General features: G+C 64.5%; 209 protein-coding genes, 2 tRNA genes and 3 rRNA genes (2 of these 214 running past the window's edge). 83 read left to right on the top strand and 131 right to left on the bottom strand.

Annotation, left to right across the window (positions count from 1 at the left end; translation table 11 throughout):
• Positions 1-236 carry the 3' portion of a hypothetical protein gene (locus tag K6G35_RS18475; protein WP_017511005.1) on the top strand. 211 nt of this gene lie to the left of the window's left edge, so only the last 236 of its 447 coding nucleotides appear in the window; its start codon lies beyond the left edge, outside the window; the stop codon is at positions 234-236.
• A gap of 798 nt (positions 237-1,034) precedes the next feature.
• On the opposite strand, the gene flgL is transcribed toward K6G35_RS18475, so the two are convergent.
• From flgL to flgB, 11 genes are all read right to left on the bottom strand, one after another.
• The gene (gene flgL / locus K6G35_RS18480; RefSeq protein WP_008641172.1) at positions 1,035-2,273 is read right to left on the bottom strand and encodes a flagellar hook-associated protein FlgL; all 1,239 of its coding nucleotides are present in this window, start codon (positions 2,271-2,273) and stop codon (positions 1,035-1,037) included.
• A 51-nt stretch (positions 2,274-2,324) separates the two neighbouring features.
• Positions 2,325-4,220, bottom strand: a complete 1,896-nt coding sequence (flgK, locus tag K6G35_RS18485; protein WP_008641171.1) for a flagellar hook-associated protein FlgK — start codon at positions 4,218-4,220, stop codon at positions 2,325-2,327.
• Between the two features lie 265 nt (positions 4,221-4,485).
• On the bottom strand, positions 4,486-5,508 hold the full coding sequence (gene flgJ / locus K6G35_RS18490) for a flagellar assembly peptidoglycan hydrolase FlgJ (protein ID WP_008641169.1): 1,023 nt from the start codon (positions 5,506-5,508) through the stop codon (positions 4,486-4,488).
• Entirely contained in the window at positions 5,508-6,692 is a 1,185-nt protein-coding gene (locus tag K6G35_RS18495) for a flagellar basal body P-ring protein FlgI (protein ID WP_008641168.1), read from the bottom strand. The genes flgJ and K6G35_RS18495 overlap by 1 nt, the downstream gene beginning before the upstream one ends.
• Positions 6,693-6,699: 7 nt before the next feature.
• Positions 6,700-7,413: a flagellar basal body L-ring protein FlgH gene (gene flgH, locus K6G35_RS18500; RefSeq protein ID WP_008641166.1), complete on the bottom strand. Its 714-nt coding sequence runs from the start codon at positions 7,411-7,413 to the stop codon at positions 6,700-6,702.
• A 6-nt stretch (positions 7,414-7,419) separates the two neighbouring features.
• Positions 7,420-8,205, bottom strand: a complete 786-nt coding sequence (gene flgG / locus K6G35_RS18505; RefSeq protein ID WP_008641159.1) for a flagellar basal-body rod protein FlgG — start codon at positions 8,203-8,205, stop codon at positions 7,420-7,422.
• Positions 8,206-8,253: 48 nt separating this feature from the next.
• Positions 8,254-8,997 (bottom strand): flagellar basal-body rod protein FlgF, encoded by a 744-nt coding sequence (flgF, locus tag K6G35_RS18510; RefSeq protein WP_008641158.1) that lies wholly within the window; start codon positions 8,995-8,997, stop codon positions 8,254-8,256.
• 26 nt (positions 8,998-9,023) lie between these two features.
• Positions 9,024-10,271, bottom strand: a complete 1,248-nt coding sequence (flgE, locus tag K6G35_RS18515) for a flagellar hook protein FlgE (RefSeq protein ID WP_008641157.1) — start codon at positions 10,269-10,271, stop codon at positions 9,024-9,026.
• A gap of 73 nt (positions 10,272-10,344) precedes the next feature.
• Positions 10,345-11,013, bottom strand: coding sequence for a flagellar hook assembly protein FlgD (locus K6G35_RS18520; RefSeq protein WP_008641156.1), 669 nt, complete (start codon positions 11,011-11,013; stop codon positions 10,345-10,347).
• Positions 11,014-11,054: 41 nt separating this feature from the next.
• On the bottom strand, positions 11,055-11,462 hold the full coding sequence (gene flgC, locus K6G35_RS18525) for a flagellar basal body rod protein FlgC (protein ID WP_008641155.1): 408 nt from the start codon (positions 11,460-11,462) through the stop codon (positions 11,055-11,057).
• An 11-nt stretch (positions 11,463-11,473) separates the two neighbouring features.
• A complete protein-coding gene (flgB, locus tag K6G35_RS18530; protein WP_035880745.1) occupies positions 11,474-11,881 on the bottom strand; it encodes a flagellar basal body rod protein FlgB in 408 nt (135 codons plus the stop codon).
• 274 nt (positions 11,882-12,155) lie between these two features.
• On the opposite strand from flgB, the gene flgA reads away from it, so the two are divergent.
• The 5 genes from flgA to K6G35_RS18555 all read left to right on the top strand — a co-directional run bounded on the left by flgA (position 12,156) and on the right by K6G35_RS18555 (position 17,688).
• Positions 12,156-12,893, top strand: a complete 738-nt coding sequence (flgA, locus tag K6G35_RS18535; protein WP_186426738.1) for a flagellar basal body P-ring formation chaperone FlgA — start codon at positions 12,156-12,158, stop codon at positions 12,891-12,893.
• A 238-nt stretch (positions 12,894-13,131) separates the two neighbouring features.
• Entirely contained in the window at positions 13,132-13,452 is a 321-nt protein-coding gene (flgM, locus tag K6G35_RS18540) for a flagellar biosynthesis anti-sigma factor FlgM (RefSeq protein WP_029309689.1), read from the top strand.
• A gap of 7 nt (positions 13,453-13,459) precedes the next feature.
• The gene (locus K6G35_RS18545; RefSeq protein WP_495676839.1) at positions 13,460-13,924 is read left to right on the top strand and encodes a flagellar protein FlgN; all 465 of its coding nucleotides are present in this window, start codon (positions 13,460-13,462) and stop codon (positions 13,922-13,924) included.
• A gap of 121 nt (positions 13,925-14,045) precedes the next feature.
• Positions 14,046-15,077 (top strand): FUSC family protein, encoded by a 1,032-nt coding sequence (locus tag K6G35_RS18550; protein ID WP_035880743.1) that lies wholly within the window; start codon positions 14,046-14,048, stop codon positions 15,075-15,077.
• A 367-nt stretch (positions 15,078-15,444) separates the two neighbouring features.
• Positions 15,445-17,688: an NADP-dependent isocitrate dehydrogenase gene (locus K6G35_RS18555; RefSeq protein ID WP_008641142.1), complete on the top strand. Its 2,244-nt coding sequence runs from the start codon at positions 15,445-15,447 to the stop codon at positions 17,686-17,688.
• Positions 17,689-17,956: 268 nt separating this feature from the next.
• On the opposite strand, the gene K6G35_RS18560 is transcribed toward K6G35_RS18555, so the two are convergent.
• Both K6G35_RS18560 and K6G35_RS18565 read right to left on the bottom strand, forming a co-directional pair.
• Positions 17,957-19,102 carry an acyl-CoA dehydrogenase family protein gene (locus K6G35_RS18560; RefSeq protein ID WP_186426737.1) on the bottom strand — a complete coding sequence of 382 codons (1,146 nt, stop codon included), beginning with the start codon at positions 19,100-19,102 and terminating at the stop codon, positions 17,957-17,959.
• Positions 19,103-19,125: 23 nt separating this feature from the next.
• Positions 19,126-20,325, bottom strand: coding sequence for an acyl-CoA dehydrogenase (locus K6G35_RS18565; RefSeq protein WP_008641140.1), 1,200 nt, complete (start codon positions 20,323-20,325; stop codon positions 19,126-19,128).
• Positions 20,326-20,519: 194 nt separating this feature from the next.
• Here K6G35_RS18565 and K6G35_RS18570 point away from each other — a divergent pair, with 194 nt between their 5' ends.
• Entirely contained in the window at positions 20,520-21,005 is a 486-nt protein-coding gene (locus tag K6G35_RS18570; RefSeq protein WP_008641139.1) for an LEA/WHy family protein, read from the top strand.
• A gap of 81 nt (positions 21,006-21,086) precedes the next feature.
• Here K6G35_RS18570 and K6G35_RS18575 read toward each other — a convergent pair whose 3' ends face one another.
• Together K6G35_RS18575 and K6G35_RS18580 are read right to left on the bottom strand one after the other, a co-directional pair.
• On the bottom strand, positions 21,087-22,424 hold the full coding sequence (locus tag K6G35_RS18575) for a nucleobase:cation symporter-2 family protein (protein ID WP_495676840.1): 1,338 nt from the start codon (positions 22,422-22,424) through the stop codon (positions 21,087-21,089).
• A 68-nt stretch (positions 22,425-22,492) separates the two neighbouring features.
• Positions 22,493-24,031 carry an EAL domain-containing protein gene (locus K6G35_RS18580; protein WP_008641132.1) on the bottom strand — a complete coding sequence of 513 codons (1,539 nt, stop codon included), beginning with the start codon at positions 24,029-24,031 and terminating at the stop codon, positions 22,493-22,495.
• 317 nt (positions 24,032-24,348) lie between these two features.
• Here K6G35_RS18580 and K6G35_RS18585 point away from each other — a divergent pair, with 317 nt between their 5' ends.
• Positions 24,349-26,235 carry a methyl-accepting chemotaxis protein gene (locus K6G35_RS18585; RefSeq protein WP_495676841.1) on the top strand — a complete coding sequence of 629 codons (1,887 nt, stop codon included), beginning with the start codon at positions 24,349-24,351 and terminating at the stop codon, positions 26,233-26,235.
• On the opposite strand, the gene K6G35_RS18590 is transcribed toward K6G35_RS18585, so the two are convergent.
• On the bottom strand, positions 26,236-26,706 hold the full coding sequence (locus K6G35_RS18590; RefSeq protein ID WP_008641123.1) for a nucleoside deaminase: 471 nt from the start codon (positions 26,704-26,706) through the stop codon (positions 26,236-26,238).
• A gap of 237 nt (positions 26,707-26,943) precedes the next feature.
• Between K6G35_RS18590 and K6G35_RS18595 the strand changes: the two genes are divergently transcribed.
• The gene (locus K6G35_RS18595) at positions 26,944-27,930 is read left to right on the top strand and encodes a Bug family tripartite tricarboxylate transporter substrate binding protein (RefSeq protein ID WP_008641121.1); all 987 of its coding nucleotides are present in this window, start codon (positions 26,944-26,946) and stop codon (positions 27,928-27,930) included.
• Between the two features lie 108 nt (positions 27,931-28,038).
• On the opposite strand, the gene K6G35_RS18600 is transcribed toward K6G35_RS18595, so the two are convergent.
• Entirely contained in the window at positions 28,039-29,799 is a 1,761-nt protein-coding gene (locus K6G35_RS18600; protein ID WP_495676842.1) for a SulP family inorganic anion transporter, read from the bottom strand.
• Between the two features lie 83 nt (positions 29,800-29,882).
• Positions 29,883-30,791: a LysR family transcriptional regulator gene (locus K6G35_RS18605; RefSeq protein ID WP_008641118.1), complete on the bottom strand. Its 909-nt coding sequence runs from the start codon at positions 30,789-30,791 to the stop codon at positions 29,883-29,885.
• Positions 30,792-30,925: 134 nt separating this feature from the next.
• On the opposite strand from K6G35_RS18605, the gene K6G35_RS18610 reads away from it, so the two are divergent.
• Positions 30,926-31,390, top strand: coding sequence for a VOC family protein (locus K6G35_RS18610; RefSeq protein ID WP_051705273.1), 465 nt, complete (start codon positions 30,926-30,928; stop codon positions 31,388-31,390).
• A 60-nt stretch (positions 31,391-31,450) separates the two neighbouring features.
• Complete coding sequence (gene nfsB / locus K6G35_RS18615) at positions 31,451-32,104, top strand: oxygen-insensitive NAD(P)H nitroreductase (protein WP_008641114.1); 654 nt, start codon at positions 31,451-31,453, stop codon at positions 32,102-32,104.
• 115 nt (positions 32,105-32,219) lie between these two features.
• Here the strand turns inward: nfsB and K6G35_RS18620 are convergent, their stop codons facing one another.
• On the bottom strand, positions 32,220-32,750 hold the full coding sequence (locus K6G35_RS18620; RefSeq protein ID WP_495676843.1) for a flavodoxin family protein: 531 nt from the start codon (positions 32,748-32,750) through the stop codon (positions 32,220-32,222).
• Positions 32,751-32,904: 154 nt separating this feature from the next.
• Here K6G35_RS18620 and K6G35_RS18625 point away from each other — a divergent pair, with 154 nt between their 5' ends.
• Both K6G35_RS18625 and K6G35_RS18630 read left to right on the top strand, forming a co-directional pair.
• Positions 32,905-33,222 carry a hypothetical protein gene (locus tag K6G35_RS18625; RefSeq protein WP_495676844.1) on the top strand — a complete coding sequence of 106 codons (318 nt, stop codon included), beginning with the start codon at positions 32,905-32,907 and terminating at the stop codon, positions 33,220-33,222.
• A 53-nt stretch (positions 33,223-33,275) separates the two neighbouring features.
• A complete protein-coding gene (locus tag K6G35_RS18630) occupies positions 33,276-33,476 on the top strand; it encodes a YgaP family membrane protein (RefSeq protein ID WP_008641111.1) in 201 nt (66 codons plus the stop codon).
• Here the strand turns inward: K6G35_RS18630 and K6G35_RS18635 are convergent.
• Complete coding sequence (locus K6G35_RS18635) at positions 33,457-34,419, bottom strand: LysR family transcriptional regulator (RefSeq protein ID WP_495677148.1); 963 nt, start codon at positions 34,417-34,419, stop codon at positions 33,457-33,459. The two genes, K6G35_RS18630 and K6G35_RS18635, sit on opposite strands and share 20 nt — an antisense overlap.
• A gap of 336 nt (positions 34,420-34,755) precedes the next feature.
• On the opposite strand from K6G35_RS18635, the gene K6G35_RS18640 reads away from it, so the two are divergent.
• Entirely contained in the window at positions 34,756-35,232 is a 477-nt protein-coding gene (locus K6G35_RS18640) for an aromatic-ring-hydroxylating dioxygenase subunit beta (RefSeq protein ID WP_008641108.1), read from the top strand.
• 34 nt (positions 35,233-35,266) lie between these two features.
• Here the strand turns inward: K6G35_RS18640 and K6G35_RS18645 are convergent, their stop codons facing one another.
• The 5 genes from K6G35_RS18645 to K6G35_RS18665 form a co-directional block, all read right to left on the bottom strand.
• Positions 35,267-35,854: a GNAT family N-acetyltransferase gene (locus K6G35_RS18645; protein WP_008641107.1), complete on the bottom strand. Its 588-nt coding sequence runs from the start codon at positions 35,852-35,854 to the stop codon at positions 35,267-35,269.
• A gap of 290 nt (positions 35,855-36,144) precedes the next feature.
• Positions 36,145-36,576: a rubredoxin gene (locus K6G35_RS18650; protein ID WP_008641105.1), complete on the bottom strand. Its 432-nt coding sequence runs from the start codon at positions 36,574-36,576 to the stop codon at positions 36,145-36,147.
• 89 nt (positions 36,577-36,665) lie between these two features.
• Positions 36,666-37,958 carry a gallate dioxygenase gene (locus tag K6G35_RS18655; protein WP_008641103.1) on the bottom strand — a complete coding sequence of 431 codons (1,293 nt, stop codon included), beginning with the start codon at positions 37,956-37,958 and terminating at the stop codon, positions 36,666-36,668.
• Between the two features lie 9 nt (positions 37,959-37,967).
• Positions 37,968-39,293 carry an MFS transporter gene (locus K6G35_RS18660; protein WP_495676845.1) on the bottom strand — a complete coding sequence of 442 codons (1,326 nt, stop codon included), beginning with the start codon at positions 39,291-39,293 and terminating at the stop codon, positions 37,968-37,970.
• Between the two features lie 169 nt (positions 39,294-39,462).
• Entirely contained in the window at positions 39,463-40,683 is a 1,221-nt protein-coding gene (locus tag K6G35_RS18665) for a LysR family transcriptional regulator (RefSeq protein ID WP_008641100.1), read from the bottom strand.
• Between the two features lie 171 nt (positions 40,684-40,854).
• Between K6G35_RS18665 and K6G35_RS18670 the strand changes: the two genes are divergently transcribed.
• From K6G35_RS18670 to K6G35_RS18680, 3 genes are all read left to right on the top strand, one after another.
• Entirely contained in the window at positions 40,855-42,003 is a 1,149-nt protein-coding gene (locus K6G35_RS18670; protein ID WP_495676846.1) for a 4-oxalomesaconate tautomerase, read from the top strand.
• Entirely contained in the window at positions 42,000-43,025 is a 1,026-nt protein-coding gene (locus tag K6G35_RS18675) for an amidohydrolase family protein (RefSeq protein ID WP_495676847.1), read from the top strand. Before K6G35_RS18670 ends, K6G35_RS18675 begins: the two co-directional genes overlap by 4 nt.
• A 63-nt stretch (positions 43,026-43,088) precedes the next feature.
• Positions 43,089-44,180 carry a porin gene (locus tag K6G35_RS18680; protein ID WP_008641081.1) on the top strand — a complete coding sequence of 364 codons (1,092 nt, stop codon included), beginning with the start codon at positions 43,089-43,091 and terminating at the stop codon, positions 44,178-44,180.
• 185 nt (positions 44,181-44,365) lie between these two features.
• On the opposite strand, the gene K6G35_RS18685 is transcribed toward K6G35_RS18680, so the two are convergent.
• From K6G35_RS18685 to K6G35_RS18810, 26 genes are all read right to left on the bottom strand, one after another.
• Positions 44,366-44,812 carry a flagellar protein FlhE gene (locus tag K6G35_RS18685; RefSeq protein ID WP_008641080.1) on the bottom strand — a complete coding sequence of 149 codons (447 nt, stop codon included), beginning with the start codon at positions 44,810-44,812 and terminating at the stop codon, positions 44,366-44,368.
• A complete protein-coding gene (locus K6G35_RS18690) occupies positions 44,812-45,528 on the bottom strand; it encodes an RNA polymerase sigma factor FliA (RefSeq protein ID WP_008641079.1) in 717 nt (238 codons plus the stop codon). Before K6G35_RS18690 ends, K6G35_RS18685 begins: the two co-directional genes overlap by 1 nt.
• A gap of 107 nt (positions 45,529-45,635) precedes the next feature.
• On the bottom strand, positions 45,636-46,451 hold the full coding sequence (locus K6G35_RS18695; protein WP_495677149.1) for a MinD/ParA family ATP-binding protein: 816 nt from the start codon (positions 46,449-46,451) through the stop codon (positions 45,636-45,638).
• Between the two features lie 12 nt (positions 46,452-46,463).
• Complete coding sequence (gene flhF, locus K6G35_RS18700; RefSeq protein WP_495676848.1) at positions 46,464-48,941, bottom strand: flagellar biosynthesis GTPase FlhF; 2,478 nt, start codon at positions 48,939-48,941, stop codon at positions 46,464-46,466.
• Between the two features lie 9 nt (positions 48,942-48,950).
• Positions 48,951-51,038: a flagellar biosynthesis protein FlhA gene (gene flhA, locus K6G35_RS18705; RefSeq protein ID WP_286881220.1), complete on the bottom strand. Its 2,088-nt coding sequence runs from the start codon at positions 51,036-51,038 to the stop codon at positions 48,951-48,953.
• A complete protein-coding gene (gene flhB / locus K6G35_RS18710; protein WP_035880719.1) occupies positions 51,035-52,177 on the bottom strand; it encodes a flagellar biosynthesis protein FlhB in 1,143 nt (380 codons plus the stop codon). The genes flhA and flhB overlap by 4 nt, the downstream gene beginning before the upstream one ends.
• Positions 52,178-52,454: 277 nt before the next feature.
• On the bottom strand, positions 52,455-53,186 hold the full coding sequence (locus K6G35_RS18715; protein ID WP_080709609.1) for a YceH family protein: 732 nt from the start codon (positions 53,184-53,186) through the stop codon (positions 52,455-52,457).
• Between the two features lie 112 nt (positions 53,187-53,298).
• On the bottom strand, positions 53,299-54,645 hold the full coding sequence (locus tag K6G35_RS18720; protein WP_286881224.1) for a M20/M25/M40 family metallo-hydrolase: 1,347 nt from the start codon (positions 54,643-54,645) through the stop codon (positions 53,299-53,301).
• 123 nt (positions 54,646-54,768) lie between these two features.
• Positions 54,769-55,404, bottom strand: a complete 636-nt coding sequence (cheZ, locus tag K6G35_RS18725; RefSeq protein WP_011518216.1) for a protein phosphatase CheZ — start codon at positions 55,402-55,404, stop codon at positions 54,769-54,771.
• A gap of 12 nt (positions 55,405-55,416) precedes the next feature.
• Positions 55,417-55,803 (bottom strand): chemotaxis response regulator CheY, encoded by a 387-nt coding sequence (gene cheY / locus K6G35_RS18730; RefSeq protein WP_008641058.1) that lies wholly within the window; start codon positions 55,801-55,803, stop codon positions 55,417-55,419.
• Positions 55,804-55,875: 72 nt separating this feature from the next.
• Positions 55,876-56,949, bottom strand: coding sequence for a protein-glutamate methylesterase/protein-glutamine glutaminase (locus tag K6G35_RS18735; protein WP_011518214.1), 1,074 nt, complete (start codon positions 56,947-56,949; stop codon positions 55,876-55,878).
• Between the two features lie 67 nt (positions 56,950-57,016).
• Positions 57,017-57,679 carry a chemoreceptor glutamine deamidase CheD gene (gene cheD / locus K6G35_RS18740; protein ID WP_369799849.1) on the bottom strand — a complete coding sequence of 221 codons (663 nt, stop codon included), beginning with the start codon at positions 57,677-57,679 and terminating at the stop codon, positions 57,017-57,019.
• A complete protein-coding gene (locus K6G35_RS18745; protein ID WP_011518212.1) occupies positions 57,676-58,587 on the bottom strand; it encodes a CheR family methyltransferase in 912 nt (303 codons plus the stop codon). Before K6G35_RS18745 ends, cheD begins: the two co-directional genes overlap by 4 nt.
• Positions 58,588-58,650: 63 nt before the next feature.
• Positions 58,651-59,145 (bottom strand): chemotaxis protein CheW, encoded by a 495-nt coding sequence (locus tag K6G35_RS18750; RefSeq protein WP_008641041.1) that lies wholly within the window; start codon positions 59,143-59,145, stop codon positions 58,651-58,653.
• A gap of 24 nt (positions 59,146-59,169) precedes the next feature.
• Positions 59,170-61,179, bottom strand: coding sequence for a chemotaxis protein CheA (gene cheA, locus K6G35_RS18755; protein WP_035880711.1), 2,010 nt, complete (start codon positions 61,177-61,179; stop codon positions 59,170-59,172).
• A gap of 60 nt (positions 61,180-61,239) precedes the next feature.
• Positions 61,240-62,232, bottom strand: coding sequence for a flagellar motor protein MotB (gene motB / locus K6G35_RS18760; protein ID WP_186426726.1), 993 nt, complete (start codon positions 62,230-62,232; stop codon positions 61,240-61,242).
• Between the two features lie 13 nt (positions 62,233-62,245).
• Entirely contained in the window at positions 62,246-63,109 is an 864-nt protein-coding gene (motA, locus tag K6G35_RS18765; RefSeq protein ID WP_008647547.1) for a flagellar motor stator protein MotA, read from the bottom strand.
• Between the two features lie 122 nt (positions 63,110-63,231).
• Positions 63,232-63,837: a flagellar transcriptional regulator FlhC gene (gene flhC / locus K6G35_RS18770; RefSeq protein WP_008647544.1), complete on the bottom strand. Its 606-nt coding sequence runs from the start codon at positions 63,835-63,837 to the stop codon at positions 63,232-63,234.
• Positions 63,834-64,151 carry a flagellar transcriptional regulator FlhD gene (gene flhD, locus K6G35_RS18775; protein ID WP_008647543.1) on the bottom strand — a complete coding sequence of 106 codons (318 nt, stop codon included), beginning with the start codon at positions 64,149-64,151 and terminating at the stop codon, positions 63,834-63,836. Before flhD ends, flhC begins: the two co-directional genes overlap by 4 nt.
• Before the next feature lie 399 nt (positions 64,152-64,550).
• Positions 64,551-65,303, bottom strand: coding sequence for a DUF4088 domain-containing protein (locus K6G35_RS18780; protein ID WP_011518207.1), 753 nt, complete (start codon positions 65,301-65,303; stop codon positions 64,551-64,553).
• A gap of 108 nt (positions 65,304-65,411) precedes the next feature.
• Positions 65,412-67,253 carry a methyl-accepting chemotaxis protein gene (locus K6G35_RS18785; protein WP_186426725.1) on the bottom strand — a complete coding sequence of 614 codons (1,842 nt, stop codon included), beginning with the start codon at positions 67,251-67,253 and terminating at the stop codon, positions 65,412-65,414.
• A 38-nt stretch (positions 67,254-67,291) separates the two neighbouring features.
• Positions 67,292-68,950 (bottom strand): methyl-accepting chemotaxis protein, encoded by a 1,659-nt coding sequence (locus K6G35_RS18790; RefSeq protein ID WP_495676849.1) that lies wholly within the window; start codon positions 68,948-68,950, stop codon positions 67,292-67,294.
• Between the two features lie 118 nt (positions 68,951-69,068).
• Positions 69,069-69,557, bottom strand: a complete 489-nt coding sequence (locus K6G35_RS18795; protein ID WP_008645727.1) for a chemotaxis protein CheW — start codon at positions 69,555-69,557, stop codon at positions 69,069-69,071.
• A gap of 150 nt (positions 69,558-69,707) precedes the next feature.
• Positions 69,708-70,091: a response regulator gene (locus K6G35_RS18800; RefSeq protein WP_008645726.1), complete on the bottom strand. Its 384-nt coding sequence runs from the start codon at positions 70,089-70,091 to the stop codon at positions 69,708-69,710.
• Between the two features lie 159 nt (positions 70,092-70,250).
• Positions 70,251-72,233 (bottom strand): EAL domain-containing protein, encoded by a 1,983-nt coding sequence (locus tag K6G35_RS18805; RefSeq protein WP_035880704.1) that lies wholly within the window; start codon positions 72,231-72,233, stop codon positions 70,251-70,253.
• Positions 72,234-72,369: 136 nt separating this feature from the next.
• Complete coding sequence (locus K6G35_RS18810; RefSeq protein ID WP_495676850.1) at positions 72,370-74,175, bottom strand: methyl-accepting chemotaxis protein; 1,806 nt, start codon at positions 74,173-74,175, stop codon at positions 72,370-72,372.
• A gap of 550 nt (positions 74,176-74,725) precedes the next feature.
• Between K6G35_RS18810 and K6G35_RS18815 the strand changes: the two genes are divergently transcribed.
• The gene (locus K6G35_RS18815; protein WP_008645358.1) at positions 74,726-75,034 is read left to right on the top strand and encodes an H-NS histone family protein; all 309 of its coding nucleotides are present in this window, start codon (positions 74,726-74,728) and stop codon (positions 75,032-75,034) included.
• Positions 75,035-75,234: 200 nt separating this feature from the next.
• Here K6G35_RS18815 and galE read toward each other — a convergent pair whose 3' ends face one another.
• Together galE and K6G35_RS18825 are read right to left on the bottom strand one after the other, a co-directional pair.
• Positions 75,235-76,254 (bottom strand): UDP-glucose 4-epimerase GalE, encoded by a 1,020-nt coding sequence (gene galE / locus K6G35_RS18820; protein ID WP_495676851.1) that lies wholly within the window; start codon positions 76,252-76,254, stop codon positions 75,235-75,237.
• Positions 76,255-76,346: 92 nt separating this feature from the next.
• A complete protein-coding gene (locus tag K6G35_RS18825; protein ID WP_495676852.1) occupies positions 76,347-77,423 on the bottom strand; it encodes a tyrosine-type recombinase/integrase in 1,077 nt (358 codons plus the stop codon).
• 180 nt (positions 77,424-77,603) lie between these two features.
• On the opposite strand from K6G35_RS18825, the gene K6G35_RS18830 reads away from it, so the two are divergent.
• Positions 77,604-78,593, top strand: a complete 990-nt coding sequence (locus K6G35_RS18830; protein ID WP_008645355.1) for an NAD(P)H-dependent flavin oxidoreductase — start codon at positions 77,604-77,606, stop codon at positions 78,591-78,593.
• 33 nt (positions 78,594-78,626) lie between these two features.
• Here K6G35_RS18830 and K6G35_RS18835 read toward each other — a convergent pair whose 3' ends face one another.
• The gene (locus tag K6G35_RS18835) at positions 78,627-79,196 is read right to left on the bottom strand and encodes a PadR family transcriptional regulator (protein ID WP_035880765.1); all 570 of its coding nucleotides are present in this window, start codon (positions 79,194-79,196) and stop codon (positions 78,627-78,629) included.
• A gap of 324 nt (positions 79,197-79,520) precedes the next feature.
• On the opposite strand from K6G35_RS18835, the gene K6G35_RS18840 reads away from it, so the two are divergent.
• Complete coding sequence (locus tag K6G35_RS18840; protein ID WP_008645352.1) at positions 79,521-79,730, top strand: hypothetical protein; 210 nt, start codon at positions 79,521-79,523, stop codon at positions 79,728-79,730.
• A gap of 195 nt (positions 79,731-79,925) precedes the next feature.
• Here K6G35_RS18840 and K6G35_RS18845 read toward each other — a convergent pair whose 3' ends face one another.
• The 21 genes from K6G35_RS18845 to K6G35_RS18945 all read right to left on the bottom strand — a co-directional run bounded on the left by K6G35_RS18845 (position 79,926) and on the right by K6G35_RS18945 (position 105,158).
• Positions 79,926-80,930, bottom strand: coding sequence for a Bug family tripartite tricarboxylate transporter substrate binding protein (locus K6G35_RS18845; RefSeq protein ID WP_008645351.1), 1,005 nt, complete (start codon positions 80,928-80,930; stop codon positions 79,926-79,928).
• A gap of 103 nt (positions 80,931-81,033) precedes the next feature.
• On the bottom strand, positions 81,034-81,765 hold the full coding sequence (locus K6G35_RS18850) for an SDR family NAD(P)-dependent oxidoreductase (protein WP_008645350.1): 732 nt from the start codon (positions 81,763-81,765) through the stop codon (positions 81,034-81,036).
• A 259-nt stretch (positions 81,766-82,024) separates the two neighbouring features.
• The gene (pcaF, locus tag K6G35_RS18855; RefSeq protein WP_008645349.1) at positions 82,025-83,227 is read right to left on the bottom strand and encodes a 3-oxoadipyl-CoA thiolase; all 1,203 of its coding nucleotides are present in this window, start codon (positions 83,225-83,227) and stop codon (positions 82,025-82,027) included.
• A 28-nt stretch (positions 83,228-83,255) separates the two neighbouring features.
• Positions 83,256-83,903, bottom strand: coding sequence for a 3-oxoacid CoA-transferase subunit B (locus K6G35_RS18860; protein ID WP_008645348.1), 648 nt, complete (start codon positions 83,901-83,903; stop codon positions 83,256-83,258).
• Between the two features lie 28 nt (positions 83,904-83,931).
• Positions 83,932-84,621 carry a 3-oxoacid CoA-transferase subunit A gene (locus K6G35_RS18865; protein ID WP_008645347.1) on the bottom strand — a complete coding sequence of 230 codons (690 nt, stop codon included), beginning with the start codon at positions 84,619-84,621 and terminating at the stop codon, positions 83,932-83,934.
• A gap of 500 nt (positions 84,622-85,121) precedes the next feature.
• A complete protein-coding gene (locus K6G35_RS18870) occupies positions 85,122-86,558 on the bottom strand; it encodes a M20/M25/M40 family metallo-hydrolase (protein ID WP_008645346.1) in 1,437 nt (478 codons plus the stop codon).
• Between the two features lie 250 nt (positions 86,559-86,808).
• Positions 86,809-89,862, bottom strand: coding sequence for an AAA family ATPase (locus K6G35_RS18875; protein ID WP_035880689.1), 3,054 nt, complete (start codon positions 89,860-89,862; stop codon positions 86,809-86,811).
• Positions 89,859-91,004 carry an exonuclease SbcCD subunit D gene (locus K6G35_RS18880; RefSeq protein ID WP_186426722.1) on the bottom strand — a complete coding sequence of 382 codons (1,146 nt, stop codon included), beginning with the start codon at positions 91,002-91,004 and terminating at the stop codon, positions 89,859-89,861. The genes K6G35_RS18875 and K6G35_RS18880 overlap by 4 nt, the downstream gene beginning before the upstream one ends.
• Before the next feature lie 96 nt (positions 91,005-91,100).
• Positions 91,101-92,462 (bottom strand): sigma 54-interacting transcriptional regulator, encoded by a 1,362-nt coding sequence (locus K6G35_RS18885; RefSeq protein WP_286881250.1) that lies wholly within the window; start codon positions 92,460-92,462, stop codon positions 91,101-91,103.
• Positions 92,463-92,473: 11 nt separating this feature from the next.
• The gene (locus K6G35_RS18890; RefSeq protein ID WP_495676853.1) at positions 92,474-94,201 is read right to left on the bottom strand and encodes a TadG family pilus assembly protein; all 1,728 of its coding nucleotides are present in this window, start codon (positions 94,199-94,201) and stop codon (positions 92,474-92,476) included.
• 8 nt (positions 94,202-94,209) lie between these two features.
• Positions 94,210-94,587, bottom strand: a complete 378-nt coding sequence (locus K6G35_RS18895; protein WP_008646423.1) for a DUF3613 domain-containing protein — start codon at positions 94,585-94,587, stop codon at positions 94,210-94,212.
• Positions 94,584-95,405, bottom strand: a complete 822-nt coding sequence (locus K6G35_RS18900) for a tetratricopeptide repeat protein (RefSeq protein ID WP_035880678.1) — start codon at positions 95,403-95,405, stop codon at positions 94,584-94,586. Before K6G35_RS18900 ends, K6G35_RS18895 begins: the two co-directional genes overlap by 4 nt.
• Positions 95,406-96,515: a type II secretion system F family protein gene (locus tag K6G35_RS18905; RefSeq protein WP_495676854.1), complete on the bottom strand. Its 1,110-nt coding sequence runs from the start codon at positions 96,513-96,515 to the stop codon at positions 95,406-95,408. It abuts the gene before it with no gap.
• A 9-nt stretch (positions 96,516-96,524) separates the two neighbouring features.
• Positions 96,525-97,451: a type II secretion system F family protein gene (locus K6G35_RS18910; protein WP_040011126.1), complete on the bottom strand. Its 927-nt coding sequence runs from the start codon at positions 97,449-97,451 to the stop codon at positions 96,525-96,527.
• Entirely contained in the window at positions 97,444-98,760 is a 1,317-nt protein-coding gene (locus tag K6G35_RS18915; protein WP_008648144.1) for a TadA family conjugal transfer-associated ATPase, read from the bottom strand. The genes K6G35_RS18910 and K6G35_RS18915 overlap by 8 nt, the downstream gene beginning before the upstream one ends.
• A 1-nt stretch (position 98,761) precedes the next feature.
• Positions 98,762-100,000, bottom strand: coding sequence for a pilus assembly protein (locus tag K6G35_RS18920; protein WP_495676855.1), 1,239 nt, complete (start codon positions 99,998-100,000; stop codon positions 98,762-98,764).
• 11 nt (positions 100,001-100,011) lie between these two features.
• The gene (locus tag K6G35_RS18925) at positions 100,012-101,433 is read right to left on the bottom strand and encodes a type II and III secretion system protein family protein (RefSeq protein ID WP_008648913.1); all 1,422 of its coding nucleotides are present in this window, start codon (positions 101,431-101,433) and stop codon (positions 100,012-100,014) included.
• A 13-nt stretch (positions 101,434-101,446) separates the two neighbouring features.
• On the bottom strand, positions 101,447-102,406 hold the full coding sequence (cpaB, locus tag K6G35_RS18930; RefSeq protein WP_035880673.1) for a Flp pilus assembly protein CpaB: 960 nt from the start codon (positions 102,404-102,406) through the stop codon (positions 101,447-101,449).
• A 74-nt stretch (positions 102,407-102,480) separates the two neighbouring features.
• On the bottom strand, positions 102,481-102,942 hold the full coding sequence (locus tag K6G35_RS18935; RefSeq protein WP_008646854.1) for a TadE/TadG family type IV pilus assembly protein: 462 nt from the start codon (positions 102,940-102,942) through the stop codon (positions 102,481-102,483).
• A gap of 338 nt (positions 102,943-103,280) precedes the next feature.
• Positions 103,281-103,472 carry a Flp family type IVb pilin gene (locus K6G35_RS18940; RefSeq protein ID WP_011518178.1) on the bottom strand — a complete coding sequence of 64 codons (192 nt, stop codon included), beginning with the start codon at positions 103,470-103,472 and terminating at the stop codon, positions 103,281-103,283.
• Between the two features lie 444 nt (positions 103,473-103,916).
• Positions 103,917-105,158: a collagen-like triple helix repeat-containing protein gene (locus K6G35_RS18945; protein WP_286880727.1), complete on the bottom strand. Its 1,242-nt coding sequence runs from the start codon at positions 105,156-105,158 to the stop codon at positions 103,917-103,919.
• 503 nt (positions 105,159-105,661) lie between these two features.
• On the opposite strand from K6G35_RS18945, the gene K6G35_RS18950 reads away from it, so the two are divergent.
• Positions 105,662-107,173 carry a collagen-like triple helix repeat-containing protein gene (locus tag K6G35_RS18950; RefSeq protein ID WP_495676856.1) on the top strand — a complete coding sequence of 504 codons (1,512 nt, stop codon included), beginning with the start codon at positions 105,662-105,664 and terminating at the stop codon, positions 107,171-107,173.
• A 150-nt stretch (positions 107,174-107,323) separates the two neighbouring features.
• Positions 107,324-109,000 (top strand): ShlB/FhaC/HecB family hemolysin secretion/activation protein, encoded by a 1,677-nt coding sequence (locus K6G35_RS18955; RefSeq protein ID WP_008646860.1) that lies wholly within the window; start codon positions 107,324-107,326, stop codon positions 108,998-109,000.
• A 51-nt stretch (positions 109,001-109,051) separates the two neighbouring features.
• Here K6G35_RS18955 and K6G35_RS18960 read toward each other — a convergent pair whose 3' ends face one another.
• Positions 109,052-109,258 (bottom strand): dodecin, encoded by a 207-nt coding sequence (locus K6G35_RS18960; RefSeq protein WP_008646861.1) that lies wholly within the window; start codon positions 109,256-109,258, stop codon positions 109,052-109,054.
• 305 nt (positions 109,259-109,563) lie between these two features.
• Between K6G35_RS18960 and K6G35_RS18965 the strand changes: the two genes are divergently transcribed.
• Both K6G35_RS18965 and K6G35_RS18970 read left to right on the top strand, forming a co-directional pair.
• A complete protein-coding gene (locus K6G35_RS18965; protein WP_495676857.1) occupies positions 109,564-109,983 on the top strand; it encodes a hypothetical protein in 420 nt (139 codons plus the stop codon).
• A gap of 187 nt (positions 109,984-110,170) precedes the next feature.
• Complete coding sequence (locus K6G35_RS18970) at positions 110,171-110,881, top strand: dienelactone hydrolase family protein (RefSeq protein ID WP_008646864.1); 711 nt, start codon at positions 110,171-110,173, stop codon at positions 110,879-110,881.
• A 75-nt stretch (positions 110,882-110,956) separates the two neighbouring features.
• On the opposite strand, the gene K6G35_RS18975 is transcribed toward K6G35_RS18970, so the two are convergent.
• Together K6G35_RS18975 and K6G35_RS18980 are read right to left on the bottom strand one after the other, a co-directional pair.
• Complete coding sequence (locus K6G35_RS18975) at positions 110,957-111,706, bottom strand: glycine zipper 2TM domain-containing protein (RefSeq protein WP_495676858.1); 750 nt, start codon at positions 111,704-111,706, stop codon at positions 110,957-110,959.
• 151 nt (positions 111,707-111,857) lie between these two features.
• On the bottom strand, positions 111,858-112,325 hold the full coding sequence (locus K6G35_RS18980) for a MarR family winged helix-turn-helix transcriptional regulator (RefSeq protein WP_035880659.1): 468 nt from the start codon (positions 112,323-112,325) through the stop codon (positions 111,858-111,860).
• A 191-nt stretch (positions 112,326-112,516) separates the two neighbouring features.
• On the opposite strand from K6G35_RS18980, the gene K6G35_RS18985 reads away from it, so the two are divergent.
• On the top strand, positions 112,517-113,068 hold the full coding sequence (locus K6G35_RS18985) for a YggT family protein (protein ID WP_008646869.1): 552 nt from the start codon (positions 112,517-112,519) through the stop codon (positions 113,066-113,068).
• A gap of 212 nt (positions 113,069-113,280) precedes the next feature.
• Complete coding sequence (locus K6G35_RS18990; RefSeq protein WP_008646871.1) at positions 113,281-113,553, top strand: hypothetical protein; 273 nt, start codon at positions 113,281-113,283, stop codon at positions 113,551-113,553.
• A 71-nt stretch (positions 113,554-113,624) separates the two neighbouring features.
• Here K6G35_RS18990 and K6G35_RS18995 read toward each other — a convergent pair whose 3' ends face one another.
• The gene (locus K6G35_RS18995) at positions 113,625-114,536 is read right to left on the bottom strand and encodes a LysR family transcriptional regulator (RefSeq protein WP_035880655.1); all 912 of its coding nucleotides are present in this window, start codon (positions 114,534-114,536) and stop codon (positions 113,625-113,627) included.
• Positions 114,537-114,751: 215 nt separating this feature from the next.
• Here K6G35_RS18995 and K6G35_RS19000 point away from each other — a divergent pair, with 215 nt between their 5' ends.
• Positions 114,752-115,573 carry an IclR family transcriptional regulator gene (locus K6G35_RS19000; protein WP_024569351.1) on the top strand — a complete coding sequence of 274 codons (822 nt, stop codon included), beginning with the start codon at positions 114,752-114,754 and terminating at the stop codon, positions 115,571-115,573.
• Between the two features lie 26 nt (positions 115,574-115,599).
• Here the strand turns inward: K6G35_RS19000 and K6G35_RS19005 are convergent, their stop codons facing one another.
• The 4 genes from K6G35_RS19005 to K6G35_RS19020 form a co-directional block, all read right to left on the bottom strand.
• The gene (locus K6G35_RS19005; RefSeq protein WP_029310185.1) at positions 115,600-115,875 is read right to left on the bottom strand and encodes a 2Fe-2S iron-sulfur cluster-binding protein; all 276 of its coding nucleotides are present in this window, start codon (positions 115,873-115,875) and stop codon (positions 115,600-115,602) included.
• An 80-nt stretch (positions 115,876-115,955) separates the two neighbouring features.
• A complete protein-coding gene (locus tag K6G35_RS19010; RefSeq protein WP_008646877.1) occupies positions 115,956-116,276 on the bottom strand; it encodes a hypothetical protein in 321 nt (106 codons plus the stop codon).
• Between the two features lie 39 nt (positions 116,277-116,315).
• On the bottom strand, positions 116,316-116,618 hold the full coding sequence (locus K6G35_RS19015) for a 2Fe-2S iron-sulfur cluster-binding protein (RefSeq protein WP_008646885.1): 303 nt from the start codon (positions 116,616-116,618) through the stop codon (positions 116,316-116,318).
• 52 nt (positions 116,619-116,670) lie between these two features.
• The gene (locus tag K6G35_RS19020) at positions 116,671-118,209 is read right to left on the bottom strand and encodes a hypothetical protein (RefSeq protein WP_008646886.1); all 1,539 of its coding nucleotides are present in this window, start codon (positions 118,207-118,209) and stop codon (positions 116,671-116,673) included.
• 268 nt (positions 118,210-118,477) lie between these two features.
• Between K6G35_RS19020 and K6G35_RS19025 the strand changes: the two genes are divergently transcribed.
• The 7 genes from K6G35_RS19025 to K6G35_RS19055 all read left to right on the top strand — a co-directional run bounded on the left by K6G35_RS19025 (position 118,478) and on the right by K6G35_RS19055 (position 124,592).
• Complete coding sequence (locus K6G35_RS19025; RefSeq protein ID WP_035880647.1) at positions 118,478-119,407, top strand: ornithine cyclodeaminase family protein; 930 nt, start codon at positions 118,478-118,480, stop codon at positions 119,405-119,407.
• A gap of 149 nt (positions 119,408-119,556) precedes the next feature.
• Positions 119,557-120,273 carry an iron-containing redox enzyme family protein gene (locus K6G35_RS19030; RefSeq protein WP_008646888.1) on the top strand — a complete coding sequence of 239 codons (717 nt, stop codon included), beginning with the start codon at positions 119,557-119,559 and terminating at the stop codon, positions 120,271-120,273.
• Between the two features lie 75 nt (positions 120,274-120,348).
• Positions 120,349-121,797 carry an aldehyde dehydrogenase family protein gene (locus K6G35_RS19035; protein WP_495676859.1) on the top strand — a complete coding sequence of 483 codons (1,449 nt, stop codon included), beginning with the start codon at positions 120,349-120,351 and terminating at the stop codon, positions 121,795-121,797.
• A 24-nt stretch (positions 121,798-121,821) separates the two neighbouring features.
• On the top strand, positions 121,822-122,301 hold the full coding sequence (locus tag K6G35_RS19040) for a GlcG/HbpS family heme-binding protein (RefSeq protein ID WP_008646896.1): 480 nt from the start codon (positions 121,822-121,824) through the stop codon (positions 122,299-122,301).
• Between the two features lie 17 nt (positions 122,302-122,318).
• Positions 122,319-123,323: a 2Fe-2S iron-sulfur cluster-binding protein gene (locus K6G35_RS19045; protein ID WP_035880643.1), complete on the top strand. Its 1,005-nt coding sequence runs from the start codon at positions 122,319-122,321 to the stop codon at positions 123,321-123,323.
• Between the two features lie 132 nt (positions 123,324-123,455).
• The gene (locus K6G35_RS19050; RefSeq protein ID WP_008646900.1) at positions 123,456-124,196 is read left to right on the top strand and encodes a GntR family transcriptional regulator; all 741 of its coding nucleotides are present in this window, start codon (positions 123,456-123,458) and stop codon (positions 124,194-124,196) included.
• A 228-nt stretch (positions 124,197-124,424) separates the two neighbouring features.
• Entirely contained in the window at positions 124,425-124,592 is a 168-nt protein-coding gene (locus K6G35_RS19055; RefSeq protein ID WP_008646901.1) for a hypothetical protein, read from the top strand.
• Between the two features lie 103 nt (positions 124,593-124,695).
• Here K6G35_RS19055 and K6G35_RS19060 read toward each other — a convergent pair whose 3' ends face one another.
• Entirely contained in the window at positions 124,696-125,541 is an 846-nt protein-coding gene (locus tag K6G35_RS19060) for a phytanoyl-CoA dioxygenase family protein (RefSeq protein ID WP_008646903.1), read from the bottom strand.
• Positions 125,542-125,793: 252 nt separating this feature from the next.
• Between K6G35_RS19060 and K6G35_RS19065 the strand changes: the two genes are divergently transcribed.
• The 5 genes from K6G35_RS19065 (at position 125,794) to K6G35_RS19085 (ending at position 131,928) form a co-directional block, all read left to right on the top strand.
• Entirely contained in the window at positions 125,794-126,720 is a 927-nt protein-coding gene (locus K6G35_RS19065; RefSeq protein ID WP_008646904.1) for an AAA family ATPase, read from the top strand.
• A gap of 24 nt (positions 126,721-126,744) precedes the next feature.
• Positions 126,745-127,758 carry a DUF58 domain-containing protein gene (locus K6G35_RS19070; protein ID WP_495676860.1) on the top strand — a complete coding sequence of 338 codons (1,014 nt, stop codon included), beginning with the start codon at positions 126,745-126,747 and terminating at the stop codon, positions 127,756-127,758.
• The gene (locus K6G35_RS19075) at positions 127,755-129,770 is read left to right on the top strand and encodes a transglutaminase TgpA family protein (protein ID WP_495676861.1); all 2,016 of its coding nucleotides are present in this window, start codon (positions 127,755-127,757) and stop codon (positions 129,768-129,770) included. Before K6G35_RS19070 ends, K6G35_RS19075 begins: the two co-directional genes overlap by 4 nt.
• Positions 129,771-129,856: 86 nt before the next feature.
• Complete coding sequence (locus K6G35_RS19080) at positions 129,857-130,354, top strand: MarR family winged helix-turn-helix transcriptional regulator (RefSeq protein WP_495676862.1); 498 nt, start codon at positions 129,857-129,859, stop codon at positions 130,352-130,354.
• The gene (locus K6G35_RS19085) at positions 130,351-131,928 is read left to right on the top strand and encodes an MFS transporter (protein ID WP_186426712.1); all 1,578 of its coding nucleotides are present in this window, start codon (positions 130,351-130,353) and stop codon (positions 131,926-131,928) included. Before K6G35_RS19080 ends, K6G35_RS19085 begins: the two co-directional genes overlap by 4 nt.
• A 124-nt stretch (positions 131,929-132,052) precedes the next feature.
• On the opposite strand, the gene K6G35_RS19090 is transcribed toward K6G35_RS19085, so the two are convergent.
• Entirely contained in the window at positions 132,053-132,376 is a 324-nt protein-coding gene (locus K6G35_RS19090) for a hypothetical protein (RefSeq protein WP_008646914.1), read from the bottom strand.
• A 225-nt stretch (positions 132,377-132,601) separates the two neighbouring features.
• Complete coding sequence (locus tag K6G35_RS19095; RefSeq protein WP_286880693.1) at positions 132,602-134,065, bottom strand: DegQ family serine endoprotease; 1,464 nt, start codon at positions 134,063-134,065, stop codon at positions 132,602-132,604.
• Between the two features lie 245 nt (positions 134,066-134,310).
• Between K6G35_RS19095 and K6G35_RS19100 the strand changes: the two genes are divergently transcribed.
• Positions 134,311-134,799 carry a MarR family winged helix-turn-helix transcriptional regulator gene (locus tag K6G35_RS19100; protein WP_286880691.1) on the top strand — a complete coding sequence of 163 codons (489 nt, stop codon included), beginning with the start codon at positions 134,311-134,313 and terminating at the stop codon, positions 134,797-134,799.
• A 61-nt stretch (positions 134,800-134,860) separates the two neighbouring features.
• Positions 134,861-135,283, top strand: a complete 423-nt coding sequence (locus tag K6G35_RS19105) for an organic hydroperoxide resistance protein (RefSeq protein ID WP_286880690.1) — start codon at positions 134,861-134,863, stop codon at positions 135,281-135,283.
• A 52-nt stretch (positions 135,284-135,335) separates the two neighbouring features.
• Here the strand turns inward: K6G35_RS19105 and K6G35_RS19110 are convergent, their stop codons facing one another.
• The 6 genes from K6G35_RS19110 to K6G35_RS19135 all read right to left on the bottom strand — a co-directional run bounded on the left by K6G35_RS19110 (position 135,336) and on the right by K6G35_RS19135 (position 140,923).
• Positions 135,336-135,632 carry a GIY-YIG nuclease family protein gene (locus tag K6G35_RS19110; RefSeq protein WP_008646923.1) on the bottom strand — a complete coding sequence of 99 codons (297 nt, stop codon included), beginning with the start codon at positions 135,630-135,632 and terminating at the stop codon, positions 135,336-135,338.
• 140 nt (positions 135,633-135,772) lie between these two features.
• A 5S ribosomal RNA gene (gene rrf, locus K6G35_RS19115) occupies positions 135,773-135,886 on the bottom strand.
• Positions 135,887-136,004: 118 nt separating this feature from the next.
• Positions 136,005-138,883 (bottom strand): 23S ribosomal RNA (locus tag K6G35_RS19120).
• A gap of 281 nt (positions 138,884-139,164) precedes the next feature.
• Positions 139,165-139,240: transfer RNA gene (locus K6G35_RS19125), tRNA-Ala, on the bottom strand.
• An 11-nt stretch (positions 139,241-139,251) separates the two neighbouring features.
• Positions 139,252-139,328, bottom strand: a tRNA-Ile gene (locus K6G35_RS19130).
• A 63-nt stretch (positions 139,329-139,391) separates the two neighbouring features.
• Positions 139,392-140,923, bottom strand: a 16S ribosomal RNA gene (locus K6G35_RS19135).
• Together the 16S, 23S and 5S rRNA genes with 2 tRNA genes alongside form the textbook arrangement of a ribosomal RNA operon.
• A 587-nt stretch (positions 140,924-141,510) precedes the next feature.
• Between K6G35_RS19135 and K6G35_RS19140 the strand changes: the two genes are divergently transcribed.
• From K6G35_RS19140 to K6G35_RS19170, 7 genes are all read left to right on the top strand, one after another.
• Positions 141,511-141,900, top strand: a complete 390-nt coding sequence (locus K6G35_RS19140; protein ID WP_008645498.1) for an OsmC family protein — start codon at positions 141,511-141,513, stop codon at positions 141,898-141,900.
• A gap of 386 nt (positions 141,901-142,286) precedes the next feature.
• Complete coding sequence (locus K6G35_RS19145; protein ID WP_186425838.1) at positions 142,287-143,111, top strand: hypothetical protein; 825 nt, start codon at positions 142,287-142,289, stop codon at positions 143,109-143,111.
• A gap of 315 nt (positions 143,112-143,426) precedes the next feature.
• Positions 143,427-144,059: a response regulator transcription factor gene (locus K6G35_RS19150; RefSeq protein ID WP_008645493.1), complete on the top strand. Its 633-nt coding sequence runs from the start codon at positions 143,427-143,429 to the stop codon at positions 144,057-144,059.
• Positions 144,060-144,079: 20 nt separating this feature from the next.
• Entirely contained in the window at positions 144,080-144,472 is a 393-nt protein-coding gene (locus K6G35_RS19155) for an Hpt domain-containing protein (RefSeq protein WP_234707015.1), read from the top strand.
• A gap of 127 nt (positions 144,473-144,599) precedes the next feature.
• Positions 144,600-145,574, top strand: coding sequence for a DedA family protein/thiosulfate sulfurtransferase GlpE (locus K6G35_RS19160; protein ID WP_008645491.1), 975 nt, complete (start codon positions 144,600-144,602; stop codon positions 145,572-145,574).
• A gap of 87 nt (positions 145,575-145,661) precedes the next feature.
• The gene (locus K6G35_RS19165; RefSeq protein WP_495676863.1) at positions 145,662-148,445 is read left to right on the top strand and encodes a hypothetical protein; all 2,784 of its coding nucleotides are present in this window, start codon (positions 145,662-145,664) and stop codon (positions 148,443-148,445) included.
• 145 nt (positions 148,446-148,590) lie between these two features.
• The gene (locus K6G35_RS19170) at positions 148,591-149,607 is read left to right on the top strand and encodes an LLM class flavin-dependent oxidoreductase (RefSeq protein ID WP_008645489.1); all 1,017 of its coding nucleotides are present in this window, start codon (positions 148,591-148,593) and stop codon (positions 149,605-149,607) included.
• Between the two features lie 37 nt (positions 149,608-149,644).
• Here the strand turns inward: K6G35_RS19170 and K6G35_RS19175 are convergent, their stop codons facing one another.
• On the bottom strand, positions 149,645-151,207 hold the full coding sequence (locus K6G35_RS19175) for a methyl-accepting chemotaxis protein (protein ID WP_035883055.1): 1,563 nt from the start codon (positions 151,205-151,207) through the stop codon (positions 149,645-149,647).
• A gap of 155 nt (positions 151,208-151,362) precedes the next feature.
• Between K6G35_RS19175 and K6G35_RS19180 the strand changes: the two genes are divergently transcribed.
• A complete protein-coding gene (locus K6G35_RS19180) occupies positions 151,363-152,103 on the top strand; it encodes a lipoyl protein ligase domain-containing protein (RefSeq protein ID WP_035883054.1) in 741 nt (246 codons plus the stop codon).
• Between the two features lie 6 nt (positions 152,104-152,109).
• Here K6G35_RS19180 and K6G35_RS19185 read toward each other — a convergent pair whose 3' ends face one another.
• Entirely contained in the window at positions 152,110-152,853 is a 744-nt protein-coding gene (locus tag K6G35_RS19185) for a DUF3047 domain-containing protein (RefSeq protein WP_495676864.1), read from the bottom strand.
• Between the two features lie 117 nt (positions 152,854-152,970).
• On the opposite strand from K6G35_RS19185, the gene K6G35_RS19190 reads away from it, so the two are divergent.
• The 4 genes from K6G35_RS19190 to K6G35_RS19205 all read left to right on the top strand — a co-directional run bounded on the left by K6G35_RS19190 (position 152,971) and on the right by K6G35_RS19205 (position 156,883).
• Positions 152,971-153,195: a hypothetical protein gene (locus tag K6G35_RS19190; RefSeq protein ID WP_035883049.1), complete on the top strand. Its 225-nt coding sequence runs from the start codon at positions 152,971-152,973 to the stop codon at positions 153,193-153,195.
• 184 nt (positions 153,196-153,379) lie between these two features.
• A complete protein-coding gene (locus K6G35_RS19195; RefSeq protein ID WP_234707014.1) occupies positions 153,380-154,318 on the top strand; it encodes a polysaccharide deacetylase family protein in 939 nt (312 codons plus the stop codon).
• A gap of 103 nt (positions 154,319-154,421) precedes the next feature.
• Positions 154,422-156,530, top strand: a complete 2,109-nt coding sequence (fusA, locus tag K6G35_RS19200) for an elongation factor G (protein WP_035883047.1) — start codon at positions 154,422-154,424, stop codon at positions 156,528-156,530.
• A gap of 101 nt (positions 156,531-156,631) precedes the next feature.
• Positions 156,632-156,883: a GlsB/YeaQ/YmgE family stress response membrane protein gene (locus K6G35_RS19205; protein ID WP_040011011.1), complete on the top strand. Its 252-nt coding sequence runs from the start codon at positions 156,632-156,634 to the stop codon at positions 156,881-156,883.
• Positions 156,884-156,930: 47 nt separating this feature from the next.
• Here the strand turns inward: K6G35_RS19205 and K6G35_RS19210 are convergent, their stop codons facing one another.
• The 3 genes from K6G35_RS19210 to argG all read right to left on the bottom strand — a co-directional run bounded on the left by K6G35_RS19210 (position 156,931) and on the right by argG (position 162,728).
• Positions 156,931-159,999: a transglycosylase domain-containing protein gene (locus tag K6G35_RS19210; protein ID WP_286880734.1), complete on the bottom strand. Its 3,069-nt coding sequence runs from the start codon at positions 159,997-159,999 to the stop codon at positions 156,931-156,933.
• 225 nt (positions 160,000-160,224) lie between these two features.
• A complete protein-coding gene (locus tag K6G35_RS19215; RefSeq protein WP_008645468.1) occupies positions 160,225-161,250 on the bottom strand; it encodes an aldo/keto reductase in 1,026 nt (341 codons plus the stop codon).
• A gap of 152 nt (positions 161,251-161,402) precedes the next feature.
• Positions 161,403-162,728 (bottom strand): argininosuccinate synthase, encoded by a 1,326-nt coding sequence (gene argG / locus K6G35_RS19220; protein ID WP_008645466.1) that lies wholly within the window; start codon positions 162,726-162,728, stop codon positions 161,403-161,405.
• A 289-nt stretch (positions 162,729-163,017) separates the two neighbouring features.
• Between argG and K6G35_RS19225 the strand changes: the two genes are divergently transcribed.
• The 3 genes from K6G35_RS19225 (at position 163,018) to K6G35_RS19235 (ending at position 164,438) form a co-directional block, all read left to right on the top strand.
• On the top strand, positions 163,018-163,446 hold the full coding sequence (locus K6G35_RS19225) for a VOC family protein (RefSeq protein WP_008645464.1): 429 nt from the start codon (positions 163,018-163,020) through the stop codon (positions 163,444-163,446).
• A gap of 115 nt (positions 163,447-163,561) precedes the next feature.
• Complete coding sequence (locus K6G35_RS19230; protein WP_008645462.1) at positions 163,562-163,765, top strand: SlyX family protein; 204 nt, start codon at positions 163,562-163,564, stop codon at positions 163,763-163,765.
• A gap of 91 nt (positions 163,766-163,856) precedes the next feature.
• The gene (locus tag K6G35_RS19235) at positions 163,857-164,438 is read left to right on the top strand and encodes a DUF1439 domain-containing protein (RefSeq protein ID WP_008645460.1); all 582 of its coding nucleotides are present in this window, start codon (positions 163,857-163,859) and stop codon (positions 164,436-164,438) included.
• Here the strand turns inward: K6G35_RS19235 and K6G35_RS19240 are convergent.
• From K6G35_RS19240 to K6G35_RS19250, 3 genes are all read right to left on the bottom strand, one after another.
• Positions 164,435-165,292: a DMT family transporter gene (locus tag K6G35_RS19240; RefSeq protein WP_495677114.1), complete on the bottom strand. Its 858-nt coding sequence runs from the start codon at positions 165,290-165,292 to the stop codon at positions 164,435-164,437. The genes K6G35_RS19235 and K6G35_RS19240 overlap by 4 nt on opposite strands.
• A 303-nt stretch (positions 165,293-165,595) precedes the next feature.
• Entirely contained in the window at positions 165,596-166,429 is an 834-nt protein-coding gene (locus K6G35_RS19245; protein ID WP_008645457.1) for an NAD-dependent protein deacetylase, read from the bottom strand.
• Positions 166,426-166,644: an oxidoreductase-like domain-containing protein gene (locus tag K6G35_RS19250; RefSeq protein WP_035836226.1), complete on the bottom strand. Its 219-nt coding sequence runs from the start codon at positions 166,642-166,644 to the stop codon at positions 166,426-166,428. The genes K6G35_RS19245 and K6G35_RS19250 overlap by 4 nt, the downstream gene beginning before the upstream one ends.
• 224 nt (positions 166,645-166,868) lie before the next feature.
• On the opposite strand from K6G35_RS19250, the gene K6G35_RS19255 reads away from it, so the two are divergent.
• Entirely contained in the window at positions 166,869-169,121 is a 2,253-nt protein-coding gene (locus tag K6G35_RS19255) for a patatin-like phospholipase family protein (protein WP_495676865.1), read from the top strand.
• A gap of 293 nt (positions 169,122-169,414) precedes the next feature.
• The gene (locus tag K6G35_RS19260; protein WP_008645453.1) at positions 169,415-170,269 is read left to right on the top strand and encodes an IclR family transcriptional regulator domain-containing protein; all 855 of its coding nucleotides are present in this window, start codon (positions 169,415-169,417) and stop codon (positions 170,267-170,269) included.
• Between the two features lie 47 nt (positions 170,270-170,316).
• Here K6G35_RS19260 and K6G35_RS19265 read toward each other — a convergent pair whose 3' ends face one another.
• Complete coding sequence (locus K6G35_RS19265) at positions 170,317-171,111, bottom strand: flagellar brake protein (RefSeq protein WP_008645452.1); 795 nt, start codon at positions 171,109-171,111, stop codon at positions 170,317-170,319.
• Between the two features lie 261 nt (positions 171,112-171,372).
• Positions 171,373-172,233: a LysR family transcriptional regulator gene (locus tag K6G35_RS19270; RefSeq protein WP_035883035.1), complete on the bottom strand. Its 861-nt coding sequence runs from the start codon at positions 172,231-172,233 to the stop codon at positions 171,373-171,375.
• Between the two features lie 147 nt (positions 172,234-172,380).
• Here K6G35_RS19270 and K6G35_RS19275 point away from each other — a divergent pair, with 147 nt between their 5' ends.
• Positions 172,381-172,995 carry a LysE family translocator gene (locus K6G35_RS19275; protein WP_017512081.1) on the top strand — a complete coding sequence of 205 codons (615 nt, stop codon included), beginning with the start codon at positions 172,381-172,383 and terminating at the stop codon, positions 172,993-172,995.
• A gap of 145 nt (positions 172,996-173,140) precedes the next feature.
• Here the strand turns inward: K6G35_RS19275 and thpR are convergent, their stop codons facing one another.
• Genes thpR through K6G35_RS19290 form a run of 3 tightly spaced genes read right to left on the bottom strand, consistent with a single transcriptional unit; the run spans position 173,141 to position 175,759 of the window.
• Positions 173,141-173,695: an RNA 2',3'-cyclic phosphodiesterase gene (gene thpR, locus K6G35_RS19280; protein ID WP_186425830.1), complete on the bottom strand. Its 555-nt coding sequence runs from the start codon at positions 173,693-173,695 to the stop codon at positions 173,141-173,143.
• Positions 173,696-173,711: 16 nt separating this feature from the next.
• The gene (locus K6G35_RS19285) at positions 173,712-174,260 is read right to left on the bottom strand and encodes a methylated-DNA--[protein]-cysteine S-methyltransferase (protein ID WP_495676866.1); all 549 of its coding nucleotides are present in this window, start codon (positions 174,258-174,260) and stop codon (positions 173,712-173,714) included.
• Entirely contained in the window at positions 174,257-175,759 is a 1,503-nt protein-coding gene (locus tag K6G35_RS19290; RefSeq protein ID WP_495676867.1) for an AlkA N-terminal domain-containing protein, read from the bottom strand. The genes K6G35_RS19285 and K6G35_RS19290 overlap by 4 nt, the downstream gene beginning before the upstream one ends.
• 188 nt (positions 175,760-175,947) lie before the next feature.
• On the opposite strand from K6G35_RS19290, the gene K6G35_RS19295 reads away from it, so the two are divergent.
• A complete protein-coding gene (locus tag K6G35_RS19295; RefSeq protein WP_495676868.1) occupies positions 175,948-178,821 on the top strand; it encodes a M16 family metallopeptidase in 2,874 nt (957 codons plus the stop codon).
• A 105-nt stretch (positions 178,822-178,926) separates the two neighbouring features.
• The gene (locus K6G35_RS19300; protein ID WP_008646193.1) at positions 178,927-179,298 is read left to right on the top strand and encodes a hypothetical protein; all 372 of its coding nucleotides are present in this window, start codon (positions 178,927-178,929) and stop codon (positions 179,296-179,298) included.
• A 185-nt stretch (positions 179,299-179,483) separates the two neighbouring features.
• On the opposite strand, the gene K6G35_RS19305 is transcribed toward K6G35_RS19300, so the two are convergent.
• From K6G35_RS19305 to K6G35_RS19315, 3 genes are all read right to left on the bottom strand, one after another.
• Positions 179,484-180,059, bottom strand: a complete 576-nt coding sequence (locus K6G35_RS19305) for a hypothetical protein (protein WP_495676869.1) — start codon at positions 180,057-180,059, stop codon at positions 179,484-179,486.
• Positions 180,060-180,119: 60 nt separating this feature from the next.
• Positions 180,120-181,277, bottom strand: a complete 1,158-nt coding sequence (locus tag K6G35_RS19310) for an acyl-CoA dehydrogenase family protein (RefSeq protein ID WP_008646191.1) — start codon at positions 181,275-181,277, stop codon at positions 180,120-180,122.
• 126 nt (positions 181,278-181,403) lie between these two features.
• The gene (locus tag K6G35_RS19315; RefSeq protein WP_008646190.1) at positions 181,404-181,727 is read right to left on the bottom strand and encodes a hypothetical protein; all 324 of its coding nucleotides are present in this window, start codon (positions 181,725-181,727) and stop codon (positions 181,404-181,406) included.
• A 397-nt stretch (positions 181,728-182,124) separates the two neighbouring features.
• Here K6G35_RS19315 and K6G35_RS19320 point away from each other — a divergent pair, with 397 nt between their 5' ends.
• The 3 genes from K6G35_RS19320 (at position 182,125) to K6G35_RS19330 (ending at position 184,984) form a co-directional block, all read left to right on the top strand.
• Entirely contained in the window at positions 182,125-183,438 is a 1,314-nt protein-coding gene (locus K6G35_RS19320) for an MFS family transporter (protein ID WP_008646189.1), read from the top strand.
• An 84-nt stretch (positions 183,439-183,522) separates the two neighbouring features.
• On the top strand, positions 183,523-184,476 hold the full coding sequence (locus tag K6G35_RS19325) for a LysR family transcriptional regulator (protein WP_008646188.1): 954 nt from the start codon (positions 183,523-183,525) through the stop codon (positions 184,474-184,476).
• 34 nt (positions 184,477-184,510) lie between these two features.
• Positions 184,511-184,984, top strand: a complete 474-nt coding sequence (locus tag K6G35_RS19330; protein WP_035883017.1) for an aminoacyl-tRNA deacylase — start codon at positions 184,511-184,513, stop codon at positions 184,982-184,984.
• 18 nt (positions 184,985-185,002) lie between these two features.
• Here the strand turns inward: K6G35_RS19330 and eutC are convergent, their stop codons facing one another.
• Both eutC and K6G35_RS19340 read right to left on the bottom strand, forming a co-directional pair.
• On the bottom strand, positions 185,003-185,773 hold the full coding sequence (gene eutC / locus K6G35_RS19335) for an ethanolamine ammonia-lyase subunit EutC (RefSeq protein ID WP_495676870.1): 771 nt from the start codon (positions 185,771-185,773) through the stop codon (positions 185,003-185,005).
• A 17-nt stretch (positions 185,774-185,790) separates the two neighbouring features.
• Complete coding sequence (locus K6G35_RS19340) at positions 185,791-187,173, bottom strand: ethanolamine ammonia-lyase subunit EutB (protein WP_495676871.1); 1,383 nt, start codon at positions 187,171-187,173, stop codon at positions 185,791-185,793.
• A 202-nt stretch (positions 187,174-187,375) separates the two neighbouring features.
• On the opposite strand from K6G35_RS19340, the gene K6G35_RS19345 reads away from it, so the two are divergent.
• On the top strand, positions 187,376-188,470 hold the full coding sequence (locus K6G35_RS19345) for an AI-2E family transporter (RefSeq protein WP_186425825.1): 1,095 nt from the start codon (positions 187,376-187,378) through the stop codon (positions 188,468-188,470).
• A gap of 71 nt (positions 188,471-188,541) precedes the next feature.
• Here K6G35_RS19345 and K6G35_RS19350 read toward each other — a convergent pair whose 3' ends face one another.
• Positions 188,542-189,240: a FadR/GntR family transcriptional regulator gene (locus tag K6G35_RS19350; RefSeq protein ID WP_495676872.1), complete on the bottom strand. Its 699-nt coding sequence runs from the start codon at positions 189,238-189,240 to the stop codon at positions 188,542-188,544.
• Between the two features lie 137 nt (positions 189,241-189,377).
• On the opposite strand from K6G35_RS19350, the gene K6G35_RS19355 reads away from it, so the two are divergent.
• Genes K6G35_RS19355 through K6G35_RS19370 form a run of 4 tightly spaced genes read left to right on the top strand, consistent with a single transcriptional unit; the run spans position 189,378 to position 194,071 of the window.
• Entirely contained in the window at positions 189,378-190,163 is a 786-nt protein-coding gene (locus tag K6G35_RS19355) for a (Fe-S)-binding protein (RefSeq protein WP_186425824.1), read from the top strand.
• Complete coding sequence (locus K6G35_RS19360; RefSeq protein ID WP_495676873.1) at positions 190,160-190,870, top strand: LutC/YkgG family protein; 711 nt, start codon at positions 190,160-190,162, stop codon at positions 190,868-190,870. The genes K6G35_RS19355 and K6G35_RS19360 overlap by 4 nt, the downstream gene beginning before the upstream one ends.
• On the top strand, positions 190,867-192,312 hold the full coding sequence (locus K6G35_RS19365; protein ID WP_035883001.1) for a LutB/LldF family L-lactate oxidation iron-sulfur protein: 1,446 nt from the start codon (positions 190,867-190,869) through the stop codon (positions 192,310-192,312). Before K6G35_RS19360 ends, K6G35_RS19365 begins: the two co-directional genes overlap by 4 nt.
• 58 nt (positions 192,313-192,370) lie before the next feature.
• Positions 192,371-194,071 carry a lactate permease LctP family transporter gene (locus K6G35_RS19370; RefSeq protein ID WP_008646178.1) on the top strand — a complete coding sequence of 567 codons (1,701 nt, stop codon included), beginning with the start codon at positions 192,371-192,373 and terminating at the stop codon, positions 194,069-194,071.
• A gap of 74 nt (positions 194,072-194,145) precedes the next feature.
• On the opposite strand, the gene K6G35_RS19375 is transcribed toward K6G35_RS19370, so the two are convergent.
• The 3 genes from K6G35_RS19375 to K6G35_RS19385 form a co-directional block, all read right to left on the bottom strand.
• Positions 194,146-195,285 carry a CaiB/BaiF CoA transferase family protein gene (locus K6G35_RS19375; protein WP_035883000.1) on the bottom strand — a complete coding sequence of 380 codons (1,140 nt, stop codon included), beginning with the start codon at positions 195,283-195,285 and terminating at the stop codon, positions 194,146-194,148.
• A gap of 23 nt (positions 195,286-195,308) precedes the next feature.
• Positions 195,309-196,307, bottom strand: a complete 999-nt coding sequence (locus K6G35_RS19380) for a Bug family tripartite tricarboxylate transporter substrate binding protein (protein WP_008646175.1) — start codon at positions 196,305-196,307, stop codon at positions 195,309-195,311.
• Positions 196,308-196,416: 109 nt separating this feature from the next.
• Positions 196,417-198,213: an acyl-CoA dehydrogenase family protein gene (locus K6G35_RS19385; RefSeq protein ID WP_008646174.1), complete on the bottom strand. Its 1,797-nt coding sequence runs from the start codon at positions 198,211-198,213 to the stop codon at positions 196,417-196,419.
• 143 nt (positions 198,214-198,356) lie between these two features.
• Between K6G35_RS19385 and K6G35_RS19390 the strand changes: the two genes are divergently transcribed.
• The 4 genes from K6G35_RS19390 to K6G35_RS19405 all read left to right on the top strand — a co-directional run bounded on the left by K6G35_RS19390 (position 198,357) and on the right by K6G35_RS19405 (position 202,113).
• On the top strand, positions 198,357-199,250 hold the full coding sequence (locus tag K6G35_RS19390; protein ID WP_008646173.1) for a LysR family transcriptional regulator: 894 nt from the start codon (positions 198,357-198,359) through the stop codon (positions 199,248-199,250).
• A 338-nt stretch (positions 199,251-199,588) separates the two neighbouring features.
• Positions 199,589-199,891, top strand: coding sequence for a FeoA family protein (locus tag K6G35_RS19395; protein ID WP_008646172.1), 303 nt, complete (start codon positions 199,589-199,591; stop codon positions 199,889-199,891).
• Between the two features lie 23 nt (positions 199,892-199,914).
• Positions 199,915-201,777, top strand: a complete 1,863-nt coding sequence (gene feoB, locus K6G35_RS19400) for a ferrous iron transport protein B (protein ID WP_035882999.1) — start codon at positions 199,915-199,917, stop codon at positions 201,775-201,777.
• A gap of 15 nt (positions 201,778-201,792) precedes the next feature.
• Positions 201,793-202,113 carry a DUF6587 family protein gene (locus K6G35_RS19405; RefSeq protein ID WP_286882456.1) on the top strand — a complete coding sequence of 107 codons (321 nt, stop codon included), beginning with the start codon at positions 201,793-201,795 and terminating at the stop codon, positions 202,111-202,113.
• 292 nt (positions 202,114-202,405) lie between these two features.
• Here the strand turns inward: K6G35_RS19405 and K6G35_RS19410 are convergent, their stop codons facing one another.
• On the bottom strand, positions 202,406-203,791 hold the full coding sequence (locus K6G35_RS19410; protein WP_152415003.1) for a hypothetical protein: 1,386 nt from the start codon (positions 203,789-203,791) through the stop codon (positions 202,406-202,408).
• A 530-nt stretch (positions 203,792-204,321) separates the two neighbouring features.
• On the opposite strand from K6G35_RS19410, the gene leuA reads away from it, so the two are divergent.
• Both leuA and K6G35_RS19420 read left to right on the top strand, forming a co-directional pair.
• Positions 204,322-206,019: a 2-isopropylmalate synthase gene (leuA, locus tag K6G35_RS19415; protein WP_187192314.1), complete on the top strand. Its 1,698-nt coding sequence runs from the start codon at positions 204,322-204,324 to the stop codon at positions 206,017-206,019.
• 350 nt (positions 206,020-206,369) lie between these two features.
• Positions 206,370-207,032 (top strand): OmpW/AlkL family protein, encoded by a 663-nt coding sequence (locus tag K6G35_RS19420; RefSeq protein WP_369799899.1) that lies wholly within the window; start codon positions 206,370-206,372, stop codon positions 207,030-207,032.
• A gap of 126 nt (positions 207,033-207,158) precedes the next feature.
• On the opposite strand, the gene K6G35_RS19425 is transcribed toward K6G35_RS19420, so the two are convergent.
• Positions 207,159-208,649 carry an AMP nucleosidase gene (locus tag K6G35_RS19425; RefSeq protein ID WP_008646521.1) on the bottom strand — a complete coding sequence of 497 codons (1,491 nt, stop codon included), beginning with the start codon at positions 208,647-208,649 and terminating at the stop codon, positions 207,159-207,161.
• A 226-nt stretch (positions 208,650-208,875) separates the two neighbouring features.
• Between K6G35_RS19425 and K6G35_RS19430 the strand changes: the two genes are divergently transcribed.
• The gene (locus K6G35_RS19430) at positions 208,876-209,265 is read left to right on the top strand and encodes a GNAT family N-acetyltransferase (protein ID WP_008646522.1); all 390 of its coding nucleotides are present in this window, start codon (positions 208,876-208,878) and stop codon (positions 209,263-209,265) included.
• A gap of 67 nt (positions 209,266-209,332) precedes the next feature.
• Here K6G35_RS19430 and K6G35_RS19435 read toward each other — a convergent pair whose 3' ends face one another.
• The 4 genes from K6G35_RS19435 to K6G35_RS19450 form a co-directional block, all read right to left on the bottom strand.
• The gene (locus K6G35_RS19435) at positions 209,333-210,088 is read right to left on the bottom strand and encodes an NADPH-dependent F420 reductase (RefSeq protein ID WP_495676874.1); all 756 of its coding nucleotides are present in this window, start codon (positions 210,086-210,088) and stop codon (positions 209,333-209,335) included.
• A gap of 119 nt (positions 210,089-210,207) precedes the next feature.
• Positions 210,208-211,194, bottom strand: coding sequence for a Bug family tripartite tricarboxylate transporter substrate binding protein (locus tag K6G35_RS19440; RefSeq protein ID WP_035882994.1), 987 nt, complete (start codon positions 211,192-211,194; stop codon positions 210,208-210,210).
• Between the two features lie 42 nt (positions 211,195-211,236).
• Positions 211,237-211,581 carry an AtuA-related protein gene (locus tag K6G35_RS19445; protein WP_035882993.1) on the bottom strand — a complete coding sequence of 115 codons (345 nt, stop codon included), beginning with the start codon at positions 211,579-211,581 and terminating at the stop codon, positions 211,237-211,239.
• A gap of 12 nt (positions 211,582-211,593) precedes the next feature.
• Positions 211,594-212,955 carry an acyclic terpene utilization AtuA family protein gene (locus tag K6G35_RS19450; protein ID WP_035882992.1) on the bottom strand — a complete coding sequence of 454 codons (1,362 nt, stop codon included), beginning with the start codon at positions 212,953-212,955 and terminating at the stop codon, positions 211,594-211,596.
• Positions 212,956-213,078: 123 nt separating this feature from the next.
• Between K6G35_RS19450 and K6G35_RS19455 the strand changes: the two genes are divergently transcribed.
• Positions 213,079-213,978 (top strand): LysR family transcriptional regulator, encoded by a 900-nt coding sequence (locus K6G35_RS19455; protein WP_186425815.1) that lies wholly within the window; start codon positions 213,079-213,081, stop codon positions 213,976-213,978.
• A 10-nt stretch (positions 213,979-213,988) separates the two neighbouring features.
• On the opposite strand, the gene K6G35_RS19460 is transcribed toward K6G35_RS19455, so the two are convergent.
• From K6G35_RS19460 to K6G35_RS19495, 8 genes are all read right to left on the bottom strand, one after another.
• Complete coding sequence (locus K6G35_RS19460; protein WP_035882988.1) at positions 213,989-214,768, bottom strand: SDR family oxidoreductase; 780 nt, start codon at positions 214,766-214,768, stop codon at positions 213,989-213,991.
• Between the two features lie 30 nt (positions 214,769-214,798).
• A complete protein-coding gene (locus K6G35_RS19465) occupies positions 214,799-215,938 on the bottom strand; it encodes an ABC transporter substrate-binding protein (protein WP_008643458.1) in 1,140 nt (379 codons plus the stop codon).
• Between the two features lie 283 nt (positions 215,939-216,221).
• Positions 216,222-216,734, bottom strand: coding sequence for a hypothetical protein (locus tag K6G35_RS19470; protein ID WP_008643456.1), 513 nt, complete (start codon positions 216,732-216,734; stop codon positions 216,222-216,224).
• Positions 216,735-216,902: 168 nt separating this feature from the next.
• A complete protein-coding gene (locus tag K6G35_RS19475; RefSeq protein ID WP_008643452.1) occupies positions 216,903-218,375 on the bottom strand; it encodes a hypothetical protein in 1,473 nt (490 codons plus the stop codon).
• Positions 218,376-218,483: 108 nt separating this feature from the next.
• Positions 218,484-219,623 (bottom strand): hypothetical protein, encoded by a 1,140-nt coding sequence (locus K6G35_RS19480; RefSeq protein WP_035882986.1) that lies wholly within the window; start codon positions 219,621-219,623, stop codon positions 218,484-218,486.
• A 13-nt stretch (positions 219,624-219,636) separates the two neighbouring features.
• Positions 219,637-220,335 carry a C39 family peptidase gene (locus K6G35_RS19485; RefSeq protein ID WP_008648909.1) on the bottom strand — a complete coding sequence of 233 codons (699 nt, stop codon included), beginning with the start codon at positions 220,333-220,335 and terminating at the stop codon, positions 219,637-219,639.
• Positions 220,332-220,793, bottom strand: coding sequence for a hypothetical protein (locus K6G35_RS19490; RefSeq protein WP_008648910.1), 462 nt, complete (start codon positions 220,791-220,793; stop codon positions 220,332-220,334). Before K6G35_RS19490 ends, K6G35_RS19485 begins: the two co-directional genes overlap by 4 nt.
• A gap of 192 nt (positions 220,794-220,985) precedes the next feature.
• A complete protein-coding gene (locus tag K6G35_RS19495) occupies positions 220,986-222,467 on the bottom strand; it encodes a hypothetical protein (RefSeq protein WP_035882984.1) in 1,482 nt (493 codons plus the stop codon).
• Positions 222,468-223,166: 699 nt separating this feature from the next.
• Here K6G35_RS19495 and K6G35_RS19500 point away from each other — a divergent pair.
• The 4 genes from K6G35_RS19500 (at position 223,167) to K6G35_RS19515 (ending at position 226,918) form a co-directional block, all read left to right on the top strand.
• On the top strand, positions 223,167-223,949 hold the full coding sequence (locus tag K6G35_RS19500; RefSeq protein WP_008648877.1) for a GntR family transcriptional regulator: 783 nt from the start codon (positions 223,167-223,169) through the stop codon (positions 223,947-223,949).
• A gap of 100 nt (positions 223,950-224,049) precedes the next feature.
• Positions 224,050-225,090, top strand: a complete 1,041-nt coding sequence (locus K6G35_RS19505) for a tripartite tricarboxylate transporter substrate binding protein (protein ID WP_008648876.1) — start codon at positions 224,050-224,052, stop codon at positions 225,088-225,090.
• On the top strand, positions 225,087-226,409 hold the full coding sequence (locus K6G35_RS19510) for a 3-isopropylmalate dehydratase large subunit (RefSeq protein WP_008648875.1): 1,323 nt from the start codon (positions 225,087-225,089) through the stop codon (positions 226,407-226,409). Before K6G35_RS19505 ends, K6G35_RS19510 begins: the two co-directional genes overlap by 4 nt.
• Positions 226,406-226,918: a LeuD/DmdB family oxidoreductase small subunit gene (locus K6G35_RS19515; protein WP_035882982.1), complete on the top strand. Its 513-nt coding sequence runs from the start codon at positions 226,406-226,408 to the stop codon at positions 226,916-226,918. The genes K6G35_RS19510 and K6G35_RS19515 overlap by 4 nt, the downstream gene beginning before the upstream one ends.
• 9 nt (positions 226,919-226,927) lie before the next feature.
• Here K6G35_RS19515 and K6G35_RS19520 read toward each other — a convergent pair whose 3' ends face one another.
• Positions 226,928-227,710 (bottom strand): phosphoribosyltransferase, encoded by a 783-nt coding sequence (locus K6G35_RS19520; protein ID WP_495676875.1) that lies wholly within the window; start codon positions 227,708-227,710, stop codon positions 226,928-226,930.
• Between the two features lie 339 nt (positions 227,711-228,049).
• On the opposite strand from K6G35_RS19520, the gene K6G35_RS19525 reads away from it, so the two are divergent.
• Positions 228,050-228,214, top strand: coding sequence for a hypothetical protein (locus K6G35_RS19525; protein WP_008647793.1), 165 nt, complete (start codon positions 228,050-228,052; stop codon positions 228,212-228,214).
• 86 nt (positions 228,215-228,300) lie between these two features.
• On the opposite strand, the gene cynS is transcribed toward K6G35_RS19525, so the two are convergent.
• Together cynS and K6G35_RS19535 are read right to left on the bottom strand one after the other, a co-directional pair.
• Positions 228,301-228,744, bottom strand: coding sequence for a cyanase (gene cynS, locus K6G35_RS19530; protein WP_286882450.1), 444 nt, complete (start codon positions 228,742-228,744; stop codon positions 228,301-228,303).
• A 69-nt stretch (positions 228,745-228,813) separates the two neighbouring features.
• On the bottom strand, positions 228,814-228,954 hold the full coding sequence (locus tag K6G35_RS19535; RefSeq protein WP_160172197.1) for a hypothetical protein: 141 nt from the start codon (positions 228,952-228,954) through the stop codon (positions 228,814-228,816).
• 518 nt (positions 228,955-229,472) lie between these two features.
• On the opposite strand from K6G35_RS19535, the gene K6G35_RS19540 reads away from it, so the two are divergent.
• On the top strand, positions 229,473-229,549 hold the 5' portion of the coding sequence (locus tag K6G35_RS19540; RefSeq protein WP_008647799.1) for a hypothetical protein. The gene runs 55 nt beyond the window's last position; 77 of the gene's 132 nt are visible here — the first part of the coding sequence; the start codon lies at positions 229,473-229,475; its stop codon lies beyond the right edge, outside the window.

Consider the following 229,549-nt stretch of genomic DNA (forward strand, 5'->3'; position numbering starts at 1 on the left):
ACTGCCGCGAAGGGAACACACTTTCGATACTCCATTTCCCCGAGCCCATGGAAGGAGAGTCGCCGCACCTCGAGCACGTTGCCGCCCTCAGGGTTTACTTGGCAGACGGTCGAGAAGTCGTTTGCTACGAAGACTTTGAGGGTCTGGAGCACTATCTGTTTCCGGAGGACACCGGCTTGCTCTGTCGCGACGGAACGGTGGGCGAGTATTTGTTTGCTACCGGGAAGGCCCAATAGCCTGTCGCGCCGCGCCGGCGTAAGTTCAATGAGTGGGACTGCCTACGCATGGACAAGCTAGATCGCCGTCAATTGAGACACTGCGTACCAGTCATCAATTCGGGTGGCCGCCCGGCCTATGTGCCACTGTCTTCGGTACCTCAACCTTGGCAAGATGAGCTTAGGGACATCATAAGGCGTGAACAGGTACCCATATTTTCCCTAGAGGGTCGCGGCGACTGCATGTTCGTTTGGGACTGGTCAAGCTGGCTCGATGATGAACTCTTCTGTCCTTTCTAGCGATGGTTAAGCGCCGCTGGAAGCAAGAGTTCCGTGAGAGGGACAGCCTACGCATGGACAAGCTAGATCGCGATCGTTTGGGATGCTGCGTACCGATCATCAGCTTTGAGGGCCGAACCGCCTGTGGGACTAGTTTGCCTGACTAAAAGGACCTCGTTGGAACCCAACGTGTGAACGCTCAGGCGCAATCCGTAGCAATCTCAGTAATATCAGCGCCCGGTGATATCAAAAAGAGCACAGATGGCCACATTTTACGTTCCTTTAACAAGGTGCGAACATAATGAATTGGTGATGTCGGTACTCGAATGCACCAATCATTGCCAACAATGATGTGTGAAATTATTGGCATTTTTGTCGTTGTGCGTGACAAATAATCGGCGACAAAAAAATGGAGAAGGTCGGTACGGCCGCCTCCAGCAAGGCGTGGCGGGCGATTGAACACCCTCCGTACCGACCTCAATGTCGCGACGTACCAACCTTATTGTCGCGATACACCGCAAATGGCGAACGGAGCCCCGATCACCTCAGGTACTGAAACAGGTTCATCCCCTGGATCTGCATGAACGACTGCTGGGCGCCCTGGAGCGCAGTCTGGCGCTGGTAGTACTCGGTGATGGCCGACGCGTAGTTCAGATCCTGCAGGTCGGACAGCGTGGACTTGCTGTTCAGATCGCGGTTCTGGCCGATCGTGTCCAGCGCGTCGAGTTCCTGCATGCGCGAGCCCACCGACGAGCGGACCGTCAGCACGTTGTCGAGCGAGTTGCCCATCTGGCGGATGCCGGTGGCCAGCACGTTCTGCAGGTTGGCGCTGGCCGCGTCCGTGTTCGTGCCGGTGTCGATCGGCTTCTTCAGCGCGCTGATGACGTTCTGCAGGTTCGCGAAGATGTCCGCGCCGGCCTGTTGCGCGGGCACGGCCGTTAGCGAATCGCCAGCGGCCGGCGTGCCCTTGACCGTGAACGATACGCCGCCCACGTTGATGGGCGTGCCATCAGTGTAGGGCTGGACCGTGCCAATCGCCGCTCCCGTAGTGGCGTTCGATACCTGGTACTCCATTGCCCCTGTCGTGCCATTGGGCTGGAAGGTCAGCTTCAGCGGCGTGCCATAGAGCGGGTTGGTCGGATCCGAAACAGAGATCGGCCCATACGTGGCGGTACCGGCGTTGCCGGCATTGCCATTGAGCACGTAGCCGGCGTTGGTCGTCACGCTCATGAACACTTCGGCGCCTGTATTGCCCGATTCCATCTGGCGCGCGACGTCCACCTGCAGCAGCTGATGGCTGTTGTCGCCCTGGTACACAGCCGCGCCGGCGGCGTTCTTCGCAAACGGTACCGTGTTGGCCTGCAAGCCCGCGAACAGGTAGTTGCCATTGCCGTCGTCGGCGTTGGCCAGACCCATAAGCTGATCGTACTGCCCCTGCAACGCCGTGGCCAGCGACGCGCGGTCTGTGTCGCTCATCGTGCCGTTACCGGCGTTCACCAGCAGCGACTGGATATTCTGGATCGTGGTCGTGACCGACTGGAGCGTATTCTCCTCCAGGCCCAGCGATGCATTGGCCTGCTTGCGGGTCGTGGCGTACTGCCCGTTCACGGACTGGGCCTGGGCGACGCCGAGCGCACGCGTGGCGGCCACGGGGTCATCAGACGGTGTCAGGATGCGGCGGCCAGTGCCAAGTTGCTGTTGCACGTACAGCAGCTTGGACTGCTGGTTGTTCATCGAAGCCAGGCCTTGCTGGTACAGGGTGGAGGTAGCGACGCGCATGGCGTGATTCCTTCGTATCCGTTTGAACTGTCAGTGGAGGACGTGGCCCGGTCAGCCGATGCTGAGGAGCGTGTCGATGATCGTGCTGGCGGTCTGGATGACCTTCGCATTCGCCTGATAAAGCTGCTGGAACTTGAGCAGGTTCACCGTTTCTTCGTCCATGTTCACGCCGGACACCGACTGCTGTGCCGACGTTACCTGTGTGGTGATGCTGTCCTGCGACTCCGAGGCAATGCTTGCCGACTTGGCATCGCTGCCCACCTGGTTGACCAGCGACGCATAGGCGTCGTTGAAGCTGGACGTGCCGTTGATGGTCTTGGCGGTCTGCAGCTTGGCCAGCGCCAGGGCATTGCCGTTGTCCGCCGTCGCGCCGGAGTTGCTCGACAGCGTGAACGTGTCGCCCGCCTTCGGCGTGCCGTCGAAATGGAAGGTCAGACCACTGAAGGTGTAGTCGGTACCGGTACCGTTGGCGGCGGTGCTGGTCGGGGTCACTACGTTGCCCAGGGCATCGGTGAACGTATAGCCAGCGCCTGTGTAGGTGGCCGTGATCTTGCCCGACAGTTGCGTGAACCCCTGCGCCACGCCACTGAGCTGGGCCGTGCCGGATCCGGTGTTCTGCGTGCTGGCGTCGGCGCGTGCCGGCGAAGCGGCGGCCACCTTGGCCGGGTCCGTGATCAGCGTGCCAAAGCCTGCCGCGGCATTGCGTGTCGGCTGGATCAGGAACGAATCGTTGGCGCTCATCGGTCCGTTGAGACTGACGGAAATGCCGTCCGCAGCAATGCCGTTCAACGAGGTTGACGTCGACACGACGGTGTTGTCCGACAGACGCGTCAGCGAGTAGTTCGTGCCGTCGAACTTCAATGAGTAGTCACTGGTAGTCAGGCTGCCGGCGTTGGTGATCGTGGCCGTGGCAACCGCGTTCGACTTATTGTTCGCGTTCGCGTAGGTCGTCGGCTGGCCCAGCGAGAAAAGATCGGTGCCCGTTGCGCCGTTCAGGTCGATACCGAGCTTGTGCTGGTTGTTGAACACCTGGCCAATCGCCAGCGACAGGCGGCCGATGGCGTTCTGCGCCTGGTCGAGCGACTGGCTGCGGAAGCGCAGCAGCCCGCCAATCGAGCCACCGGTCACCGAACCATCTTCCGACTGCACCGTGTTGCCGTTGGGCAGCGTGTAGCCGATCGTGATGCGGCTCGGGTCCGCGGCCGACGGCACCGCGGTCATATCGTACGATTCGGAGCCCATCACCAGCGGCTGGCCGTTACCGACGAAGACGTTATACGTATTGCCATCCTGCACCACGACCTTCGCGCCCACCAGCTTGGTCAGCTCGGACACGGCCTGATCGCGCTGGTCCAGCAGGTCGTTGGGTGGCTGGCCGCCCGATGCGGCGGTCAGTTGCGAGATCTGCTTGTTCAGGCTGGCGATCTGCTTGGTGTAGTCGTTGACCTGACGCACCGACGACGTGAGCTGCGTGTTGATGCCGTCCTGAAGCTGCTTGAAGTAGTCGCTCGACGCCTTGACCTGGCCGGTCAGCGCCTGGGCGGCGGACAACATGCCTTGCCGCGCCGCGGTGTCGCCCGGCGTGTCCGATACCGTCTGCACGGCGGCAAAGAACTTCTGCATCAGCGGGGCCAGACCCGCGTTCTGGTCAGCCAGCAGGTTGTCGATCTGCGAAATCTGGCTCGAGAACGTGGACAGCTCGCTGCTGGCCGATGTGGCCGTGCGAAGCTGGCCGGTCAGGAAGCCGTCGTAGACGCGTTGCACGGTAACAGTGGTGGAGCCCTGGCCGAAGAATCCGGAGCCCGTGAACTGGCCGCCGGCCGACGCGACGATCGTGCTCTGGCGCGTGTAGCCCGGAGTCGCGGCGTTGCTGAAGTTGTGGCCAGTGGTCGTCAGCGCGTTCTGCGCCACGTTCAGGCCCGACAGACCGATATTAAACAGAGACATGTTTGTCTGACTCCGGATCGAATGGCAAGCCGGCGGCACACGGCCGACGGCGGTGGATGTGCTGAATAACGGCCGGAACGTCGCTCAACTTTAGCGCTGCAAATCGTGAAAATGCGGAGTAGTTGTGAGCGCGTACTCTCATGAAGAACTGCTTCCACAAATGCCAATAGCGCGGCTGAAAAGCGCCGCGCCATGCAGGTTCACCGATTGTTCCCTCCCCTCGTCCACAACGCGGCATAGGGGACCCACCCTCTATCGCAATGCTTCAGGTCGAAACCTTCTTCATGATCCGGACGAGCTTCTCGCCGTAGGCCGGATCGGTGGCATAGCCCGCGCGCTGCAAGCCGTGGGCGGCCTCATCGGCGCTGTTTGCCGCCACCACGCCCGCGTAACGGGGGTTGGAGGTCAGCAGCCGCGCATAGTCATTGCAAGCCTCTTCGTATGAGCCATAGGCTCGGAAGCGGGCACGCACCTTCTGCGGCTGGCCATCGACGTATTCGGTGGTCAGCACCTCGGTCGTCGGCCCCTTCCAGTTCGCACCGGCCTTGATGCCGAAGACGTTGAACGACGTCGAGCCATCCGCATTGAGGATCTCGCGGCGTCCCCATCCCGATTCGAGCGCGGCCTGACCAACGATCAGCTTGGCCGGCACGCCCGATGCGCGCGACGCGACCATTGCCGGGCCTGCCATGCGGTTGACGAAGCTGCTGATGTGTTCGGGCGTGTCGTTGGGCAGTTGTCCCAGTTGAGACTGGCCGTTGCCCTGCCAGTCCGACTGATTCTGGTACTGGCGCACGCCGGCGGTCGGGTTCCACGCCGGGCCGGGCAGCGTCGTGCCCACCGGCACTGCCGGACCATCGGCATCGGTCGCACCACGGCCATCGAGCAGGCCGGCCATCTGGGCGTCCTGGATGCTTGCGGCGGTGACCCCGCCGGCCGTTGCCATGTTCGGCGGCAGTTGCTGGCCCGTGGCGCGCGCAAGCTGGCGGATCATGACGTCGGCCAAACCGATACCACGTGTGGAGAGCTGTTGCGACAGCTGCTGGTCCATCATCGACATATAGAGCTTGGTCTGCTCGTTGTCGAAGAGGCCGTCCGACGGCGTCGCATCGCGCATGCTCTTCAGCACCATGTTCGTGAACACGGCTTCGAACTGCCTGGCGGCGGCCTGCAGCGAACTGCTGTTGTTGCCGGCACGCGCCTGGTTCTTGAGCGCCTCGAACCCTTGCGTGTCGAGCGCGAAGCGCTGCGAGATGTCGGACTGTCCGGAGAGCGTCGAGCCCGTCATCAGATGATCTCCAGCTCGGCGCGCAGGGCGCCCGCAGCACGCATGGCTTCCAGGATCGTCTGCAAGTCGGCCGGGGTCGCGCCAAGCGCGTTCAGGCCCTTCACCACTGCCGCCAGCGATGCGCCGGCCTTCACGATCTGGAGTGATCCACCGCCCTGCTTCATGTCGATCTGCGACACCGGCGCCACCACGGTCTGACCCTGGCTGAACGGCCCCGGCTGGCTGATGACCGGCTGCGTATTGATCACGACCGACAGGTTGCCGTGCGCGATCGCGCAGTCTTCCACGGTCACGGCCTGGTTCATCACGATCGAGCCCGTGCGGGCATTCAGGATGACCTTGGCGGCGGCCTTGGCCGGCGTCACGTCGAGGTTCTCGATCCGGGCCATGAATCCCACGCGCGCCGATGACGCCTGCGGCGTGCGCACCTGCACCACGCGGCCATCCATGGCGGTGGCAGTTCCCGCGCCCAGATTGCGGTTGATCGCCTCGACCACGCGCTCGACGGTGCCGAAATCGGTGTCCTTGAGTTCGAGGTTCATGAAGCCGCCTTCCGGCTGGAAGGAAGGCACGGCGCGCTCTACGATGGCGCCGTTGGCGATGCGGCCCACGGCGAGCTGGTTGATCTGCACCTTGCTGCCGTTGGCCGACGCGCCCGCGCCGCCCACCAGCATGTTGCCCTGCGCCACGGCGTACACCTGCCCGTCGATACCCTTGAGCGGCGTCATCAGCAGCGTACCGCCACGCAGGCTCTTGGCGTTACCCATCGACGACACCACCACGTCGAGCTGACTGCCAGGCTGCGCGAACGCCGGCAGCGCTGCGGTCACCATCACCGCCGCCACGTTCTTGAGCTGCATGTTCTTGCCTGCTGGCAGCGTGATGCCAAGCTGCGACAACATGTTCTGCAAGCTCTGCGTGGTGAACGGCGTCTGCATGGTCTGGTCGCCGGTGTTGTCCAGCCCCACGACCAGGCCATAGCCCACCAGCGGGTTGTCGCGCACGCCCTGGAACGTCGCCAGGTTCTTCAGGCGTTCCGCATGTGCGTGGCCAAAGCCCAGGCCCAGGAAGAGCGCGAGCAGCAGGCCAGCAAGAAAGACCGCGCGACCTGAGCGGGAATGAAGGCCGGGCGGGGTGCCCAAAAGCGAGCCTGGCTTGTGGAAAGGCATCGGAGGCAAAAACATGGCGGAATCAGAACGGAAGGACATTGAGGAAGAAGCGCTGCAGCCAGCCCATGTTCTGTGCTTCGTCGATATACCCCTTGGCGGTGTACTCGATACGCGCGTCCGCCACCTGGGTGGAGAGCACCCCATTGTCGCCAGTGATCGTGCGCGGATTGACCACGCCCGAGAAACGAATGAACTCCGCGCCCTGGTTGATGGCCATCTGCTTTTCGCCGGACACCACCAGGTTGCCGTTGGGCAGCACCTCCAGCACGGTCACCGTGATGGTGCCGTTGAACGTGTTGGTCGCGGAGGACCCGCCGCTGGCTTTCAGCGTGTTGGTACCGCCGATGTCGGCGTTCGAAGCGGAGCTGAACAGCCCAGCCAGCGCGCGCGGCACCGCGTTGAAGCTCAGCGTGCTGTTGCCGGCGCGGCTGGCATTAGAGCCCGAGTTCTTGCTGGCGTTGATGTTCTCCGTGATCACGATGGTCAGGATGTCACCAACGTTGCGTGGCCGCCTGTCCTCGAACAGCGGATTGCCCGCCGCATAGGAAGACGCAAAGATCGAGCCCGTGGGCGCGCTCACCGGGCGCGATTCGGCGCGCGCTGTGGTGGGCAGTTGCACGAGCGGCTCCTTGGGCATCATCGCGCAGCCGCCGCTGGCCAGCGCGGCCAGGCCGACGATGGCGTGCGCGACGAATGCGACGATGCGAGAGCCAGAGCGAGTGGCGGCCATGGTCATTGCCATTTATCCCATCTGGGTCAAACGCTGCAGCATCTGATCGGACGTCTGCACCGCCTTGCTGTTGATTTCGTACGCGCGCTGGGTCTGGATCATGCTCACCAGTTCTTCCACCACGTTCACGTTCGACGCTTCGACATAGTTGTTCTGGAGCGTGCCCGCGCCGTTCAGGCCCGGCACCGTGGTGTTGGGCGCGCCCGAAGCATCGGTCTGCACGTACAGGTTCTCGCCCATGCTTTCCAGCCCGGTCGGGTTCGGGAACGTGGCGAGTTGAAGCTGGCCCACCGTGGCTGCGTTGGTCGAGCCCGGCTGCATCACGGTCACCGTGCCGTCACGCGCGATGTTCACCGACGTGTAGTTGGCCGGCAGCGTAATGGCCGGATTGATCACGAAGCCGCTCGACGTGACCAGCTGGCCGTTCTGGTCCACCTGGAACGAACCGTCGCGCGTGTAGGAGGTGGTGCCGTCGGGCATCGTCACCTGGAAGAAGCCGTTGCCGATGATGGCCACGTCCTTGGCGTTGCCCGTTTGCTGCGGGTTGCCTTGCGTGTGGATACGCTCGGTTGCCACCGGACGCACACCAGTACCGATCTGCATGCCGGACGGCAGCACCGTCTGGTCCGACGACATCGCGCCCGGCTGGCGGATCGTCTGGTACATCATTTCCTCGAACACGGCACGGCTGCGCTTGAAGCCCGTGGTGGACACGTTGGCCAGGTTGTTCGAGATCACGTCCATCTGCGTCTGCTGCGCATCAAGACCGGTCTTGGCAATCCAGAGAGAGCGGATCATGGTGTTCCTTGTCTTAGCTTTTCCGCGCCGGCTTCAAGGCCGCGCGCTTCAATTGTTGGAGAGCAGCGCGTTAGCCCGCTGGTCGTTGCTGTCGGCGCCCGTGATCATCTTCATCTGCATCTCGAAGCGGCGCGCATTGGCGATCATTTCCACCATGGAGTCGACCGGGTTGACATTGCTGCCTTCCAGCGCGCCGGAGATCACGCGGACGTTGGGGTCCTGCTGAAGCGGGTCCACGCCCGGACGCAGACGGAAATAGCCGTCGTCACCACGCGCCAGCCCTTCGGGCGGCGGTGTGACGACGCGCAGCTTTCCTACCTGGGCCAGGCCGTTCGCGGCCTCGCCCGGGCCACGCGCGGTCACGGTTCCATCGGTGCCGATCGACACCGTGGAACCGGGCGGAATCCCGATCGGACCACCGTCGCCCATGACCGGCAGGCCCAGCGAGGTCTGGAGCTGCCCGTCCGGCGACACCTGTAGCGATCCTGCTCGGGTATATGCCTCGGAGCCGTCCGGCATCTGCACCGCCAGCCAGCCGTTGCCCTGCAGCGCCACGTCCAGATTGCGGCCCGTGTAGCTGAGCGGACCGGCTTTCATGTCGGCGCCTGGCGTCGAGGCCAGCGTGAAGGCGCGTGTCTGCGCCTCCTGCCCCACCACCGGCACGGCGCGGTACATGTTGACCTGCGCCTTGAAGGCCGTTGTGGATGCATTGGCCAGGTTGTTCGATACCGCGGCCTGCTGGTCGAGTATCTGCTTGGCGCCCGACAGGGCGGTGTAGATCATGCGGTCCATGACGCTGCTTGAAGTTCAGGCTGAGATCAGAGGTTCACCAGCGTCTGCATGACCGTGTCCTGCGCCTTGATGGTCTGCGCGTTGGCTTGGTAGTTGCGCTGGGCGACGATCAGGTTCACGAGCTGGCCGGACAGGTCCACGTTCGACTCTTCCACCGAGCCCGACTGCAGCGTGCCCATCGAACCGCCGGCCACGCCGAGCAGTTCCTGGCCCGAGGCGCCGGTGGCGGACCACACGTTGTTGCCTTCCGGCTTCAGGCCTTCGGCATTGCCGAACGCGGCCATGGCGATCTGGCCCAGCGACTTCGTCTGCTCGTTCGAGAACGAACCGAGGATCGTGCCGTCTGACTGCACCGAGAAGCCCAGCAGCGAGCCCGACGTGAAACCGTTCTGCACGATGCTCTTCGGGTCGTTGTCCGCGCCGAACTGGGTGGTGCCCGACAGATCCAGCGTAGCCGTCATCGCGGCGGCGCCATTGGCGGCCGGCAGCGTGACCGTCGGCATCGTGGTGGCGCTCGGCGCCTTGAGCATGCCGTTTGCATCGAACGACAGCGTGACCGTCTGCAGCACGTTGCCGGACGCGTCGGTCACGTTCATGTCCCAGTCCGTGCCGCCGAATGCGTTGGGCGGTGCCGGGTTCGTCGCCGGGATGCTCTTGCCGAAGTACGCGGTGAGCTGCTGCTTGTTGCCCAGCGAGTCATACACCGTCATCGCCGTGCTGTAGTTGAACATGGTCGAGTTCGGCAGCGCGGGGGGGTTGGCGCCCGGCGTGCTGACAAACGCGTTGGTCGGTACCGTGCTGCGCGAATCGAGCTGGAACTGGGCCTTGATGTTCGTGGTGGCCTGCGGCGGCATCTGCGCGTTGCTGATCACGATCGGTTGCGGTGCCACACCGCCTGCCGTGGTGCCAGCCGGGTAACCGGTGACCTGCAGGCCCGACGCGTTGACCAGACGGCCATCGTCCAGGCGCTGGAACTGGCCATTGCGCGAGTAGTACACCCCGCCGTCCGTGCTGGCCAGGCGGAAGAAACCGTTGCCGTTACTGATGGCCACGTCGAGGTTGCGCCCGGTCGACGAGATATTGCCGTTGGTGAACGACTGCACCACCGAATTCACACGCGTGCCCAGGCCGATCTTCGAACCTGCGTAGACATCCGCGAACTGCGCGGTCGATTGCTTGAAGCCAACCGTGTTCGCGTTGGCGATGTTGTTGCCGATCACGTCCAGGTTGGACGCCGCGGCGTTCAGGCCGCTTACCCCTTGACCAAAACCCATGATTAACCCCTATGTAGGCTGTCGTTCGTGAAATGCCCGCGCGTATGCCGGACCGGGTGATATGTAAATGCGTTCAGGAAATGCGGCGTACGTCGTCGACGCTGGCGGTCTGGCCGTTGCCGAGGTCGACCAGCACGCCCGAACTGTCGCCGCTGATCGCTTGCACCTTGCCGTAGACCAGCGCCACCGGCAACACGTCCTTGCCGTTGGCCGTCGCGGCCACCTTGAAGCTGTAGTCGCCATCCGCGACGGCGTTGCCCTGGTCGTTCTTGCCGTCCCAGGCAACATCCTTGACACCGGCGGTCTGGCCTTTCATGTCGATCGTGCGCACCACGTTGCCGCTGGCATCTAGCACCTGCACGGTCACGCTGTCGGCGGTCGAAGGAATGTCCACGCCGATCTGGCCCGGCACGCCGCCGGACACGCTCACGGCAGAGCCGGGCACCATCACGGTCTTGCCGATCAGGCTGGCCGAGTCCATCGCGCGGCTCGCGGCAGTCTGCTGCAGCAACTGGGTCAGCGTGGTGTTCATTGTCTGCAGGCCGCTCACGGTGCTGATCTGCGCGAGCTGCGAAGTAAGCTGCGAGTTGTCGAGCGGATTGAGCGGGTCCTGGTTGTTCATCTGCGTCACCAGCATCGTCAGGAACTGGTTCTGCAGGTCGGCGGCGCTGGCGCTGCCGTTCTGCAGTGCCTGGTTCACAGCCGAAGTGGTGCTGCTGCCAACGTTGGAAGTGGTGGTCATGGTGGGTTCCGGCTAGTCCTGGAGTTTCGGAAGGTTGGGCTTCACTGACCGATGGTCAGCGTCTTCAGCATCATGCTCTTGGCGGTGTTGAGCACCTCCACGTTGGCCTGGTACGAACGCGATGCGGAGATCATGTTGACCATCTCTTCCACCGGATTCACGTTGGGCATCGTCACGTAGCCGTTGGCGTCCGCGAGCGGATGGCTCGGGTTGAGCACCATGCGCGCCGGCGCGGTGTCTTCCATCACCCCAGCCACCTGCACGCCGCCAACATCGCTCTGGCCGGGCGTGGGCGCCATCTCGAAGATCACCTGCTTGGCGCGATACGGCTGCCCGTTCGGGGCCACCGCGCTGTCCGCGTTGGCCAGGTTCGAAGCCGTCACGTTCATGCGTTGCGACTGCGCGGCCATCGCCGAGCCCGCCACATCGAAAATGCTCATCGTTCCCACGGCAGTCTCCGTCAGCTCTGGATCGCAGCCAGCATCGTCTTGATCTTGGAACTCATCACCGTGAGGCCCGCTTCGTAATGGACGGTGTTGTCGGCAAAGGCCACGCGCTCGGTATCCATTTCGACCGTGTTGCCGTCGATGCTCGACTGCAGCGGAATGCGGTAGTCAAGTTCATTGCCGGTGGACGTGGGTGCCTGCCCCGGCAGGTGACGCGCGGACGTGGTAGACAACGACGTGCCCTGGCTGCGCTGGCCGCGTTCCACCGACTGGGCCAGCGTGCTGGCGAAGTCGAAGTCGCGGGCCTTGTAGCCTGGCGTGTCGGCGTGCGCGATGTTCGAGGCAATCACCGATTGCCGCTGTGTCCTCAGGCTCAGGGCTTCCTGCTGGAAGCGGAACGCTGCGTCGAGTTTGTCCATGATGTCTGCCTTTCCTGCGTGGCTTCAAATGGCTGCATTGCGGGAGAACGCCGTCGCGTGGCCAGGTATACGTGTCCGGCGCCGCGGTCGGGCTTCTTCAGGGTTGCCATCTTAGGGGCCGGGTTGTCACGCCAATCGCTGGAATAGGGACGGGAAACCCGCGCATTTCCGCTGCGGTCTCTCGCGCCACGCTGCCTACAATGAGCCCCACTGAATGACAACGGCGCATCGCGCACGGGCGGCGCGCCACCCATACATCCTTGCTGGGATGAACGCCATGAATCTCTATCGCCAGGCCGCCGCGCTGTTGGCGCTGGCCGGCATTGCCATGAGCCAGCCAGTGCTGGCCGCGCCCTCCGCTGCCACGCCTGTGACTGCACAAACCCCATCCACGCCGTTTGTCGATGACCCGGCGCGCGTGGCCGTGGAGCAGTTCCTGCTGCGCCAGGCCAGCGGGCTGCCCGGCAAGGTCAGCGTTCAGGTGGGAACGCCCTCGGGCGGCCGCGCGCCGGAGTGCGTCGATCCCCAACCGTTCCTGCCGCCCGGCGCAGCGCCTTACGGCCGCGTCAACGTAGGATTGCGCTGCGGTGGTGACCGGCCGTGGACACGCTACATGCAGGCGCGCGTGTCGGTGCTCACTGACTACTATGTGGCCGCGCGCGCGATGGGCCCGGGAGAAACCATTACCGCCGCCGATCTCGAGGTCCGCCAGGGCGATCTGGCCATGCTGCCGCGCGCCGTGGTGACCGACCCGTCGCAGGTGGACGGCTCCGTCTCCGCCAATCGCATCGCCGCCGGCTCGCCGATGCGCACCGACCTGGTCCGGAAGCCGATTGCGGTGAAATCGGGCCAGACCGTCAACGTGACCGTGGAAGGCGATTCGTTCCAGCTCAGCAGCGAAGGCAAGGTGCTGACCGACGCCGCCACCGGCAATATGGTCCAGGTGCGGCTGCGCAACGGCCAGGTTGTCAGCGGGCTGGTTCGCAGCGGCGATACGGTCGTGCTGCAGCAGTAAGTCGATGAAAATTGCGGCCGCGGCACTTTTCGCCGTGGCCTGAAATCATTGGAAGTTAGTCGTCACACGGGCTGGAGGCCTTGGCACAACAGGAAAATGGCAACGTCACAACCGGCACGGGCCGGGCGTGCGAAAATGCCGCGGAACTGTCAGGCGATCGCGCCGCACCACACCGGAAAATCCTAAAGTTTCCGGCAGCGCATCCGATAAGCCAGAGGAACCCAGCAAGGATTTCACCGTGAAGATCAACAATTCCCCCTCGTCCCGGCCCACCGAGCCGTCGGCATCCGAAGGCGGCGCCCGTCCGGCCGCCAGCGGTGCCGCCGCGTCGTCGGATCCCACCGCCCTGACCGGCGTGCGTGTCAGCCCGCTGGCCGCGCAGGTTCGGGAAATCGGCACGCGCCTGCTGCAGGACAGCGACAGTGATATCGATGTCGCCAAGGTTGCGGAAGTGCGCAAGGCGATTGCGGAGGGCCGGATCCAGATCGATCCCAGCAAGATTGCCGACGGCCTGCTCGCATCGCTCCATGAGCTGAGCCAGGGCGGCAGCAAACCCTGAACTTCACATGACCCAGGCAGCCCTGATCCAGACCCTTTCGATTGAAGCCGGCGCCATTGCGGCCTTTGGCCGCGCCCTTGCGGATGAACGCGAGGCCATCAAGCGACAGGACTTCCAGGCATTGACCGATCTGCTCGGCAAGAAGATGGAACTGGCTCAGGCGCTGACCCGCGCCTCCGCCGCGCGCGAGGCGCAGATGATCGCGCTGAAGCTGCGCGTGGGCGCCGGCGGACTGCTGATCGGCGGCCCGCTCGAACCGGGCGTGGCCGAAGCGTGGCGCAAGGTGGTGTTCTTTGCCCACAAGGCCCGCGACGCCAACGAACTCAACGGCGCCATCGTCAACGCGCATCTGGAATTCACGCAGGAAGCGATCCAGGTACTGCGCCAGGGCGGTGCCGGCCCGAACGAAATGTACGGCCGCAACGGCAAGGCAAGCGCCACCGCGGGCGGCGTCAGTCTGGCCGCTGGCTGACACACACCCCGACCGCGACGGGTGCGGCCCCGCACCCGGGTATTCCTGCGCCGGGATGTAAACATTGCGGAACCCGGGTTCCGCTCTATACACTCGAAGCGTTCACTTTTCGGTGATCGCCATGTTCGAGGCCCTGCGAAAGACAACCAGCGCGCTGTTCGACCCCGACCGACGATTCCGTCAGGCCCGCATCTTTCACGCCGTGCGCGTGGCGCTGGCCCTGCTGGTCTCGATTGCGCTCACCACCGGCATTCACATCCCGCACGGTGAGTGGGCCACCATTACCGTTCTGGTCGTCATCGGCGGCCTGCAGCACCACGGCAACATCCGCCGGCGCGCCGCCGAGCGCGGCGTCGGCACGGTGATCGGCGCATTCCTCGGACTGCTTCTGATCCTGCAGGAAGCCTATTTCCATATCCCTGTACTCACCTGGCTGCTGCTGGCCCTGATCTGCGGCTACTGCGCTTACCACGCCGTGGGCAAAGGCGGGTACATCGCGCTGCTGGCGGCCATTACCGTCGTCATCACGGCAGGCCATGGCAACCAGCATGTCGAGGATGCCCTGTGGCGCACGCTCGATGTACTGATCGGCACGGTGATCGCGCTGGCCTTCTCGTTCGCGCTGCCTGCCTATGCTTCCTACTCCTGGCGCTTTAAGCTGGCCGGCATGCTGCGGAGCTGCGCGGCCGTCCACGCGAAGATCGCGCGCGGGATGCGGGACGAGAAAGAGCGGCAGCAGGACATGATGAAGCTCTCGGCGTCGATGGTGCAGTTGCGCAGCCTGATCCCATCCGTCGCGAAGGAAACCGGCGTGCCGACGACCGATCTCGAGGAGGTGCAACACAGCGCGCGGGTCTGCATCAGCGCGCTGGAAATGCTCGCGGCCATCGACCCCGTGGCGGCCGAGCCGACGGACGAGGAACGCCACATCCGCGATCTGTTGCTGGAAATGGCCAGCGCGCTCGAGTCCGGCGACGAATCCATGGTGCAACTGAACCTGCCGCTGCCCGAGCCGCATCCGGATGACCCCTCGATCGGCCACAGCTCCCATACCTTCCTGACGCTGCACCTGGCCGCCGAGATCGGCCATCTGCGCGATCACCTTGCGCAGATGGCCCGGCAGAGCCGCTTTCCGTACAACGGTACGCACTGAGCAACCGGCCCGTGATGCCGATTCCAGTGAATGCGTCTGGCCGCCCTTCCAAATCGAAAAAATGCGCTTTGAGGCACATGAATGAGCCATTATTCCCGAGTCCGCCAGTCGGACTCTTCTATAAGATATAAGAATGATGCTTTTTCATCGATTCCTGTCATTGGCTAAATCGATGATTTTGAACGCAAATGGCAGCATGAAGACGGGGTGATAGCCAGACCGATGGTGAATGCGGCTGCATACATTGCGTAAATTTCACATGAAGGATTGCACCTCCGCCATGCAAAATCAGGCAAAATTCGAGTCTTGCCTCGAACCGCGACCCGGAAGAGGCATTTCCCAACCCGAATCTGATGCGAGATAAGCGATGAGCAACCAGCAGCCAACCATCATTTACACCCTAACCGACGAAGCTCCGCTGCTGGCCACCAGTGCCTTCCTGCCCATCATCCGTACGTTCGCTGGCCCGGCCGGCGTGAACGTCGTGACCAGCGACATCTCGGTCGCTGGCCGTATCCTGGGCGAATTCCCCGAATTCCTGACCGAAGCACAGCGTGTGCCGGACAACCTGGCCGAACTGGGCAAGCTCACGCAAGACCCGGACACCAACATCATCAAGCTGCCGAACATCAGCGCCTCGGTGTTCCAGCTCGTCAGCGCGATCAAGGAACTGCAGTCGAAGGGCTACAAGATCCCCGACTTCCCCGAAGATCCGAAGACCGAAGAAGAGAAGGCCATCCAGAAGCGCTACTCGAAGTGCCTGGGCAGCGCCGTGAACCCGGTCCTGCGCGAAGGCAACTCGGACCGCCGCGCGCCTGCCGCCGTCAAGAACTACGCCCGCAAGCACCCGCACAGCATGGGCGAGTGGAGCATGGCCTCGCGCACGCACGTCGCCCACATGAAGCACGGCGACTTCTACCATGGCGAAAAGTCGATCACGCTGGACGGCGCACGCGAAGTCCGCATGGAACTGCTGACCAAGAGCGGCAAGACCATCGTGCTGAAGCCGAAGGTCGCGCTGCTGGACGGCGAAGTCATCGACAGCATGTTCATGAGCAAGAAGGCCCTGCTGGACTTCTATGAAGACCAGATGGAAGACGCGCGCAAGACCGGCGTCATGCTGAGCCTGCACGTGAAGGCGACGATGATGAAGGTGTCGCACCCGATCGTGTTCGGCCACGCCGTCAAGGTCTTCTACAAGGATGCGTTCGCCAAGCACCAGAAACTGTTCGACGAACTGGGCGTGAACGTCAACAACGGCCTGGTCGACCTGTACACCAAGATCGAAACGCTGCCGGAATCGAAGCGCGAGGAAGTCATCCGCGACATGCACGCCTGCCACGAACATCGCCCGGAAATGGCGATGGTGGATTCGGCCAAGGGCATCTCGAACCTGCACGCGCCGAACGACGTGATCGTCGACGCATCGATGCCGGCCATGATCCGTATCGGCGGCAAGATGTGGGGCGCGGACGGCCGCACGAAGGACACGAAGTGCCTGATTCCGGAATCGACGTTCGCCCGCATCTATCAGGAAATCATCAACTTCTGCAAGACCAACGGCGCGTTTGATCCGGTAACGATGGGCACGGTGCCGAACGTCGGCCTGATGGCCCAGAAGGCCGAAGAGTACGGTTCGCACGACAAGACGTTCGAAATTCCCGAAGACGGCGAAGCCCGCATCGTCGACAACGCCACCGGCGAAGTGCTGACCGCCCTGACGCAGCAGGTTGAAGCAGGCGACATCTGGCGCATGTGCCAGGTCAAGGACGCCCCGATCCGCGACTGGGTGAAGCTGGCCGTCACGCGCGCCCGCAATTCGGGCATGCCTGCCGTGTTCTGGCTGGACCCGTACCGTCCGCACGAGGCCGAGCTGATCAAGAAGGTGGAAACGTACCTGAAGGATTACGACACCAACGGCCTGGAGATCCAGATCATGTCGCAGGTTCGCGCCATGCGTTACACGCTGGAGCGCGTGATCCGCGGCCTGGACACCATCTCGGTGACCGGCAACATCCTGCGTGACTACCTGACCGACCTGTTCCCGATCATGGAACTGGGCACCAGCGCCAAGATGCTGTCGATCGTGCCGCTGATGGCAGGTGGCGGCATGTACGAAACCGGCGCGGGCGGTTCGGCACCGAAGCACGTCGCGCAGCTCGTGGAAGAAAACCACCTGCGTTGGGACTCGCTGGGTGAATTCCTGGCCCTGGCCGTGTCGCTGGAAGAGCTGGGCATCAAGTCCGGCAACGAACGCGCCAAGATCCTGGCCACGACGCTGGACGCCGCCACCGGCAAGCTGCTGGACAACGCCAAGAGCCCGTCGCCGAAGACCGGCCAACTCGACAACCGTGGCAGCCAGTTCTACCTGGCCATGTACTGGGCCCAGGAACTGGCCGCGCAGAAGGGCGACGCCGAGCTGGCGAAGATCTTCGCGCCGCTGGCCAAGACGCTGACGGACAACGAGTCGACCATCATCGGCGAACTCGGCGCTGTGCAGGGCAAGCCGGTGGACATCGGCGGCTACTACATGCCGGACGCCGCCATGCTGGAAGCCGTGATGCGCCCGAGCCAGACGCTGAACTCGGCGCTGGCAGCAGTGAAGGCCTAAGAAGCTGTTTCAGAATGAAGCGAAGCGGTTATGGCTAGGCGCGGGGCCGCAGACAGTACAAGTCGTACGGCAAGGCCCCGCAACGACGCCAGAATCGTTTTGAAACGGCTTCCAAGTCGCGCTCGCCTCGCCGCTTGCCCGGTCGTTCTGGCTGGCGGTGGTGGTTGAAAACAGAAAAAGCCCCGGAGCAGGAATGCTCCGGGGCTTTTTCTTTGAGGTTCTTGCCGATCGGGGGAGGACTAAGGCGCCGTCGGTCCCCACCTCACGATCACGCCATCGCCGCCTGAACGGCCTCGGCGCAGATTGCCTCGTGCCGATCCGCCGAGCCGAAGATCAAATCCGCAACAATGGCACGCTTGTAGTAATGGCCGATCACGTACTCGTCGGTCATGCCGATGCCGCCGTGCAACTGAATGGCCTGCCCGCAGACATACCGGGCAGCACGGCCGACAAACGCCTTGGCCTGCGAAACCCGGTGCAACAGCGTGGCTTCGTCCTCATGGTCGATGGCTGCCAGCAGCGAGAACAGCATGGAACGCGCCAGCTCCATCTCCGCGGCCATGTCGGACATGCGATGTTGCAGCGCCTGGAAGCTGCCGATGGGCACGCCGAACTGCTTGCGCACCTTGAGGTAATCCGCCGTGACCTCGACGGCTTTCTCCATGCCGCCGACAAGCTCCGCGCACAGCGCCGCCGTTGCGTGCGCCAACCCGTGGCGCAGTGCGCGCAAGCCTTCGCCCGGCTCGCCGAGCATGGCCGAAGGCGGCACGCGCGCGCCATCGATTTCCAGCTCCGCCGCCCATGTGCCGTCATGTAGTGGCAGCGCGTGGCACGTCAGACCCGGCGTGCCGGTGTCGACGAGAAAGAGCGTGATCGCGGACGGCTCCCCACTATCGGCAAGGCGCGCCGACACGATGAAGGCATCGGCATCCACACCGCCCAGCACCAGCGTCTTGGTGCCACGCAACGTATAGCCGTCCGGGCCAGCCTCGGCTGACGTCGAAACGATCTCCGGCACTCCACGCGCATCGGCTTCGCTGTACGCAAGCGCGTAGCGTCGCGCCCCTTCGGCCAATGGTGGCAACAGTGCCTCTCTCTGGTTCGGTGTGGCTGCGGCCATCAGGGTCTGCGTGGCCAGCACGCCGCTACCCAGAAATGGCTCCAGCACCAGGCCACGCCCGAGTTCCTGCGCGATCAGGGCGGTGTCGATCACCGAACCGCCCAGGCCGCCGCAAGTCTCCGGCAGCGCGGCGGCCAGCCAGCCGTTCTCGGCAAAGGTCTGCCAGTGACAGGTACCGCCAGTCTGGCCCGCCTGGATCAACGCGGTGCGGGCTTCGAATGCATATGCCTTCTCGACGAAGCGGCGGGCGCTGTCCTGCAGCATTTGCTGCGCATCATTCAGCTTGAAATGCATGGATATGGAACACTCGTGCCGGGTCAGAACTGGAACAGCGACTTGGCGATGATGCCGCGCTGCACTTCGCTGGTACCACCGTAGATCGTGGTGGCCCGCCGGAAGAGCATGTCGGCCGCGATGGACTGCGCCACCTCCTGCATCGGCAGCGACCGGGCACCTGCCGTGGCCGCGTGCGATCCCGGATACGCCACCGCGCCATGGTCGCCCAGCGCCTCGACAAGGAACTCGCTCATCTTCTGCTGCAACTCGGTACCTCGCACCTTGAGGATCGAACCCATCGCGTGAGCCGCTGGACTATGGTCCGCCTCCATGGCCGCCACACGCTGCACCATCACCGTGATCGCCTGCAACTCGGCCTCCAGGCGTGCCAGGCGCAAGGCAAACTCGTGCCGGCCGATCAAGGTTCCGCCGCCCACCCCCCGCGTGGCAGCCAACGCACGCAATTGCCGCTGGAAGCGCTGCAGCGTCGGCAGGTCCGCCGTCGACGCGTGCTCGTTGTTGAGCAGGAACTTGGTGAGCTTCCACCCCTCGCCCTCGGCGCCGACGAGGTTGCCCACAGGTACCCGCACGTCCTCGAAGAACGTCTCGTTCAGATGATGCGCGCCGTCGATGCTGATGATCGGCCGTACGGTGATGCCTGGCGTCTTCATGTCCACCAGCAGGAAGCTGATGCCGGCCTGCTTCTTCACCTGCGTATCGGTACGCACCAGCAGAAAGATCCAGTCGGCCTCATGCCCATAGCTGGTCCAGATCTTCTGACCATTGACGACGTAGTGATCGCCGTCGCGCTCGGCGCGGGTCCGCAGCGAAGCGAGATCCGACCCGGAGCCCGGCTCGGAGAAGCCCTGACACCACATCCGCTTTCCAGCGAGAATCGCCGGCACGTGGGCGGCCCGCTGCTCCGGTGTGGCGAAATAGTTCAGCACGGGCCCCACCAGCTTCTGCGCGAAGCCATCCTGCGTCGGCGCGCCTGCCGCGCTGCACTCCTCGTCGAAGATCAGCCGCTGCGGCACGGTCCAGCCAGTACCGCCGTGCTCGCTGGCCCAGTACGGCGCGCCCCAGCCCTTGGCATGCAGGATGCCCTGCCAGCGGGCCAGATCCGCGCGTGGGGAGCGAAAGCCACCCTTGCGGCGCGGCAGGTCGGGGGGAAGACTCTCGCGCAGGAACTCGCGCACCTCCTGCCGGAATGCCTGCAGGCTGGGGTCGGGTCGGAAATCCATCTGAAGCTCTCCTGATCAAGCCAATGGACTTCACAGTAAGCGGCCAGACGTTGAAAGACAGCCCCCCGCTACTGGTGGGGGGGGCCAATATGCGCCTGGCCCGGTCGCCGCATGACTTCGCTATTCCATATGCCAGGTCTCGCCGGAAGCACTACACTAATCCACACCCGCAGACTCTCCAGACGAGGCCCACCATGCAGGCTCCCGACACATGGCGTTCCATTCGCCTCTACGTCCTCTGCCTTTGCATCCTTGCCTGGCTCGGCGGCTGCGCGGCGCTGACGGGTCAGGAACCGCTGCGGGTTGCCGTGGCTGGTGTCGAACCGATTCCGGGCGAAGGGCTGGAGATGCGCTTCAACGTCAAACTGCGCATTCAGAATCCCAACGATGCGCCGATCGAGTACAGCGGGGTGTCACTGGAGCTGGACCTGAACGGCCAATCCTTCGCCAGCGGCGTCAGTGACCAGAGCGGGACCGTGCCCCGGTTTGGCGAAACAGTGATCGACGTGCCATTGACCGTCCCCGCGTTCTCCGCCGTGCGTCAGGCGTTCGCCTTCGCCGGCGGCGTGAGTTCGGGCAACATTCCATATGAAGTGCGCGGACGACTGGCTGGCGGCTTTGCTGGCGGCACGCGCTTCACCGATCATGGAAAGCTGTCGCTGCCGACGGGGGGTACTTAAGGCTGATCCCATAAGTCAAACGCCCCGAAGCATCTCTGCTCCGGGGCGCCTTTCAAGCACGATTATCTTCCGCCGATCAACTCAGGCAAGCTCCTGCACCAGCGTCTCGCCTTCGACTTCCTCATCTATCGCATCGACCTCGCGGCCCGGCAGGCACAGGTTGAGTACCACGGCCACCAGCGCGCCGACGGTGATCCCGGAACCGAATACTTCCTTCACGAACGCAGGCAGCTTGCCGAGCAGATCCGGACGGATCGTCACGGCCAGGCCGCATCCGATCGACACCGCAATGATCAGGCTGTTGCGCTTGGTCGGTGCCGAATGACCCAGCATTCGGATGCCAGCCGACACGATCATCGCGAACATCATCAGGCCCGCGCCACCAAGCACGGGCTGCGGAATCGTCACCACCAGCGCGCCGAGCACCGGGAACAGCCCCGCAAGCACCAGCATCCCGCCGGTCAACGCCACCACATGGCGGCTGGCGACACCGGTCAGCGAGACCACGCCCACGTTCTGCGCGAACGTCGAGACAGGGGGGCTAGACAGCAGCGCCGCGAACGCGGAACCAACACCATCGCAAAGAATGCCGCGCGCCAGCGTCTTGCCAGGCATAGGCGTGCGCGTCGCCGAACCTAGCGCCATGAACGTGCCGGTCGTTTCAACGATGGTGACCAGGAACGCCAGGGACATCGCGGCGATACCGGAGATCGGGAACTTCATGCCGAAGCTCGCGGGCTGCGGCAGCGCGAAGACCGGCGCATCGTGAAGCTGCGAGAAGTCCACCATGCCAAGCGCCAGACAGATGAGGTAGCCGATCATGATGCCGAGCACCACGGCCGACGCCGACACGATGCCCTTGCCCCACTGAACGAAGCCGATCACGAGCAACAGCACGATGCCTGCAATCGCCAGCGAGCCGGGCGCCGCGTAGTTGGCGCTGCCCGCGCCTCCCGCTGCCCAATCAATTGCAACCGGTGTCAACGACAGGCCGATCATCGTGACGACGACACCTGTCACCGTGTGCGGAAACAGCTTGCGAATTGTCGGCATGAAGAAGCTGCCCACAATCATCACCAACGATCCGGCCAGCGATGCGCCGAGAATGCCTGGCACACCGTGCTCGAGGCCAACACTGATGCCGGCGCCAACAAACGTGAAGCTGGTGCCCATGACGCAGGGCAGCCGAATGCCGACGGGACCGACTCCCTTGCACTGGATGATCGTGACGATGCCGGAGCCAAGCAACGCGGCATTCACAAGCGCGACGATCTGCTCTGGGGGAAGTTTGAGCGCGCCGCCCAGAACGAGCGGTACGGCGATGATGCCGCCAAGCGCGGCGAGCAGATGTTGTGCGGCAAGCAGCACGGTCGTCAGGATCGGTGGACGATCCTCGACCTTATAAAGCAACGTCTCCATGCTTCAGGGTCTCCTCGGTTGATCCGGTCATAGCCGAATTTGTCCTCGGGTTTTTATCACAGAACCTGTCACTTTTGCATACAATTTTTGTAATACAAATTATGCATCCTAATGGCGGAAACGAAATCCTGCATCGGCATCGCCTTGCCAAACAGCCACCCTTGCGCGTATCGCACGCCGCGCGCCATGAGATAGTCCGCCTGTTCCTGGGTCTCCACGCCTTCGGCAATCACCGCGACGCCGACGTCCTTCGCCATGTCGATGATGTGCGCCACGACGTGCCCCCTGACCGAGTTCGTGCCGATGGCCGACACGAAGGATTTGTCGATCTTGATGTAGTCCACGTCCAGCGAGCCAAGGTACGAGAGTGACGAGTAGCCCGTGCCGAAATCATCGATCGCCACGCGAATGCCAAGCTTGCGTAACCTCTCGAAGTTAGGGATGACGCGGCTGGCTTCGAGCAGCACACCTTCAGTAGCTTCGACCATCACGCCGTCAACGCCACACGCATGCCTGACGTCGGCAATGCGTTGCGCAATCGCGCAAGCGGCCAGATCCTCGGCGGACAGATTGACCGAGAAGTACATCGCACGGGCAAGGTCCCGCGGCAACGCCTGTGCGTCGGCAACAAGCAGATCGAGCATTCTGTTCGTGAGCTTCCTGATGCGGTGATGCCGCTCGGCCAGCGGGATGAACTTGTCGGGCGCGATCCATTGCCCATCGTGGCACCAGCGCATCAGTGCTTCGGCGCCGATCCATTTCCCGCTTTCCAGTTCGACGATCGGCATGTACGCGAGGGACAGTTCATCGTCACGTAGCGCGCGATCGAGCTGCCGCAGCAACCCGTGTCGCCGACGCAGCCCCAGCCGCGCGAGCGCCACGAGCGCACCGCCGAGCAACGCGCCAAACGGTACCAGCCATATCGCGACATTGCGCCAGTTGGCATGGAGCGCGCTGTCCGGAGACATCACGACCGCTGCATAGTCACGCGAGGGGGAGAGGCTGACCGACCCCGTGGCGCCACGGTGCTGCCACGTGATTGCGCCGCGTTCGCGAATCAGTGGCGGCATGCCGTCAAGATCGATCGGGTCGCGTTGCACGATGATCTGTCTGTTGGAAATGGCAACGAGCGCGATCGCGAAGCCGCGACTGTCGCCGCCGGTGTCGAGAATCATGTCCGGCAGCGCCAGGCTCGAATAGCCGGTGACCGAGTCAGTCAGCGCGATGTATCGCCGACTCTCATCGAACGGCAACTTCACGGCCGTTCGCACCCATTTGCCAAGACGGCTTTGGTAGGCCGGCGGACCGATCGGGATACCCGCATCCCCGTAACCGTAGGACGAGCATTGCAGCACGTTGCCTTCGACGTAGCCCACCACCTGCAGATAGCTTGCGCCGACGGCGAGGTTGCGCATCAGCGCAACGTTGTCCGGAGAACATGGAGATGTGGCGCCATGCCGCCTCAAGGCCGCATTGATACGCAAGTTCTGCTCGCTGAAGACGTGGGCCCGGTACAGGACCTCCGCAGCAAGGATGCCGGTGTGCAGTTGCTGCTCGCTCAGCGCGAGGCGGTAGCTCATCCAGACCGAGGCACAGACGGGGAGCATGAAGGCTAGAGCAAGCGCCGCATAGGTCACGATCCTCGTTATCAGCCCCCTCATCCGCACCTCGATTCGTTTTTTTTGAGCCGATCAATCTATGCACTACGGCGGTTCGACGCTTAACCACTGGGGACAATAGCTTGACGGCTCGAGACATGACACCGCTGCATTTGAGAAATGACATATTGATGCTCAATAAATTCCGCCCGGCATCCGTTAGCGCTTCGGATCGGGATATGGGGTGTTCCCCCTGGGGCTGTTTTCTCGCCCGCTCCCGACCGTCAATGACAACAATCGAAGGCCACACAGGAGGACAACAATTCATGCGCCTGCTTCGCGGTATGACAATTCAACGCAAGCTCATCCTGAGCACAATCACCTGCCTCCTGCTCGTTGTGACAATGACCGCGATGCTCATCCTGTGGCAGATCAGCAAGGGGCTGCAGGAGCGCGTGGTCGATCTGGAATTGCCGGCGATCGTCGGCGAGATTCGCAATGACATGCTCCATCAGATCGCACGCCCGTTGGCCGCCGCCCAGGCAATGGCCGGCAACACGATGCTGCGTGACTGGGAGAGCAACGGACTCGCGGAGGACTACGTGCCGACGTGGCGCCGCTACGCTGCGGAGGTCAAGTCCCGCAATCAGGCGGACGCGGTCTTTTGGGTATCGGCCAGCCAGGGCAAGTACCTCACGGAGAAAGGCGTGGACCGCACCGTGCAGGCGGATTCCGCCGGCGACAAATGGCTCTTCGACTTTCTCTCACGCGGCAAACCCTACGAGCTGTCGCTGGACAAGGATCGGGATGCGGACAGCTACATGCTGTTCATCAACGCGCGCGCGGAAGCCGGTAATGGCAAGCTTGCCGTGGCGGGTCTGGGGCTGTCCATCAATCATCTGGCCGAGACGATCAACGGATATCGCCTGGGAAAGACCGGCTCGATCTTCCTGGCTCGCGCCGATGGCAAGGTACTGATGCATCGCGATGCGAAACTGGCGGAGGCCGGCACGCCGTTGGCGGACCTGCCAGGCTTCACCACCGATGCCGCGCGGGCGCTGCTGGCGCGGCAGCCGTTCGTGCATACGGAGGTTGATGCCCCGGAGGGCAAGCGAATCGTTGCGGCATCCTATGTGCCCGAGCTGGACTTGTACGTGGTGGCGCAGGTGCCCAAGTCCGAAGTTCTCGAAGAGATTCGCCACTCGTCGATCATCGCGGCCGTGACCGCGGGCCTGTCGGGCAGCCTGCTCGGCGTCATCGTGCTCTACTTCGTGATTCGCGCGCTGATGGCGCCGATCGGCCGCGTGGCCAGCGCGCTCGACGCGATCGCCACGGGCAACGGTGACCTGACCCAGCGCCTGCCGGTGGACTCGCAGGATGAAGTTGGCCGGCTTGCGGATGCTTTCAACCGTTTCGTCGCATCGCTGAATCGCACGATCGGAGATGTCCGGCAAGGCGTGGTGGCCATCGCGGATGCGACGCGCGAGATCGCGCAAGGCAATCACGATCTGTCCACCCGCACGGAGAATCAGGCGGCGGGCGTGGAGGAAACGGCCTCCGCCACCGAACAGCTCACGGCCACCGTGGCCACCAACGCGGAAACCGCGCGCCGCGCGAGCGCGCTGGCGGCCTCGGTATCCACGGACGTGCGCCGCAGCGGCGAGATGATGACCAACGCCGTATCGACCATGGAAACGATCACGCATAGCGCTGGCCAGATGTCGAGCATCATCGACGCTATCGAGGGCATCGCGTTCCAGACGAACATCCTGGCGCTCAATGCAGCCGTGGAGGCCGCGCGTGCCGGCGAGCATGGTCGCGGCTTTGCCGTGGTGGCGGGAGAAGTACGGGGTCTGGCGCAGCGCTCGGCAAACGCCGCCAAGGACATCAAGACGCTGATCGTCGGCACCGAGGAAGCCGTTCGTACCGGACGTTCGCTCGTCAATGAAGCCGGCAATGCCATGCAGCAGATCGTGCCGGCGATGCAGCAGGTCAGCACGCTGGTGGAAGAGATCGCGGAGGCCAGCGGCGAACAGAGCCGCGGCCTGGGCGAAATCAATCTTGCGATTACCGAGATGGACAGCACCAACCAGCAGAATGCCTCGCTGGTGGAGCAGGCGGCCGCCGCCGCGAAATCGCTCGAGGATCAGGCGACCGTGCTCAATCGCGTGGTCGCCGTGTTCAAGCTGGACGAACGCCTGCTGCAGGCCTGATCAGCCGGCCTTGCGCTTCCATTCCGCGTAAAGATCCGGGCACGATGCCGGCCGCACTGGCATGTACCGGATCTTCATCGACTGCTCGGCGAACGGCTTCGCCAGGTCGGCATAGATGGTCGCGGTGGAAAGACCGTATGGCTCGCCATCGTCGTTCGAATAGGCGTAGGTCACTTCCTTCACGCCCGCCATCCGCATCGCCGCCATGCACATCGGGCAAGGATGTCCGCTGGCATAGACGGCACAGCCATCCAGGCTGGGGCTGCCGAGCTTCTGGCTGGCGGCGCGAATGGCCGTCAGTTCCGCATGAGCGGTGGGGTCGTTGGTGCTCAGGATCTGGTTGACGCCGGTGGCGATCACTTCACCGTCCTTCACGATGACGGCCCCGAACGGCCGGCCACCCTGCTCCAGGTTGGCACGAGCCAACTCGATGGCTTCACCCAGATATCGTTCCGCGAGATTCGTGTTCATGTTGCTTCCTGCTCTTTATGGATTGCCGCTCTGGCGGCGGGCCAATGGTAACCGCGGATGGCGCATCGTCGCGTCGTTCGCTTATCGCACATTTGCATCGCGGCGCATCCATTTTTGACCGGCGTTGACATGCCATTGCGTGGACGCGTCCCCGATAATGAACCGCGCCGATCCCATCGGCTGCATATGTTCCGCCATGCGGACGTAATAAAGAGAATCAAAGTAGGAGATGACGTCTTGCGTATCAAGCATCAAGCATCGCGCATTGCGCGCGTTGTAGCTATTGCCGTTGCCGGCCTTTCCATCCACCACGGCGCCATCGCCGCCGACGCATGGCCGGCCAAGCCGATCAAGGTGATCGTGCCCTATACCCCGGGTGGCTCCACCGATACCGTTGCGCGCGTGGTGTTCGAGAAGGTTTCACAAAGCCTTGGCCAGCCGATCGTGATCGAGAACAAGCCGGGCGCCAACAGCACGCTGGGTGTCGGCGTGGTGGCCCGTTCGGCGCCCGATGGCTACACCTTCGTATCCGTGCTGGCCGCCTACAGCGCGAACATGTCGCTGTATTCGAAGCTGAGCTACAAGCCCACCGACCTGGCGCCGGTCGCCGAGATGGCCGAGCTGCCGCTGTTCCTGTTCTCCAGCAAGAAGCTGCCGGTCAAGACCGTGGCCGAACTGGTCGACTACGGCAAGAAGCATCCGGATACGCTGACGTTCGGCTCCAGCGGCATCGGCAGTTCGGCGCACCTGACCGGCGAGCGGCTGGCGATGGAATCGAAGGTCAAGATGACCCACATTCCGTACAACGGCAGCGCCCCGATCCTGCCCGCGCTGGTCTCGGGCGAAATCTCGATGGCGTTCGATCCGCTGCTGGTGCCGATGCCCCACGTGAAGTCCGGCAAGATCAACGTGCTGGCCGTGGCATCGGCCAAGCGCTGGCCGAGCGAGCCGAATATCCCGACGATGGAAGAGTCCGGTTTCCCGGGCTTTGTGATGAGCTCCTGGACGGGCCTGCTGGCACCGGCAGGCACGCCGCAACCCATCATCGACCGGATGGCGAAAGAGATCGCCGCCGCCACGCGTAACCCCGACGTGACGAAGAAGCTGACGGAGCTGGGCTTTATCCCAGTCGGCGGCACGCCCGAGGAGTTCCGCAAGCTGATCGAACGCGATACGTCGCGCTACGGGCAAATCGTGAAGGCTGGCAAGATCACGCTGGACTGACGACTGACAGGTACGGGCGACACCATGGTGCCTGTACCTCTGCTTATGCCTGTATCCGCGCGGCGCGGGAAGTCTCTCCGCGTCGCGCGTTGCTTCAATCGCCCCACCCTACTCGTTCCGGCCCCACGCGTCCGGCCAGTCTCCCTGCCGGCCGACATAGGCATCCACCGCGCTGCCCACCGTCGGGTGAAAGCGATCCTCGCCGATCACGTCCATCAGTTCGAAGCGCCGCAGCTTGTCACGGACCGGGTCCTTCATCTCCGCAAAATGCAGGGCGATACCGTGCTCGCCCAGTGTGCGACTCAGCTCGCGCAGCATGTCAGCGGACGTCACATCCACGCTGGTCACCGGCTCCGCGGCCACCACCACGCGGTACACGGGGGCCGGAGACTCGTCGATCGCTTCCTGCAGGCGTTCCTGGAACAGCTCGGCATTGGCGAAGAACAACGGGGCATCCCAACGGAACAGCACAAGCCCGGGAATCCGCTTGCCGTGCGGATAGCGCTCCAGGTCATGGTAGCCGCGCAGGCCCTCGACTTGTCCGAGTATCGCGTAGTGGGGTCGCCAGCCGTCCCAAAGGAATTCAATAATGGCGAGCACCACCGCAAGGCCGATACCGGGAATCGCGCCGAACACGGCAACCGCCACGAAGCAGACCATCGAGAGCCAGAACTCCCATTGCTGGATGCGATAGATCCGCTTCAGATCCGCGAACTCGAACAACCCTAGCGCGGCGGCAATCACCACTGCCGCGAGCGCGCTGTTCGGCAAATAGCGCATCAGGTCAGGCGCCACCACCAGCAGCGCCGCGACAGCCAGCGCGCCCACCACGCCAGTCAACTGGGTCCGCGCGCCGGCCGCCTCGGCCACTGGCGTGCGTGACGCGCTGCTGCTGATCGGGAAGCCCTGAAAAAAGCCCGCGGCGAGGTTGGCGGCGCCAAGGCCAACCATCTCCTGGTTCGGGTCCACGCGGTGATGGTGCCGTGCCGCGAAGCTGCGGGACAGCACACTGGTATCCGCGAAGGCGATCATTGCCACCGCGCAGCCACCCGCCACGATCTTGACGAAGTCGAGACCACTGGCCCAGGGCACCGCGAAGGCCGGCAAACCCTGCGGGATCGAACCCAGCACCTTCACACCCATCTGGTCCAGGTCGAACATGATCACGCACAGCGTTGCCACGATCACCGCTATCAGAATGCCCGGCACGCGTTCGAAACGCTTGAGCGCGAGGATCAGCACCAGGCTACCGGCCCCAACCGCGGCGCTATACCAGTTGACCTGGCCGGCAACCAGCGCCTGGCCCAACAGCACCAGTTCCCGCAGCGGCCCGGTGTCCTCCACGCGGATGGCGAAGATCTTCGGCAACTGGCTGACCAGCACCGTGAACGCAATCCCGTTCATGTAGCCGTAGCGGATCGGCTTGGACAGCAGCTCGGTGATAAAGCCCAGCCGCAACAGACCCATGACGATGCAGAACAGCCCCGAGACGATCGCCATCATGCTGGCCACCGCGATCGCGCGCGCCGGATCGCCACCGGACATCTGGACGACCACTGCAAGCACCGGCGCCGCCAGCGCCGAATCGGGGCCGAGCACGAGAATCCTGCTGGGACCGAATACCGCATAGGCAAGCAGCGGCACGATGGTCGCGTAGAGGCCGTAGACGCCTGGCACGCCTGACGCTTCCGCATAGGCAATGCCAACCGGCACGAGCATCGTCGTCAGGACCAGCCCCGCCGTCAGGTCCCGTGGCAGCCAGCTTGCCTGGTAGTCCCGGGCCATCGCCACGCCCGGCAGCCATCGCAGCCAGGAGTTGGGGATCCGCGCTTTACGCGAGGCGCCTGGGTTGCGGCCGTCGGATAGCATGGTCGGTCCTCTTTTCTAGTTGCGATGCACCGTGGGGATTCGGCAAGACATGGCCATACATCCCTAAGCATAGATGTGGATCATCAAACCCGCGCGACTAGTCGCTCCACCCGTTCGGCCACGAAATCGCGCAGACCGCGCAGCAACGGCGTCAGTTGCGAACGCCCCGCCACGACCATGTACAGCGGCGACGCTTCGGCCGTCCATTCGGTGCACAACGCACGCAGGCGACCGGCCGCGAGATCGTCGGCCACATCGAACCAGGCCTTGTAGGCGATGCCCTTGCCGGCCAGCGCCCAGCGGCGCACGGCGTCCCCATCGTTCGAAACATTGGCCGGCTTGACGCGCACGGTCAGGGTCTCGCCGTCTTCGCGCGCGAAGCGCCAACGATCATGCACGTCATCGCCAAACATGTAGCAGAGACAGCGATGCGCGGACAGGTCATATGGCGTTTGCGGCATGTCGTGACTGGCGAGATAGCCCGGCGAAGCGCATAGCACCCTGTGGATGCCCGTTGCCACCGGCACCGCCACGAGATTCGAATCCGGTGGCTCACCATAGCGGAAGGCCACGTCGACGGGATCGCTGTAGATATTCGCCACGCGGTCCGTCAACTGCAGCCGGAATTCGACCAGGGGATGGCGGTCCTGGAACGCATCGAGCCAGGGCAGCAGCAGGTTGCGTCCGAAGTCAGACGGGGCAGACAGCCTGACCACGCCCTGGAACGCCTGGTTGCCGGTGACCAGATCCCGGCTTGCCTGCTGCAGCACCTCGAGCGCGGGCCGGCATTGCGCCAGGTACTGCTCGCCCTCGCGGGTCAGCCGCATCGTGCGCGTGGAGCGCACGAACAACTGGACGCCCAGTTCGCCTTCCAGCCGCTTGAGCGCCGCGCTGGTGGCCGCCGGCGTCAGGTCCAGCGCCCGCGCGGTGGCGGACAAGCTGCCGTTATCGGCGGTTCGCACGAAAATATCGAGTTCCTGAAGCAATCTCATGGGCGTCGAAGGCACAGGGCCGATCTGGAGCGATTTTCAAATTTTATTTGAATACGGGTACAAGTGAAGCCCCGTTTTTCAATCGACTGCGTAGTGGGATCATCCACCATCCCCATCACTTCGAAGGACGCGCCATGGATTCCGCACATCCCGCCAGCCCGCGCGAAGCCTGGCAGTTTGACCACCTCAACGTGTCGATCGGTGCTGATCATGCGTTGCGCGCCCTGTTCGAAGGCGTGATGGACATGCATCCCGGGTATCGGCCGCCATTCCCTTTCCCTGGCTTGTGGCTCTATGAGGGCGACCAGGCCATGGTGCACGCGGTGGACGACGACTCGCTGTCGGCCAGCAGCGGCGAAGTCCGCATGGGCCATATCGCATTCCGGAGCCAGGCCAGCGCGACAGACGTCATCGCCCGCCTGCAGGCAGCCGGCCTGCGTTTCCGGGTGGCCCATGTTCCCGCCGACGACACCATCCAGATTTTTGTGCCACTGCCCGGCGGACTGGTGGTCGAGCTCGATGTGCCGGGCGATCCGGACATCTCCACCAGTCACCAGTACAGCGCCGAGCGGCGCGCGCCGGACGCGGGCGACATCTGAATTCGTACTCACCCTTCCCCAACATCGCATCCACCTGAACAAGGAAACACCATGAAAGCCATGAAGCTGTCGGAGATGATCGCCACCCGCCATACCGTGAAAGCGTACGAGCCCGGCCGCACCATTCCGCAGGACGTCATCGACGAACTGCTGGCCGTGCTGCACAAGAGCCCGTCATCCGTGAATTCGCAACCGTGGCACTTCGTGGTGGCGTCCACGCCGGAGGCCCGGGCACGCGTGGCGCGTGCCGCCAGCGGTGGCTACAGCGCCAATGCGCCGAGGATCGAGAATGCCTCGCACGTGATCGCACTGGCCGTGCGCGCCGACATGGACGACGCCCACCTGAACAAGCTGCTGGAAGCCGAGGAGCGCGATGGCCGCTTTACCGCGGAAGGTGCGAAGGCAGGGCAGAACAAGGGACGTCGTTATTTCGTCGACCTGCACCGCTTCGCGTTTCGCGACGTCCAGCAGTGGATGGCGAACCAGGTCTACCTGGCACTCGGCAGCCTGCTGACGGGCGCGGCGGTACTTGGCGTGGATGCCACGCCGATGGAAGGCTTCGACCGCAACATCCTCGATGCAGAACTCGGCCTGCGCGAGCGTGGCTATACCAGTCTCGTGCTGGTGTCACTCGGCTACGGCAGCGAGCAGGACTTCAACGCCGACCTCCCCAAGTCGCGGCTAGGCAAGGAAGAGGTCTTCACGTTCCTGTGACGGACGTCATTAAGGGACGTCATTAAGGGACGCCATTGAGGGACGTCATTAAGGGACGCCAGCACGACGATGCTGGCGTCCTTGCGTGGGGATACGCGCGCGGGTGGGTTCCTGCTCATGCCTCGTTCGGCGACAGCCACGCCGAGCGCGGCGCGGCGTCTCCGGCGCGCGGGTCGCGCTGCAGGATGCGAGCAAATTCGTCGAGATCCACCTTGGCCTCACCGGTGGTCACCTGCTGTTGCATCAGCACCATGACCGGATGCGGCGGACGGTCCATCGCCGTAGCCACCTCCTCGGCCGCACGGAACCCGCCGCGCGCGGCCATCACCGCGATCGCCGCCAGCGGCCCCTTGTAGCTGCGCTGGTCCTGCAGGAAGCTCCGCATCGGCGCCGCCAGATGCTCCACCCAGACCGGCGCCATCACCACCACGCTGCCGCAGGTATCGAGCGGCGGACCGTCGTAGCGATAGCCAACCTTGCGGCCCAGCCGATTATCCAGGACACAGCGCAAATCTCCCCACCAGCCCGCCCGGCTGACCGCGTCGCGCAGTTCGACCACGCGCCAGCCCAGGCGCGAGCCGAGCATTTCGGCGGCTTGTCGCGTGGTGCCGGTGCGGGAGTAAAAGATCACGAGGTTTTCAGCCATGTTGTCTCCTGATTGCCGAATGGATGGCGCTGACAGATTTCATCTGTCAGCCTAGCGGCAGACGTTGCCACGTGTTTGACGTACGTCAATCTGCGATCGGGCCTAGTGTCTAGACTCGAGACACAATCTTGCAGTTCAGACCCAAGAGGCCGTCATGCATCGCAACACATACTTCCTGGCCATTGCCGCCGCAGCCGTGGCATTGACCTCGCTTCCGGCCAGCGCGCAGAAGAACTACACCGATGGCGGCGACCTCTACGGCGGCGCGCACGCGCCGGTGACAAAGGACGCACAGGCACCCGCCAAGTCTGGCAAACACAAGCATAGTGCTTCCCGCAGCGGCAAGTTCGATCCCTATTCGGAAGGTGCGCAGACGAAGTCCAATCTGACTCCGCAGAAGAAGGGCGCTGACGACGCGGCGCACGCCGGGAAATTCAACCCATACACCGAAGGCCAGGCTGCCAAGCAGTAACCCGCGCCAAAGCCACGCATATCCGTCATCCCTCCCACCTGACTGGAACGCTCATGCAAAAAAACGCTGGAACCCTTGACCGCCTCGTGCGCGTCGCCATCGGAGTCGTGCTGATTGCCTTGACCCTGACGGATCAGATCGGCGTCTGGGGATGGATCGGCGCGGTGCCGCTCGTGACCGGTCTACTCGGATACTGCCCGCTATATCGCGTGTTCGGCTTCAACACCTGCCCCATCACTCGCCGCGGCAGTTGACCACCAAACCCTGAGGCGACATCGTCGCCTCAGGAATCGGGCAAACCGCGAACCTGTCGGATATCACGTTCCGCAGCCACTGGTTGCCCACCTCCCGGTGACGGGTAGCGTGCCAGAACACGTTGACACTGATCTCGGATATCTTCACCGGACACGGCGCGGAAACCAGGTTGAACAACACCAGCGCGCGCTCCGCATAGGCCTGTGGCACCACCGCGATCAGATCGGTCGATTGAAGGATATGACCTAGCGCCGCGAAATGCGGCACGCTCAGCCGCGAGCGTCGCGTCACCCCCGCCTGCTGGATTGCCGCATCCACCCTGGTGTGGCCCGTGCCTTCCGCACTGATCGACACACGATCCGCCGTGGCAAACGCTGCCAGCGTCAAATCCCTTCGTCCAAGCGGGTGCCCTTTCCGAAAGATGCACACGTACTGCTGTAACAACAGCCGACGCTGGAAGAAGCCCGCCGTCAGGCCCGGCAGGAAACCGATCGCCAGATCGATACAACCACTTTCCATCGCGCCCTTGAGTGAATCGCCGTGTATGCACACGGTGCTGATTCTCACGCCTGGCGCCAGTTTGCCAAGCTGCTCCATCAGGCCTGGCAAGAGATAGATCTCGCCGATATCGGTCATCGCCACGGTGAACGCTCGCGTGCTCGTCAAAGGATCGAACGTGGCGCGTGCATTGAGCGAGTGGTGGATGACATCGAGCGCCTCGGTGATCGGCCCGGCTAGCATGCCGGCAAGCTGTGTGGGGACCATGCCCTTCGACGTCCGCAGAAACAGGTCATCGTCCAGCAACTTGCGCAGGCGATTCAGCGCATTGCTGACAGCTGGCTGCGAGATCCCAAGCGTCCGCGCCACGGCGGACATTTTGCGTTGACGCAATAATTCGTTGAATACGACAAGCAGGTTCAGATCGATGTCCTGCAGTTCCATTACTACGTCTCCACCCGATTTATCAGGCACTACCGCGGCATTATCACTAGCGGTGATAGTGCAAATCAACCAGACCGCTATTGTCAACGCTGCCGTAAACGGCACTATGGTGCCCGGACAAAAAGCCAGCAAATACTGTGCCGTGGACGTTAGATCCAATCACCGTATTTCGCGACGCCGGCACACGACCGACGCAAGGCGATACGTCAGGCCCCAGACCGCATCACCCGCCGAACCCGGCAAGCGCAAACTGGCAACGCCAGTCTCGCAGAACCTGAAGAAAACGTCCGTGGCAACTCCCCACCATCAGGGTGTGCCACGACATGGAGATTGAGGATGACTACCGTCGAAACCTGGCAGCAAGTACTGTTGCTTTACGCCGATTACACTGCCGCGCTCGATAACAAGCAATGGGAGAAATGGCCCGATTTCTTCTTAGAGCAATGTGTCTGCAAGATGCAGTCGCATGAGACGCATGTATGCGGCTTGCCGATGGCAACACCCGCATTCGAGAGCTGTGGACTGCTCACGGAAAAGGCTTGTGCGAACAGAATGGACGCCCAGGATTTTCATTACAGGCAGCAGGTCGGCCTCCCGCGCATTCTGGAGGACAGCGGTAGCGAGATCCGCATCGAGACCAGCTACGCGATCTTCCACACCACGTCCGACGACACGTCGGCCATCCACAGCGTCGGACGCTATCTGGACACCATTGCGCGCACCGACGCAGGCTTGAAGTTCGCGTCGCGCGTCTGCATTCTTGAAAGAAGGGCGATCCCGGACTTGCTGACAGGCCGATGCATGAGCCGTTGAGCCAGGGCATCAGCCGCGCGAAATACGGATCCAATCATTTGTCCGGGCCAGTGGTCCTGCTGCCCTTGCCAGTGATTCCATCCCATTGGGCGCCGGACAGGCGGTAGAGCACATGCCTGGCGAGACGATCCCCCGAAGGCAGTGCCGGATGATCGAAATCGTCGCTGGCCGCGTGATGCATGCCAAGCCGCTGCATTACCTGTTCCGAGCGCTGGTTGATCGCCGCGGTGAAGGACACGATCTCGGCAAGCCGCAATGCGCCGAATCCGAGATCCAGCGCCGCGCGAGCCGCCTCCGTGGCATAGCCGCGTCCCCAGTGCTCTCGCGCCAGACGCCAGCCAATCTCCACGCATGGCCCAAATGGGGGCACCCATGACGGTATCGCCAGTCCGGTGAAGCCGATGAACGTCGACGTTTCGCGCAATTCGAGGGCCCACAACCCGAAGCCATGCTGCGCGTGATGCTGACGGATACGATCCATGAGCGCATCGCTCTGGGCATCGGACAGCGTCGACGGAAAGAACGCCATGATCTCTTCGTCCGCATTGATGGCGCGAAACGGTATGCGGTCTTCCTCGCGCCACTGACGCAGGCGCAGGCGAGCGGTGGGCACAGGTTCCATGTTCAGCAGGCTCCGTCTCTTCGGATCTTCGGGTTCCAGAGGGTTCACGGTCACACGACCAGTCGACCACTCACCGATGCCCAGTCACCCAGCGTCAAGTCTCTCGAACCGCCTTGCAGCACGGCACGACGTGCAAGTCGATCATGCCACCATTGTCAGGCCGCGTGAAACTGTTATCCACGTAACCCGGTGGCAACGAATGGGCAGCGCAGAGTAGCGCACATGAATCCGCCACTGAAACAAGGATGCCCCGTCCTGAGGATCTTCCCGAATGATCCTGATGGCGCCGCCTAGAACTCCACCATGGCAAAGTCTTCCTTGCCGACGTCGCACTCGGGGCAGCGCCAGTCGGCAGGAATGTCTTCCCAGCGCGTGCCGGGCGCGATGCCGTCCTCGGGCAACCCGGCCGCTTCGTCATAGACCCAGCCGCAGATGATGCAGACCCACTGCTTGAATTCGCTCTCGGCGTTTGTGGCAGGCTTTTCTTCGGCCTTTGCCTCCGTGCGGGCGGGCGCGGCGTCAGCCTGTGCGGGCGGCCCTTCGAGACTGAACACAAGCGGCGCGGTGGTACCCGACGCGGCCTGCGCTAGATGTGCCTGAAGCTGCGCCAGTAGTGCCTGGGCCTCGTCGATGGTCAGATCCACCCAGTACGGATCGCCTGCGGCGTCGTTCAGGCGTTGCGGAGAGAACTGGAGTTCGACAGAAGTGCCTTTCTTGTACATACGGAAACCGAGCGGGGGCTGGTGCAAGTCAAAAACAACCTCGCACATGGCGGCATTGCACCGGAATTCAAGCCCCCGACATCGTCCGGTCAGGACTTCGCACTCCATGAAGCGCTGCCGCTACCGGCCACCGAGTACAGCGCGCCCGGCGCATTGCGCGTCTTCTGGAAGTCTTCAAGGGACTGGCCACGCATCGCCGCGTAGATATGCAGGTTCGAGACACCGCAGACCGCGCCGAGCTTCTCCAGCATGAAGAAAATCACGCCGTAATGGATCATGCCGCGCCAGTCGTGGCGCGTAATCATGTCGCGCTCTTCCTGCGTCAGTTCCGCTTCGTCGTAGGTTGCCAGCGGATCGGCGCGGAATCGCTCGCGGAATGCCGGATCGATAAGCTGATGCAGATAGCGGTTGATCCGGTATGCGCGCACGCTGGTTTCCAGGGTGAACGGATATGTCCCTTCCAGTTGCTCGATCCCGCGCAACTGATGACCGATGTGCTCGCGCTGGCGTTCGGCACGCGCCTCTCGCAGCGCGGGGTCGTCGGCGGATTCGTTCTCGTAGACCGCCACGGCGATGCCGGTCATCGATGGCAGATAGTAGTCACGATGCAGGCAGCGGACGCGGCTCGACATCGCGCCACGCATCACCATCCACATGACCACTTCCGCGCTCTCGAAGCCGCCTCGCTTCGCGTACTCGGCATGGGTGATGTCTAGCAGCGCCTCGGGATCGGATTCGAACAGGTCGAGGAACTGGTGATCCCACGCGGTATTGTTGAAGCCCGCACGCTCGCCATGCACCTGGTGCGACAGGCCACCGGTGGCGACGATCGCCACCTTGAGGTCTTCCGGGTAGCTCTCCACCGCGCGGCGGATCGCCTCTCCGAGCTTGTAGCAACGACGCGCCGACGGTGCCGGGAACTGCAGCACGCCCACCTGCAGCGGCAGGATCTTCACAGGCCACTCGCCCTCGTGCGGCAGCATGACCGACATCGGCGAGAAGCAACCATGATCGAGCGGCTTGTCCTGGAAGAACGACATGTCGAACTCGTCGGCCACCAGCGATGCGCCGACGTGCCGCGCCAGTTCGACGTGGCCGCGCGCCGGTGGCAGGTTGCGTGGGCCACCGCCCTCATCGGCAGCGTGGTAGGTATCGCCGATACCCAGCGCGAAGGCCGAGTAGTGATCGAAGAAGAACGACGTGACGTGATCGTTGTAGACAACGAGCAGCACGTCGGGCTTTTTCCTGGCGAGCCACTCGCTCACCGGCGCATAGGCCGCGAAGATCGGCGCCCAGGCGGGGTCCTGCTGCTTGCCCGCGTCGAGCGCGAATCCGATGGTTGGCGTATGGGAAGAGGCGATTGCGCCGATGATGGTGGCCATGGCAATACGTCAAGCGGTTACGGCGCGAGGCTGCGCCTTCGTGGAAACAATGGAGATCGCCGCCATGGTCGCCGGAACGGCCAGGATGGCAATCACCGCGCTGAAACTCCAGCCCATCGACAGCAGCACACCGCCCGCCATGGAGCCGGTGATGCTGCCGAAGCGGCCGATGCCGAGCATCCAGCTTACGCCAGTGGCACGCACCGGCGTGGGATAGCACTGCGGCGCGAAAGCGTTGAGCCCGGTCTGCGCGCCGCTCATGCAGAAGCCGGCCAGCAGCACGTAGAGTGCGAACATCGACGACGTGACGCTGCCCGAAGCCAGCATCAGGATGAACATCGCGCCCAGCACATATGACACGCCGATCACGCGATGGGGCGCGAAGCGGTCCATGCAGTAGCCCACCACCAGCGCGCCGACGGTGCCGCCGAGCTGGAACAGTGCCGTCAGGTTGGCGGCGCGCTCGATCGGCAGGCCAGCGTCCTTGATCAGCGTGGGCAGCCAGCCGCTCAGCAGGTAGATCACGAGCAGCCCCATGAAATACGTGATCCACAGCGCCAGCGTCATGCCGCGATAACCCGGCGACAACAGCGTGCGCACGGGCTGCTTGCCGGAAACCGGCGGCTCGCTGATCGTGAACACGGTGTCATCGGCCACCGCGCCGCCGATCACCCGGCGCAGCGTGCGGGCGATTCGCGCCGGCGAGACATTGCGGACCACCATGAAGCGCGCCGATTCTGGAATCAGCATGATGTAGAACGGCAGGCAGATCAACGGAATCGCGCCACCGGCGATCAGCACCGCGCGCCAGCCATGATGCGGCAGAATCGCGGCGGCACCGAAGCCCACCAGCGCGGAGCCGAGGTTGAAGCCCGTGAACATCGTCGCCAGCAACATGCTGCGCGAACGTTCCGGCACATACTCGGAGAGCAGCGTGGTCGTGCTCGGCATGGCCGCGCCCAGACCAAGGCCGGTCAGGAAGCGCAGCAGCGACAAGGTTGCCGTGCCATCGGCGAATGCGCTCAGCAGATTGAATACGCCGAACAGCGCGATGGAACCGACCAGCAGCTTCTTGCGGCCGAAGCGGTCGGACAGCGGCCCGACCACTAGCGCGCCGATGGCCAGGCCGATCGGCGCGGCGCTCATCACCATGCCAAAGGCGGCTTTCGAGATGCCCCATTCGCGCGTGATGTCCGGTGCAAGGAAGCCCATGATGGCCACATCCATCCCGTCCGTGGCGACGATCAGGAAACACAGCACCAGCAGCAGCCACTGGTAGCCGGACATCTTGCGTTCGTTGATATGGGCCCGAATGTCGAGCCGTTGCGTTGTCATGTTGCCGTCTCCTGGCGTGATCCGCCGTGCGGGAGTCAGCGGATTCTAGTTATCGACATGGCGAATCGCCGCGGAAGCGGCCGGCCGCGCATCCCCCATGCACGGCAACGGCAGTCTACGTTCAGCAGGGGATCGCAGTATTGCTTTGTGGCGCGGGCTGCGTTGCCATCTACTTATCGACGGCCTGTTCCATTGACCCGCTGGCGTGCCGCAGCGCGGCGATCAGCGCATCGGCGCCGGGCGAGAGACGCGCGCCCACGCGAGTGGTGATGCCAATGCTGCGCGCCGTGTCGGGCAGCGGGAGCCCCAGTTCGCGCAGCCATCCCGCGTCGATCTCGTGGCGAAGCTGATGGGCAGACAAGGCGGTCACCATATCCCCCTGCAGCAACATGCCGCGCACCAGCGCGAGGTCTCCGGTTTCAACCAGCGGCTGCGGCAACGGCAGGCCACGTGACGCAAACACGCCGTCCAGCGCCTGGCGCGACGGCGACGCGGCGCGAGACAGCACCCACGGATACGGTTCGAGATCGGCCAACGTCACGCGCTTTCTGACCGCCAGCGGATGCGCGGCGCGAACGATCAGCGAGATCCGGTCCTGGAAGAGCCTCTCGGTGGCAAGCCCTTGCGAAGCCAGCGGACGTACCGCGCCAAGAATGAAATCGATCCGCCCGGCCAGCAGGCCCGCGGTCAGCTCCTCATACGGGCTTTCGAGCGTCCGGAAACGCAGATGCGGATGGCGTCGGTGCACGTCGGCAATCGCCATCGGCAACAGCAGCGTGCGGCCCAGCGGCAGCGCGCCAACCGTCACCACACCTTCCAGCACCCCCTTCAACGCGGCGATATCGGCGCGGATGTTGCGCAGTTCGGCCAGAACGCGCTCGAAACGTACCACCCAGCGGCTGCCTGCGTCGGTGGGCACCATGCCCCGCGCCGTGCGCGCGAAGATGGGCTGGCCCAGTGCGTCCTCCAGCCGGGCGATTGCCTGACTGACCGCCGGCTGCGACACGCCGATCGACGCCGCCACGCTGGGCATGTGATGCACCTCGGCCAGCATCGCCGCCACTTCGAGCCGCCGTTCGTTGTGCAGCGCGTCGATACTGGCGACGGCGGCACCCGAATGCGCCCGCATCCGTACCGCTTCCTCCCGCACCTCGCGCAAGGCGGCTTCGATATGCCGCGCGCGCTCGAGCACGATCTCGCCGGCGCGTGTCAGCAGCATCCCCCTGCCCTTGCGCTCGAACAGCACCACCCCAAGCGTCTCCTCGAGCGCGGCCACCGAACGGGCAATCGCGGACGACGCCCGATGCAGCGACTCCGAGGATCGCCGTACCCCTCCGGCAGCGGCGACACCGGCAAAAACGTGAAGGTGATGCAGGCTGATGGTCTCCATGGCGTTGTCCGACCCGATGTTGTATTTGTGCTGTCGATAAGCAGATTAGAACAACTGTCCTGCGACATGGCAACCAAGGGATTCCACGGTACGCCGATACTTCGGCCACCTGATGGACAACCTGATGGACCACCGATCGGACCCCCGATCGGGTCCGGCTTCGCACCCGCCATGACGCCCTGCCTCGCCTCCGATCTCCGCGCGATACCTTGCACGCTGATGCGCGGCGGCACGTCACGCGGACCGTTTTTCCTCGCGAGCGATCTGCCGGAGGACGTGCCAGCACGCGATCGCGTGCTGCTGGCCGCGATGGGCAGCCCGGACCCGCGCCAGATCGACGGCCTCGGCGGAGCCCATCCACTGACCAGCAAGGCCGGCATCGTGTCGCGTGGCACGCCGGGTCATGCCGACCTGGACTTCACGTTCGCGCAACTGCAGCCGGACGCCGATACCGTCGATACCACCCCGAACTGCGGCAACATGCTGGCGGCAGTGCTTCCCTTTGCCATCGAACGCGGACTGATTGCGCCGCAGGGCGACATCACCCGGGCACGTGTGCTGACGCGCAACACCGGGATGCTTTGCGACATCACGATCCAGACGCCCGGCGGCGTGCCACGGTTCTCGGGCAACGCGCGCATCGACGGCGTCCCCGGCACTGCGGCCCCGATCGTGATCGATTTTCTCGACACCGCAGGCTCCGTCTGCCATGCAATGCTGCCCACCGGCAACGTCATCGACGTCTTGACGATCAACGATCCGGTGCATGGCGGCTCACGCATGATCGCCGCCACCCTGATCGACAACGGCATGCCGATGGTGCTGATGCGCGCGGAGGATCTCGACCGCACCGGCTACGAAAGCGTGGCCGCGCTCAATGCCGATCACGAGCTCAAGCAACGCATTGAAGCCGCGCGGCTCGCCGCCGGCAAGCTCATGGGGCTGGGCGACGTCTCCGACAAAAGCTATCCGAAGATGTGCCTGCTGGCCCGGCCACGCCAGGGCGGCAGCATCGCCACGCGTTGCTTCATCCCGCGCGTCTGCCACGATGCGATCGGCGTGCTGGCCGCCATCACGGTGGGCACCGCCTGCGTGCTGCCGGGCACCGTGGCAAGCGGCATCGCAGCCACCAGCGTCGGGCCGCTCCACGCCATCAGCGTCGAGCACCCGACCGGCGAGTTCACTGTTGAACTGGAAACCGATCCTGCCAAGCCGGGATCGATCGTACGTAGCGCGCTGATTCGCACCGCGCGTCCCATCATGCGCGGCGAGGTACTGGTACCGACCAGCGCATGGCCTCTGTCTGACGAACTCCCATGATCATCGATTGCCACGGGCACTTCACCACCGCCCCCAAGGCCCTGGAAGACTGGCGCCAACGCCAGATCGCCAGCCTGAACACCCCGGCGCTCGCACCTTCCGTCAGTGAACTGCGCATCAGTGACGACGAACTGCGTGACGCCATCGCCAGCAATCAGCTTCGCCTGATGCGCGAGCGTGGGATGGACCTGACGATCTTTTCGCCGCGCGCGTCGTTCATGGCGCACCACATCGGCAACTTCGAAACCAGCGCCACGTGGGCCGCCATCTGCAACACGCTCTGCCACCGTGTCAGCGAGCTGTTCCCCGACCAGTTCGTCGGCGCCGCCATGCTGCCGCAATCGCCGGGTGTCGATACCAAGAGCTGCATCGACGAACTCGAACGTTGCGTGCGCGAGTATGGCTTTGTCGGCGTGAACCTGAATCCGGATCCGTCTGGCGGACACTGGACATCGCCACCGCTATCCGATCCGTACTGGTATCCGATCTACGAGAAGCTTGTCGAACTCGACGTGCCGGCCATGATTCACGTCAGCACGAGCTGCAACGCGTGCTTCCACACCACTGGCGCGCACTACCTGAACGCCGACACCACCGCATTCATGCAGGTGCTGACCAGCGACCTGTTTCAGCGCTTTCCGGCGCTGAAGTTCGTGATTCCGCACGGTGGCGGCGCGGTGCCCTACCACTGGGGCCGGTTCCGTGGGCTGGCGCAGGAGATGAAGCTGCCGCCGCTTGGCGAACACCTGCTCAATAACGTCTTCTTCGATACATGCGTCTATCACCAGCCTGGCATCGACCTGCTGACGCGCGTGATACCGGTCAAGAACGTGCTGTTCGCCTCGGAGATGATCGGCGCGGTACGTGGCATCGACCCCGAGACCGGCCACTACTACGACGATACGCGGCGCTACATCGATCAGGCCGCGCTCTCGGACGAGGAACGTCACCAGATTTACGAGGGCAACGCGCGGCGCGTCTACAGCCGACTTGACGCGCGACTCAAGGCACGTGGCCACTAGGCAGCGCCATCGAAGCCAGGCATCAACGTTGTTCCAGAAAAATATCTAACGGAGGAGAAGAAGATGAAACTGCGCCACCTGGCGCTGGCGGCCGCGCTCGGCCTGCCCGCCATCGCCAACGCCCAATCCGTGACGCTCTACGGCGTCATCGACACCGGCATCGAGTACCTCAACCACGTCGGCACCGCCAGCAACTCCGTCGTCAAGATGGCCAACCTCAGCGGCACCGTACCCTCCCGCTGGGGCCTGCGCGGCACCGAAGACCTCGGCAGCGGCATGAAGGCCAACTTCGTGCTCGAATCCGGATTCGCCCCCGACAGCGGCGTCTCCAACCAGGGCGGCCGCCTCTTCGGCCGCCAGGCATGGGTCGGCCTCTCCGGCAACTGGGGCCAGGTCAGCCTCGGCCGCCAGTACACCATGCTGTTCTGGGCCACGCTCGACTCCGACATCCTCGGCCCCAACGCCTACGGCTCGAGCTCGCTCGACAACTACCTGCCCAACGCCCGCGCCGACAACGCCATCGCCTACAAGGGCAAGTTCGGCGGCTTCACCGTTGGCGCTACCTACAGCTTCGGGCGCGACACCGTCAACGCCGGTCCCAGCCCCTCCGGCACCAACTGCGGCGGCGAGAACCCCGCCGACAAGACCGCCTGCCGCGAATGGTCGGCCATGCTCGGGTATGAAACCAACTGGTGGGGCATCCTGGGCGCCTATGACTCGCAGCGCGGCGGGCCCGGCGCATTCGGCGGCCTGACTTCGAGTTCGCTCAAGGATGATCGCGCCACCCTCGGTGGCTACATGCTTGTGGACCGCGCCAAGATCGGCGCCGGCTGGATCGGGCGTCGCAACGGCGCCATCGCCACGCCGCGCAGCGACATGTTCTATGCCGGTGTCGCCTACGACATCACTCCTGCGGTGACGCTCTCCGGCGAGGCGTTCTACCTCAAGTACCACAACAGCGCCGACAAGGCATGGCTGGGCGCGTTACGTGCCAGCTACGCCTTCTCCAAGCGCACGTCCGTCTACACCACGCTTGGCTATATCGACAACGGCGGCAAGCTGGCACTGTCCGTGGACAGCGCTTCCACCGGCGCATCGCCCGCGCCTGGCGGCTCGCAGTTCGGCGCAATGCTTGGCATGAAGCACGTCTTCTGACGGCACTTCATTCGTCGGCTTGAGACTGGGCTCCACCTGCCCGCTTCTGGTCATGACTGGCTGGGAGCGGGCTTTTTTTACGACTGCAGTCCTGTTCCGAGCGACCCGAAGTGCCAGCGACGTGCAGATACGTGCAGATTGAACCCGTCCACGGGCCGTTTCATTGCCGGGCCTGGCCCGGCGCGCTATCGGTAACTCACCGTCACCTCGTTACTGCGGCCTTGCAGGGTGGGAGACAGCCCCCCACGGCCAGCAACCCGGTAGGCAAACACAAACCCGCCAGTCGCATCGTCGCCCGCGAACGCATCGGTCTTCCCCTGCGCGCCAGACAGCAGCACGCAGCGTCGCGCGTTACACAGGTATGCTTCCAGATCGATCGGCGGGGTACTGACGAAGCTGTAGCGCCAGCGTACCGATGTAACGATGCCGCTTGCCTGAGGCATCGTGCCGGGAGGCAACACCGGCGACGACATCGTGCGCTGGCCGCGACTGGCAATCAGCGGTCCCTGCGCGGAGCTGGTCCAGGCATAACGCGACCCACTGAGCTCGTAGGTGGCGCGCACGTATGTCTGCGCGTCGACCCATGTGGGGGCCAGACAAAGACACAACGCGAACGCCAGAAGATGACGCATCACAACATGCCGCGAAGCTGGTTGCGCAGCCGCGTAATGGCCTGGCTGCGGATCTGGCAGACGCGCGATTCGGTCACTTCCAGCACGGCCCCGATCTCACGCAGGTTCAACTCCTGGTCGTAGCAAAGCGAGAGCACGAGCTTCTCGCGCTCGGGCAGCTTCTCGATGGCACGGATCAGCGCATCACGCATTCCGGATTCCATCAGCACCGTGAGCGGATTCGCTTCGTCGGTCACCCCAAGGTGCCGATCCAGGAAGTCTTCTTCCCCGGAACGTTCGAAGTCCTCATAGTGCAGCAACTGGCAGCCATGGACTTCGTTGAGCAGTTCCTGATACTCCTCCAGCCCCATTTCGAGTTCCTTCGCCACTTCGGAGTCGATGGGGCTCCGGCCGAGCTTCTGCTCGAGCTGGCGCTGCGTGCGTTCGATCTTGCGTGTGAACTGACGCAGACTGCGCGATTGCCAATCATTGGCGCGCACCTCGTCGAGCATGGCGCCGCGAATGCGCTGGCTCGCGTAGGTCTCGAATCGCGCGCCATGGTTGTCCTCGTAGCGCTTGGCGGCGTCGAGCAGGCCGATCATGCCGGCCTGGATCAGGTCGTCGATCTGCACGCTGGCCGGCAGCTTCGCCGCCAGCTGCAGCGCGATGCGTCGCACCAACGGCGCGTGCGATTTGACCACGTCTGCCTGTTCGAGCTTTCCCTGAATCGTGTACATGGTGGAACTCTCGGTAAATGCTTTCTATCGGTGCCAGCGCCGCGCAAGCATGGCCGCGGCTGAATGTCTGGCTCGGTGTCCGGTCTTGTCGACTTCTTGTTCTGGCTTCATGCGGGAACGGCCACAGCCGCTCCCTGGAGCGTTGTTTCGTGTCGCAACGGCCACGCGCCGATACCGCTGGCGATGTGGCGCAGCGCGCTGGTGGATGCCGCTGCGGGATATGCTTCCACCACGCAACGGCCAAGCTGCAACGCGCGGGCCACGAGCGGGTCAATCGGCAGGTATCCGGTCAGACCAGCCTCGACGCCGAGGTACTGGCTCGCGGTACGGGCAAGATTGCGCGCCAGCGCGGCAACGGTCGCTTCGGCGGCCGCCATATTGACGACCAGATGGAACCGACGGCATGCGTATTCGTGATGCAGACGCTTGATGCGCGCGTAGGCCGCGGTTATCGACGTTGCCTCCGGGCGCATGACGATCACCACGTTGTGGGCGGTTGCCGCCAGAGGCGACAGCGCGCCGGTCGCATCCGTGCGCGCGTCGATCAGCACCGACCGCATGTCGGGAATCAGATCGGATAGCGCGCGGTCCATGTTCCCGGCATCGACTGGGATATCACCTGCCGGCAGCACCGCGATGCCACTGGCAGGGCGCGTGCCAATCGCAGCGGCCGCGGTCACCCGGCCGGCCAGCGCATCGGCGAGCGTTGCGACAGGCGCGGCGCCCGACAGACGCGTGGCACGCACGCCATGGCGATCCTCGTCGACGAGCAGCACACGTTCGCCCTGCATGGCCAGCGCATTGGCCAGACCCAGCGTCACCGTGGTGGCGCCCGCCCCCGCATCGGCGGCAACCACCGCGATGCGCCGGGTGACGCGCGGCGCCAGCAGACGGCGCAGGCTTTCTGCCTGATCGGAACCCATGACGTTCAAGGCTTACTCCCCTGCGACTGCCAACTGCGGCAGTCCGGCTGTCGCCTGCATTGCCGCGTCGGCAGTGATATCACCGACGGGCGCAGGCGAGGCGGTACGTCCCGGATAGTTCTCCAGCACATCCAGCAGCGCCAGCAGGCGACCCATGCCCTCGTTGAGCACGGCGCCTGGCACCGGCGCATTTGCACGTGTCGCGGCGCGGCCAGCCAGGCGCGACAGGAACGCCGGTGCAGTTGCGGTGGGGGTGTGCTGCAGGCGCAGCGTGGTCAGCCCGAGCTGGAGCGACACCATGCTGGCCCCCTGACTGTCCGACGCATCGCCGTCCTGCGCGAAGTGCTCGGCGGCATGACGCAGCGTGCGGAACTGCTCGTCCGCGGCGTTCGCCCATTGCATCCAGCGAGCGACCTGCGCGGCGTCATCGGTCAGCGCCACGTCGCACAGCACGTACTCGACCGCCAGCGTTTCGCCGGTATCACGGTCCGCCATGCGGGAGACAACGAGGCAGGCTTCGGTACCGGCCTCTGCCGTGTTGTCGCGAGCGCGTCCCGCCGCACGAATCGTCCCTTCCGGAATCCGCACGGCGCAGTGACCAACCCAGTGCACAGCGTCGCGATCGCGCCAGGTCGTGTCGCCAATCGCATGAAACGTCAGCGTGTCGGCGATGGCATCGAGTTTGCTGGCGGCGCCACCCGTGATCACACGCGCGGTCTTGCGCGTACCCGCCACCCAGCGCTCGCCAAGTTGATGCCAGCGCGCAATCACGGCGGCCGATGGCACCGATGCATTCAGGTTGACGACGGTACGGGCCGCCGACAGCGTGGCGCGCACGGTCTCGGCTTCGGCATCGGCGTCCGCTTCTGACATCGACTGCCGCGTACGGCCAACCGGCGCGGTGGTACCGGCCAGCGGCATCCCGTCCCGGTCGGCAAGCCACAGGGTGCATTGCATCAACTGCGGCGCGCGACGACCTTGCACCGGCTGCGTAAAATTCTGCGATACGGCGAGCACATAGCGCTCGCAGGCCCGGCTGGCGTCCCGGCACATGGCCATGCGCGCCTGCTGGCCCATCTGCCGCAAGCCCACGGCACCGGCGCCGCGCTGTTGCCAGAGTTGGCGCGCGACGTCGAAGCCGTAGCCCGCGGCGTTCAACTCTTCCACGCACGTGCCCACGGCATTAGCGCTGTCAGTCAACGAACGCAGCATGTCATCGGCGCCATTGCGCTCGACCGGGCGCGGCGTTGCGGCGTCCGCTGCAGCGGCATGGCGGCGTGCCATGTCGGTGTCATTGAACAGCGAGCCACGACGCGGCGTCATGAACGCGCGTTCCACCAGCGTGCTGGCCTGCGCAAGTTCAAGATGTTCCGGCACACGCTGGCCAGTGGAAGCATAGAAAACCGGCAAGCGATGGCGGATCACCACATCGAGCACGGAACCGAGATGCGTCGCTTCATCGAGCTTGCTGATAATGCAGCCGTCGATGCCACCAGCGTCGCCGGCAGCGTCGTGCCGATAGGCGTGCACGACTTCATTGAGCGTATCGCCATGCGCGGCGCCGTTGAGCAGCAGCACGCGCTGCATCGGCGCCTGCACGCCAGCCAGCATCGCGATCTGGTCGGACAGGCTGCGATCGCGCTGGCTCATGCCAACGGTGTCGATGATGACCAGATGCTTGTCCTTCATCGCCGATAGCGCGAAACGCAGGTCCGCGGCGTCCTTCACCGCGTGCACGGGCACGCCCAGAATGTCGCCGTAGATGCGAAGCTGCTCGTGCGCGCCGATCCGGAAACGGTCAGTCGTCAGCAAGGCCAGGCGATCGGCGCCGTGGCGCAGCACGTAGCGCGCGGCCAGCTTGGCCGTGGTGGTGGTCTTGCCCACGCCGGTGGGTCCGATCAGCGCCAGCACGCCGCCCTGATCGAACAGTGCGTCCTCGTTGGACAGCACAGGCACCTTCTTCGCGATTTCCTGCCGAATCCACGACATGGCGGCCGGACGATCGGTACCCACTGGCAGACGGGAGATCAACGTACGTGACAACTGGCCAGAGAAGCCCGCGTTCACCATCCACTCGAACAGCGACTCGCGCAGCGGATCGCCCACGGCCACATTGCCAGCGCCGCTGGACAGGCCGGCAAACTGGCGCTCGAGCATCGAACGCATCGACGCAAGCTCGCCACGCAGATCACCAATGACGCCGTCGTCCGCCCGGGTCGCCTGCCCGTCGACGGCATTGGCCGCCGCGATGGCGATCGGCCCGATCTGCACCGGGGCGGTCTCAAGGATCTGGGATGCGGCTGGCGAGGGCGACACATAGGGCTGCGCATTGGCGTTCACCGCGCCGAGATCGGTGTCGCGCATGGCGACGATTTCCACGCCGCCATCGATGGTCCGGTTCGACAGCACCACGGCATCCGGGCCCATCGCCTCGCGCACCTTGCGCATCGCTTCACGGCCGTTGGCCGCCACAAACTTTGCCACGCTCATGTTCAGTCCTTACGCTGCGCCGCCGATCATGGCGGTGATGCGGATATTGCGGTTGTCCGGTACTTCGGCATGCGACAACACCTTCAACTGCGGCAGGGTGCGGCGCAGGAAGCGCGCCATCAGCGGCCGCAGCGGCGACGGCACCAGCAGGACCGGATCGAGACCCAGTTGCTCCTGGCGCACCACCGCGCCCTGCGCCTGCTGCAGCACCGCATCGGCCAGACCCGGCTCGATGCCGCCACCATTGGCCAGCGCCTGCGACAGCACGCGCTCCAGGCCGGCATCGAGGCCGATGACCTGCAGGTCGGCGTTGTTGGGGAAAAGCTGCTGCGTGATCGCGCGGCCCAGCGCCACGCGCACGAGCGTGGTCAACTCGGCCGGATCGCTGACCTTCGGCGCGTGTTCGGCGATGACATCGAGGATCGTTCGCATGTCGCGGATCGCCACGCCTTCGTCCAGCAGGCTCTGCAACACCTTCTGCAGGCCGGTCAGCGTGATCGTCTTCGGCACCAGGTCCTCGGTAAGCTTGGGCGATTCCTTGGCGATACGGTCCAGCAGCGACTGCACTTCCTGGCGACCCAGCAGCTCGGATGCGTGCATCTGGATCAGGTGGTTCAGGTGGGTGGCCACCACGGTGCTGGCGTCGACCACGGTGTAGCCATACGCCTGCGCCTGCTCCTTGAGGGCAGCGTCGATCCACACGGCAGGCAGGCCGAAGGCCGGATCGCGCGTGGCCGCGCCGGGCAGCGTGCCGGTGACCTGGCCCGGGTTGATCGCCATCCACTGGCCCGGATTGGCTTCGCCACTGCCAATCTCAACGCCCTTGAGCGTGATGCGATAGGCGGTCGGCTTCAGTTCCAGGTTGTCGCGGATATGGACCACCGGCACGAGAAAGCCGATGTCCTGCGCGATCTTCTTGCGGATGCTCTTGATACGGCCCAGCAACTCGCCGTTCTGGGCGCGGTCCACCAGCGTGATCAGGCGATAGCCCACCTCCATGCCAAGCGGATCGACCATCGTGACGTCTTCCCACGACGCTTCGGCGGCCTCGGCCGGCGCGGCGGGCGCGCGCGCGTCGTTCGACTTCGTTTCTGCTGCCGTGGCCTCGCGGCGCAACATGTACCGACCGAGCCAGATCAGCCCGGCAGCCAGCAGCAAGAACGCGAAATGCGGCATTCCCGGGATGATGCCCATCATGCCGATAATGGCGGCCGTGATGAACAACACGCGCGGATTCGAGAAGAGCTGGCCGGTCAGCTGCTGACCGACGTCCTGCTCGTTCGACACTCGCGAGACGATGACACCGGCGGCCGTGGAGATCACCAGCGCCGGAATCTGCGCCACGAGGCCGTCGCCGATCGTCAGCAGCGTGTAGTTATGCACCGCAGTGCCAAAGTCCAGGTCGTGCTGCACCATGCCCACGACCATGCCGGCCACGACGTTGATGAACATGACCAGCAGGCCCGCGATGGCATCGCCACGCACGAACTTCGACGCACCATCCATCGCGCCGTAGAAATCGGACTCCTGCGCCACCTCGGCACGACGCTTGCGCGCGCCCTCTTCATTGATCAGGCCGGCGTTCAGGTCCGCGTCGATCGCCATCTGCTTGCCCGGCATCGCGTCCAGCATGAAGCGCGCGCCCACCTCGGCGATACGGCCCGCGCCCTTGGTGATCACCATGAAGTTGATCACCACCAGGATGGCGAACACCACGATACCGACCGCGAAGTTGCCACCCACCAGGAAGTGGCCGAAGGCTTCGATCACCTTGCCGGCGGCGTCCGGGCCGGTATGTCCTTCGAGCAGCACCACGCGCGTGGAGGCAACGTTCAGCGACAGGCGCAGCAGCGTGGAGAACAGCAGGACCGCCGGGAACGCCGCGAAGTCGAGCGGACGCTGCGTGTACATGCCGACCAGCAGCACCATGATCGACAGCGCAATGTTGAACGTGAACAGCAGATCCAGCACAAACGCGGGCAACGGCAGGATCATCATGCCGAGGATCATGATGATCAGCACCGGCCCCGCGAGCGCCTTCATCTGGGCACCGGAGCGCAGGCCCGGCAAGTTGAGGATGTTCGTCAGTGCGTTCATGCGCGGCTTTCCGGTACGGCAAGTTCATCCGGCACCACCAGATCCGCGGGCCCATCGGGCTGCGGACCGTAGCTGTAGTGCCAGTTCTTCAGTTGATAGACCCAGGCCAGGACCTCGGCCACGGCGGTGTACAGGCCGGCCGGGATCTCGTGACCCAGCTCGACGTGGCGATGCAGCGCACGTGCCAGCGGCGGCGCCGACAGCATCGGCACACGGTGTTCCGCCGCCAGTTCGCGGATCCGCGCGGCCACTTCGTCGGCACCCTTGGCCACCACGCGCGGCGCGCCCATGCGGCCTTCCTCGTAGCGCAGCGCCACGGCGTAGTGCGTGGGGTTGGTCACCACCACGTCGGCCTTGGGCACTTCGGCCATCATGCGGCGGCGCGCAATGGCACGCTGCTGCTGGCGGATACGCGCCTTGATGTGCGGATCGCCATCGGTTTCCTTCATCTCCTGCTTGATCTCTTCCTTGGTCATGCGGAGCTTCTTGTGGAACGTATAGAGCTGCCAGGGCACGTCCAGCGCGGCCACCAGGATCAGCGATCCCGCCACCACACCGCTGACATACAGCACCAGTTCCATCATGTGCAGCAGTGCTTCCTGGATCGGCGCGTCCATCAGCGCGATCGCCTCCGGCAGCTTGCGCCAGATCATCCAGGCGCCCACGCCACCCACCAGTAGCGACTTGGCGATGGCCTTGGCCAGTTCCACCAGCGAATGCGCAGAGAACAACCGGCCGAGGCCGGCGATCGGCGACATGCGCGAGAAATCGGGCGAGAACGACTTGGTCGAGAACATCCAGCCGCCCAGGGCCAGCGGCGTCACCAGTGCCGCGACGCCGAACATCAGCAGAAGCGGCAGGAATGCCAGCAGGGCGTCCCAGACAATGGCGGCAAACTGGGACAACATGCGATTCGTGTCGAAGGCCGTGGCCGGCTCGAACGCGAGGCCGGCATGCATCACGGCATCGAGCTTGCGGCCCAGCACGCCGCCCGTGCTCCAAAGGCCGATCACGCCGGTCATCAGCATCACGAACGTGCCGAGCTCGCGCGAACGCACCACCTGCCCCTCTTCACGCGCCTTTTCAAGGCGCCGGGCTGTGGCGGGTTCGGTTTTCTCGAGATCGCTTTCCTCGGACATGGACGCTCCAGGCGCGAAGCGCGGACGGCACTTCGTCACCGAGGATTATCAAATCCCCGGCCGGGAAGCATTGGGAGGAAAAGGCGGGGAAACAGGTCCCTGTTTCAGGAATGGAGGGGGCAGCGGCGTTAACGGTCCCCGGGGGGCCGATCTTTAGGGGGAGCGCCCCAAAATGCCGGGATCGCGCACTGTCCAGCTGGCATCCGGCGGCATGTGCCGCCTTTGCGATGCAGCACGATTCAGCGTCGGGCGACGCCGCATCGCAAGGCGCGCAGACTCAGGACAGGCGCTCCGGGTCGATGGAGATGCCCAGTTGTTCGGCCATCTCCTCGACCAGCGCCTGCAGGCGCGCCACCTTGTCTTCCAGCTCGCGATGGCTGATCCGGAGCGCCTCCAGCTCCGACGGCGCGATCTCGATGCTCGCGCTCGCGCGTGGGCCCGGCGCTTCGGCCAGACTGACTTCTCCGCATAGCAGGTGCGTCCAGCGGTGTTCGCGCTCCCCCGGGCCACGGGGCAGCTTCACGACCAGGGCGGGATCGCGTTCGGCCAGCTCGTCCAGGAACGCCTCGACCGAGGAGATATCGGCAAAGGCGTGCAGCCGCGCCGTGTTCAGGCGCAGTTCCGCCGCCGTCTGCGGCCCGCGCAGCAGCAGCGTGGACAGCAACGCCGCGGACTGGCTCGGCACGCCAAGCACACGGGCAAGGTTCTGCTCGAAGCGGGGCACCCGGCTGCTGCTGCCTTCGAACACGAGGCTCAGCGATTTGAGGCCATCGATGGCGGTCAGGATCTCGTCCTCGCCGACGCTCATCACCGGCGATCGCGCGGTCTTCTGGTTGCAACCGGCGGCCAGCGCATTGAGTGACAACGGATAGGTATCGGGAACGGTGAACTGCTTTTCGAGCAGCACCGCCACCACACGGCCTTCGAGCGGGGTCAGGGCGCGCAGTGGCGGGCGGGACGAAGCCCCGGTGGCCATGGGGGTGTCTGGAGTGTCGGGGGTATCGGTCATTTCGGGCTACGGCTAGGTCGGCAAGGCGACCATTGAAGCGCAAGCGGGCGGCTGGCGCAACCTCGCCCGAAGCTGGCGGAGCCCGCGCCGCCCCCGCAGCCCCCGTAGCCCTTTACCGTGTGATTGGCGGATTGCCCCGGCGCCGTGCCAGCAGCGGTGCATCCACGCCGTCCACCCCGACCAGACCCAGCACGGTGGTCAGGCCCCATTGCGCGCCTTCCCAGGCATTGGTGGGATCAAACCACTCGCCACGCGAGTGTGCGCCGCCCGATTTTCCGCCGCTGCCAATGATGATGGCCGGAATGCCCAGCGCCATCGGCACGTTGGCGTCGGTGCTGCCGCCCCGCAGGGTTGGCGCCTCCTTGCTGTTGGCGTGAATCACGCGGACAGCCGATTGTACGATCACCGAGTCGGTCGGCGTCTGCCCGGCCGGGCGATCGCCAATCAGCTTCGTCTGGAACGTGATGTCTTGGCCCGTGGCTGGCGCCCAGCGACGATTCTCGTCCGCAACCCCGGCTGCAATCGCATCCATGATGTGCTTTTCGGTTTCCAGCAGCGCCGGCGTGCCGTTCGAACGGATATCGACCGCCATGCGCGCATCGCCCGCGATCGCGTTGACCGACGTCCCGCCGGAAACCGTGCCGACCGTGAACGTGGTCTTGGGATCGGATGGCGTGCGCACATCGCTGATCTTGCTGATAGCGCGCCCCATGGCATGAATGGCGCTGGGCAGGCCAAACGCGCCAAAGCTGTGACCGCCGGGACCGCGGAAGGTCACTTCGTAGCGATGGCTGCCGGTGCCCTGCGTCAGCACGCGATCGCCGGTGCCGGGTTCGATGCCGACCATGCCGTCGATATCGGGATGCTCGCGGAACACCGCCTTCATGCCGCGCAGGTTGCCAAGTTCTTCCTCGCCGACGTTGCCCACGAAGACCAGATCGCCAACCGTCCGCACATTGTTTTCGTTGAGCACCTTCAGCCAGGACAACAGCACAGCGAGTCCGCGCGTGTCGTCGCCGATACCGGGGGCGTATAGCTTGCCGTCACGCGCCTTGACGGTGACATCGGTGCCTTCCGGGAAGACCGTATCGAGGTGGGCGGAAATCAGCAGTTTCGGGCCATTGCCCACGCCCTTGCGGATCCCGACCGCATTGCCTTCGGCATCAATATGGGCATCGGCCAGGCCAAGCGCCTTGAGCCGCGAGACGAAGTACTCGGCGCGCGCGCGCTCCTTGAAGGGCGGCGCGGGAATCTCGGTCATGGTCTTCAGTTCGGTCAGCGCGCGCGCGTCATCGGCGCGGACGTCCGTCATCAGCTTCTTGTGGACCGGGGATGCTTCGAGTTTGGTGTAGGCAGTGTCTACCGCTGGGGAGACCTGTGGGAGGGGCAGCGTCTGCGCGTGGGCAATTCCGGCAAGTGCGGCGGCTGCGAGGGCAACAACGGTACAGCGAGCAGGCATGGGGGCAATCCTCTGGCAGGGGGAGAAACCGTGTTTGCTGCGATTGTGCCAGTGAATGCGAAGGTGCGCTGAAGCGCCGCTCTCCCGCGATGCGGGAGAGCGGAAGCCTATCGCCAAACGGCTTCAGAAGCCAAGGCTCGCCAGCAGATCGTCCACCTGCGACTGGTCCGACACCACATCGGCCTTGCCTTCGGGATTGATCTGCGGACCATTGATCAGGGAAGGGGGCGCCTCCACGCGCCGATCGGCCGGCACGTTGTCGATCAGCACCTGCAGCAGTTCCTGCTCCAGCGTGCGGATCATGTCCATCATCTTCTTGATCACCTGGCCCGTCAGGTCCTGGAAGTCCTGGGCCATCATGATCTCGAGCAGATGGCTGCCGGTGGCCTTGGTCTTCTCCGGAACCTCGGTCAGGAACTCGCGCGTGTCGAGCACCAGCGCGCGGGCGTCGCCCAACTCCACGGGTTGCTCGAACCACTCGCCCCAGCGCTTGTCCAGCGCGGTGGCCTTGGCCTCGAGTTCTTCCTGCAGCGGCTGCGCCAGTTCCACGGCCGTGAGCGAACGCTCGGCAGCCTGCTCGGTCATGGCGGCGATGTAGCTCAGACGGTCGCGCGCGTCGGGAATGGCCTGGGCGGCGCGCTCGATTTCCTTGTCGAGCCCCAGCTCCCGCATGTTGTCGCGCAGCATCCGGGTCAGGTTGCCGATGCGATGGATGATCTGCTCGGCCGCTTCGTTGCTGAAAGTCGGAGTCGTCGACATGTCGCGTCCCTCTTATTGACCCATTTTCTCGAAGATCTTGGTGATCTTCTCGTCGAGCGTGGCGGCGGTAAACGGCTTGACCACGTAGCCATTGGCGCCTGCCTGCGCGGCGGCGATGATGTTCTCCTTCTTGGCTTCAGCCGTCACCATCAGCACCGGCGTCTTGGCGATCTCGGGCGTCGCGCGGATCGTCTGCAACATGGTGAGGCCATCCATGTTCGGCATGTTCCAGTCCGAAACCACGAACTGGAAGCTGCCATCCTTGACCTTCTCCAGGCCGGCTGCGCCGTCCTCGGCTTCGTCCACGTTGGTGAAACCAAGCTCCTTGAGCAGGTTGCGGATGATCCGGCGCATGGTCGGGAAATCGTCGACCACGAGAATCTTGATGTTCTTGTCCACTGTTACGGCTCCAAAACGGTTGCGGATGGCCATGCCATCCGGATGATTGCTGCTTATCTGACCTCTCGCGCGCTATACGCGCTGCGCCCGCGCGCCAAACGTAGCCAGGTGCGCCATGACGCGCTGGCTCATCTGGTGCAGGGGCACCACTTCATGCACACCGCCGGCCGCGATGGCTTCCTTCGGCATACCAAACACGATGCAGGATTGCTCGTCCTGCGCCAGGTTGTAGGCGCCTGCCTCGCGCATTCGCAACATGCCGCGCGCGCCGTCCTTGCCCATGCCGGTCAGGATCACGCCCGTGACGTTCTTGCCACCGTGAATCGCGGCGGAATCGAACAGCACATCCACGGACGGTCGGTGCCGATTGACCGGCGCTTCCTGGGACAGGTGCGCCACGTAGTTCGCGCCGCTACGTGCCAGCAGCAGGTGCGAATCGCCGGGCGCGATGTACGCATAGCCTGGCAGCACACGCTCGCCATGCTCGGCTTCCTTGACCGTGATGCGGCACAGGCCGTTCAGGCGGTGCGCGAACGACTTCGTGAAACCCGCCGGCATGTGCTGGACGATCATGACCGCCGGAGAATCGGGTGGTAGCGGCGTCAGGAAATCCTTGATCGCCTCGGTGCCACCCGTGGAAGCCCCGACGATGATCAGCTTTTCCGTCGACAACAGCGGCGCGCGCAGCATCGGCGCGACGGGCGCCGCGCCAGCGCTCTGCTCCGCACGCGCACGCACGCGGGCGCGCGATGCGGCGCGGATCTTGTCCGCGATCGTCTGCGTGTAGTCCAGCAGGCCTTCGCGGATACCGAGCTTCGGCTTGGTCACGAAGTCCACGGCGCCGAGTTCCAGCGCGCGCATCGTGATCTCGGACCCGCGCTCGGTCAGCGACGACACCATGAGCACCGGCATCGGCCGCAGGCGCATCAGGCGCTCAAGAAAATCCAGGCCGTCCATGCGCGGCATTTCTACGTCCAGCGTCAGCACGTCCGGATTGACGCGCTTGATCAGGTCGCGCGCCACCAGCGGATCCGGGGCGGTACCCACCACCTCCATGTCCGGCTGGCTGTTGATGATTTCCGACATCAGGCTGCGTATCAGCGCGGAATCGTCCACGCACAGCACCTTGATCTTCGCGGCAGTCATGTTGGTCTCTACGTCTCTTGCGTGTATTTCGTGTATGACGCGTCTTGTACGTCCCGCGCGCCCGACATCAGGTCGGGATCCTGGCCGTGGTCTGTCGCGTGAACAGTTCCACGGCGCCTCGCGCGGGTGCCTTCGTCGACGTGGACAGCGCCCGTGCCAGGGCACGTTCCTCGCGTTCGACGCCTACGGTATCGTCCTGGCGCGTCAGCCGGCGGACCAGTGCAAGGCCGGTACGTGGAAAGTAGCTGACACGTCGCGCGTGCGGTCCGCGCAGATCCTGCGCGGCCACGCGCACTTCTTCCGTGCGCAGGTACTTCAGTACGAAATCGGCATTCCGATCCCCGATATTTAGGGTCGTCATGTTGGCCAGCACCGCGCCACCGCCAAATACTTTGGCCTCCAGCCGTTCACGACGCGCGCCCATCTTCAGCAGTTCATTGATAAGCACTTCGAGCGCGTAGCAGCCGTAGCGCATCGACGTAGAGAGCATCCGGTCGGCGCCGGCGTTCTCGTCGTCGGGCAGCATGAAATGGTTCATGCCGCCGACACCGGCCACTTCGTCACGGATGCACGCGGACACGCACGATCCCAGGACGGTCGTGAGTACGACGTCCTCGGCGGTCACGTAGTACTCGTTGGGCAACAGCTTGATGGCCTGCCGGTCGAATTCGCGGTCAAAGTACTTCCGGGTGGCGATGGCCTCCGGCATCTGGGGCGTGCCGCGCATCATGCAGCTCCGCTCTTGTTCGTCAGCTCGTACACGGTCTGCCCGCGCAACTGGAATGCGCGGGTGACGTACGAGAAGTTCTCCGAGTGCCCCGCGAACAGCAGGCCGTTTGGCTTGAGCAGCGGCGCGAACCGTTCGAGAATCTGGCCCTGCGTCGGCTTGTCGAAGTAGATCATCACGTTGCGGCAGAAGATCGCATCGAACTTCTCGCGCAAGCCCCAATCCGGCGCCAGCAGGTTCAGCGGCTCGAAGGTGACCGTCGCGGCAAGCTCCGGCTTGACCTTGACCGACCCGGCCCGCGCGCCGGTGCCCTTCAGGAAGAAACGCTTGAGCCGTTCCTGTGACAGCCGCGATACCTGCTCGGCGGTATAGATGCCGCTGCGCGCCTTGGCCAGCACCTGGGTGTCGATGTCCGTGGCCAGCACCGTGCCCGCGCGTTCGCCCAGCGCTTCCGCCAGCGTGATGGCGATCGAGTACGGCTCCTCGCCGGTCGACGCCGCGGCGCACCAGACGCTGTAGGGTCGCCCGATTTTCTTGGCGTGCTCGGCCAGCAGCGGAAAGTGATGGGCCTCGCGAAAAAACGACGTCAGGTTCGTTGTCAGCGCGTTGGTGAAGTACTCCCACTCCGACGAACGCTCGTCGGCTTCGAGCTGCGCGAGATAGGTGCTGAAGTCCGCAAGCTGCAGTGTGCGCAACCGCCGGGCCAACCGGCTGTAGACCATCTCCCGCTTGTGGCTGCCAAGCGAGATGCCCGCGCGCTTGTGAATCAGCGCGCGGATCTTCTCGAAGTCGCGCTCGGTCAGCAGAAAGTCGCGCATCTCATCGCGCAATGGCGCCAGCACCGGCGCACCGGGCGTCATAGCCGCGCCTGGCTTCCTGATGGCGCTGGAGGAAGAACGGAGCGGCGTCATGGTGTATGTCCTTCAAGGTACCGGGGAGTCGGCGATGCGGGCTGCCGGACGTGCCGGCAAGCATCAGGCGAGCTCGGCCTCGATCAATTCCATCTCTGGGCTGGTCATCATGCGTTCGATGTCGATCAGGATCAGCATCCGGCCTTCCACCGAACCCAGCCCGGTCAGATGTTCGTTGGAGACCGACACGCCGAACTCCGGCGCGGGCTTGATGTCATCGCCGGTGAGCGTCAGCACGTCCGATACGCCGTCGACGACGATGCCAACCACGCGGCCGGCCACGTTCAGGATGATCACCACGGTCTGGTGGTCATAGCGCACGTTGCCGAGCTTGAACTTCAGGCGCAGGTCGACGATCGGCACGATCACGCCGCGCAGGTTGGTCACGCCCTTGAGGAAGTCTGGCGCGTTGGCGATGCGCGTCACCGTCTCGTAGCTGCGGATCTCCTGCACCTTGAGGATGTCGATGCCATATTCTTCCGTCCCCAGCGTAAAGACCAGGTACTCCTGACCCGAGGCTTCGCTGCCCTGGGTATCGATATGTCCGATGCCGGCCATGTCCGTTCTCCTTGGTGTCGATTACTACGCGGCCATCGGGGCCTGGCGGCGCACACCAGTGCGCTGCAGCGCGCCGACGTCCACGATCAGGGCCACGCTGCCGTCGCCGAGGATGGTGGCGGCGGAAATGCACGGCACCTTGCGATAGTTGGTCTCGAGGTTCTTGAGCACCACCTGGTGCTGCCCGATCAACTGGTCCACCAGCAACGCGAAGCGCTTGCCTTCGGCCGCCAGGATCACGGCAATACCTTGCGTGGGCTCCTGCACGGCGTTGGCCACGTTGAAGACCTTGTGCAGTTCCAGCAGCGGCAGGTATTCGCCGCGCACGTTCATCACCCGCTCGCCGTTGGCCGCGGTGTGCACGTCGTCGGCCATCGGCTGCAGCGACTCCATCACGCAGTTCAGCGGCAGGATGAAGGTTTCTTCGCCAGTACGTACCGACATGCCGTCCAGAATCGCCAGCGTCAGCGGCAGCACGATGCGGGTGGTGGTGCCCAGCCCGGCGCGCGAGCTGATCTCCACGTGGCCGCCCATCTCCTGGATGTTCCGCTTGACCACGTCCATGCCAACGCCCCGGCCGGAGACATCGGTAATGACTTCGGCCGTGGAAAAGCCCGGCGCGAAGATAAGCTGCCAGACTTCGTCGTCGGGCATGTTCTCGGAGACCGGCAGGCCGTTCTGCATCGCCTTGGCCAGGATGCGCTCGCGGTTCAGGCCGGCGCCGTCATCGCTCACCTCGATGACGATGTTGCCACCTGCGTGCTGCGCGGAGAGGATCAGTTGTCCGGTCGGCTCCTTGCCGGAGGCAATACGCTTCTCTGGTGTTTCGATGCCGTGATCGAGACTGTTTCGCACCAGATGGGTCAGCGGATCGATGATCCGCTCGATCAGGCCCTTGTCCAGTTCCGTTGCCTTGCCGAACGTGACCAGATCGATCTGCTTGCCGAGCTTGCCCATCATGTCGCGCACCAGACGCGGGAAGCGCGAGAACACGTAGTCCATCGGCATCATCCGGATGGACATCACCGCTTCCTGCAGATCGCGCGCATTGCGCTCGAGTTGGCCCATGCCTGAGAACAGGCGGTCGAACAGCACCGGGTCCAGTGACGACGCGGTCTGCGCCAGCATCGACTGGGTAATGACGAGTTCGCCCACGAGGTTGATGATCTGGTCGACCTTCTCGGTCGGCACGCGGATCGAACCGGCATCCGGGGTGTGCGCGGCCGCGGGCTTGGCCTTCTCTTTCTCCTTGGCAGCCACCGGTGCGGCGGCGGGCGCGACAGGCGCGACGGCTGCCGGCGCGGCCACGGGCGCGGGCGTCGGCGCGGCGACCGGTGCCGCCGGTGTCTCGCCTGGCGTTACCGCTTCCACGGCGATCTGCTTCTCGTCGATCACGAAGCAGCAGACCGCGATGATGTCGTCGGCGCTGCACTGGCTGTTCAGCCAGATGATCAGGTCGCCGTCCGATTCCTGCTGACCGGTGATCTCGCCCAGGTTGGCAAGCTCCTCGCGCAGCAGGGCCTGGTCGGCGGCCGATACCTTGATCAGGCTCACCTTGAGATTGCCGCCAGCCGGTGCGGCAGCGGGCGCGGATGCGGCTACCGGCGTAGCGGCGGGCGCGGGAGCCGCCTCGCCGCTGGCTTCCTGGGCCAGTTGCTGCAGCACGGCGCAAATGCGCGCCAGCGTTTCCGGATCGGGTTCGGTGCCGTTACGGTAGGCGTTGAGCTGATCGTGCAACACGTCCTTGGTTTCCAGAAAGGTGTCGATGATGACGCGCGAGAGAGCTAGTTCCCTCCGACGCGTGCGGTCCAGCAGATTCTCGAAGATGTGCGTGGTTTCGGTCAGCGCCGTGAAGCCGAACGTCGCGGCGCCGCCCTTGATCGAATGCGCGGCACGGAAGATCGCGTTGAGCGCTTCCGCATCGGGGGATTCGATATCCACCTCGAGCAGCAGCTGCTCCATTTGTACGAGCAGTTCCTCCGCCTCCTCGAAGAAGGTCTGGTAGAACTGCGTGATATCGATATCGACAGACATGATGGTCCTGACTCGCTAGATTGCCCTGGAAGATGCGCCGCCCTGTTCAGGCGGCACGCGTCATTCCCCCTTGCCCTTGCCTTTGCTTTCTCCCGCGCCGCCAGGCTTGGCCGCGGGCGCCGAAGCGCTCCCCAACTGCGCCTGCACGTCCTGTGCCGCCTGGCCCTTCTGAGTCTGCACCGTGACATCGGCGGCGCTGGCGTTCTCGGCCTCGAACTGGGCCTGGGCGCGCTGGTTGAGCACAACGATGCTGATACGGCGGTTCACCGGTGCCAGCGGATCGTTCTTCTCCAGCGGCATCGTGTCCGCCAGACCCAGCACGCGTAGCAACTTGCCTTCCTCCATGCCGCCTGCAACCAGTTCCTGCCGCGACGCGTTGGCGCGGTCAGCAGACAGTTCCCAGTTGCTGTAGGCACGCTGGCCCATCATGTATTTGGCCGAGTCGGTATGGCCGGAAAGACTGACCTTGTTCGGCAGCTCGTTGAGCACCGGGCCGATCTCGCGCAGGATCGTGCGCATGTACGGCTCGACCGCCGCGCTGCCGGTGCGGAACATCGGACGGTTCTGCGTATCGAGAATCTGGATGCGCAGACCTTCGCTGGTGATGTCGAGCAGCAGTTGCGGGCGGAACTGGCGCAGTACCGGGTTGTTCTCGATGATCTGTTCCAGACGCTTCTTCAGACCGCGCAGCCGCTCGCTCTCGATCTGGTCGCGGCGGCGCTGGGCATCCGCGGCCGGATCGTTGGTCTGCGCCTTCATGATCTCGCCATCCTTGGCCATCACGTCCTTGCCGCCGCCGGGAATCACGCTCGTCGAAAGGCTGCTCTTGTCGCCGCCGGCGATCGCCACCTTGAGCGGCGTGCGGAAGTATTCGGCCACGCCGACGAGAACCTTTGGCGATGAGGAACTCAGCAGCCACAGCACCAGGAAAAGCGCCATCATGGCCGTCATGAAGTCGGCGTAGGCGATCTTCCAGCTGTGGTTGCCGTGCGGCTTGGCATGCGATTTCGCCTTCTTGATGACGATCGGACGCAGGTCCTGGGCGCTGCTCATGACTGCTCTCCCGTCAGGTCAGGCTCTTGACTTCGCGGACGTGGTCGTCGAGCTCGAGGAACGACGGACGTACCGTGGAGTACAGCACCTTGCGGCCGAACTCCACCGCTACCAGCGGTGCGTAACCATTGAGCGACGCCAGCAGCGTGACCTTGATGCATTCGTACATCTTGATGCTCTCGGACACCTGGTGTTCGACACGTGACGCCAGCGGCGACACGAAGCCATAGGCCAGCAGAATGCCCAGGAACGTACCCACCATCGCGTTGGCGATCAGCGCGCCGAGTTCGGCCGGAGGCAGGTCCGCGGATGCCAGCGCGTGCACCACGCCCATCACCGCGGCCACGATGCCGAAGGCGGGCAGGCCGTCGCCGACGCGCGAGAGCGCATGGGCCGGAATCTCGGCTTCATGGCGGACGGTTTCGATTTCGTGATCCATGAGCGCCTCGATCTCGAACGCGTTCATGTTGCCGTTGACCATCATGCGCAGATAGTCAGTCAGGAATTCCATCATCTTGGCGTCGGCCAGGATGCGCGGGTACTGACTGAAGACACTGCTCGATGCCGGATCGGCGATTTCCTTTTCGAGGAACAGGATGCCCTCGCGGCGTGCCTTGGACAGCAGCACGTACAGCAGCGCCATCACGTCCAGGTACAGTTCCTTCTTGTACTTGGAGCCCTTCAGCAGCGAGGGCATGGCCTTCATCGTGGCCTTGATGGCCTTGCCGCTGTTGGAGCTGATGAATGCGCCAACCGCGGCACCGCCGATGATGATGAGCTCCGCCGGTTGATAAAGCGCGCCCATGTGGCCGCCGGTGAGGGCGTAACCGCCCAGCACCGCCACGACTACGACGACATAGCCAAGAACTACAAGCACGATCGGATCCCCGTCTGAAAAACACGCGTCAGGCACGCATCGGGGGCATCCCGCGCGGGCGAGAGGGGTCACCGCTCACCAACCCAGGGCCCACCTCCTGCGCGGACGTTGGGCCAGATGGATCAGGCTTCGGTCTGCGCGGCTGCGGCGTCCTTCGAGAGCTTCTTCACCTTTCCGGCGCGTGACGGCGGACGGCACAGGCTGCACACGAAGTTCGTGTGCGGCTCATAAGCGTGCGTGACGAACTGTCCACCGCAACAGGTGCACGAGGAAAGCTGCAGCATGTTGCTCTCGAAAAACCGTACTAACGTCCAGGCACGGGTGAAACTTAAGACGATTTCGCCGCCGAGCAGAGAAACATGCTCGAGATACAGGCGATAGGCCGCCACGACTGCGCGAATGCCAGACGTCTCGCCTTCCTGCACCATGAACTGGTACGCGGAGAAGAACAGCGACGAATGGATGTTCGGCAGCCAGGTGGTGAACCAGTCCGTGGAGAACGGGAGCATGCCCTTGGGCGGCGATGCGCCACGGAGCTCCTTGTACAGGCGGATCAACCGGTCGCGCGAGAGCGTGGTCTCGGCTTCAAGCACCTGCAGTCGCGCGCCCAGGCCGATCAGCTCGATGGCGAGCTGCGTCTGGTTCGCGTCCTGCAGGACGCTCTTGCGGTTGGGGAGGGGGGTGGCCGTGAAGCTGCGGGCTGGCGAGGCCTGGAGGAGCGCGGTCAATTGAGCGACTCCACAGGTTGCCGGGCCAGCAGGATAGCAGCGTGGATCTGCTGCATATCATGGCTCTTGGCCGTGTGTGTGAGTGTGGAAAGCAGCGCGTGATCGTCGAAGCGGAAACGGCACAGCACCATGTTCGATGCTGCCAGCTTGACGAGTTGCGCCGAGGTCAGTTTGGCGAGGATCTCAGCAATTTCCTTGCTGACGCCGAGCCTGAACATGGCTTCCACCTGGTTTTCGCGCACCAGTCGTTGCGCGAGCAGAAGATAGGCGAGATTGACCTCCCGGATCTCCTGGAGAACTTCACTGCTTTCCAATTTTTCCCCGCTACCAAAAAAACCCTCGACCGCTTGTCCGGCGCTTACCGGCAGATGCTGCTTGCCGGCGACCAGATCGTTAAGGTGCGTGTGCGATGGGTACGACGTACTACGAAAGTAACTGCGCCTGGTAACACCGTCTCTCTGAAACGTTACAGATGTTACAGAGTGTAAGTGAAACTGTTACGTTTATATCGGCTTTCCGCCTCGTATGCCAATCCCTACTTGAGTTGGGGGGAGACAAATGTCGTACAGATCAGACAAAGGCCGCGAATTTTGTAACAGGCTTTAGAACTGTCTTCTGATTTACATCAATGTTGTTACGGCCAGCCAACCGAAGAGACACTCTAATTTTGCGCAGCACACGTCACTGACTGACTGATCGACTGCCGAATTCCACTATTGACGAACAAGCGCGCCTTGACTAAAGACGCGCCGCAACCATGCTGCCAAGCGGGCAAATACATCGTCGGGCGCCTCCCTGAACAAATGCGGACACGCGCGCTCCACCTGTTCCAGCACGCGAGCAGCCTCTTCGGCGCCGATGGAGCCGTACTCCAGCGCCAGGCCCAGCAAGACGCGCAACTCTCCAACCTTGCTGCGCCCCAGCGCTTCGCTCTGCTCCGTCTGCAATCCGTACATGACGTCGTACGCGCGCTGCCGAAGACCATCGGCAACCCGCCACGCAGGCGTCTTCATGCGTTCTTCCAATGTGCGAATATCGACGGCGCTGGCCGATATCTGCGCGGCCAGCGCCTCGGTGAAGGCGGCGTCAGCACCTGCCTCGGAGAGAATCTGCGTGGCCCACTGGCGCGCGTGCTCGACGCGCTGCTGCGGCGTCCAATCGGGCTGCACGGCCAGGCCAAAGCCGAAGCGTTGCGCATCGCGCATCAACGCGGCCAGCGCATTGGGTAGCTGCTTGTCGAAGACCTTCTTGGCCCATCCATACTCGCCACTGGCCAGCAGGCGCATTACGGCGCGCTCGGTCAGCGGACCATCCTGCTGCATCAGTCGCGCACGCAGGAAGTCATCGAATGCAGGTGGGATGAACTGGGCATCGAGGCCCGTGGAGACCTTTACGAAGGCATCGAAGTCCGCGCGCAGCCGCGCAGAGGCTTCGGCCGACAGGGACAGGCTGATGTCGGTGTTCATGGTGTCGTTGGACGAAAAAGCGCCCCGGCGCGGGCTGGCTCGATACCTGGCGCCGGGACGTGCGTCATCCTTCCTTGCGGCGCCGCAGAGCGGCTACCGGAAGTCTGGTCAGAAAGCGCTCCAGTCGCCGTTGTCGGAGGCGCTGGTCGCCGTGCTCGCGGAAATTGCCGGGCGCTTCAACTGGCTATCGGCAGCTTCGGCCGATTCCTCAACACCAGCGGCGGCAACCGATGTGGCGGCAAGCGCAGTGCCCGCGGCCTTGGCAGCCGTCTTCCTGACCGGGCGCGCCGGGGCAGGCAGGCGTTTCGCGCCCGACGGCCGGGCGACCGGACGCGCGGCTGGCGCCGGGGCAGCCAGTGCCGGCACGGCGTCATCGCCGTGGGACAGACGGAAGCCCGACACCGACGCCATCAGGCGGCTGGCCTGATCCTGCAGCGAACCTGCGGCAGCGGCGGCCTGCTCGACCAGCGCCGCGTTCTGCTGGGTGACTTCGTCCATCTGCGACACGGCCTGGTTGACCTGCTCGATGCCCGAACTCTGCTCGGCAGAGGCCGCGCTGATCTCGCCCATGATGTCGGTCACACGCTTCACGGCCTGCACGATCTCATCCATCGTCGTGCCGGCCTGCGACACCAGCGCGGCGCCCGTATCCACCTGCGCCACGGAGTTGTCGATCAGCGTCTTGATTTCCTTCGCGGCGTTGGCGCTGCGTTGCGCCAGGCTGCGCACTTCGCCGGCCACCACGGCAAAGCCTCGGCCCTGCTCGCCCGCCCGCGCGGCTTCCACGGCGGCGTTCAGCGCCAGGATGTTGGTCTGGAACGCAATGCCCTCGATCACGCCGATGATGTCGACGATCTTGCGCGACGCGTCGTTAATCTCGCCCATCGTCTGCACCACGCGGCCCACCACCTCGCCGCCACGGACAGCCGTCTCCGACGCATTGGCGGCCAGCCCGCTGGCCTGGCGCGCGTTATCGGCGTTCTGGCGCACGGTGCTGGTCAGCTGCTCCATGCTCGAGGCCGTTTCCTCCAGCGAGGCTGCCTGCTGTTCCGTGCGTTGCGAAAGGTCGTTGTTGCCGGCTGCGATCTCGCTCGATGCCGAGCCGATCGATTCGGCAGACACCTTGAAGTCACGCACCATCTGCGAGAGTTGCTGCTGCATTTGGTCCATGGCATGTAGCAGGCTGGTCCGGTCGCCGGCACGCAGGTTCACGGCGTCCGAGAAGTCGCCCTCCGCGATACGCGCCGCGATGGCCGCGGCATAGCCCGGCTCGCCACCGAGCTGGCGCGAAAGCTGGCGTGCCAGGAATCCACCCAGCAGCACCGACACCGCCAGGCCGCCCAGCACCAGCGCCAGCATCAGCACGCGCGAGTGGTTATAGACGCTGGTCGATTCATCCATGTTGGCCTTGGCGCGCTCGTCGCGGCGCTTCACCATCTTGAGCAGGAGGTCTTCAAGCGCGCGGCTGTCCTTGAGAAGCTCGGCGCTCTCGGTAAACACGGTGCTTTCGAACTGCGAGGTGTCCAGCGGCTGCTTGCCGACCAGTTCGACGTACTTCTGCATCCGCTCGCGGAACGGCGGCAGCAGCGTCTCGTACTGCTTGTACAACGCTTGGCCTTCCGGTTGCGTGAAGGAATCCTTGGTCGACTTGACGCGGGTCTCCAACGCGCTAAGCGACTTCTCGATCTGCTCCCGCTCGGTGGCACGCTCGCCCATCGTCGACGCGGACAGCAGCGCGATCTGCGCGCGGCTGGCATAGACCAGGTTGATGTTGCCGTCCTGGACCGCCTTGAGCGCCTGCAGGTCACTGTTGTAGATCTTGCCGGTCCATTCCGTCATGCGCCCCATGTTGACGACGCCTAGCAAGCCAATGATGGCGCCGATGACGGATACAACCAGGAAGCCAGCAATCAGCCTGGTTGTCACGCGTAGTTGATTGAACCACTGCATAGAACTACCCCCTCCTTCCATTTGAATAGACCCGAAGCTCAGGCGTTGACCAAGCCGGCTTCTTTCCCCGTTTCACTCATCGTCGCCACCTGTCGCTTGCGCGGCGGCCGGACCTCGGCCTGCATACTCACGCGGAACGTGGAGATCGACTCCCGCAGGCGCTCGGCCTGTTCTTCGAGCGAGCCCGCCGCGGCAGCAGCCTGCTCCACCAGTGCAGCGTTCTGCTGCGTCACATCGTCCATCTGCGTCACCGCCTCATTCACCTGCTCGATGCCTGCGCTCTGTTCCGCTGATGCCGAACTGATCTCACCCATGATGTCGGTCACGCGCTTCACCGCCTGCACGATCTCGTCCATCGTGGCGCCGGCCTGACCCACCTGCTCCGCGCCGCTTTCCACGCGCGCCACGGTATTGCCGATCAGACCCTTGATCTCCTTGGCCGCATTGGCGCTGCGCTGCGCCAGGCTGCGCACCTCGCCGGCCACCACCGCGAAGCCGCGGCCCTGCTCGGCCGCGCGCGCGGCTTCCACCGCCGCGTTCAGCGCCAGGATGTTGGTCTGGAATGCGATGCCCTCGATCACGCCGATGATGTCGACGATCTTGCGCGAGGCCGCGTTGATCTCGTCCATCGTCTGGACCACGCGCCCCACCGCCTCGCCACCGCGCACGGCCGTCTCGGAGGCATCGGCCGCCAGCCGCGTGGCCTGATGCGCGTTGTCGGCGTTCTGCCGGACCGTGCTGGTCAGCTGCTCCATGCTCGAAGCCGTTTCCTCGAGCGACGCGGCCTGCTGCTCGGTACGCTGCGACAGATCGTTGTTACCGGCGGCCACCTGATGCGTGGCGGCCGAAATGCTGGCCATGCCGCCCTGGATATCGTTGACCACCGACTGCAGGCTGCGCTGCATCGTGCGCATGGCACGCGACAGTTCGCCGACTTCGTCAGCTGACCGGTGTTCGAAGTTGCTCGTCAGATCGCCCGCGCCCATGCGCAGCGCGAAGTCCAGCATCTCGCGCACCGGACGCTCGACACGCGACACCAGCATCGAACCCGCCATGAACGAGGAGAGCACCGCGAATCCGAATGCGCCCCACAGCCACGGCCAGAGTTGCGCGGCTTGCTCCTCTGCCAGCCAGTGCACGCCGGCGATGGCCGCCAGGAACCACACCAGCCCTGCGAGCTGGGCCCAGAGGATGCGCCGCTTCAGCGTAATCCGCTTCACGCGGCCAATCAGGCCCGCCAGGCCAGTACGCACCACGGCGCCATCGCGGATCGCCAGGCCGCCGGCCCGGTTCTCACGGAAACGCCGATATGCGGCGTCGGCCGCGCCGATCTGTTCGCGACTGGCCATCGATCGCACCGACGTATAGCCGACGATGCGGTCGCCGATGCGTGTCGGCGTGACCGTGGCGTGCACCCAGTAGTGATCGCCGTTCTTGCAGCGATTCTTCACGATGCCCACCCATGACTTGCCCGCCTGCAGCGAATCCCAGAGATCGGCAAAGGCCTCGGGCGGCATGTCGGGATGTCGCACGAGATTGTGGGCAGCGCCAAGCAGCTCGTCGGACGTGAATCCGCTCACCTCGACGAACGCCCGGTTGGCGAACGTGATACGACCCTTGAGGTCGGTTCGCGAGATCAGGTAGACGTCCGGGGGTAGCGGATGCTCCCGCTGGGTGACTGGCTGGTTGTTGCGCATGGCTCTGACTGCTTTGGGGGCGTTGACCGCGGTGTGCGGTCGGCCCACGCCACGCCCGGCAGGACGCGCGTGGGGCGAAATACGACCCGTCGCGGAGCGCTCGGGCCGCTAGCGCCGCTCAGGCGGCGCCAGCCGCGGCTTCGATGGCCGCGAGATCGTCGACGTTCATCAGCTTTTCGATGTCCGCCAGGATCAGCATGCGGCCCTCGAGCGAGCCGATGCCACGGATATAGTCGGTTTCGACGCCGCCCGACAGGGTCGGTGCCTGCTTGATCTGGGCCGGGGCTAGCGTCAGCACGTCGGACACGCCATCGACCACGATGCCGGTGGTCCGCTCATGGATGTCGACGATGATCACGACGGTGTACTGGTCGTAGCTGATCTGGGCCTGGTTGAACTTGATGCGCAGGTCGATGATCGGGACGATCGTGCCGCGCAGGTTGATCACGCCCTTCAGATACGCGGGAGCATTGGCGATCTGCGTCACCGTTTCGTATCCGCGAATCTCCTGAACCTTCAGGATGTCGATACCGTACTCTTCGCGACCGAGCCGGAACGCCAGGAATTCCTCTCCCGAGCCGTCCGTCCTGTTGGTGCTGATGTTCATGGTTGCCCCCGCTGGCATGGTTGATCGTTGCCGGGCTGGCGTGCCCTTGCCGGTACCGCGCATGGCGGCCCCTGAAACCGGGCATCGAGTATCGCCCTCTAGTAATTACGGCAGGCAGCGGGGTGAATGAAGGGCGACTTTGCGTGAAATTCACCCTACGTTGGGAGGGCCCAGCAGCGCGTCGACCGACGCCATGAGTTCCTCGGGGTCGAACGGCTTGGCCAGGAACCCCGATGCGCCGGCCTCACGGGCGCGTTCGAGGATGGCATCGTCATACTCTGTCGACAGCATCAGCATTGGCACCGTGGCGTAGTCCGGCATGGCGCGCAACGCGCGGATCAGGGACAAGCCATCCATGACCGGCATGACCTGGTCGGTCACCAGCATGTCGAAGTTGCCCTCCCGCGCGACCTCATACGCCTCCTTGCCATCCGACGCCTCGGTCACCCCGTAGCCGCCGGCACGCAGACAGGCGCTGGTCATCCGGCGCAGGGATGGTGAATCATCGACGACAAGAATGCTCAGGAGAGACATCGGGGACTCCGGGTTCGGGTGAGTCCGCCAATGACACGTCAAGACCGCCGGCGGCGGACGTGCCGGCTTTGGGCGAACGCGATACGCGCGGCACGCCCTTTCATTGGCATATCGGCGCGATGCGGCCGGTCTTTAGCGCCGATTCGCGAAGCGTGACCGCTAGACTGCCAATGGCCGTGCCGCGTGCAATACGTCGGCAAACCCGGGCGAGTCGAGCGGAACGGCCAGCAGGTAGCCCTGCACTTCGTCGCAGCCCATGCCGTGCAGGATCTCCAGCTGCGAGGCCGATTCGACGCCCTCCGCCACCACTTTCATCCGCAACTCGTGCGCCAGCGCCACCATCGAGCCGACGATGGCGCGACCCTGCGGATCGGCATCGAGCCCGCCGATCAGCGTGCGATCGATCTTGAGGGTGCCCACGCGCAGCCGTTTCAGATAACCGAGGCTCGAGTAACCGCTACCGAAATCGTCGAGCGCCACCTGGATGCCGAGCGATTGCAGCTCCGCCAGCGTTTCCAGCGACTTGGCGATGTCCTTCATCGCGGCGGTCTCGGTGATCTCCAGCGTGATCGCGGAAGGCGGGATGTCGTGCTGGTGGATATGTTCGAGCAGATAGCGCGGAAAGTTGCGGCTCGCGAAACGCGTCCCGGACACGTTGATCGCCACCGGCACCACCGGCAGCCCGGCGTCCTGCCAGCTCCGCACCTGCCCGCAGACCCGCGAGATCACCCAGTCGTCGAGCTTGTCGATCTGGCCCGACTGCTCGGCCACCATGATGAACTCGGCCGGACTGACCGCGCCCAGCGTGGGATGCCGCCAGCGGCAGAGCGCTTCGGCGCCCACCACCTGGCGCGTCTTCACGTCGAACTTCGGCTGGAACATCAGCGACAGACCGTCGTCCTGAATGGCGGGCCAGAGGTCGCGCCGGATCACGCGCGTGCGGCGCGCACGCTCCCCCGCTGCCGAGTTGAACACGCGCACCTGGTTCGAACCGCTTTCGCGCGCCTCCGACAGACTCACGCGCGCTGCCTGCATCAACCCTTCGGATGTGGCCGCATCACGCGGATAAATCGCGATCCCGATGTTCACGCCGATCTGCATCTGCAGGCCACGTGCCGCCACGAATTCGGCCAGGGACCCGAGCACGCGAGAGCCAAGGTCATGCGCGCGGCTGTGATGCACCAGATTGGGCACGCCAACGGCGAACTCGTCGCGCGCCAGCCGTGCCAGGAAGTCGTGCGGCTCCAGCGCGGCCTGAGCGAGCGCGCCCGCGTCCTGCGCCAGGATGTCATCGGCACGAACCTCGAAAACCTCGTCGACCTCGCGATAGTCGGCAATATGGATCAGCAGCACCGCGCACCCTGTCTCTGCCAGACGCGCATGGGCGATGCTTTGATCGAGCCAGCGCGCGAAGGCGGTGCGGTCTGGCAGGTCGGTGCTGACGCTGTACTCGCCGACCGGTGACAGGCCACTGCCGGAAGGCCGGATCGTCAGGCCGGGAATGCGGCCCGGCCCGCGGCGCGAAACGCGTCCGTCACCGGCCCGAAGCATAGGCATCGTGGCATGGTCATCGGCGACGTCGTCGTGCATTGCCAGCTCGGCCTGCCCCGGGAGCCATCCGCGCGCCTGGGCGCGATGCATGGCGAACATCGCCACGCACAGCAATGCGATCCCGCATGCCAGGAAGCTGGCTTCCGAGAAGTCGGCCGTGTCGATACAGGCCCGCGCCGTCATGACGGTGCCGCCACAGGCACGCCCCAGCCGCGCGCCGGCCACGGCGACCAGGCCGGCGCCAGCCAGCATCGCGGCGGCAACCGCCACGCGCCAGCCACGCGCGCCCTGTTGCAGCCAGTGAACCGGCGGCCCGATCAGATGCGACGTAGCCAGGCTGGCCACCAGCGATGCCGCAAACGTGGCCGCCATCCGCGCGCCATCGTTGGCGGCGGTCAGCGTGCCGGATGCCAATGTCACCCAAAGAGGCATGCCGAGCATCCCGTGCGACATCAGCGCGGCCGGCCACGTCATCGACCACATGGCCTTGCGCCCTGGCCCGCCTTCGGTTTTGGCGGCGCGCACGCCCACTGCCGCGGCAATGCCGAGCAAGGCTGCGAGCAGCAGGAGGCTGGAACTCGTGGCGATCATGGGGGCGACAGGAATGGGAAATACTGTGGCACCGAAAGCGCCATGATGCGCGCCGGGCGCGCGCCCCGCATCATGGCACTTCGCAAATGCCTCGTAAATCTAGCGTCGATGTGTCCTTGCTGGTTGACGGCGTTAATCAGAAGGTTGCCCAGTCGTCGTCAGCCGTGGCTGCCGCGGCCGGCTGGTTCGCCGACGGGCGCAGTGGCCGGCTTTCGGCTGGCGTGCGCGCCACGGGCGGCCGGCGGTTGGCCGGGAGCATCGCGGGCGGCGACGCGCGTTCGGCGCTGCGTGCCATTGCCGGTGCGGTTACCGGTGCGGTTACCGGCGACGTCGCGAGCGAATGCATGGCACGTTGGGCACCGGCATTGGCGCGCGCGTTGCCGCCATCGGCAGCCAGCGTGAACACCGACACCACGCCCTTGAGCTTCTGTGCCTGTTCTTCCAGCGCGCCAGCCGCTGCCGCCGCTTCTTCCACCAGGGCCGCGTTCTGCTGCGTGACCTGGTCCATCTGCGCCACGGCCTGGTTGACCTGCTCGATGCCGGTGGTCTGCTCCTGCGACGCGGCGCTGATTTCGTTCATGATGTCCGTCACGCGGCGCACGGCATGTACGATCTCGCCCATGGTCTGGCCCGCTTCGGCAACAAGCCGGGTGCCGCTTTCCACGCGCTGGCCGGATTCGTTGATCAACGACTCGATCTCCTTCGCGGCATTGGCGCTGCGCTGCGCGAGGCTGCGCACCTCTCCGGCCACGACCGCGAAGCCGCGTCCCTGCTCGCCGGCGCGCGCGGCTTCCACCGCCGCATTCAGCGCCAGGATATTGGTCTGGAATGCGATGCCCTCGATCACGCCAATGATGTCGACCACCTTGCGCGAGGCGCCGTTGATCTCGTTCATGGTGTCCACCACACGGCCGACCACGTCGCCACCCTTCATGGCGATTTCCGAAGCCTCGCCGGCCAGGGCGCCTGCCTGGCGCGCATTCTCGGCGTTCTGTCGCACGACGGTGGTCAGTTCTTCCATGCTGGCCGCGGTCTGCTCGAGCGATGCGGCCTGTTCCTCGGTACGCTGCGACAGATCCGTGTTGCCAGCGGAGATCTGCTGCGTAGCCGACGCCATCGAATCGGTGCCGCCGCGAACTTCGGCGACGATGCCCGCGATGCTCTCCTGCATGGTGGCCAGCGCCTGCATCATGCGACCGATCTCGTTCTTCGACATGCTGGAGATACGCGATGTCAGGTCGCCGCGCGTCATGCGCTCGAACACGTCGAGCGCTTCCTGTACCGGGCGGACGATGGCGCGGTGAAGCATCACGGTAGCGAATACCGCAACCAGGATGCCGAGCGCGATCAGCGCCAGCGACATCGCGCGAGTCGTCTCATAGCGCGACTGCGCGCCTTCGAAGTTGGCCTTGCCGGTATCGAACTGGAATTTCTCGAGCTTCTCGTGCGCGGCGGACATGCCGCGCTGCAGGTCTGGCAGCACATCGCGCGCCAGACGCAGCGCCTCGTCATGGTTGCCGGCCACCATGGCCTGCTCAAGCGGCTTGACGCCGGTCTCGAAGAACGCCTGCCGCTTGGCCGCCAGTTCGCCGGCCAGCGCCTTCTCATCGTCGTTCTGAGGCAGCGACATATAGGTCTTCCAACCCTTGTCGGATGACTCGATGAAGACATTGGCGCGGTCGACGTGTTTCTTCAGGTCATCGTTCTCGCTCCCCCGCATCACACCGCGATCGAGCGCCAGGCGCAGGCGGGTGGTGCCGAGCATCGCCTCGGACAGCGCCTGTGACGACGCCAACTGGTTGGAGTACGTCTCCTTGAGGGCGCCGTTGGATTGGGAAATACCTAGCAGACCGGCGCCGCCGACCAGCAGGAGGTTCGCCGTAAGCAAGGCCATTGCGCCCCGTAGAAGGGTCTTGATCTGGATATTCTGGTGGAAAGACATGATGTGCTGATCATTGGGGGGATAACCCGAAGACACCCCTGCTCCGGTCCCGGCGGAGCGATACCGCGCGTCGCCCCGCTCAGGCTTCGATAACGGCCATCCCGTGAGCTTCCTTGAGGCGTCGGCCCCCAACGTTGACAAAATGCCGGTTACGCCACGTGAGATCAATCAGAATTATCTCGTGGCACCTTCGGCACTTACTTTCAAATAGCTTTCATTTGATAAATGTAAAAACTCGCGGCGCGCCTGATTCAGTGCCCGCTGAATTCCCTGTCCATGCGCGATCACCCGGCAATATCGCCACTATTGAATGGAGCACTGCCCTGAGCACCGTAGATTCACGGGTTTTAGTGTGGCATGTGGCTTGGGCTGGCGCCGCCGGAGATCATCGCGCGGACCACATGCCAACCCGAAAGTTCAGGGATTATTCTAATTTGGGACTTTTTGCAGATTTCTCCGAAATCAAAGTCAGGGGATTTGCAGCGGCGAAATACGCCGTTATAATTCCCTTCGTCAATTCACGGACCAACACTAAAACCCGAGGATACAAATGGCGACCTATCAGGAAATCGTTCAGAAAATCAGCGAACTGCAGAAGCAGGCCGAAGAGATCAAGGCACGCGAGCAAGCCTCGGTGATCGCCGATATTCGCGAGAAAATCGACCAATATGGCCTGACCGCCGAAGACCTCGGATTTGGTGGCAAGGCGGTGGCCGGCAAGAAGGCCGTCAGCCGCAAGGTGCCGGTTCGTTACCGTGACAGCGCCGGCAATACCTGGACGGGCCGCGGCAAGCGCCCGGGCTGGCTGACTCAGGCGCTGGCCAATGGCAAGTCGATGGAAGATTTCCTGATCCGCTGAGCAATCCAGCCGATCGGCAGATAAAAAGAAACCGGGCGCTATGCCCGGTTTCTTTTTTGCCGCGCGTCCATCAGGGCAGTCGCCGCTAAGAGGTGATATCAAGATGAAGCGAAGCGGTTCTGGCTAGACGCGCGGCCGCAGACAGTACAAGTCGTACGGCAAGGCCGCGCAACGACGCCAGAATCATCTTGATAGCGCCGCTAAGCCGCGAACCCCACCGGGTTCAACGACTGCCAGCGCCAGGAGTCCTCGCACATGCGGTCGAGGTCGTGGCGGGCGCTCCAGCCAAGCAGCGTACGGGCAAGACCCGGATCGGCATAGCATTCCGCGATATCGCCGGGCCGGCGCGCGACGATTTCGTAGGGTATCGGCCGCCCACTGGCCCGTTCGTAGGCTTTCACAACTTCCAGAACACTGTATCCACGGCCCGTGCCAAGATTCACGGTCATGCCGCGCGGGTTCTTGCCTAGGTACGCCAGCGCTGCCACATGGCCATCGGCCAGATCGCAGACGTGGATATAGTCCCGCACCCCGGTGCCATCGGGCGTCGGGTAGTCACCGCCATACACACTCAGCTTTTCGCGCCGCCCGGCGGCCACCTGTGCCACATACGGCATCAGATTGTTCGGAATGCCGCCCGGGTCCTCGCCAATCGTTCCGCTCTCATGTGCGCCTACCGGATTGAAATAACGCAGGAAGGCGATTTTCCATTCCGGATCGGAAATTTCCAGATCACGCAGGATCTGCTCCCCCATCAGTTTGGTCTGGCCGTACGGATTGGTGGCCGATAGCGGGAAATTCTCGAGAATCGGCATCGCATGGGGATTGCCGTACACCGTGGCCGAGGAACTGAACACCAATTGCCTGACACCCGCCGACTGCATCGCCGAGCACAATGTGATCAAACCCTCAAGGTTGTTTCCGTAATACTCAAGCGGTTTGCTGACCGACTCCCCCACCGCTTTCAGGGCGGCAAAATGGATGGCGCCGTTGATCTTGTGCTCGGCGAACAGGCGGTCCAGCAGTGCGCGGTCGCGCACGTCGCCTTCCACAAAATGCGGTGTTGTGCCGGTAATCTTCGCCAGCCGGTTCACGACCTCGGCGCTGCTATTGCAGAGATTATCGAGCCCGATCACGTTGTAGCCTGCTTCATGCAACGCCACCCATGTGTGGGAGGCGATATATCCGGTCGCGCCGGTCAGCAATAGGGTCTCAGCCATGGAAATCTTCAAGGATCTGGATTGGATTCACGTCGCTCGCTCACCGAGTGGGCTGCCATCATAACCGTGCGTCATTACGGCTGCGATATGTATCATGCGCCGCTTCCACCGTTCGGGCGCGAAAGGGGCCTGCCCATGACCGGAAGCCCGGTGCGAGCCTGCCACGCCTCATAGGCTGCCCGCAGCCGCCAGCCAGACTCCATATCGCGCATCCCCAGCAACTGGGCCACCGCCGCCGGCGGCGTTCCCGCATCGAAGTGCATGGCACCACAGGTATTCCGCAGTGTCTGGGGCGACGCCCGTTCGCTGCGGCCCGCCAGCACGCCAGCCTCTTCCAGCAGGATCTCGACACGGCGATACACCGATGCCGCGTGCATGGCACGGCCGTTGGTCATGGCCGGGAACACGAGATCGCCTAACGTCTCCGCTGCCGCCCGAACGTCCAGCCAGTGGCGCAGCGGCGCGTGGACAAACCCGAACAAGGGAACGGTGTACGCCCGCCCGTTGTCCGTCCGGACCATGCGGATCGCCATCGCGCCGCCACCCAAGCCCTCGATCGCCTCCACGCGCAGCGCCCGCGCCTCCGCCACCTTGAGTCCGCCACCCAGCAGGACTGCGAGAAGCGCGACATCACGGGCGCGTTTCCATTGCTTTGGCGAGATGGCCTGGCTGTCCGGGCGGGCGGCCCCGGCAGCCGGCTCGGGCGCCGGGGCCAGAATGCGGGCCACCAGCAGGTCGCGCTCGCCAGGTAACAGAAAGGCGGTCGGGTCGTTCTCGCCTTCGGCGAGGTGCGACTTGACGGCCTGACTGGCCGGGTTGTGCAGGTTCTGCTGCAACTGGGACAGATGATGGAAAACGCGTTCGATCAGCCGCGCGTAACGGTAGCGGTGACGCTTGTGCAGATTCTGGGCGTCCAGGAACGCGCCAATCTGTGCGGCCGACCACGTCAGCGGTGTCAGTCCTTGCTCACCTGACCAGCGCAGCAGCTTGCCCCACATCGCCCGATAGACCACGGCGGTGCCGTGGCGAAAACCGTGTCGCGCAAGCCAGCCGTCGAAGGCGCGGTCCGGGTGCTTTCGCCAGGCGTTGAGGTCGGCATCGAACAGATCGCCGGAGGTTGCCGGCGTTTCGCCGTCCGCCGTAACGAAATCGGCACTTGCCTGGGTCATGACCAACGCTCTCCCGCTCTGAGTATGCAAAGCAACGTTCTCATTGTAGACAAAGGGCCACTGGATCCCGCGATCGTAGCCCTCCGGCAGTTGCACAGGGGAGTCATCGCGTGATACCTTGGCACCCACTATGCAACCAGTTGCATAAATTCACCTCAACCGCTGAACGAGAGATCCGTCATGGCCCTTCCCGCCCTGCTGCAGAACCTGTCGCTACCGGCTGTCTGCTCGCCGCTGTTCATCATTTCCAATCCCGATCTCGTGATCGCCCAGTGCAAGGCCGGCGTGGTCGGATCGTTCCCCGCGTTGAATGCGCGGCCGGCGGAAAAGCTGGAGGAATGGCTGGACCGGATCACCACCGAACTCGGCGAGCACAACGCCAAGCACCCCGACCGCCCGGCCGCGCCGTTCGCGGTCAACCAGATCGTGCACAAGTCCAATGACCGGCTCGAGCACGACCTGGAAATGTGCGTGCGCTACAAGGTGCCCATCGTCATCACCTCGCTGGGCGCGCGTGTCGAAGTCAACGAGGCCGTGCACTCCTATGGTGGCATCGTGCTGCACGATGTGATCAACAACACGTTCGCACGCAAGGCCATCGAGAAGGGCGCCGACGGGCTGATCGCCGTGGCGGCGGGCGCGGGCGGCCACGCCGGCACGCTGTCGCCGTTCGCGCTGCTGCATGAGATCCGCGAATGGTTCGACGGTCCGCTGCTGCTGTCGGGCGCGATTGCCAGCGGCGATGCCGTGCTGGCCGCTCAGGCTGCCGGCGCCGATCTGGGCTATATCGGCTCGGCTTTCATCGCCACGCTCGAAGCCAATGCTCAGGATGCGTACAAGCAGATGATCGTCGACAGCTCCGCCGACGATATCGTCTACTCGAACCTGTTCACGGGCGTGCACGGCAACTACCTGCGCGAGAGCATCGTCCGCGCGGGTCTGGACCCGGCAGCGCTGCCGACTTCAGATGCGTCGAAGATGAATTTCGGATCGGGCAGCGCCAAAGCCTGGAAGGACATCTGGGGCGCTGGCCAAGGTGTCGGCGCCATCAAGCGCGTGGTGCCGGCCGCCGAGCTGGTGCGCCGCTTCGTGGAAGAGTACGCGCTCGCACGCCGCCGTCTGGGCTTGGCCGCGCCGGCCGGCGCGGCACGTGCCGTGGATCTGGCCTGAAGTTTGAAGCCTGAAGACTGACGGCGCCCGTCGTCAGTCCTTGCTGCCACTGGCCGTGCCAGTGAGCAGCGGCAGCAGCGACCTGCCCCATGCAAGCCAGTTTTCCTGAAACTGGATGCCGCGCTGGAGCAATGCGTACTGGATCTGCTGCCGGCGGTCGAGCGTGCCGGAGAAATCCTTGCGCTCGATCCCCCGGTATGTTTCCAGCCGCGCCTCGTGCAGTGCAATCAGTCGCCCCATTTCCTTGTCCAGGCCGAGCGGCCCGATCGCGGCATCGGCACGCAGCTTGACCAAAATCTCCTCGCGCTGGTCCAGCCCCTGACCGGGCGCAAGCACCCATCGCACCAGTTCGTCGTGCCCGGCGGGCAACACCCGGTAGACCTTCTTGCGGCCTTTCTTCTCCGCCCCGTCGCCGTCGACGGTGACTTCCGGCTCGTCCGAGGCAATCCAGCCCAATTCGGCCATCCGCCCCAGCTCCCGATAGATCTGCTGGTGAGTGGCGTGCCAGAAATAACCGATCGACTTGTCAAACCGGCGCGCGAGATCGTAGCCCGAGGATGGCTTTTCGATCAGGGATATCAGGAGAGCGTGTTGGGTGGACATTCGGCCGATAGGTGCGACGCGATCGCTGGCATGGATGATGCTGACCAAGTTCAGTGAAATGGTCAGGTGGCGCTATGGTAACGCGCAAGTCACGTCACGTCATGCCGATATCCACTGAGATGCGCGGCGAAACCCGCCATGTGCAAGTGACGGCACAAAAACTCGCATTCATGACAATTTAGTCAATTATTACGATACTGATGTAAAAAAATCGAAATGGCATTTCCCGATAATCTGCAATACATTCCAGACATTGCCACCCCGCATGCGCGTGCCCCTCTACCGGCCCAACGTTCCGCGCCATGCGCTACCCGGGAGTTGTCCATGAACGCAAGACCGGATGCGACCGCCGGCACAGCCGCAGCCGAGGCGACGAAGCCTGTCGCCCGCGCGCGCGCCGGAACGGCGCCGTTCTATTACCGGCTCCCCGATACCCCGGAGGGCCACCACATCAAGGAATACGCCAGCGGCCTGCGGCAACTGGTGCGCTTCGTGGGTGTGGAAGAACAGGTCGTCAAGTACAGCCTGACCTGATGCCTTTGCTGCGGTGAGATTGCAGTCACCGCAAGTCTGTCGATTGTCTCCTCCTGTCCGCCAAGGACCTGGGATTCAGCCCGCGACGAACGTCGCGGGCTTTTCTTTTCTGAAGAGGATTCCCACCAAAAAAAACCGGCCAGCAGGCGTGATGCCTGCTGGCCGGTCTTCGGCGACCTGGGTCGATCCGGGAGATCAGTCCACGGTCGCGCCAGAAGCCTTCACCACCTTGGCCCACTTGGCGGCCTCGGACTTCATGAAGGCAGCCAGTTCAGCCGGCTTTTCCGGATGCGGTTCGGCACCCTGCTCGGCCATCTGCTTCTTCACTTCCGGCATGGCAAGGATCTTCACCACTTCGGCGTTCAGGCGATCGACGACGGCCTGCGGCGTGCCGCCCGTGGCGTACAGCGCGAACCACGACGTGGCTTCATAGCCGGGCACGCCCGACTCGGCCACGGTCGGCACGTTCGGCAGTGCCGGCGAGCGCTTGGCCGAGGTCACGGCGATGGCGCGCAGCTTGCCGGCCTTCACGTGCGGGTACGACGACGGCATGTTGTCGAACATCAGGCCGATCTGGTTGCCCAGCAGGTCGTTCACGGCCGGAGCGCTACCCTTGTACGGGATGTGCTGGATATGCAGGCCCGTCATCGAGTTGAACAGTTCGCCCGACAGGTGCATCGACGAGCCGCTGCCCGACGAGCCATACGACAGCTTGTCCGGGTTGGCCTTCACGTAGGCGATCAGTTCCTTGATGTTGTTGACCGGCACCTTCGGGTTCACCACGACGATGTTCGGCACCATGGCCACGCGCGTGATCGGCGCGAAGTCCTTGACCGGGTCGTACGGCAGCTTCGAGTACAGCGACTGGTTGATCGAATGCGTGCCGATGGTGCCCATGAACAGCGTGTAGCCATCGCCCGGCGCCTTCGCGGCCAGCGATGCGCCGATGTTGCCGCCCGCGCCCGGACGGTTGTCGATCACGACGGGCTGACCGAGCGCCTTGCCCAGTTGCAGGCCGACGATGCGGGCCAGGATATCGGTGGTGCCACCTGCCGAGAACGGCACGATCATGGTGATCGGCTTGGTCGGATAGGTGCCCTGCGCTTGGGCGCCGGTCATGGCGGCAAAACCAGTTGCCAGTGCCACGCCTACGGCCAGCAGGCGTCTGCGCGCCTTCGACGTTTGCTTGGTGATACTCATCTTGTGCTCCAGGAGTGATGCACGTCCGCTAGCCAACTGGCTTACCGCGGACGTAATGCTTTGAACCGCTATTCCGCCCCGTGCCTGGGGGGCGGGCACTTTCTTATACGGGTGCCACACCCAGCGTGGTTCCGCCGCAGACGTACAGGACCTGTCCCGTCACGAAACCATTCTCGGGTGCAAGGAAGAACAGCGAGGCACGCGCCACGTCTTCCGGCGTTCCCATGCGTTTCACGGCGATGCTTGCCAGAATGCGCCGTGTCTGTTCGCTGCCCTCCGGATTGCTCCGGCGGAACAGCTCGGTGGCGATGGGACCCGGTGCCACGGCGTTGACGGTGATGCCGTCGCCGCCCAGCTCCATCGCCAGCGTTCGGGTCATGCCAACCAGCCCAGCCTTGGCCGCGGAATACACCACGCGTTCGGGCTTGCCCAGCGCCGCGCGCGAGGCCATGTTGACAATGCGGCCAAACCCCGCCGCGCGCATCGCGGGCAGGCAGGCCTGTGTCAGCAGCATCGTGGCCTGCAGGGTCAGGCCCACGACGTAATCGAGATCTTCCGCCGTGGCCGTGTCAGCCGTGCCGGGGCGCGTGGCGCCGGCATTGTTGACGAGCCGCGTCACGGCGAACTGAGACGTCACCTGCTCCGCCACCGCGCGCGTGGCATCGGCATTGGTCAGGTCGGCCTGGAAGAAGGTCATGTTCGGGTGCGACCACGTCGGCGCTGCATAGTCGACGTTGATGACACGCGTCACACCATCGGCGAGCAGCATTTCCGCAATGGCTCGGCCGATTCCGGAACTGGCGCCAGTGACCAGGGTGGCAACAGGAAGGGACATCTCGGTACTCCGCACCGGCACGCAAGCGGCCGGTCAAATCAGAAAAAATGCGGCGAAGCCGGCGAGCCCGTCGGCCTGGCCGCGATGCTCTACCTCGTTGGGGAAGAGACACCACTGAAACTTCCCGCATGAATTAACGACGGGAAGCAAGGGAAACTGAAACTTCTACTGTTCTGCTTCGGTAACTCCCCTCTCCCACTTGCGCGGGAGAAGGGAGCGCATCACCACTGGCATCGGCCAGTGGTGATGCATCAAGCCATCAAACGCGCTCGATCACCATGGCGATGCCCTGGCCCACGCCGATGCACATCGTGCACAGCGCGAAGCGGCCACCAGTGCGCTCCAGTTGGTACATCGCGGTCGTCACCAGACGCGCGCCGCTCATGCCGAGCGGGTGGCCCAGTGCGATGGCGCCGCCGTTCGGGTTCACGCGCTTGTCATCGTCGGCGATGCCCAGTTGACGCAGCACGGCCAGGCCTTGCGCGGCGAACGCTTCGTTCAGTTCGATCACGTCGATCTGGTCCAGCGTCATGCCCAGTTGCTTCATCAGCTTCTGCGTGGCCGGTGCCGGGCCGATACCCATCACGCGCGGTGCCACGCCAGCCGTTGCCATGCCAACGATGCGGGCACGCGGCTTCAGGCCATGCTGCTTCAGGCCCGCTTCGCTGGCCAGCAGCAGCGCACACGCGCCGTCGTTCACGCCCGAGGCGTTACCGGCGGTCACCGTGCCGTCCGGACGCACCACGCCGCGCAGCTTGGCCAGCGCTTCCATGCTCGTGGCACGCGGATGTTCGTCGCGGTCGACCACGATGGCGTCGCCCTTCTTCTGCGGAATCGTCACCGGGGTGATTTCCTGCGCCAGCGTGCCGTCGGCTTGCGCGCGCGATGCCTTCTCCTGGCTGCGCAGCGCCATCAGATCCTGGTCTTCACGGCCGATCTTGTAGTCGGTCGCCACGTTCTCGGCGGTCTCGGGCATCGAGTCCACGCCGTAGGCGGCGCGCATCGCCGGGTTGATGAAACGCCAGCCGATGGTCGTGTCGAAGATCTGCGCGTCACGCGAGAAGGCCGAGGTGGCCTTGCCCATGACGAACGGGGCGCGGCTCATGCTTTCCACGCCGCCGGAAATCATCAGGTTGGCTTCACCAGCCTTGATGGCGCGGGCAGCAGTGCCGGTGGCGTCCATGCCCGAACCGCACAGGCGGTTGATCGTCGCGCCGGGAACGGCGTCCGGCAGGCCAGCCAGCAGGGCCGACATGCGCGCCACGTTGCGGTTGTCTTCACCGGCCTGGTTGGCGTTGCCAAAGATCACGTCGTCGATCGCCGACCAGTCCACGCTGGCGTTACGGGCCATCAGGGCCTTCAGGGGCACGGCGCCCAGGTCGTCCGCGCGCACGCCGGACAGGCTGCCGGCATAACGGCCGATGGGGGTACGGATGGCGTCAACGATGAATGCTTCGCTCATGTTCTGTCTCGCTCGTCTTGGTGGTGGGTCAGGCGGCTACGGCCTGCTTGAGAGGCACGCCGGTCAGGCGTTGCAGTTCGTCGAACGACAGGCCGTCCACGAGATCGCGGGCAACCAGGCCGTCCGGCGTCACATCGATCGTGGCCAGGTCCGTGTAGACACGCGTGACGCAGCCGATGCCGGTCAGCGGATAGGTGCACTGGGACACGATCTTGCTTTCGCCCTGCTTGGTCAGGTGCTCCATCATCACGAACACCTGCTTGGCGCCGATGGCCAGGTCCATCGCACCGCCGACGGCGGGGATGGCGCCCGGCGCGCCGGTATGCCAGTTGGCCAGGTCACCCTTCTCCGAGACCTGGAACGCCCCCAGCACGCAGAAGTCGAGGTGGCCGCCACGCATCATCGCGAACGAATCGGCGTGGTGGAAATACGAGCCACCCGGCTTGATCGTCACCGGCTGCTTGCCAGCGTTGATCAGGTCGCCGTCTTCCTCACCCGGCGCGGGAGCGGGGCCCATGCCGAGCAGGCCGTTCTCGCTGTGCAGCAGGATTTCACGGTCGGCCGGCAGTTGATTGCCGACCAGGGTGGGCAGGCCGATGCCGAGGTTCACCACGGCACCGTCCGGAATGTCTTTGGCCACGCGGGCGGCCATTTGGTCGCGGGTCAGGCGTTGCATGTGTTTCTCCTTCTTCGCTCGATTCGGATCAGGCCGCGCTGGCCGGCTTGGCGGCGCTTGCAACCTTGACCACGCGCTTGACGAACAGACCCGGCGTGATGATGTGCTCGGGGTCCAGCTCGCCCAGTTCCACTACGTTGCTGACCTGCACGATCGGGCACTTGGCAGCCATGGCCATGATCGGGCCGAAGTTGCGGGCGGTCTTGCGATAGACCAGATTGCCCCAGCGGTCGGCGGTCTCGGCCTTGATCAGCGCGAAGTCAGCGTGGATCGGCTTTTCGAAGACATAGCCCTGGCCGTCGATGATGCGCGTTTCCTTGCCTTCGGCCAGCGGCGTGCCGTAGGCCGTGCGCGTGAAGAAACCGCCGATGCCGGCGCCGGCCGCGCGGATGCGCTCGGCCAGATTGCCCTGGGGCACGAGTTCCAGCTCGATTTCACCGGCGTGGAACAGCGAGTCGAATACGTAGGAGTCCGCCTGGCGCGGGAACGAGCAAATGATCTTGCGGACACGCTTGGCCTTGAGCAGCGCTGCCAGGCCCGTGTCGCCATTGCCGGCGTTGTTGTTGACGATGGTCAGGTCGCGCGCGCCCTGGGCGATCAGCGCGTCGATCAGCTCCGCCGGCATGCCGGCCAGGCCGAAACCGCCAATCAGGATCGTGGCGCCATCGTGGATGTCGGCCATTGCCGATTCCACCGAGTCATATAGCTTGTTGATCACTTGCGTTCCAGTATGGAAGGGTCCGGCGCGCATACCGGGACCGGCCGCAAAGGGGCGCGGCACGCAAAGCTGTCTCCGGCAGTGGCTGGACGGGCGTCCTGTCTGATGTCCCCGCGCTCCGTGCGCGGTGGTCCGTCAAGGACAGTCCAACAATCTTGCAGTTGTTTTGTCAGCCATCTTGCTGCGGCTTCATGCAGATGCTTGCTGCGAATACCAGCGAACGTCAGAAACTTCCTGCTTTGTTCACCGGATTCCCATGAAGTTCGCTATACGAACTCCAATTCGCAGAATGAACAAAGGTTACACCTGTCGCCAAAACAGGGTCAAGGCAGGGGGCCACGTCTCGGGCGATAATCGGCCAGCCCGGCTGGCAGCGTCATACACGACCAGAGGCGGGCTGAAACCGGCTTGAACCAAAGGTACGGCGGGCGATGCACAGCTACCACGCATGGTAGTGCGCAACGCCCGCCGATGCCTTGCGGAATCGCAGTTTTACTAAATTATTCCGACAACCGCTTCACCAGACGGTAGAGAAACTCACGGCCATCGTACAGGCGCGCAATCTCGATGCGCTCGTCCAGACCATGCGCGCGCATGTCCGACGGTTCGGTGAACAGGCCGGAAACACCGTACATCCGGATACCGGCATTGCGCATGAAGCGGCTGTCGGTTGCGCCCGTGCTCATGGCCGGAATCACCGGCACATCCCACATCTGCTTGGTCAGCGCATCGACTTCCTTCATCAGCGCGCCGTCTAGCGGAGAGGCCGGGCTGGCCAGCGGCTTGTTGATGTATCGCACGCTGATCTTGTCGTTACCGATTGCCGACTTGAGCTGGCGGTCGATGTCGGCCGGATCGTCATGCGGCAGGATGCGACAGTTGACGATGGCCTTGGCCGATTGCGGCAACGCGTTCTCGGCGTGCCCGGCATTGACCATGGTCGCCACGCAGGTGGTACGAAGCTGCGCGTTGTAGAACGGAATGGCCGACAGCCGGTCGATCGCCGCCTGGCTCGGACGGCCCGTCCCGACCTCGCGCATGTCCTCGGCGAGTTGCCCCTTCGCCAGCGGAGCGCTGCGCGCGAAGTAGGTCTGCGTCACGTCGGCCATCTTGACCGGGAACTGGTACGCACCCAGGCGGCTCAGCGCCTCGGACATCGCGTACACAGGATTGGACTTGGTCGGCACCGAGCTATGCCCACCCACGTCGCGCACTTCCAGTTCGTAGGTCGTGTACATCTTCTCGGCCACCTGAACGCGGTGCAGCACCGGCTTGCCGTCGCGCAGCTCGCCTCCGCCGCCCTCGTTGATGCCGAACTCGGCCTTCAGCAGTTCAGGCTTGTTCTTCACCAGCCAGTCGGCGCCATTGCTGGGCACGTCGCCGCGCTCCTCGTCGGACGTGAGCGCCAGGATGATGTCGCGCGACGGCTTGAAGCCTTCCTGCTTCAACTGTCCCAGCACCGACACGAACGCCGACGCCATCGCCTTGTCGTCGATGGAGCCACGCGCGGTGAAGTAGCCGTTGGTCTCCTGAAGCTGGAAGGGGTCGGTCTTCCAGTCCTCGCGCTTGGCCTCCACGACGTCGATATGCGCCAGCAGCAGAACCGGCTGCCTGGCGCCGGTGCCCTTGAAGCGCATCACCAGATTGCCCTTGCGCGGAAACGGCTCGAACACCTGGATATCCGACGCGGAGAAGCCCGCCTCCACCAGTCGCTTCTCCATCGCGCGCGCCGCCCGGGTACTGTCCCCGGCCGAATGCGTCGTGTTGATTTCGACCAGTTCCTTGTAGATATCGTGAAAGCGCTGCTGGTCAGGCGTGAGCGTGGCGGGGGGCGCCTTGCTGGCGGGCAGGCTCTGGGCAATGGCCCCTGCGGCGCAGGTCACGAGCACCGCGGCCACCAGGGCGCGAACAGCTTCAGGACGACGATGGAAACGCACGACACCTCCGAATATTCGTTATGGGATCGAGCAGGAAGGAAAAAGGCCAGACGGATTCGTCGCAGCCTCCCCTCCCTCGAAGTTCCGATAGGCGGAACTGCGTTTTATTAAATGCTCGCCGAATATTCTAGGCACGTGGCGTCCGCGTCGCGATTTGGGGTATCTCCCAAGTGGCGCGCGCGTGGAATTGCGCTCGCGCGCCTTCCACCGCGCGCTCCGGCGCCGAGGACCCGGGGCCCGGGACCCCGGCTCAGGGCAGGCGCAACACGGCCTGACTGCCCGCCACGCCGGGCCGGACCTCGAGCCGCACGTCGATCCGCTCACGCAGTTCGGTTACGTGCGAGATGATGCCGACCAGCCGTCCGGCCTGCTGAAGATCGAGCAGCGTGCGAATCGCGAAGTCGAGACTTTCCGGATCGAGCGTGCCGAAGCCTTCGTCAACGAACAGCGTATCGAGCTGGATGCCACCCGCGCGCGACTGCACCACATCGGCCAGACCCAGCGCCAGCGACAGCGATGCCAGGAAGCCTTCGCCGCCCGACAGCGTATTGGCCGGGCGCGTGCCGCCGGTATCGTGATCGAACACTTCGAGGTCGAGGCCACCGGCCACGCGCTGATCGCCCAGCTCTCGCACGCGTTGCAGCGCGTAGCGGCCCCGGCTCATGCGCAGCAGCCGTAGCGACGCGGCTTCCAGCACCTCGTCGAGCAACGTGGCCAGCACGAAACGCTGGAACGTCATGCGGCGCGGATTATTGCCGTTCGCCACTTCCGACAGGCGGCCGAGCACGGCGTAGCGCGTCTCGACGTCGCGTCCTTCGGCGGCCAGCGAGTCGAGCAGGCCCTTGCACTGCAACAGCGCATCGCGCACCGCGGCCAGTTCGCTGCGCTGCCGGATCGCCGCTTCAAGCTGCACAGCCACCGCATCGCGTGCCGCCAGAAGCGCAGGCATGTCCGGCGTCTGTAGCGCCTGACCGATTTCCGCCGTGCGTTGGCGCCATTCCGCGGCGCGAGCCAGATCGACATCGAACGCACGCACGGCGTCGTCGAGCACGCACGTGGCATCGTCAGCCAGGGATGCGGCGCGGTAGTCGTCCGCTCCGGCGAATCCGGCAGTGGCAAGTGCGTCCACGAAGGCGGCTTCGCGTTGCGCGGCCCGTTCCTCGGCACGGGTAGTGGCTTCGCGCGCGGCGGCCAGTGCCGCATTCGCACCGGCCAGCAGCGCCACCGCATCGCGCTCGGCGCCCTGGGCCGCCTGCAATGCGGCTTCCAGTGCGCCGGCTTCGCGCTGCGCGGCTTTGAGCGATGCGGCCACGACGTCGGGGTCGCGCGAATCCTCCGGCACCTGCGCACTCGCGGCACGCCACTCGCCATCTAGCTGAGCGTGCTCATGCATCGCCGTGCGCAATGCGCCATCGGCCGCCTGTACGGCGGCTTCGGCAGACTCCTGCGCCTGACGTGCCTGTACGGTCTGGGCCGCGAGCCGTTCCGCGCGGGTTGCCGCCGCCTCGGCCCTCGCGCCGCTGGCGGTCAGCGTCTGGATCTCCTGATCGAGCGCCTGCACGCCCGCGTCGGACACATCGCCTGCGCCTTCACGCAGATCCGCCAGACGCACCTGACATTGGGCGACGTTTGCCTCGGCCTTTTGCCGCACGGCCTGCGCGTCGGCCAACGCCTCGTCGGCATGTTGCAAGGCGGCCCGCGTGGTATCGAGGTCCTCGTCGGTCACCAGCACCAGCGTCTGCTGCGCCAGCGCAGGGTGGTCCTTGCCACCGCAGACGGGGCAGGGTTCGCCACGCTTCACGCCAGCGGCAAGGCGTGCTGCCTGGCCAAAGCGCCAGTCCGATTCCGCCTGACGCATCGCGACGCGCGCGGCGTCGCGCGTCTGCATCGCCCGGCTGGCGCCGGCTTCCGCTGAGGCCAGCGATTCGCGCAAGGGCCCAAGGTCGGCATCGAGCTGCCGGCAACGTGCCACGCGCGTCGCGCGTTCGCGCGCCAGTCCAAGCTGAAGCTGCAGGGCCTGCGCATTTGCACCGTCGCGCCGCGCAAGCTCAAGCTCGCCTTCCAGCGTCTTCGCCGCCGCCACGGCGGCATCGCGCGCCTTCGCCTTGGCGGCAAGCGCCACCTCTGCAGCGGCCAGTCCGGTACTCGCCAGCGCCACGCCGTTGCGCAGCACGCCAAGCCTGCGTGCCTGCGGGAGAATCGCCTCCAGTTTCGCCACGGTGCGCTGCGCGGCCAAACGCGCTTCGCCACGCGCCTGTTCCGCACGCAGCGCGCCCGTTGCGATATCTGCGGCCCGACTGGCGCTTGCCACGCGTGTCCCGGCGGCGGCATTCGCAGCGAGTGCGGCCGTCTGATCCTGCCTGGCAACCTCGAGCAGTTGCGCAACCGGCGTCACCTGTGCCGCGCGTCGCGCGGCCTGCAGGCGCGCGCGGTCCGTGTCGACCGCCGGCACGCGGGCCGACAGCAGGGCATAGGCGCCCTCCGCCTCTTTCCAGGCCTTGATCTGCGTGCTCTCCAGCTCGCCCTTGCGCAAGGACGCCTGCGCCGCGTCGCTACTCGCTCGCGCCAGCGCTTCGCGCCGTTCCAGTTCGGTCAACGTCTCCCGATGCGCGGCGATACGTTCGTCAAGCGCCAGCTCGGAGGGCAACTGATACTGGTCCAGCAAGGTCTTGCGTCGTACCGAGATCTCCTCGGCTTCGCGGCGAATGCTCGCGGCCTGCTCCTTGAGCAGTTCCTCGACGCGGCGGTAGAGCTCGGTCTGGAACAGACGCTCGAGGATCGACTGCCGCGCCTTCGAGTCCGCCGTCAGCAATTCGCGGAAACGTCCCTGTGGCAGCACGATCACCTGCCGGAACTGCGCGCTGTCGAAGCCGAGCAGAACCCGCACCGCGTCGGTCACGCGGACCGGCTGGCTGGCGTGGCTTTTCCACTCACCGTCCACCTGGGCATCAAGCTGCGCCTTCGCAGTCTCCTTGACGAAGCCGCCTGCCGCACGCGGGCTCGGGCGGTCCTGCGTCGGAGAACGCGTCACGCGATAGCGTGTCGCCCCAAGCGAGAACTCGAGGGTGACCTCGGTCCGCAGGGCTGGATCCGCATTGGCGCTGCGCATGTCCTGCGCGCTGCGCTCGCCACCCGATGTATCGCCATAGAGCGCGAAGCAGATGGCATCGAGCAGCGTGGTCTTGCCCGCGCCCGTGGGGCCGTGAATCAGGAAGAACGCCTGGTCGCCGAGCCGCGTGAAGTCAATCGTCTCCGTGGCGGCGAACGGGCCGAAGGCCTGCAGTTTCAGGTAAAGCGGTTTCATGCCGACTCCCTTTCCGATGCCTGCATGACTGCCAATAGATCGTCGAGCGCGCGGCGCTGATCGCCGTCGAGGTCTGTGTCAGCCACCTCGCGGAAAAAGTTTGCGAACAGGCTGACTGTATCCAGTTCCCGCAGCTTGCGCCCCGCTTCCCCGGCCTGACCACTACGCGCCAGCACCGCGCGCTCGATCGCCAGTGCGTTCGGATAGACCTGGCGCAGTCGCGCCATCGGGTCCAGCAACGCGCCCGCGTCGGTCAGCACCGCATGGACGTAGTCGTCCCGGCTCGGGTCGGTGGCGCCCGCCTCGAGCAAGCCGGCCAGCGTGCCGGTCAGCACGCGCAGGTCGCGCAACGGTCGCAGCGGTATCGCCTCGATCCGGACGCCACCCTCGGCGTCAAGTTCGATCAGCGATACCGTCTTGAGGTGTTCGGCTTCCGACAGCGAATACTTGAGCAGCGACCCCGAGTAGTGAATCCTATCGCCGATGCATTGCGGACGATGCAGATGTCCCAATGCCACGAAATCGAAGCCGTGGAACACGTCCGCGGCCACGGCACCGCTACCGCCCACGCTCAGTGGGCGCTCTGATTCGCTGACCGCGCCGCCCACCACGAAGGCATGGGCCACGGCCACAGAACGGACGCCTGCGGGATGCGTGGCGCGGATGGCGTCGAGCTGGGCGTTCAATGCGGCTTCGTGCGTCGGCAAGTCGGCGCCGAGCGCGTCGCGCACCGCTGCCGGTTCGGCATAGGGCAAGGCGTAGATGCGCACCTCGCCGTGCGCATCGTGCAGCGTCACGCAGGACGTTTCCGGACCCGTGCGCCCCGCCACGTGCAGACCCCGCGCGGCCAGCAGGCGCGCGCCGAAGCCGAGGCGCTGGGCGCTGTCGTGATTGCCCGCGATCATCACCACGGGCACGCCCGCATCCACCACGATACGCGCCAGCACATCGTCGAGCAGCGCCACGGCCTCCGGCGGCGGCACCGCGCGGTCGTACACGTCGCCGGCAATCAGCACGGCGTCGGGGCGCAGGTCGCGCACCAGCGCGACGAACTGGTCGAGCACATGAGACTGATCCTCGATCAGGCTACGGGCGTGGAAGAGCCGACCAAGATGCCAGTCGGCGGTGTGGAGAAAACGCAATTCGGGTCCTTCGGCACAGTGGCGCCAAGAGCACGGCAGATACCGTGCGGTCCCGCATCATAACGTCGCGGCCACCGAACGGTACGTGGACACCACTCAGACCGGCTCCGCCTCGCTGTCCTCGATCTGGAACTTGCGCATTTTTTCCCACAGCACCTTGCGGCTGATGCCGAGGCACGTCGCCGTGTCCTGGCGTCGCCAGCTGTTGGCATCGAGCGCGGCAATGATGCGGCGGCGCTCCTCCGCGTCACCGCGCGGGTCGGCCCGCTCGGTGCCATCGAACGCGCCGGGGCGCAGCGAGCGAAACAGCGGCCGGATGCGCGCCTCGTCCCATTCGCCGCGCTGCTGGACCGTGATGCCGATGCGCTCGGCCAGGTTGCGCAGTTCGCGCACGTTACCAACGAAGAACGCGGAGCCCACGGCGCCCTTGAGCCAGTCTGGCATCGGCGGCAGCGCATCGTAGGCGGCGCCGATCATGTGGCGCATGAACGATTGCAGCAGGCCGATCTTGTCCGCAGGGCCACGGTCCTCGAGGCTGGGCAGCCGCAGTTCGATCACGGCCAGCCGGAAGTACAAATCCGCGCGGAAGCGGCCTTGCGTCACGGCTTCGCGCAGATCCTTGTTGGTGGCGGCCACCAGCCGGAAGTCCAGCTTGACCGCCATGGCGGAGCCGAGCCGTGTCACCGCGTTCTCCTCCAGCACGCGCAGCAGCTTGACCTGCTGGAACAGCGGCAAGTCGCCGATCTCATCAAGGAACAGCGTGCCGCCGGTGGCCTGTTCGAAGAAGCCACGATGCGCGAACATCGCGCCGGTGAACGCGCCCTTGGCGTGACCGAAGAACTGCGATTCGAACAGCCCATCGGGAATCGCGCCGCAGTTGACCGCCACGAACGGTCCCTTGCCATACGTCGCGTTGCGATCGTGAAAGAGCCGCGCGATGCGTTCCTTGCCCGCGCCGGTCTCGCCATAGAGCATCACGTTGCTGTCGAAATTGGCGAAGGTATCGACCTGCTCCAGCAGCGACTGCATTGCCGCGGACCCGGCGACGAGATCGGCCACATCGGGGCGCGCCTCGGCGGCCGCCATCAATTGCGGCATCAGCTTGGCGATCTGCGTGCGCAGATCGGCGCCGGTGAAATCGTGGGGCAGGATGTAGGCGTACTCGGTCGGGAACCGGCCGGGATCGCTCTCGCGGTCGGGGGCGCCGACCCAGATCACCGGCATGCCGTGCGCGGCTTCCCAATCCAGCGTGAACTTGGCGGAGCCGATCGCCGACACACTGATGATGGCGATGCTGGGCTTGACCCGTGGCTCGGACGGCAGCGCATCGAGCGCGCCCGCGCGAACGACTTCGGCGCCCAGTGGCATCAGAAAGCGCGCGACGCGATCGGCGATCTCGTACTTGCCTTCCCACACATAGACTTCAAGGCTCTCGTAGGCCCAGCGGTCTGCTTTCATGATCGTTCAGTTCAGTACACGAGTTCCGTGTTGTTGCAGTCGACGCCGTTGAGCCACAAGTCGGCGTTGGCAAGGCTGATGCCGAGCAGGCTCGTCAGGGTATTGACGAGTTGGTTGATCAGCGTGAGCAATGGATTCAGCACCTGTTGCAGCAGCCAGCCCGGGGAAATGCTCAGCAGTTGAAGTTGCAGCAGGCTGACATCGAGCGTTGGATTGAGGCCGTTGATCACGTTGGTCACGGTATCGCCGATCACTGTGCTCGACGATGCGGCCACGTAACCACCCGGTGCGAGTACGAAGCTGTTGCCCGCACCGGCGAGGCCGGACTGCGAGATCGGTTGTCCGGTCATCTTCGCATCGGCAATCGGGAACAGTCCGACCGCCGACAACTGGACGTCGGCGATGGTAAGCGGGCCGCCGGAACAGCCTGTGCCGCCGGGGTTGCCCAGGCACGCCATCACGGCGTTGGTGGACACATTGATCGTCGCCCGCCGGTCCGGAACGGCAGCCGCGCACTGGATATGCGTCAGATCTCCCTTGGCCTGCGCGATCTGCAGCCACAACGGCAGATTCAGATTGATGTTGGCCACCACCAGCGGCACAGAGACCTGCGCAGCCAGTTTCAGGCCAAGCTGCGCGGTCGTCGCAGTGGTCTTCCACGTTCCATCCGGATACTGCTTGGCCGGCCCCACGGCCACCTTCGGCGGCTGGATGATGTACATCGAGCCGGCAATCGATCCAAGCGCAGTCTTCACGTTGAGCGTACTCAGGTCCACCGCGCTCGTCCCGCGCGCGACATAGGCGGCCGTGGTCAGCAACGTTGCCACATTGAGCGCCGCCTCCGCCGCCGACGAAGCCGCCGGTGTCAGCACGCCCAGGTCGAGCATCTGGCCCAGCGTCACCTTGGTGCCGATGCCATTCAGGCCAAGCTGTGTCGTGGGGCTGCCAAGCGCCGCGTTGAGCAGCGCCGACTGCCCCGCCGCGCCCAGCACCAGCGCGTAGAAGTCCTGGATCGAGAGCGAAGTGTTCAGCAACTGGTCGACCGTGCCCACACCCGCCCGCAAACGCAACTGCTCGAGCGTCACGTTCGCGCCTACCAGTCCGCTCCAGTCCGCCACCGACAGATTGACCGAGTTGCCCAGCAGCAGCCCAAGCAGGCCGTTGCCCGACGAGAGCCTGAGCAGGCCGCTGCCCAGCGTGAACGACGCGGCGGGCGGACTCGCGGCGGCAATCGCCTCGGCGTGTAGCTGCCGCGACTGGCCCCCCTGGAACATAAACAGCAGCGGTACCGTCAACGTGGCCTGCACGCGCACCGCATTGGCCGACACCGTTGTGGCCGGATAGCCCGGATCGAAGTGCCGCGTGCTGTCGCCATTGGCGGGGTTGCCGGGGTCCCACAACCCAAGGCACGCCCGCACGCCGTCCGCCGCGCCAGCCACTGCCGTGTTGCAATCATTCGCCACGGCCTTGGCGTAGCCGTTCTGCGCCGCGGCGGACGTCACGCTTGACAGCACGTTGGCATTGGTCGTCGCCTGATCGTCAGCGCTCTTCAATTGCTGCGCGCCAGAAAGCGCCGCCACGTCCACCAGCTTCTGCAACTGCCGCTGCGTGTAGAACACGAAGCCGACGTCGAGCGACACCAGCGCCGCGACGCCAATCGCGGCAATCAGCAGCGCGGCCATCAGACTGACGGCGCCGCGCTGGCGTGGGTGGATCGAGCCGGACGTGACGTGACGCATCGCGATGCCTACTGCCCCACCGGCGCCGGGCTTCCCGTGCTGCCACGCAATGCGCTGCCGGTCGACTGGCTGCTGAAGAATTCGGGCAACGGGTACTGGAAGCTCCGCATATAGCGGGCGTAGCCGATGGCGGCCTCTTCGCCGGTCATCGACTGCTGCGGCCCGGCCTGCGAGCCATTGCGCTGGACCTCGAGCAGCATCCGCGTGGTGTCCCCTACCGGCACGTCGTTCGGGTGAAACGTCGGGGACGGCGGCGGCTCGACGGCTTGCGCGGATTGCGCGGATTGCGCGGATTGCGCCCAGGCGGCTCCGGCCACCCCCAACAGCATCGCGGCGATAGCCACCGTACACGCAGCGCCCTTCAGTCTGGAACGATTCCTCGTCATGGTTTGACTCCTGCGTTGAGCGCCACGGCCTGCGCGCCATGCGGCGCGGTCTTTTCGCGGACCTGCACGGCCCGACTGACCCGATCCGCCTCCTTGCGGATGGCCGATCGCGTCGGCTCCTGCATCGCGGCACGCTGCATCATGGCGTTGGCTTCGGCGCGCTTGCCGGACGCCCACAACCACACCACCGCATTGCTGATCACGCGCGGATTGGCGGCATCCAGTTCCAGCGCCTGCATGACCGGCACGCGGGCCTCCTGCAGTGCACCGCCTCGCATCAGCGCGTAGCCAAGATCGCTCGAGAACTGCGGGTTCACCGGCTCCATCGACACCGCCTGGCGCAGTTCACCGGCGGCACGCATGAAGTCTCCCTGTCTGCCGATCACAAGGCCAATGCCGTGATGCGCCCGCGCGGCGCGATCGGTCCCGAGCAGATCACGGTACGCCTGCAGGGCCGCATCATCCTGACCGGTCTCACGCAGGGCATCGGCCCGCATCGCCAGCAGCGATGGATTGCTGCCGAACTTCTGCTGGAAGGCGTCGATATGCGCCAGCGACGCGAAGTACATGCCCTCCGTCTGCATCCGGTTGATCAGCCCCAGATAGACGGACTGATCGTTGTATTCGGCGCGGGCCTCCTTGTCGCGCAGCTTCGCCAGTTCGATCTGCGCATCGGCCTGCTGCGCCATCACCTCCGCGGTGTTCGGCGTGGACGCGCATCCGGCCAGCAGCAGAGCGGCTGCCAACGGCATGGCCAGTGACGCTGGCAAGAGGGTCCGGGGCGACCAGGGCGACCAAGGCGACATCACGGTCTTCATTCAACTGCCTCCATTCATCTGCGCCAACATGCGCATCACACCCAGGAACCCCGGGCCTGCCGTCAGGATCAGCAACACGGGCAGCAGGCTGACCACCATCACACCGGTCATCTTGACCGTCAGCCTGCCGATCTTGTCCTTCATGCGCGCCTTGCGCGCGATCTGCAGCCGCTCGCCGAACTGGCGCAACGGCTCCTGCACCGCGCCGCCGTGGCGGTCCACCTGCGTCAGCAAGGTGATCAGGCCCTTGAGATCTTCATCGTCGAACAGCTTGCCGATGCGCAGCAGCGTCTGCTCGCGTGAGCGGCCCGACGCGAACTGCTGGTTGGAGCGCTGCAGCTCGGGGCCAAGCACCTGCAGCATGCTGCCGAACTCGGTCACGATGATCTGCAGGCTCTGGTCGATCGACAATCCCACGCCCTGCAGCAGGCGCAGCATGTCGATCAGGATCGGAAGCTCGTCGGCCACGCTGTGCAGCCGTTGGGCCGCGCGCCGCCGCAGCAGGGTCTTCGCCAGCAGGAAGCCGCCCGCGAACGCTGCAAACGCCCATGCTAGGGCGCTGGCCAGCGACACGTCGAGCTTCCACGCGAACGCCAGCGCCGCCAGGATGCCCGGCACCAGCAGGCGTAACGCACCGAACACGGCGCGTGGCCTGACGCCGTAGAAGCCGCACTGCTCCAGCAACTGCTGCTCTTCGGCACTCACTGCGGCCTTGCCCAGGCGCGATTCGAGCCAGTGCTGGTTGAAGCGTTCGCTGAAGCGCCCGCCAAGCTGCGCGCCGATTGATCCGCGCTGCGTGTCGGCGACGCCCGGCGCCGGGCTCGCACCCTGCGTCGCGGCCGTGGCCACTGCCGTGGCGGCGGCTACTGCTGCGGCGCGTGGCGACATCTGCTGGACCGGTTGCGTCGCCGGTGCGGCGCCCGCCTGCGTGACACCAGCCTGCGCGGCGGCACCCGCGGCCCGCTGGGTGGCCTGCCGCACCAGCGCCTCGTCGATCGTGCGCGTGGCGGCGCGCCGCTGTCGCCATTGCTGCAGCAGCGGCCACGCCAGCAGGATCATCGCCACTGCGCCGACAAGCAGGCTGATCGAGATCAGTGTGAACACGTCCATGGCGGGCCTCTAGATCGACCGGGCGAGCCGGTAGAGCAGGAACGCGCCTGCCACCTCGAGCCCGGCCGCCGTCAGCAGCATCGCCTTGCCGCCCGGGTCACGCCACATCAGCAGGATGTAGCCCGCGTTGAAAACGAACATGCCGCCACCCACGATTAGCGGCAGCAGGCCCAGCACCCACGCCGACATACGTGTCTCCGCCGAGAGCGCCATCAACTCGCGTTGCGCCTCTTCACGATCGCGCATGAAGGTGGCGGTGCGTTCCATCACCACGTCGGCGCGGCCGCCATAGCGCTGCGAGAGCCGCAGCACCGACGACACGATCACGAGTTCGTCGAGGTCGTAGGCCCGGCCCATCTGCAGCACGGCCTGATCGAGCTCCTTGCCCGCGCGCTGCAAGTGAATCACCTGCACCAGGCACTGACGCAGCGGCGGTTCGGTGTTGGCCACCGAATTCTGGAAAGCGGCTGGCACGCTGCTGCCGATGGTCATCAGCCGCACCACGCCATCGAGGAATCCAGGCAACTGGCGCAGCATCTTTTCCTTGATCCTGCGGATACGCAGCCAGACGAAGAAGCACAGCAGCATCAGTACCATGACCAGCATGGCCCCCGCGCCGATGCCACCACCCACGATGGCGCCACCCAGCACGGCCAGCGCCATCGGGACGCTCACGACCAGATACGTGCGGCGCGTGGGCTTCAGGTCCGCCCGCCGCATCAGGTCGTCCCAGCGTCGGCCCAGATCACGCGCGGCCGATTGCGGCGTCGGGTCGCTGACCGTTGCGTAGCGCGCGCGTACCTGCTCCGTCTGCGCGGTCAGGTGCGCGCGGGCGTCCTCGGCGCGCGACCGGCTTCGTGCGGCGGCGAGCATCAGCAGGCCCAGCCCGACCATGATCATGGCGAGCGCGGCAATGAAGAGGCTGGCGCTAGAGATCAAAGCGGTCATCCAGCGCGAAGTTGGCCGGCCGCATCCGCGCCAGCTTGGGCGAATGCGGCAGGATGCCAAGCGACTGCCAGCGGTCGCTTTCGGTGCCATCCGGGTTCTGCACCGGCTCGTGCCGGTAAAGCTCCTGCGTGGAAATGATGTTGTCGCCCAGTCCGGTCACTTCCGTGATCGACAGGATGCGGCGCCGGCCATTCGACAGCCGGCCGATCTGCACGATAAAGTCGATCGCATTGGCGATCTGGCGGCGCAGGCTGACTTCGCTGCCCTGGAAGCCCGCGAACCCGGCCAGCATTTCCAGCCGGTACAGGCATTCGCGCGGACTGCTGGCGTGGATCGTGCCCATCGAGCCGTCGTGGCCCGTGCTCATCGCCTGCAGCATTTCCAGCACTTCGCCGCCGCGCACTTCGCCTACGATGATGCGGTCCGGACGCATCCGCAGGCTGTTGCGCAGCAGGTCGCGGATCGTCACGGTGCCGGTACCTTCGAATCCGCCGGGGCGACTCTCGAGCCGGACCACGTGCGGGTGATTGAGCGCCAGTTCGGCCGTGTCCTCGATCGTGATCACGCGTTCGGTGGACGGGATGAACGTGGCCAGCGCGTTGAGCAGCGACGTCTTGCCTGAACTGGTGCCACCGCTCACGAGGATGTTGCAGCGCGCGCGCACAGCGGCATCAAGCAGCTCGGTAATCTCCGGGCTCATCGTGCCGAGTTCCTGCAGATCGAGCGGTGTCAGCGGATCCTTGCGGAACTTCCGGATCGAGACGACCGGACCTTCCAGTGCCAGCGGCGGGATGATCACGTTGATACGACCACCGTCTGGCAGGCGCGCGTCGACCATCGGATTCGATTCGTCCAGCCGGCGGCCAATCGGCGCCAGGATCCGCCGCACGATGCGCAGCAAGTGCCCGCCATCGGCAAAGCGCACCGGAATCCGCTCCAGCACGCCGTGGCGCGACACGTAGACGTCCATGTGGCCGTTGACGAGAATATCTTCCACCGCCGGATCGTTGAGCAGATCCTCGATCGGCCCGAAGCCCGCCAGCTCGTTGGTCAGCGCCTCGGAAATCTGACGTAGCTCCGCTTCGTTGATCGGAATGCGGCGCAGGCGCGTGAAGCTCTCCAGCTCCAGATCGACAAAACGCTGGATGGCCACGCGCGACCAGCGTCCGAACTCCGCGCCAAGCTCCTCGATGCGCGTGAGCAGGTGTTCGTGCGCGGCCTCCTTGATATTGTGAAACTCCTGCGAAACAGGAAACGGGGCGGCAGCGTTGTCCGAGAATTCGATTGCGTCGGTCATGTCAGTTTCCTACCCTTGCGGCGCGCACCGGGCGCAGCATCTGGGGCAACTTTTCCTTGATCCGGGCCAGGACGCTGCGCTCGGGCACCTGCCCTTCGCGGAATCCCAGTCGTTCCAACAGCACGCCGATAGCGCGCACATAGGGGTCCGCCGGCGATTGGTCGGCCAGCACGACGCCACGATTCCCGGCCTGCAACAGCGCGGCGCGCCGCTCGGGCAGCACGCCCACCGAGGCCACGCCGATCCGCTCGGCGATCTGTTCCGCATCGACCCCGAGTTCGGCGTCGAAGCGCGATACCAGCAGATGCAGGTCATCGCGCTCGACCTCGCGCTTCTTCAGCTCCTGCAGCAGCTCTGCCGCGGAGACGATCGCACCGACGCTCTGCTCGGCCACCAGCACCACGGTATCGGCAGCCTTGACGATCTGCGCCATGAACTCGGCGTTCGAGAACCCGCCAAGGTCCACCACCTGGAGATCGAAGAACTCGCGCAGCCGGTCCAGCAGCGCCATGGCCTCGGAAAACGAGATGTCGCGCATCTCCGCCAGACTGGCTGGCAGCGGCAGCACCGACATGCCATTGGCATGCCGCACGATGGCGGTATCGACGAACACCTGGTCGAAGCGCCGCAGGTTGCGCACCGCTTCGACAAAATGGAACTCGGGCGAGACGTTGGAATAGAGGGCGCCGTCGCGTGCCGGCAATCCCAGATCGAGCAGCAGCACCTCGGACTGCGCGCCGCGGCGTGCGGCCGCCGCGAGATTCACGGCCAGGCTGGTGACGCCCACGCCCGGACGCGCGCCGAGCAGCGCGACGATCTTGCCGTCGCGCCGCGTTGCCGCGACCGGCCGCACCTGCACGCGCGGCACCATCAACTGGCGGGCCACGGACGCCGCATGGTCGGGCGCGCCACCAAGGTCGATGAAGTCGCGCACGCCGGCACGCAAGGCGGCGAGCAACGCCTCGGGCTCGCCTGCGTGACCCACCGCGACGAGCGGCAACTGCGGAAACAGCCGCGCGATCTGCTCGGCCAGCCGCGCCGAGTCGATCGCGCGCGACTGCGTGAAGTCGAGCAATACCAGGCCGGGCCGCAATGTGCCGATCTTCTCGACGAAGGAATCCTGCGAATCGGCCTCGGCGACCAGCGTACCAACGGCGCCCAGCGCGTGGCCCAACCAGTGCCGGACGTCCTCGCGCGTGGTGTTGAGCAGGAAATGATCCACAGATGTGTTTCGTTCCATCGTTGGTCCGCCTATCTCGAGAACCCTGGCAGGCTCTGGTCCGCGTACTCGCCCAGCATGTAGCGGCCCCAGACGTTGGGGTTGGCGCTGGTGCGGCCGTCCTGGGACGCGCCGGCCGCTGCGGGAGAATCCTTGGCCAGGGGCTTGATCAGGTGCGGCGTGACCACGATCATCAGTTCGCGGTCTTCCTGATGGAAGTTCAGGTTCTTGAAGAAGCTGCCGATCACCGGCAGATCGCCCAGGAACGGGACCTTGCTGACATTGCTGACCGTGTTGCGGCTCACCAGGCCGCCGATCACGAAGCTCTCGCCGTCACCGAGTTCGATCGTGGTGTCGGCACGCCGCGTGACGATGGCCGGCACCGTGGCGCCGTTCAGTACGATGCCACGCGAAGGATCGAGATCGCTGGCCTCGGGCGCCACCTTGAGCGCGATGCGCTCACGCGACATCACCGTCGGCGATACCGTAAGCCCGATACCGAACGGCTTGTACTGGATCGTCGTGGTCCCCAGCGCCTGCGGCACCGGAATCGGAATCTCTCCGCCAGCCAGGAAGCTCGCGCTCTGCCCGGACAACGCCACCAGGCTCGGCTCGGCCAGCACGCGGACCAGGCCGTTGGCTTCCATCAGGCTCAGGTTGGCGAAGATGCCCTTCGACACCGAGCCAGCAATCAGGTTGAAAGCGCTGCTGATTGGCGACACCGAGTCCACCACAGTGCCAACGCCCGGCGTGAACGTGGCCTTGGTCAGCGACGACGGGCTGAAGGTGCCAAATGCGAAGCCGCCGTTGTCGCGATAGAAGTTCAGGCCGATTTCCTTGAGAACGGTCTTGCTGATCTCCACCACCTTGACGTCGACCTGCACCGTGCCGGAGACCGGCACCGTCGAGCGATCGACTACAACGCCTGCGCTCTTGCCATCCGCACTGGAGACGGCGGCGCGCGCCGCCATCAGCGTATGCGCGGCGGCTGGGGCATCAGGAGACTCGCCGCTGATCGAAGCCCCGGCGGAAGAAAGATCAACGCTGGCGCCACCGGGATCGGGCCGCACCGCATCCACGCGCACCGTGTAGCTGACCGGCGCAACATCGCGGCTCCAGATCTTGAGGTCGGTGACGCCGGGCTTGCGGGCCACCACGAGCACCGTAGCAGGACCACCCCGATGTTTGAGCAGCAGCGCATCGGCCACCTCGGGGTTGCCCACCGCCACGCGTTCCAGCGCCTGTCCGGGCCGGATTTCCTGTTGCGCACCAGCGAGCAGGCGCAACGTGCGCGAGCCTGCGGTGTCGAAGGAACCTGACGGCTGCGACATCGCTTGTGTCGCCGCTTGTGTCGCTGCTTGTGCATCCGCTTGCGATATCGGCGCCGCAGCCAGCGCCAGCATCGTCAGCGCGACCACTCGCGCCAGCACACGGTGTTTCAACTTTTTCGGCATACCGTGTCGTCCGTTATTCAATCGCTCGCTTGCCGGCGCGGATCATTTCCACGCCGTTACCTTCGTTCTGGGGATCGCGTCGTGCGGTGGCCACCATCCCCGGGAGTCCTGCGGGAAGCACGGCAGGCCGCATCGCTGGCGCGGGCGTTTGGGGCGCGCGCGGTTCGCCGACCAGCCCGGCGAGGCTCACACCCGCCACAGCCTTGTCCACCGGCGCGCGCTGGGCTTCGGGTGGCACGCCCGCGCGGGCCTGCAGCACCCCCGGCGGGTCCGCGAACATGCCGTCGCTGGGCATCGCCTCGTCAGTCGGATTACGTAGCGCGAGCATCAGGCGGCCAGCCTGCTGCGCCATGACCAACGTGCCAACCTGCTCCAGCGGCACCGACAGCACCGCCGTTTTCGCGCCTTCGCGGCGTGCCATCATCTGCTCGCCCTGCTGCTTCGGCGCTTCATTCACCGCACCGTTGCCGTACGCCAGCACGCGCAGGCGCGACAACAACATCCGCGTCTGGCTTTCAGGAATCTCCTGGCTATCGCGCCGCAGGACCACGAAGACATCGACAAAGTCGCCAGGCTGTACCTGATTGCCGACGCCGATCACTTCATCCACGGCCACCGCCATCGCGCGCTCGCCATCGGGAATCTGACGGGCCAGCCCGGCCAGCAATTCGCTTTCAAGCACCGGCACGTTGGCGCCAAGGTTGACCAGCGGCACCTGGCCGGCAACACGTGCGACGTCCTGGTACGCGCCACCCGGTTCGATCGGCAACTGCAGGACCTGGAGCGCGTCCGCCGGCAGCGGCTTGCCTGCCGGCACCGCGCGCGTGGTCACGACCACGGCGTGCGTGGCCACCACGCCCTGCGCGGGTGCCGGCGCGGCCGTGTGGCGTGCCGCCTGCAGCGCCAGCAATGCCAGCAGACCGGCCAGCACGAGCAGGACAATCGCCACGATCCGTATCTGTTTGCTGCTCATGCCAAGCCTTGTCTCGGGTTGCGTCGATGGATGAAATGCGGGCCGTCGTTCATGGGGATGTCAGATCTCGGGGCTCAGATGTCGGGAGATAGCTGGACCATCGCCGAACCGGTCAGCACAGCCGGCACCGGCACCATTGGCACCGATGGCAGGATCGATCGGGTTGGCAGGCTCAGCGTCACCTGCACGCACTGCGTGCCGGACGGGGACGCGCACGTCACGGGCTGGGCGACGTTCGCGGACGAGATCAGCGAGGACATCGACGTCGGCAGCATCGCGCGCGCGGTCTGCGCGGCGGCGGCAACGCGAAGATCAAGCGTGGAGGCGGTGGTGCCTCCGGTCGAGGTGAGCGGATAACGCAAGGCAGCCCGCGCGCCTTCTTCGGCCGCGAGCGTCAGCGCCTGCTGCAAGACGAACACCGTGCCGTAGTACGTGATACCCAGCACGAGCGTCAGGAACAACGGTGCAACAATGGCGAACTCAAGCGCCGCGATGCCTTTCGCGCGACGCCGGTACGCATTCCCCGTTAAGTGCATGCTTCACCCGGTATTTTCTGCACGCCAGCATGCCGGCGCCAAGGGGCCACGGGACCGGTACCGGCATGACTGCCGGCACCGGCCGCGGCCGTTCTTCTCGTGCTGCATTGCGCGACTTGGCACCACTCCTGCTACTTTTTCCCCAGCCGTCCATGTACGACCCGCGGCCAGTGCGGCGCTACCACTTCATCCTCGTCAGAGGCCAGGCACCGAACCGCGCCGTCAGGGCGCAAGCGTCCCGCCGCGGCCAGCATTCAGGCTGGCACGGTATATACGTGCGATTCGATAAGTCGGATTCCGCTGGTCAACCGGCCAGCGGCGGCAATGGCGTTATTGCGTCAGGGGCCAACCGCGGCGAACCACGTTGTTACCTTGGTAGCAAGATTCGAGAAACCGGTGCCGAGATTTTGACCGAGGTTGGTAACCCCGGCGACGATGGCTACGGCGATCAGACCTGCGATCAGCCCGTATTCGATGGCAGTCGCTCCGCGTTGCGCTTTGCGAAAGAGGGACGCTTTTACTTGACGCATGTTCTCACTCCCGATGAGAAAATTTTCCGTACACGGAACCCAGCGATACCCCGGTCCTGACGTGATGCCATCGATGATTTCTCCGTGGCATTTCTATATTCCGATCGCTGGTACAGCCTTTATAAGACATGGAATGTCTCATCCATACCCCCCATTTGGGCTAGGTATGAATCAGCATAGAGTGGGACATACGTTTGAAACAACTTTGCCCGATTTTCATACTTAGGGATGAGGAACTGCCAATTGTTGAATGAAGGGCAATAAAGCCGGCACCGCCGTGCCGCATCCTGCACGCCAACATGCGGGACGCGGCACAGCGCGCAATAAAAGGATGCGCCGCGCGGGGTAAAGACGACAGCGCACCGTAAAGATGTCGACCAGTTGTCAGGGAAAGTCCTGAACCCAATTCGCCGGATTAGAGGACTTTCCCGATTCGTTGCGCGATCAGCGTTGTGTCAGGCCGCCGAGCAGGTTCGTGACCGGAGCGAGCGGATTCTGGCTGCTGCCGCGGGACGCCGCGCCACCCGTCGCACCAGTCAATCCGCCGGTCAATCCGCCGGTCAGGCCGCTGACCAGGCCCGTCACGGGAGCCAGTGGATTCGCGCCCGCCGCACCACCTGCTCCACCCACTGCACCCGCCACGCTGCCTACAACGGGCAGGTTGCTGACCGGAAGGCTACCCAGCAGGCCGCTGACCGGATTGGCGCTCGCGGAGCCAGTCGCACTGGCCACATTGGCAACCGGCAAGCTGTTGATCGGCAGGCTGCTGAGCAGACTGCCCAGCGGATTGGTGCCCGCACCACTACCCGTGCCTTGCAGCAGACCGCCCGCCACCGCGACGGTCTTGCCGGTCTCGGTCACCACGCCACCCAGCGGAGAGACGATCGGCGTATTGGTGTTGGTGATCATGCTGCCGGCACTGGCCACCGTGTTGCCCACCGTTACCAGCAGGTTGTTGACCGGCGCGCCCAGACCGGTTGCGCCACCGACGGTCTGCGTGGCGTTGGTGAGTTGCGTGGTCAGCGGCACGATGACCTTGCTTGTGCTACCCGTCAGTTCCGCCACGGCGCCCGTCGACAAGGCCGTGCCGAGCTGATTGCCGGCGCCCATCACGGCGCTGCCCACGCTCTGCACCACGCCGCCGACAGGCGTGGTCACTGGTGCGAGTGGGGCAAGCTGGCCGGTGCCCACGGCTTGCACCAGGTCGCCCGCGCTGACCACCGTCTTGCCAGTCTGCGTCACGACGTTGCCAGTGTTGGCCACAGTGACACCAACCGGGTTGTCGACGGCACCCATCTGTCCGAGCCCATTGGCAACGCCGGCACCGAGCGTGGCAACGGTTGCCCCGGCATTTATCACCACATCGCCGGTGGCGTTCTTTGCGCCGGTGGGTACCAGCGGAACGTTCGTGTCCTTGATCTGCTGGCCGATCTGGCTCACCGCGTTGCCTGCCGCCGTCACCGTATTGCCAGCGCCTTCCACCACCTTTGCAGTCGGCGTCGTCGCGGCGGTGGGCGTGGGGGTCGGCGTCGGGGTCGGTCCGGCCGGCGTGGATGGCGAAGGGCTTGCGCCGCTGCCCGAACCGCCGGACGAACAGCCGGCCAGCAGGGCGAGCGCGGCAGCGCAAGCCAGTGCCACGACATTTGTGGAATAACGGGGACGCTGCAATTGGCTCGTGGTCTTCATGTTTTGATCTCCTCTGGTGGACGTGTGCGATCGCAACTCGCGCGCTTTGCCGTGGCCTGTTGCGCAAGCCGTGTGCCAGGGTCAATCGCATGTTCGATACGAACGCTGGAAAACCACGGCACGCTGCCCTGAACCCGTTATGCGGCGCGGCTTTCCGGCGCAACGACGTGCACGATTTCCAGGTCAGGCGACACGGCGGACCACGCCATCGGCGCGTTACGAAAGCGCCGCGCGTTACGTAACGCGTAACGCCTCGCCCACTTGCCACAACCACCGTCCGCTTGATGCGGGCGTTTGATCGGCTGCCCGCAAACCCTTGTCAGACGTGCGTTTGCGGGCAGCACCCCTACTTGCGTTGGGCTCCGGTCCACTCGTGGTCCTCGATTGGCACACCGCTTGCGCATACATCCGCAGCCACGGCACGCCACACATCTCGACGCTCGACCGACGAGCGTGCACGTGAACTTCGACGGGTAAGAGAAAAGACAAAAGGGGAACAGGTCATGCGCCAACAACAAGATTTCAAGAAGCGGATCGTCATCACGGCAGTACTGGGGGCACTGTTCGCGCTGGGCGGCTGCGCCAGTGGCAGCGGTTCCACTTCGATGGGGACCAGCGGCTCGGGAGGAACGGGTGGTACCGCAGGCACGTCGGCCGGCACTGGCAGCAGCGGCACCAATGGCGGGGCCGGTGGGTCTGGCAGCACCGGTGGTGCCGGCACGGACCTGGGCAGCAACGGCGCAGGTGGAAACGGCAGCAACAACGGTGGTGGCAACAACAACAACAACAACGGCGGCGGTGGCACCACTGCCGCGCTGACGCCGACCAGCACGATCGTCAGCAACGCGGGCTCGGTCGCAGACGGCGCCGGCAAGACGGTCAGCGGTCTCGGCGACGCCATCAGCAACGCGAACGTGCCGGGCCTGCCGTCGCAGACCCAGACCGGTCTGGGTGGCGTGGTGACATCGGTTGGCAATGCCGTCAGCACGCTTGCCAACGGCGTGCAGTCCGGCCTCGGCAACATCCCCAACGCCACCAACCCCGTGGGCACGACCGTGGCCAGCACCGGTGGCGTGGTGAGCCAGCTCGGCAATGCGGTGACGAATGCGGGCAGCGCGGTCAGCGGCCTTGGCACCGGACCGCTCGCGCCACTGGCCGCGCTGACCACACCGCTCGGCGGCGTGGTGTCGCAGGTGGGCGGCACCGTCAGCAACGTTGGCACGCAGCTCGGCACGGCGCTGTCGACCGGTCCCGTCGAGCAACTGACCGGCGGCGTCAGCAAGATCATCGTGCCGCTCACGTCGACGCTGACCAACGGCACGCAGACGCTGGGCGCGGCGACGGGTCTGGGCCAACCGGTCAGCAACCTGCTGGCGACGGTGGGCGGCGCACTGGCTGTAGCGGGCACCACACTGACCAACACCAATACGCCTGTCGTCTCGGGCGTGGGTGGCGTGGTTACCGGCGTGGGCAATACGGTGGCTTCGGTCGGCGGCGTCGTGAATGGACCTGCGGGCGGCAGCGTCACCAATCCACTGGCGCCCGTAACCGGGCTCGTCAGCGGCCTCACCGGCGGCCTGAGCGGCGCGACGGGGGGCAGCGCCGGCCCGCTGGCACCTGTGACGGGTCTCGTCAGCAGCCTGACCGGCGGACTGACCAGCGCAGCCGGCGGTGGCGCCAGCCCCCTCGCGCCCGTTACCGGTCTCGTCAGCGGCGTGACCGGCGGACTGTCTGGCGCGGCAGGCGGCAGCAGCAGCCCGCTGGCGCCGGTGACAGGCCTTGTCAGCGGCATCACCGGTGGACTGACCGGCGGCAATAGCGCCGGCACCACGGCCAGTCCGCTGGCCCCGGTCACCGGCATCGTTGCCGGCCTCACTGGTGGCAACGCGCCCGCCAGCACCAGTGGCACGACGACGGGCGGCACCAAGCCCGCCAATCCGCTGGCACCCGTCACGGGCCTCGTCGGCGGACTGGTCAGCGGCCTGACCGGCGCGCTGGGTGGCACCAGGCACTGACCTGAGCAGCAACCGAATCAAGCGAATCAACCAAATCAACTGAAGCAAAAGCGTCGCGGCCACAGATGGGCGGCAGGGAGAGCGGCATCCCTACCGTCCGTGGCACGCGGCGTCATAGCCGCAAAGCTGTCTTGATCAAGGGGTATTACCATGCGTACACGCAAGCGTGTTGCCGCATTGCTGATTGGCATCGGCGCCATTCATAGCGGCCTGTCTCATGCCGAACGGAGCCCGGTCCAGGGCGATCCGACCCAGACTCTCCCGACCATCGCGCCGAGCAAGCCTGCGCAGAGCAATGTCACCGTGCAGGTGGAACGCCCCGATGCAGCCATGCAGAATCTGCTCGCCTCGCGCCTGACGCCGAAGCATTTCAAGATCGAAGGCGCGAAAACGCTGCCGTTCGAACAGATCGCCGCCAAGTTCTCGCCGCTGGCTAACCGCGAGATCAGCGTGGCCGAACTGCTGCAGGCCGCGGAATCTGTCACCCAGATGTACAAGGACGCGGGATACCCGCTGTCGTTCGCGTTTGTGCCCGCGCAGTCGTTCGAGAACGGCGACGTGCTGATCACCGTGGTGGAAGGCTACGTGGCCAACGTCACGGTCCGCGGCAAGCCTGGCCCAGCCGAGGGCCGCCTGCGCAAGATCGCGCAGCAACTGATGCGCGAGCGCCCGCTACGGCAGGAAAGCTTCGAGCACTACGTCAACGTGCTGTCGCAGCAGCCGGGCATGCAGATCAACGCCACAGTGCAGCCGCCCACCACCACCGATGGCGCGTGCGAGATGGTGCTCGAGGCCAAGCGCAAGCCGTTCACGTTCGGCACCGGTGTGGAGTGGATGTCGCCGGGCCTGCGCGCCATCGCCACGGCCACCACCAACAGCCTCACGCCGCTCGGCGAGCAGCTCTCGTTCACGACGCTTTTCCCGAAGGGCCACAACGACGAGGAGTACTACGCGCTCAACTACGCCCAGCCGATCGGCACCGAGGGCATGCTGGCCAAGGTGACGGCGTCGCACTATCGCGGCGTGCCCGAGAACACGTCACTGGCGCCCATCGGTTTCGAATCGCGCTATGTCAACGACTCCAAGCGTCTCGGCGGCACGCTGAGCTACCCCGTGATCCTCAACAACCGCCATGCGCTCACGCTGACCGGCGGCTTCTACGCGAACAACCAGTTCGAGCGCTACACGCAGGCGGTGCAGCCCGGCGCGGGCCGGCAGATCGAGTTGTCGACCGATGTGCGTGTGGCCAGCGCGGAGGCGTCGTACCTGCAGCGCGGCCAGGGTTTCACGCGCAACGCCACGCTGGGCTTCTACAAGGGCTTTGACGGGCTCGGGGCAAGCCGTCAGAACAACATCAACGACCTGAGCTTCTTCCGCACCCGGTTGCTCGTGTCGCAGGCCAACGACCTGCCCTACGGATTTGGCACATCGGTTTCCGCGGCAGGCCAGTACAGCGGCAACCGGCTGGCATCGAGCGAGCAGATCAGCTTCGGCGGCCGCTTCTTCGGCCTGGGCTATCCCGCCGGCGAAGTGGCTGGAGACAAGGGCTGGGGGGCCTCCGCCGAGATCAACCGGATGTTCGCGGTGGACTACACCTACCTGAAGACGCTGCAGCCGTTCATCGTCACCGACTACGCGCGCGTGTTCTCCAACAGCGTGTCGCTGTCGCACCGGACGCTGCAATCGGTCGCCGTCGGCCTGCGGTTCTCCGACCGTCGCTACTACACGATGGATATTTCGGTGGCGCAGCCCGTGGGCGACAAGCCGACCAACGCGAGCCATCGCTCGCCGCGCTTCAACCTGCTCTGGTCCTACCAGTTCGACTGACGGGTCGCCGGCGCGACGGAACGGGGGCCTGCGCCATGCCGCCGGCCCCGTTCAGTTCACGCGGAACCCGATCTTGAGCGTCACCTGAAAGTGCGCGACTTTGCCATCCTGCACATGGCCACGCGTTTCCACGACCTCGAACCAGTCGATGTTCTTGATGGACTCCGAGGCCTTTGCCAGCGCATTGCGAATGGCGGCATCGCTGCCGTCCGCCGACGACCCGACGATCTCGACCAGCTTGTAGGTGTGGTTGGACATGATCCGTCTCCTGTTGTGCATGGGTGAGTGTGACTGTGACCCGGCACATGCTGCGCGGCTTCATGCGCGGCACGCGTCATATCCCTTCATGATAGGCACGCGCCTGCACTCTCCCCAAATCCCGTCTGGTCTGTCCGGCATCAGGATCAGCCAAACACTGACATTCCCGGCGTGCGTACGGGTATGTACTTGAGACGAGTAACCTCGGATGCGCGACGGGCCACCAGCTCGGCCCCGGAGTGCGAAAGTTCCACACGTGTCTCCATCATCGTCATCGCATCCGCTTTACCTGGCAGGAGGAAGCGATGAGAACAGAACAGATTGCCATGCGCCAGCGCGCGCGCAACTTGTGCGCGGTTGGCGTCGCTGTGATGTCACTGGGCGCCGCCATGGCGGCACGTGCGGACATCACGAGTTCGACGTCAGGGCCGATCACCTATGTCTGCGGCGGGGTTGCCGCGGACGAGCAGGCCGAAATGCGCAGCGAGGCCCGCAACTACGACATGGGTCTGCTGTTCACACAAGGCGGACGGGGCGAGTACCTGTCCGACGTGAACGTCAAGCTGATGAGAAACGGCAAGGAAGTGGCCGAGTTCCGATCCACCGGACCGCGCTGCCTGATCCGGGGGCCGCGTGCGTCCTATCAGGTGGTGGCAACCTATGAAGGCATGTCGAAGCACGCCACGTTGAGTCCGGGCGAGAAGAACGTCCAGATGCACTGGTAAGCCACACGGGCACATATGAGGCCCGGCTGTCGCCCGGCCAATGCCGGCATCCGTCCCCCGGATGCCGGCTTTTTTGCGCGGACCCGCACCCATGTATCGCGTGGTCCGCTGCACGATTGCCTTACCGGTGGCAAACTTGCGCCCTGGTTCCCCACCCTCTGAACACTTCACCCCGGAGTTTCCGACCATGACCACCAATAGCCGCTGGATTCGTATCGATACCCCCGATGGCAGCTTCGACGCCTACCTGAGCCTGCCGCCAGCAGGCAAGCAGCCGGGCAACCCGGGCATCGTGCTGATCCAGGAGATCTTCGGCGTCAACGAGCACATCCGCTCCGTAGCGGACCAGTACGCCGCCGACGGCTACGTGGTGCTGGCGCCGGACGTGTTCTGGCGCACGGCGCCGCGCGTGGAACTTGGCTACTCGGGCAAGGACTGGGAAGAGGCCATGAAGCTGCGCCAGGCCGTGAACCTGGAGGAAGCCGTATCCGACATCGGTGCGACGGCCAAGGCGCTGCGCGCGGAAATCGGCGCCGGCGGCAAGGTGGCGGCAGTGGGTTACTGCTTTGGCGGGCTGCTGTCGTACATGGCGGCCGCGCGCGGCATGGTCGATGCGGCGGTGCCGTACTACGGCGGCGGTATCCAGAACAACCTCAAGGAAGCAGAAGCGCTCAACGTCCCGGTGCAGTTCCACTATGGCGCGCTCGACGCCCACATCAAGCCCGAGGACGTCGAACGTGTGCGTCAGGCTGTGGCGGGCAAGCGCGGTGTCGAGGTCTTCGTCTATGACCAGGCCGACCACGGCTTCAACTGCTGGGCGCGTGGTTCGTACCACCAGCGTTCGGCGGCGCTCGCGCATGGCCGCGCGCTGACGTTCCTGACCAACGCGCTGTCCTGACGCTTCAATGCAGCCGCCGTTCCGCTGCGCAGTACGTCTTCGACGGTTTCAACGGCTGCAGCGGACCCGGCGCGCTCAATACGGCATCGCCACGCCGTTCTGAATCTTGACGCGATCGCCCGTGCGCAGGTTGTACGGGCTGTTCTGCGTCACGGTCACGTAGGCGTTGTCGTTGGTGCGCACGCGCACGCGGAAGGCCGCCGGCGTGGTGCTGGAGCGCTTTTCCACTTCATTGCCGGCCAGCGCGCCGGCCACCGCGCCACCGATCGTTGCGACGGTATTCCCGCGGCCGCCGCCCACCTGGTGACCCAGCAGACCACCCACGACACCGCCGATCACGGCACCGGCGCCGCTCGTGTCGGCCGGCTGACCGGCCAGTTGCTCGATCGACTCCACCCATCCATAACGCACGGCGTACTGGTCGTTGTAGCCGTTGTTATAGCTGCCGTCGTAGTTCCCACCCTGCGGCGCGGAAGGCTGCGACGGGTAAGCGTACTGGTCATAGGTCTGCTGTTGCGGGTAGGTCTGCTGCTGGGGATAGCCTTGCTGCTGAGGATATCCCTGCTGTTGAGGGTAGCCCTGCTGCTGCGGATAGGCGGGGTAGCCACCGCTGACCTGCGTACCGCTGCCACCATAGCCAGCGTTGCCATACGAGGCGCCACCGTATGCGGTGCTGCCGTAGGAGCCGGACGAGCCGGAAGAGCCGTAGGAGCCGCCATAGCCCGACCCGTAGCCATCGCCATAGCCGCCATATGGCGCGGCGCAGCCAGCCAGGGCGCTCGCGGCGAGCGCGGCCAACACAACCGGACGGAACGGGAAAGACATGATGAAGGCTCCTGCGTCGATGCGCGTATTGGTATTGCGCGGGAGTCTAGTGCCGTCGTCCGGCCGCAGGTGTCACCGGAGATTGTGATGGGTAACCGCCTGTAACCGCATCATCGCGTCATCACCTCATCGCCTCCATGCGGGAGGTCGATCAGATGCGCTCGGCGCCGTCGTCGTTGAACGCCGTGATACGCGCCACGCGGAACGTGTTGCGCAGCGATTCCAGTTCCGTGCGATGCAGTGCCGCCAGGCGGTTCAGGCAACGCTCGCCCTTGGCCAGCAGATGAATCTGCACCACGCGGCGATCGTCGGGATTGATCTTGCGGCTGACCAGTCCGGCGGCCTCGCACCGGTTGACCAGCGCCACCACGCCATGCTGCTTGGCCTGCAGGCGCTCGGCCAGTTCGCCCACCGAAGCCCAGTTCTTGTCCGGGCATCCGCGGATATGCAGCATCAGCAGATACTGCTGGACGGTCACGCCTTCGGCGCGCGCGGCCTCCTCCGAGAAACGCAGGAAGCGGCGCAACTGGTAACGAAAATCGGAGAGTGCTTCGAAGTCCTGCTTGTGCAGCACGGCGGCTTCTTCGGAGGCCCTGGCTTGGGCAGACTTGCGTGGCATGGATGTCGGATCAGCGAGAACGTTGGTGGACCGGCCGCCCATTATAGGAGGTGCGCCCGCAGGCGCCGCCGTGCGCTGGCGCGCATTGCCCGGCAATCCCGCCCGTACTTCGACGCTTTGGGTCCCGGCGCGGTATGGCAGAATCTGTGCGGTTGCCGACACCCTATAACCGCAAAACGGAAATCCGCCCGATGTTCACGGAAATCATCCTGTTCCTGCTCGATACTGTTTTCACGCTCTTTGGCATGGCATTGCTGCTGCGCCTGTGGATGCAACTGTCCCGGCTGCCTTCGCGCAATCCTGTGTCCCAGGGCGTGTTCCAGGTGACGGACTGGATCGTCCGCCCCCTGCGCCGCATCATTCCTGGCCTGGGTGGCATCGACTGGGCCACCGTCTTCGCGGCCTATCTGACCGCCGTGGCGTTCCTGCTCTGCCGCGCGCTGGTGCTCGGCGCCGATCCGCTCGGATTCCTGCCGGTGATCCTGGCGCTGGGCGTGCTCAGCATGCTCAAGTGGGGCATCAGCATGGTGATGTGGGTGACGCTGCTGATGGCGGTGCTGTCGTGGGTGAATCCCAACTCGCCGCTGGCGGCGCCAATCTGGCACTTGACCGCCCCGCTGCTGCGCCCGATCCAGCGCGTGGTGCCGCGCCTGGGTGGCTTTGACATCTCTCCGCTGATCCTGTTCGTGATCGCCCAGATCCTGCTGATGGTGATCGCCAACGTCAGCCGTGGAGTGGCCTGAACGCCATTTCTAAAGCGATGGCGCACCCGATAGGACAAGTGCCCGGGGCGCCACGCTACCACAGACAGGAACTATAGGGAAAACCCTTATTGTCCAAATCGTTGGACAGTCTGTCGAGGATTCTCCCTTTTTCCTGTGCCTGCTGAAGCCTACATTACAGGCACCGCGGAACCCACCGCGATCACTGCCAAAAATAGTAGGAAAGCACAACCATGAAGACCCTCGCACTCTCCCTGCTTTGCGCCATCGGCCTGTCTGTCGGCGCCACCGCCGCCCAAGCATCGGAGTTCAATTCGGATCTGGCCCGCCTGGACGGAAGCATCGCCCGCAAGGTCGACCCGTACCTGGATGGCGCCCGTGGCGTCACCGAAAAGCGTGACGTGTACACGGAAGGCGCGCGCGGCGTGACCGAGAAGCGTGATGTCTACACCGAAGGCGCGCGTGGCGTGACCGAAAAGCGCGACGTCTACAGCGAAGGCGCCTGAGCCTCGCCTGCCTGATCCAGGCAAGTCAGACGGGGCGCTCCCCCTGCCCCGTCAGCAGTACACAGCGCAAGTTACTGCCCGAGATCATCGAGATCGGCCCCCATCATCGATTCAATCGCTTCCATGAATGCGCGCACCTTGCGCGGCTGCAAGCGACGGTCGGGCAGTAACGCAAAGACCCTCAGCGGTGGCAACGGCCAGTCGGGCATCATCCGCACCAGCCTGCCCTGCGCAATCTCCGCCTCCGCGGCTGCCATCGGCACACGCGCGATCCCGATTCCAGCCAGCGCGGCCTGCATACGCAGTTCTGCGTTATAGGTCTGCATTCGCGGACGAATCGGCACGGAGATACGTTCCCCATCCCGCGAGAACTCCCATACCGAGACACCGGGCGTGGCCAACGTCGGCATGTGTGACAGATCTTCCGGCTGCATCTGCGCCGGCAGGCTAGCCGCCAGCGACGGTGCCGCCACCAGGCCCCTTTCTATATGCCAGATGCGTCGGGCGATGGTGCCGGAATCCGGCAGGTCGGTATCCACCGTGACGAAGGCGATGTCGAAGCCTTCGCGGATCGGATCAACCAAGCCCTGGGAGATCTCCACCGTGATGTCGAGCGCGGGGTGCGCCGCCAGTGTCCGACAAATCACACCGCCGAGTTGCTGGGCGCCGAACTCATAAGGCGTGGCGATGCGCAGCATCCCCTGCACACGCTCCTCGCGGGCCAGGGTCTCCTGCCGGATCTCGCGCAGTCGCGCGAACAGCGGCGCGACGTCGCGATAGACCGCGCCGCCAGCGTCGGTCAGCCGCATGCGGCGCGTGGTGCGCTCCAGCAGCTTGGCGCCGATGGCCGTTTCCAGTCGGGCCACTGCCGCCGAGACGCGCGACTTCGGGCAATCGAGTGCCGCGGCTGCCGCCGTGAATGTGCCCTGCTCGATCACGCAGCAGAATGCCTCCCAATCGTTCCACTGAATTGTTTCGTTCACCGGACCCTGTTTCCTTTGCTGACCCTTGTTGTCCCGACTATCTGTCCACCATTGTGCGGACGCACATTATGCGATAGACAGATATGTCTCGTCAGCGTGCCCGGGCACCCCGGTACCGGCCGCAAATGCATCAGACTGGCAAAGCCGGCGCATTTCCTCTACCCTTTCGGCCTTTCCGAGCCAATTCCGGCGCATCGACGCCGATGTTCCGATCGATGGCGAACCCAGCCGATACCGCAACGTCCCGCGCGCCCGTAGCCGGCGCCACCGAAAAGCCAAGCGACAGCTACGTGCAGTCCTTCGCACGCGGCCTGTCGGTGATTCGCGCCTTCAATGCCAGCCACCCCGCGCAAACGCTGACCGAGATCGCCCAGGCCAGCGGCCTGACGCGCGCCGGCGCGCGACGCATCCTGCTCACGCTGGTGGGGCTCGGCTACGTGCAGAATGACGGCCGGCTGTTCCGGCTTACGCCAAAGATTCTCGATCTCGGCTTCGCCTATCTGACGTCGATGCCGTTCTGGAATCTGGCCGAGCCGATCATGGAAGCGCTGTCGCAATCGGTCCATGAAAGCTGCTCGATCTCGGTGCTGGACGGGACGGAAATCGTCTATGTGCTGCGCGTGCCCGCACGCAAGATCATGACGATCAACCTGTCGATCGGCAGCCGCCTGCCGGCCTACTGTTCGTCGATGGGACGCGTGCTGCTGTCGGGACTGGATCAGGAAGAACTCGATCGCGTGCTGCACGCGTCGGACCTGCGGCCACGCACGCGCCGCACCGTGACCGATATCGGCGAACTGAAGACGCTGATTGGCGAGATTCGCGAGCGCGGCTGGGCGCAGAACGACCAGGAGTTGGAGGAAGGGCTGGTTTCGCTGTCCGCCCCGATCCGGAATCGCGGCGGTCAGGTCATCGCCGCGATCAACATCAGCGGCCAGGCCAATCGCACGAGCGCGCAGGAGATGGTGGAGCGCTTCCTGCCGCCGCTGCTGGAAGCGGCGGGCAAGATTTCGGCGATGGTGGGGCTGCGTACCTGAGGGCCAGGGCGCCCGCCCCCCCGCGGTTACCAGGAAACCGCGATATCCCCCTTCACGAACGTCTGGCAAGCCATGCGATAGCCAGCGCGCAGATCGTCGTCGCTGAGATGCTTGCGCTCTTTCGGCTTGACCGCGTCGGTGTGTTCCAGCCCGCGTTCGATGCGGCACTTGCAGGTGCCGCAGATCCCCCCTCCGCACTTGAACGGAATGCCGCCTTGCTCGCGCAGGGACACGCGCAGCAGATTGCTGTTCTCCGGCGCGTTGACGGTCTTTTCGCCGTTGGTCACGAACGTGATTTCGATCGTCCGGGGCTTGGGCGGGGTATCGGTATCGGGCACGGCGGCGCCGGCGTCGATGTCGCCGATGTCAGTCTGGGCCTGCATCATTGCTTCCTTAGGGAGAGGTCCATGCTGCCGAAATGCGCCAGCGATTGCAGCGCGGTGCGGGCAGCGTCGAGCGTGTCGAAGCGCTCGAGGAATTTCGTCGGCACGTGATTGACGACCTCGGCGGATTTGTCCGCCTCGTCGATGACACGCACCTTCAACGGGTGTTGGGTATCGGATAGCTCGGCAATCACGAACGTGGCGGTGCAGCGCCCGTAGAACAGGTACTCCCACGTCTCCACCGGGTCCACGCCGGGCACGGCCTCGGTGCGGAACTGGCCCGGTTTGCTGGTCAGGATCACGTACATGGCTTGGTTCATCCGCTGGTTCCCTCGGTCATTGCTCGCTCATGTCATCCTTCAGGCAGCCAGTTCTTCCTGCTCAAGCTCGATGTCGTGCGTGAGCCAGATCTGGCAGGTCAGCCTGAAGCCCTGATCGAGCCGGTCGCCGAGCTGCTTCTTCTCTTTCCAGTTCGGCGGCGGCAGATGCTCCGCGCCGGACAGCACGCGGCACGCGCATTTCGAGCACTTGCCCATGCCGCATTCGTAGCGCAGGTTCGGATATGGAAACTGCTTGATGCCCGCGCGCACCACGAGGTTGGTTTCTGGCTTGACCTCGTCAACGAAGACCTGGCCGTTCTTGTGAAAGACAACTTTCGGCATAGCTCTGCTTTCCGCAATCAATGAATGGGCAATTGGGATGTCCGCCACGCGCTCAGTGCCAGATCAGCATCGCGCAGATGGTGGAGACGAACAGGCCGGCCAGCACTGGCAGCAGCAGCGCCCGCACGGCATCCAGTACCGGCACACGCGCAAATCCGGCCACGGCAATCAGGGACGACCAGGCGATCAGCGTGCCGCCACCGGTCCAGACCGCGCCCATCTGGCCGACGGCCGCCAGCGTGGCCGAGTCGAAGCCGACCACGGGACCAAGCGCGCCGGCCAGCGTGCCGGTCAGCGGCAGTCCGGCAAAACCCGATCCGTCGATGCCGGTGATCATGCCGACCAGAAGCACTCCGAACGCCACCAGCACGTGGTTGTCGGGAATCATGTGCTGGTAGGCCTGGATCAGTTCGAACAGCAGGCTCGGCGCGCGGCCCGTGTCGACGCCGAGAATCTGCGCGGCGGTCTCGCCCGCGCCAACGAAGAAGAAGCCCGCGATCGGCAGCACCGAGCCCATTGCCTTGAACGCGAAGACGAAGCCATCGGTGATGTGCTCCGGGCACGTGTCGAGCATCTTGCGCGGGCCTTCGGCGGCCAGCGTCGCCAGCATCATCAGCACTGCAGCCACGCCACCCACCAGCGCAGCGGCCGCACCGCCCTTGAGATCGACCATGCCCGAGGAGATCTTCGGCAGCACCATCAGCGTCACAACGCAGGCAAAGGCCAGCGGCGTCAGCACGGCGAAGAACTTCGACCACTTCACGCGGCGCTGGGCCACCATCGCCAGGCTGCGTTCGATATTGGCGTCGGTGTCCAGCGGCTCCTCGTGCGAGGTGCCACGTGCGATCTCGGCCTTGTCAAAGGTGCCGGTGGCTTCCACTGCGGTGTCCACACCGGTGGCACGCGCCTGCCAGCGGTCGAGCAACGCGCCGCTGGCGGGAACGATATGACGGCGCATCGACAGATAGGCCAGCGTGAGCGCGATGCCACCCGTGATGATCGACAGGATCAGCGCGCGATCCGCCACCACCGCCGCGCTGACCGCCGCGCCAGCCGCCTTGGCGCTGATGCCAGGTGCCACACCGATCACATAGTCCGACGACAACGCCATGCCCTGACCGGCAATGGCAATGGCCATGGCCCCCGCCAACGGCGGCAGCCCGGCGGCAATCGCGGCCGGCAGCAAGATGGCGGAAACCAGCGGCACAGCCGGCGTCGGCCAGAAGAACAGCGAGATCACGTAGGTGATGCCCGCCAGGATGAAATAGGCGCTGTGACCGTTCTTCATCACCACGCGGAACGGCTCGACCATCCGGACATCGGATCGCAATGACTTCAGCGCGTTGAGCAGCGCCGTCATGAAGGCAATCACCAGGAAGATATTGAACAGTTCCTTCGCCGCGACCAGGCTCGCGGAGAAGATGCCGCCCAGTGCCGTGACCGGACTGCCAGTGATGGCCAGTATCACGAGGAACGTGCCGATGATCGACGGCACCACGACGTTAGCACGCATGATCATGGTCAGCACGATCACGGCCACGCCTAGCAAATACACCCAATGTGCCAGGCCGATCTCTACGGTTTGATGCATGAGGCTCCCCTGTTATGGAGGCCCTTGTGGGGGCGGATATGAATTTCTGTTTTCACTACGAGTTGTATACTATATTCCGCATATCCTCTGACACAAGCAGAAATTACCACGCCTAGGGAAATCCCCAAAAGAGGGGCGATTTTCCGCTCTGGCGCACGGAATATGCGCATTTGGCACCAGTTCGGCGCCGACGAATTTCGTGAAAAGGGGCTAGCACTTTTTGAAGCATTGTGTAGACTGTATACCGAAATACAAACAAGACGCCCCTATGCTCCATATCACCGACACCCTGATCGATCGCCACGTCACGGCCGCCGATGCGCAGGCCGCGATGCTCGACGCCTTCCGCAGCTTTGGCCGCGGGCAGGCCGCCATGCAGGAACGCATCCGCACGGAGGCCGGCGGCGTGAAGCTTTCGACGCTTGGCGCGGTAATCCCGGATCAGCAGGTAGCCGGCGCCAAGGTTTACACGACGATCGCCGGTCAGTTCTCGTTTGTCATCCTGCTGTTTTCGACGGTTGACGGACGCCCGCTGGCTTCGTTCGACGCCGGCGCCATCACGCGGCTGCGCACTGCGGCCTGCACCGTGCTGGCCGCAAAGCGGTTGGCGCGCCCCGATGCGCAAACCCTGGCGTTGTTCGGCGCGGGCACACAGGGCGTGCAGCACGCATTGCAACTGTCGGCCGCACTGCCGCTCCAGCGCATCCTGATCTGTGATCCGTATGCCGATGCGGAGGCCGCCACGCGCCTGTCTGCCCAATGCGGCGTTTCCGTGTCATTCGCGCAGCCCGAGGAAGCGGCCGCAGCGGCAGACATCATCGTCACGGCCTCGCGCTCGACCACGCCACTGTTCCCTGGCGCCATCGTCAAGCCGGGCACGTTCATCGCGGCGATCGGCTCGAGCCTGCCGCACACACGCGAGCTGGACGATGTGGCGCTGTCACGCGCGTCCGCAGTGGTGGTCGAATGGCGCCCGCAGTCGTTGCGGGAGGCCGGCGACCTGGTGCTCGCCGACAAGGCGGTGCTGCCGGACGAGAAGATCGTGGAACTGGCCGATGTACTGCTAGACACCGCGCCCACGCGCAAGCATGCCGACGACATCCTGATCTACAAGTCGGTCGGCGTGGGACTTGAGGATGTCGCGCTGGCCGGTATTGCCTATCAACGCATCACCGCCGCCCAAGCCGCGGCTGCCTGAACCTATTCCGATGAACCTGCCGCCGCGCGCGGCATTTTTGTCGGCCCAACGAAAGTGTAGGAAGTATACAAACCCGAAAACGCCGCGACACCGCTCAGCGAGCCGTGGTGACCAACCCCAACCGACCTCGTCAAAACAGGAGCCCCAACATGGCCGAACTGATGAACCGTGAAGAATTCCGCACCGCGCTCGAAAACGCGATCAAGGGCAAGAGCGCTAACCAGGCCCCCTTCAGCAAGGCCTGGGCCAGCGGCGAACTGAGCCGCGAGCATCTGGCGCGCTGGGCAGAGAACCACTATCACTACGTCGGCCCGTTTGCGGATTACCTGGGCTACATCTACGCTCGCACGCCCGACCACATGACCGAGGCCAAGGACTTCCTGCTGGCCAATATGTACGAGGAAGAGATCGGCGGCGACCGCCATACCGATCTGCTGATCCGCTTTGCCGAAGCCTGCGGCACCACGCGCGAACGTGTGGTGAGCCCGGACAACATGTCGCCGACCACGCGCGGCCTGCAAAGCTGGTGCTACGCCGTGGCCATGCGCGAAGACCCGGTGGTGGCCGTGGCTGGCCTGGTGGTGGGCCTGGAATCGCAAGTGCCGTCGATCTATCGCAAGCAAACGCCGACGCTGCGCGAGAAGTATGGCTTCACCGACGAGGAAGTCGAGTTCTTCGACCTCCACATCGTGTCCGACGAGATCCACGGTGAGCGCGGCTACCAGATCGTGCTGGAGCACGCCAACACGCCCGAGCTGCAGCAACGCTGCCTGAAGATCTGCGAAATCGGCGCCCAGATGCGCCTGCTGTACACGACGGCGCTCTATTACGACTACGTCGACACCAAGGCACAAGCCGCAGCCTGAGTTGCGCAAGCAGTACGCCCCGGACGCGCGCGAGCCGCGTCCGGTGTCCCGATCCCAGTTCAAGGCCCCCGCAAGATGACCGAGACGTACCGCAACTACATCGATGGCGAATGGTGCGACAGCGCCAGCGGCCGTACCGTCGATAACGTCAACCCCGCCGACACACGCGACATCGTCAGCCGCCACGCCGCGTCCGACGCGCGCGACGCCGCCGCCGCTGTGGCCGCTGCCGCAGCCGCGTTCGACGGATGGAAAAAGACCCCGATCGGCAAGCGCGCGAAGATCCTCAACGATGCGGCCGCGCATCTGGAAGCCAACGCCGACACCATCGCCGCCGAACTGACCCGCGAGGAAGGCAAGGCGCTGAACCTGGCGCGCGACGAGGTCATGCGCTCTGCGCAGACCCTGCGCTTCTACGCCGTGGAGGGTCAGACGTTCAGCGGCGAAAGCTATCCGAACGATGATCCCGACATGCTCGTCTACAGCCTGCGCGAGCCGCTGGGTGTGGTGACGGTGATCTCGCCCTGGAACTTCCCCGTGTCGATCCCGGCGCGCAAGATCGCGCCTGCGCTGATCACGGGCAACACCGTGGTGTTCAAACCCTCGTCCGACGCGCCGCTGTCCGGCTACCGGCTGGCCGAAGCATTCGTCCGCGCCGGCATTCCGAAAGGCGTGCTGAACTTCCTGACCGGCAGCGCCGCCGAAGTGGGCCCGACCATCGTGGAATCGCGCGAGGTCCGCGCGGTCTCGTTCACGGGATCGACGTCCGCCGGCGAGCAGATTCACAAGTCCGTGCCGATGACCACGCGCACGCAGATGGAACTCGGCGGCAAGAATCCGCTGATCGTCATGGAAGACGCCGATCTCGATCGCGCGGTGGACCTGGCAGTCAAGGGCGGCCTGTCGCTGTCGGGCCAGGCGTGCACGGGCACCAGCCGCATCCTGGTGATGCGCGAGGTAAAACAGGCATTCACCGAGAAGCTGGTGGCCAAGGTCAAGGCGCTGAAGATTGGCAGCGGCATGACGGCCGGGATGGACCTCGGCCCGCTGGCCACGCGCAAGCAACTGGAAACGGTGCTGAGCTACATCGCCATCGGCAAGCAGGAAGCGACCTTGCTGTGCGGCGGTGAGCAGCTGTCCGACGGCGATTTCTCGCACGGCTACTACGTTGCGCCGACCGTGTTCACCGACGTGACCCAGTCGATGCGCATTGCCCGCGAGGAAATCTTCGGGCCGGTGCTGGCGATCATCGAAGTCGACAGTTACGCGGACGCCATCGCCCAGGCGAACGACACCGAGTACGGTCTGTCCGCCGCCATCGCCACGCGCAATCCGCGCTACATGCACGACTTCACGCGCGATATCGAATCAGGCACGGTCAAGATCAACCGCACCACCACGGGCAACCTGGTCAACGCGCCATTTGGCGGTCTCAAGCGCTCGAGCACCTCGACGTTCCGCGAATCGGGACGCGCTGGCCTCGAGTTCTATACGCAGATCAAGACCGTCTACCAAGGCATCTGAGAAGGCACCTGAAGGATTACGAACATGAAGAAAGCCATCAAGCTCGAGTTGAAGGAAGCCCGCCACATGGTGGCCGCGGCCATTCGCAAGGCCGAGGAAATCGGCGTGCTGGAATCCATCTGCATCGTCGACGACGGCGGCTACCCACTGCTGCTCGAACGCATGGACGGCGCCCGCATCACCGGACCGCAGATCGCCTGGAACAAGGCCTTCACGGCCGCCGGCCACAAGCGTTCGACCCACCTGTTCAACACGCCGCCCAACGGCCCCGCGCTGCCCGGCAATGAGGCCTTCGGCATCCAGTGGAGCTTCGACGGCAAGTTTGCCGTGTTCGTGGGCGGCTACCCGATCGTGGTCAATGGCGAGGTGATCGGCGGCGTGGGCCTGTCCGGCGGTAACGGCGAGCAAGACACCGCGTGCGGCGTGGCCGCGCTCGAAGCATTGCGCGACCTGCTGGCGGCGGAAGACCTGACCGTGCTGGCCCAGGCCGATATCAAGAAGTAACCAGGGAAGGAGTCATCATGTCCTATCGGGTCGAGATTGCGGAAACGCAGCAGGTTTTCATGGTGGCGCCCGGCGAGTCCGTGCTCGATGCCGCCCTGCGCTGCGGTGTCAGCCTGGCGCACGAATGCACCTTCGGCGGCTGTGGCACGTGTCGCGTGCGCGTGGTCGACGGTGCCGTGACCTATGAAGAATTCCCGATGGGACTGACCGAGGAAGAAGACGCGGCCGGCTTCGCGCTGGCCTGCCAGGCCCGGCCCGCCGGCGACCTCGTCATCAGCACCGCGCGCGCTGCGGAACCCGCGATTCCGGCGCGGCGTACCACCGCGACGGTGCAGGCCATCACCTCGCTCGGACCCGATGTGCTGCATCTGCGGCTCGCGTTGTCCGACGACGAGGTGTTCGTGTTCGAACCGGGCCAGTACATGAAGATCCTGCTCGAGGACGGCAGCCATCGCAGCTTCTCGATGGCATCGGCCCCGAACGGAAACACGGTGGACTTCCACGTGCGGCAGATCGCGGGCGGACGCTTCACCACGGGGCAGCTTCCGCAACTGCGGCCGGGCGACAAGCTCGACGTCGAAGTCCCGCACGGCAGCTTCAGCCTGCGCAAGGAAGACTACCGGCCGCTGCTGATGGTGGCCACCGGCACCGGGCTCGCGCCGATCAAGAGCATGCTCGAAGCGCTGATGGATGATCCGGACTGTCCGCCCGTGTGGCTCTACTGGGGGATGCGCTCGGCAGCGGATCTCTATCTCCATGACGAGATTGCCCGGTGGGGCGAGCGGCTCTACGATTTCCAGTACGTGCCGGTGCTGTCACGCGCGGACGATGCCTGGCAGGGCCGGCGTGGCTATGTGCACGACGCGGTGGCGGCCGATATCGGCGACTTGTCCGAACACGCGATCTATCTGTGCGGCTCTCCGAACATGATCCACGACGCCAAACAGACATTCATGGTGCTGGGCGCGCAGGCGCCATTCATCTATTCCGACGGATTCACGTTCCAGCACGCGCCGGGCTGACACCGGCACGAGAACGCGCATCTCAATGTCTACCCTATGTCTGCATTAAGGGGGTGACGGTATACAATAGCGGCATTCACGCCGTGGCCCAGCGCAGCGGCGTCCACCGAATTCCGACGGCCGATCCCGACCATGAACGACGCCACTGCCAGTGCCTACAGCCAGATTCCGGATGCCCCGGCTGCCAGCCTTGGTGCCCAGCATTCCCCGCTTTTCGCGCTTGTCACCGATACGCTGCGCCAGCGCATTCTGGGCGGCCAGTACGAACCCGGCGAGCGGCTGGTGGAAAACACGCTGTCGCTGGAGCTGGGGGTGTCGCGCATTCCGGTGCGCGAGGCACTGCGCGCGCTGGCGGCCGAAGGTCTGGTGCACATCGAGCCACGCCGTGGCGCCTCGGTGGCGCGGCTGTCACCCAATATCGCCCGCGAGATGGTGGAAGTACGCGCCACGCTGGAAGGCCTCAATGCCAAGCTGGCCGCCCAGCGCCGCGACCCGGCATTGATCCAGGAACTCGAAAAGGTGTTGAAGGAAGGCAATGACGCTGTCGACAGCGGTCAGACGCAGCGCTTTGTCGAGTTGAATTCGCGCTTCCACGAGGTACTGGGCACCATTGCCGCAAACAGCGTGCTGCAGGAAATGATGCGGTCGCTGCGCGAACGCACGGCGCTGCTGTTCGCCCCGGCCAACCTGACCCGCGCGCGCACCAACTGGGACGAACACGCGCAAATCCTTCAGGCCGTGATTGCCGGCGACGCCGACCTGGCATCGCTGCTGGCCACGCGACACGTCTACAGCGCGGCCAAGGCCGTCGAGGCCATGAATCCCGACCCGACCACAGCATCCACGTCCGCGGACGCCAACAAGGCGGCCTGACGCTCTCCCCCCTCCCGCTTTTTCAGCTTTTTCGGCTTCTTCGGCCTCTTCCGCTTCTTTCCGAGTTACCCAATCCGTGGACCGGTCCGGTGCATCTCGCACCGGTGCCGGGCTGTCCGGCATTCCCATCGTGGCAAGCAATACCATGGTGCGCACCACGAAATGGCGCACTGCACCAATTTTGTGTATACTGTAGTCTGATGTTAATCACAATTGGGAATGACCATCATGCAATACCCGGATGCTTCGTATTTCGACCGTCCGGTGGGCGAGCAGCTCTTGAGCCACTTCGCACGCCGTGACGCCGTTCGGCACACCACGCCGTTGCTGCCGTTCCGATTCGCTGACGTGCTGGCGCTGTTCCGCGGCACGAACGCCCACCGCAAGACCGTCTGAGCGCACCGCGCACCCAAATAAAAACCGCCCCGAGGGGCGGTTTTTATTTGCCGGCGAATCGGCCGCGATGTGGATGAAGCGCCTCAGAGCGCATCGGAGCACATCAGAGCGTCGTAGGCGGCAACTCCACACTGCCAAACTCCGCCGACCGCGTGCCGGCAACCGGCCGATTGCTCGCTCCGAAATACGCGAACGCCACCGACAGCTTGACCGCCTCGGAATCATTGCGACCCGCGGCATGGAACAGCCGGCTGTCGAACATCAATACGTCGCCACGATGCAGCGCCAGCGGCATGGTGCCCTTGAGCAACTGCTGGCTGGCAGGATGCGCCTCGACCAGGAACTCCGCCGGATCCAGCTGCGCGGGGTCGAGCTTCGCGCGGTGCGAGCCCGGAATGACGCGCAGCACGCCATTGCGCTCATCTTCATCGCCCAGGGCCAGCCACACCGTGATCAGGTCGCTTTTGACGAACGACCAGTAGCGGGTATCGCGATGCCAGCCGGTCTGGCTGCCGTAGTGCGGATGCTTGGTCATCACGCAGTTGTGATGGGCCAGCGTGAGGCGGGCCGGCTCGCCGAGCAGTGCCTCGACGGTGGCCACCACAGCCGGATCGCTCGCCCAGCGGCGGAACACCTCGTCGCGACCATAGGCCTGACGCAAGCGTCGCACCGTATGCCCGCCTGCCGCTTCTCGCGTGGCCGGCGCCCCCGGATAACCCAGATCGGCCTCGAACTCGACCGGCGGCACCGCGGCAGCCAGTTGCTCTCGCGTCACCGCCTCCAGCGCCGCGCAAGTGGCTTCGCTCGCGAACTTGCGCAGCACGATATAGCCACCCGCGTGGAATTCGCGTGCCAGACTGGCCAGCGCGGCCTGATCCGCGAGCGGGGCGGAAGAATCGAAGTCGAGGGAAGCGGACGCGCCAGACGCGTGGTGTTGCGGGGCAGTCATTGCAGCGGAGGAGAAAAATCTGAAAGTGGCAAGTCGCCAACAAGGTCGATGATGCCAGAAGCCGCGAAATCCGGCGCGGGCTGGCGCCTGATTTCGAGAATTCGCCACGGGATCGCCATACTTTCAGACCCCCCTACGTGCGGAATCCCACTGTCCGATGCGACCCGTGCGCCGCTACAATGGCCGGACCCTTGCGCGGCCGACGGCAAGAATCCGGCCACTGCCTCCAACCCGACCCCAAAGAGCGCCATCGTGACTGCCCGACCCAAGATCGCCGCCTCGCTGACCGAGGTGCAAACCCAGTTGGGTCGTATCGTGCTGGGCAAACCGCGCCAGGTCAGGCTCGCCCTGGCCTGCATTCTGGCTGGCGGTCACCTGCTGCTGGAGGACGTGCCCGGGGTCGGCAAGACCACCCTGGCGCATGCGCTGGCCCGCACGCTCGGGCTGCAATATCAGCGGGTGCAGTTCACGAGCGACCTGCTGCCCGCCGATCTGGTCGGCGTGTCGATCTTCAAGCGCGAGACGGGGGAGTTCCATTTTCATCACGGCCCCGTGTTCGCGCAGGTCGTGCTGGCCGACGAGATCAACCGTGCGCCACCCAAGACCCAGAGCGCGCTGCTCGAAGCCATGGCCGAGCGGCAGGTCACGCATGACGGCATCACCGAGACACTGTCGGCCCCATTCTTCGTCATCGCCACCCAGAATCCGCTCGAGCAGATCGGCACCCATCCGCTGCCGGAATCACAGCTCGACCGCTTCACGATGCGGATATCGCTTGGCTATCCCGACGCCGCGTTCGAACGCGTCCTGTATCTCGGCGGCGCGATCAAGGACGAGGCGGAGGCGGTCATGGACGCCGATCAGGTCGTGGCCCTGCAAACCGCCGTGGAGAAGGTCTATGCCAGCCCGGCACTGGTGGACTACGTGCTTGCGCTGGTGCAGGCCACGCGTGTCGAATCGAGCTTCGTGACCGGGCTTTCCCCGCGTGCCGGACTCGCATTGCTGGCCTGCGCGCGCGCCTGGGCATTGCTCGATCAGCGCGAGATGGTCTTGCCGGAGGACGTCCAGGCCGTGTTCGAGCCAGTGGCCGCGCACCGGCTTCTGCCCGCGGGTCAGGTCGCGCTGAACCAGGGCGCCGATACACTGGCTCGCCTGCTGGCCAGCGTCGCAATTCCCTGAGGTCATCGGACACACCCCCGCCCCATGACCACGCGGCCAGCTCTCCCCGCGCCCGATCACCTTGTCCCTGCGCCGGGACGCTTCTCCGCGTGGTTGCGCCGCAAGCGCGCGCCCGTCAACGGTGTTGTCACGCTCGACCGCCGGCATCTGTACATCCTGCCGACACGCGGCGGCATCGGGTTTTCGGTGCTGCTGGCGACCATGCTGCTGACATCGCTGAACTATGCGATCAGTCTCGGCTTCGCGCTGACATTCCTGCTGGCCGGCATCGGCATGGGCTGCATGTGGATGGCTTACCGCAATCTGCTCGATCTGCGCGTGTCAGCCGGACCTGTCACACCGGCATTCGTCGGTGAGTGCGCGATTTTCACCTTGCACGTCGATAACCAGGATGCCGCCGCGCGAATCGGGATCGAGGCCCGCACGCCGCTATCCGATGCCAGTACAGAAATGGCCGCCCTCACCCTCGACGGCGTTTCCAGTGGCACGTTACCGGTGCGACTCTCCGCCATCCGGCGCGGACGACTGGCGTTACCACGCGTCACGCTTTCCAGCCGGTTTCCGTTCGGCCTCTTCCGCGTCTGGAGCTATGCCGACCTGGGACTTGCCACCATTGTCTATCCCGCGCCGGAAGCCAGCCCGCCTCCGCTACCCCTGCACCCTCAATCCGACGATGCCGACGACGGCGCGGCCAGCTTCGCGGCTGACGACGGGATCGATCAGTTGCGCAGGTACCGGCCCGGCGATCCATTGCATCGCATCGCCTGGAAACACAGCGCGCGCACCGGAAAATGGCTGACCCGCTCGGGACACACACCGCAGCAGCCGAGTTGCTGGATCGACTGGAATACCCTGCCGCCGACCATGGACACGGAAGCGCGGCTGTCCCGCCTGTGTGCCTGGGTGCTGATGACGGGTGAGGTATCGGAAATCGGGTTACGCCTGCCGGGCGTCGAGATCAAGCCGGGTCGCGGTTCCGCCCACGTGCGTGCATGCCTGGAAGCCCTGGCACTCTGGCCGGAGCGGCGCGCGCGATGAGCAAGAAGGCAAAGACCGTCGCGGTCCGGCCCCTCGGCCATCAGGAACAGGGGATGCTGATCGGCCAGCTTGCGCTGGTGCTGGCGCCGCAGGCGCGCACCCTGCCTGTGTCGGTCAGCCTGCTGCTGGTGCTGCTGCTGGCATGGCGCTGGATGCTATGGAAGCGGCGCGCGCCATTGCCCTCCAAACTGACAGTGGGCTTGGCCGCAATACTGGTGCTGGTAGTGGCCGGCGCGTTGGTCTGGCAATCCGGCGGCAATCTGGGACGCGAACTCTGCATCGCGCTACTCGCGGCCTTCGTGGTGCTCAAGCTGATGGAAACCCGTGCGCTGGGCGATGCCACGCTCATCACACAGCTTTCGTTCTACCTGCTGCTCACGCTCTACCTTGCCGATCAGCCATTCTGGCTGGCGCTCTACAGCATGGCGATCGGTGCATGGGTCCTCCGCAACTGGCTGCTATTGCACCACCCCGAAGCGCGTGGCCGACTGGCGATCTGGCCGTTGCTCGGACGCATGGCGCTGTTCGGGCTACCGTGGGCGGTGTTCCTGTTCGTGCTGTTCCCGCGCCTCGACCATCCCTTGTGGCGCCTGCCGCAAACGGAGCCGATCGGTCGCACCGGTATCAGCGACACGATGAAACCCGGCAGTATCGGCAAATTGATCCGTTCGCCCGACGTCGCGTTCCGCGTCGACTTCGTCGGAGAGACACCACCACCGGCCGCGCTTTACTGGCGCGCTTTCGTGCTCTGGGATTACGACGGCGAGACCTGGCGGCCGGCCCGGTCCCGTTCGGTGCGTCCGGCCGACGGGCTGCGCGACGATATCGGTGACAGCGACTTTGCAGGTTCGGCGGCACCAGGCGCGCACGAGTACAACATCACGCTCGAGCCGACGCAGGCGTCGTGGCTATACGTGCTCGATCGTGGCCAGGCCATCTCCTCGAGCCTCAATGCGCAGGTTTCCACCGATAACGAGTTCTTTGCGAACCTCCCCGTCGACCGGCCGTTGCGCTATCGCGCCCGATCCGTATTTGGGGCGGTACCCGAACCGCTGACCCAGCGCACGCTCCGACGAGCCCTGACGCTACCGGAAGGCAATCCACGCAGCCGCGAACTGGCTGCACGGTGGGCCAACGAGTATCCGGATCCGTGGCAGCGCGTGCAGGCGGCCCTCCGGCTCTTCGCTGCGGCACCGTTCGCCTACACGCTGTCTCCACCGCCCCTTGGCCAAGATCAGGTCGACAGCTTTCTGTTCGAAACGCACCGAGGCTTCTGCGAGCACTATGCCAGCAGCTTTGTGTTCCTGATGCGGGCAGCCGGCGTGCCGGCGCGTGTGGTGGCTGGCTATCAGGGCGGAGACTTGAACCCGGTCGGACGGCACTATGTGATTCGGCAATCCGATGCCCATGCCTGGGCGGAGGTCTGGATCGCACAGCGTGGTTGGGTTCGCGTTGACCCCACTGGTGCCGTCGCACCCAGCCGGGTCGAGCAGGGCGTCGACGCGGCGCTGGCTGGCGACGAAATCCCAGCATTGCGTGATCTGCGGGCACCGGGCTGGCTGCGTGATCTGCGCTGGGGTCTCGATGGTCTCAGCTATACGTGGCAGCGCTGGGTATTGCAGTACGACCGTGTCCAGCAAGGAAAACTGATGGAGCAGGCTGGGCTGGCTGGCAAGTTGCCGTCGGTGCTGGTCGGCGGGCTGGCCGCCTTGAGTCTGCTCGCACTGTTGCCGCTCTGGCTGCGGCGCCGGCGTGCCGATCCGGTCCAGGCACTCTATGACCGCTTCTGTGGGCTGCTGGCGCGGCACGGCTGCGTACGTGATACCTCAGAAGGGCCGCGGGACTACAGCGCTCGCGCCTGTGCAGTGCTACCTCGCGCGGCGTCCGCGGTGCAGGCGTTCACCAACGGCTACGTGGCATGGCGCTACGGCGCCCCGACGACGCAGCAGCAGACCGAAGTCATTGGCCGGCTGCGCATATCACTGCGCGAACTGTCGAAGGCATTGCGGTAATCAGTCCTTTCACGCTTCACCTTGCCAAAGGTCCGCACGCCGCATATAGTTTCATCCGTAACTATTACAGATGAAATCATACAGTCATGTCATTCGAGCGTCGCATTGATCGCTTTTGCGCGGAGTATCCGGAAGCGCCCCGTGACCTGATCCTGGCATCGCGGCTATTGCTGAGGTCGGCAAGGCTGCTGCGCCAGCATATCGAACGGGCGCTTGCCGTACATGATCTCGACCTGAACCAGTACCTCGTCATCAGCATGTTGGGGATCGACGCCATGGAGCCGACCATACCGTCTGAACTGGGACTGACGATCGATGCCACACGCACTCAGATGACCCGCCTCATCGACGGGCTCGAGACGCGCGGACTGGTCCAGCGCAAGGCTTCGCAGCACGACCGGCGCAGCCTCGAGCTCATCCTCACCCCCGCCGCCCACGACTTGCTCAAACGTGCCGCACCGACAGTCCATGCCGCCTACGCCGAAGCTTGGGCACCCATCGGCAAGACCGCTCTGGCAGCCGTCACACGCGATCTCGGTCGGCTACATCAGCATCTGGCCGCACTGGGAGCGAACGCATCGTGACCGCACAGGCAGACCCCTGGCATCGGCTGCGCGCCCGCATGAGGTGGTTGCGCCTGCTCAGCCACCAGCAGCGGCAGACGTTGCTCATGATCTTGCTGGGCCTGGCTACCGGCGTCGAGTTTCTCGAGAACATCATGTTCGTGTTCGCGTCGAGCCATATCATCGGCGGCATCGACGCGGACCCGCGCAGCTTCGCGCTGGTCCAGGCCGCCTATGCTGTCGGGAGCATGCTGATGATCCTGACGCAGCATTGGCTCGCGCGGCGATTCGGATATCGCTACTACCTGACCGGGTCACTCCTGCTGTTCATGGCGGGCACGCTCGCAGCCGCCACCAGCACCGGACTGACGCAAATGGTGGGGGCCCGCTTCGTGCAGGGCGTTGGGGGCGGCGCGCTGTTCACGAGCTGCCGGATCCTGGTGAACATGATGTTCAGCCAGACCGACCGTGTGAGGGCTTCGCGCATCTTCATGCTCGGCATCTTCAGCGCTTCGGCGCTGGGCCCCGCATTCGCCGCGGAGCTGGTCGATCGAGGTGTCTGGCAGGACGTCTTCTATGGCGTGCTGCCGTTTGCGGCACTCGCGACGATCGGCGCCTGGCTGTTGCTCCCGGACGCGGAAGCCCGCGATGACGTGGAAGGACCCGGGCTCGGTCCACTGCTGCTGTTCGGCGTCGCGATCGTCGCACTGCAGGCAACGTTGACGGAAGCCCGTTTCGACGTGTTCTCGCATCCGATACGCGTTGCGCTGATCGCCGCGCTCGCGCTGGCGCTGCTAACCGTATTCCTGTGGCAGCAGTGGCACCACGAAAAGCCCGTGCTGCACCTGCGTGCGCTGTACCAGCCCGTCTTCCTGACCGGCCTGACCATGTACTTCGTCTATTACATGATCAGCAACCTCGCCGCCTATGTGTTCCCGATCTACGCGGAGCAGGCGCTGCGGTTTCCGCTGGCCACCACCGGCTGGCTGAACACGTTCGCCGCGACGATCAGTCTGGTCGGCATCTGGGTGTATCAGCGCGTGGCACGCAAGCTGAAACACAAGAAGCCGCTGATGACGACGGGATTGCTGCTGATGGCTGGGGCGATGACATGGTTCTCCTTCATGCCGCCGGACGTCGGCCCCCCGGCGCTCATTGTCGGACTGATCGGCAAGGGGCTCTTCGGCGTGATGGTCATCATTCCGATCGCTGGCCTGACATTCGGCTCACTGGCCGGCGATGACTTCGCGCATGGGTATCGCAGCAAGAACCTGATCCGCCAGATCGCCAGCTCGTTTGCATCGGCGCTGGGTGCTGTCCTGCTGCAGAACCGGCAGTTCGCAGTGCATACGAGCCTGGTGCATGCTCTGGGGCAGCGACCAGCCGAAACGGAGCAATGGATGCACACCATGCAGGCTGCGCTGGCAGCACGCGGATTCGAGCCGGGCCAGGCCCATGCAGGCGCGCTCGCACAACTTGCGGCCCTGGTGGATCAACAGGCGCGCTTGATTGCCTGCGAGGATCTCTATCGATTGATTGCCGTGCTCGCCTTGGCGGCTGCGGTCTTCATGCTGGTACAGCGTCGGCTCGACTAGCCAGGGAATGTGCCTTGCTCAGGCAGGAAAGGCGGGAGGAGTACTGCATTTGCGCTGGCGACAGCGCGGCAATGGCGGCGGATCGCCATCACATCGATCAGGCGTGCGCAGGTTGCGCTCGCCCTTAGAACAGCGACAACTGGCGCATGCCAAAGCCTACCGTTTCTTCCACTCGGGCACGCGCATGGGCCAGCGAGCCTTCTGCACCGGAGTAGTTGCCGGCTGCCCAGTGGTAGACCACAGGGAGATCGCCACGGTCGGACAAGCGGACTTCACCGAGTTTGTCGCCGCGTTCGTTGCGATAGTAGTGTGAGCGATAGCCCCGTTCCCAGTGCGGCGGAGCTTCTTTCTTGCGCCGACGCGGTGTCGGCTTCGTGACGGCTGGCACAAGCCGCCGTGCCAGGTCAGTAGCCGGCGAGGTGGGGGCGCGGGCGAAATCCAACTGCATAGACTTCCTTCTTCTGTCGATTCAGCAAGAACCAGAAGTGGTGATCGCAATATCACCACACGCTTCATGCATCGCAGTCGAGATCATACCCGTTCAAACACGGTTTTGGTGTGTTTTGTCTCCCGGAAATCCGCTTCTGGCAAGGGTTTGCGGGACGTATACCCGTTTACGGTATACGTCCCGTATACGTCTTGCGAGGACCGTAAACCACTTCCTCGCACTCGCTCAGCCGAGGTCGAGCGGGATGAAAATCCGCGCATCGTCACGCTGTACCAGCAGTGCCACCTGCTTGCCAGACTTGGACACCAGCGCCCGCAATTGCTCGGCGGAAGAGATCGGCGTGCCGTTCAGCGAGAGGATGACATCGCCCGGCTGGATACCCACTCGCGCAGCGGGTCCCGTCACGTCTTCGACCACGAGGCCGCCGTCTATGCCGCTGTCGCGCTTCTCCGCGGGCGTCAGCTGACGAACCGCAAGACCCAGGCGCCCGCCGTCCTGACCACCGCTACCCTTCTGAGCCAGGGCGTCTTCCTTCACCGCCCCTACCTGGACCGTCAGCATCAGCGGTTGCCCCTTGCGGATGACCTTGAGCTTCGTCTCGGTGCCCGGCTTGAGGTCGGCCACATGCTCGGGCAGATCACCGGAATGGTCGATGACGTCATCGCCGAGCTGCACGATCACGTCGCCAGCCTTCACACCACCCTTCGCCGCAGGGCTGTCCGGCTCCACCGAATTGACCAGCGCACCCGCAGGCTTCGGCAAGTTGAACGACTGCGCGAGGGCCTGGTTCACTTCCTGGACCGAGATACCGAGACGGCCGCGCGTGACCTTGCCATGGGCTACGAGTTGCTCCTCGACCTTGGTCGCTACGTTGATCGGGATGGCAAACGAGAGGCCCTGATAGCCACCAGTCTGGCTGTAGATCTGCGAGTTGATGCCAATCACTTCGCCGCGCTGGTTAAACAGCGGACCGCCGGAATTGCCGGGGTTCACCGCAACGTCGGTCTGGATGAACGGCACATAGGTGTCATCGGGCAGCGAGCGCGATTTGGCACTGACGATACCGGCAGTGACCGTGTTCTCGAAGCCGTACGGGGACCCAATGGCAAGCACCGGCTCACCGACGCGGGTCTTCGACGGGTCGCCCAGCCGGACCGTGGGGAGGTTCTTTGCATCGATGCGAATCACCGCGATGTCAGTCTGCGGATCGCTGCCTAACACCTTGGCCTTGAATTCGCGCCGGTCCGTGAGCTTCACCGTGACTTCGGTAGCGTTGTCGACCACGTGCGCATTCGTCAGGATCAGACCGTCCTGGCTAACGATGAATCCCGAGCCTAGTCCACGCACCAGTTGCGGCTGCGCATTCTGCGGCCCCTGGAACTGCGGGCCGAATCGCTTGAAGAACTGGAACAGCGGGTCATCCGGATCGACGCCCTGTGGCACTTGTGCCGAAGTACGCTGCGCGCGCGCGGTCACGCTGATGTTCACGACCGCTGGGCCATACTGATCCACGATGCTCGAGAAATCCGTTGGCGTGGCGACTGCAATCGGTCCTGCGCTTGCGGTGACCGGGGTCTGTGCGGCGTATCCCGGGGTGATCGCATCCTTCTGCAGATACGCGTAGCCGCCGGCAAGGGCAGCCAAGGCAGCGACACCGACAGCAGAGCGGGCGAGAGTCTGACGAATCATGGTGCTTTCCTTTCTCGATGGTCCATGGCGCCGACGATTTTCTTGGCGCGACGGAATCATGGTAAGCAGCCACACTTAAGCCAGACTTAAAGAACACGGTCAGTTCACGGCCAGGTTAGCTTCAGGCCGCGAGTGCATTTTTGATTACTTTTTCTCGTTAGCTCTTGTGCGCGCACGGCGCGCAGCTAATCTCTATAGGTTCGATGCAAAGTTTATATTGCACACAATTTAATTGTGTATAAGATATGTTCATGCGCGATACGACAACTCCCTCCCGAACTGAAGCATCAAGCAACGACTGGCTCTTGCTGGACCAACAGTTGTGCTTTGCCCTGTATTCAACTTCGTTGGCGATGACCAAGATCTACAAGCCAATTTTAAGTGAGCTTGGACTTACATACCCACAGTACTTGGTCATGCTTGTGCTCTGGGAAAGCAACACGCTAACGGTCTCGGAGCTGGGCACACGGCTGACACTCGATTCAGGCACCTTGACTCCACTGCTCAAGCGGCTCGAGTCAGCAGGATTGGTAGCACGCGAACGAGACGCCAAGGATGAGCGTCGTGTCCTTGTGAACCTGACGGATGCAGGCCGGAGGCTTCGCGCCTCGGCGGTAGGCATTCCGGAGAAATTGCTGTGCGCGACGCAATGCTCGGTCTCCGAGATTCAGTCGTTGACGTCGCGTCTTCATGCACTGCGGTCCACGCTGGAAGGCGCACGGACTGATGATTGACCGGCAAAAGCCGGGACCTTTGACTAGCCCGCCCCCGCTGGGCAAAACCTGGAGTATTCAAATGAAACTCGAAAAAGTCCTCTACACCGCTCACGCATCCGCAACCGGTGGCCGCGATGGCCGAGCCGAAAGCTCGGATGGCCAGTTGAACGTCAAGCTGGCAGTGCCAAAGGAAATGGGTGGTAGTGGCAACGGCATGAATCCGGAGCAACTGTTCGCGGCTGGATACTCGGCCTGTTTCCTGGGTGCAATCCGCTTTGTGGCAGGGCAACAGAAAATTGCAATCTCGCCTGACGCGAAGATCGATGGCGCGGTCGGCATTGGCCAGATTCCCCAGGGGTTCGGCATTCAGGCCGAACTGAAGATCTCTCTGCCGGGCTTGGATAAGGAAGCCGCGCAGAAGCTGGTGGAAGCGGCTCACCAAGTGTGCCCGTACTCGAATGCCACCCGTGGCAACATCGACGTGACGCTGATCGTGGTTTGACGCTCGATCGCACGTGAAGAAAGAAAAAGCCGGCATATTGCCGGCTTTTTTTCTATGGATACGTTGTTCGGAGTTGGCTGCAGAAGTCTCGTTTCTGCGCCGCACTCATGCGTTTTGTTCGGATCTCGGCCTTTAGGGCCTCCGATTTCGTCGAAAACTCAAGCCATCCAAGCAGCCTCAGCGGCCGGCGAGAACGCGTGTACTTCGCGCCGATTCCAGCAAGATGCTGAGCATATCGACGCTGAACGTCGGTGGTAATACCTGTATAGATGGATTCGCCTTCGCACTCGAGCAAATAGAGAAACCAGGTTGGTTCTTCGACAGGTGCGGGCTCAATCTCGGAAGTCATGGCGGCAAATCATACGTATGGGTGCCTGCCGTGGCAACGGTCTGGAGAGTTGCGGAGGGGGCTTTTACGGCCTGCGTTCAAATCGCGCGGCATAAAAGCAAAACCCCCAGCTTATAGGGCTGGGGGTTTTGGGTATAAGAGCCTGGCGATGACCTACTTTCACACGGGTAGTCCGCACTATCATCGGCGCGAAGTCGTTTCACGGTCCTGTTCGGGATGGGAAGGAGTGGTTCCAACTTGCTATGGTCACCAGGCATGAGGGGTTGCCGGGCTGACCCGAGGTCAGCGCGGCGAATCTGGGTGTAGTAAAGATTGGGTTGTGTTGCACACCTGGGCACAAGGCGCACTCACCAGGTAAAACACACTGGTTATAGGATCAAGCCTTACGGGCAATTAGTACTGGTTAGCTTAACGCATTACTGCGCTTCCACACCCAGCCTATCAACGTCCTGGTCTCGAACGACCCTTCAAGGAGGTCAAGCCTCCAGGGAATCCTCATCTTCAGGCGAGTTTCCCGCTTAGATGCTTTCAGCGGTTATCTCTTCCGTACATAGCTACCCTGCGATGCCTCTGGCGAGACAACAGGTACACCAGCGGTACGTCCACTCCGGTCCTCTCGTACTAGGAGCAGCCCCCGTCAAGATTCCAACGCCCACGGCAGATAGGGACCAAACTGTCTCACGACGTTTTAAACCCAGCTCACGTACCTCTTTAAATGGCGAACAGCCATACCCTTGGGACCGGCTACAGCCCCAGGATGAGATGAGCCGACATCGAGGTGCCAAACACCGCCGTCGATATGAACTCTTGGGCGGTATCAGCCTGTTATCCCCAGAGTACCTTTTATCCGTTGAGCGATGGCCCTTCCATTCAGAACCACCGGATCACTATGTCCTGCTTTCGCACCTGCTCGACTTGTCAGTCTCGCAGTTAAGCACGCTTTTGCCATTGCACTTTAGGTACGATGTCCGACCGTACCAAGCGTACCTTCGAACTCCTCCGTTACACTTTGGGAGGAGACCGCCCCAGTCAAACTGCCTACCATGCACTGTCCCCGACCCGGATTCACGGGCCAAGGTTAGAACCTCAAACAAACCAGGGTGGTATTTCAAGGACGGCTCCACGTGAACTAGCGTCCACGCTTCAAAGCCTCCCACCTATCCTACACAGATCGGTTCAAAGTCCAATGCAAAGCTACAGTAAAGGTTCATGGGGTCTTTCCGTCTAGCCGCGGGGAGATTGCATCATCACAAACACTTCAACTTCGCTGAGTCTCGGGAGGAGACAGTGTGGCCATCGTTACGCCATTCGTGCAGGTCGGAACTTACCCGACAAGGAATTTCGCTACCTTAGGACCGTTATAGTTACGGCCGCCGTTTACCGGGACTTCAATCAAGAGCTTGCACCCCATCATTTAATCTTCCGGCACCGGGCAGGCGTCACACCCTATACGTCCACTTTCGTGTTTGCAGAGTGCTGTGTTTTTATTAAACAGTCGCAGCCACCATTTTATTGCAACCCCTTCACCCTCCTGGCGCAGGCCAGTCAAGCTACAAGGGCGTACCTTATCCCGAAGTTACGGTACCAATTTGCCGAGTTCCTTCTCCCGAGTTCTCTCAAGCGCCTTAGAATACTCATCTCGCCCACCTGTGTCGGTTTGCGGTACGGTCTCGTATGACTGAAGCTTAGAGGCTTTTCTTGGAACCACTTCCAATTGCTTCGCAGCACTAGGCCGCTCGCCCCACATCCTTGAATTCCGCGCCCGGATTTGCCTAAGCGCCTTCTCCAATGCAGGGACCGGGACTTCCAACACCCGGACAACCTTCCGCGATCCGTCCCCCCATCGCATCATACGACGGTGCAGGAATATTAACCTGCTTCCCATCAGCTACGCATCTCTGCCTCGCCTTAGGGGCCGACTCACCCTACGCCGATGAACGTTGCGTAGGAAACCTTGGGCTTACGGCGAGGGGGCCTTTCACCCCCTTTATCGCTACTCATGTCAGCATTCGCACTTCTGATACCTCCAGCATCCTTTACAAGACACCTTCACAGGCTTACAGAACGCTCTCCTACCACGCACTTGCGTGCGTCCGCAGCTTCGGTGACTGGCTTAGCCCCGTTACATCTTCCGCGCAGGACGACTCGATCAGTGAGCTATTACGCTTTCTTTAAAGGGTGGCTGCTTCTAAGCCAACCTCCTGACTGTTTTAGCCTTCCCACTTCGTTTCCCACTTAGCCAATCTTTGGGACCTTAGCTGGCGGTCTGGGTTGTTTCCCTCTTGACACCGGACGTTAGCACCCGATGTCTGTCTCCCGTGATTGCACTCTTCGGTATTCGGAGTTTGCTATGGCGGGGTAATCAGCAATAGACCCCCCAACCATGACAGTGCTCTACCCCCGAAGGTGAGACACGAGGCACTACCTAAATAGTTTTCGGAGAGAACCAGCTATTTCCAGATTTGTTTAGCCTTTCACCCCTATCCACAGCTCATCCCCTAACTTTTCAACGTTAGTGGGTTCGGTCCTCCAGTACGTGTTACCGCACCTTCAACCTGGCCATGGATAGATCATCTGGTTTCGGGTCTACACCCAGCGACTCAACGCCCTATTCGGACTCGCTTTCGCTACGCCTTCCCTAATCGGTTAAGCTTGCCACTGAATGTAAGTCGCTGACCCATTATACAAAAGGTACGCCGTCACCCGTTTCCAGGCTCCGACTGTTTGTATGCATGCGGTTTCAGGATCTATTTCACTCCCCTCCCGGGGTTCTTTTCGCCTTTCCCTCACGGTACTGGTTCACTATCGGTCGATTACGAGTATTTAGCCTTGGAGGATGGTCCCCCCATCTTCAGACAGGATTTCACGTGTCCCGCCCTACTTGTCGTACACCTAGTTCCACAACGCTGTTTTCGCATACAGGGCTATCACCTGCTATGGCCGGGCTTTCCATCCCGTTCTGCTAACAATGCTGCTAAAGAGTACAAGGCTCTTCCCATTTCGTTCGCCACTACTTTGGGAATCTCGGTTGATTTCTGTTCCTGCAGCTACTTAGATGTTTCAGTTCGCCGCGTTCGCTTCCCTGACCTATGTATTCAGTCAGGGATGACCCATTCGGGCCGGGTTTCCCCATTCGGACATCTCCGGATCAAAGCTCGTTTGCCAGCTCCCCGAAGCTTTTCGCAGGCTACCGCGTCCTTCATCGCCTGTAATCGCCAAGGCATCCACCACATGCACTTGTTCGCTTGACCCTATAACGAGTGTGTCTCTAGGACACGACCGTCATAGGTCTGAGTTCTCGCGTTTGTGCCGTATTCCAAGTCATCTTTCGATCACTTTAAATACATTTTGGTTGATACAATCACAACCCGGTATCGCGTTTGTACTACAGCGTCTCATCAACGCTCGCGACACCTTTACTACATCCCATATTGTTAAAGAACAGCCAGGCTTGACGCCTGTTGGCAACAGCCAAAGACAAACACTCAGGCACCCGCCTGAATTCTTGTCTTTGACTACAACCCCAAGGTACTGGTGGAGGATGACGGGATCGAACCGACGACCCCCTGCTTGCAAAGCAGGTGCTCTCCCAGCTGAGCTAATCCCCCGCGCGATAACTTGGTGGGTCTGGTAGGACTTGAACCTACGACCCCCGCCTTATCAAGACGGTGCTCTAACCACCTGAGCTACAGACCCTTGGCTGTAACAGCAAACAAACCGATAAGTGTGAACGCTTGACTTGTGAACACAAGCCTCTAGAAAGGAGGTGATCCAGCCGCACCTTCCGATACGGCTACCTTGTTACGACTTCACCCCAGTCATGAACCCTGCCGTGGTAATCGCCCTCCTTGCGGTTAGGCTAACTACTTCTGGCAAAACCCACTCCCATGGTGTGACGGGCGGTGTGTACAAGACCCGGGAACGTATTCACCGCGGCATGCTGATCCGCGATTACTAGCGATTCCAGCTTCACGTAGTCGAGTTGCAGACTACGATCCGGACTACGATGCGTTTTCTGGGATTAGCTCCCCCTCGCGGGTTGGCAACCCTCTGTACGCACCATTGTATGACGTGTGAAGCCCTACCCATAAGGGCCATGAGGACTTGACGTCATCCCCACCTTCCTCCGGTTTGTCACCGGCAGTCTCTCTAGAGTGCTCTTGCGTAGCAACTAGAGACAAGGGTTGCGCTCGTTGCGGGACTTAACCCAACATCTCACGACACGAGCTGACGACAGCCATGCAGCACCTGTGTCCACTTTCCCTTTCGGGCACCTAATGCATCTCTGCTTCGTTAGTGGCATGTCAAGGGTAGGTAAGGTTTTTCGCGTTGCATCGAATTAATCCACATCATCCACCGCTTGTGCGGGTCCCCGTCAATTCCTTTGAGTTTTAATCTTGCGACCGTACTCCCCAGGCGGTCAACTTCACGCGTTAGCTACGTTACTGAGAAAATGAATCCCCAACAACTAGTTGACATCGTTTAGGGCGTGGACTACCAGGGTATCTAATCCTGTTTGCTCCCCACGCTTTCGTGCATGAGCGTCAGTCACGTCCCAGGGGGCTGCCTTCGCCATCGGTATTCCTCCACATCTCTACGCATTTCACTGCTACACGTGGAATTCTACCCCCCTCTGACGCACTCTAGCCTTGCAGTCACAAGCGCAATTCCCAGGTTAAGCCCGGGGATTTCACGCCTGTCTTACAAAACCGCCTGCGCACGCTTTACGCCCAGTAATTCCGATTAACGCTCGCACCCTACGTATTACCGCGGCTGCTGGCACGTAGTTAGCCGGTGCTTATTCTTCCGGTACCGTCATCCACGCCAGGTATTAACCAGCGCGATTTCTTTCCGGACAAAAGTGCTTTACAACCCGAAGGCCTTCTTCACACACGCGGCATTGCTGGATCAGGGTTGCCCCCATTGTCCAAAATTCCCCACTGCTGCCTCCCGTAGGAGTCTGGGCCGTGTCTCAGTCCCAGTGTGGCTGATCGTCCTCTCAGACCAGCTACTGATCGTCGCCTTGGTGGGCCTTTACCCCACCAACTAGCTAATCAGACATCGGCCGCTCCTGCTGCGTGAGGCCTTGCGGTCCCCCACTTTCACCCTCAGGTCGTATGCGGTATTAGCTAATCTTTCGACTAGTTATCCCCCACAACAGGGTACGTTCCGATGTATTACTCACCCGTTCGCCACTCGCCGCCAGACCGAAGTCCGCGCTGCCGTTCGACTTGCATGTGTAAGGCATGCCGCCAGCGTTCAATCTGAGCCAGGATCAAACTCTTCAGTTCAATCTCTGTGTGGTGCCGAAGCACCTCGCTCTTTCGAGCGGTCGCTCACTCTCAGAAAACTGACTGGCCAGGCTCCGAAGAACCCAACCAACATGTTTTACTGTGCGAGCACTGATAACTTTTGAAGCATCACAGCGACCGAAGTCACCGTGGCGTTCGCCATCAAGCGCCCACACTTATCGGTTGTTTGATTGTTAAAGAACCTCAGCGCCCGGCTTTGCCGGTTCGCTGTCGCTGCCTCGCTGACGTTGCCGTCATTTCGTTGCAGCGGAGAAACGAGATTATGCAGAGCATTCAGCGTTTCGTCAACAGTTTTTGCAGAACTTTTTTCTGCCGGTCAGCGCTGCATCCCTTCGCAACTCCAACCCACTGCCGCCCCGCAACCCTTGTCGCTGCTGCGTTTGCAGTGCGTTTCGTGTTGCGAGGGGGCGAATAGTACGGGACACCCACAGGGTTGGCAAGCACTTTGTCATAAAAGTTTTATGCAACGATGAAAGGGCTTCTTTCATCACATCAAGGGGCGCGATCAACCCTGTATAGAATCTGTGCATCGGCCTCCCCGGGCCCTCTTTCAAAAGGAAGCATCCATGACTATTGAAGCGACGTGGTTGGCAGACTCCGGTTCGAGCGTGTGTGACCTGAGCAATGGCACGGCCCATTGGAAGGCAGATCTCGACGCACCGGCTGGCGATGCGGCCCTTCCCAATCCTCATGACCTATTGGATTCCGCCCTGGCTGCCTGCACGACCCTCACCCTGCAGATCTACGCAAAACGGAGGAACTACGACCTGCAGGAAGTTCGCGTAACGGTTTCGCATGAAGAGGCGCCCGGCACCTACAAACTGGTGAGACGCCTTGAACTCCTGGGCAATCTCGATGAGAAGGCTCGGGAGGATCTGCTGCGCGTCGCCAACAAGTGTCCGGTTCACAAGGTGCTCGCCTCCCAGATCTCGATCGACACCACGCTCGCAGGCTGACGCATCTCCGACGTCTTGATTTAATGAATGATAATCGTTATCATTCATCTCCTCGGGTTCAGACACACCCGAGTCAGCAAATGGGTTCCCGGACACTTCCCGTGTCCGGCCTTTTTCGCTATCCAGCCATTCTTCCCCTCCGTCATCACCCTGCCCTACTAGATCCGCAACGTTGCCTGGCAGCGCGACACGCACTTGTCGTCCACTGACCTTGCACCGTCGTTGGGCGCATTCGCTCGCTTTGTGCGCTGCCCCACGCAGCCAGTGTTGCTACAGGTCGTAGGCGCCACCCCACCGCTTTGTCGGCCCGGGGCATCGGCTTACCATGAAGCCAAAAAAGAACATTGGCAGTGCGAAGCAAGGAATGCATCAGGAGCGGGGACACCTTGGCGAATTACATTGAAGAGTATTGCGCGCGCATCCGGCGGGGCGGCGCGCGAGGTCTTGCGGAGAAACCCGTCGTCATCGGCCAGGACAACATCTACGCGATGCAGTACGTGCCGTACGAGCACTGGAACAACAGTGCGCGGCTCGTAATCGTCAGTACCACGCCCGGGCATACGCATGTCCGGCTTGCGGCAACCGTCACAGAGGAACTGCTGCAAACCCAAGCACCAGGACCACGGATCCAGCGCGAGAACAAGCGCCGCGTGGAACTGGGCGGGCGGATGGTGCGCCCTAACCTCATACGAATGCTCGACCACTTTCGCGTGCCGGCACTGATCAGCCAGCCAGATGCCACGTCCCTGTGGGACGAGGAGGGCTTCGATTCGATACAGCCGCTGGCGTTGCTGCCCCACGCCACGACGCGCCGCGGGCTGACTTTCGACGGTCCGCTGGATGAACTGCTCGACACACCGATGCTGCGTGACGTCTTCCAGCGGGAGTTTCTGGACCGGCTCCCGCAATACCCCCGGGACGCCCTCTACATCGGACTCGGTCGCACGGCATGGTCCGGGCTCGAACACGCCGTCCGAGCGGGGCTGCTCTGCCAGCAACAGCTGCTGGGCATGATGCCCGTCCCCACGCGGGCCGGTAGCATGGTGCGCTACTTCCTGCGCGAGGTCGGGGAAGCCGATCTTTCCCCCAACGATCCGGTCCGGCATCGCATCGCCTGGCTCGATGCCGCCCATCGGGAAATGGAAGCTGGCGTGGAACGGCTGCGTGCCGAATCGATATCTTCAGCACAGCCTCGCCGGCTCACCGCCTGACCCTGCAGCCAAAGTGACCCAGACCCCACGTCGGTAGGGATCAACCCACGCGTCCCACGCCGATATTCCCTCTTGAGGAATCTGACCTCCTCGCATTCCCGATTGGCGGCCCCCGTTTGAGTGCGGAGGGCCGCAATTTTTTTGTGCCGCCGGACTGCCCGCATCGGCCAGTCGCAAATCCGACACCTTCCATGGAAAATTCCTACACGAACTGCGGAATCGTCGCATTACCGGAGCACTAACGCCTCCCTATACTGCCCCGTCATGTAGTGACCGCCCCACTGAATGGTCGGGCTACCACCAAGGCAGCAAGGCATGGCAAGCATTCTTATCGTCGACGACCACCCCGCGCTACGGCTGGCGCTGCGTACCCAGCTTTCACAGCTTCTGGGCGTGACAACCCTTCTGGAGGCCGATAACGGGCAAGGCGCGCTCAACCTGGTCCGGCAGCACAGGCCAGACCTTGTCCTGCTGGATCTCGACATTCCCCGCATGAGCGGCCTGGATGCCGTGCCACGCATACGTGCCCTCCACCCCGCCGTCCGCATTCTGGTTCTTTCCGCCCAGGATCCCATCCCGTTCGCAGCACGCGCCTATCACGCCGGCGCACAAGGCTTTGTGAGCAAGACGCAAAACATGGACGCCATCCTCCGATGCGTCGAGAGCGTGCTTGGGGGCTTCACCGTATTCCCCAACAACAACCCTCGCGACAACCCGCGGGAAAGCCGCGTCGTCGGCGACAGCGAAGGACTGAGCAAGCTGACGGACAAGGAAGTGGAAATCCTGCGGATGCTGACCCGTGGCATGAGCAACAAGGCCATCGGCAAGGCGCTGTTCATCAGCAACAAGACGGTAAGCAGCTACAAGACCCGCGTGATGAAGAAGCTGGCCGCGGATTCACTGGTGGACCTGATCGACTTTGCCCGACGCTGCCGGCTGATTCCATGACGTCCTCCGGCACCCCCTCCGTGCTGACCACCGAGGAATGCCAGGCGTTCGGCCCGGCGCTGGCAAGCGCCGCGCGCGAAGACCCCACCGTGTACCACCTGCTACTGACCCGCCTGATCGACGCCAACCACGGCGATCTCACCGATCTGCGTCGAGCCGCCAAGCTGCGTGACTGGGCTGGCGTGCATCGGAGCATTCATCGCCTCAAGGGCAGTGCGGCGCTGGCCCGATGTCCGACGCTGGTCGCGGCCGGCAAGTCCATCGAGTCGGCGGCGAAGTATCGCAAGGCCGCCGTCGTAAACGCGCTGCTGCCACGCTATGTCGCCATCGTCACCGAATTCAACGACCGATTGCGCGATCTGCGCAGTAACAGGCGCTCCGCGCCGGGCGGCGACAACGTTCAAGGAATTTGATCAAGCCGTCCATCAGACACGCGTGCAAGCGTCCCGGTCCGCTGGCAAACTGTGAGCCTGCTCCGGCCGCGCCCCCAAGTCATGTCTGCCGCCGGGAGCTTCAATAGTTCAGGCGGGAGACCTTGTCGTGGGTGATTTACAGAGCTTGCTCGATGGTCACGGGCTGATGCTCGTGTTTCTCAATGTGCTGGCCGAACAGGCCGGGCTGCCGATTCCTGCCTACCCCATGCTGTTCGTGGCGGGTGCGTTGTCGATGCAACCGAACGGCCCCTCGATCGGTACGGTACTGTTCGCCGTGATTGCCGCCTGTCTGATCGCCGACACCGCCTGGTACTTCGCCGGAAAGCGGCTGGGCCAGCCAATGCTGCGCACGATCTGCCGCGTCTCGATCTCACCGGATACCTGCATCCGGCAAACCCAGTCGCTATACCTGCGCGTGGGCCCCCGTTCGCTGATCTTCGCCAAACTGCTGCCTGGCGCCGGCGCGCTCTCCACGTCGATGGCCGGCATGACCGCCACGCCGTTCCTGACCTTCATCTTCTATGACGCGCTCGGCGCGCTGGTATGGGCCGGCGCCGCGCTGGTCGCCGGCATGGTCTTCAGCGATTTCGTCGATACGATCCTGGCCGCCTTCAGCGCCTTCGGCCACATCGCTCTCATGGTGGTGCTCGGCGCCTTCGCGCTGTTCATCGCCTGGCGATTCTGGATGCGCTGGCGCCTGCTGCGCCGGTCCGGCCTGATTCCGCGCATGACGGTCATGGAATTCGAGCAGCGCCGGGCGGCAGGAGACAAGCCAGTCGTCGTCATCGATGTGCGCGCCCATGGCGTCGCCCCCATCGAGCGCATTCCCGGCTCGATCGTGATGGAAATCAAGGGCCCCTTCGACACGTTGTCCGGCCATGACGCCAGTTCCGACTTCGTGGTCTATTGCGCATGTCCACACGAGATGTCGGCGGCCGTCCTGGCCGAACGCCTGCGCACGGCCGGGTATCCGAACACCTGGGCGCTAGCGGGTGGATTCGACGAATGGAAGCGGCTGCAAGGCACTTCGGGCCTGCCAACCGCCACGCCAGACGCGCCGCAGCAGATCATCGCGCACTAGAACCAGCGCCGGAGGCTCCACGCGGGCCTTTCGGTTCCCCTGTCGCTTCCTATACTTGGCCCAAACCGTTTGTGCACGGAGGGTGGCATGCCGGGCGAAGACCATGGTTGGGAAGAGGAAGCCGCGCGCGTGGCCCACCGCCGTCGCGCGCTCGACATTCCCGAGGTAGCGGGAACTGACGGACGCAACCGCGCGCTGGCGCTTTCCGGGGGCGGCATTCGCAGCGCCACGTTCTGCCTGGGCGTGATGCAAGCGCTGGCCGAAGCGCCTGCGCCTGATGGCCCCCCCAATGCTACCCGCGAGGCCAGCCCCGAAGCCACCCCCAATACCAGCTCGACGCCGGCCGACACCCCGGGCACGCGCTCGCTGCTGGCCCAGTTCGACTACCTTTCCACGGTCAGCGGCGGCGGCTACATCGGATCGTTCTTCACCAGCCTGTTCGTACCGGGCCGCCTGCGTCGTGGCTCCAGTCCGCTTCAGGCCGCGCAGGACGCCTATCGCACACTGCAGTACGAGCCACCGGGCCGTATCCGCACGGGAGATGTCTACAGCGACGCCCCGGGCCGGGCCGCCGTGGCATGGCTACGCGAGAACGGCCGCTATCTCACCCCGACCGGTGCTGGCGACAACCTGTACGCGGCGGCAGTCATCGTCCGCAACTGGATGGCGATGCAATACGTCATCGGCAGTGCGTTGCTGGTACTGCTGGCCGCGTTGGCATTGGGCCTGCACAAGGCCACCGGGACCTGGCCCGGCTTGTGGCAGAGTGAGATGGACCTCCTGCATGACGCACGGCAGGCCATCAACGACGGCGACCTGGGAATCTGGTGGAGTTCCTACCTCTGGATGCCGGTGGCATCCACCGTGCTGTTCGTGCTGCCGCCCGGCATCGCGTACTGGCTCGTCTATCCCACATCCGACAATCCGCAGCAGCCCGTGCGTGCGCTCAACGGCGCCGTCCTGCTCACGATGCTGCTCGGCGCGCTGTTCCTTGCTGCGTCGTTATGGTTCCAGACAATTGAACCGAACATGCGCGTTGCCTATGCCTGTTTCGTGATCGGCGTGCTGGCGTGGCTCGGCGTGGCCGCCTGCCTGGTCATGCTGATGCCCGCGCCGCGCACGGTCACCAACTACCGTGTGCGCGCCACGCGGGTACTGCGTGGCGCGATGGGGTTCACGGCGATACTGGCCGCGCTGGGCCTGGCCGACACGGTCGCCCGCACGTGCTACCTCTACAGCTTCATGGCGGCGCACCCATGGGCCGCGATCGGCCCGGCCGGCGCGCTCGGCGGCCTGGTGTGGCTGGTCCGCTACGGGGCGACACTATTCGACGACGGCAAGCAGGGCGCCACGGATTCGGTCTGGCGCTCGCTGCTATCCCGGCTGCCCGTGTCGCTGCTCGCGGGATTGGTCGCCGCACTGGTCGCGCTGCTCGTCTTCGTGCTGTGGTCGTGGATCGTGCTCTGGGTGCGCTGGGACGGCGGCGAGCCCGTCGACTGGCATGTGTTCGGCAAGGCGTGGACCACCGCCGCGCTCGCCACGCTGACGTTGCTGGCGTTGTGCATGGCGATCGTGGTGGGACGCTTCGCAGGCTTCCTGAACCTGTCCACGCTGCAGTCGTTCTACGCGGCCCGCCTGACGCGGGCTTACCTCGGCGCGTCCAACGGCAATCGATTCAGCACCCCCGCGACGGACCGCGCGGCACGCCAGCGCTTCAGCGTGGCCGAGCCCGCGCCGGATGACGCGCTCAGCCTCAACGACTACTACGACCCCCGCGTTCTGGCCCCGCTGCACCTGATCAACGTGACGATGAACCAGACGGTGGACCCCGCGGAGCAGCTCGTTCAACGCGACCGCAAGGGCAAGCCGCTCTGCATCGGCCCCGGACCCGCGCTGGTGCAGCCGGGCAATGCCCAGCAGCTTCCCGCCGACGCCTACGTGCGCTTCACGGTCGACGGGCAACTCTGCTGCGCGAAATCGCAGCAGCCTGCCGGCGCCGCCACACGTTCGATCGAGATGGCGCAGGCGCGTACCGTCGGCGACTGGATCGCGATCTCTGGCGCCGCGATCTCCACGGGCCTCGGGCGCGCCACGACGCTGGGCACGTCGCTACTGCTCGGGCTGGCCAATCTGCGGCTGGGGATCTGGTGGCCGTCGAACATGGCCGAAGGCGGATCGTGCGCAGTGCCGTCGGCCATGCGCCGCCCCGATATCGAACAGCGACTGCATCCGGCGCTGGGCGTGATCACCGGCCTGTTCCGCACGCAGTACTACCTTGCGTGCGAACTGGCCGCGCGCTTCCACGGCACGCGACGACGCTGGCAGTATCTGTCGGACGGCGGGCACTTCGAGAACACGGCCATCTACGAACTGCTACGCCCCGAGCGCCGTGTCGGCCTGATCGTCGTCTGTGACTGCGGTTGCGACGGGGATTACCGCTTTGGCGATCTTGCCAACCTGATCCGGCTGGCGCGCATCGACTTCGGGCTTGAGATCGTTGTCGATCAGGCGGCGCCGGACGACGCCGTTCTGGGCCCGGTATTCGGCACGCCAGACGACTTCACCGCCAATGCCCCACCCGAGTCCCGCGACAAGGTCGCCATCCTGCTCAACGTCCATATCGCTGGCCAGGCGGGGGCACCCGACAGCACGCCGATCACACGCATCGTGCTGCTCAAGCCTCGGCTGACGCCATCAGCACCGGCGGACGTGCGGCAGTATGGCGCAATGCACCCGGCATTCCCGCAGGAAGGCACGGCCGACCAGTTCTTCGATGAAGCGCAGTGGGAAAGCTATCGCGCGCTCGGCGTGGCCATTGGTCGGCGCATTGCCAGCAGTGCCGTCGCGTCGCGGTTGTTCGGCCACGTGTGATTCGGCCGGGTGTAACGGTGGCCCCACGGCCGTCATGGCTACTTTGCCGCCGCCAGCACGATCTGGCCGGTGTGACTACCATAGCCCGTCCCTGATTCGAGACCTCGCGTGGCATGCGTCGCGCGAGGCATGCAAGTTCTCCCCCATGATTCCCTATTCCCTGCTCGACCTCTCGCCCATCATCGAAGGCAGCGACGCCACCCAGGCCATGCGCAACACGCTGAGCCTGGCGCAGCACGCGGAACGTCTTGGCTATCGGCGCTTCTGGCTGGCCGAACACCACAACATGCCGGGCATTGCCAGTGCCGCCACGGCGGTGCTGATCGGGTACGTCGCCAACGGCACCTCGACGATCCGGGTCGGCTCCGGCGGCATCATGCTGCCCAACCATTCCCCGCTGGTGGTAGCCGAACAGTTCGGCACGCTGGCCTCGCTCTATCCGGGCCGGATCGACCTCGGGCTCGGCCGCGCGCCCGGCACCGACCAGGCCACGGCACGCGCGCTGCGCCGAACCCTGAGCCACGACTCGGCCGATTCGTTCCCGCAGGATGTGGAAGAACTGCAGGCGTACTTTGATGAGGTGCGACCCGGCCAGCGCGTGCGCGCCGTGCCGGGCGCGGGGCTCAAGGTGCCGCTGTGGCTCCTCGGTTCCAGCCTGTTCGGCGCGCAGCTAGCGGCGGCGATGGGCCTGCCTTTCGCGTTTGCTTCGCACTTTGCCCCGGGCTTCATGCGGCAGGCGGTAGACCTGTATCGCCGCACCTTCCGCCCGTCGGAGCAACTCGATCGTCCGCACGTGATGCTGGGCCTCAACGTGTTCGCCGCCGAGACCGACGCTGAAGCGCGCCGCCTGTTCAGTTCGCTGCAGCAGCAGTTTCTGGCGCTGGTTCGCGGCACGCCGGGACAACTCAAGCCGCCGGTCGACGATATCGAGCGTCTGTGGGACGCCAGCGAAGCGGAGCATATCCGCCGCTCCCTCTCCTGCTCGGTCGTGGGAGACCCGGCAACGGTACGCGAGGGCATCCAGCGTTTCGTGGACGATCTGCGGCCGGATGAGCTGATGCTGACGGGCCAGATCTACGACCATGCCGCGCGGCTGCGATCATTCGAGATCGCAGCCGATGCCATGCGCGCGCTACAGCCCGCGTCGTCGCAGACGGCGTGATGACGGGAAGACGTCGATAACAAGAAGGCCAACAGGTTCAGACCGTTGCCAGGCGGAACGCCGACACCGCACGCATCATCGACTGTGCCTGCTCGGCCAGCGATTGCGCGGCAGCGGCCGCTTCTTCCACGAGCGCGGCATTCTGCTGCGTGACGGAGTCCATCTGCGTCACGGCCTGGCCCACCTGCTCGATGCCGGTGCTCTGCTCGGCCGACGCGGCGCTGATCTCGCCCATGATGTCGGTGACACGTCTGACCGCGCCAACCACCTCCTGCATTGTGGCGCCGGCCTTGGCCACCAGCGTCGAACCGGTGTCAACCTGCGCCACCGAGTTGTCGATCAGCGTCTTGATCTCCTTCGCCGCATTGGCGCTGCGCTGGGCGAGGCTGCGCACCTCACCCGCCACCACCGCGAATCCGCGTCCTTGTTCACCGGCGCGCGCCGCTTCTACCGCAGCGTTCAGCGCCAGGATATTGGTCTGGAACGCGATGCCCTCGATCACGCCGATGATGTCGACGATCTTGCGCGAGGCCTGGTTGATCTCGCCCATCGTGCTCACCACTTCGCTGACCACCTCGCCGCCACGATTGGCGATTTCCGATGCGTTGACGGCCAGCGCGCTGGCCTGCCGCGCATTGTCGGCGTTCTGGCGCACGATGCCGGTCAGCTCCTCCATGCTCGATGCGGTCTGCTCGAGCGCGGCGGCCTGCTGTTCGGTCCGTTGCGACAGATCGTTGTTGCCAGCCGAGATCTGATGCGTGGCGCTGGCGATGGCGCCGGCCGCGCCGCGGATATCGCCCAGCGTTACGGCAAGTCGCTCCTGCATCTGCTGCATGGCGGCCAGCACGCTGCGATCGTCGTCACCGCGCACCTGCAGCGGCACGGTCAGGTCGCCGCCCGCGATACGCGTCACCGATTCCACGGCGTAGGCTGGCTCGCCACCAAGGCTGCGCTTGACCGTCCGCATGATCATGCCCATCACGGCAGCAATCAGCGCTCCGATCAGCAAGGTGCTGACAATCGCGTTGATCAGGTTGGCGCGGAAGGCATCCTCGATGTCGACCAGGAACACGCCCGTGGCGACGAACCAGTCCCAATCCGCCACGTAGCGCCCGTAGGTCAGCTTGCGCTTCGGCGTTTCGGTGCCGGGCAGGCGGCCCCGGTAGGTGGAAAAGCCAGCGTCCTCGCCGGTGGTGCGGCGCGCGCCTTCGATGATCGCGCGGTAGACGTACACCCCGTCGGGGTCCTTGAAGTCGCCGACCATATTGCCTTCGGTCTGCGGCAGGCCCGGGTTCAGCACCACCTGCGGCTTGGAATCGACGATGAACAGGTAGCCGTTCTGGCCGAAGCGCATTGCGCGCAGCGCGTCCTTGGCGGCGGCCTGGGCGTCCTCTTTTGACATCACGCCCTTGGCGGCGCGTTCAGCGTATAGCTTGACGATGCCCTCGCCGGTGGCCACGAGCGATTGCAGCGCGTCGCGCCGCTCGGCCATCATCACGGACCGCGCGTGGAAGGCATTCCATGTACCGAGCGCAAGCAGCAGCAACCACATGACGGCAAGCGCCGCCCAGAGTTTGGTATTGAGGGTAAGTCGATTCATGATCCGGCAGGGGGTTACCTGAGACCTCATGAATATCGGCACACCGCGGCAAAACCCTTAGTCCGCCCCTGGTCGGGGGTCACGCCACTGGCGCCACACACCGCCTGCGTGGAGAATGCGTTATCCGCCACGCGAGCGCCCGACGCCTAGCTGCCATGACGTTCACCTTTGTCGAATCTGATCCAACCGAGACCGATCCGCTGCAGGGTGAGCTGGCCCTGCTGGAACACGCGATCAGCACCGGCCCGGTGGCGCAACTCTGGGAGGCGCCGCTCTCGCTGGTCATCCCACGCAGCTACCTGCGCCAGCCGGGTATCGCGGAGGCACGGGCCCAGTTCGCGGCCCAGGGTTGCCCGGTCTGGCTGCGCATGTCCGGCGGCGGGCTGGTGCCGCAGGGTCCAGGCATCCTCAATGTCAGCCTGGCCTACGCTGTACCCCGGGGCGTGGCGACGTGGATGGAACCGGTCTACCTCCATCTGTGCGAAGTCATCGCCCAAGGGCTGCGCGAGGTCGGCGTGGAAACCCATTGGCAGGCCGTGGAAGGTTCGTTCTGTGACGGCCGCTTCAACCTGGCATGGGGCCCCGGCGATAGCGCCCGCAAGATCGCAGGCACAGCGCAGTACTGGCGCCGCGCCCCAAGCGCGGTGCAGACACCCGATGGTCAGCGGCACCTGGTGCTGGCCCATGCCATCCTGCTCGTGGACGCGGACCCGGTCGACATCAACGCCCGCGCCAATGCGTTCGAAGCGGCCATCCATAGCGGCCGCCACTACGATCCAGCCAAGGTGGTCAGCGTGCGCGAGGCGTCGGGTATCGACGATGCTACCGGCCTGACCGAAACCGTGAAGACGGCGATCCGGAACGCCATCGCGCGCTCGACGGCGCCCGGGCAATAGGCCCCGCTAGTTCTGCGGCGAGAACCTGATATCGCCGTACCAGGCGCGTGCAACGCCGCCCGTGTTGTCGGTATCGGTCAGGATGCCGTAGCCGGTCAGCTTGCCGGGCTTCTCATGAAAGACTTTCTCGAAATCAGCGACGACATTGCGGCGCAGGCTCTGCCATTTGCCCACCTCGTTACCGACCACGATCATCTGCACCCGGCTGGAATGAGGATTCTCGATGACGGTACCGGGCGCGGCGCTGTTGGTCCAGATGTACATCAGCGTGGCGTAAGGCAGACTCTCGCCCAGGGCATGGGCCGCGAACATCTCGGCGCGATCGCCAATCGACAGGCTGTCGACCTGACCGCCGAAGAAGAACACGAGCCGTGCGGGCGAGTCCTCGCGGTCGGCCACGCGATTGTCGGCATTCTGGATCGGCGCGGCCACCTTCCAGCGCCACGAAACGACCGGTGTCTTGTTCAGATCGAAGTCGCCCTCGTGTACCAGCCCGGATGCCGAGCCGCTGGCATCGGCTTCGAGCACCGTGGTACCTTGGTCCGCCACCAGCACATAACCGGTCATCTTTTTTCCGGGCAAAACCGGCCTGTTCTGCCATCCGCTCGGCAGCCCGCTGCCGGGCCGGGCCGTTGAGAATACAACCCCCGGCTCCACCGTCTGCGCGCGTACCGGCACGCAGTGGAGAACGGCTGGCAGCAGACAGGCCGCCAGTCCCAACAGCCGGGCTTTGGTGAGGATAGACGGCATAGTGACCGTTGATGTCGGGATGCGTTGGACGAGGATGACACGAGCATTCTAGGTGCCCGCCGTGATCGCTGTCGACGCGGCGTCGAAAACACGAACGCGGGAACGGGAAAGGTCGGTATGGATCTGGTTGTCGGCATCATTGGCTGGCTCTGCGTCGAACTCGTTTTTTACGGCCTGTTCTATGCCATCGGCTGGAGCTTCATCAAGATGGTCACACTGGGGCGCCATCCGGGCCCATGGCGGGGAGCGGAAAGTTTCGTCGACGCCGAACTCGTGGCATTCACCGGCATCATCGTCACGTTGGTCGTGATCCTGGTCGCCTGGAAGTACCTGGCGCCCTGATGCGTCGACGCTGCGCCATCCACTGATGTGATACGAAAAGATCACATTGACAGTTACTTACAACTGCGCGTCCGCGCGGTCATGCCGGGGTGATAAGGTGCACCGTCGCGCGGGCCAGCCGCTACCGGCTGGCTGCCACGTATCCTGAGATCCCTTGCCACACCTTAGATTTCGTTCGCTCCACGTGCCTTCATCCGTCCTACCGATGCGTCGCCTGACGCTCGCCGCAATCGCCACGGTCACCGTGATCGCCGCACTGGTCACGCCCCCCGCACTAGCGGAGGGAACCGTCACGGCGGCGGACGCCGACCAGCCGTTTGCCGGCGCCCAACCGGCAGCACTGACCAAGGCCCCCGACGCCGCCCAGGCGCTCGCGCCCGTGCGCTTCCTGCTAACGTTCGACGACGGGCCCGACAGCGGCCCCGACGGCAGCACGCCCGTGATCCTGCGCCAGTTGGCCGACAATCCGATTGCGCCCGGCATCAAGGCCGTATTCTTCGTCCAGACCGCGCACCGGCGCCGTGGCGGCAGCCCGGAGGGGCAGGCGCAGATGCGCGACACCTGCGCGGCAGGCCACCTGCTGGCCGTGCACAGCGGCCTGCCCGAAGGACACGTCCCGCACACCCGCCTGACGCCGGAAAAGCTCGCAGACTCGCTGCGCTCCGGTGAGGCCGACATCGTCGCGCAGTGCGGCCACGTCGCCCCCGTGGTGCGGCCGCCCGACTGGGCCCATAACGACGCCACCGAGGCCGTCTATCACCAGCTTGGTCTGGACATGCTGATGGCCGATGCCAACGCGCGCGACGGCAAGATCTACGGCTGGCATATCAGCCTGCGCCGGCGCTCACACATGGTCAGCGAGCTCGAACGGGTCGGCCGCGCCATGGCCACGCACCGGCTCGAACCGGTGAACGGCGTGGTGCCGGTGATCGTTGCTTTCCACGATACCAATGACTTCACGGCGTCGCACATGACCGAGTACCTGCAGATCCTGGTCGATGCGGCGCGCGAAAACGGTTTGCCGCTGGCCGATCCGCCGTTCTATACCGATACAGGCGCCGCCGAACAAGCCGCCGTCGCCCGTGCCAAGGCAGGGCTGTACGCACGCGAAAGCTGGCCCTGATCCGGTACATGGTCGGCTTGCCCTTGTGTGAAGCGGGGACATACGGAATTGGCCCGGAAGTGCTACGCTAGTTGCCCGTGGTGCCCTAACCAGGAGAAACACCGTGCCCCGCAAGACCCCCATCGAACGCTACCGAAATATCGGCATCAGTGCGCACATCGACGCTGGCAAGACGACGACGACGGAGCGCATCCTCTTCTACACCGGCGTGAACCACAAGCTGGGCGAGGTGCACGACGGCGCGGCCACCATGGACTGGATGGAGCAGGAGCAGGAGCGCGGCATCACCATCACGTCCGCCGCCACCACGGCGTTCTGGAAAGGCATGGCCAACAACTATCCGGAACACCGCATCAACATCATCGACACGCCCGGACACGTGGACTTCACCATCGAGGTGGAACGCTCGATGCGCGTGCTTGATGGCGCCTGCATGGTCTATGACGCCGTGGGCGGCGTGCAGCCGCAATCGGAAACCGTCTGGCGTCAGGCCAACAAGTACAGCGTGCCGCGCATCGCGTTCGTCAACAAGATGGATCGCGTGGGCGCGGACTTCTTCCGCGTGCGCACGCAGATTGCCGACCGCCTCAAGGGCAATGCCGTGCCGATCCAGATCCCCGTTGGCGCCGAGGACCACTTCAAGGGTGTGGTCGATCTGGTCAAGATGCGCGCGATCGTCTGGGACGACGACAGCCAGGGCGTCCGGTTCGAATACACCGATATCCCGCCCGAACTCATTGCCACCGCGAAGGAATGGCACGACAAGATGGTTGAGGCCGCGGCCGAAGCCAGCGAGGAGCTGCTCGAGCGTTACCTGAGCGGCGAGCCGCTGTCCGAGGAAGAGATCAAGACCGGCCTGCGCAAGCGCACGGTGGCCGGCGAAATCGTGCCGATGCTCTGCGGCAGCGCGTTCAAGAACAAGGGCGTGCAGGCAATGCTCGACGCCGTGATCGACTACCTGCCCTCCCCGGTGGACGTGCCCGCCATCCTGGGGCATACCGAGGACGACAAGGAAGCCGAGCGCCACCCGAGCGACGACGAGCCGTTTTCCGCGCTGGCGTTCAAGATCATGACCGACCCGTTCGTCGGTCAGCTGATCTTCTTCCGCGTCTATTCCGGCGTGGTCAATTCCGGCGACACAGTCTACAACCCGGTCAAGGGCAAGCGCGAGCGCCTGGGCCGCATCCTGCAGATGCACGCCAACGTGCGCAACGAGATCAAGGAAGTGCGCGCGGGCGACATCGCCGCGGCGGTGGGGCTCAAGGAAGCCACCACGGGCGACACGCTGTGCGACCCGGACAAGGTCATCATCCTCGAACGCATGAGCTTCCCGGAGCCCGTGATTTCGCAGGCCGTGGAACCGAAGACCAAGGCCGACCAGGAAAAGATGGGCATCGCCCTGAACCGGCTGGCGCAGGAAGATCCTTCGTTCCGCGTGGCGACCGACGAGGAATCCGGCCAGACGATCATTTCCGGCATGGGCGAGCTGCATCTGGAAATCCTCGTCGACCGCATGAAGCGCGAGTTCGGCGTGGAGGCATCGGTCGGCAAGCCGCAGGTGGCGTATCGTGAAACGATCAAGGGCAAGGCCCGCGACGTCGAAGGCAAATTCATCAAGCAGTCGGGCGGCCGTGGACAGTATGGCCACGTGGTGCTCGATGTGGAACCGATGCCGCAGGGCGGTGGCTACGAGTTCGTCGATGCCATCAAGGGTGGCGTGGTACCGCGCGAGTTCATCCCCGCTGTGGACAAGGGCATCCGCGAAACGCTGGAAACGGGGGTGCTGGCCGGCTACCCGGTGGTCGACGTGAAGGCCACGCTGGTGTTCGGCTCGTACCACGACGTCGACTCGAACGAGAACGCGTTCCGCATGGCCGGCTCGATGGCGTTCAAGGAAGGGATGCGGCGCGCCAAGCCGGTGCTGCTGGAACCGATGATGGCCGTGGAGGTGGAAACACCCGAGGAATTCACCGGCAACGTGATGGGCGATTTGTCATCGCGACGCGGCATGGTGCATGGTATGGAAGACATCGCTGGCGGTGGCGGCAAGATCGTGCGCGCCGAAGTGCCGCTGGCGACGATGTTCGGCTATTCGACGTCGCTGCGTTCGCTGACCCAGGGCCGTGCCACATTCACAATGGAGTTCAAGCACTACGCCGAAGCACCGGCCAACGTGGCGGAAGCGGTGATCAACGCGCGCAAGGTTGGATAAGTCGCGCAGCAGGGCCGACAAACCCGGGGATATGGACCTGTCCGCTTCCCCAGCCGTAACCGCCGGCCCACCGGCGGCCTTCGCACTTTCAGGAGCGCATCATGATGGCATTTCTTGGCACCGTGTTCGTTGGCCTGATCGTCGGTCTGATTGCAAGAGCGATCAAACCCGGCGATGACAAGATGGGTTGGATCATGACGATCATCCTCGGCATCCTGGGGTCGGTGGCGGCGGGTTACGTGGGACGCGCCCTCGGCATGTATCAACCCGGGCAACCGGCCGGCTGGATTGCCTCGGTGCTTGGCGCCATCGTGCTGTTGGCGATCTACGACATGGTCCGGCGCAAAGCCTGAGCCCTGAGCCATAGACCCCGCGGCGATCCCGGCACGGCCGGGGTCGCTCAGTTCTCGCAGCGAAGCAGTGTCGCGTCGCTGCCGGGCGCGACCATCGCCGTGATCTGCGGCGCCAGCGAGCGCAGCACCCGCAATGACAATGCGCTGGTGAACGAGTAACGCGCGGCGTAGGGTTCCCGCACGTGAATCGTCACCGTGCCGAAATAGCGATCACCGAGCAGGAACACGAACGTCGCCGAGCGGCTGACCGAACGCGACGAGATCACGCGGCCACCCGGGCCATAGGTCTGGAAGCGTTGGTCGCCGGTGCCGGTCTTGCCGGCAATGATCAATGGCGCCCCCACCGCCTGCCCCTTCCGATTCAATGGCACGAACGCACCGCTGATGGACTTGGCGGTGCCGTTCTGCACGACATCGAGCATGGATCGCCGCACCAGCATGGCGATCTCCGGCACGATCAACGGCTTGCCGGGCGCCGGTTGCAGCCGGTAGGCGCTTGCGTAGGGCGTGTCCGACGCGAAGGCCAGCGCGCGCACCGTCGAGGGCTGTGCGTCCACCCCGTTGGCCAGAATGATCCCCGCCAGTTCGGCCAGCGCGGCAGGCCGGTCACCCGATGCGCCGATCGCCGTGCCGTAGGACGGCGTAAGCGAATCGAACGGATAGCCCAGCCGTTGCCAGCGCGTGGCGATCTTCCCAAAGGCCTCGCGTTCCAGCAGCGTGCGAATGCGGCCATCCTGACCAAGCTTGCTGCGCGTCTTGAACAACCACGCATAGACAGTCTGGCGATCGGGCGCGCTCGCCTTCAGGATCTCCTTCAGCGTCGCATCCGGATGCGTGCCCAAATACTCGACCATCCATAGTTCCAGCGGATGGATGCGCGACAGGTAGCCGCGATCGTTGAGGTTGAACTTGTCGTGGCCGTACTTCACGTACAGCGCCTGCAGGTCCTCGTCCGACAGCGTCTCCTTCTGCTTCGGCATCCACTGGCGCAGCGTGCGCGCGTATGTCTCGAAATCGGTGTTTGGCCGCGCGCTCAGTAGCGTGACAGACAGCCGCACGGCCGCCAGATGCGGCGTCGGCTGCTTGACCCGGCCGAGCAACACCTTGAGCCGCTCGTCGTTGCCCTTGCCGCGATAACGCTGGTAGAACGCGGTCATGAACGCCGTGCCTTCTTCGTCGGCAAACTGTTCGAGATAAGCGCGACGGCCGGGCGCGTAGCGGTCCTCGAGCAAATCACGCGCGTCCGGGTGCGCCTGGTAGACCTCAAAGCGCACGATATCCCGCATCATTCGCACGAACACTAGGTTGACCGAATGCTGGAAGCCCACGCGCACTGTCATCTGGTGCTCGCCTTCCCATTTCTCGAAGTTCGAGAAGCTCTGCATGCCGCCACCGGTAAAGAACGCCTCTCCGGCGCTGCCCGAATACTTGCGCTCCATCGCGGCATCGAGCATCGTGGCCAGCCGGCGGTCAGCCGGGGATTTCGCGGCGATCAGGTAGTCGACCGCCCAGCGTGTCAACACATCCTGTCGCGGCACCTGGAGCGCGGTCAATTCGGCGCGGCTCATGTCCGCGTAGCGATCATGCAGTTCGCTGATGATCTCCAGATACGTCACCAGCGTGCGCAGCTTGGCGGTCGACCCAAGGTTGAGCCGCGCCCCGGCGTTGATGTCGAACGGCTGGTCGACATTGTCAGTCTGCACGCGCACCACGCTCGCATTGCCAACGCGCTCGAACAACGTGAAGCTGGCCACGAGACGCGACGGGTCATCGCCTTCGCGCAGCAGATTCTTGCCATACAGACCCATCTCGTGCGCTACGCCCTTGTCACGCATCCGCAGCAGCGTATCGGTAACCAGGCGCTGTGCCTCGCGATTAATGGTGCTGTCGACGGTCAGGTCCAGCCGGTCCAGGTCATAGCGGCTGTTGATGCCGATCATGTGCGAGACATCGTTACTGACCTGGTTGACGGCCTTGCGCGTGACCCACGGCTCGGCTTCCGGGCGTGGCGGCGGCGGAGCCTTGTCCAACGACTGCTCCAGCGCCGCGTCCCTCAACTCCGGCGTGATGACGTTGTTCGCAGCCAGCAGGCGCAGGTAGCTGCCTGTCAGCGCATCGAGGTTCGTGTCATCGCGCCGCAGGTGATACGACGGACGCCGCTGCGAAATGATCAGTGACAGCGCACGCTTGTAAGCCTGCGCTTCACGTGGCGTGGGGGCGCGCGGATTCATCTGCTGCAGCGCCGCGTTGAACTCGCTGAAATCCTCGCCATACCAGACGTAAAGCGCGTCGCCGATACCGTTGATCTCGCCGTGGCCGACACGTGCCGACAGCGGCACGGTATTCAGATAGTCCAGCACGACGTTCTCACGCACGCGCTGCGTGTCGGGTCCGTCATGGTAGGCGCGCAGTGAAGCGGAGGCCATCTGCCGGAACTTCTCGGAGACCGACTGCGTTTTTCCCTTCGGGGAATGCCGGAACTTCTCGATCTGTGTGGCCAGTGTGCTGCCGCCGGGCGTGTCGTGGTGCCGGTCAGCGAACTTGATGCCCTGGTCGAGTACCGCGCGCGACAGCCGGCGCCAATCCAGCGCCGGATTCATCATCGGATACTCGGGATTGAGCAGGTTCTGGTTCTCCACATAGAGCAGAGAGGAGATCAGCACCTTTGGAATCGACTCGAAGTTGTCATATTGGCGCTGCGGGTAGCGCGAGAATGACAGCGTCAACGCGTTGCAGTCGCGCACGAGCAGGCCGGCCTGGTTCTTCTCGCGATAGGGCGGAAAGATGCCGTTGTCCATCAGTCGCACCATGTCGGGCGACATGCGCGCCTGGGAACTGGTCACGTAGCCTTGCTTGAGCAGACGCTCGCCAAACTCACCCAGGCGCTCGTAGCCGAGTCGCTCGTCGTAGGGACCGGAGTGTGGATAGCGGATGCTGTCGCTGGGGCCGGGCTCGATGGAATACGTCAACGACTGGCCCAGCCTGCTCATGTATCGAGCCTGCCATTGCGAGGTGCGAACCTCATTCGCGACGAGGCTCACAACGATGTAGGTGCCGCCGCATACGGCGACCGTCATCCCGACGAGAATCCAGCCACGACGTGACACGTTTCGCATCCGGTTGCGCCGGGCCAGCCGTCTCGGCGGGCGTCGCCGGCTCATAGCCTCACGCAAGTCGGCCGTCATCTGACGGCCGTGCGTGCTTTTATATTACGCCCAACCGCAGCGGTTTGCCGCAGGGAAGTTGGCTGGCGCACATGGGCGTCATCCTTCGTGCACTGGGCGCAACAGGCACCTTGGAAATCACACCCGGACGGGGATGCGGGAGGCTACGAGTGGCTGCTAGGCGGCAGCGACGGGACGTCCGCCAAACGGGTATCCCGGGTCGTTGTACCCGTGCGTCGACGCATGTCCGCGCGGCACCAGGCCGTCGACCATGGCTTCTTCCGCCGGGGTGATCGCCGCGGCCACCGCGCCAAAATAATCCTCGAATTGCACCAGCGTACGCGGGCCGGCGATCACCGAGCTGATGATCGGGTTGGCAAGCACCCACGCGGTGGCGAACTGGCCCGGCGTCAGTCCACGACCCTCGGCATGGGTCTTGAGCGTCTGCGCGATGACCAGCGATTCCTCGCGGAACTCGGTTTCCATGATGCGCCTGTCCGCACGGCCGGCGCGCGTGTCCGCACCGGGTGCTTGTCCCGGCAGATACTTGCCGGTCAGGACACCACGCGCGATCGGGCTATAGGGCACCACGCCCAGGCCGAAGTGCTGGCAGGCGGGCAGGATTTCGACTTCGGGCACCCGGTTCAGCAGGTTGTAATACGGCTGACAGGCAACCGGACGCGGCACGCCGAGCCGGTCGCACAGCGCGGCGATTTCCGCGATGCGCCAGCCCCGGAAATTCGACACGGCCCAGTAGCGGATCTTGCCGGCCCGGATCAGGTCGCCCATCGCACGCACGGGCTCTTCGAGATTGGCGCCAGCGAAATCGCGATGCAGGTACAGGATGTCGATGTAGTCGGTGGCCAGACGGGTCAGGCTGTCTTCCACCGAACGCATGATCCACGTGCGCGAGTAGTTCGACTGGTTCGGGCCGCTACCCATCGCGTTTCCGAGCTTGGTCGCCAGCACCCAGTCGTGGCGACTGCCGGCCAGCAGCCGTCCTACCATCTGCTCGGAGGCCCCCTTGCTATACACGTCGGCGGTGTCGATGAAGTTGACACCGTGCTCACGCGCGCTGGCGACGATGCGGGCGGCCTCGGCCTCGTCGGTCTGATCGGCGAACATCATCGTGCCCAGGCACAGGGTCGAGACGTTCAGGTTGCTGGCGCCAAGGCGGCGGTATTGCATGGCGAAATCTGGCATGGTGGATTCCTGAATAGGACGAGCGGAGAGGACTTCACGCATTGTGCCGCGTTGCGGTAGAGCTTGCAGGGCGCCAGATGTCTGCCGGGCGGCGGCAAAAAAAAAGCGGCACGATCGCTCGTGCCGCTTTTCCGTCCGGAAACGTGCCGTGCTCAGTCTTCGAGCTTAGGCAGCGCCGCGCTGGTCTGGTTCGACAGCAGGCCGGACTTGGCGTACGTCTGCAGCTTCTCGCGCGTGTCGACGATGTCGAGCGTGCGCATCGTGAGCTGGCCAATACGGTCCAGCGGCGTGAACATCGACTCGCCCTTTTCCATCGTCAGGCGCTCGGGCTTGTACGTCAGGTTCGGAGACGTCGTGTTCAGGATCGAGTAGTCGTTACCGCGACGCAGTTCGATCGTCACCTCGCCGGTCACGGCGCCAGCCACCCAGCGCTGGGCGGTTTCGCGCAGCATGATGGCTTGCGGATCGAACCAGCGGCCCTGGTACAGCAGGCGGCCCAGACGGCGGCCGTTGTCGCGGTACTGCTCGATGGTGTCTTCGTTGTGGATACCGGTGATCAGACGCTCGTAGGCGATGAACAGCAGCGCCAGGCCCGGGGCTTCGTAGATGCCGCGGCTCTTGGCTTCGATGATGCGGTTCTCGATCTGGTCGCTCATGCCCAGGCCATGACGGCCACCGATGACATTGGCTTCCATGAGCAGGTCGACGGCATTGGCGAACGTCTTGCCGTTCAGCGCCACCGGCTGGCCTTCCTCGAAGCGCACGGTCACTTCCTCGCGCTTCACTTCGACGTCATCGCGCCAGAACTGCACGCCCATGATCGGCTGGACGATGCGGATGCCGGAATCCAGGTGCTCCAGATCCTTGGCCTCGTGCGTGGCGCCGAGCATGTTCGAATCGGTCGAGTACGCCTTTTCCGCCGACATCTTGTAGGCATGGCCGTGCTGCCGCATGAACTCGGACATTTCGGCGCGGCCACCCAGTTCGTCGATGAACTGCTGGTCCAGCCACGGCTTGTAGATCTGCAGACCCGGGTTGGTCAGCAGGCCGTAGCGGTAGAAGCGCTCGATGTCGTTGCCCTTGAACGTGCTGCCGTCGCCCCAGATGTTGACGCCATCTTCCTTCATCGCCGCCACCAGCATCGTGCCGGTCACGGCACGGCCGATCGGGGTCGTGTTGAAGTAGGTCACGCCAGCCGTCGAGATATGGAACGCGCCGCATTGCAGCGCGGCGATACCTTCGGCCACCAGTTGGGTGCGGCAGTCCACCAGACGGGCGGCCTCGGCGCCGTACGCCATGGCGCGGCGGGGGATGTCGTCGTAATCCGGCTCGTCGGGCTGGCCCAGGTTCGCCGTGTAGGCGTAGGGAATGGCGCCCTTCTGGCGCATCCAGAGGAGCGCGGCGCTGGTATCGAGTCCGCCCGAGAAGGCGATTCCGACGCGCTGGCCGGAAGGAATGTGCTGCAGGATGGTAGTCATCGCCAGAAAACCAGGTGAATTTGTCGGCTCTTGGGGCGCCCCCGCACGATCGCGTCATGCGGCGAGCCGGTCCGGCGCCCGAAACTCGTAACCGTGAATTGTGACATGGCCCGGCGTCAGCGCCAAACGGCAACGGTGAAACAAGCCTTTCGCAACCCGTCATATCTGTCCCCGAAAATAGATGTGGACATCCCCCGGACTCTCGCCTAATCTTTGTGGACGCCGTACACAAGTACCGGTTCAGCCCCCCGCCCGGCCGTATTGGGCGCCCAATCCACAGGAGTTATCGATGTCCTCGAAAGTCCAGCCGTATCTGTTTTTCGATGGTCGCGCTGAGGAAGCGGCCGAGTTCTACAAGACCGCCCTGGGCGCGCAGGTTGGCGCCATGCTGCGCTACCGCGATGGCCCCAAGGATGCCGGTCCCGGCTGTGGTCCGGCCGTCATCAACCAAGACAAGATCATGCATATGGCGCTGCAAATCGGCGATGCAGTGATCATGGGGTCCGACGGGGAAGCCAAGGGCAAGACAGAGTTCAAGGGCTTCGGCCTGTCGCTGAACGTGGCCAATGCCGCCGAGTGCGACAAGACGATGGAGAAGCTCGCCGAAGGTGGCCAGATCAACATGCCGCCGTCGCAGACGTTCTTCAGCGAGCGCTTTGGCATGGTCACCGACAAGTTCGGCGTGATGTGGATGGTGATCGCCGGGCCCAAGGAATAACCTGGCCCACTGGCCCACTGGTCTACTGGTCTACTGGTCCACTGACCATCGTTGCCGTTCTCCGGCTGGCCGTACCGTGCAGTCCCGTACAATGCGCGGCCAACCGGAGAACACCATGGAATCCCGCCTGACCGATCTGGAGATCAAGGTCGCCTTCCAGGAAGACCTGATCGAGACGCTGAATCTCGCCGTCGCCCGCCAGCAGCAGCAGATCGATCTGTTGCAGGCGCAGTTTCGCGCGCTGTACCAACAAGTGCGTGCCAGCGCACCCATGGCTGCCGAGTCCGATCCGCAGCACGAAATCCCGCCGCACTACTGAAACCTGTCGATGGCCCGCACCGGCGTCACATGTCGGAACGATCACCGCGCGGCACGGGTCTGACTGCGTAACTTCGATTCGCATCCCGGCCATGTCCCGTACCCTGATCAACCGCCTGTCCCGCGCACGCCGACCTTTGCTGGCCCTGGCCATCGTCGCGGCTGCGCTGGGCACTGCCCACGCCGGCTACAACGTCTGGACTGGCGAATACACGTTCACCAAGGACGAGTTGCAGAGCGCGGTGGATAAGCGCTTCCCGGCCACGCTGCGCTATGGCGAACTGGTCAGCGTGCGGCTTTCGAACCCGCGCCTCGTGCTAGACGAGGCCGGCAACCGCATCACCACCCGGGTGGACGCGGCGCTCTCGAACACGGTGATCCCGTCCCCGCCGGTCAACGGCTCGCTGGCGCTGAACAGTGGCGTCCGCTACGACGCCACGCGCCGCGCGGTGCTGCTGGACAACCCGACCGTGCAGGACGTGGAGGTGCAAGGCATGAGCCAGTATCGCGAGCAACTCAACGCCATTGGCGCCGTGGTGGCCCAGCAACTGCTGAAGGACTATCCGCTGTACACGTTCAAACCCGAAGAACTCCGCTTCAACGGCAAGGACGTCGAGCCGGGCGCCATCACCGTGGCGCCCGACGGCATCCGCGTGCAGGTCAACCTGCGCTAGCGTCCCGCGCGAAACACCAGCGCCAGCCCCACCGGAATGGCAATCATGCCGACTAGCGCAAGCGGCGCGGGCCGGTTGCTCAGCGCGACGAAGTCCAGCAGAACTGTGACAGGCGGCACCAGATAGAACAGGCTGGTCACGTTGACCAGGTTACCAGCCTGGATCAGCCGGTAGAACAGCAGCGTCGCCACCACCGAAATCACGATCCCCATCCAGAGCAGCGGGAAAAAGAAGCCCGGCACGTGCTCGAACCGGAACGGCTGGAACGGCACGCACAGCAGGCACATCGCCAGCGCCACCGTGTACTGCAGCGGCAGGATCTCCACCGGGGCCTGCCGGATGCCTTTCTGCCCGATGGCGCCCACCGTCATGCACGCGAGCGCGGCCAGGGCGGCACCCCAGCCAGCGATCGAGAACCTTGCGGCCATCAGGCTATCGGCCACGATCGTCACCAGCCCGGCCAGCGCCAGCGTCAGACCTGCCAGCCGTGCCACCGACACGCGCCGCTCCATCCAGAGCAAAGTCAGGATTGGCTGCACGCCCAGCACGGTAGCCAGTACACCCGGCGTCATGCCGAAATCCAGTGCCAGCAGGTAGCTGATCGAGTATCCGCCGATCATCAACGCGCCCGTCACCGCCACACGCACGCGCGTGCCGGGGGCTGGCAACACGCGCCGGCGTGCCACGCCGATGGCGGCAAGCAGGGTCAGCGCGATGACGAATCGCAACGTAAGAAACGCAAATGGCGAGGCATGGGAAAGTCCCACGCGGCTGAATATCGCGCCACCACTCCAGAGCAGCACGAACAAAGGGGTCGCGCCATACACGGCAAGCGCGTGCATGGACGTGCGCATGGCGGATGCGTCCGCCATGACGTCTTTTTCGGAATTCATGAATTGTCCTGTCAGAAACCACGCAGGCTCCGGCGCGTGCCGCGCGCGATGCGCGAGCACGTCTTCGTCAGCGATACCGGAGACGTAAGTCGGCTGGAATCAGCCGCGCGGCGGCGCGCAGGGGGGCGCCGTGACAGAAACAGGGGTCATGGGATGACTGGTTGGGGGCACCCGAAGATATCGGGCAATGCGTCGATCCTAGCGACAGGCGCCGCCGGGGTCAATCGGAGGTCCATTGGTGGTCAATGTTCGGTCACTGGGCGGTCAATCGGCAGCCAGCCCGATCCCGGTCGCCAGCGCGGACAGAGTGGGCCCGATCGGCGCGGATACCTTGAGTGTCAGCAGCGGATCGGCGCGCGTGGTGCCAAGGTTCAGCGCGGCGATCGGCAGGCCCAGCTCGTTCGCCCACAGGCAGAAGCGATAGCCCGAAAACACCGTCAGCGACGACCCGACCACCAGCACGGCATCGGAGTTGGCGAGTGCCGCCCGGCCGGTATCGACGCGTTCACGCGGCACCGACTCGCCAAAAAACACCACATCGGGCTTGAGCACGCCCTCGCATCGCTCGCAGACCGGCACCGCGAAATTGTCGAACAACGGCGACTCCAGATGCGCGTCGCCATCCGCGGCGGGCAATGCCGTCATGTCACGAAAATCGGGATTGTGTTGCCAGAGCCAGTGCTGCAGGCCCACGCGGGGGTAGCGCGTGGCGCACGACAGGCACACGACCTGTCTGATGCTGCCGTGCAACTCGACGACATCGCGGCTGCCCGCCTGCTGGTGCAGTCCATCCACGTTCTGGGTAACCAGCGCCGACACGCGCCCGGCATCGCCAAGCCGCGCCACCACGCGATGGCTGATATTCGGATGTGCCCCCACCGCCACCGGCCAGCCGACCATGCTGCGCGCCCAGTAGCGTTGCCGTGCCGCGTGACCACTCATGAACGCGCTGATGGTCATCGGCGCCGAGCGTTGCCACCGGCCTTGCTCGTCGCGATAGCCCGGAATGCCTGAGTCCGTGCTGATGCCGGCGCCGGTCAGGACGAACAGGCGCCGATGCCGTTCAACGAAGTCCTGAAGCGCGGCGGAATGGTTCACGAATGCGTTGCGGCGTTATCGCGAGCGGCCTGGCGAGCGGCCTGGCGCGCCTCCCATGCCCGCAGTTCCTGGCGATAGCGCTCCATCTCGTCGTTGTAGAAATCGAAGACGCATGGATCGCAACCGCTGCCGCAGCACTCGTTGTCGCCGGGTCTTTCGGGCGGCGCGGGTTTTGGATCGTCGGGGGGCGTGTGGAAATGTTCTGCGGAAGACACGGAAGACACGGAAGACGCAATGGAATCAGGTACGGCGCCAGTATATGCCGCATCGGCTATCCCGCGCCGGAGCGGACAGAAGCCGACATGCGTGACCGCCGATCTGAATGGTTCCGGCGCGCGTGATGAATTGTTTTGATCTTGGCGCATGGCATACGCCACATGCGGACCACACTGCTAGTGTTGAAGGTCGCGGCAATGTCCTTCGCCGCCCCCTCTTCTTCATGTCATCTGCGATGCGCCACGCCTCTGCCCTTCTTCGCTGCGCCGCATGGTTGGCAGTGCTGTGTTCGGGCGCGATAGCCGGCCCGTCGGCGCTGGCGGCCGAGCCCGCCGCGACATCGGCGCCGCAGGGCCGGCCTAAGATCTGCCTGGTGCTTTCGGGCGGCGGCGCGCGTGGCGCGGCCCATATCGGCGTGCTCAAGGTGCTCGAGGAACTGCGCGTGCCGATCGATTGCATCGCCGGCACCAGCATGGGATCGATCGTCGGCGGCGCGTACGCGACCGGCATGAGCACGTCGGACATGGAGAAACTCGTCGGCGGGCTGACGACGGGAACGATCTTCAAGGAGCGCCCGCCCCGTCAGGATCTGGCCATTCGCCGCAAGATCGACGACCACACGAACCTTTTCACGCCCGAGATCGGCGTGCGCTCGGATGGCCTGCTTTTGCCCAAGGGTGCCGTCTCGGGCGTGCAGCTCGAAACCGTGTTGCGGCAGCTCGCCAATGCTCCCGGCTATCGCAACTTCGACACACTACCGATTCCGTATCGGGCAGTCGCCACGGATCTGGTCGCCGGTACGCCGGTGGTGTTCAGCCAGGGCGAACTGGCCAACGTGATGCGGGCGAGCATGTCGGTGCCGGGCGCGGTAGCGCCCACCGAGTACGAAGGCAAGCTGCTGGTCGACGGCGGCCTGACCGACAACCTGCCCGTCGACGTGGCGCGGGCGATGGGCGCGGACATCATCATCGCCGTCAACCTCGGCACGCCGCTGATGAAGCGCGAAGAGCTGACCTCGATCATCGGGGTAACCGGACAGATGCTCAACATCCTGACCGAGCAGAACGTGCGCACATCGCTGGCCGCCTTGAGGCCCACTGACATCCTGATCAAGCCCGAATTAGGGGATTTCTCGGCGGGTGATTTCGACCACCTGCCCAAGACGATCCCAATCGGCGAGGCTGCCGCCCGGAAAGAGGCGAGCCGGCTATCCGAGCTGTCGATCCCGCCGGCACAATACGCCCAACTACGCGCGCGACAGGTGGCGCTGCCACCGCCCGATGTGCGGCCCGTCGACGAAATCCGCTTTGCGCCGATGGAACGCGTGAATCCGGAGTTCGCGGCCGCCACGATGGAAACCAAGCCCGGCGAGCCGATCTCGCAGGCCACGCTCGATCGCGACATGCGCCGCCTGTTCGGCACCGGCGATTTCGAGCACGTGAACTATCGCTTACTGGAAGAACCGGGCAAGCGCGTGCTTTCGGTCGATGCGATCGAGAAATCCTATGGCCCCGACTATCTGCGCTTCGGTCTCGGGCTGAGCACCGACTTCCGCGGCGATGCCTACTTCAACCTGCTGGCCAGCTACCGCCGCACCTGGCTGAACTCGCTCGGGGCGGAGTGGCGGACCGATGTGCAGGTGGGTCAGACTTCGAGCCTGGTCAGCGAGTTCTACCAGCCGCTCGATACGCGCCAGCTCTTCTTCGTGGCGCCGCGTATCGAACTGGAGCGGCGGCCGGTCAATATCTTCAACGGCAGCACCAGACTGGCCCAGTACGATCTGCGCCGCACTGACTTCGCATTCGACATCGGCAGCCAGATCACCAAGTACGGCGAGGCCCGGCTTGGTGTGGTTGTTGGGGAGCAGAATGCTTCGCTATCCACCGGCCCCGAGTATCTGAGCCCCGGCCCCGGCCGCGTCAACCGGCGCGCCATCGAAGGCCGGCTGCTGGCGGATCAACTCGACAATCTCAACTTCCCGCGCTTCGGGTACGGCGGCACGCTGAACGTCTACGCCTCGCAGGGTGGCATGGGCGCGACCGATACCTATACCAAGGGCGATATCTCAGGCGCGTGGGCATACTCGATCGGCAATAACACGCTCAGTTTGGCGTTCAAGGCCGGCAGCAATATCGGCGGCCCCGCCCTGCCGAAGTACGACCTGTTCCAATGGGGTGGCTTCCTGCAGCAGTCGGGGTACAGCACGGGGCAACTCATCGGCGGCAATCTGCAGTTCGCGCGGATGGTCTACTACAACAAGCTGATCCACCAGACATTTTTCGACGGCGTCTACGCTGGCTTCTCGCTCGAAGCCGGGCGCGTTGGCGCGCCGCTGGTACCGGGTAGTCCAACCGGGCTGCTGAAGTCGATGGCGGCATTCCTGGGCATCGACAGCCCGGTCGGGCCGCTCTACCTCGGCTATGGCCGGGCGGCGGGCGGCAACTATGCGTTCTACCTGTTCCTGGGCAAGCCTTGAGGAAGCAATAAGGAATGCCTTGAGCGATCCTGAAGCCGCCGCGAACCTCCCCCGAGCGCCCTTTGCGCCACCAGATGTTGGCTGCCAGCGCGTTCCCCCACCTTAGTTGTATTTAATGTCTCTGTACCCCTACCTATACTCGATTCGTCGTCAGGACCCCCGTCTTGACCGACACCCCCTTCCCCGTCGCCGTCCCGACCGGCGACATTTTTTTGTCCAGAAGGCGGCAATCAGCGCTCTGGGGCGTTAAGATGCGCGATTATCGAACGCTCCCCCGCACCGTTTTATCCGCCATGGACGCTCCGAGCCCCAGCCCCATCAGTCTCAAACCCGCGCAAGCCGACACCGTGCGCGCTGCCAAGCCGCCCGCCGACATCCTCGGCAGCTTTGCCGGCGATCCCAACTTCATGCTCTCACTGGCACGCGGACTGACCGTGCTCGAGGCATTCTCCGAACGCAAGCGCCCACTGACTATTTCCCAGGTGGCGCAGCGCACGCAGTTGTCGCGCGCTTCGGTTCGCCGCTGCCTCTACACGCTGGAACAGCTTGGCTACGTCAGCCAGCAGGACGGCCACTTCGCGCTGCGTCCGCGCGTGCTGCACCTTGGCCACGCGTTTTTCTCGTCGAGTGCGATCGTCTCTCTGGCGCAGCCCGTTCTGGATAGCCTCAGCGCGCGCGTGCACGAGACCTCGGCGCTCGCCATCCTCGACGGCACCGACATCCTGTATCTGGTTCGCTCGGAAGTGCAGCGCGTGCTGACGCACTCGCTCGGCATGGGCAGCCGCCTGCCGGCCTATTGCACGTCCACCGGCCGCCTGTTGCTGGCCCATCAGCCACAACCGATCCTGGAGGCGTTCTTCGACCATGCTGAACTGCGCCCGCGAACGCTGCTGACCAAGATCTCGCGTCCTGAGCTTGAGGCAGCCTTCCAGCGCGCCCGCGACATGGACTATGTGCTGATCGACGAGGAACTGGAGCCGGGATTGCGCGCGATCGCCGTGCCCGTGCGGTCGCAGGCCGGCGTGGTGCTGGCGGCCATCAGCGTCAGCGTGAAGGCCAACAAGGTATCGGAAGGGGAAATGATTGCGCGGCTGCTCGGCCCCATGCGGGAGGCGGCAGCCGCGATCGGCAAGATGATTGGCAACTAAGCGGAAACTGAGCGGCAACTGAGCCGTTTTCCGCTTGCGCCGGGGCGTCAGCCCCGGTGTGCCAGTTCGAGCTGGAACACCAGGCGCTGCAGGAAGTTTTCCATGCGGCCATCCGGGTTCAGGAACGCGCATCCGTAGTGGTGCACGGTGTTGTCGTCGAAGCCCACCAGCCAATGACCCACGACCTGCATGTCGAGCTCCAGCCGGCCGAGTTCGGCAAAGTCCAGCAGGCAGCGCTTGATCACGGTGCCCACTGGCAACTGGTCCGCGCCCACCGCGCGCGAGCGCAAACCCACCCCTGACAACGACAAGTCAGCGATATCGAGCTGCAGCGCCTGCTTCTCCGTCTCGGGAATTCGCAGTTCGCAGCGGTAGCCTTTGGTCAGCAACGTGCGCGCGCGGAAATGGCGGCGGCGCTGGAAGTGGTACAGCTTCTCGGGAAAATCGGCGATGAACGCGGGACCGCCTTCAAAGCGCGTGGCGCCCGGCGTGCCAACGATAAAGTTGACCGGCACTCCGCGCAGCAGGCCGGAAAAGGCGTTCTGCTCCGACGACATCAATGCCTGACGCTCGCCATCGGCACGGCACCAATCGAAAATGAAGGTCTTGTTGGCCGGATCGACATGCAGGATCGACGTCACGATCTCGGAGCCGCCCTTCGAGCGCACACTCAGCAGGCACTTCTGCCAGGCCATATCGCGCAGCACGGTGCCGATCTGTGAGCTGTGCGTCAACCGGTAGCGTTCATCCGAGTGGGCCGCAGCGTCCCGCTCGTCGGCCTCGCCATCGACCTGGGACTGTGATTGGGCCAGCTTGGACCCGATGGGTTCTTGAAGACTCATGGAGATACGCTACGTCGAAAGGGTTGCGCCACAACGCACCCTTTTGGGGGGCGGGCACTGGAAAGCGGAGACAGCTCGCGGCGACCAGCCGCCGCATGGTAAGCGCCACCCGAAGGTGGCGCAAGCACCTGCCATATGCTTCGGCAAAATACGACGTAACTTTAGCGACAGACTTCCGAGGGGTGGCGCACGTAACGCTTCCTCCATTTCTCGACTCCCGCATCTCGACGCACTCGGATGGCGATAACAGCACCACCCTGCCTAGGCCTGCGACGATGCGTTTGCCTCGGCATGGAGCCAGTCGAACAACGCCAGCCGGCGCGAGTCATGCTCGAACGGTACAGGCGAGAGCAGATGGTACGCCGAGCCATCGGCCACGAAGCCCCGGGGTGCGGCCATGCGACCGTCTGACAACTCGTCATAGGCCATCAACTCCGAAGCAATCGCCCAGCCAAGCCCCGCGGACGCGGCCTGCAGGCTCAGATAAAAGTGCTCGTACCAGACGTCCGTGTCGCCAGTGAGCACATACCCCGCGCTACGCGCCCAGCGCTGCCAGGCATCAGGTCTGGTGCGCGTATGAAGCCGGGGCATTGCATCAAGCCCGTGATCGGCCAGATCCGGCCGGCAAACCGGCCCCACCCGCTCGGGCGTCACCTCCCGCGTGTGCCAGCGCGTATCGAACGGGAAATCATTGCGACGCAATGCCACGTCGACACCGCTACGCGCAAAGTCGATCGCGCCGCCAGCAGCCATCAGATGCAATGGGATATCGGGATGCCGCGCGGAAAACCGTGCCAGCCGAGGAATCAGCCAGCGCATGGCGATGGTTGGCTCGCATGACAACACCAGCGCGGCGTTCGCAGCGGGCTTGCGGATGCGCTCGACCGCCGCCGCAAGCAAGTCCATCGACTGCGTGGCCGCGGACTGGAGCGTGCGGCCAGCCTCGGTCAGAAAGACCGCGCGATTGCGCCGTTCGAACAGGCTCACGCCGAGTTCGGCTTCAAGCTGGCGGATCTGCCGACTGATGGCGCCGTGGGTCAGGTGCAACTCGTCGGCCGCCCGGGCGAAGTTCTGGTGACGCGCGGCGGCTTCGAAGAAGCGAATCCAGCCGAGCCAGTGCATCGATGGCATGCCAATCAGTCAGTTTTTATCACGGAATATGGCGAGTATATATCGTTTGCCGTACTCGTTTCTGCGAATAAAAATGCCATATGTCGTGCCATCGAATACACGGCTTACGCAACAAAAACTGACCGAAATACCACAACAATGACTCCACTCGCCGAACTGCTGGCCGTCGCGGCCATCACCCTTCTTGCCGTCATCAGCCCTGGCCCGGACTTCGCCATGGTCACGCGCAACAGCTATCTGTTTGGCCGCCGCACCGGGCTGCTTTGCGCGCTGGGCATCGCACTCGGCGTGCAGGTACACGTCGCCTACACCATGTTCGGCGTGTCACTGCTGGTGCGCCATGCGCACGGGCTGCTCTCGATCATCAAGCTGGCTGGTGCGGCCTACTTGATCTGGATCGGCATTCAGACACTGCGTAATCGCAAGGCGCTGGACGTCGACGCCGATGGGGCACCCGCCGTTTCGGGACTGGCGGCGTTTCGCATGGGTTTCCTGACCAATGCGCTCAACCCGAAGACCACTCTGTTCGTGGTCAGCACGTACTCGCAGGTCGTCAACGAGCACACGCCCGCCGCAGTGCAGTTTGGCTATGGACTGTTCATGTCGGCCACGCATTGGGTCTGGTTCAGCATCGTCGCGTGGTGTTTCGGCTCGAAGTCGCTGCGTGCCGCGATGCTGCGATACCAACGACAGCTCGATGTCATTATCGGAACTGCCCTATTCGGGCTGGGTGTGGCACTTGGCGTCAGGTAGCCCACAGCGTTGAGCAAGCCATCCGGATACTGCGTGGAACATGCGTTACAGCCGATACACGGCTGATTTGAGGCGAACACTCCGAGCGGCTGTCCGGGTGATCGCCGGCCGAGCGGCACGGCGTGAGAGGTGTCAGCGTTAGGGGTCAGTGGTCTGGCCCTTTCGCGGCAAGCGGATAGACGGCCCGCGCCACATGGCGCGCGCCCTGCCGGTCAAGCACGCTCTCGAACAGCATGAACCGGTCGATCGCGCAGGCAGGCAGCGACAGCGCCCGACGGGTCGCCAGCCAGTCCCGCAATACATGCTCCGGCACCTCAGGCCGGCAACGTGCCAGGGTCAAATGTGGCCAGAAGCGGCGACGCTCGGGTGGAATCCCTTCGCGCTCCAGCGCGGCGGTGATGGCGTCGACCAACGCCTGCATCGGCGCCGACGCCTCCAGCCCGGCCCAGAGTATGGCGCCCTGGTGGCCACGAAAGCGGCCGACGCCCTTCACCTGCAATACCACGGGCGGCGCTGTCACCTCGGACAACACCGGTTCGATCCGCGCCGCCTTGGCGTCATCCTGCTCGCCCAGAAAACGCAGGGTCAGGTGCAACTGCGCGGCCATCGTCGGCCGAATGCCGCGCTGTGCTGGAACGATGCGCAGCAGGTCCGCCACCAGCGCGGCGGGAGGTTGGATGGCGACGAACAGACGCGCCACGCGCGCTCCTGCGTTTTCAGTCCAGGGCGAGCGCGGCCTGACCCAGCGCGGTGGCGTGCAACTGGCCCGGATAGAGCACGCCCTCCAGCGTCAGCAACGCACGCTTGCGGTCCACGCCGCCCGCGTAGCCGGTCAGGTCGCCGGTCGCGCCAAGCACGCGATGACACGGGACGATGATCGACAAGGGATTGCGCCCCACGGCACCGCCTATCGCCCGCGAATGGCTTGGCGGCAAGCCGAGCCCCGCGCCGAGTTGTCCGTAGGTCGAAGTCTCGCCGAATTCGATGTCGCACAGCGCTTGCCAGATCCGCTGCTGGAAGGCGCTGCCAACCAGCCGGAACGGGACGGAGAATCCATGCAGCGCCCCGTCGAAGTAGGCGCCGAGTTCCGTCGCGGCCTGCTCCAGCACGCGCGCATCCGCTGCGGGCATCGCCGAGACGGGAGTGGGACGCGCCAGCCCCGGGTAGTACTTCTGGCCGGCAAAGAACACACCGGTCAACGCGCCGTCATCGGCACGCAACAGCATGTCGCCCAGCGGGCTGCCGATGATCTGATGGCTGCTCATGCTGCCTGCTCCTCGATATCGCTCGCCTGAAGCTTCAGCGCTTCGTAGCGGTGCCAGAGATGGATTGCCGCATAGGCGCGCCACGGCGTCCATCCGGCGGTTTTCGCCTGCATCCCGCGAACCGTATCGACGCCCAGCACCTTGCGCAGCGCGTAGTCGGTGCCCGGAAATGCGTCAGGCCAGCCTAACGCGCGCATTGCGACGTACTGCGCCGTCCAGTCTCCGATGCCGTCGATGGCACGCAATTGCGCCACGGTCACCTCGGGTGGCGCGTGCGGATCGAGATCGATCTCGTGGGCAGCCACGCTGCGGGCCAACGCACGAATCGTCCGGGTCTTCGCGGCGGTCACGCCAGTCGCCCGATACGCCTCGTCGGGCAATGCAGCCAGAACCTGCGCGGTCGGGAAGGCGTGTGTCAGCGGCGCCTGGCCGGCAGGCGTGGTCAGTCCTGCCTGGGCCGCTTCCGGCAGCGGCCCGCCAGCCGCCTGCACCAGCCGAGCCAGAATGCGCCGCGCCTGCACCACCGGAATCACCTGACCGACGATCGCGCGCACCCCGATCTCGAATCCGTCGAACGCGCCGGGCAGGCGCATTCCAGGCGTCTGCGCAGCCAATTCGCCCAGGTGAGCGTCGACGATGTCGGGGCGACAGCCCAAATCGCATAACCGCCGGACCTTGCCCAAGGCCTGCGGAATCACGGGCGCCAACGTGCCGGACAACGTGATGCGCAGCACCGCGCGCCGCGCCACATGCTCGAGCCGCACCCAGCCCGCATGACACCGGCCGCCCGCTTCGATCGACAACGTGCGCGAGTACACCTCGCCATCACATTGTTCGATGCCCTCGACGACACGCACTGCCAGAAATCCGAGCAGCGCCTCCCACGCCAGCGGCGGCCGGTAGCCGAGCTCGAACACGAGCCGGTCCGCCATGCCATCTGCGGCGCGCTTGCGCATCGCCAGCGGCGTCAGGCCATAGCGCTCCTTGAGCACGTCGTTGAACCGCCGCACACTGCCGAAGCCGGCTGCCAGCGCCACCTCGGTGACGGGCAGCGCGGTGTCTGTCAGCAGGCGCTTGGCCAGCAGCAGCTTTTGCGTCTGGGCATACTCATGCACCGACACGCCGAACTCGGCATCGAACAGGCGGCGCAAGTGACGCTCGGTCACACCGATCCGGGCGGCCAGTTGGGCCACGCCCGCGTCGAACATGAAGCCTTCGTCGATCAACGTGGCGGCGGCCTGCGCCAGCCGGCCGGAGATGTCCGCCAGGCCATGCCCCGGCGCCAATTCCGGGCGACAACGCAGGCAAGGCCTGAAACCGTGTTTCTCCGCGGCGGCGGCTGTCTCGTAGAACGTGCAGTTCTCGCGCTTGGGCGTGCGCACGGCGCAAATCGGCCGGCAGTACACGCCCGTCGACGACACCCCGACGAAGAAGCGTCCGTCGAAGCGCCGGTCATGCGAGGCCACGGCCTTGTAGCAGGTGTCGGGATCGAGTTCCATGCCATGCATCCTACGCCTTTACAACGTGACAAACCCGCTGGAATCGGACATTCGCCTCGGGCCCGGACGCCGCCAGCAGTGACGATTGTTGTCCCCGAATCCGAAAGTGTGCCGGCACGCGGTTCGCGTGTCGTCCATCCGGCTAGAATCCTTGCAGACGGCCAACCGGCGCCGTCTACGGAGAATTCATGCGTCGTCTTGTCACCAGTTTTGCCGCCAGCCTCGTCACCGGCGCGGCTTGCTTCATCTTGGCGGGCCTGAGCGCCCTGCCCGTGCCCGCCTTCGCCGCGCGGCCGAGCAGTGCCGCGCTCCCGCCAGCCGCAGCGCCGGTCATCCGCGCGGAGCGCGTGGCCGCCGTGGAAGGCATTACCGAGTATCGGCTGCCGAACGGCCTCCGGATCCTGCTCGCCCCCGACGACGCCCAGCCGACCACCACGGTGAACATGACCTACCTCGTGGGCAGCCGGCACGAGAACTACGGCGAAACCGGCATGGCGCACCTGCTCGAGCACCTGATGTTCAAGGGCACGCCGTCATTGCCGGGCCGGACGATTCCCACCGAGTTCGCCCGCCGCGGCATGCAGTTCAACGGCACGACGGCGCAGGACCGCACCAACTATTTCGAGACCTTTGCAGCCAGCGACGACAACCTCGACTGGGCGCTCCGGATGGAAGCGGACCGCATGGTCAACAGCTTCATCTCGCGCGCCGACCTCGACAAGGAAATGACGGTCGTACGCAACGAGATGGAGATCGGTGAGAACAATCCGATGCGGATGCTTCAACAGCAGATGTACGCGGCGGCCTATCGGTGGCACAACTACGCCAAGGCGCCGATCGGCGCGCGCAGCGATGTCGAGCGTGTCGGTATCGAGAACCTGCAGGCGTTCTATCGACGCTACTACCAGCCCGACAACGCGGTGCTGGTGGTAGCCGGGCAGTTCGATCCGGTGCGTGCGCTGTCACAGATCGAGCAGGCGTTCGGGCAGATTCCGCGGCCCACGCGCGTGCTCCCGACCGAGCACACCGTGGAACCGCCGCAGGAAGGCGCCCGGGAACTGACACTGACGCGCCCAGGCGACAGCAGCATCGTGGCCGCGATGTATCACGTCGCGCCGGGCGCGCATCCCGACACCACGGCCCTGGCGCTGCTGACGGTCATCCTCGCCGACACGCCGGGAGGGCGGCTCGAACATGCGCTGGTGGACACACGCAAGGCCGCATGGCAGATGTCGATGTTCGACGCGATGAAGGATCCCGGCGTGATCCTGTTCGCGGCAGGGACAGGCAAGGACCGGCCCATCGAGCCGGTGCGCGCGGCGCTGCTCGCGGAAATCGAAGGACTAGCCGCAAAGCCAGTCACTCAGGACGAGCTGGATCGCGCCCGCGTGCGGATGCGTAACGCGTACGAGAAGATTCTCAACGATCCGGCACGCTATGGCGTGGCGCTGTCCGAATCCATCGCAAAGGGCGACTGGCGCCTGCTCTTTATCGCGCGCGACCGCGTGGAAACCACCACGCTGGAAGACGTACAGCGCGTGGCGGAGAACTACCTGCGCCAGACAAACCGCACGGTCGGCGAGTTCCTGCCGGGAGACAAACCCCAGCTTGCGACCATTCCGCAGTCGCCCGACGTGGCAGCGCTGGTGCGCGACTACGCCGGCAAGGCTGTCGCGCAGGCCGTGCCCACGTTCGACCCGAGCCCGACCAACATTGACGCCCACACGGTGCGCCAGACGCTTCCAAACGGGATGGAGCTGGCGCTGCTATCCAAGCCGACGCGCGGCGAAGCGGTCAATGGCACGCTGGTCCTGCATCTGGGCAATACCCAGTCCCTGCAAGGGAAAACAGCAATTGGTTCGCTGACGGCCGGAATGCTCGACCGTGGCGCGGGCGTGTTCAGCCGCCAGCAGATTGCCGATCGGCTCGAGGCGCTCAAGGCCAATGTATCGATCTCGGGCAGTTCGGAGCGGCTGACGGTACGGTTCGAGACGCACCGCGCCTACCTGCCCGACCTGCTGGACCTGTTGCGAACGGTGCTGCGCATGCCGACATTCCCGTCGGCCGAACTGGAAACCCTGCGCGCCAGCAGTATCGCGGGTGTGGACAGCCAGCGTCGACAGCCCAACGCGCTGGCGCCGAACGCCCTCGGGCGCCATGGCAACCCATATCCGGCCGAGGATCCACGCTACACGCCAACCTTCGACGAAAGCGTGGCCAGCCTCAGGAGAGTGACGCAGGCCGATCTGCGCGAGTTCCATGCGCAGTTCTACGGCGCGGACCATGCGCAACTTGCGATCGTCGGCGACTTCGACGCCGACGACGCCGCGAAGCAGATCCAGTTCCTGTTCGGCGACTGGCGAGCCCAGGTACCGTTCGAGCGCGTGGATCGCCCGTTCATCGCCATTCCGGCGGCCAACTTCACGCTCGACACGCCTGGCAAGGCCAACGCTGTGTACCTGGCATCGCAACCCGTCGATCTGCTCAACGACTCGCCGGACTACCCGCTGATGCTGATCGCAGCCAGAGTGCTCGGCGGCACCGGTATGCGCAGCCGGTTGGCCGACCGGCTGCGGCAGCAGGAAGGCATCAGCTACGGTGTCTCGAGTTCGCTGTCGATCGGCGCACTCGACCGCGCAGGACGCTTTGCCTTATGGGCCGTCTACGCACCGCAGAACCAGACGCGCCTGCGCGACGCGGTGGATCAAGAAATGCAACGCTTTGTGCGCGATGGCATCACATCCGTCGAGCTGTCCGAAGCCGTCAGCGGGCTACTGCAACAGGGCCTGATCAGCCGCACAAGGGATGGCGTGCTGGCTGGGGCGCTGGCGAACCAGCTTTACCTTGGCCGCACCATGGCCCATACGGCCGAAGTGGAGGCTCGCATCAGCAAGGCCACGCCGGAGGCGGTCAACGACGCGATCCGGCGTTACCTGAGTCCGAATACGCTGACGCAGGCATTTGCCGGGGATTTCAGCTCGGGTGCAAGCACCCCGGCCGCAACGGCGGCGGAACCCGGCACCGCGCCCGCAGCCGCCCCAGCGGAACCAGCCCGACCCTGATCCGGCAATGCAGCGAGGGATGACGGAAACGTCATCCCCCAAGCCTTGAGACCTGACGACAATCACTGTATATTCATACAGTGATCATTCAGACTAGAGGTATGGATGTCGATTGTGCGAGCTAGCAGCAAGGCAGAAGCGCTCAGGCTTCTGGCCTCTGAGCAGATGCTTGCGCTTGAGCTGGATTACGAGACCGGATGGCAGGACGCCGTCGAACTCGGACGGCTCGGAGAGAAGCGCGGTATCAAGGTGCAGTACCGCGGACAGGAGAGCATCGCTGTCCGCTCCCATGACGCCCTGATCGAAGGGCTTGGCAAACCCAAGACAACGTTCCGGCAACGCAATCTGTATTGCCAGTTCGATCTCGGCACGATGGCCGATCAGCATCTTCTGGAGCTCGAAGCCAAGGCGAGCCGCCTCGGTGACTACATCCTGGCGGGGCACCTGCTACGCGATGTGGACGGCGTGTGGGCGTGACCGGTTGAAACCGGCGCCGGCCGTAGTTGTGGTGATGGTGGCAATGGCGTTGCCAGCGATTTCCCCAGTGACAGCAAGGATGGCGGCATCGTTCACCGTTGCCGCATCCGCCAGCGCAATCACCAAGGCCGTTGCGATTGCTATTGCTATTGCTGCTGCTACCGCTATTACTACAGCCGGGGTGGTTATTGCCAGACGCGCATCGCGCCGGCCCAGCGGGCGGCTGCGGAGGTGTGCATCATCGCGCGATCCGCTTCGTTGGCCGACTGGGACTCGACCGCCGCGCCGTCGATGGCCGTGCAGCACAACACGCCGGTCACCAGTGTCTTGATATTCCCGCGTCCGGTGCTGGCCAGCGCGGCCAGACGGTCATAGCCGTCCAGCACGATCAGGTGGTCGCCGTCGCGTGGATGCATTTCGAGCGTGTACAGGTGATCGCACTCGCATTGCATCCTGCCGCCCGATACCGCGACGACGATCGCGCTGGGAAGCGCCAGACCGCTGTCGCGTACCGAGTTCAGCAACCGGTCCAGATGGGCTTGCGCGCGATAGTCGCGCGCCGAATGCGACGGTTCCGGGCCGCGGCCCAGCGACATCAGTTCGTCCGGGGATACGACCAGCGTGTAGGCCTGCAGCGTCGTGCGATACGTCGCCACCACGGCACGAAGCCGGTGCACTTCGCGGAGATCGTCCTGGGACACCTTTGACTGCTGCCCCGCCGTGACCGGCCCTTGCGAGGCCGTTACCTGGAACCTGCTCATCCTGTCTCCTATCCCCTCAGGCCCATCTGGCCTGATCGTTCCGGCTTTCGTGAGCCGTGCTCAGTCGCGCAGCAGTTGCTTGGCGATGATGAGCTGCTGGATCTGCGTCGTGCCTTCATAGAGGCGCAGCAGACGCACGTCGCGGTAGAAGCGCTCGGCCTTGTATTCGGCGATATAACCCGCACCACCGTGGATCTGCACCGCGCGGTCCGCCACGCGGCCCACCATCTCGGTACAGAACATCTTCGTGCACGATGCCAGCATGCTGACTTCCGGATCGCTCTTGCCAGCCGGCTTCGCATCATAACGCTGTGCGCAATCGCGCACCATCGACAGGCCCGCATAGAGTTCGGCCTGGCTGTCGGCCAGCATCCCCTGGATCAGTTGGAAATCGCCGATCGGCTTGCCGAACTGCTTGCGCTCCTTCGCGTACGCCACGGCGTCGGTAATCAGCCGGTGCGCCATGCCGCAGGCCAGCGCCGAGATGTGCAGGCGGCCACGGTCCAGCACCTTCATCGCCGTCTTGAAACCCATGCCCGGAACGCCACCGATGATGTTGGCTGCCGGCACGCGCACGTTTTCCAGTACCACGTCGCACGTCTTGGTACCGCGCTGGCCCATCTTCTTGTCCGGCTTGCCCAGCGAGATGCCCGGGGTATCGGCCGGCACGATGAACGACGAAATGCCCGACGCGCCCTGGCCACCCGTGCGTGCCATTAGCGTGAACGCTCCCGCGCGCGGCGCGTTGGTGATGAACCGCTTGGTACCGTTGATTACATAGTGGTCGCCGTCGAGGTCGGCGCGCGTTTGCAGCGAGGCGGCGTCGGAGCCGGCGTTCGGCTCGGTCAGCGCGAACGAGATGATCAGTTCGCCGCTGGCGATCTTCGGCAGATAGGTCTGCTTCTGCTCCTCGGTGCCGTCCATCAGGATGCCCTGCGAGCCAATACCCACGTTGGTGCCGAACACCGAGCGGAAAGCAAAAGCCGTGTGGCCCAGGTCGTAGACCACATCGCATTCCTGCGACATCGACAGGCCGATGCCACCGTAGCTCTCGGGAATCGAGATGCCGAACAGGCCCATTTCCTTCATGTCGGCCACGATATCGGCCGGCACATCGTCAATCTCTTCGAGCGTGTCCTCGGCCGGCTTCAGGCGATCGTCGATAAAACGCTGCACCGAGGCGCGCAGCAGGGAAAAGGATTCGGCGTCGAGGGCCATGGCAATCTCCGGTGATTCAGATGCGATAACGAAGGCGAACAATGGTACGCGGACTATCGAATTTGACAATCCACTGCGACTTGGACAGAACCGACAGTATTTTTTGACAATAAACCAGATTGAATCCTATCGATCACATTTCTTTTTGGCGAGGGTTTCGCGGGTATAGCCATAGCTCACGCGCAATTGATGCTCGACAGCGTCGGCCTGGTCCAGGCACGAGAACACAAGATCGTCCTTGAACTTCTGCGTGACGCCCTTGAGCCGTGGGGCCTCATAAGAAATCTCCCGCGCGCGGCAGCGCAGGAACAGCAGCGTCTCCTCCGACGCCGAACGCAGTTGCGACTGATCGACGCGCTGGCATTGCACGAGATCGGGTTCTGCCTGCGCGATCAATGGCATGAGCAACAACTGCGGCAGCAGAATCAGCAGATAACGCAAAACGGGCATTGGCAGGCTTCGGGAAATATCGGGAAAGACTTGGATAAGGGGGCTGGGGCGCAATCCGCAAGCATCATTGCGCAGCGTGAAGCGTCATGCAAGCCATACGGTCAAGTGAGGCGCGAGGCAGCCAAATTCCGCGCCAGCCCACACCAGCATTTGCAGAAACACTATTCACCCGTAAAGACAATGTTCCGCGAACCCAGCGCGGGCTGGGCCCTTCCGAATTTGGCTGGCAACCATCTGCGCACTTCTGCTGTGCAGTCTTCGTTTTACGAGTTACGCTAAGTAGGCACACGGGCCCCAGTGTGCGACGTCGCTCCCGCCACGAACCGCCTGGCCTCGTCGCCCATTGCGCCCGCCCCCATCCGGCGGCAAGCCCCACCGCCAAGAATCAGAAGGTCCTATGACAGACACCGCCTCTTCCGTCACCACCGGTACGGCACCCTCCCCCGAAGAAGTCAAGAAACGCATCTTCGCGATTGTTGCCGCATCGTCCGGCAATCTGGTGGAATGGTTCGACTTCTATGTCTATGCGTTCAGCGCGATCTATTTCGCGTCATCGTTCTTCCCCAAAGCCGACCCCACCGCGCAGCTCCTGAACACCGCCGGGGTGTTCGCGGCCGGCTTCCTGATGCGGCCAATCGGCGGATGGCTATTCGGTCGCATCGCCGACCGCACCGGCCGCAAGCACTCGATGGTGATCTCGGTCACGATGATGTGCTTCGGCTCGCTGATGATCGCCTGCCTGCCGACCTATGCCGCCATTGGCAACCTGGCGCCGGCGCTGCTGCTGTTGGCACGGCTGCTGCAGGGCCTCTCGGTCGGTGGCGAGTACGGCACCACCGCCACGTACATGAGCGAAGTGGCGCTCAAGGGCCGGCGCGGCTTCTTCTCATCGTTCCAGTACGTGACCCTCATCGGCGGCCAGCTGCTGGCCGTGCTGGTGATCGTGATCCTGGAGCAGTTGCTGACCGAGGCCGAACTCAAGGCCTGGGGCTGGCGCATCCCGTTCGTGGTTGGCGCGGTCACCGCGGTGGTGGCCCTGCTGCTGCGCCGCACGCTGCATGAAACGACCACCGCCCAGTCGCGCAACAGCAAAGGCGCCGGCACCGTGGGCGAGCTCTTCCGCCACCACAAGGCCGCGTTCTTCACGGTGCTCGGGTACACGGCCGGCGGCTCGCTGATCTTCTACACGTTCACCACGTACATGCAGAAGTACCTGGTCAACACGGCAGGCATGCCGATCAAGACGGCCAGCTACGTGATGACAGGCTGCCTGTTCCTGTACATGTGCATGCAGCCGCTGTTCGGCATGTTGTCGGACCGCATCGGTCGCCGCAACAACATGCTGATGTTCGGCGCGCTGGGCGCAGTCGCCACGGTGCCGATCCTGACCGCGCTCAAGACCGTCAGCAGCCCCGAGATGGCGCTGTTGCTGATCTGCGTGGCGCTGGCCATCGTCAGCTTCTACACGTCGATCAGCGGCATCGTGAAGGCCGAGATGTTCCCGCCGGAGGTGCGCGCGCTGGGCGTCGGCCTGGCATACGCGGTCGCCAACGCCATTTTTGGCGGCTCGGCGGAGTATGTGGCGCTGGGCCTGAAGTCAATCGGGCACGAGAGCACGTTCTACTGGTATGTCACCGCGATGATGGTGGTGGCGTTCCTGGTCAGCCTGCGCCTGCCGCGCCAGGCCAAGTACCTGCATCACGAGCACTGACCGGCCACCCGCCGCAGTCATGGCAAACTGAGGGGCCTTCGGGCCCCTTTCTATTTGCACGCGCCCTTCGCTCGCCTCCCCGCCATGGATCTCAACGCCCTGCGCCTGTTCGTCGATATCGTCGATGCCGGCAATCTCAGCGCCGCCGCGCGCAAGCTCAAGATGACGCGCGCCAACGTCAGCTACCACCTCAAGGCGCTGGAAGAGGAGCTCGGCGTGCAACTGCTGCGCCGGACGACCCGGCACGTGGAACCGACGCCGGTGGGTGCCGGACTGTACGAGCACGGCAAGAACATCCTGGGCGAAGTGGCCGCGGCCAACGCGCTGATCAGCAGCATGGGCAAGAGCCTCCAGGGCCATGTGCGGCTGTCGGTACCCACCGGGCTGGGTCACACGATGATCTCGCCGCTGCTGGTGCGCTTCAAGCAGCGCTATCCCGATATCACGCTCGACGTCGTGTTCGACAACCGCATCCACAACCTCGTCTCCGAGGATGTGGAAGTGGCGCTGCGCATCATCTCCACGCCTCCCGACTCGGTCGTTGCCACGGAAATCGGCGGGGTGGACTGGCTGCTTTGCGCCGCGCCGTCGTATCTGGCCGGACGCACGCCGCCCGCGGTACTGGCCGACCTGACGACCCATGCGATCGTGTGCGCGTCGCCGATCGGGCAGAAACTCAAGGTGTCGGGCACACGCGACGGCACGGCCGAGCGCGAACAGGTGGTGCTGGAGCCAACCCTGAGTTCCGAAAACTTCGCGTTCCTCAAGGAGGCCGTGGTCGGCGGGCTCGGCATCGGCATTTTTCCGCTCTATGCCGTGGACAAGGAACTGGCCAGCGGCGCGCTGGAATCGCTGCTCGGCGACTATCAGATCAGTGCGTTCGGCAGCAAGCTGTACATGCTGACCATGCCCAATCGCTACCAGACCATGGCAACGCGCTACCTGCTTACGTTCCTGAGAACAGAGCTGCAGGCGATCTGGCCGCGCATCCGTGCCGGCGGTGCCGACAGTGCCTATAGTGAGAACACTCAGGACTAAACTGCGCGTGGCTCGCGTGGGAAGGAAGGCAATCATGGCAATGGCAGGCACTCTGGCTGGCCGGCTCAGCCGTATGAACAGCCAGTTCGACATCATTCGTCATCCCTACAGCCTCAGCAGCATGGCCACTGCGCAGGCTGCCCATGTACCAGGAAACCGTCTGGCCAAAACGCTGTTGCTTGAGGACGAAGGCGGCTATGTGGCGGTTGTGATTCCTTCGAGTCACCATCTGCAGATGTCGACCATCTGCGAGATGACCGGCCGCAAGCTCGTGCTCGCGCACGAGGATGAGATCCGCGAAGTGTTCAAGGACTGCGACCTCGGCGCCATCCCGCCTTGCGCGATGTCGTACGGCATGCAGACCTACGTGGACGAAAGCCTGTTCGACGAACCGGAAGTCTGGTTCGAGGCCGGCGACCACATGGAACTCGTGCACATGCAACGCGATCAGTTCATGACGTTGATGAGCGATGCGGCAAGCGGCAAGTTCTCGCACCGCATGATGTAGCCCCCATCTCTCATGTCTTCAGGGGTGTGACAGCGCCGCCGACACGGTGGCGCTGTCGTCTTTCAGGTCCACGCCGGACCGACCGAGCGCTACCGCCCCTCGCATCAGGAACACCAGCCTGTCCGCCGCCTGCGCATAGGACAGTCCTTCGGGCCGCACGTTGGAGATGCAGTTGCGCTGTGCATCCGTGCGCCCCACGCGGGGGTCGAATGTCAGGTAGATCCCAAGGCTATCCGGCGAACTGAGCCCCGGACGCTCGCCAATCAGCATCGCCACCTGCCGCGCGCCAAGGCGCTCGCCGATCTCGTCGCCCAACGCCACCCGCGATTGCCGCGCGACCACCACCGGTCCAACCCGCCAGTCATGCAGACGCGCCAGCACGGCCTGCAGCAGCGGCAGCGCGTGACGCTGGGCGGCCAGTGCGGAAAGCCCGTCGGCGATCACGAAGACGACATCGTATGGCTGCGCCGATGGAACGAGTCGCGCGCGGCTCTCGGCATCGAGACTTCGGCCCAGGTCAGGGCGACGCAGGTACTGGTCGCGATCCGCCGCTGCGCCATGCGCGTGCAGCACGTGCAGCGCATCCAAGCCGGCATCGCGCAGCGCGGTTTCCAACGCCACCACATCGAGCGCCAGATGCACGGCATCACGCGCCTGTGCATGGGCCAGGCCAAATGCCAGGATCGACGCGGTCTTCTGCGCGTGACCGGTGCGGCCGATAGCGATGCGGGCGCATGTGAACTGGCGCAAACGCGCCCACGGGTCTTCGGGGTTCGCTGGCGTCGACATGGTGTCCGTCCTCCCGTTCAAAGCGTGTCCGCCATGGTCAGCAGCGGCTGACGCGCACCAGGCTCCAGCAACCGCCCGCCCGCGTCGACAATGCCCATCTTGCGCAGCCACGCCTCGAACTCCGGCGCGGGCCGCAGGCCGAGGACTTCGCGCAGATACAGCGCGTCATGAAACGACGTGCTCTGGTAGTTCAGCATAATGTCGTCGGCGCCGGGCACCCCCATGATGAAGTTGATACCCGCCACGCCGAACAACGTCAGCAGGTTGTCCATGTCGTCCTGGTCGGCCTCGGCGTGGTTCGTGTAACAGACGTCGCAGCCCATCGGCATGCCCAGCAATTTGCCGCAAAAATGGTCCTCCAGCCCGGCCCGGATGATCTGCTTGCCGTCGTAGAGGTACTCGGGACCGATGAACCCCACCACGGTATTGACCAGCAGCGGCTCGAACCGGCGCGCCACCGCGTACGCGCGCGCCTCCATGGTCTGCTGATCCACCCCATGGTGGGCGTTGGCAGAAAGCGCGCTGCCCTGGCCGGTCTCGAAATACATCACGTTGTGCCCCACCGTGCCGCGCCGCAGCGACAACGCCGCCTGCCGTGCCTCTTCGAGCAGCGCCAGAGAGATGCCGAACGCTGCATTGGCCGCCTGGCTGCCAGCCACCGACTGGAACACCAAATCGACCGGCGCGCCCTGCTCCATCACGCGCAGGGTGTTGGTGACGTGAGTCAGCACGCAGGACTGGGTGGGGATCTCGTAGCGGGTGCGAATGTCATCCAGAAGCTTCAGCAACGTGGTGATCGCCCCAAGGTTGTCGCTGGCCGGGTTGATGCCGATGGTGGCATCGCCGCAGCCGTACAGCAGCCCGTCGATGATCGACGCGGCGATGCCGCGCGGGTCGTCGGTCGGATGGTTCGGCTGCAGCCGCACGGCGAGGCGCCCGGGCAGCCCGATGGTGTTGCGGAAGGCGGTGACCACCGCGCATTTGCGCGCCACGGCCACCAGGTCCTGGTTGCGCATGAGCTTGCTCACGGCCGCCGCCATCTCGGGGGTGACGCCGGGCGCCACCCGGGCCAGCGTGGCCGTATCGGTATCGTGCCGCAGCAGCCAGTCCCGGAACTCCCCGACGGTCAGGCTGGCAAGCGCCGCGAACGCCTGCGCGTCATGGCTGTCCACGATCAGCCGGGTGACCTCGTCAGCCTCGTAAGGAATCAGCGGCTCCGCAAGGCAATGCGCCAGCGGCATGTCCGCCAGCGCCATACGCGCCGCCATCCGCTCTTCTTCGCTGGCTGCGGCGATACCCGCGAGGGCGTCGCCAGACCGGGCCGGGCTGGCCTTGGCCAGCAGCGTGCGCAGATCGTCAAAGACGTGCCGGCGTACGCCGACGGTATGCGTGAAGGCCATGCAAGTGGTCTCCTGAAGGGCTGCCACGGAACTTCAATATAGGCCAGTGCTGCAAGTATCACGCCCGAGCAATCGTCCGCACGGTTTGTCCCGTCATCTGCTTGTCTCGTCATCCTGTCTTGCCATTGTTACGCCCGGCATCGACAATCGTGGCGATTGCTTCCTTGCTTCATTTCCGCAACGCCCCGCTCTCAGCCGAGATATGCCGCAGTTGGACAACGAATTGGACACCGAACAGACCAAAGACCGCGCCGGAACCGGCAGCACCGAACAGCCTGACCAAACCCGGCCCCTGACTCCCGCCGCCTGGTTCAGCGTCAAGGCCGTGTCGTACGTGCTGACCGCCGGGGCCCTGCTGCTGGTGATGCACGCCAACCTGGTGTCCGCGCTGCTCGCCGGCCTGCTGCTCTACTCTCTGGTGGATGTGCTGGCGCCACGGCTGATGCGACTACATTCGCGCCGCGACGCCATCGCTGTGGCCATCCTGTCCACCATCATCCTGCTGGTGCTGACCGGCAGCATCTGGGCGCTCATCCGCTTCGTCAGCGGCGACGGCAATACGCTGGACCGGCTGCTCGACCATTCCGCCGACATCATCGACCGCTCTCGCGCCCAGTTGCCAGCCTGGCTGAGCGACTACCTGCCCAACGGGGTCGACGAACTCGCCACGACCCTGATCTCGGCATTGCGTGAGCACGCGCAGATGGCGCAGCGGCTTGGTGCCGATATCCTGCGCACGCTGGTCCATATCCTCGTCGGCCTCATCATCGGCGCGATGGTCGCGCTGTACCGCGCCATTTCCCGCCCGAACCGTCGTCCGCTCGCCCTGGCACTGGTGGACCGGGCCCGTACGCTGCAGACTGCGTTCTCGCAGTTCATCTTCGCGCAGATCCAGATCTCGCTCGTCAACACGATCCTGACCGCGATCTACCTGCTGGTGCTGCTGCCCCTGTTCCACCAGCACCTGCCGCTCTCCAAGACGCTGGTGGCCATCACGTTTATCGCCGGACTGCTGCCGGTGCTGGGCAACCTGATCTCGAATACGGCCATCGTCATCGCCTCGCTCTCGGTCTCGCTGCCGATCGCGGTGGTGTCGCTGCTGTTCCTCGTGGTGATCCACAAGCTCGAGTACTTCCTCAATGCGCGGATCATCGGTGCGCGTATACACGCCGCCGCATGGGAGCTGCTGACGGTGATGCTGGTGATGGAAACGCTCTACGGCATCCCCGGCGTGATCGCGGGACCGATCTTCTATGCCTACGTAAAGCGCGAACTGACCACGGCCGGGCTTGTGTAGGCGCTCAGCCAAGTGCTTGATTTCATTGCTTTGTCGTACGCAGAAATTGGTACGACCAATATGCGGAAAGACTAGTCGACCTTGCTCCGCACGAAGTCGATGTGCGTCTGCATCGCCGTGCGGGCTTCCTCCGGCCGGCGCGCCAGAATCGCCTCGCAAAGCGTGCGGTGCTGGCGCAGCAGCAGGTCCGACGATTCATCATCGGCCTCGCGCAGCCCCGTGCCGTTGATCGTGATGTGCTCGCGCAACATGCCAATCACGCTGGTATGCAGATGCAGGAACATCGTGTTGTGCGATGCCTGCGCGATGGCGTCGTGCAGCCTGGCATCCGCATCGGCCTCGGCGCGCTTGTCATCCGTCATGCGTGAGCGCTCCAGTTCCTTGAGTAGCGCGCGTATACGCTTCAGATCCGCCGCATCGGCACGCAACGCCGCGAAGTAGGCGGTGGCGCCTTCCAGCACCCGGCGGAACTCCAGAATGTCATCGCGCAGCGCCGGGTGATCGGCCACGAGCTGGCCCCAGGGCGAGGCGATGCCCGTGCGCAATTGATCGGTGACGTATACGCCCGCGCCGCGCCGGCTTTGCAGCAGGTTTCGCGCCGCCAGGCGCTGGATCGCCTCGCGGATCGTGTTTCGCGCCACCCCGAACTGCTCCGCCAGAACACGCTCCGCAGGCAGCCGCGTGCCGACGGGCCAGGTGCCGTCCAGCAGCGCGGTTTCCATCCTGCGCATGATGTCTTCCACACGGTTGCGTGCGTTGCCTGCCCCCATCCCTCATCCCTTGAAATCCGGCCGTTCCGGCAACTGGTCCAACCAATTTGTGCTCCGGCGCGAGAGCGGGAATTATGCGCCCAAAAATGTCGCAGCGCCTTGCCGGGCAGGTTGCGCCGCCATCCGGAGACTCACAAATGGAATCCAGGCAGTACCCCACCACCGCGCCACAGCAGGTGTACCTGTTCGGCACGTGCCTCGTTGATCTCTTCGTCCCGCAGGCCGGCCTGGATGCCGTGCGATTGCTCGAGCGCGAAGGCCTGACCGCTCACTTTCCGCGCGGACAAAGCTGCTGCGGCCAGCCGGCGTACAGCAGCGGCAACCCCGAACAGGCTCGCAAGGTCGCCCGTGCGCAGCTGGACCTGTTCCGGGAACCCTGGCCGATCATCGTGCCGTCCGGCTCATGCGCCGGCATGATGCGCCATCACTGGCCCACGCTGTTCGCCGACGACCCCAGCGACCCTGAAGCCGCTGCGCTGGCCCGTGACATTGCCGCCCGCGTCTACGAACTCGCCGAATTCCTGCTCAATGTGCTCCATGTGCGCTTCGACGCCACGCCCGCCAACGCGCCGCACGAGCGCGTGGTGCTGCATACATCCTGCGCGGCACGCCGGGAAATGGGCACGCGCAGCCACGGCGTGGCGTTGGTGGACGCACTGCCCGGGGTGACACGCGTCGAGCACGAGCGCGAGTCCGAATGCTGCGGCTTTGGCGGCACGTTCTCGCTCAAGCACGCCGATATCTCCGGCGCGATGGTGCGCGACAAGGTGGCCTCCGCCTGCGCCACCGGGTGCGACCGGCTCGTCTCCGCCGATTGCGGCTGCCTGCTCAATATCGGCCATGCCGCCGCCCACACCGGCGCGCCGCTGCCGGTCGAGCATCTGGCGTCGTTCCTGTGGCGCCGCACCGGAGGTGCCGAATGACGACGATGAGCGCGCGCGAACGCATGATCGGGCGGCTGCGTGCCGCCGCGCCCACTTCCGGTGCGACATTGACCGAAGACACCCAGAAACTGGACCAGCGGATCGACGACCATTTCGATGGCCGTCGTGGTCAGGCACCGTCGATCGACGCGATGGTCGCCTCGATGCAGGCCGCCTTGACTGCCTCCCACGCCGACGTGATCTGCACCGACGCGGCAAGCTGGCCCGCATGGGTCGCGCGGCGGCTGGCGAACGAAGGCGTGCGCCGACTGCTTCTGGACCGCGATTGCCCCGAAGGCGCCGCACTTGCGCGGGCGCTGCCATCCAGCATCGACACCGTAACGTTCGATCGTCCGCTCGAAGCCTGGAAGGCGGAACTGTTCGATACCGTCGATGCCGGCTTCACCGTGGCCCGCTCCGGCCTGGCCGCTACCGGCACGCTGGTGCTGGCGCCCGATGCCAGATCGCCGCGCACGATGTCGCTGGTGCCGCCCACGCATATCGCGCTGGTCTACGCATCGACGCTGCACCCTGACCTTCATGCCGCCGCGCGTGCCGAGCGCTGGTCGGACGGCATGCCGACCAATCTGGTGATGGTCTCCGGCCCGTCCAAGACCTCCGACATCCAGCAGACGCTGGCCTACGGCGCGCACGGCCCACGCAGGCTGTGGGTCGTGATCGTGACCGACGGAGAAACCTCGCGATGAGCCAGCAACCCCTGCATTTCGTTCCCACCGAGGACTTTCGCGCCCGCGCGCGCGCCGCACTCGACGATCCCAAGCTGCGCAAGAGCTTTCGCGGCGCGATGGACTTCCTCCAGCAGAAGCGGGCCGTGCAGTTCCCCGACGGTGACGAACTCGAGCACCTGCGTGATCTTGGCGAAGCCATCCGCCAGCACGCGCTGGCCAATCTGCCCGACCTGCTGGTCGAACTCGAAGGCAATCTGACCGCAGCCGGCGTGCAGGTCCACTGGGCCGAAACCGCCGATGAAGCCAACGCAATCATCCTGCGGATCGCCCAGGGCCACGCTGCCCGGCGCGTGATCAAGGGCAAGTCGATGGCCAGCGAGGAGATGGAACTCAACCATTACCTGGCCGAGCGCGGCATCGACTGCATCGAATCGGACATGGGCGAGTACATCGTCCAGCTGGCCGGCGAGAAGCCATCGCACATCGTGATGCCGGCGATCCACAAGACCAAGGCCGATATCGCGACGCTGTTCGAGCAACACATCCCCGATACGCCGTACACGGAAGACGTGGATGCGCTGATCCAGACCGGCCGCCGCGCGCTGCGCCAGGCCTTCGTCGAGGCCGATATCGGCCTGTCCGGCGTCAACTTCGCGGCGGCGGACACCGGCACCCTGTGGCTGGTGGAGAACGAGGGCAATGGCCGTCTTTCCACCACGGTGCCCGACGTCCATATCGCCGTCATGGGCATGGAGAAGGTGGTGGCGAAGCTGTCTCACATCGTGCCGCTCTCCAGCCTGCTGACACGTTCCGCGACCGGGCAGCCCATCACCACCTACTTCAACCTGATCTCGAGCCCACGCAAGCCGCATGAGCAGGATGGTCCGCGCGAAGTCCATCTGGTGCTGCTCGACAACGGCCGTAGCCAGGCATACGCCGACGAGCAGCTACGCGCCACGCTGCAGTGCATTCGCTGCGGCGCGTGCATGAACCACTGCCCGGTCTACACGCGCATCGGCGGTCATGCCTACGGCACGACTTATCCGGGCCCGATCGGCAAGATCATCTCGCCCCACCTGCTCGGCCTCGACGCCACGGCCGACCTGGCAACGGCATCGAGCCTGTGCGGCGCGTGCGGCGAGGTCTGTCCCGTGCGCATTCCGATTCCGCAGCTGCTGGTGCGGCTGCGCACTGAGTCGAACCGTAACCCCGACGAGGCCGTGCCGCACCCGCTCAAGGGCCAGGGCGCGAAGTTCAGTCGCCGCGAGCATCTGGTCTGGCGCTTCTGGAGCGGCGCGTTCGCCCACCCCACCACGTACCGCCTGTTCCGCTGGGCCGCCACCCGGCTGCGGGCGCTGACGCCCTCGCGGCAGATGGGCTGGACGCAGCATCGCAAGCCACTGACACCGGCGCCAAAGAGCCTCTCCGACCTGCTCGACGCACGCAACCAGCCCGAGTAGCGGCATCGAGCGGCATCCCACCAAAAGAATTCAGACAAACCACCAAGGAGACTTCCAGATGCAACCCTGGACCCAGATCTATACGCCGCTGGGCAGCCTCTGGCTGTCCGCGCTCGCGGCGGCGATACCCATCCTGTTTTTCTTCGTCGCGCTCGCGGTACTGCGCATGAAGGGCCATGTGGCGGCAGCTGTCACGCTGGCACTGGCGCTGGCCGTGGCGATCTTCGCGTACGGGATGCCGGCACAGCAGGCATTTGCCGCGGCCGGATTCGGCTTTGCCTATGGCCTGTGGCCAATCGCGTGGATCATCGTCACCGCGGTGTTCCTCTACAAGATCGTGGTCAAGACCGGGCAGTTCGACGTCATCCGCGCGTCGGTGCTGTCGATCACCGATGACCAGCGCCTGCAGATGCTGCTGATCGGCTTTGCCTTCGGGGCGTTCCTGGAAGGTGCGGCGGGCTTCGGCGCACCGGTGGCGATTACCGCCGCGCTGCTGGTCGGGCTCGGGTTCAACCCACTCTATGCGGCCGGGCTCTGCCTGATCGCGAACACCGCGCCGGTGGCGTTTGGCGCGATGGGCATTCCGATCATTGTGGCCGGACAGGTCACGGGCATCGACCCGATGCATATCGGCGCGATGGCGGGCCGCCAATTGCCGCTGCTGTCGCTGGCTGTGCCGTTCTGGCTGGTGTTCATGATGGATGGCGCCAAAGGCGTGCGCGAGACCTGGCCAGCCGCGCTGGTCGTCGGTGGCAGCTTCGCCGTCACGCAGTACTTCACGTCGAACCACATCGGTCCCGAGCTGCCGGACATCACGTCGGCACTGGTCAGTCTGATCTCGCTCGCCGCGTTCCTGCGTGTGTGGCAACCGCGCTCGGCATCGCAAGCGGCTGGTGGCACGGTTGCGGCTGGCGGCACTGTGGCGATGGCCGGGTTCGGTGGCGGTATGGGTGCGCCCGCGAGCCGCAAAGCATCGCCCTACACGTTCGGCCAGACCGTGCGCGCATGGGCGCCGTTCGGCATTCTGACCGCCATCGTCACGGTCTGGAGCCTGGCACCGTTCAAGGCGCTGTTCGCCGGCAACGGCGCGCTGGCGGGAACGGTACTGAAGTTCAAGGTACCGATGCTCGACCAACTCGTGATCAAGAGCGCCCCGATCGTGGCATCGCCCAAGCCCTACGAGGCTGTGCTGAAGCTCGACCTGCTGTCGGCCGTCGGTACCGCGATCCTGCTGACCGCCATCATCTCTGCGGTGCTGCTGCGCATGAAGCCGAGCGATGCCATCACCACCTTCAAGGAAACGCTGCTGGAACTGCGCCGTCCGATCGCCTCGATCGGTCTGGTACTGGCGTTCGCGTTCGTCGCCAACTACTCCGGTATGTCATCGACGCTGGCGCTGCTGCTGGCCGGAACCGGCGCGGCGTTCCCGTTCTTCTCGCCGCTGCTGGGCTGGCTGGGGGTGTTCCTGACCGGCTCGGATACGTCGTCGAACGCGCTGTTCTGCTCGCTGCAGCATACGACCGCGCATCAGATCGGCGTATCGGACACGCTGCTGGTGGCCGCCAACACCACGGGCGGCGTAACAGGCAAGATGATCTCGCCGCAGTCGATCGCAGTGGCCTGCGCGGCGACGGGTCTGGTCGGCAAGGAGTCGGAACTGTTCCGCTTCACCGTGAAGCACAGCCTGCTGTTCGCAGCCATCGTGGGTGTGATCACGATGATCCAGGCGTACTGGCTGACGGGGATGATTCCGGGGTAAGAAGCGGTGAGGTCGTTTTTACACCCCTCTCCCGCGCGGGAGAGGGGTGCGCATACCAACGGTTGACACCCAATTCAATCGTTCGCCGCCTCGCGCGGCAGGAACTGGTTGCCTTCGGTCAGCGGTGCATACCGGTACGTCGCCGGCGTGCGGCTCAGTTTGACCGGGGCGCCCAGGCCCTTGTAGCCGCCGGGCATCTCCACCACCATCTCGCGATGGGCGGTATGCGGATGCGTCAGTGCATCGGGCACCGACAACACCGGTGCGCACGGGACACCGGCCGCAGACAGTTCGTCGGCCAGCGCCTTCCCGTCCCACGTGGCCAGCTTCGATTCCAGCGTGCCCTTCAATTGCGCCCGGTTGACCGAGCGCGCGCCTGCCGTTGCAAAGCGTTCGTCGTCGGCCAGCTCCGCCACGCCGAGGTACTCGCACAGGATGCGGAATTGCCGATCGTTGCCGACGGCAAGGAAGATCGGATCGGTCGCGGTGGCCACCGTGTCGTACGGGTAGATGTTCGGATGCGCGTTACCGGTGCGCGCGGGCGTCTTGCCGCTCATGAACCAGTTGGCCGCATGGGGATGCAACAGCGACAAGCCCGAGTCATATAGCGCCGATTCCACGAACTGCCCACGTCCGCTGCGCTCTCGCTCCTGCAATGCCAGCAGCACGCCCAGCGCGGCGTTCAGACCAGTGACCATGTCCACCACGGGCAAACCAACTCGCAGCGGTTCCCGGTCGGCCTCGCCGTTGATGCTCATGATGCCGGCCATCGCCTGGATCGCCGCGTCATAACCCGGCAGGCCACCCAACGGACCATCGGCGCCGAAGCCGGACACGCGGCAATGCACGAGCCGGGGGAAGCGCTGCGACAGCACATCGAAACCAAGGCCCCATTTCTCGAGCGTGCCGGTCTTGAAGTTCTCGATCAGCACGTCGGCATCGGCCAGCAGCGTCAGCAAGACTTCGCGGTCGGTATCGGCCGTCAGGTCCAGCTTCATGATGCGCTTGTTGCGATTGAGGCCGAAGTAGTACGACGCCACGCCATCGCGGAACGGTGGCCCCCAGGTGCGTGTGTCATCGCCCTGCGGCGGCTCGATCTTGAGTACGTCTGCGCCGTGATCGCCGAGGATCTGGCCGCAAAGCGGGCCGCCCAGAATGCGCGACAGATCGACTACGCGAATGCCTGCCAGCGCGCCGGGTGTGAATGGCGTCATGTCTCCTCCTGTTCTTGTCATGATCAGTCGAGCTGCGCGCCCGACTTCTGCACCACGGAACGCCATTTGCCGACTTCCGACTTCACGAAACCACCAAGCTGCTCTGGCGTGGTGGCCGGCGCGAACTCCAGCCCCTGCGCCAGCAGCGTCTTGCGCACGTCTGGCTGTGCCAACGCATCGGCAAATGCGTGATTGAGCTTGCGGATGACTTCCGGCGGCGTACCGGCAGGTGCTACCACACCGAAGAATACCGAAACATCGAAGCCGGCAACACCCTGTTCCGCCACGGTGGGCACATCGGGCAATGCCTGCGAACGCCCTTTCGTGGTCACCCCGAGCGCACGCACCTTGCCGCTCTTGATGAACGGCAGCGCGGTCAGCACATCGGTAAAGGTCATGCTGACCTGCCCACCCAGCAGATCATTGAGCGCCGGGCCGGTGCCCTTGTATGGCACATGCTGGAAATCGGTGCCGGCCAGGTTGTTGAACAGCACACCGGCCAGATGCGACGATGCGCCATTGCCCGACGACGCATAGGACAGCTTGCCCGGATGCGCCTTGCTGTACGCGATCAGCTCCTGCACGTTCTTCGCGGGCACGCTCGGATTTACCACCAGCACATTGGGCAGTTGGCCAATCTGGATCACCGGCGCGAAGCTCTTGACCGGGTCGTAGTTGATCTTGCGATACAGGCTGACGTTGATGGCCAGCGGCGCCGACGTGCCGAACATCAGCGTGTAGCCATCGGGCTCGGCACGCGCGACGACTTCCGCGCCGATGTTGCCGCCCGCTCCCGCGCGGTTCTCCACGACCACGGGCTGGCCAAGGCTGTTCTTCAACGCAGCGGCCAGCGTGCGGGCCATCGCGTCGGTAGGTCCGCCGGGCGGATAGGTCACCACCAGCATGATCGGCTTGCTCGGGAATTCCTTCTGCGCGAAGGCCGGTGTGGTGGTGAGCGTGAACGTGCAGGCGACCAACGAGGTCAGCGCGGCAAGGGCCGCGCGGCGGTGCCATTGGGGCATGATGGGTTGTCTCCGGTAAAGCTTTTTATGTTTGGAATGCGCGCCGCGGGCGCGCGAGGTGCGCCGTTGCGGGCGCACCGTACTGCCTGGGTGTTCTCTGGGTGAGCCGTCAGAACACGTTGATCTGGTCCACGGGCCCCGCCGCGCGCACCACGCCATCGGCGGGCGGCTCCACGGTTTCGGCCAGCCACTCGGGTTCGACGCCGCCGCCGAGCGGATCCTGCGGCAGCACGCGATGCACCAGCACCAGTTGCGCCAGCCGCATCCGGCGAACCGAACCGATCTGGCCGGCTTCCCATGCCATGGCGACGGCACTGGTCACGTGATACAGCGCGGAAGCTGCCTGACGCGCCAGCACGTCACCATCGGCCCCAGCGTCTGCCGCACGGGTCGCCAGCGCGACGGTGTTGGCCAGCGCCAGGTCGAACGTGGCGCGCGCAGTGGCATGCATCGGCGTATCGCCAAGCAGCGCCTGCAGGTGTGCCTGCAACACGGGCAGCGAGCCCTCGCGGCGAATTGCGCGCAGCACGTCGAGCGCGACGATATTGCTCGTGCCTTCCCAGATGGAACCGAGATGCGCGTCGCGCACGAGGCGCGGGTCGCTCCATTCCTCGATGTAGCCGCAGCCGCCGCGGATCTCCATCGCATCGCCCGTGACCTTGCGCGCATCGCGGCAGGCGCGGAACTTGATCAGCGGTGTCAGGATGCGCATCAGCGGATAGGCGTCGGCATCGCCCGCATCGGCACGGCGCAGGGCTTCGGCAGTCTGGAAAACCATCGTGCGCGCCTGCTCCGTGGGCAGCGTCAGCTTCAGCAACTGGCGACGCATCAGCGGCATGTCCGCCAGGCGCCTGCCGAACGCGCGGCGCTCGCGGGCGATGAACTGGCCCTCGGTCAGCGCCCGGCGCATCAGGCCGGCCGCTCGCACGCCGTTGGACAGGCGCGAATTGTTGATCATGTCGGCCATCTGCACGAAACCACGGCCCAGTTCGCCAACCAGGTAGGCGTGCGCGCCCTCCAGCCGAATCTCGCCGCTGGCCATCGAGCGTGTGCCGAGCTTGTCCTTGAGACGGATGATGCGGAAGTGGTTGGCGCTGCCATCCGCCAGCGTGCGCGGCAACAGGAACAGCGAGACGCCCTTGATGCCGGCAACGGCCGAACCGTCGGCTTCCTCCACCCGCGCCAGCACCATCGCCAGCGCGGCATCGGGATTCGAGCAAAACCACTTGTCGCCCACCAGACGCCAGCCGCCCTCGGCGTTGTCGTCGCGAATCGCGCGGGTGGTCGTGGCAGCGACGTCAGAGCCGGCCCCCTGCTCGGTCATGAACATCGCGCCCTGATAGAGGTCGTCGAACACCTGCGTGGTCAGGTTCGGCAGGAATCGGTCGACCAGCGCCGGATCGCCGAACTTGCGCAACGTGCGCGTCAGCGAATCGGTCATCGACAGCGGGCAGCACAGGCCGAATTCGGCCTGCACGAACAGGTAGGTCAGTGCGTACTTCGCGGCCGGGGGCATCGGCTTGTCCCAGCCGAGCACGCCGCCGCGATGCGACACCGCAGCCAGCCCGAATTCCGAGAACGCCACGCGCTCCAGTTCCACATAGGACGGATGCTTGTGGATGCGCTGGGCATCAAGGCCGGTGCGGGTGCGGTGCGACAGCGTGGGCGGCGCGTGATCGGCCTCGTTGGCCAGTTCGTCGAGCACGCCGCCGGCCAGTGCGCCCATGCGCTCGAGGTGCGGCAGCAGGTGGTTGAACAGGTCGGCCGGCAGGTAAAGCGGCAGCAGCGCGCGCAGGTCCGGATCGGCCGTGAACAGACTCGCGCCATGGCGATCTGGCACCGGATGCGCGGCAACTTCGGGGTACACGGTGGTGGACGCGGCTGGACGCGCGGCGCTGGTCGGCATGAATTGTCTCCTGGAGGTCCCCGTCCTGGACACGATGCCTGTCGGGCGGCTGTCGGGCGGGATGGTTTGCGTCCATTATTCAAACCCCAACGATTCGTGTCTAATTCTAAAATTGGCTCGATCAATACAAATTTTGTATCGCCATGGAATTCCGACATCTGCGCTACTTCCTTGTGCTCGCCGAGGAACTTCATTTCGGGCGCGCCGCCCGGCGACTGTCGATTTCGCAGCCGCCGCTATCGCTCAATATCCAGCAACTCGAAGCCTCGGTCGGCGCCCGGCTGTTCGAACGCGACAGCCGTGGCGTGCGCCTGACCGCGGCCGGACGCGCGTTTCGGGAATCGGCCATGGCGCTACTGGCGCAGGCCGAGGAAGCCCGCCTGCTGGCGCGGGAGATCGAGGCCGGCGCGGTGGGACGGCTGCGGGTCGGCTTCGTGGGGTCGATGCTCTATCGTGGCCTGCCCCAGCGCCTGAAGGAATTCCAGGCGCGCTATCCCGGCATCCACGTGGCCCTGACCGAGCTGAACTCGCAAGAGCAGATTGATGCACTTTTACACGGTGAACTCGATGCGGGCTTTGTCCATACCAGCCGCGTGCCGGATGAGCTGGCCACCACGCTGGCGCACCGCGAACCGTTTGTCTGCTGCATGTCAGCCAAGCATCCGCTTGGCCAACAGGATACGGTAGCGCTCACTGACTTACGCGGCGAGCCATTCGTCCTGTTCTCCCGCAAGGCGTCGCCCGACTACTACAGCCGCATTTTCGACATGTGCGCCGCGCACGGCTTCTATCCCCAGATTCGCCATGAGGTGCGGCACTGGCTGTCCGTGGTGTCGTTGGTGTCACAGGGGATGGGGATTGCCGTGGTGCCGGCTGCGATGGCGCGCTCCGGCATGGCAGGTGCCGCGTTTCGGCCACTTGCGGATGCGACCGTGCCCTCGGAGGTGTATTGCGTGTGGAAACAGGCGCCGGATCACCCGGCACGCGACCATTTCGTCGAAATGGTCAGGCTGGCCGCCAGCGAGGCAGACATCTAGTCACTCGGCAAGAACACGCCAGGAATGCGCCAAAAGAAGAAGCCACTGGCCGAAGCCAGTGGCTTGAGAAGTACGCGTGGAACGGGGTGTTCAGCGTGCTTGCAGCTTAGCCCCGAGGCAACTTCGCAACCAATACCGCAATTGTGTTATTCGGTACATAAGGGGGGTTTACCGGGGGCAAATCGTCGTCGATTTCCCAATTTGCGATGCGCGGTAAACCACCGTCAAAGCGCCAAACTGCTACGAATGCTATACAATCGAGAACGATTTCTATTTACGTACCCGGCAGGTTCCGAGCCTGCCGCGCGGCGCTGATCGCGCCCCTGGACTGGAAGCATATGCGGTTGTCTGAACTGCCCCGGCGCACTGCCGCTGTCGTGAAATCCGTGGATGACGAATTCACGCATGATCCCATTGCGCGCCGTCTGCGCGACCTGGGTTTCGTGCCCGGCGAGACCGTGCAGATCATCGCGTTCGGACCGTTCGGCAGGGATCCGCTCGTTGCCCAGGTTGGCTACTCGCGATTCGCGTTGCGCCGCTCGGAAGCCGCCCGCATCACCGTGGAAGTGGCCAGCGCCACCGTGACCAGCATCGCGCCAGCCGGCGAAACCGAAGCGCCGCCATCGCAGCGCATCGCGTAACCGGCCTGCCCCTTCGCACTCACATGTCAGTCGCACAGAATCCCACCGCCGCCCTGCGCATTGCGCTGGTAGGCAATCCCAACTGCGGCAAGACCGCACTGTTCAATCGTCTCACCGGCAGCCGCCAGAAGGTGGCCAACTACGCGGGCGTCACCGTCGAACGCAAGGAAGGCCAGTTCGTGTCGCCGGGCGGTCGCACGGTTCGCATCCTCGACCTGCCGGGCGCCTACAGCCTGGACTCCGCCAGCCTGGATGAAGCCATCACGCGCGAGGTCTGCCTGGGCCAGCGCCCGGGCGAGACGCGCCCGGACCTGATCGTGTCCGTGGTGGCCGCCACCAATCTGCGCCTGCACCTGCGCTTCGTGCTGGAACTGCGCCGCCTTGGGGTGCCGATGGTGGTGGTGCTGAATATGAGCGATGCCGCCGAACGGCGCGGCATCAAGATCGATCGCGAAGCGCTGTCGCGTGAACTTGGCGTGCCAGTGGTGCAAACCGTCGCGGTCAAGCACGATGGCGCCGCATCGCTGATCAAGCTGTTCGACGACACGCTGCCACCGGCGCCGCCGGCCCAGCCGCTCGATAGCGTGTCGGAGCTTGATACGCACGCCGAGGTCAAGCGGCTGCTCGACGTCGCCGTCACGATGCCCACGCGCACCGCGCAGTTCGAGGACAAGCTCGACGGCGTGGTGCTGCACCCGGTTTTCGGCCTGGTCATTCTGGCGGTGCTGCTGTTCTTCATGTTCCAGGCCGTGTTCTCGTGGGCCACGCCGTTGATGGACGGCATCGAGGCCGGCGTGCACTGGTTCGGCGAGCTGGTCGGCACGACGATGCCCGACGGGATGCTCAAGAGCCTGATCGTGGACGGCATCATCGCGGGCGTTGGCAGCGTGATCGTGTTCCTGCCGCAGATCCTGTTCCTGTTCCTGTTTATCCTGACGCTCGAGGAATCGGGCTACCTGCCACGCGCGGCGTTCCTGCTTGACCGCCTGATGATGAGCGCGGGCCTGTCCGGCCGCTCGTTCATTCCCCTGCTCTCCAGCTTCGCCTGCGCGATTCCGGGGATCATGGCCACGCGCACGATCCAGGATCCGCGCGACCGGCTGACGACCATTCTCGTGGCGCCGCTGATGACCTGCTCGGCACGCCTGCCTGTCTACGCGCTGCTGATCGCCGCATTCATTCCGGAACGCACGGTGGCCGGATTGTTCAACCTGCAGGGCCTGGTGCTCTTCGTGCTCTACGTGGCCGGCATCGTCAGCGCGCTGCTGGTGGCGTACGTGCTCAAGTGGTTCCGCCGCGACCACACCGAGCATCCGCTGCTGATGGAGTTGCCGGCGTATCGCGTGCCGAATCCGCGCGACATCGCCATTGGCCTGTGGGAACGCGCCCGCATCTTCCTGTCACGCGTCGGCCGGGTAATCCTGACGATGACGGTGCTGCTGTGGTTCCTGGCGACGTTCCCGTCGCCGCCCGAAGGCGCCACCATGCCGGCAATCGACTATAGCTTCGCGGGGATGATCGGGCGCGCGCTCGAGCATGTCTTCGCCCCGATCGGCTTTAACTGGCAGATCTGTATCGCCCTGGTGCCCGGCATGGCTGCGCGCGAGGTCGCCGTGGGCGCGCTGGGTACGGTCTACGCGCTGTCCGGCAGTGACGACGCCGTGGCCACGCAGCTCGCACCGATGATTGCCGCTCAGTGGCCGCTGGCCACCGCGCTGTCGCTGCTGGCGTGGTACGTCTTCGCGCCGCAGTGCATCTCCACGCTCGCCGTGATCCGTCGCGAAACCAACTCCTGGAAGGTGATGGCCGCCTCCGTCGCCTATCTGGGCGGGCTGGCCTACCTCGCGTCGTTTATCACGTACCGCGTGGCGTTGATGTTCAGTTGAACAGGCACAAAGACCATGACGCTCTATCAAGCCTTTGAAACGCTGGTGGTTCCGCTGATCGTGCTGGCCTGCGCCCTGCACGTGGTGGGCCGCTACATGCCGCGCACACGCGAGCGCGTGAAGGCGAGTCTGGCGGCAGGGCTGGGCGGCGCATCGGCCAGCGGCTGGCGTGGCTGGGTCGCGCGGCGACTCGCACCTCGCGAGGCCGCCGGTTGCGCCACAGGGTGCGATACGAATAGTGGATGCAGCACCTGCGGATCCAATACCTCGACCAAGTCGACAGAGTCGGGCAGCGCCAGCAACGAGCATATTGTCCGCTTCGTGCGCAAATCCTGACGACCGGATCGACGGATGATGCCTGACGACGGCGACCTGAAAAGGTCGCCGTTTTCATTTGTGGGGATGCAACTCAGGCACGCAGAAATGGGTACGCCTTGATCCGCCTGCGTCCCTCTCCCACGGCGCAGGCAAGGGGTTGGGTGAGAGGGCGTGGAGGCTCTGCTTGCCACCTTGTCGCAATTTGAGCCGCTGATCCCTCTCACCCGGCCCCTCTCCCGCAAGCGGGAAAGGGGAGCGAACCAAGGAGGCATGCGTCCGCAGAAACGGGTACGCACCCCGCCGGAGTACGTTACTGTGCCGTGCCCGGAATCGTGATCGACAGCGGCATGGCCTCCACCCCGGCCGTGCATGTCGCCGTGACCGAGAAGGGGCCAGCCGCCGTCGGCAGGATCGACGCCGAGTTGGGCGCAAGCACCGACTGCGCGACCACGATATTGCTGCTCGTCGTCGACCACGCCCAGCTCGTCCCGCAACCGGTGATGCCCTCATCCACACCACGATGCAGCAGTTGCACCGCGATGGTCGCGCCAGCCAGGCGGTTCACTACCAATGGCTGTGGACCGTTGTAGACCAGCGCCCAGGTTGGTTGCTCCGTGACGAACAGCGTGGCGCGCGGCTTTGCGCTCAACGTCAAGCTGCCGGCCATCTCCGAAAGAATGCTCTGGAGCGGTGACGCACCGTTCGGCCGACCGGTGCTGACCGTGGTGAGACGTGTCGAGGAATCCGGCAACACGAGTAACGATGGCGATGTGGTCGTAAAGGTCCACAGGCCGGTGAAATCTGGGGTCGAGTCGTTTCCATCGCTACGCACCACCTGCGAGAGGTACGTCTGTGGGTAGCCGTTGAGCACGTTCAGCGCGTTGATCTGCGAGCCGTTCTGCGACAACACGAGCCGGTAGCTCGATACACCGGTCGGGAACACCGACACCGGGAAAGCGCCGGTCAGGGTGCTGCCATCCGGTGCCGTGACCTGAACGCTGACCACGGACAGGGCGACGGTGCTGCCCGCATTGACGCCAAGCAGCACGCCGACATTGGCCACGCCTGCCGCCTGCACCGCCGACGTGGTGCTGCGCCAGGTCCATCCGGTGGCACTGGCGGAGCGATCCGCGCCGTCGCTGTCGATCAAGGATGCCGTCACGCGCAGGGTCTGCCCGTCCGTCATCGAAAGCGATGGGTACGGCAGCGCGAGGCTGTACGTCCTGCTACCCGGCGCAACCACCGTAATCGTCGCCGATGCCTGTGGCAGCACGGTCGTCGCATTATTGGCGCCGGTCACGGTCGCCACCACGCTGATGTTGGCGATACCCAGACCCACGCCGGTCACCACTGCGCCGCCCGGTACCGATGCGTTCGCCACGACGGCGATGGAGGAATTGATGGTCGACCAGGCGAATGTGGTCGAACCGGTAACGTCATTGCCAAGATTGTCAACGACTGACGCAGTCAGCGGCATCGTGTCGCCTACCGCGACCTTGCCCGAGGTCTGGTTCAACACCAGCGTATAGGACGTTGCCACCGCGGCGGAGCCGCCGCTGCCGGCGCTACCGCCACTGCCCGCGCCGCCGGATGGCGCCGATCCCGAGCCCGAACTACCGCCTCCGCCGCCGCATGCCACCATCAGCATGGCGATCGCCGCACAGGCGAGCCATGTGGTCCACGTACGTGTCCGCATGATGATCCCCTCTTGTAGTTTTGGGCCCGTTCCCAGAATCAGACTAGGCGCGATGCGGCGGATGCAATACCGGCCAGAGGATTGAGTGCGAACCAACACAAGAGGCTCGTTTCATCCCTTTGTCGGAAGACGCAACCGCCATGACGGCCGCAGATCGCACCAATGCAGCACGCATCCACGCGGATCCGCGTCCGATCCCGGGTTGACGCCAGCCCGTGTTCTGCACTACGCTCCTTGAGTCGCGCAACCGCTGCGACACATTTCCCAGCACGATGACCGCCACCGCACTCAACCTCCGCCACGCCGCCGATGCCTTGCGCATCGATGCCGCCGTGCGCGCGTGCGTCGCGGGCCTGCTGTCGTGCCGCGCCCTGGGCGCTTCCTCGCTACTGCTAAGCCTACCGATCGGTTGCCGGGCCTAGAGCCCTGTGGCAGTTCGGCAGCCTTTCGCCACCGTTTTTCCGTCCGTTTTCCATTTTTGACGCATTCGTCGCATCTTCCCTTAGCGAGGAAGGAGAATTCCCATGCCCATGTTGCAGGATCCATCCACCAAATATCGCCCCGCCACCACGGTCGACTTGCCTGACCGAACCTGGCCGTCGCGCCAGATCACGCGCGCGCCGCGCTGGATGAGCACCGATCTGCGCGACGGCAACCAGGCGCTGATCGAGCCGATGAACAGCGCGCGCAAACTGCGATTCTTCGAACAGCTCGTCAAGATCGGGCTCAAGGAAATCGAGGTGGCATTCCCCTCCGCATCGCAGACCGATTTCGATTTCGTGCGGATGCTGATCGAAGAAGATCGCATCCCCGAAGACGTCAACATCGTCGTGCTGACCCAGGCGCGCGATGACCTGATCCGTCGCACCGTAGAGTCCGTGCGCGGCGCCAGGCGCGCAACGGTGCATCTCTACAATCCGATCGCGCCCGCGTGGCGCCGCATCGTGTTCAATACATCGCGCGAGGAGATCAAGGAAGTGGCCGTCTCCGGCACGCGCCTGATCCGTGAGCTGACCGATGCCATGCCGGAAACCGCATGGACCTACGAGTACTCGCCCGAAACCTTCAGCCTGGCCGAACTCGACTTCTCGCTCGAAGTATCGGACGCGGTGTCCGCCGTGTGGGAGCCCGATGCCAACCGACCGATGGTTCTGAATCTTCCGACCACGGTGGAATGCAGCACCCCCAATGTGTTCGCGGACCAGGTCGAATGGATGCATCGCCGTCTGGCGCGGCGCGAGCACATCGTGCTGTCAGTGCATCCGCACAACGATCGTGGCACTGCCGTGGCGGCGGCGGAACTGGCCGTGATGGCCGGCGCCGATCGCGTGGAAGGCTGCCTGTTCGGCAACGGCGAGCGCACCGGCAATGTGGATCTGGTCACGCTGGCGCTGAACCTGTACACGCAGGGCGTGGACCCGCAACTGGACTTTTCCGATATCGACGAAGTGCGCCAGTGCGTCGAGCACTGCAATCAGTTGCCTGTGCATCCGCGTCATCCGTACGTGGGCGACCTGGTCTTCACGGCATTCTCGGGCTCGCATCAGGATGCGATCCGCAAGGGATTCGCCCAGCAGAAGGACGATGCGATCTGGGAGGTGCCTTACCTGCCAATCGATCCGGCCGACCTCGGACGCAGCTATGACGCGGTGATCCGTGTGAACAGCCAGTCCGGCAAGGGCGGCATGGCCTATCTGCTCGAACAGATGCACGGCATCTACATGCCGCGCCGCCTGCAGATCGAGTTCAGCCGCGCAGTGCAAGCCATGACCGATGAAACCGGGCTCGAGGCCAGCGCGGCGGATCTCTACGCACTGTTCCGCCGCGAGTATCTCGACGTCGAGGCGCCACTGCGCTACGTATCGCATCGCATGGTATCGGCCAGCGACGCCGCCGCGGAAGTGGAAATCGATATCGTGCGCGATGGTCGTCCGATGCGCATGCGTGGCACGGGCAATGGTCCGATCGATGCGGCAGTGGATGCGTTCACGCGCAGCCTGGGCGTAGCGGTGCGTGTGATGGACTATCACGAGCACGCCATGACCACGGGCGCCGATGCCAACGCAGCCTGCTATGTCGAAGTGCGCGTTGCGGACTCGGCCACGGGCTTCGGCGCGGGCGTCGATCCCAGCATCGTCACGGCGTCACTGAAGGCCGTGGTCTCCGGTATCAATCGCCATCTGCAGACCCGCGACATGTCGGAAGCCGTGCAGGCCAGGGCGGCCTGATGACTGTCGGATGCCCTGCATCCGAGAAAACCGGTGTGCCCTCCCCCCAGAGGGCACACCGCGAAAGACGTCCTCTCGGACGCCCACGACATGCGCGGTGCACAACCACGTGCGCACAGCGTACGGGGGCGGCCGCGTGGGCGCCACGAATCATTCCGCATGTGGATAGAAGTCCTGTCCGCACAAGCTTGATCGCCGTTTGCACAAAGCGGTGGCGATCTGTCGCGCACAGGCGACGGTCAATCCCCCTTTCGAGAGCAGGGTGATTCTTGCTTGTGCTATGTCAAGGTCTGCAAGGGAACCACGGGACACACTGGGCGCACATTTTCAATGTCCAGTGCTTCCCGACCATGACCACTACCCTCTCTCCCCGCCGCAAGACCCTTGTTTCCTCCATCTGCATGGCGCTGACCGCCGCCACGATCGGCGCGCTCTCGGCACCGGCCGTGGCCGCCGACGAACAGCAGAGCAACTGGATGATCCGCCTGCGCGGCACGTTCCTGAACATGGACAACAAGTCCGACCCGGTTGGCGGTGTGGGCGCATCTGACCGGATCAGCGTCAACAACAAGTGGATTCCGGAACTGGACGTTACCTACTTCATCGTGCCGAACATCGCCGCTGAACTGGTGCTGACGATTCCGCAAAAGCAGGATGTCCGTCTGGATGGCGCGAAGATCGGCACGTTCAGCCACCTGCCTCCGAGCCTGCTGCTGCAATATCACTTCATTCCGAATGGCACCTTCCGCCCCTATGTTGGCGCTGGTGTGAACGTGACCCGCATCTGGAACGCAGACATCGCCGGCAACTCCCTCGGCCTGGACCGCTGGAGCGTGGGCCCGGCCCTGCAGGTCGGTATGGACTACAAGGTAACCAAGAACTGGTTCCTCAACGTCGACGTCAAGAAGATCTGGATCTCGAGCAACGTCTATGCGAATGGAACGGGCCAGAAGGTATCGAACGTGCAGCTCAATCCGTGGCTGTTCAGCGCCGGTGTCGGCTATCGCTTCTAAGCGGCAATTTTTCTCCTCCTTGTCAAACGGCTGAGCTCGCGACGGCTCACTCCGATTCCAGGCGCGCGGTGATACCGCGCGCTTTTTTTCGTTCACGAAGACAAGGAGGAAGGTGTCTCGGGTGTCTTATCGGAATGCTGGCTCGTCGAAGCTGCGCAGCTTTCGCGAGTGCAGTTGTTCGACGCCGTTCTCTCGCAGTATGCGGATCGCCTCCAGCCCGATGGTCATGTGCTGGCTCACGCGCTGGCGGTAGAACGCATTCGCCATGCCGCGCAGCTTGAGCTCGCCGTGTAGCGGCTTGTCCGATACGCACAGGAGCGTGCCGTAGGGCACACGCAGTCGGAAGCCATTGGCGGCAACCGCGGCGCTCTCCATGTCGATGGCAATCGCGCGTGACTGGTTGAAGCGCGCGTAGAGCGACTTCGATTTCAGTTCCCAGTTGCGATCGTCGGTAGACACCACCGTGCCAGTGCGCATCCGTGTCTTCATCTCGGTACCGGACAATCCCGTCACACGCGCCACCGCTTCCTGCAATGCCACCTGGATCTCGGCGATTGGCGGCACCGGTACCCAGGGCGGCAGGTCATGGTCGAGCACGTGGTCGTCGCGCACATACGCGTGCGCCAGCACGTAGTCGCCAAGCTGCTGCGAGCGGCGCAGCCCGCCGCAGTGGCCCACCATCAGCCAGCAATGCGGGCGCAGCACGGCGAGGTGGTCCGTCATCGTCTTCGCGTTGGAAGGCCCCACGCCGATGTTGACCAGCGTGACACCCAGCCCATCCTCGCGCACGAGGTGGTAGGCCGGCATCTGCGGCAAAGCACGTGGACGTGTCGCGTCATCCGGCTCTTGCTCGCCGAGTTGCTGGATCACGTCGCCGGGCTCGACGAAGCGCACATAGCCATCGCCACCGTCACCGGCCATCAGCGAACGGCCCAGTGTCACGAACTCGTCGACGTAACGTTGATAGTTTGTGAACAGCACGAAACGCTGGAAATGCTGCGGCGCGGTACCCGTGTAGTGATAAAGCCGCTGCAGCGCCAGATCCACGCGCTCCGCCGAGAACAGCGACAGCGGCCAGGCTTCGCCCGGAGTGGGCTCATACGTGCCATTGGCGATCGAGTCGTCGATGCGGCTCAGTTCCGGCAGCACGAATGACGCCTCGAGTTCACGCGCCTGCGTGTAGCTGATATCGGTGGTCGATGCTTCGATCACAAACGGCAGCGGGATCGGTCGGCGCGAAATCCCTACCACCACCGGCACGCGGTGATAACGCATCAGACGCTCGATCTGGTCGCGGTAGTAGTCGCACAGCAGGTCCGGCCGCGTCACCGTGGTGCCATAGACCCCCGGATAGGCCACCGTGCCCCAGGAAGGCCGGCTATCAGTGACCATCGTCTCCAGATTGACCGAGATGCCCAGATACGGATAGCACGCGTGCGCGGCCGACGGCAGCGGCTTGCCCTGGGCAAACGCGTCAAATCGCGCGCGCACGGCGGCCACTGAGCTGTCATAGATCTCGCGGATACGCGCCAGCGCGCTATCTGCGTCGTTGAACTCGGCGAGTTGATCTGCCGGGTGGGCGGAGGAGAAGATCGTGGCATTCATGGCAGGCATCATACCGCTAGCCCAAGGGACACGACAGGGCCCCGCGCAGGCCCTCGTGCGGCACCGAACGCGTGGGATTAACGGATAAAGTTGTTTGACGCAGCCGTGTTCGCTTAGCTACACTCTGTCGCCAAAACGCGCGAACCATACGCGCGCCCGTGGCGGAAGGCACTGGCGTACCCCCACTTTCGTGGGAGTAAGGCGCGCGTGCCCAAGTACCAGGCTGGAGGAATCGTCAATGGAAATCCGCAACCCGTTGCCCGCAGATATCGAGGCAGCCCGGCGTCTGCTTGCCGCCAATGGTTGGGAACAACAGGTCAGCAATCCCGAACGGTTCGCGCAGCTCATCGCCAACTCGCAACGCGTCGCAGTGGCGGTGGAGGGCGGCGAGGTCATCGGCTTCGCGCGCGCGCTCTGCGACGACATCGCAAACGGCTATATCTCGATGGTTGCCGTGGCGCCACAGCATCGCCGCCGCGGTGTCGGCCGCGCGCTGCTGCGGCATGTCATGGGCAACGATCCGGATATCACCTGGGTTCTACGCGCGGCGCGCTCGTCGGAAGCCGCATTCTTCGGCCAGCTCGGGTTCACGCCGTCGATGGTGGCGATGGAATGGCGGCGCCGCTAAGCAAGGCCGCCACCAGATCTCACTGATCAGGTCTCACTGATCAGGTCTCACAGCAGGCATCACGGGCTCAGGCACACGGCGCGGAATTTTGCGCCATGGCACGACGGAATTCCGCTTCCGTGCCCTCCATGTGGAACAACTTGCCTCCCGGCGCGAAGCGGTCGGCGCTGGACAGGCCTCCCACCACCACGGGCTGAAAGCCCGCATCGCGTACCAGCCTGCCGGCAATGATCAGCGCGCCGGCATCGTTCCCCGCCATCGGCACCGCCATCAACGGCCCCTTGCGATTGCTCTCACGCGCGAAAGACCCCGCGCTTGTGAAATTGAAGACGCGCACGACGCGCGCGCCCGGCAGGTACTTGGCAGTGGTCACCCCGATGCCATTGGCTTTGACCTCCTCGACGATCGCCCCATCTCGCGGCGCCACCGCGTTGGTGGCGTCGAGCACGATCTTGCCCTTCCAGTCATGCTGGCTGCCCAGTTCGGGCAACGCGCCATAAGGCACGGCAAGCAGGACGACATTGGAAAACTCGAGGGCCTGGTCCACGGTCCCGGCCTGTGCCAGCGATCCCAGTTTCTCGACCAACGGCTTGAGTTCTTCGGGATGGCGCGACGAGAACATCACCGGATGCCCCACACCCACCCAGATTCCCCCGATCGTGCCGCCGATATGGCCGGCACCGATTACGCCGATCTTCGATCTCGGCTTGCCGCGTAGTGACTGTGCCGACGCCGGCAACGCCACGGCGCCCAACGCCGCGGACGCCACCCCGATCAGGAAACCGCGCCGCTCACTCCGAAACCCCTTGCCTGTCTGGCTCATGACACGCTCCAGTCGTTCCGATCCAGACACTCTAGGCGAAATCACGGCGCGTGGCGGCGCAAGTTGTCACGGGAACGCCCTGCCAGCGCAAAGCGTACCCGTTTCTGCGTGAGGCGAACTTACTCGGGCTGGATGTTCGCCGCCTTGATGATGCGGCCCCATTTCGCCGATTCCTGCGCCTGGAACTTCGCCAGTTCGGCCGGCGAACTTGTGAACACATCGGTACCGGTCGACTGGTAGAAAGTGGCGGCCGTCTCGCTCCTGGCGGCCTTGACCAGCATCTGGTTCAGCTTGCCGACCACTGCGGGCGGCGTGCCGGCCGGCGCATAGGCCGCGAACCAGTAGCTCATCTCATAACCCTTCACGCCAGCCTCGTCGATCGTCGGCACGTCAGGCGCCAGCGGCGAGCGCGCCTTGCCAGAGACACCCAGCGCGCGCAGCTTGCCGCTCTTCACCTGCGGCAGCCCCGTCGCCGTGTCGGTGATCATCATCTGGATCTGGTTGCCGAGCAGGTCGGTGATCGCCAGCGGGTTGCTCTTGTACGGCACGTGCAGCAGTTCCACGTGCGCCATCTGCTGGAACAGCTCGCCGGCAATACGCGACGACGAACTGCCGCTGCCGAAGCTGAGCTTGCCCGGCTCCTTCTTTGCCAGCGCGATGAACTCGCCCACGGTCTTGGCCGGTACCTGCGGATTGACCACCATGATCTGGCCGCCACGGCCCAGCGCCGTCAGCGGCGCATAGTCCTTGACCGGGTCGTACGGCAGCTTCTTGAACAGGTGCTCATTGGCTGCGTGCGTGGTGTTGGTGGTGATCAGCACCGTATAGCCATCGGGGGCGGCCTTCGCCACGTCGCCGGCGGCGATGAAGCCGTTCGCGCCCGGCTTGTTGTCGACCACCACGGTCACCTTCGCTTCCTGCGTCACGGCCTGGCCCACGGCGCGCGCGAGCTGGTCCGTCGCGCTACCGGCCGCGAAGGGCACGACAAAGCGGATCGGCTTGTCAGGAAATTCGGCCCATGCACTGCCGGCCGGCAAGGCCAGGCACGTGAATGTAGCGAAAGCGAGTAGGGCTGCGGGGGCCTGCGGCTTGCGAAACGCGGACATCTGTGTCTCCTCCAGTTGTTTTGTGATGGAACAGCTTGGCAATCATGAGGCGCCGCCGGCGAACCGCGGCGGCAAGGGAATCGGCATGTCCAGCAGCAGAAACGCCAGCGCCTTGCCGTGTGTATCGAGATTGAGCGCATCGTTGACGCCGCCATCGAGCGCGCCATCGATGACGAAGTTCATCGCGTGGATCGACGGCACCAGATAGCGTTTCACGGCCCCTGGGTGCCGATGCGCAAACAACGCGTGCACCGCATCCTCGGTCACGTGCGTGACGAGGTGATCGAAATCGCGGGCATCGTAGGCAATCACGCTGATGTTGGAGCGGTCGCCCTTGTCGCCGGTGCGGCCGTGAGCAAGCCGGTAGAGCTGTGTGGTTACGGTCATGGCAGGCTCCGGTCAGGACAACAGGGTATGGCGCGGCGCCACGGCGGCGCGTGGCGCCAGGCACGACATCGCGTTGAGGCGCGCACGCAATGCCGTGCGCACGCCACCACCGCCCGCGGGGCCGCAGGTGTAGAGCGCATTGACCTCGCGCAGCAGCGCCTGGGCCACGGCCTTGTCCTCGTGCGCCAGCGCCGCGCGCAGGCGCACATCGCGCGCCTCGGCCTCATGCGGCTGTGGCCGCGCCAGCATCTCGCCGGCGTCATCGGCAAACACGCTCAGCACCCCGATCAGGTCGAAGCGGATCGGCACGTCGAAACCAAGACCCTTCATGCGCTTACCAAGGATTTCAGCCGCCAGTCGCGCGCGCGCCGCTGCATTGGGGCCCGCATACGAGATCTCGCCCTCGGCAATCCAGCCGCCCTGGTAGAACAGGTTGACCTTGAGCGTGTCTGGACGCGCATGGCCTCGGATGTTGCGGACAGCTACGCGATCCGGACCGACCTGCGCGACGGTCACCTCGCCGATATCGGCGACCACGTCGGGGGTCAGGTAGGCGCAGGGGTCGTGCACCTCGTACAGAAGTTGCTCCTTCACGGTGCGCAGATCCACGCAGCCGCCGGTGCCAGCCGCCTTGAAGATCTCGATGCCACCATCGGCATCAAGTCGCGCGATCGGAAAACCGACGGCGTGGACATCGGGCACGTCCTTCATGCCCGGATCGGCAAAATAGCCACCGCTGACCTGCGCGCCGCATTCGAGCAGATGGCCGGCCATCGTCGCGGCAGCCAGGCGATTCCAGTCATCCCAGGCCCAGCCGAAGTGCGCCATCGCCGGGCCCACGGCCAGCGCGGGATCGGCCACGCGGCCGCATACCACCACCTGCGCGCCGTCGCGCAGCGCATCGGCAATGCCCTGCGCGCCGATGTAGGCGTTGGCGCAGACGAACCGCGCCTCCGGGAAAGTGTCGCCGACGATACCGCGCAGCAGCGCGCGACCTTCGTCGTGCGACAGGTCGTCACCCTCCACCACGGCCACACGCGGCGCGGGCAGGCCCAGCGCCACCGCCAGTTCGCCGATACGGCGGGCCGCCGCACGCGGATTGGCCGCGCCGAAATTTCCGACGATCGGAATGTCGTTGGCCAGGCACAAGCCAAGGACCGGCGTCAGGAGCTGGTCCAGCAGCGGTTCGTAGCCATGCTCGGGATCGTCGCGGCGTGCCAGTTGCGCAAGTGCCAGCGTGCGTTCGGCCAGCGTTTCGAAGATCAGCGCGGCAGGTCCGCCCGCGGCAATCAGCGTGCGCACCACGGGCAGGGCGGCGTCGGTGCGGTCACCGGAAAATCCGGCTCCGGAGCCGATCAGCAAGGGGACAGTCATGGCGTTTCCGAAACTCGAAGGAAAGGACGGCGAACCCATTCTAGGTCTCGCAGACTCTCGCTGACAAACGGATGATTTGGATTAATCTATCGGTATTACCGATAAATCTCCACTACCCGAACCATGCTGTCGAACCTGTCGGTCAAGCACCTGCGCGCTTTCGTTGCGCTGGCCACCCATCGCAACTTCACGCGCGCGGCGCAGGCGTGCCACCTGTCCCAATCGGCATTCAGCGCGTTGATCCAGACGCTCGAGGAACAGGCAGGCTGCCGGCTTTTCGAACGCACCACGCGACATGTGGACCTGAGTACCGACGGGCGCCGATTCGAGGAGATGGCGCGTCGGCTGCTGGGCGATTTCGAAGCGGCCTTCGATGACCTGCGCGATCATGCCGAGCGCCGCAAGGGTCGCGTGGCGATCGCGGCGCTACCGTCGCTGGCGGGCGGCGACCTGCCGCCGTTGCTGGCCAACTTCCACCAGCAATATCCCGGCATCGCGCTGGAACTGCACGACCAGCTCGCCGACGGCTGCATCGAGTTGGTGCGACGTGGGCAGGCCGACTTCGCGCTGGCGCCCGCGCCGGCTCAGGACGCCGACCTGCACGTCGAAGCGCTGGTGCGCGATAGCTTCCATCTGGTCTGCCCGGCCGATCACCCGCTGGCCGGGAAGCGCCGCGTTACGCCGCAAGCCCTGGCCGGACTGCCATTCATCCAGCTATCCCGCACCAGCAGCGTGAGGCAGCACCTGGATGCAGCACTGCATCCGCTCAAGTTGAACGGGGTCATGGAAGTCGAGCACCTGGCTACCGTGGCGGCGCTCGTCGAGGCGGGTCTGGGCGTTTCGGTCGTGCCGGCGCTGGCGCTATTTCAGTTCCGGCGCGAGGGGCTGGCCATCCGGCCCATGCAGATGCCCACGCTGCTGCGCGACATCTGCGTGGTACGACTCAAGGACCGGGGTGATTCGGCGGCGGCAACCGCGATGCTGGAGTGCCTGCGCGCGCATTACCGGAGCGGCAGGCGCTAGAGGATTGGGCTCAGAAGTGGCCGAGGTAGCCACCATCGACGGCGAGCACCTGCCCTGTCACGTACGATGCCGCCGGCGAAGCCAGGAACACCACCGCACCCGCCACCTCTTCCGGCTGGCCCCAACGGCCCAGTGACGTCCGGTTGCGCAGCCACTCTGCCACGGTCTTGTCGGCCACCATCGCCTGATTCGGCTCGGTGGCGAAGTATCCCGGCGCAATGGCGTTGACGGTAATGCCCTGGCGGCCCAGATCGGCGGCCATCGCACGCGTCAGCGCATCGAGTCCGCCCTTGGTGGCGGGATAGAGCACGTCATTGGCGCGCGCCACCTGGCCGGCGATCGACGTGACATTGACGATCCGTCCATACCCGCCACGCTGCATCCATTGCGCCGCGTGACGGCATAACGCATAGGGCGCGACGAGGTTGGTCTCCAGCATCTCGCGCAGGTCAGCAGCATCGAGATGGGCCATCGAATTGCGATTGCGTGCGCCGGCATTGTTGACGAGGATGTCGAGCCGCCCGTGACGGGCCGCGATGTCATCGAACGCCGCGGCCACGGCGGCCTCATCGGTGATGTCGAGAACGAGCGCCTCGGCGCCGAGGCCGCTGGCCAGCAGTTGCGCGACGGCTTCGTCCACGCGCGCGGCGTTGCGCGCGCAGATCAGAACGTGCGCGCCAGCGGCGGCCAGGCCGGCGGCAATCGCCTGGCCGAGGCCCTGCGCGCCGCCCGTGACCAGTGCCACGCGGCCGGCGAGCGAAAAGGGATGGGCTGTGGATGCATTTTCCATGCGGGGAAATATACCGCAGCCCTCCGGTCTTCAGCGGATCAGCTTGCCGGTCGACGAAACGATCGACATTTCCACGAACGAGGAACCGGTGTGGCGCGTCGGGCTGTAGCTGATCAGGATGCCGCCGAGATCGTAGTCGCGCAGGCCTTCAAGCGCCGCCACGAGCTTCTCGCGCGTGGGCTCCGGTCCCGCGCGGCGCAACCCTTCGACCAGCACCTTTGCCGACATGAAGCCCTCCATGCCCGCATTGCTCGGCTCCACCTTCTGCGCCTTGGCCAGGCCGCGATACTCGCTGGCAACGCTCATCTGGCTCGAGTTCATGCCGGGCACCACCTGCGTGATGATCAGGCCCCGGGCATCGTCGCCCAGTTCCTTGATGAACGAATCGGCAGCGTTATTGGACAGCGTGACGAACTGCGCCTGGCTACCGGCCTTCTTCATCTCGTGGATGATCCGGGCAGCCTCCGAGCCCGAACCGATCACCATCACGGCTTGCGGATCGGCCTTGTTGACGCTGGCCACACCCTGGCTGATATCCCCCATCGGGCGATTGAACGACGCCGCGCCAGCGGGCTGCACGCCACGTGCCTGCAAGGCCGTATTGAAGCCCTCGAAGACGTCCTGCCCGAAGCCGTCGTTGGCATAGAAGATCGCGATCCGGTTCATGCCGGACGTGGCCAGATGGTTGATCGCGCGGGCCACTTCATCCTGGTATTTCGCACGCACGTTGAACACGTAGCGATTGACCGGTCGATGCAGCGTGATGGCCCCGGTCAGCGGCGCCACCAGCGGCACCTTCTCCGCGCCGATGATCGGCAGGATGCTCTCGTTCTGCGGCGTACCACGCACCATGAACAGCGCGAAGACCTTGTCGTCGGCAATCAGCTTGCGCACATTGCCGGGCGTGCGTTTGGCATCGAAGCCGTCGTCATAGGTCAGCAGTTCGATGCGCCGGCCCGCGACGCCGCCGCTGGCATTGACCGCATTGAGATAGACCTGGGCACCGGCGATCTGCTCCTTGACCGAGCCCGCCACCGGGCCGGTGACGCCGGCCGACTGGCCGATGCGAATGGTGTTCTTGGTGATGCCGGGTTCCGCGTGTGCCGCGATGGGCGCGACAAACCCGAGCGTGGCGGCGAATATGCCGCACGCGAACTGCCTTGCGTTCATTGTTGACCCCTCCAGTAGCGCTGGTGTGTTTGATTTTTAAGCGCGCCGCGCAACTGCGGCGGCATGGGGACGGTAACCCAACGGGTGGCAATGAGCAAACAAAGCGGCGGATAAGGCGGAATTTGACGCAGGAAATGCGGCGAAGTGTTGCTGCGGCATCACACCGGAAACCTGAAGACTCCGGTACCGGTTTCAGGTGTGGCCGCAGCATGGCGCGTGATGGGACACACGCCGGGGCGCGCCACGACGGGCGCGCGAAGGGAAAGGCCTGACCCCGCTTCGATCAGGGGAAGGCCGGTACTGCAGGATCCAGGCCGGCGAAGGACGCTTCGGGGTGCGCCTTCTGCAGCAGCGCCTCGACTTCTTCGACACGGCCGCGCGGCACATCCACCATCAGCAGCAGCTTGCCTGCCTCGATGTCCTTCTCGAACGACCGTAGTCGACTGTTCGGCGCCGAGCTGCCGATCATGCTCGCGGCCCACGCGCCAAACACGGCGCCCAGCACGGCGAGCACGCCGACCAGACCCCATTGCGGAGAGTCGCTGACGATCGGGAACATCGCTACCACCACGCCGGCCACGATACCGACACCACCGCCAACCATCAGACCCATTTCCGCAGCATGAACGATGTCCGAAGTCTGGAACAGGTTTGCCTCGTGCAGACCCGTCATGTCGGCGCCGTCGCGTCCCACGAAATGGATGTGGCTATTCTCGATGCGAGCCAGCAGCAGGTCGTCCATGGTACGGCGCGCGCTCGCCAGGTCGGGCAACAACCAGAAGATCCGTTTGCGCATGACTAGCCTCCTCTGTCAGGCCGCCCCGTACTCTGATGATCCGTCTTCGGGACGGGTTAGTAGCTGTTCTACTCTCTCCGCGAAGCCTGCGCAAGGTACCGAATGGATGACGGGAAGTGGGGTGCCAAACGGAGAATTTCGCGCGTCACTTCACCCGTGCGAACACCATCAGAATGTGATCGGTAGACGCACCGTCACCGTCAGATCTGGTGTATCTCGCGTCAGGCCCGCACCCACCGAGAGGTTCAGCGTGTACCGGTTGTTGAAGCGATAGGAGTAGCCCACGAGCAGCGTGCCCTGCGTGATGCGCACGGAGCCTGGGACGGTCTGCCCGTTCTGCTTGGTCGGCCAGATGATGCTCTGGTCATAGCCGATACTGAACGACGCGTGCTCGTTGAGCGACAGACCCATGCCGAAGTTGAACTCGAAGATGTCTCCCGGTGCGATCTTGCCGAGGAATTCCTGCTGGCCGTTCAGCACGGTGCGATAGATGTTGTCACGCGCGAAGTTGTGCAGGTAGCTGAACGTACCGAAGAACACCGCCGGATCGGTCGGCAACAGCCACGTGACACCCGGCTGGATTGCCTGGAAGCCGGTGCCGGTCGGCATGCCCAGCGGCAACCCGGTGCCGGTGGTGTTGCTGACACAACGGGTCACGCAATCGGTCACCACCTCGAACGGATCCTTGCCGGTGTTGGACTTGTAGCGCAGCCAGCCGATGAAGTACGGCATTTTCTCGTTGCCGTAGTTGAGCTGGTAGCGCAACGTCGCCTCGACGTCGCCCAGGCCGCTGCCGCTCGAGTTGAAGGCGTTGTCGACGGCGGTGCCGGTGAAGATCTCGCGGCTGACGGTATCGCTGCTCGAATGCACGTACGGCACCTTGGCTTCGATCTCGAGACGCTTGGTAATGCCGTAGCGGAAGGCCATGGACGTGATGTACGTCGACGTCTTGATCTCGCGCACGTCGATCAGGCCGATCAGCAGTGCGGGAATCACCGTGTAGCCGACCAGTACCGCGCGGTCACTCGACGAGTAGCCGTACTGGAAGCTCGGTTCGATCACGATCTTGCCCTGCGGCGTGAGTACGCCAGGCTGGTCGAAGATTGGCGCGATCTCTGGTGGACGCGTATCGCGCTCCGGCGGCCTGCCCACAGGTTGTTCGGGACCCGCGGCGGACTCGCCTTGCTGGTCGCCCTGGGCGGCCTGGCCCTGTTGCACGTTCTGCGGCGCCACGGCCTGCGGCGGCGCGTCGGAAGGCACCTGCTGGGCCTGTACGCCTTGCTGAGCCGTGCTGTTGATCTGTGTGGCGCTGGCGCCCGCAGCGGCCGCGGCGGCATTGGTCGCCATGTTGCCCGGCGTCACGCCGGTGCCTACCCCGGCCTGGCCACCACGTTTGCGCGCCAGCGATTCGCTATCCACCGTGCTGCGCAGTTCGCGGATCGTGGCCTCCTGTTCGGCCAGCGCCCGCTTCATCGCCTCCAACTGCTTCGCCTGCTCGCTCAGTTCCTTCTGCAGCGTTTCGAGCTTGGCGGCCGCCGGCGGCCCGTCGTCGGGCGGAGTCTGCGCATGAGCCATGCCGCCAAGCAGGCACATCGTAGAGCAACTGGCAAGACCAATCCCCTGCAGCGAGCGCTTCTTCATGACGTCTACCTCCCCCGAGGACGGCGGGCAAAAACGCTAAGGCCCGCTACCAGTTCGTCGATGTCTTCCTTTCCACGACCAAAGTTTCCTGCGACTGCCTTGTTGGTGTTACTTCATGCCGGCCATTGTTGAGATGACACTGTTCAGCGCGGTGTTTGCCATTTGCGCGCGGAATGCCGCCAACGTGTTCACGCTGGCGTTGATGGTCATCAGGCTCTGGATATTCTGGTTGTTGAGGGTATTCTGGATAACCGTGGCCGGCATGTTCGCTACCGAACCAACGTTCGCGGTGTTGGCCGCGCCGTTCTGTATCACCGTAAGCAGGCCGTTGGTGACGACCGTGCCCGCCGCCGCGACGGCCGTCGCAGCCTGTTGCTGCGCCACGCCGGCGGCGCCCGTTGCCTGAGCGATCCCGCCGCTTGCGGCTGCGGTAGACGTGGACGCAGCAGCGCCGGCGGCGCCTTGCGCGCTGGCTGCCGCGCCATTCGCTGCCGTGGTCGCGGATTGTCCCGCCTGCCCTGCCTGGCCCGTTGCAGCCTGGGCGGCAGCAATCGCCGCGCTCGCAATGCTGTTGGCGCCGGTTAAGGCAACAGTCACTGGCGCCAGGGCCTGCGCGAGTTGCGCGGCCTGGGCCGAGGTGATGCTGCTGATGTTGGGAATCGTGATGCTCGTGGCCACGGCCAGCGCGCCATTGACGAAGACGGCGCGATCAATACCGAAACCAACCTGCAACCCGGCGACATCAAAACCGCCACGCGATTCTTCAAGCCGCGCCTGCGCGACCGGCTTCCACCTGGCCATGTCGTCGCGTGCCTCGGCCACCTGCGTATTGGGCTCCCGCGTGGCCATTGTCATGGCAGCCACGAGCGTGTCCCCAATGGGGTGATGCCGCGCAACGGACGCCTTGTCCACCGGTTCTACTCCCCGCGCAGGCGCTTCGGCGATCGACTCGACAGCTTTTTCGGAAACGTTCTCCGTGACGTTGTCCGCAACGATGGGGTCTGCGGCACGCGCCGCCACAGTGATTGGGTCTTCGGATGGCGCCGACAGCTGTGTCGGCGTTGGTATTGCAGGCAGGTCGATGGCGGCCGAAGTCGCCACGCCCGCGGTATCGGCTGACTCGGGTGCCAGGGTCTCGACACCGGCGTGGGCATTGCCCGCGCAGGCCAGCCCCGCGCCAAGCAGCACGGCCGCGGTTGCCGACCTGGCCGTGCATCTTGATGCGGGTGAAATGGTTGTCTGGACCATGATGTTCCTCAGCTCAGAAATCGGCGGGGCCATGCTTTGGCATGACGGTGAAGAACAGACTGTCTCGCGGAACTCCCATCCAGTAAGGGCCCGACGGCGCCACGCGCCAGTCGGCTGCCAGGTTGAATCGCGCGCGGTCCGTGCGATTGTGGATAACGAACAGCAACTGGCTGTCCCAGATCTTTTCGAAGTGATCGCGCTCGATGGAGCGGGTACCACGCGCCGGGTCACCGACCAGCACGCGGTCGCCCTTGATCCCCTTGATCACGACGAAATGGTGATAACCGTTCTCGACGATCAGCACGATCGCCGGAATCTGCGCTTCCTCGAGCTTCGACAGCGGCAACTCGTAGCCGTCGGCCAGGAACCCGCGCGACTCGAGAAACCGCTTCATGTCGAGCAGCGAGAAACCTTCCGAGCGGATCTTGGCCTGATCGCCGTTGACATACATGTTGGCGAAGACCGTCTCTTCATTGACGGGGAATCCGTACTGAAAAGTCAGTAGCGTGGCCACGGCGGCCGAGCCGCAGCTGAAATCATACTGCTGTCGGATGGTCGTGCGGAAGCGCGCTTCGCGCAGGCTGGTCACGGGCACCGTGTAAGAGTTGCCCTGATCGCCCGGAATGCGAATGGTATCGGCGCGGGCTTCGGCGATGCCACCCAGCGCCACCGCCAGCGTGGCGGCTGCCAACAGCAGGCTGCGCATGATCATTTGAACTGGACGTTGAGGATGGTCGCGTTCTGGATCAGTACGTTGTTGCCCGAATTCTGGATCACGGTCGGCAAACCCGCGGCATTGGCGAACGAACCGTCCGAGACATAATTGCTGCCCGACAGCGTGTTGATGGCGGCGTTGCCGCCCACGGTGCCGTTCAGGCGCATGTCGTTGACGACCAGTTCAGCGCCACCGCGCACGTCGTCGAGCTTGCTGCTCGCGACCGCATTGGCTGTCGTACCGAAAATATTCAATTTGGGGGCAGCATCCGGCGTTACCGCCGTCACGCTTGCCGCCGCGCCCGCCACGACAGTGGCTGCGCCCGAATCACTGCTTGCCGCCGCGACGGCCGTGGCGGATGCCTCGGCGACGGGTGGCCCCGCAATAGCCTGCGCAAACGGCCAGGCCAGGATGGCTGTCGACATTGCCAGGACAGCTCGGCGATGCAATCGCATGGTGCGTCTCCTCATGCCCCGAGGCACGGCCCCCCATCCGGGCCGCCAGCGTCGGAAGCGATTTCGGACCTACAGGCGTCTGATGCGGCAGAGCGGCCGACAAACGATGCCGTCGGCACGCACTGCCCCATCCGATTCAACCCTGCGGGTGCTGTACCGTTCCGTGCGGAACGGTACAGACGCTCGAAGGACTTACTTGCCGACTGCCAGGTTCGCCTGGACGTTGACGCTTTGTTGCACCAGCGACGACATGCCGCTGTTCTGGTTGGCAATCATGATGCCGGCTGCGGACTGGCCGACGCTGGACATCATGTTCGACATGTTGAAGGTGCCTGCATCGACATAGTTGGTGCCGCCGTTGCCGCCAGCGCCGCCAACCGCACCGTTGCCGGTACCACCCGTGCCGCCCATGCCCGCGCCACCAGCACCGCCTGCGCCAGACGAAGCGCCAACCGCGCCATTGCCTGCCGTTGCGCTGCCATTCGACGCCATGCTGCTTGCGCTGCCGTTAGTGGCCGCACCGCCAGCGCCACCGTTGCCGGCAACACTGTTCTGCGCACCACCGGCGCCGCCGGTCGAAGTCGCGGCGCCACCAGTTGCCGCGCCGGCAGTCGAGGTGTTGGCGCCGCCAGCACCGCCGGTGCCAGTGCCTGCGCCGCCTGCGGAGGCAGCGGTCGCTGCACCGCCAGCACCGCCAGCACCACCCGTGCCGCTAGCTCCGCCACCAGTACCCGAGGCCGTACCGCCAGTACCAGCGCCACCAGCACCAGCTGTCGCCGTGCTGTTACCAGCATTGCCATGGACCTTGCCGAGCGCGGCGCCTGCGCCGCTGCTGCCGCCCAGTCCACCGCTCGCGCCAAGCGCATCACCGCCACTACCCTTGGCGTTTCCGCCGTCGCCACCGAAGCCACCCAGGGCGCCAGCGCCCGAGTCACCGCCACTGCCCTTGCCGGAGCCACCGAAGCCGCCTACGCCAAGGCTCGCGGAGAGCGCGCCGCCACCATTGCTCTTGGCGTTGCCGCCATCGCCAGCCCAGCCAACGGCCTTGCCGCCTGCCGCGCCATCGCCAGCGGTTGCGCTGCCGTTGACGGCATAACCCGCCGTGGCGCTGCCGTTGACTGCCGAGCCGCCGCTGCCGCCGCCGCCACCAGCGCCGCTGGCGCCACCCGAACCACCCGAGCCGCCCTTGCCGGTGCCGCCATAGCCCGCGCCACCCTTGCCACCCGCTGCACCGTTGGCGCTGCCATTGTTGGTGGCAACGTTACCGATGTTGTGGATGTAGTTGCCAGTCACATAGCCTTCAAGCTTGCTGATGGCCAGCGCCTTGCTGGAGTTGAACGAGTTGGTGAAGTTGGCGGTAGCCGTACTGCCATTGGCCGCTGCGGCGTTGCCATAGCCGCTCATGTCCTGGTCGGTGTGATTCTTGGAGTTGGTGTTGGTATTGCTGGTGTTCTTCGTCTTGTTGGTGGTCGAAGTAGAAGAGTTGCCGTTCGCCTGAAGAGCCGTCGAACCATCATTCGCCGCGGCGCCGCCGCCATTCTGCGTGTTGCTTGTTGAGGACGCAGTCTGGGTGTTGTCGTGGCCGTTCGTGTTGTTGTTCGTCGGGTCTGCTAGCGCCTGGCCACTAATGCCCAGTGCCAGCGCAACCGCCGACGCAAGTAATGTCTTGTTCATACGTTGCTCCCAGGAGAATTGCACATTGCGGCTCAGCCTCCGGCCAACGCTCATACAGGCAGAACGCCGGCTGGAGGTTCAGGTCCCGCACGGTTGCCGGACCAGCCTTCCCCTGCGCATATTCAGTGCCAGCACGCATGGCGCGCGGCGCATCCCGTTGAAATACAAAGGCTGGCGCGGGTTTCTCCGGGAACTTTTTTCGTTGGTTGTGCGCCGCACATTCGCGCGGAACCTGTGCATGGGAGTAGACATGTCACAGCGGTGTGACACCGATTTTGGCCGTCAGGCGAACCGGTCCGTCGCGCCCGAAAAAAATGCCAGAAATTCAACGTGTTACGAAGACACGAGTGAGACGCTGAAGACGGCAACCCGCGTAACGACGGTGAAACAGCCATGCCACCGCCCCCCAGCCACCACCCCTCAAGGTGCCGGCAAGCCTGACCAGTCAGTGTCGGCTTCGTCATGCTGCAAGCGCGTGAAACCGGGCAGCGCGAGCATAAGTCGACGCCCCCGCGTGAAGGAATCGCCGCTGCATCCCGTCTTTTCTTGCGTCTGGCGGACGTTCGATGCCGTCTCGCAACACATGTGGTCGCGGATTGTGCTTCGCACGCCGCGAGTGCGTTTGATGCTGGCCGCCATGTCTGATTTAAAGTACATTACACGCGTCTAGGACTTGTCAGCGCTTACGCAAGGGAAACCATGAGTGAAGCCGTCGTTCCCCTGTATCACCAGATTTACGTGGTGCTCCGCCAGCAGATCGTGGAAGGCCGCTTCGGCCAGGGCCCGCTGCCAGGCGAAATCGACCTTGCCAAGCAATTTCATGCTTCGCGCGTGACGATGCGGCGCGTGTTCGACCGTCTGGTTCAGGAAGGTCTGGTCCGCCGCCATCGCGGACTCGGGACATTCGTAAACCCGCATCCGGTCAGGCCGCAGGTCACCGAGGAGCGCGCCACGAGCCTGCTCGGCGCCATCATCGACATGGGCGAGAAGACTGCGGTCAAGGTCATCTCGATCGACGAGGTGCACGCCACCCCTGAAGTCGCCGAAGCGCTGCAGATCCAGGTGGGCGATCCCGTGGTGAAGATCGTGCGCGTGCGTCACTACCGCAACCGCCCTCTGTCCCATATCACGGTCTACCTGCCGATCGACCTGGGCCGCTCGCTGACCCGCAAGGATCTGGAAACGACGCCGATGCTGCGCCTGCTGGAAGCCGCCGGTGTGGAGCTGGGCCGCGCGTCGCAAGTGCTGACGGCCCGCCTGGCCGACGTGGTTGTGGCCCCGCTGCTCGACGTGCCCGTTGGCGGCGCGCTGCTGGCCGTGCGCCGCGTGGTGCTCGACAAGAATGGGCGTCCGGTGCAACTGCTGATGGGCCAGTATCGACCCGACCGCTACGAATACCGCATGGAACTGTCGCCGATGGGCGGCGGGGACAGCGCCAACGTGTGGGTGGAAAACGAAACCCGCACGGGCCTGCGCGACTGACCTGCGGGCGAGGCCGGAACCCACTCCTCGTACCGGCCACGCGACGAATCGGAATCGGGCGATACTGCGCACTCCACATCACAACCGAGGAGCTTTCGTCATGCCAGTCGTTCGCCCGGGCGAGCATCAGCCTGTCTGCAAGTCTGCCCTGCAATCCGCCAGCAGCCGACGGCGCGCATCCTGCGCCGCGCTGCTCGCGCTGGCCGCGTGGTGCATCGCGCCTTCCGCACAGGCTGCGCAAGCTGCGATCGCCGGCGGCAAGCCGATCCGCATCCTGGTAGGCGCGCCTGCGGGCGGCACCACCGACACGCTGGCACGAACGATCGCCCAAGAAATGTCGCAGACGCTGGACCAGCCCGTGGTGGTCGAGAACCGGCCCGGCGCAGGCGGCAATATCGCTGCCGACATGGTGGCCAAGAGCCCGGCCGACGGCACCACGCTGCTGATGAGCTTCACCAGCCATACGATCAACGCGACGCTGTACAAGAAGCTGCCGTTCGATCCGATCCAGGACTTCACGCCGATCACGCTCGTGGCCACCGTGCCCAGCGTGCTGGTGGCACGGCCCAACCTGCCCGCCAACAACATCCCCGAACTGATCCGTCTGGCCAAGTCCGAGCCGGGCAAGCTGAACTTCGGCATTGGCGCGGTGGGATCGTCGGTGCATCTGGCCGGTGACATGTTCAAGATGATGACGGGCACGTATATCGTCAACATCCCGTACAAGGGCACCACGCCCGCCATCACGGATCTGCTCGCGGGCCAGGTTGATCTGATGTTCGCCAGCACGATCAACGTGGCGCAGCACGTCAAGGCCGGCAAGCTCAAGGTGCTCGGCGTGACCAGCCCGACGCCGCTGCCGCAGTTTCCGGGCGCGCAGCCGATTGGCGCCACGGTAAAGGGTTTCGAATCCAGCGCGTGGTTCGGCCTGTTCGGCCCGGCCAATCTGCCGCCGGAGATCACACAGGCGCTGTACCAAGCTGCGCGCCACGGGCTCGAGCAGCCCGCAGTGCGCAAGCGCCTGGAAACCGACGGCGCGCAACCCAGCGCCATGCCGCCCGAGACGTTCGCGAATTTCGTGAAGCAGGACGTCAAGCGCTGGGCCACGGTGGTGAAGTATTCAGGAGCCAAGCCCGAATGACCCTGCCGCACGGCAAGACCGCGGTCGACCCCAGCCAACTGCCCGCCACGCTCGCCCAGAAACTGGTCGCTCGCGCGGCAGGTGTGTCGCATGTCACGCCGGGATCGGTGGTGATGTGCAAGGTCGACCTGGCCATGTCGCACGACTCGAGCGGACCGCGCCGCGTGGCGCCACTGCTGCGCGAACTCGGCGCAAAGGTCTGGGATCCGTCCCGATTCGTGGTGGTCACCGACCACTACGTGCCTGCGGCCGACCCCGAAGCCGAATCGATCCTGCGCTTCACGCGCGACTGGGTGCGTGAAGCGGGCATTCAGAACTTCATCGACAACGAAGGCATCTGCCACGTAGTGCTGCCCGAGCGCGGCCATGTCCTGCCCGGTCGCTTCATCGTCGGCGGCGACAGCCACAGCCCCACGGGCGGCGCTTTTGGCGCGTACATGTTCGGCATAGGCGCCACGGAGATGGCCGGCGTGCTGGCCACGGGGGAGATCTGGCTGCGTGTGCCGAACACGATCCGGGTCGAGTGGCAGGGGACGCTGTCTGACGGCGTCTGCGCCAAGGACGTCATGCTGTTCCTGTGCGCCACACTGGGTATGGCGGGTGGCCGCTACGAAGTGATCGAATACACGGGGAACGCGGTAAAGACGCTGTCGATGCAGGAGCGCATGACGCTCACGAACATGAGCACCGAGCTTGGCGCGCAAACGGCGCTGATCGCGCCGGATGCCACAACGATGGCATGGCTTGCGGATGCCGGCGTCGATGCCGCCACGCTCGCCGCTATCGAACCGCGCCAGTGGCGCAGCGATGCGGACGCACCGGTACTGGCCACACATCGCTTCGATGCCGGCACGCTGGTACCGCAGGTAGCCGCGCCGCATTCGCCGGCCAACAGCGGCCCGGTCGACCAGGCCGCCGGCGCGCCGATCGAGATCGCCTATCTGGGCGCCTGCACCGGCGCCAAGCTCGAAGACCTGCGCATGGCCGCGCGGGTGCTGCGCGGGCGCAAAGTGGCATCGGGCGTGTCGTTGAAGGTCGCGCCCGCTTCGCTGCGCGACCAGCTGCAAGCGGCCAGCGAAGGGACGCTCGGCGTGCTGATGGATGCCGGCGCGGAGCTGCTGCCGAACGCGTGCAATGCGTGCGCGGGCTACGGCGCCACACGGTTTCCGGCCGGCAGCCGCGCCATCGCCTCGACTGCGCGCAACTTCCCCGGCCGCATGGGCGATGCAGGTAGCGCCGTATGGCTGGCATCGCCCATGACCGTGGCAGCCAGCGCCGCCACTGGCTGCATCACTGACCCGCGCAAGTTACTGGCATGACCCCGGCTCCGGATTTCCAACCCCCGCCCTCTGGCCGCATCTGGCGCTTCGGCGAAAACGTCGATACCGACGCAATGGCGCCGGGCCGATTCATGAAGGACGGGCTCGACGTGCTGGCGAGCCACTGCCTGGAAAACCTGCGACCGGAGTTCCCAGGCGCGGTCAAACCCGGCGACGTCATCGTCGCAGGCAGCAACTTCGGCATGGGGTCTTCACGTGAACAGGCAGCCCAGGCATTGAAGCATCTTGGCGTGGCGGCCGTGCTGGCGCCGTCGTTCGCCGGGCTGTTCTATCGCAACGCGATCAACATTGGCCTGCCGGTGCTGGTGTGCGCGGATACGACCGCATTGGCCGACGGAGCGCGAGCCACGTTCTTCCTGGATGCGGCCGAGATCAGGCTCTGCGATGGCCGGCGCGTATCCTGCGAACCAGTGCCCGATTTCCTGCGCGCGCTGTTGCACGCGGGCGGGCTGGTGCCGCATCTCAAAGCACGCCTCAATAAAGTCTGAGACCTGGTCTCAGTGGGCAGCCGGTCCGTTGCTGAGGTGTCCTGACTCCCCACCTCCCGACACGCCACCATTGCGCGACCAGGCACCATGCGTGGCCATCGGCGGTGCGACGGCAGCGGCCTCGCGCAGCAGCGACAACGCCTCGTCATCCGAGGTCTGCGTGAAATCGAGATAGAACGCGCCGACCGCGCCAAAGTTCTCGGGGATATTCAGGCAGACCACGCGATCCGCCACGGCGCGGAGCGTGTCGAGGCCATCCACCGATCCCACTGGCACCGCCGCCACAACCTCCGCGGCGCCCGCCATGCGCACGGCGTCGAGCGCTGCGCGCATCGTCGCGCCAGTCGCCACGCCATCATCGACAACGATCACGCGCCGGCCCGCGATCGCGGTAACCGGGTGCCCCTGGCGATACCGCTGCTGTCGACGGCAGATCTCGCCAAGCTGACGGCCGCGTTCCGCATCGAACGCGCCAGACTCCAGCGCGCGGCGTGCCCACGGGTCGTCGTTGACGACCGTATGCGGCCCGCTGCCACCTGCATCGCCCTCGACCACGGCGCCAAGCGCCAGTTCCGGATAGCCGGGCGCGCCGATCTTGCGCACGAGCAGCACATCAAGCGTCGCGTCGAGCACGCGCGCGACATCGTAGGCAACGGGAACACCACCGCGTGGCAAGGCCAGCACAAGCGCTGGATCGCCATCATGTGACCGGCAGTAGCCAAGCGCGGCGAGATGACGACCGAGGTACTGGCCCGCCTCGCGGCGGTTGGCAAAACATGGCGGAAGACTCATGACGGGCTCCCCCAGGCTGGCAGGAAAGATGGGATGCAAACCGCGCCGGGCGCGGCTCCACAGCCACTATAGTCCTGGCCGAACAGCCCGGCGGCGCTTTGTTCGCGCTGTCTTTGCGACACGACAAACCCACAACATATGCAGGGCCGTTGTTGTGACGAAGCCGCTTGATGCGCGGTGCATACCCGCGATTGATGGTTGAACTGGAACAGTCTTTTCGGGCGGACGCCGCTGATTCCTCCGCCAGGCTTGGGTACGATGCACTGCGTGACGGCAATCCCGTCCGGTTCCTTGACACGCGGCGCCCAGGCGGCCCGCCCTGAATGAGTGAGCGTTACCGTGAATCCGCAACAGATCTCCCGCACCAACGACGAGGCCATGCAACCGGAGGCCGACCTCGACATCCCCTTCGGCTCGCTCGACGCGGCCGCCATGGCCGAGTTGCCGTACACGTTCCGGCAAACCGGCACGTGCACGCGCTACTACCAGGAGTTCTTCGGCTGAGTTTGGGAATATGGGAATGGCGGCGGGCCGGGTGCAACCGGCCGCCGCGAAGCCGCGTCTGGCGCCTGTAGCCCCTGCCTCCGCCGTCAGTAGGTCTTGTACGGCAGGAATTTGCCGGACATCTCGATGCGAACGCGATCGCCGTTGGGATCGGGTTCGCGCTGCAGGTCCATGCGGAAGTCGATGGCACTCATGATCCCGTCGCCGAATTCCTCGTGAATCAATGCCTTGAAGGTCGTGCCGTAGACGCTGATCAGTTCGTAGAAGCGATAGATCAGCGGGTCTGTAGGCACCTGCGTGGGTAGCGAACCCTTGTAGGGCACGGCACGCAGCCACGGTTCAGCCTCGGCGGGCAGCCCAAAGATATCCATCACGGCGCGGGCGCCGGCTTCATCGAAGGCCATCTGGCCCAGGCAGGCCGCGGTCGTCCATTCCTTGCTCTTGCCGACACGTTCGGCTACATCAGCCCATCGAATGCCACGCAGCACCTTGGCTTCGATAATCAGGTCGGTCACGTCACTACGATTCATGGTCTCTCCGTTCGTCATGGATGAATGCGGAGAGGACGTGAACACCGGCGCGCCTGTGCTCGCCTACGGCTATGGCACCTGGGTGCGATCGATGACCGCCACGGCATCCGCGCCATCGACGCCGCCGTGCACACGGGCGAATTGCGGCACGGCAAGCGGACTCAGACCTTCAAGCGCCTGCAAGACCAGCACGATGAGCATAACCGGCATGACGTCCTCCCTCGGGATTACGGCGAACTCATTGGCGCAAACTTCATGCCACCGGGCCAGCGGCATCTGCGCCCTGCTTTTGACGCATCGTGGGGCAATCCGGGCACTGGCCGCCGCCACGGACACGCATTGCGCACCATGTCCGGGCACCCGCCGATTCCGGCTCAACCAGCGAAAGCGTACCCGTTTCTGCGTCCAACGTGGGGGACGTCTCCTGCGATGACAGGGGTCCTCCGATACCGCAGCCGAGCCCCGCGCACCGGAAAATCTTTGCACGACTCATTTCCGATGTAACGCCACATTATTTGGCGCTCGATCAAGTGTGCCTGTCGGAGCGTTCGCGTCACATTCCTCCAAACCCTTACCAGTCAAGGGCTGGCGGGTTATCTGTCAGGTCAGAAAACAGGTGGTCGGCGCGTAGCGGCGTGAGAGACCGTCTTACAAGTGCAACCGCGCAAGAGAAGAGGCCGTCGCTAGAGTGAAGCCGTGTTCAACGCGAACCGGATATGGAGCCCCGAATGAAACGCGCACTCACCCTGGCCTTGCTACTCGTCACCACCAGTGCCCTGCTTTCCGCGTGCATCGTGGTGCCGCC

The organism is Cupriavidus sp. HY129 (assembly GCF_059492215.1).

Bases quoted from the DNA above. Each gene is read 5' to 3' on its own strand.
- flgL (WP_008641172.1), bottom strand. From the start codon at position 2,273: ATGCGCGTCGCTACCTCCACCCTGTACCAGCAAGGCCTGGCTTCGATG.
- flgK (WP_008641171.1), bottom strand. From the start codon at position 4,220: ATGTCTCTGTTTAATATCGGTCTGTCGGGCCTGAACGTGGCGCAGAAC.
- flgJ (WP_008641169.1), bottom strand. From the start codon at position 5,508: ATGACGGGCTCGACGCTCTCCGGACAGTCCGACATCTCGCAGCGCTTC.
- K6G35_RS18495 (WP_008641168.1), bottom strand. From the start codon at position 6,692: ATGTTTTTGCCTCCGATGCCTTTCCACAAGCCAGGCTCGCTTTTGGGC.
- flgH (WP_008641166.1), bottom strand. From the start codon at position 7,413: ATGACCATGGCCGCCACTCGCTCTGGCTCTCGCATCGTCGCATTCGTC.
- flgG (WP_008641159.1), bottom strand. From the start codon at position 8,205: ATGATCCGCTCTCTCTGGATTGCCAAGACCGGTCTTGATGCGCAGCAG.
- flgF (WP_008641158.1), bottom strand. From the start codon at position 8,997: ATGGACCGCATGATCTACACCGCCCTGTCGGGCGCCAAGCAGATACTC.
- flgE (WP_008641157.1), bottom strand. From the start codon at position 10,271: ATGGGTTTTGGTCAAGGGGTAAGCGGCCTGAACGCCGCGGCGTCCAAC.
- K6G35_RS18520 (WP_008641156.1), bottom strand. From the start codon at position 11,013: ATGACCACCACTTCCAACGTTGGCAGCAGCACCACTTCGGCTGTGAAC.
- flgA (WP_186426738.1), top strand. From the start codon at position 12,156: ATGAATCTCTATCGCCAGGCCGCCGCGCTGTTGGCGCTGGCCGGCATT.
- K6G35_RS18545 (WP_495676839.1), top strand. From the start codon at position 13,460: ATGACCCAGGCAGCCCTGATCCAGACCCTTTCGATTGAAGCCGGCGCC.
- K6G35_RS18550 (WP_035880743.1), top strand. From the start codon at position 14,046: ATGTTCGAGGCCCTGCGAAAGACAACCAGCGCGCTGTTCGACCCCGAC.
- K6G35_RS18555 (WP_008641142.1), top strand. From the start codon at position 15,445: ATGAGCAACCAGCAGCCAACCATCATTTACACCCTAACCGACGAAGCT.
- K6G35_RS18560 (WP_186426737.1), bottom strand. From the start codon at position 19,102: ATGCATTTCAAGCTGAATGATGCGCAGCAAATGCTGCAGGACAGCGCC.
- K6G35_RS18565 (WP_008641140.1), bottom strand. From the start codon at position 20,325: ATGGATTTCCGACCCGACCCCAGCCTGCAGGCATTCCGGCAGGAGGTG.
- K6G35_RS18570 (WP_008641139.1), top strand. From the start codon at position 20,520: ATGCAGGCTCCCGACACATGGCGTTCCATTCGCCTCTACGTCCTCTGC.
- K6G35_RS18575 (WP_495676840.1), bottom strand. From the start codon at position 22,424: ATGGAGACGTTGCTTTATAAGGTCGAGGATCGTCCACCGATCCTGACG.
- K6G35_RS18580 (WP_008641132.1), bottom strand. From the start codon at position 24,031: ATGCTCCCCGTCTGTGCCTCGGTCTGGATGAGCTACCGCCTCGCGCTG.
- K6G35_RS18585 (WP_495676841.1), top strand. From the start codon at position 24,349: ATGCGCCTGCTTCGCGGTATGACAATTCAACGCAAGCTCATCCTGAGC.
- K6G35_RS18590 (WP_008641123.1), bottom strand. From the start codon at position 26,706: ATGAACACGAATCTCGCGGAACGATATCTGGGTGAAGCCATCGAGTTG.
- K6G35_RS18600 (WP_495676842.1), bottom strand. From the start codon at position 29,799: ATGCTATCCGACGGCCGCAACCCAGGCGCCTCGCGTAAAGCGCGGATC.
- K6G35_RS18605 (WP_008641118.1), bottom strand. From the start codon at position 30,791: ATGAGATTGCTTCAGGAACTCGATATTTTCGTGCGAACCGCCGATAAC.
- K6G35_RS18610 (WP_051705273.1), top strand. From the start codon at position 30,926: ATGGATTCCGCACATCCCGCCAGCCCGCGCGAAGCCTGGCAGTTTGAC.
- nfsB (WP_008641114.1), top strand. From the start codon at position 31,451: ATGAAGCTGTCGGAGATGATCGCCACCCGCCATACCGTGAAAGCGTAC.
- K6G35_RS18620 (WP_495676843.1), bottom strand. From the start codon at position 32,750: ATGGCTGAAAACCTCGTGATCTTTTACTCCCGCACCGGCACCACGCGA.
- K6G35_RS18625 (WP_495676844.1), top strand. From the start codon at position 32,905: ATGCATCGCAACACATACTTCCTGGCCATTGCCGCCGCAGCCGTGGCA.
- K6G35_RS18630 (WP_008641111.1), top strand. From the start codon at position 33,276: ATGCAAAAAAACGCTGGAACCCTTGACCGCCTCGTGCGCGTCGCCATC.
- K6G35_RS18635 (WP_495677148.1), bottom strand. From the start codon at position 34,419: ATGGAACTGCAGGACATCGATCTGAACCTGCTTGTCGTATTCAACGAA.
- K6G35_RS18640 (WP_008641108.1), top strand. From the start codon at position 34,756: ATGACTACCGTCGAAACCTGGCAGCAAGTACTGTTGCTTTACGCCGAT.
- K6G35_RS18645 (WP_008641107.1), bottom strand. From the start codon at position 35,854: ATGGAACCTGTGCCCACCGCTCGCCTGCGCCTGCGTCAGTGGCGCGAG.
- K6G35_RS18650 (WP_008641105.1), bottom strand. From the start codon at position 36,576: ATGTACAAGAAAGGCACTTCTGTCGAACTCCAGTTCTCTCCGCAACGC.
- K6G35_RS18655 (WP_008641103.1), bottom strand. From the start codon at position 37,958: ATGGCCACCATCATCGGCGCAATCGCCTCTTCCCATACGCCAACCATC.
- K6G35_RS18660 (WP_495676845.1), bottom strand. From the start codon at position 39,293: ATGACAACGCAACGGCTCGACATTCGGGCCCATATCAACGAACGCAAG.
- K6G35_RS18665 (WP_008641100.1), bottom strand. From the start codon at position 40,683: ATGGAGACCATCAGCCTGCATCACCTTCACGTTTTTGCCGGTGTCGCC.
- K6G35_RS18670 (WP_495676846.1), top strand. From the start codon at position 40,855: ATGACGCCCTGCCTCGCCTCCGATCTCCGCGCGATACCTTGCACGCTG.
- K6G35_RS18675 (WP_495676847.1), top strand. From the start codon at position 42,000: ATGATCATCGATTGCCACGGGCACTTCACCACCGCCCCCAAGGCCCTG.
- K6G35_RS18680 (WP_008641081.1), top strand. From the start codon at position 43,089: ATGAAACTGCGCCACCTGGCGCTGGCGGCCGCGCTCGGCCTGCCCGCC.
- K6G35_RS18685 (WP_008641080.1), bottom strand. From the start codon at position 44,812: ATGCGTCATCTTCTGGCGTTCGCGTTGTGTCTTTGTCTGGCCCCCACA.
- K6G35_RS18690 (WP_008641079.1), bottom strand. From the start codon at position 45,528: ATGTACACGATTCAGGGAAAGCTCGAACAGGCAGACGTGGTCAAATCG.
- K6G35_RS18695 (WP_495677149.1), bottom strand. From the start codon at position 46,451: ATGGGTTCCGATCAGGCAGAAAGCCTGCGCCGTCTGCTGGCGCCGCGC.
- flhF (WP_495676848.1), bottom strand. From the start codon at position 48,941: ATGAGCGTGGCAAAGTTTGTGGCGGCCAACGGCCGTGAAGCGATGCGC.
- flhA (WP_286881220.1), bottom strand. From the start codon at position 51,038: ATGAACGCACTGACGAACATCCTCAACTTGCCGGGCCTGCGCTCCGGT.
- flhB (WP_035880719.1), bottom strand. From the start codon at position 52,177: ATGTCCGAGGAAAGCGATCTCGAGAAAACCGAACCCGCCACAGCCCGG.
- K6G35_RS18715 (WP_080709609.1), bottom strand. From the start codon at position 53,186: ATGACCGATACCCCCGACACTCCAGACACCCCCATGGCCACCGGGGCT.
- K6G35_RS18720 (WP_286881224.1), bottom strand. From the start codon at position 54,645: ATGCCTGCTCGCTGTACCGTTGTTGCCCTCGCAGCCGCCGCACTTGCC.
- cheZ (WP_011518216.1), bottom strand. From the start codon at position 55,404: ATGTCGACGACTCCGACTTTCAGCAACGAAGCGGCCGAGCAGATCATC.
- K6G35_RS18735 (WP_011518214.1), bottom strand. From the start codon at position 56,949: ATGACTGCCGCGAAGATCAAGGTGCTGTGCGTGGACGATTCCGCGCTG.
- cheD (WP_369799849.1), bottom strand. From the start codon at position 57,679: ATGATGCGCGGCACGCCCCAGATGCCGGAGGCCATCGCCACCCGGAAG.
- K6G35_RS18745 (WP_011518212.1), bottom strand. From the start codon at position 58,587: ATGACGCCGCTCCGTTCTTCCTCCAGCGCCATCAGGAAGCCAGGCGCG.
- K6G35_RS18750 (WP_008641041.1), bottom strand. From the start codon at position 59,145: ATGGCCGGCATCGGACATATCGATACCCAGGGCAGCGAAGCCTCGGGT.
- cheA (WP_035880711.1), bottom strand. From the start codon at position 61,179: ATGTCTGTCGATATCGATATCACGCAGTTCTACCAGACCTTCTTCGAG.
- motB (WP_186426726.1), bottom strand. From the start codon at position 62,232: ATGAGCAGCGCCCAGGACCTGCGTCCGATCGTCATCAAGAAGGCGAAA.
- K6G35_RS18780 (WP_011518207.1), bottom strand. From the start codon at position 65,303: ATGAACACCGACATCAGCCTGTCCCTGTCGGCCGAAGCCTCTGCGCGG.
- K6G35_RS18785 (WP_186426725.1), bottom strand. From the start codon at position 67,253: ATGCAGTGGTTCAATCAACTACGCGTGACAACCAGGCTGATTGCTGGC.
- K6G35_RS18790 (WP_495676849.1), bottom strand. From the start codon at position 68,950: ATGCGCAACAACCAGCCAGTCACCCAGCGGGAGCATCCGCTACCCCCG.
- K6G35_RS18795 (WP_008645727.1), bottom strand. From the start codon at position 69,557: ATGAACATCAGCACCAACAGGACGGACGGCTCGGGAGAGGAATTCCTG.
- K6G35_RS18800 (WP_008645726.1), bottom strand. From the start codon at position 70,091: ATGTCTCTCCTGAGCATTCTTGTCGTCGATGATTCACCATCCCTGCGC.
- K6G35_RS18805 (WP_035880704.1), bottom strand. From the start codon at position 72,233: ATGATCGCCACGAGTTCCAGCCTCCTGCTGCTCGCAGCCTTGCTCGGC.
- K6G35_RS18810 (WP_495676850.1), bottom strand. From the start codon at position 74,175: ATGTCTTTCCACCAGAATATCCAGATCAAGACCCTTCTACGGGGCGCA.
- K6G35_RS18815 (WP_008645358.1), top strand. From the start codon at position 74,726: ATGGCGACCTATCAGGAAATCGTTCAGAAAATCAGCGAACTGCAGAAG.
- galE (WP_495676851.1), bottom strand. From the start codon at position 76,254: ATGGCTGAGACCCTATTGCTGACCGGCGCGACCGGATATATCGCCTCC.
- K6G35_RS18825 (WP_495676852.1), bottom strand. From the start codon at position 77,423: ATGACCCAGGCAAGTGCCGATTTCGTTACGGCGGACGGCGAAACGCCG.
- K6G35_RS18830 (WP_008645355.1), top strand. From the start codon at position 77,604: ATGGCCCTTCCCGCCCTGCTGCAGAACCTGTCGCTACCGGCTGTCTGC.
- K6G35_RS18835 (WP_035880765.1), bottom strand. From the start codon at position 79,196: ATGTCCACCCAACACGCTCTCCTGATATCCCTGATCGAAAAGCCATCC.
- K6G35_RS18840 (WP_008645352.1), top strand. From the start codon at position 79,521: ATGAACGCAAGACCGGATGCGACCGCCGGCACAGCCGCAGCCGAGGCG.
- K6G35_RS18845 (WP_008645351.1), bottom strand. From the start codon at position 80,930: ATGAGTATCACCAAGCAAACGTCGAAGGCGCGCAGACGCCTGCTGGCC.
- K6G35_RS18850 (WP_008645350.1), bottom strand. From the start codon at position 81,765: ATGTCCCTTCCTGTTGCCACCCTGGTCACTGGCGCCAGTTCCGGAATC.
- pcaF (WP_008645349.1), bottom strand. From the start codon at position 83,227: ATGAGCGAAGCATTCATCGTTGACGCCATCCGTACCCCCATCGGCCGT.
- K6G35_RS18860 (WP_008645348.1), bottom strand. From the start codon at position 83,903: ATGCAACGCCTGACCCGCGACCAAATGGCCGCCCGCGTGGCCAAAGAC.
- K6G35_RS18875 (WP_035880689.1), bottom strand. From the start codon at position 89,862: ATGAAACCGCTTTACCTGAAACTGCAGGCCTTCGGCCCGTTCGCCGCC.
- K6G35_RS18885 (WP_286881250.1), bottom strand. From the start codon at position 92,462: ATGAAAGCAGACCGCTGGGCCTACGAGAGCCTTGAAGTCTATGTGTGG.
- K6G35_RS18890 (WP_495676853.1), bottom strand. From the start codon at position 94,201: ATGCGTCACGTCACGTCCGGCTCGATCCACCCACGCCAGCGCGGCGCC.
- K6G35_RS18895 (WP_008646423.1), bottom strand. From the start codon at position 94,587: ATGACGAGGAATCGTTCCAGACTGAAGGGCGCTGCGTGTACGGTGGCT.
- K6G35_RS18900 (WP_035880678.1), bottom strand. From the start codon at position 95,405: ATGAAGACCGTGATGTCGCCTTGGTCGCCCTGGTCGCCCCGGACCCTC.
- K6G35_RS18905 (WP_495676854.1), bottom strand. From the start codon at position 96,515: ATGGACGTGTTCACACTGATCTCGATCAGCCTGCTTGTCGGCGCAGTG.
- K6G35_RS18915 (WP_008648144.1), bottom strand. From the start codon at position 98,760: ATGACCGACGCAATCGAATTCTCGGACAACGCTGCCGCCCCGTTTCCT.
- K6G35_RS18920 (WP_495676855.1), bottom strand. From the start codon at position 100,000: ATGGAACGAAACACATCTGTGGATCATTTCCTGCTCAACACCACGCGC.
- K6G35_RS18925 (WP_008648913.1), bottom strand. From the start codon at position 101,433: ATGCCGAAAAAGTTGAAACACCGTGTGCTGGCGCGAGTGGTCGCGCTG.
- cpaB (WP_035880673.1), bottom strand. From the start codon at position 102,406: ATGAGCAGCAAACAGATACGGATCGTGGCGATTGTCCTGCTCGTGCTG.
- K6G35_RS18935 (WP_008646854.1), bottom strand. From the start codon at position 102,942: ATGCACTTAACGGGGAATGCGTACCGGCGTCGCGCGAAAGGCATCGCG.
- K6G35_RS18940 (WP_011518178.1), bottom strand. From the start codon at position 103,472: ATGCGTCAAGTAAAAGCGTCCCTCTTTCGCAAAGCGCAACGCGGAGCG.
- K6G35_RS18945 (WP_286880727.1), bottom strand. From the start codon at position 105,158: ATGAAGACCACGAGCCAATTGCAGCGTCCCCGTTATTCCACAAATGTC.
- K6G35_RS18950 (WP_495676856.1), top strand. From the start codon at position 105,662: ATGCGCCAACAACAAGATTTCAAGAAGCGGATCGTCATCACGGCAGTA.
- K6G35_RS18955 (WP_008646860.1), top strand. From the start codon at position 107,324: ATGCGTACACGCAAGCGTGTTGCCGCATTGCTGATTGGCATCGGCGCC.
- K6G35_RS18960 (WP_008646861.1), bottom strand. From the start codon at position 109,258: ATGTCCAACCACACCTACAAGCTGGTCGAGATCGTCGGGTCGTCGGCG.
- K6G35_RS18965 (WP_495676857.1), top strand. From the start codon at position 109,564: ATGAGAACAGAACAGATTGCCATGCGCCAGCGCGCGCGCAACTTGTGC.
- K6G35_RS18970 (WP_008646864.1), top strand. From the start codon at position 110,171: ATGACCACCAATAGCCGCTGGATTCGTATCGATACCCCCGATGGCAGC.
- K6G35_RS18975 (WP_495676858.1), bottom strand. From the start codon at position 111,706: ATGTCTTTCCCGTTCCGTCCGGTTGTGTTGGCCGCGCTCGCCGCGAGC.
- K6G35_RS18980 (WP_035880659.1), bottom strand. From the start codon at position 112,325: ATGCCACGCAAGTCTGCCCAAGCCAGGGCCTCCGAAGAAGCCGCCGTG.
- K6G35_RS18985 (WP_008646869.1), top strand. From the start codon at position 112,517: ATGTTCACGGAAATCATCCTGTTCCTGCTCGATACTGTTTTCACGCTC.
- K6G35_RS18990 (WP_008646871.1), top strand. From the start codon at position 113,281: ATGAAGACCCTCGCACTCTCCCTGCTTTGCGCCATCGGCCTGTCTGTC.
- K6G35_RS19000 (WP_024569351.1), top strand. From the start codon at position 114,752: ATGGCGAACCCAGCCGATACCGCAACGTCCCGCGCGCCCGTAGCCGGC.
- K6G35_RS19010 (WP_008646877.1), bottom strand. From the start codon at position 116,276: ATGAACCAAGCCATGTACGTGATCCTGACCAGCAAACCGGGCCAGTTC.
- K6G35_RS19015 (WP_008646885.1), bottom strand. From the start codon at position 116,618: ATGCCGAAAGTTGTCTTTCACAAGAACGGCCAGGTCTTCGTTGACGAG.
- K6G35_RS19020 (WP_008646886.1), bottom strand. From the start codon at position 118,209: ATGCATCAAACCGTAGAGATCGGCCTGGCACATTGGGTGTATTTGCTA.
- K6G35_RS19025 (WP_035880647.1), top strand. From the start codon at position 118,478: ATGCTCCATATCACCGACACCCTGATCGATCGCCACGTCACGGCCGCC.
- K6G35_RS19030 (WP_008646888.1), top strand. From the start codon at position 119,557: ATGGCCGAACTGATGAACCGTGAAGAATTCCGCACCGCGCTCGAAAAC.
- K6G35_RS19035 (WP_495676859.1), top strand. From the start codon at position 120,349: ATGACCGAGACGTACCGCAACTACATCGATGGCGAATGGTGCGACAGC.
- K6G35_RS19040 (WP_008646896.1), top strand. From the start codon at position 121,822: ATGAAGAAAGCCATCAAGCTCGAGTTGAAGGAAGCCCGCCACATGGTG.
- K6G35_RS19045 (WP_035880643.1), top strand. From the start codon at position 122,319: ATGTCCTATCGGGTCGAGATTGCGGAAACGCAGCAGGTTTTCATGGTG.
- K6G35_RS19050 (WP_008646900.1), top strand. From the start codon at position 123,456: ATGAACGACGCCACTGCCAGTGCCTACAGCCAGATTCCGGATGCCCCG.
- K6G35_RS19055 (WP_008646901.1), top strand. From the start codon at position 124,425: ATGCAATACCCGGATGCTTCGTATTTCGACCGTCCGGTGGGCGAGCAG.
- K6G35_RS19060 (WP_008646903.1), bottom strand. From the start codon at position 125,541: ATGACTGCCCCGCAACACCACGCGTCTGGCGCGTCCGCTTCCCTCGAC.
- K6G35_RS19070 (WP_495676860.1), top strand. From the start codon at position 126,745: ATGACCACGCGGCCAGCTCTCCCCGCGCCCGATCACCTTGTCCCTGCG.
- K6G35_RS19075 (WP_495676861.1), top strand. From the start codon at position 127,755: ATGAGCAAGAAGGCAAAGACCGTCGCGGTCCGGCCCCTCGGCCATCAG.
- K6G35_RS19080 (WP_495676862.1), top strand. From the start codon at position 129,857: ATGTCATTCGAGCGTCGCATTGATCGCTTTTGCGCGGAGTATCCGGAA.
- K6G35_RS19090 (WP_008646914.1), bottom strand. From the start codon at position 132,376: ATGCAGTTGGATTTCGCCCGCGCCCCCACCTCGCCGGCTACTGACCTG.
- K6G35_RS19095 (WP_286880693.1), bottom strand. From the start codon at position 134,065: ATGATTCGTCAGACTCTCGCCCGCTCTGCTGTCGGTGTCGCTGCCTTG.
- K6G35_RS19100 (WP_286880691.1), top strand. From the start codon at position 134,311: ATGTTCATGCGCGATACGACAACTCCCTCCCGAACTGAAGCATCAAGC.
- K6G35_RS19105 (WP_286880690.1), top strand. From the start codon at position 134,861: ATGAAACTCGAAAAAGTCCTCTACACCGCTCACGCATCCGCAACCGGT.
- K6G35_RS19110 (WP_008646923.1), bottom strand. From the start codon at position 135,632: ATGACTTCCGAGATTGAGCCCGCACCTGTCGAAGAACCAACCTGGTTT.
- K6G35_RS19140 (WP_008645498.1), top strand. From the start codon at position 141,511: ATGACTATTGAAGCGACGTGGTTGGCAGACTCCGGTTCGAGCGTGTGT.
- K6G35_RS19150 (WP_008645493.1), top strand. From the start codon at position 143,427: ATGGCAAGCATTCTTATCGTCGACGACCACCCCGCGCTACGGCTGGCG.
- K6G35_RS19165 (WP_495676863.1), top strand. From the start codon at position 145,662: ATGCCGGGCGAAGACCATGGTTGGGAAGAGGAAGCCGCGCGCGTGGCC.
- K6G35_RS19170 (WP_008645489.1), top strand. From the start codon at position 148,591: ATGATTCCCTATTCCCTGCTCGACCTCTCGCCCATCATCGAAGGCAGC.
- K6G35_RS19175 (WP_035883055.1), bottom strand. From the start codon at position 151,207: ATGAATCGACTTACCCTCAATACCAAACTCTGGGCGGCGCTTGCCGTC.
- K6G35_RS19180 (WP_035883054.1), top strand. From the start codon at position 151,363: ATGACGTTCACCTTTGTCGAATCTGATCCAACCGAGACCGATCCGCTG.
- K6G35_RS19185 (WP_495676864.1), bottom strand. From the start codon at position 152,853: ATGCCGTCTATCCTCACCAAAGCCCGGCTGTTGGGACTGGCGGCCTGT.
- K6G35_RS19190 (WP_035883049.1), top strand. From the start codon at position 152,971: ATGGATCTGGTTGTCGGCATCATTGGCTGGCTCTGCGTCGAACTCGTT.
- K6G35_RS19205 (WP_040011011.1), top strand. From the start codon at position 156,632: ATGATGGCATTTCTTGGCACCGTGTTCGTTGGCCTGATCGTCGGTCTG.
- K6G35_RS19210 (WP_286880734.1), bottom strand. From the start codon at position 159,999: ATGCGAAACGTGTCACGTCGTGGCTGGATTCTCGTCGGGATGACGGTC.
- K6G35_RS19215 (WP_008645468.1), bottom strand. From the start codon at position 161,250: ATGCCAGATTTCGCCATGCAATACCGCCGCCTTGGCGCCAGCAACCTG.
- argG (WP_008645466.1), bottom strand. From the start codon at position 162,728: ATGACTACCATCCTGCAGCACATTCCTTCCGGCCAGCGCGTCGGAATC.
- K6G35_RS19225 (WP_008645464.1), top strand. From the start codon at position 163,018: ATGTCCTCGAAAGTCCAGCCGTATCTGTTTTTCGATGGTCGCGCTGAG.
- K6G35_RS19230 (WP_008645462.1), top strand. From the start codon at position 163,562: ATGGAATCCCGCCTGACCGATCTGGAGATCAAGGTCGCCTTCCAGGAA.
- K6G35_RS19235 (WP_008645460.1), top strand. From the start codon at position 163,857: ATGTCCCGTACCCTGATCAACCGCCTGTCCCGCGCACGCCGACCTTTG.
- K6G35_RS19240 (WP_495677114.1), bottom strand. From the start codon at position 165,292: ATGCGCACGTCCATGCACGCGCTTGCCGTGTATGGCGCGACCCCTTTG.
- K6G35_RS19255 (WP_495676865.1), top strand. From the start codon at position 166,869: ATGTCATCTGCGATGCGCCACGCCTCTGCCCTTCTTCGCTGCGCCGCA.
- K6G35_RS19260 (WP_008645453.1), top strand. From the start codon at position 169,415: ATGGACGCTCCGAGCCCCAGCCCCATCAGTCTCAAACCCGCGCAAGCC.
- K6G35_RS19265 (WP_008645452.1), bottom strand. From the start codon at position 171,111: ATGAGTCTTCAAGAACCCATCGGGTCCAAGCTGGCCCAATCACAGTCC.
- K6G35_RS19270 (WP_035883035.1), bottom strand. From the start codon at position 172,233: ATGCACTGGCTCGGCTGGATTCGCTTCTTCGAAGCCGCCGCGCGTCAC.
- K6G35_RS19275 (WP_017512081.1), top strand. From the start codon at position 172,381: ATGACTCCACTCGCCGAACTGCTGGCCGTCGCGGCCATCACCCTTCTT.
- K6G35_RS19285 (WP_495676866.1), bottom strand. From the start codon at position 174,260: ATGAGCAGCCATCAGATCATCGGCAGCCCGCTGGGCGACATGCTGTTG.
- K6G35_RS19290 (WP_495676867.1), bottom strand. From the start codon at position 175,759: ATGGAACTCGATCCCGACACCTGCTACAAGGCCGTGGCCTCGCATGAC.
- K6G35_RS19295 (WP_495676868.1), top strand. From the start codon at position 175,948: ATGCGTCGTCTTGTCACCAGTTTTGCCGCCAGCCTCGTCACCGGCGCG.
- K6G35_RS19300 (WP_008646193.1), top strand. From the start codon at position 178,927: ATGTCGATTGTGCGAGCTAGCAGCAAGGCAGAAGCGCTCAGGCTTCTG.
- K6G35_RS19305 (WP_495676869.1), bottom strand. From the start codon at position 180,059: ATGAGCAGGTTCCAGGTAACGGCCTCGCAAGGGCCGGTCACGGCGGGG.
- K6G35_RS19310 (WP_008646191.1), bottom strand. From the start codon at position 181,277: ATGGCCCTCGACGCCGAATCCTTTTCCCTGCTGCGCGCCTCGGTGCAG.
- K6G35_RS19315 (WP_008646190.1), bottom strand. From the start codon at position 181,727: ATGCCCGTTTTGCGTTATCTGCTGATTCTGCTGCCGCAGTTGTTGCTC.
- K6G35_RS19320 (WP_008646189.1), top strand. From the start codon at position 182,125: ATGACAGACACCGCCTCTTCCGTCACCACCGGTACGGCACCCTCCCCC.
- K6G35_RS19325 (WP_008646188.1), top strand. From the start codon at position 183,523: ATGGATCTCAACGCCCTGCGCCTGTTCGTCGATATCGTCGATGCCGGC.
- K6G35_RS19330 (WP_035883017.1), top strand. From the start codon at position 184,511: ATGGCAATGGCAGGCACTCTGGCTGGCCGGCTCAGCCGTATGAACAGC.
- eutC (WP_495676870.1), bottom strand. From the start codon at position 185,773: ATGTCGACGCCAGCGAACCCCGAAGACCCGTGGGCGCGTTTGCGCCAG.
- K6G35_RS19340 (WP_495676871.1), bottom strand. From the start codon at position 187,173: ATGGCCTTCACGCATACCGTCGGCGTACGCCGGCACGTCTTTGACGAT.
- K6G35_RS19345 (WP_186425825.1), top strand. From the start codon at position 187,376: ATGCCGCAGTTGGACAACGAATTGGACACCGAACAGACCAAAGACCGC.
- K6G35_RS19350 (WP_495676872.1), bottom strand. From the start codon at position 189,240: ATGGGGGCAGGCAACGCACGCAACCGTGTGGAAGACATCATGCGCAGG.
- K6G35_RS19355 (WP_186425824.1), top strand. From the start codon at position 189,378: ATGGAATCCAGGCAGTACCCCACCACCGCGCCACAGCAGGTGTACCTG.
- K6G35_RS19360 (WP_495676873.1), top strand. From the start codon at position 190,160: ATGACGACGATGAGCGCGCGCGAACGCATGATCGGGCGGCTGCGTGCC.
- K6G35_RS19365 (WP_035883001.1), top strand. From the start codon at position 190,867: ATGAGCCAGCAACCCCTGCATTTCGTTCCCACCGAGGACTTTCGCGCC.
- K6G35_RS19370 (WP_008646178.1), top strand. From the start codon at position 192,371: ATGCAACCCTGGACCCAGATCTATACGCCGCTGGGCAGCCTCTGGCTG.
- K6G35_RS19375 (WP_035883000.1), bottom strand. From the start codon at position 195,285: ATGACGCCATTCACACCCGGCGCGCTGGCAGGCATTCGCGTAGTCGAT.
- K6G35_RS19380 (WP_008646175.1), bottom strand. From the start codon at position 196,307: ATGCCCCAATGGCACCGCCGCGCGGCCCTTGCCGCGCTGACCTCGTTG.
- K6G35_RS19385 (WP_008646174.1), bottom strand. From the start codon at position 198,213: ATGCCGACCAGCGCCGCGCGTCCAGCCGCGTCCACCACCGTGTACCCC.
- K6G35_RS19390 (WP_008646173.1), top strand. From the start codon at position 198,357: ATGGAATTCCGACATCTGCGCTACTTCCTTGTGCTCGCCGAGGAACTT.
- K6G35_RS19395 (WP_008646172.1), top strand. From the start codon at position 199,589: ATGCGGTTGTCTGAACTGCCCCGGCGCACTGCCGCTGTCGTGAAATCC.
- feoB (WP_035882999.1), top strand. From the start codon at position 199,915: ATGTCAGTCGCACAGAATCCCACCGCCGCCCTGCGCATTGCGCTGGTA.
- K6G35_RS19405 (WP_286882456.1), top strand. From the start codon at position 201,793: ATGACGCTCTATCAAGCCTTTGAAACGCTGGTGGTTCCGCTGATCGTG.
- K6G35_RS19410 (WP_152415003.1), bottom strand. From the start codon at position 203,791: ATGCGGACACGTACGTGGACCACATGGCTCGCCTGTGCGGCGATCGCC.
- leuA (WP_187192314.1), top strand. From the start codon at position 204,322: ATGTTGCAGGATCCATCCACCAAATATCGCCCCGCCACCACGGTCGAC.
- K6G35_RS19420 (WP_369799899.1), top strand. From the start codon at position 206,370: ATGACCACTACCCTCTCTCCCCGCCGCAAGACCCTTGTTTCCTCCATC.
- K6G35_RS19425 (WP_008646521.1), bottom strand. From the start codon at position 208,649: ATGATGCCTGCCATGAATGCCACGATCTTCTCCTCCGCCCACCCGGCA.
- K6G35_RS19430 (WP_008646522.1), top strand. From the start codon at position 208,876: ATGGAAATCCGCAACCCGTTGCCCGCAGATATCGAGGCAGCCCGGCGT.
- K6G35_RS19435 (WP_495676874.1), bottom strand. From the start codon at position 210,088: ATGAGCCAGACAGGCAAGGGGTTTCGGAGTGAGCGGCGCGGTTTCCTG.
- K6G35_RS19440 (WP_035882994.1), bottom strand. From the start codon at position 211,194: ATGTCCGCGTTTCGCAAGCCGCAGGCCCCCGCAGCCCTACTCGCTTTC.
- K6G35_RS19445 (WP_035882993.1), bottom strand. From the start codon at position 211,581: ATGACCGTAACCACACAGCTCTACCGGCTTGCTCACGGCCGCACCGGC.
- K6G35_RS19450 (WP_035882992.1), bottom strand. From the start codon at position 212,955: ATGACTGTCCCCTTGCTGATCGGCTCCGGAGCCGGATTTTCCGGTGAC.
- K6G35_RS19455 (WP_186425815.1), top strand. From the start codon at position 213,079: ATGCTGTCGAACCTGTCGGTCAAGCACCTGCGCGCTTTCGTTGCGCTG.
- K6G35_RS19460 (WP_035882988.1), bottom strand. From the start codon at position 214,768: ATGGAAAATGCATCCACAGCCCATCCCTTTTCGCTCGCCGGCCGCGTG.
- K6G35_RS19465 (WP_008643458.1), bottom strand. From the start codon at position 215,938: ATGAACGCAAGGCAGTTCGCGTGCGGCATATTCGCCGCCACGCTCGGG.
- K6G35_RS19470 (WP_008643456.1), bottom strand. From the start codon at position 216,734: ATGCGCAAACGGATCTTCTGGTTGTTGCCCGACCTGGCGAGCGCGCGC.
- K6G35_RS19475 (WP_008643452.1), bottom strand. From the start codon at position 218,375: ATGAAGAAGCGCTCGCTGCAGGGGATTGGTCTTGCCAGTTGCTCTACG.
- K6G35_RS19480 (WP_035882986.1), bottom strand. From the start codon at position 219,623: ATGGTCCAGACAACCATTTCACCCGCATCAAGATGCACGGCCAGGTCG.
- K6G35_RS19485 (WP_008648909.1), bottom strand. From the start codon at position 220,335: ATGATCATGCGCAGCCTGCTGTTGGCAGCCGCCACGCTGGCGGTGGCG.
- K6G35_RS19490 (WP_008648910.1), bottom strand. From the start codon at position 220,793: ATGCGATTGCATCGCCGAGCTGTCCTGGCAATGTCGACAGCCATCCTG.
- K6G35_RS19495 (WP_035882984.1), bottom strand. From the start codon at position 222,467: ATGAACAAGACATTACTTGCGTCGGCGGTTGCGCTGGCACTGGGCATT.
- K6G35_RS19500 (WP_008648877.1), top strand. From the start codon at position 223,167: ATGAGTGAAGCCGTCGTTCCCCTGTATCACCAGATTTACGTGGTGCTC.
- K6G35_RS19505 (WP_008648876.1), top strand. From the start codon at position 224,050: ATGCCAGTCGTTCGCCCGGGCGAGCATCAGCCTGTCTGCAAGTCTGCC.
- K6G35_RS19510 (WP_008648875.1), top strand. From the start codon at position 225,087: ATGACCCTGCCGCACGGCAAGACCGCGGTCGACCCCAGCCAACTGCCC.
- K6G35_RS19515 (WP_035882982.1), top strand. From the start codon at position 226,406: ATGACCCCGGCTCCGGATTTCCAACCCCCGCCCTCTGGCCGCATCTGG.
- K6G35_RS19520 (WP_495676875.1), bottom strand. From the start codon at position 227,710: ATGAGTCTTCCGCCATGTTTTGCCAACCGCCGCGAGGCGGGCCAGTAC.
- cynS (WP_286882450.1), bottom strand. From the start codon at position 228,744: ATGAATCGTAGTGACGTGACCGACCTGATTATCGAAGCCAAGGTGCTG.
- K6G35_RS19535 (WP_160172197.1), bottom strand. From the start codon at position 228,954: ATGCCGGTTATGCTCATCGTGCTGGTCTTGCAGGCGCTTGAAGGTCTG.